This window comes from Streptosporangium sp. NPDC050855 (assembly GCF_044456585.1).
Classification (GTDB): domain Bacteria; phylum Actinomycetota; class Actinomycetes; order Streptosporangiales; family Streptosporangiaceae; genus Streptosporangium; species Streptosporangium longisporum.
Window position 1 is genome coordinate 73,941 of sequence record NZ_JBITFY010000010.1, and the last position, 183,204, is coordinate 257,144.

A 183,204-nucleotide genomic window follows, 5' to 3' on the forward strand; every position below is an offset into this window, starting at 1 on the left:
GGCCGGGGGATGGGCGCGGTGTTCGCGTCCATCCCCTCCCATCTTCTGCCGGTCCTTCTCCGGATCCGTGCGGACGGGCCGGGGCACCCTCGGGGGCAGGCGCCCGGCCGCGTCGTCCGCGGATGCGGGAATCACCGGATCGGGAGGGCCCCGGGGGCGGGGAGAATGTCGTCCGTCGCGGCTACGGTGGCGGGCGGGCGTGGCCGAGGGGCGGGCACGACCGGCACACGGGGTGGCACGGGGTGACACGGAGGGACACGAGAGCGATGGCGGGAACCGTGGCGTCGACCGTGGCGTTCGGAAGCCTCCCCACGCCGCTGGGGGACATGGTCGTCGCCGTGACCGAGGAGGGGGTGGCGGGCACCGGCTGGGGTGATCCGTCCCGTCTCAGGGCCGGCCTGCTGGACCGCCTGGGGCTGGCGGAGACGGACGACCCCGGCAGGACCGCGGCCGTCCTGGACCAGCTGGGCGCCTACTACGCCGAGCGGCTGCGGGTCTTCGACGTCCCGCTGGACTGGCGGCTGACCTCGCCGGTGCAGCGCAGGGTGCTCGGCACCCTGTACGAGACCGTTCCCTACGGCCGGGCGGTGACCTACGGCGAGCTGGCCGCCCGCAGCGGGACGGGTGTCCCGGCGCGGGCCATCGGGTCGATCATGGGTGCCAACCCGATCCCCCTCATCGTGCCCTGCCACCGGGTGGTCGCGGGCAACGGGCTCGGCGGGTTCAGCGCGGGCGAGGGCGTGGAGTCCAAACGCCGGCTGCTCACCCTGGAGGGGTACCTGCAGCCGATGCTCGACTGGGACTGATCCCGGCCCGCGGCCGGGCCGTCCCCTCCGCGCCGGCCCGGTCGCCGACGCGGCCGTACGGGCCCGGCGGCCCGGGGGCGGGGGCCCGTCGCCCTCCGCGCGTCCGGGGAGTTGGCACACTTGCCCTGTGCCTCAGCTACCCGTCATCGCCGTCGTCGGCCCGACCGCGGCCGGTAAATCCGACCTGGCCGTGGACCTCGCCCTCGAACTCGGGGGCGAGGTGATCAACACCGACTCCATGCAGCTCTACCGGGGAATGGACATCGGGACGGCCAAGCTCTCCGTGGCGGAGCGCCGTGGCGTGCCGCACCATCTGCTGGACGTCTGGGACGTGACCACGACGGCCAGCGTGGCCGAGTACCAGGCGCTGGTCCGCCCGCTGATCGACGGGCTGCGTGCCGCCGGGACGGTGCCGATCCTGGTGGGCGGTTCCGGGCTGTACGTGCGGGCCGCCCTGGACGACCTGGAGTTCCCCGGCACCGACCCGCGCGTCCGTGCCCGGCTGGAGGAGGAACTGGCCCTGCACGGCCCCGACCCCCTCTACCGGAGGCTCCGCGAACGCGACCCGAAGGCGGCCGGGACGATCCTGCCCGGCAACGGCCGCAGGATCGTCCGCGCCCTGGAGGTCATCGAGATCTCCGGCCGGCCGTTCTCGGCCACCATGCCGTCGTACGACGCCGTCTACGACAGCGTCCAGCTCGGCGTGGAGGTGCCCAGGGACGTGCTGGACGCCCGGGTCGAGGCGCGGGTCGAGCGCATGTGGCGGGACGGGCTGGTGGCCGAGGTCAGGGAGCTCGCCGCGCGCGGGCTCGCCGAGGGGCGTACGGCCAGCCGGGCCCTGGGGTACGCGCAGGTGCTGCGCTTCCTCGGCGGGGAGTGCACCGAGGAGGAGGCCATGCAGGAGACGATCAGGGCCACGCGCAGGTTCGTCCGCCGCCAGGAGTCGTGGTTCCGCCGCGATCCCCGGGTGATCTGGCTGCCCCAGCGCGAACCCGATCTCCTGCGGCGCGCGCTCGCCGCGATCCACCGGGGCGACGGGGCCGGAAAGGCCCCGTAGGGCGGAGGCCCGACGGGTCACGGGAGGCCGGTGACGGGGGGTCGGGATGGGGCCGGGGAGGCCGGCTGGGACCGGGGAGGCCGGCGGGGCCGGGGATGCCCGATCCCGGAAGGGCGGGGGAGCCCGGTGGGGTGGAGCGTCTCCGGTGCGGGGGAGGGCTCCCGATAGAGTCGGGGCATGCGATTCGCGAAGGGGCACGGCACCGAGAACGACTTCGTCATCCTCCCGGATCCGGACGGTGAGCTGGAGTTGTCCGCCGCGTTCGTGGCGGCGGTGTGCGACCGCCGCGCCGGGATCGGCGCGGACGGCGTGCTCCGCGTGACGCGGACGAAGCTCAGCCCGGAGGTCGCCGCCCAGGCCGACGAGGCCGAATGGTTCATGGACTACCGCAACGCCGACGGCGGGATGGCCGAGATGTGCGGCAACGGGACGCGGGTCTTCGCCCGCTACCTGGTGGACACCGGGCTGGCCGCGCCCGGGGAGTTCGCCGTCGCCACCCGGGGCGGGGTCCGGCGCGTGCGGCTGGCGGAGACCGGTGACGTGACCGTGGACATGGGCCCGCCCCGCGTGCTGGGCACCAGCCGGGCGACCGTGGCCGGCCGCGGGTACGAGGGCATCCACGTCGACATGGGCAACCCGCACCTGGCGTGCGTCATCGGCGACCCGGTGGCGCAGCTCGACCTGAGCGGCGCTCCCGCGTTCGACCCCGAGGTGTTCCCCGCCGGGGTCAACGTCGAGCTGCTCAACCCGGTCGGGACGCGCAGGGTCGTCATGCGGGTCTTCGAACGCGGGTCGGGGGAGACGCGCTCCTGCGGCACCGGAGCCGTCGCCTCGGCCGTGGCGGCCGCGCGGCTGGCCGGTGAGACCACCGGCACCTGGGCGGTCGAGGTGCTCGGCGGCACCGTCACCGTCACCCTCGACGAGGACACCAGCTACCTGGCCGGGCCCGCCGTCCTGGTCGCGTCCGGCGAGCTCACGCTCTGAGCCTCGCGCTCCGGACCGTCCGGGCCGCCTCGGACCCTTCGCGCCGCTCGGACCGCTCGGACCGCTCGGGCCGCTCGGGCCGCTCGGGCCGGTCCGGTCGCTCCGGCCGTGACCGCGGGGCGTGGCCGGATGTGGTCGCGAGGTCGCGACCCGGGGCCCACGGAGACGCGCCCGGGCCCACGCGCACGGGCCACGCGCACCGGCCGTACCGACCGCTGCGGGAGCCCGCGCCGCGCGCCCGGCGGGTCCTCGCGGCTCCCCGGGACGCCATGTCGTTTGGGGCATCCTCCCCGACCTGGCAGACTGACGTCCCATGGACGTGGACATCTGGGCCTGGGTGGGCGACACCCAGCGGCAACTGCACGAAGCAGGTAACACCGGTCTGGCCATGGCGATCGGAGATGTTCCCGCGCAGGCCCTGGAGGGCCGGTACGCGCAGCTCGACGTGCTCGCGCCCGCGATCGCGCAGCAGGCGGAGAACCTGCAACTGCCCTGGCTGGAGTTCTACGCCCGCTACTGGCACCTGATCGGCCGCGTGGGCGACCGGGCGCAGGGGGCGGTCGCGCTCGCCGACGCCGAGACGCTCGTCGAGTTCACCGCGCGTGACGACGTCCGGGAGTGCCCGGCCACCCCCGGCGCCGTCGTGGCGCTGGCCGTCGCCCAGGCGAACACCGACGGGCCGGGGTACGCCACCGAGCGGCTGACCGCGCTGTCGGCGCTGGACGTCGAGCCCGCCTCCCCGGCGTTCTCCGCCGTGGCCGAGCACCACGTGGCGGCACTGATCGACGCGGGCCGCGCCCAGGAGGCCGTCCTGCACGCCGAGACCGCCGTGGAGACGCTGGGCGGCGCGGGACGCGAGGCGAGCTGGGAGCTGGGAGCGGCCTCGGCCCGCGCGCTGCTCGCCGCCGGTCGCGCCGAGGACGCGCTGACCGCGCTCGACGCCGCGGCCGGGTTCAAGCCCGACGACCCGGTGGCCAAGGCCCACCGCGAAGGCGTGCTCCGCGCGCTCGTGCTCGCCACCCTCGGCCGGGTGCAGGAGGCCGTCGACGCGCTGCCCGACCTCGACGTGGTCGGCGACCACCCCCGCGTCTGGGTCGAGTGGTCGCACGCCATCCGCCTGCTGGCCGGGTCCGCCCAGATCACCAACACCTGGCAGCTGGGCCGGGTGCTCAAGCAGTGGATCGACTACTTCGCCATGATGGGCGGCTACCGGGCCAGGGTCGAGCTGGCGCTCATCGCCGGTCACCTGGCCGTCGCCCGCCAGGGGATCTGGCAGGCCCGCCTCCTGGCCGACCTGGCCGACTCGGCGGCCGGGGAGCTCAAGAGCCCCGGTGACACGGCCGAGCGGATCGCCGCGCTGCGCGCCGCCGCCGACGAGGCCACCCCGCTCCCGGCCCCGGGACCTGAGGCGGAGCTGGTCGGCTACTTCGACGCCGCGGACGGCTTCAACGCCGACCCCGAGCGCTGGGTGGGCTGGCTGACCCCGCTGTCCGGCCGGGACCTGGAGGCGACCCGGCGCCACACCACCACGCTGGGCTTCCTCGGCTACCCGGCCAGGGGTGCCGACATCTACTGGAGCATGCTGGTCGAGTCCGGCGACATCGAGAACGCCGACCCGCAGGACTCCACGTACCTCAGCAGCCTGCTCATCGAGGCCCGCCAGGACGAGCGCCTGGAGCAGATGGCCGAGCGGCTCCCGGCCGGGCAGCGCCACATGGCCCTGGGCCGCCTGCACACCGCGCGGGAGCGCTGGGAGCAGGCCGCGGCCGAGGGCGAGGCCGCCGCGGCCGAGGGGATGGGCATCGAGGCGGCCCGCCTGTGGTCCGCGGCCGTGCAGCAGCTCGGCGACAACGCCAAGGGCGCGGCCATCCTGCGCGACCGCATCGACTCCGAGGACATCGAGCAGCAGGACGTCTGGCGGATGGTCGTCATGGCCTCGGCCGGCGAGGACTGGGAGACCGTGCGCCTGGGCGCCGCCAAGATCGGCATGCCGATCCAGTCCACCGAGGGGCCGATCGAGGAGGAGATGGGCCTGGTGCGCATCATCCTTCCCGCCCCCGACGGCAGCCAGCGCCAGGTGCTGAGCGTGCGCACCGGTCCCGCGACCGCGCGCCTGGCCATCCCGCAGCCTCCCGGCATGGAGTACAACGCCGGTGACCTGGTCGTGTTCGAGCCGCAGCTGCTGGAGCCGATCCCGGAGACGCCCGAGGAGCAGGAGAACTTCGTCCCGCCCTTCGCCGCGGTCAGCATGCTCCGTCCCGGTGGCTACACCAGCTGGTTCTTCGACGGCGCCGCCCCCAGCCAGGCCGACTGGACGGAGTTCAACGAGGTCCTGGCCGAGCGCGGCTGGCCGATGTGGGTCTACAGCGACGACGACTACACCGTCACCCACCCGACCTCGGGCGAGCCGCTGCCCGGCGTGTTCGGCTGGATCGCGGTGCCGCCGGACGTCAGCCCGGTCGAGGTCGACGCGCTGCTGGACGACGCGACCGAGCGCTGGGTGCACCCGCTGGCCTGGCTCGACCTGGCCAGGACCGTCGACGTCGAGGTGGAGCGGCACGAGCGGATCACCAAGGAGTACGGGCTGTAGGACGCGACGCGTCCCGGCTCCGAGCCGCGACGCGCGCCCGTGTGTCCGGCCGGTGTCCGAACCGCCCGTGAGGGATCCCCTCGCGGGCGGTTCGCCGTAGACCTCTAGAATCTCGTTCTGCACATCGGGTGGACGAGGGAGGAACGGAATGCTGGAACGGTTCCGGCTGGACGGCAAGGTCGCGATCGTCACCGGCGCCTCCTCGGGCCTGGGGGTGGCGTTCGCGAGGGGGCTGGCCGAGGCGGGCGCGGACATCGCGATCGGAGCGCGCCGCAAGGACCGGCTGGAGGAGACCCGCGCCCTGGTGGAGGAGACCGGCAGGCGGTGCGTGGCCGTCGTCACCGACGTGACCAGCCCGCAGGACTGCGAGGCCCTGGTCTCCGCGGCGGTCTCCGAGCTGGGCGCGGTGGACATCCTGATCAACAACGCCGGTGTGGGCACCGCGGTCCCGGCGCTCAGGGAGACCCCCGAGCAGTTCCGCCAGGTCGTGGAGGTCAACCTGCACGGCACCTACTGGATGGCCCAGGCCTGCGCCTGGGTCATGAGGCCGGGCTCCTCGATCGTCAACGTCGGCAGCGTCCTGGGGGAGACGACCGCGGGTCTGCCGCAGGCCGCCTACAGCGCCTCCAAGGCGGGGGTGGTCGGCCTCACCCGCGACCTCGCTCAGCAGTGGACGGGCCGCCGGGGCATCCGGGTCAACTGCGTCGAGCCCGGGTTCTTCGCCTCGGAGATGACCGAGCAGTACGCCGAGGGGTACCTGGCCCTGCAGCTGGAGCACCGGGTGCTGATGAAGCGCGCCGGCGACCCGGCCGAGCTCGTCGCCGCCGCGATCTTCCTCGCCTCGGACGCCGCCTCGTACGTCACCGGTGCGGTGATCCCGGTCGACGGCGGGATCCTGATCACCTGACCGGACGCCCGGAAACCTCCCGCCACCACCGGGGCGGCGGGAGGGCGGACGGTGCCGGTGGCCGTTCAGGAGAGCCAGTCGACGGCGTCGGCGGTGTCGTCGGTCTCGGGCGGTTCCTCCAGCGGGTGGCCGGGTGGGAGCGCGCGGTTCGTGCTGTCGCGGTCGATCAGCGAGACGGTGTAACCGGTGTTGTTGAACCAGGACGAGACGGCGTCGACGGCGGTCCCGCCCGGCATCCACAGGTCGATCAGCTCGACCGGGTGACCGGCCGGGACGCTGTACGCGGGCCCGCCGAAACCGTGGTCGCGGTAGAGGCAGAGGCTGTTGAACGGGCAGGCCGAGCCTTCGGGGAGCCAGGCCACCCCCGGCTGCCGGGCGTCGGGCGCCCGGCCCGGGGCCACCGCCGCGAAGGCGCCCGTACCGGTGCACAGCAGGGCGCTCGCGGCGACGGCGAGCCCGGCCGTGGCACGTGCGAGACGGGGACGACGCGCCGAGATCTCACGCATGTGAATCCTCTCCGTGTCCGATCACTCACCGACGGTGAGTGTTCTTTGTCATTAGAGCACCCTCGCTTTGGGCGGTCGATAGGGGCGCTGCGTGAAACTCCATGCGTCGGCGTCTTCGGTTCCCGGCGCACCATCGGTATAACGGCAGGTCAGGACAAAGATGCTGGAAAGAGATGAATGGGGTGGAGAATGGCTTCGGCGCTTTGGAAGAGCGCTTGAGGCTTTTACGATTAAGAGCTGGAATCTGGGATAATTTGCCACTTCAGAGATGGTGAACGCGGTGAGGGGTGGCATGGTGCGGGCTGCGCTGGCACGGGGTGTGGCCGTAGCGACGGTAGGGTTCGTGATCGCGGGCTGCGGCCCGGCACCCGGTGGGTCGGACGGTGGGGCGGGCTCCTCCGGAGACGGGAAGACCGCGTCCGCCACCCTCAAGGATCTGAAGAAGCTCCAGGTCAAGGGCCGTGCCCCGATGACCGGATACGACCGCGACAAGTTCGGGCCGGCGTGGTCGGACGTCGACGGGAACGGCTGCGACACCCGCAACGACATCCTCATCCGGGACCTGAAGGAGGAGACCTTCAGGAAGGGTGAGGACGGCTGCGTCGTGCAGTCCGGCGTCCTGGAGGACCCCTACAGCGGCAAGACCATAAAGTTCGAACGCGGGACCAGGAGCAGCATGGCGGTGCAGATCGACCACGTGATCGCGCTCGCCGACGCCTGGCAGAAGGGCGCCCAGCAGCTGAGCGCGTCCAAGCGCAGGGAACTGGCCAACGACCCGCTGAACCTGATGGCCGTGGACGGTCCGCTGAACGGCCAGAAGGGCGCGGGGGACGCGGCCACCTGGCTGCCGCCGCGCCGCGCCTACCGGTGCCCCTATGTCGAGCGCCAGATCCGGGTGAAGATCAAGTACGACCTCTGGGTGACGTCCGCGGAGAGGGACGCCATGGAGGGCGTGCTCAAGTCCTGCTGAGGCGGACGGGCCGGACCGCCCGCGACCGGGCCGGCGCGTTCAGGGTGCGGCCCGCCCCGGATCCCGCCCCGGGGCCCGGCCCGATCCCTCCGGACGCCCGGCTTCTTCGGCCCGCTCGGCCTCTTGGGGCCGTTCTGCGTCCTCGGTCCGCTCGGTGTCCCCGGTCCGCTCGGTGTCCTCGGCCCGTCCGGTGTCCTCGGCCCGTCCGGTTTCTCCGGCCCGCTCGGCCTCTCCCGCGCGCCCCGCCTCTTCGGCGCGTTCGGCACGCCGGGTGCGTCCGGTCGTGCCGGTCTGCTCGGCCATGGTCGCCCGGTGCTCGTCGGCTGCGGCCTTGTACAGGTGGTCCACGGCCCGGAGCCGGTGATCCTCCGCGTCGCCGCTCCCCGACGCCGCGGCCAGCTCGTGACCCTCGGCCGCGTCCCTGTGCGCTCGCGCGGCGGACCGGTAACCGGCCACCGCGCGCTCTCCGGCCTGGTCGGCACGAGAGCGCGCCTGTCGCAGCCGGGCGTCGGCGCGGGCCAGCCGTTCATCGGAACCGGGCGCGGGAGCGGACGCGTCGTCGAAGAGCTCGTCCCGGCGCCGGGCGGCCTGCTCGCCCCGCTCGGCGGCCTGCTCGACGCGCTCGCGGGCGCGCTCGCTCCGTCCCTCCCGGTCACGCTGCCCGCCGGAACCGCCGACCGGCTCGTCACGGGGGTGGGGGTCGGGACTGTCGCGGGGCTCGGGACCACTGGCCATGCCCTCATGCTTTCCGTTCCGGCCTCCGGTAACCCGCGCCGGGGGGCCCACTGCCGGACCGGGGCCCACTGCCGGGCCGCACGGCCCGTCATGCCCGGCGACATCGACCCCTACGGCGACCCGCGCCGAGAGGACCCGGACACCGTGCCGGACCGCGAGGACGGGCCACGGCCCGGCGGGCGTCGATCCCCGTCACGTCACGTCGCGCCATTTCCTGCCCTGTCCCGGCTCGCCCCGGCCCGTCTCCCGGCCCCTCCGGGCCTCCGGCACGGCCGAGGCGGTGAACTCGCGAACGGACCGCCTCATTTCGCGGGAGTCAGGTCGTCGCACGCCAGCCGTACCGCGGCGCGCGCTGCGATATGGGCTTCCCGCTCGGCTTTCATGGTGAGCCGGCGGTCGTGCATCTCGGCCAGCTTCAGTCCGGTCGTCCGGGTGCGGTGCTGCAGCGTCTCCAGGCGCGCCGCCGCCTCCCGCCTCAGCCGCGCCGCTCTCTCCAGGGCCGGGTGCGGCACGCGGCCGGTGTACGCGTCCTTCGGGAGCTCCGCCATCCCCAGGATCTCCGCGATCCGCGAGATCTCGTCCATGGACACCGATGCGCCGGAGGGAGCGGTGCTCTCGTCGGCGACGGGAGAGGAAGGGGGGACGGGGAGGGCCGGGGTGACCGGGGCGGACGTGCCGGACGTGGCGGGGTCCCTCGGGCCGGGGCGATCCGGGCCGTGATCGTCCGGGACACGATCCTTCGGGAAGGCGGTGGTCGGCGGGACGGGAGGGTCGGTCTCGCCATCGGACGTCTCCTGCAGGACGGCCGCGGCCGGTGGGACGGAGTTCCACCGCGCGCGGCGCTCGGTGCCGACGCGGCGCTCGGTGCCGACGCGGCGCTCGGTGCCGACGCGGCGCTCGGTGCCGACGCGGCGCTCGGTGCCGACGCGGCGTCCGGTGCCGACGCGGCGCAGGCTCGGGACGTGCCGCGAGGGAAGCGACGGGATGTCGGAGAACTCGCCCGGGTCGGGGGTGGACACCAGGCCGGGATGGCCGGGCTCCTGTGCTCCCCACAGGATGGTGAACAGCCGGCCGGTGGCCGGGGAGGGGACGACGAACAACTCCCCTCCGAGCGTGCGGAGACGCCGGTGTGCCCGCTCCAGCGCCCGGGCGCCGCTGACGTCGCAGAAGATCAGCTCGCTGGCGTCCACCAGGATGTGACGGGCGCCCTCCGCCATCAGGGACTCCAGCACCGAATCGAGGAGCGAACAGTTGAAGGCGTCCATCTCACCCAGCACGGCGATCAGGGCCGTGTCGCCGTACTGGTGAACGACATAGACCGACATGTCCATATGGTGGCCATACCCTTCACCGGGGTTTTCAGGCTCCGCCGATAATTTCGTGGTTCCCAGTATGAATGGACCCAGGCTGGATAGAGGCCGAACGTGGAAGCTTCGAACGGACGTGACCTGGTGGTCGTCGCCGCCTCGGCGGGCGGCGTGGAGGCGTTGCGCACCCTGATGGCGGAGCTTCCCGCCGACCTCGCCGCCACCGTGCTGGTGGTGCTCCATCTGCCCGCGCGCGGTGAGAGCGCGCTGGCCGGCATCCTGGACCGGGCCGGGCCGCTGCCCGTCACCGCGGCCCGGGACGGGGAGGCGCTGCTGCACGGCCGTGTCCATGTCGCGCCTCCCGACCGTCACCTTCTGGTCAAGGACGGGGCGATCAGGCTGGTGCGCGGCCCCCGTTACAACGGGCACCGGCCGGCCGCCGACCCGCTCTTCCTCAGCGCGGCGCTGGAGGGAGGTCCCCGCACGCTCGCCGTCGTGCTGAGCGGCACGCTCGACGACGGGGCCAGGGGATGTTCGGTCGTGGAGCGCCACGGCGGCGCCGTCGCCGTCCAGGACCCGGGGGAGAGCACGTTCGACGGCATGCCCCGGGCGGCCCTGGCCGCGACCGGGAACGTGGAGAGCCTCCCCGTACGGGAGATCGCCGGATGGATCGTGCGGCAGAGCCGCACCCCCGTCACCGGGGGCTTCGACAGGGACGAAAGCGTCGGGCAGGAGGTCTCCCGCTACCTGCTCGCCGCCGGGCACGAGGCGCACGAGGGGGATCTCACCGCGCTGAGCTGCCCCGAGTGCGGCGGCCCGGTGTACGAGGCGGCGACGGGACCCGAGACGTACTACGGGTGCCGGGTGGGCCACGCCTGGACCTCGCAGGGGCTCGCGGCGGGGCAGGCCGAGGCCGTGGAACGGGCGCTGTGGACGGCGATCCTGCGGCTGGAGGAGCGGTTGCGCCTGCTCGGCCGCATGGTGGAGCGTGCCGAGTCGCGGGGGAGGAGCCACTCGTCGCGGCGGCTGCGGCAGGACGCCGAGGAGACCGAGCGGGCACTGGTGACGATGCGGATGCTCCAGGGCCGCATCGACAGTGCCGGTGACGACCTTGTTTCACACGGCGTGTGACGGGCCTAGGCTGACACCGTGATGCCCGATGACGAACGTGAATTCGACGATCTGCTCGCCATGCTCAAGGAAACGCGCGGCTTCGACTTCACGGGATACAAGCGCACCACCCTCATGCGCCGTATCAGCAGGCGTTTGGAGGCGTTGAAACTCCACGATTATGGCGAATACAGGGATTATCTGGAGCTGGAGCCGGAGGAGTTCAATCAGCTCTTCGACAGCCTGCTGATCAACGTCACCGCCTTCCTCCGTGACCCGGCCGCCTGGCAGACGCTCCGCGAGAGCGTGATCCCGGACCTGCTGGCGAGCAAGAGGCAGGGCGCGGGGATCCGGGTGTGGAGCGCGGGCTGCGCCACCGGCGAGGAGGCGTACAGCCTGGCGATGGTGCTGGCCGAGGAGCTCGGCGTCGACGAGTTCCGCGAGCGGGTGAAGATCTACGCCACCGACCTGGACGAGAAGGCCCTGCAGACGGCGCGCGCGGCCGTCTACTCCGAGCGCCAGCTCGCCGAGCTGCCGGACGGGATGCGCGACACCTACTTCGAGCCGGTGGAGGCCGGGTTCGCGTTCCGGCGCGACCTGCGCCGTCAGCTGATCTTCGGCCGCAACGACCTCACCCGCGACGCGCCGATCTCCCGGGTGGACCTGCTGCTGGCCCGCAACACGCTGATGTACTTCAACGGCGAGACCCAGCTCAGCATCGTCCGCCGGTTCCACTTCGCGCTCGCCGACCCCGGCTACCTCTTCCTGGGCAAGGCCGAGATGCTGCTCAACCACGGTGACAGGTTCGAGCCGGTGAACCTCAGGATGAGGTTGTTCAAGAAGGTCGGCGCTCCCGTGGCCGCCGACCGCACCGCCTGGGCGGCCGGCGCGGAGAGCCCGCCGGCCCGCCCGTACGTGCGGCACACGGTGCTGCAGGCGGCGGCGCTGGCCACCGGCCCGGTCGCGCAGATCGCGCTCGACCGCTCCCGCAACCTCGCGCTGGCCAACACCCGCGCCGAGCTGCTGTTCAACCTCAACCCGCGCGACATCGGCCGTCCCTTCCAGGACCTGGAGGTGTCCTACCGGCCGGTCGAGCTCCGCTCGGTGATCGAGCAGGTGGAGCAGGACCTGCGCGTCGCCGAGCTGCAGGACGTGGCCTGGCACCGGCCGAACGCGCCCGAGACCAGCTTCTTCGACATCGCCGTCGTCCCCCTGACGGACCCGGGCGGCGAGCTGGTGGGCGTGGGCGTCAACTTCCACGACGTGACGCGCTACCGGCAGCTCCGCGACCGGCTGGAGCAGACCAACAGGGAGCTGGAGCACGCCTACGAGGAGCTGCAGTCGACCAACGAGGAGCTGGAGACCACCAACGAGGAACTCCAGTCCACCAACGAGGAACTGGAGACCACCAACGAGGAGCTCCAGTCCACCAACGAGGAACTGGAGACGATGAACGAGGAGCTCCAGTCGACCAACGACGAGCTCCAGCAGATCAACGACACCCTGAACGCGCGCAGTGACGAGCTCAGGCGGGCCACCGTCCTGGTCTCCTCGGTGGTGCGCAGCCTCGGTGACGCCGTGGCCGTGGTCGACACCGAGCTGCGGGTGCTGGTCTGGAGCCCGGGGGCCGAGGAGCTGTGGGGGCTGCGCGCGGACGAGGCGATCGGCTGCCGGCTGGCCGCCCTGGACATCGGCCTGCCGCTGGAGGGGATCCTCTCCCAGGTGCAGCGCACCCTGGACGAGACGCCGGCCACGGGGAACGGCAACGGCCGCCGCGAGGCCGTCGTCCTGGACGGCGTGAACCGCAGGGGCAGGCCCGCCCGGATCGGCGTCGTGCTCTCCCCGCTGTGCACCGACGACCAGGCGCCGCACGGCGTGATCATGGTGATGAACCTCCTCCCGCAGGAACCGGGCTGACCGGCCGCTCCCCGGCGTTCCAGGCACGCAGGAACAGCACCACCTCCGCCCCGCCCTGCGCGGAGGCGCGCAGCGAGAGCGAGCCGCCCGCGGACTCGGCCGTACGGCGGGCGATGTCCAGGCCCAGCCCGGTCGAGTCGGCCCCGCTCTCGCCGCGCCTGGACGGGTCGGACGTGGCGAAGCCCGGACCGGCGTCGGAGACGGTCAGCGACGCCCCACCGGTGACCGCCTCCAGCCGTACGGAGAACGAGACCCCCTCCGGGGTGTGCGCGAAGACGTTGCCGAGCAGCGCGTCCACGCAGGCGGCCAGCTCGTCCTCGGCGATCCCGACCGGGAGCGGTCCGGGCGCCAGGTCGAGGGTGAAGTGCCGCGACTGGTCCTCGGCCAGCACCGACCAGAACGCGACCCTGGCGCCGGTCACCGCGGCCGCGTCGCACTCGGCCCGGCCCCGCGCCCGCCGCCTGGCCTCGGTGATCACCGAGGTCACGGCGCGTTCCAGGGCGTCCACCCGGGCCTCGATCCTGGCCGACTCCTCCGGGTCGGCCAGCGACTCGGCCTCCAGCCTCAGCCCGGTCAGCGGGGTCCGCAGCCGGTGGGACAGGTCGGCGACGCTCTCGCGCTCCTCGGCCAGCAGGCCGGTGATCCGCTCGGCCAGGTGGTTGAGGGCGACACCGACCGCGTGCACCTCGGGCGGGCCGTCGGGCACGGTCCTGGCCGACAGGTCGCCGGAGGCGAGCCGGTGCGACACCCCCGCCAGCGCGGTGATCGGCCGGATCACCGCGCGGGCCAGCCGGTCGCCGACCAGGACGCCCAACACGACCAGGGCCAGGCCGAGCGCGGCCAGCCCGGCCCAGACCTGGAACACCCCCCTGGTCAGCCGGTCGTCGTCCAGGAAGACGCGGACCACCGCCGTACCGCCGGGCGCGACCCCCTGGACGGCGACCAGGATCTCCCGCCCGCCGGGCACGGCGGCGGTGACGCTGCGGCCGAGCGAGGCCAGCTCCACGGCGGCGGAGCGCGGCGCGGGCACGCCGACCACCCGGCCGTCGGGGAGGAAGACGGTGACCGGGTGCGCGGCCTGCTCGACGGTGAGCCACAGGGTCTCGGCGTCCACCGCGCCGACCGCCACCGCGACCGACTGGGCCTCGCTCTCGGCCTCGCCGACCGCCGCGCCCGCCGCCACCGTGCGGACCAGCAGCGCCAGCGGGACCAGCAGCGCGATCAGCACCAGGGAGGTGGTCGCCGCGACCAGCAGGGTCAGCCAGCGCCTCATGCCGGAGCGGCCAGCCGCACGCCGACACCCCTGACGGTGTGCAGGTAGCGGGGCTCCTGGGAGGTCTCGCCCAGCTTGCGGCGCAGCCACGACAGGTGGACGTCCACGGTCTTGTCGGCGCCCCCGTAGGGGATCTGCCAGACGTGGGTGAGCAGCTCCCGCTTGGTGACGACCTCGCCGGGCCGGGCGGCCAGGTAGTGGAGCAGGTCGAACTCCCGCGGGCTGAGGTCCAGCGCGGTTCCGTCCAGGGTCGCCTCCCGGGAGCGCGGGTCGATCCGCAGCCCCCCGACGGTGACCGAGCTGTCGGCCCGGTCCTCGCCCGCGGTCCGCCGCAGCACCGCCCGGATCCGGGCGTCGAGCTGGGCCGCGCTGAACGGCTTGACCACGTAGTCGTCGGCGCCCGCGTCCAGCAGCCTGACCATCTCCGCGTCGCCGTCGCGCGCGGTCGCCACGATCACCGGGACCCGGCTCACCGCGCGCAGCATCCGCAGCAGGTCGGCCCCGTCCAGGTCGGGCAGGCCGAGGTCGAGCACGACCAGGTCGGGACGTTCCTCGACGGCCAGCCGCAGGCCGTCGAGGGCGGCCGGGGCGGACGACACGGCGTGGCCGCGGTCGCGCAGGCCCCGGGTGAGGGAGGTGCGGATCGCGGCGTCGTCCTCGATGAGCAGCACGTTCGACATTTGCCGCCACGTTAGTCCCCTTCCGGGCGGCACCGGAAGCCGGTTATCGGCCCCTTAACCTCCTCTTATCGCGGGAGGTGGCAGGCTGGGCGCATGCGCAGGCGTCTCCTACTGGCCGTGACCGGCTGGCTGGTCACCGGCCTCCTCGCCGTCGGGGCGGGGGTGGCCGTGATCGACCGGCTCGGTGAACCGCTGACGGACACCGGCCTGCGACCGCTGTCGGCCGCCGAGGTGGACGAGGCGCTCGCCCTGGCCTCCTCCCGGCCCGACGCCCTCCCCGCCCCGGCGGGGACCTCCGGCACGCCCTCGGGGACGGTTCCCGCGACCCCGTCCGCCCGTACCGCGGCCCCCGGCCCCCGGGGCGTTCCCACACCGGCCGTTCCCGCGCCGACCGTCACGGTGACCGTCACCCCCGGGCCCGCCGCCTCCACCGCGCCTCCCGCGCCCGCGGGGAAGAGCGGCGTGATCGACACGGTGGGCGGGCGGATCATCGCCCGGTGCCAGGACGGCCTGGTCACGCTCCGGTCGTGGAGCCCGGCCCAGGGGTTCCAGGCCGACGACGTCGAACGCGGCCCCGCGAGCCGGGCCCACGCCGAGTTCGAGTCGGAGGAGCGGGAGCTCAAGGTCGAGGTGTACTGCTCGGCCGACGGCTCTCCCGCCCACCACGTCCGCGGCTGACCCGCCTCGGGTCCTGTCCGGCCTCCGGACGCGCCCGCCCTCGGAGACGCCGGGTCCGTCCTCCGACGAGACCGGCCGTCATCGGCCGATCGCGAGACCCCCGGGAGACGGGCGCGGCCGGTGAGGGGCGTCAGCCGCCGCCACCGCAGCCGGCCTTCTTCTCCTCCGCCCCCACCTCCTCCACACCGGGCGCCTCGTCGGCCACGCCGACCGAGAGCTGGGCGGTCGAGGCGACCAGGCTCCCCACGGGAGATCCCGCGGCCTTGGCGTCCACCACGATCCCGCGCTCGCCGAGCAGCTCGTACGTCTCGGAGTCGAAGATCAGCTCGTGCCGGACGCCGTCCAGGCCGACCCGGCCCACGCCGACGCCCTCCCGTCCGGCCGCGTCCGGTGCCCGCCCGGTGGCCTCGACCCCGGGGATGGTGCCCACCGCCTTGAACAGCGCCGCCCGCTGCGCCGGGGGCATGTAGGTCTCCCGGAGCATGTCGCCCGCCGCGGTGAACGCCGCCTCGTCCTTCGACTCCCCGCCCCGGTCCCCGGTGTAGAGGTGGGCGCGCATCCCCTCGGGGTCGGTGGGCAGCCTCCTCAGCGCGGCGTGGTCGGTACGCGCGTGGTCGGGAAGGCCCCCGCAGCTCACCAGCGGCATCGTCTTCACACCGGTCTCCTCGTAGGCCGACGGGGGAACGGGCCAGCCCGGGTAGGCCCTGGGCTCCAGGTGTTCGACCCGCAGCACCCCGTCCCTCGTCCCGTCGGCGGAGAGCCAGATGGTCCTCCTGGTCCGGTAGAGGTAGCGGGTCTGCCCGGTGGTCCTTCCCGTCTCCACGTTCACCGCCCCTTCGCCGAACGCGCCGTACATCGTCTGCGACTCGACCTTGACGAACTGGTCGTCGCGGGGCGCGAGGTCGGTCCTGGACGCGGCCCGCGCGGCCCGGTCGAGCACCTCGCTCGCGGAGACGACGGTGAAGCGGGGCATCGCCGCCACCGTCTCGCCGCCCGTCCTCCCGCCCGTGCCCGTCACGGTCTCCCGTCCCGCGCTCGTGCCCGGTGCCGGGGCGTCGACCGGGGCCCCGGTCAGAACGATCACGGTCGCCCCCGCTGCCACCGCGAGCGCCCCGGCCAGCACCCTCGCGTACGGGCCGCGCCAGGCGGGCCGGCGTACCGGAGGGCGCCCAGCCCGCGGTCCCCGCGCGTCCCGCCGTCCCGCGGCGAGCAGCCGACCGCGTGCCTTCAGCCTGGCCTCGGTGTCGTACGGCGCCACCTCGGGCCGGAGGGCGGCCACCAGCTCGATCTCGTCCTCGTTCATGACTGCGACTCCAGAAGGCGGCGGACCTTGGTCCGGGTGCGGGAGAGACGGGACCTGACGGTCCCGATCGGGATGCCGAGCGCCTGCGCGGCCTCCTCGTAGCTCAGGTCGGCCCAGGCCACCAGGAGCAGCAGGTCCCGCTCGGCGGAACCGAGCCGGGCCAGGGCGGCGGCCAGCGCGGGCCGCAGGCGGTCGGCGGTGACGCGTTCGGCGCTGCGCTCCTCGAACTCGGCCGCGCGCTCGGGGATCTGCCGGGCGAGCGCCCGCAGCCTGCGGGTCTCGGCCCTGCGGTGGCCGGAGACCAGGTTGGAGGCGATCCCGTACAGCCAGGGCCTGGCGTCGAGGCGGCCGGGGTCGTACCGGCCGCGCTTGCGGAAGGCCACCAGGAACGTCTCGGCGGTCACGTCGTCGGCCGTGGTCACGTCGCCGAGCCGCCGTGCCACGTACCGGTGGATCTCGCCGGCGTGCCGGTCGAAGAGGCCGGCGAACCTGTCGGGGTCCGACAGCGACTGCCCGATCAGCGTCGCGTCGTCGGGGGGCGGGGACCCGGAGACCGCGAACGCGGAGGCCGGGGACTCGGAAGGCGCGAACTCGGAAGGCGCGAGCGTGGAGGGCGGGGACTCGGAGGGCGGTGGCTCGGGAGGCGCCCACGCCCGTTGCGGGAGGCTCAGTGTCACCACCCGTTCCGTACGGTCGTCATCGGGAATCCCTTCCGGAGCGCGTCCGCGCTCCCACCCCTACTCCGCCGACCGTCCCGGACGGGTTCCACCCTTCGGAGCGGTACGTCGTCCCCGCCCCGGCACCACTAGGATCCCCCTTCAGAAAACGGGCGCAAAGGGAGAGACGATGAGTGCTCAGAAGGCCGCGGGCAACCGGAGGCCGCTGCTGAAGGGGTCGATCCTCGTGGTCGTCCTGCTGGTGATCTCCGCGTTCCTCCTCAGCTCGTGCTCCCGGGTGAGCACCCAGCCCGACGAGGTCGTCCTGCACTACGCCGGCGGCACGTTCGAGGCCATCAAGTTCGAGAAGTGCATCAACCCCTCCAGCGGCGCCACGCTGCTCGGCCCCGGCGACCGGGGCTTCTCCTACCCGTTCGGCCAGCGGACCTTCGACTTCTCCGGGGCCGACGACGCCGAGTCCAAGCCGCTGTCCGTGGTCTCCAAGGAAACAGTCGCTTAGGCACTGCTTTCGTTCTACCGTGAGTGCATGCCCCCCGCCTCTCGCCGCCCCGCCCCGGACGACGCCCTACAGGCCGCGATCTACGGCCGCGTCAGCAAGATCAAGGCTGGTCAGAGATCAGCTGAAACAAGATCCGTTCCAGAGCAGAACACCGCGAACACCGACGCCTGCCGCGAGAACGGCTGGCACATCAAAGAGGTCTTCGCAGAACTGGACCGTTCCGCCTCACGCTTCGCCCGCAAGGGCCGCCCCGAATGGGACCGCCTCCTCGCCCAGCTCGAAGCCGGCACCTTCGACGTCCTCGTCCTGTGGGAGAGCTCCCGCGGCGACCGCAAGCCCGTCGAGTGGATGAGCCTGCTGCAGACGTGCCGTGAGCAGGGCGTCCTGATTCATGTGACATCGCATGACCGGACGTACAACATGCAGCGGGCCCGCGACTGGAAGGTCCTGGCTGATGACGGCGTTGATTCGGCGTTCGAGTCCGAGCGCCTCAGCGGACGGCTTCGCCGCACCACGAGATCCCGTGCTGCGGCAGGGGCTCCGCACGGCCGCCGCCTGTACGGCTACCGCCGGCGGTATGACCCGGACACTGGGGATCTGGTCGGGCAGGACATCGACCAGGACGAGGCTGCGGTGATTCGCGACATCGCGGACATGATCAAGCAGGGGACCCCGCTGAACACGATCGCGCGGATCCTCAACGACCGCGGGACCCCGTCACCACGCGGCGCGAAGTGGACGTCGACCCCGATCAAACGGCTGGTGATCAACCCCTCCTACGTGGGGTACCGGGTTCATCTCGGCGTGAAAATCAAAAGTACTGAGCAGTGGTTCCCGCGCATCCTCGACGACCACACCTACTACCTGATCGTGGCGAAACTCACCGATCCGGCCCGTGGTGGAGCCCGCCCGTCTGCGATCCGGCACCTTCTCAGCGGTATCGCGGTCTGTGGGGTCTGCGGGTCTCCGTGCCGGCCGCGGCTTAGGCGGGGCATCAACTACTACTCGTGCGTGCGGAAGTACCCCGTCAAGGAGAAGTCGTTCCATGTGGGCCGGCACAAGGAGCGGGTGGATACGTATGTGGAGTCGCTGGCTGTAGCGCTTTTGATGTCGAGGCCGACCTTGGCGGCTCTAGCGGTGACGGGCGACGTGGGTGATGAGGTGGGGGGTGTGCTTGCGGAGGTGGAGGAGAAGCGTGCGCGGCTGGAGGAGTTCTATGTGCAGGCCGCTCAGGGGAAGTTGTCGGCTACGGGCTTGGCTCGCGTAGAGGGTGTTTTGACGGCGGAGATCGAAGCGGCTGAGCAGAAAATGAAAAGAATTCATTTCCCTGCGCATGTTGCGAGTCTCGTTATGGTCAGCCCGGAAGCTGTTCCTGCTGCGTGGGATGCACTGGAGTTGCCTCAGAAACGGGAGTTGCTGGTGTGGCTGTTTGAGAAGATCGCGATCATGCCGGTCGGGCCGGGGCGGAAGAATATTCCGGACGAGGAGTCAGTTGACGTGGTGGTTCGCTCCCATGCTTGAGAGATTGACCTGGTGACCAGGCTGTCTCAAGGGTGATAACAGGCTTACCTTAGAGCGTTCCGCGAACTACGCGTTTGGCCCATTACGGTACGAGTCATTGATATTTCAATCACCGTGGGTGACCATCGACCAGAAGAGCCGTAAACGTTTTTACAAGTCGAAAATACGCACGCATTTTGGTGTTCCCTTAACCCCTGCCCCCGTCCTAGAGTGACGTCTTATCGCGCTCGCCGTGGGAGACAGCAAGCTCGCGTAGGCCGCATCTGCGTGTGTGGTCGAAAGGCAGGATCATGGTTCACCTGCGCATGGATTCTCAGCACCGGACCCTGACGTACCTTGCCCGTACGGCGTACGTCATCGCTGCGATTGAGATAGCCGTAAACATCGCTCCGACGAAGCTGACCATCGGACTGGTGGGCGCAGCCCTAGTCCTGGCCCTCTACGACGTGAGCTGCAATCTCAAAACATGGCTGTCCGCCGTCATCGATCGTTACGCCGCCCGCATCGAGGAGGCGATCAAGCGGCATGCGGCGGTAGTCGAAGCTAACGGCCTACAGCACCGCGAGACGATCAAGCAGGCAACAGAAGCACACGTCAGCGCACTCGGAGACAAGGTTGTGAACGCCGAACGAGTCGCTGAACGAGCTGCCGTAGGGGCGGGGCTGGCCGTGGTTCAGGGATACCTGAACGCGGCACGGGACGGGAACAGCACGCAACCCATCCGGGTCGTCAGGTAAGAGAAGGCGGGGACGTCGTGAGTATCGGGGGGTTCACGACGCCTCTGCTTCCCCGGTCATCCGTCCTCGCCGAGTTGCTTCCACGATTTCTTGCATGCCCATCTGGAAGATCTCGTTGAGTCGATCTAGCCGCGCCTGAGCCTCAGGATCTAGTTCGTCGGGGTGGGCGCCGCCATCCTCTAGAACTTCCCGGAGAGTTTTGCCTTGCGCTGCAGCTTGAGCTCGTAGTTGAGCCACTAGGTCGGAAGCTGCGTTGCCGGAAGAGGTCGTCGCATCCTGGGCCGGCGGGCCGTCTTGGTACCCAGCGGCGATCATGAACTCGCGGGCGAGGTCTGCGAGATGCGGATATCGACCAGTGATCGCAGTCGCTAAGCGAGCGACCGCATCGTAGGCCGGCTGGTTTTCTGACCGAGTCCATCGGTTGATCTGTGAGCGGCTTCGGCCTGCGAGTTCAGCGAGGCCACCTTGATCTAGGTGTGCACGGTCGCCGATCTCTTTGAGAAGTTCACCGAAGCGCTCCCGATCCCACTTTGGTGTGCGCACGCATGCACAGTAGCACTCGATGGATCAGACATCCATGCAGGTGGGCAGGCGTTGACTGAAATTCTTACTGTGCATGCGTGCGTCAGATGAGGTCTGGCGCGGTCCAATTTTCGCCCCGGGCGGCCCTAGCTGCTTAAACTTCCTCGTCATTTGGTTGCACGCATGCACACACAAGGTCTACTGTGCATGTATGCGCACAACAGAATGGGCACAACGGCCCCCCCTGCGACTGCGGTTGAGGACGACCGAATGGGTGCGTCACACCCGCGCCCGCGGTCTTTCAAGCGACGCGGCCTGCGCTGAACTCCTCGGCCTCAGCACCTCCATCATCAGTCGCGCCAGGAACAACGAGGTCGAGCCTGGCCCCAAGTTCGTCGCTGCCGCCATCTGGCACCTGCCGGGCCTCAAGTTCGAGGACCTCTTCGAGGTCGTACCCGACACCGAGCGGACCGCCCCCTGATGGCCGCCGACGACTACCCCACACGCGCCGCGATGCTCCTCGCCAAATCCCAGGAGCCGCACATACAAGCGATCGTCGCGAAGTGGCCCGACCCGAGCCCGGAGGCTCTCGCGTTCATGGCTCGCATCCTCTCGCCTGCGATGCGACGGGTCGTTGAACAGCAGGCCGCAGACCACCGAGCCGCTGAGGAGAACGCGGCGTGAGCCAGTCGAACGAACCCGTCGTCCTGGTCCCGGGCCGGCATCTGCTGGATGCCGAGTCCTACGCCTCCGCCGGCTTCATGCGACAGCTCTCGCTGTGCGCTGCGGCGGACCTTGCTGACGAGCCAACTGAGTACGTCCTCGTCGCCTGACCTTGTGCGGGCCCGGCCGTGCGACCGACCGGGACCCGCTGAATCCCCGCTCAGAGATCACACAGAGATCAACTAGAGGAGCAGGAACTCATGACCAGTATCGCCCAGGAAGCGCCGGCCGTTGTCAGTGACAGGTCGACCCGCTACTACCTGGAAGCGCTGCATCATCACGGGTTCACCGTGACGATTCAGTCTCCGAAGACGAGCCCGTCGGGTCGGTACATGGTGTCGGCGTACGGGTTCGATGGTGAGGAGCCGGAGGCGTTCCGGGAGACGGATCTGCATCTGCATGACGTGATCAAGGCGGTCGCGGACCGGCTGGGTGTGGAGCGGCTGGCCGCGTATGGCGCGACCGTGGCGGGTGCTCTGTGACCGCCCCCGCCGTCGAACGGCCCACTCTGACCCCCGCTGGCGTCGTGCTGGTCGCCGTCGCGGACCGGATCGCGGCCCTCCCTCACACCCGTGTGGGGCAGGTGGACCTGTGTGTGGCGCTGCGTGAGGTAGCGCCAGCCTCTGATGTGGCGCAGGCCGCCTGGGACCTCCTCGTCACCTACCTGCGCGCCGAGGGCGTCGACACCGGCTGGTTGCTGCGGTGGACGCCCCGCTGCGGACGAGACGAGGCCGCCGCCTACCTGCGAGCCGCTGCCGAGGTGATCGCATGAGGACCCTGGCTGTAGCCGGAACGATCATCGAGGCCCGCCCCAGCGCGGTTGAGGTGGCTGTGATCCACCTCCCGAAAGGGTCGCTGGCCCGCGTGCATCACCCGAGCGGGACGCAGGAGTACGCGCCTGAGCTGCCTGACGTCTCCTGGTACGTGGTCGTCCCGGGCGACAACTCCGCGATCGGGTGGGGTTGGAACGTCGGCTGGATCGGGTCCCTGACTGGAATCCGGAACGGGCGTCACCGCCTTGACCGGGCCGCTTGGCACGAGGCCGCGAAAGCACTGCGCTCGGCCTCCGTCGTCTACGTGCAGTACGAGGCGATCACCTACTACCGCGAGTCCCGGTGGACCGCTACAAGCGTCCGCGTCGAGGGCGCCCTCTCCCTTCCTGAGCAGATCGAGGTGGCCCATGTCTGAGGTGATGATGCCGAGCGAGGTCGTCGACGCTATCGCCGACCTGGGCACCACTGTGTGGGACACCCTTCTCGACGCTGGTCTGGAGTCCTACCACCGCACAGGCGACGGGTTCGACGTCTACCACCCTTACGGAGAGACGGCCGAAACGGTCCACGTGCTCGTGAAGGACGTCCGGAACGGAATCCTGCGCGGCGCGGGCGGCTGGCGGCACATGAACGCCCAGCGTCTCGCCCCGTGCGAGAGAGCACTAACGGCGACCGGGTTGACGGTGGCTCGTTTGGAGCGAGACGGCGGGCTGGTTGCCCTAGTGGTCGGCCGGGACGCCGAGAGCGCGGCTCAGGCCGTCCGGAACCTGGCCGACGTCTCCCCGCAGGGCGGTGAGAGCGCATGAGCGTCCTTACCGCTGCCCCAGAGCTCCGCTGGGAGGACCCGCCCGCGCTTCGCCGTACGGGACCGCGCCCGCCCGCACTGGACTGGCCCACGATCGCTGGAAAGCTGCGCGCGAACCCGGACAAGTGGGCGATCGTCCAGGTCGAGCAGGACCGAGCTGTCGCAGCCCAGACCGCGCACCGGATCAAGACGGGGCGCATCAAGGCGCTCTACCCCCTTGGCCAGTTCAAAGCGGTCGCTCGCACGGTGGACGGTGAGTGCCGGGTGTACGCCCGCTACGTCGGCGGTGAGGGCAAATGAGCATCCTCACCGTTCTTCCTAACACGGTCACCTGGCCGCAGGGAGCGGCGCACCTGCCGTCCAGCGACGTCGCTGCCCTGCTGGGCGTTCAGACGCGGCGGGTGACGGGCTGGCAGAAGCTCGGCCTGATCACCGCTTCTGCTGTGACCGGCGCGGGACGTTACCTCTTCCTCGCCGATGACGTGCAGGCGTTCCTTCGCGAGACGACCTTCGCCCGCTACCTCCATTGCCGGGACATCGTTGCCTGCAGGGCGTGGAACGACGGCCGCCCAGTGCGGGTACTGCACGCCACCCCAGTCGGGCGGGACGGCCTGTACATCCGTTGGCAGGACGTCGCGGTTCGAGCTCACGCCATGGACGTCCTGGTGGGTCACAACCGCCTCGTTCGCCGCCTCCACCAGGAGGCCGCATGAGTGACCGGTGCGTCACCGAAGCCGGCGCGTCCCGCCACATCAAGGACCCCACCCGGGAAGGCCGCTCTCTGTGCGGTCGGCGGGCCCGGTGGAGCGCTGTTCGGGCTCACGACCACTACGAGATGTGCGGCCAGTGCGAGCTGCTCAAGCGCCTCGCGTCCTCGGAGCTGGCCACCCCCAAGGGTGACGTCCTGGCCGAGCACGACGCCGGCGAGGGGGAGCCGTGACCCGCTATCAGGACGCGGTCAGCGCCTACCTCGACTGCGGTGAGCTGCGGATACTCGCGGCACCTGACCCGATCACGGACCCCGTGGAGCGCTACGAGCGGCTCCTGGAGTGGGCCGACGACCGCCACGACGATGACCGAGGAGACGACGAGCAGTGACCACGACCGACCTTGAGCGGGAATCCCTGCTCAAGCTGATGGAGCCGTTCAACGCGGACCAGATCGGCCTACTGCCGAGGGTCACGTGTTCCGACTGCTCCGACAAGAACAAGAACTGCACCAAGGCAGGGCACGTCAAGCAGAAGTGCGAGATCTGCAAGGCGTACGTCTCCACCAAGCACATCCACATCGACTACGTCGGCCACGCAGACGTGACCGCGCGGCTGCTGAAGGTAGATCCGTACTGGTCGTGGGAGCCGTTCGCGCTGGACGAGACCGGCCTGCCGGCACTGGACACCGACAAGTACGGCAACCCGGTCGGCATGTGGATCCGCCTCACCGTGTGCGGCGTCACCCGGCCCGGCTACGGCTCGGTGCCCTCGAACCAACACGACGCGGTCAAGGTCCTCATCGGTGACGCTCTGAGGAACGCCGCCCAGCGGTTCGGTGTGGCGCTGGCGCAGTGGCAGAAGGGCGACCGGGACAACCCTGCGGCGGAGAACCCGGTTGCTGATCCTGGGCAGCGTGCGGCGCCGAAGCATCAGGCGGCGCAGGCGCAGATCGTCGTGGACACCGACTGGGTCGACGTATTCGAGAAGCGCCTGGCCGAGAGCAGCCTTGACACCGTGGCCGGCTTCCGCCGGGACGTGACCGAGGCGATGCAGACCCGGCGCATCAACAGCGAGACCGCGAACCGGCTCATGACGTTGGTGCAGGAGCGACAGAAGATCCTGAACGGGCCGGCGGATGGGCTGCCGCGGAACCAGGACGGCACGATCGCCCGCCGTCAGGTGACCGACGAGCAGCTCGCCGAGGTCGGCACGATGACCGGTTCGGAGAAGAGCGCCCACAACAAGCTCGTCAAGGACGTCACTTCCAACCCGCAAATCGCCGAGCGCGGCCCTCTGCCTGAGGACCCGTGGGTCAAGGGCGGTTCGGCGTGACGGAGATGCTCACGATCATCAAGCAGCTTGGCCAGCTCTCCCGCGACCTTGATGACGCCGTCACGAAGATGGCCGACCTGGAGTTCATCGCGGTCGAGGCTGAGGGCGACTTCAAGGTGGCGTTCGCCGGAGCGTTTCGCGCCGCTGAGGGGTCGATCGAAGACCGCAAGCAGATCGCGATCACTCAGACCGATCACCTATGGCGCATCCACGGCAAGGCCGCCGCAGCGGTTCGGCTCCAGAAGGAGCACCTGCGGGCTCTCCACGCCCGCATCGACGTTGGTCGCACAATCCAGTCCACCGCCCGCGCGGAGATGCAGCTCGCCGGAGGCCAGCTGTGAAGGCCGGCAAGCCGCTGCAGCGGAAGACGCCGCTGACGGCGAAGACGCTCATGAACCGCGGTAAGGGGCTGCAGGCGGGCGGGAGCGGTCTCAAGCGAGCCGCGGCGAAGAAGCCAAAGCGGCCGGCGGGCACCGGGCCGTCGGCTGCGGTCCGCAAGGCCGTGATGCTTCGTGACCAGGAGACCTGTGTTGTGTGCGGGGTCATCGTCACCGACCGGGTCCGGTCTATCCACCACCGCCGCAACCGCGGCATGGGCGGGTCGTCGGACCCGCGGATCAACGACGTCACGAACCTCGTCGTTGCGTGCGGCGACGGGACAAGCGGGTGTCATGGCCTGCTGACCGAGCGGCCGTGGGAGCTGGACGCCGAGAAGCACGGCTGGATCATCGGCCGTAACTCGATCGCTGACCCGGCGCTGGTGCCGGTGCTGGTGGCGTGGCTGGGTTGGTGCTTGCCGACTTCGGCGGGCGAGTGGCAGCGGATCGAGGCGCCGTGAACGAGCTTCCCGGCGTCGAGGCCGTCGAGTGCCCGACTGCGGCCGGCGCCCCGTGTGGCTGCTGCGAGCACTGCCTTGCTCTACAGGCCGCGGACCTCAAGTGCGGCGGGTCTCCTTCAGACCTGGAGGTCCCCGCATGAACGACAACCCGGCCTTGGTCCTCACGTGGGTGCTGATCGCGCTCATGGTGCTGCTGCTCATCCTCTGACCCCGGTGTCGGCTCTGGGCTCCTTCGGGGGTGCTCAGAGCCGACACCCCGACCGACCCCCGACGTGAAGGAACTGATGAGAGCCCTGATCATCCTCGGAGCCGTGGCGGTGATCGCCCTGGCCGTGGTGCTGGTCGTCGCGATCCTGACCCGCTCCCGCCGGGCCCGCGAGGACCGGCGTGAACGCCGCCGTCACGAGGAGTTCCTCGACCACCTCCACAAGGCGGCGATCGACGCCCGCGACGTCGAGAAGTACGCCGACGTCCTGGCCGACGAGATCCGTAACCACCTCAACCCGCCTACCCCCCGAAAGAGGGCTGTTCGTTGAACCGCAAGCTCCTGATCCCCGCCGCTGGCCTCGCGCTGGTCGTCCTGACGGGCTGTTCAGTCACGACGCCGGAGCCGGACCAGGTCGGCATCTCCTACGACGCCGGACCGTTCTCCAACACGAAGTTCCAGGGGTGCATCAACCCCGGCGTCAGGGACGTGTCCGGGCCGTTCGATACCGGCTACGTCTACCCGGCCGGTCAGCGCAGCTACGAGTTCTCCACCGCCAAGGACGCGGAGACGACTCCGTTGACCGTGGTCAGCAAGGACAACATCGAACTCACCGTGCCGGGGGTGGCGACGTTCACGCTGACGGTGGACTGCAAGACGCTGCAGCGCTTCCACGAGCAGCTCGGCCTGAAGTTCCGGGCGTATGAGGACGCCGGCTGGTTGAAGCTCCTCGGCGTCTACGTCCGCCAGCCCCTTGACCGCGCCTTGGACGCCGCGTCGAAGGAGTTCGAGTGGAAGCGCCTGTACACGGGCGTCGACAAGCAGGCGTGGGAAGAGCGGGTCCGTCAGCTGATCCCGCAGTTCGTGAAGGAGCAGGGCGGCGAAGGCTACTTCACCGGGTTCTCCGTAACGCTGCAGCAGCCTCAGCCGCCTCAGGGCGTGCGTGACGCGCTGGCCTCAGCTCAGGAGGCGATCGAGCGCAACGTCGCCCAGAAGAACAAGAACGAGCAGATCCGCACCGAAATCCAGTCCATCAAGGAACTCGTCGACGTCCTCGGCTGGCAGGGCTACATCCAACTGCAGGCGATCCGTGACGGCCGGGTCCAGTTCGTTCTGCCGCAGGGCAACTCCGTCGCGGTCCCGCCGAAGGCAGGCAACTGATGGCCAGGCGCGGGCCCGAAGAGCTGGGCGCTGGCTGCTTCATCGCTGTCTGCGTCGCTTCTTCCCTGGTGTCGCTGGCGTTGATCGGCGTCGTGATCTGGGCCGTTATCGCGCTCGTCAACCACGTGACGGGCGGTTGATCGCGGTGGCTGATCTGCCCGTGTGCCTGAAGCCCGAAGAGCCCGCCGAGGACCCGCGAGTCGATCCCGATGAGGACGACGGCCTGTTCGCCGTCGATCGCCCCGACCCCGCTCAAGCACAGCCGCACCCCTAACCCGTCGGTCCCGCCCTCTTTGAGAGGGCGGGACGTACGGGACCTTCCGGGTCTCTCTGCTGAACGGGAGCCAGCAGACCCAACCAACCACCACACGCGAGGAGAGGAGGGGACGTGTCAGTCAGGGATACGCCGGCGCAGCTCGTCGCCGATGAGGCGGAGCTGATCCACGAGCGCATCGGTAGGGACCGTGGACAGGTCTGCCAAGTCCTCGCCCAGAGGAGGCGGAGGGGCGTCGGTCAGCCCGGAGAGCTGGAGTGCTCGGTCGTGCTCAATGCCCAGCGCGTCGGCAACTTGCAGGACGGTCCCCGGCTGTGGGGGGCGGGGTTGCTTCGCCCAGTTGCCGATGGTGTTACGGGAGACCCCGCTGCGCTGGCCAAGCCACGTCATGTTCTTGCCCTGTCGTTTCAGGGTGCTGACGACGAGGGCGTGGAAGGGCGCGGCGGGGGGCTGATCACTCACCCCTCATGTGTACAGACCTGCTCAGAGTTTGTGGAGCGTTTCCCCTTCCATAGTGCGCCAAGAGTTGCATAGACTTGCTCAAAGACGCCAAGAGTGAATGGAGTTGGTGACGTGTATCTGTCCACAGCGCAAGCCTGCGGACGGTTGGACATCGGCCGCGCCACGCTGGCCAAGCTGATCCGCGAAGGCGAACTGGAAGCCATCAAGGGCACCGCCCGCAACTCGCACGTGAAGGTCTCCGAGGAGTCCATCAACGCCTACCTGAAGCGCAACCGCATCGGTGTGGCCGAGGAGTCGGCGGCGTGAACGAGATTCAGCCCTCGGGGGGCGCTTCGCCGTTCGACGCGATCAAGCACGTGGGTGAGCGAGGCGAGTACTGGTCTGCTCGTGAGATGTCGCCGAAGCTCGACTACGAGCAGTGGCGTCAGTTCGAAGACGCGATCGGCCGGGCCATGGCTGCTGCGGAGAACAGCGGAGCGAACGTTCAAGATCACTTTGCGGACGCCCGCAAGATCACTAAGAACAGCCGAGGCCACCGCCGCGAGGTAGACGACTTCCACCTGACCCGCTACGGCGCCTACCTCGTCGCGATGAACTGCGACCCGCGCAAGGCCGCCGTCGCCGAAGCGCAGACCTACTTCGCGGTCAAGACCCGCGAGGCCGAGATCCGCGCAGCCGAACGCGCCACCCCGCCCCCCGTAGTTCAGGACGACCCGTTCAAGCCAGACGCCTACACCTGGAAGGAGACCTGCACGGTCATCCGCCAGGAGTACCGGGTCCGGGTCGGCGTGGTGGACCTGCGCCGCACCCTCATGGCTGCCGGAGTCCTGAACCAGCAGTTCGAGCCGAAGGCCGACTTCGCTGACTGCTTCTGGTGGACCGGCACCGCCTACCTGGTGTTCCGGCATTGCGTTCCGGCGCTGTGGTTCCACTACCGGGAGGCCAAGCGGAAGATCCAGGTCTTCGTTCCCGATGCTCGGCAGTCGCTCGACCGGAGCCCGCGACAGGGCGACCTGTTCGCGATCGAAGGCGGTGCCTCATGAGGGCGGTATTCGAGAAGTTTGCGGCGGACATCGTCGCCCGCAACGACGACCACCTCCTCGACTACGGCCCCGAAGAGCAGATCGCTAAGGCTGTGGAAGCGCTGGAGAAGTTCTCCAAGACCACCCCGATCGCGCTCGCCCTGCCGGGCCACATGATCGACCTCGCCGGTTTCGGGGCGGCGCCCGTCCACTTCGAAGGCACCGAGGACCGCTACCTCCTCCTGAGCGAGGTTGCCGAGGCGCTTGGCGTTCCGGTGTGGGAGGCGTGCGACTGGGCTGACAAGCAGCAGCTTCACGCTCTCCAGGACCAGCGGGGACTGGACGAGGAGCGCGGCGACGGGCGTCTGGGCTGGGAGTGCCTTCGCGGCTACTGCGACCTGAACCTGTCGTTCGTCGTCCACCACGCCGACGACTACCCCGGCGCCGAGCCCGACGCCAACGGCAAGAAGTGGGACTTCTATGGCGACTGGCTCATCAGCCATGACCGGCTGCTGGCCTTCATCGCCGACAGCCCGTGGTCAAAGGAGTTCATGACCAACATGAGCGACCTCTTCGCTCACGGGATGAAGAAGTTCTTCGGCGACGACATCAAGGACCTGCCCGCGTACCGCGCTGATGGCACGCCGGCGACGGCGGCCGACATGTTCCACACCGACCTCACTGAGGAGGAAGCGCGCCAGAAGGCCCGTCGGGGTCCTCGCGGTGACTTCCTGCCCCCGCTTCCCCCTTCCTCCTGAATGGAGACCCCCGATGGCCCACAAGACCGCGCGATGCACGTGCCCGGAAGACGGCAATCTGGTGTTCCTCGGCCACCTGAAGACGTGCCCTGAAGTCAAGCAGGCCGGCAAGCCGCTGTCCCTGGACGACATCGCCCCGTACCCGACATCCGTGAACGACGTCACTGCGGAGGCGATGGCGAAGCACTTCGCGGCGTTCACGCAGCTTCACTTCCGCGTCGCCATGGATCACCACGTCCGTGACGAGGCGATGGAGTCGATGAAAACCGTCGTCTCCTACTACGGCATCACGTTCCTGCTGCGGGAGTTGGAGGAGCGCGCCGGTTCGCATCAGGCGGACGAGGTCGCTCGAACTCTGTGGGAGGACTGGGACGCCGGGTCCGGTCTTGGCGGCGAGATCTGGGAGTGGCTGCGCGACGAGTACGGCGTCGCCCCGGAGAAGGTCAACGAGATCGCCGCTGACCTCATCGCGAAGTCCGCCTCCTCCTCCTCCTCGGCTTCTCCTCCCACCGGGGAGGAGAAGTGAGCGACTCCGGCCGGCGCATCGTGTGTGTCTGCTGCGGCGTCGAGGGTCCTGCATGGCCGCGCCGTCTACGCCGGGCCTGTTACCTGCGTCACCGCTACAACGGGCGCCTCGACGCTTTCCCTCTCGATAAGGCGAAGTCGCTTCCGGCATACCGGGCGGGAGCTGACCGTGCCAGGGAGGCGTACAGCCGCCTCGCTGCCGAGCGGGCCGAGGAGTACGCGTTCCTCCGCTCGTGTGGTGAGAGCGCCGAGAACGCCGCCAAGCGGCTCGGCATCTCTTCGACGACCGCATGGCGGTACGAGCGCGCCATGACCACCCAGCAGTCCGAGATGGCTTCCTGACCACCCCCTGACCACCTGAACGGAGACCACCCATGAACGGTCCTGATCATTACCGCGAGGCCGAGCGGCTGCTCACAGAAGCTGAGGACGCTCCCCAAGGCGCCAGCGTGGGGCTCTACTTCCTCGGCGCCGCTCAGGTGCATGCGACCCTCGCCCTGGCTGCTGCGACCGCCGTGTGCAGCCCCGCCATGTTCCGCGACGCCCCGCCGGACCAAGACCTGATCGCGTGGCAGGAGGTCGCTGGCGGAGCACCTGAGCCCGAGCCATCGTCGGAGCCGGGTCAGGTAGAGCCCGAACCCGCTGGCGTCCGCGTCGACCAGATGTCGGTCAACGCGCTGATCTGCCACCCCGAGCTGAATGGCGGGCAGGAGGTCCGCATCACTGGTATCAGCGTCAGTGAGCACTTCGATGGCCACCGCAGGGTCATGTTCGAGGACCCTCACATGCCCGGCTTGGTGGAGGTTCGCCACCTGTCTAACGGCACTCTCGTCACTCCGGTTGGCGGTGCCGAGTGAGCCCCCGCGGCCCCAAGTGGATTCTGGCCGAGCGCGGACACTGCGGCGTTGCCTGCGGCACGCTGGGCGGCCACTTCCGGTTCGAGGCGGCCGGCTTCCTCGTGAGCGCGGGCTACGACCCCGCCGATCACCCTGAGGTCCTCGCCGAGATCAAGCAGGCGGTCCCTGAGGCGATGGTCGATACCGCCTACGACGTGATGCGTGAGCACGGCCTGAGACCGGAGACCGATCCGCTTGCCCCGGCGAACGTCCTCACCTCTGCGTAGAAGCGGCCCGGATCTCCTCGATTCAGCCGAGGAGATCCGGGACCGCTCACCAATCCAACCACCCCGAACCATGGAGATCACCAACATGGGTAAGCCCCAGACCCCCGTCCAGACCCTCGTTGCCGAAGCGCCCGAGCGCATCGTCTACAGCCCCGCCATCGTCGCCATGTTCAGGGCGGCAGCCGAACCCGAGCTGAACAAGGCCGACATCGCCATCGCTGAGCGTGAGGCGGCCATCGCGAAGCTGCAGGGCGAGATCGCCGCGTGGCAGGAGCACGCCGCTGGTATCCGTCAGGCGGTCCGTGACGTCGAGACGAACTCGAAGCCCGTCCCGCCTATCGCCCCCGCCAAGTGCGGCGCCTGTGGGGCTCTCATCGTGTACGGCGACATCGGCTGGGTTCACGCCGGCCGCGAACTGAAGGACGGCGGTCACCTGTGCAACCCGGACCGGGCGGACTCCCCGATGGCGAAGCCCGCAGCACCGGGGGAGCTGTCGGCGGACCCGGAAGCGCTGATCGCGAATTTCAAGGCCGCTCACGACGAGTTCAACAGCGCGGAGGGTGGTCGTCGCTGATGAGCGCTTTAGAGCTGGTGTGCCGCATGGTCGCCCCGCACAAGGGGCGTCGCGGTCGCCGCCGTCCCCGCCCTGCCCCGGTGATGCATCCCATCTCACCGCCGCCGGTCACGGACCCCGCTTCGACCTCTCCCGCCTACCCGTACCCGCAGGAGCCCACAGCATGAGCACCGAGACACCCGAGCAGATCCGCGCCGACGAGCGCGCCCGCTGCGTAGCTGAGCTCCGCACCTACTCGGAGGAGCTCATGTCCGCATCTGTTAGCCAGGTGTCTGCTGGCAAGGACGAGGGGTTCGGGGGAGTCCGCTTCGCCGCGTCCATGGGCCGCGCTGCGCAGCTCCTGGAGTCCGGAAAGCTCACCCCGCCCGCTGCTCTGTCTGTCTCCTCTGGAGAGGCGGAGAGCCGATGACCGCAGAGCACTTGGACCTGTCCCCGGCCGCGATCCTCAACCGGGCGGCCGACGTCATCGAACGCAACGGGCTCGCCCTGAAGGAGTTCTACGAGTACGCCGAAGAGCAGGACCCGCGCGACTGCAAGGTGTGCGCGATGGGAGCGATCGCCGTTGCTGCCGGACTCAAGCCGGACGGGTGGGACGACTGGGACGACGAGGGCTCCCCGGCGGAAGCGGCTGCTGCGGAAGCCTCTGACCTTTTGGCTGCCCACTTGGGGTGGATTCCCGACTACGAGTCAGCGCTGGCGATCGTCGGCGCCTGGAATGACCGTGTCGCTGATGTCGCCGTGGTGGCTGTCGAACTCCGCGCTGCCGCTGCTGCCCAGTCCGACACCGGAGAGGCGGAGAGCCGTGGCTGAGCGCTCCGGTATCGACGCTCTCGATGCCTTGTTCCGCGCCGAGTACGGCCCGCCGGTGGGGGAGCGGATCGCGCTCAACATGGCCGCGGAGGACATGACCGCCCGGCAGCTCCTGTCGTCGGTGACGTTCCTTCAAGCCGAGCGAGAGCGTCTGTACGCCTCCCTCGTGACCCTGGTTCGCAAGGTGGGTGAGGACCAGATGCCCGACTACTACGAGGACCTGGTGCCCGCCGACGTCCTCGCAGCAGCCTTCCCCGAGGAAGCGCGCAGGGACATCTCTCCGGAGGTGCTGGACGAGGTCGTCAACTACCTCCGGACGCCCGATGGGGACGTCCAGGCCGCTGCCCACCCCTCCACCACAGGGGAGGGGGAGGCGTGAGGCTCCGCCCGTACGTGATCGGTTTGGCCGCTGGCATCACAGCGGGCCTCGGCGTGCTGACGCTGATCCTGAAGCAGCCCGCCACGTTGGACTTCTCGCCGTTCCTGTACGCCGCCGCCGTGAGCCTCGTGCTTGCGGCTGCGGCCGGCGCATGGCATCTCATCCAGGTGCGGCGGGGGCGTCGATGAACGTTCCCCTGTGGCTGCTGATTCCCGGTGCGGCGTTGGCGTTCATCGGTTTCATCGTCGTGGCGTTCATCGCGTGGATGGCGGCCGACGACTTCCGCCTCGACTGGCGACGCAAGCGCCAGACCGAAACGCTTCAGCCCGCGCTTCGAGTGATGTCCAATCCCGACCTTGACCACCCGCTGAGCGCGGTCATCAAGGGCTCCAAGCGGAGACGCCGGTGAGCGGCCTCCTCCCCTTTGCCGCGGTGGTGCTGGCGGGTGCGGCCGTCGTCGCCCACCAGCACCGCCGCTTCACCCTCGACATGCCGGACGACCCGGTTCTCGGCTTCCGGCTGACTGCCGCGCTCCACGAAGAAGCCGACCGTCTCGCCAACCACAACCCACGCAAGGAGAGCGAATGAAGCCCACTTTGGTCTACATCAGCATGGGTGCCGGTCGGCAGACTTCGGCAATAGCGCTTGCCGTCAAGGAAGGCTTACTGCCGAAGCCGGATGCGGCGATTTTCGCTGACACCGGCTGGGAGCCGAGGTCGGTCTATGCCCACTTGAATCGGCTTGAGCGTGAGATTCTCGCCCCCGCCGGGATTCCCCTGTACCAGGTCTCGGCGGGCAACATTCGCGATGACGCTTTAGACCCGGCGCATCGTTTCGTGTCGATGCCGACGTTCACGCTCGGACCGCCGGTCGAAGTTCGTGACCCGATCGAAACTGCGCCCTGCACCTGCGGCTGGGCTGACCTCGACGCCGACACCGTGGAGGCCGACGGAACACCTCTCGCGCCGGCCAACTGTTCCACGTGCTCAAACACCGGTGTCCTCGTTGTGCGCTGGGGAGAGCCCCGCATCGTCCGCTCACGCGGCATGGGCCGCCGGCAGTGCACCAACGAGTACAAGCTGCGCGTCATCAAAGTCAAAGCTCGGGAACTGCTCGGCTACCCGCACCCCACTCAAGTTCCTCGCGGCGTGTTCGCTGAGCAGTGGATTGGAATCAGCAGAGACGAGATCGACCGGGCCAGAGACTCCGGCGTGAAGTATCTGCGGTCTGTTCATCCGCTGCTCGATATGACTGATGCCGCGGACGGGCGCAAGGGTTGGACCGTCGAGGACTGTAAGCGGTATCTGCGCGCCCACGGATACCGGAACGTTCCGAAATCCGCGTGCATCGGGTGTCCTTTTCATGGCAACGCCCAGTGGCGCGACATGCGCGACAACCATCCCGCGGAATTCGCCGACGCGGTCGCCTTCGACTACGCACTCCGCGCACAGGCCAGGCCAGACGGCATCGAGGAATACCTGCACGCTTCTCGTCTCCCCCTGGACAAGGCGCCAATCGACCGGGTCACGGCCGCTGAGTGGCTGTCTCGACAGGACACGATTTTCGACGCGATCAGCGAGGAGCGGCTTGAGCTGGGTGCGCCAGGGAGCTGCTCGCCTCACGGGTGCCGTAGCGGAGAGCCGGTGCCGGCGTGATGCCTCGCCCTTACTGCTGCGCCCTTGCCGAGTGGGAGGGCCACCCCTGTACCGGACCACACACGGAGGAGGTCACGGATGCCTGAGGCCACGCTTGCTCGCCTGGCTGCGCACTTGCCGTGCCTGGAACGTGCCGCCGCGGACGAGACCGCGGCGGCGGCGGCGCGGGCCCGGGTCGCCGCGATGGCCGCTCTCACCCGGACAGCACTGGAGACCGCTGGACACGAGTGGACGGTTTTGAACACTGCCGAACAGCACCGAACGGAGGCAACCTGATGGCGACCGCGTGGAGGATCGAGCAAGCAGACCGCACCTTCGACTCGAAGCCGGCCACTCCCAGGTTCGCTGATGATGCCCTGCTGACGGTGTACGTGGCCGCTCCGATCGCGAGTGATGAAGAGCGCCGGCGGGCGGCGTTGTGGGTGGCGGACTACTTCGCTGCCTCTCACGGGTGCACCCGGACGCCGCGGCGCCGCTGTACGAAGCCTGAGCATGCCCGTGATGTTGCTGAGGCGCGGGAGTGGCTGGAGTGGTTCGGGCTGATCCCTGACGCGTCGGAGCCGCCCGCAGAGGTGGTTGCTGAGCCTGCGCCGAAGCCGGTTCAGCGGGTGCTGGACGTTGAGTGGATGAGTCGGGCTGCGTGCCGCGACGAGGACCTGATGTTGTTCTTCCCTGGGGAGGGGGAACGGCCGCCGGATCGTGATGATCGCGAGCGGTATGCGAAGCGGCTGTGCGGCTGGTGCCCGGTGCGCTCCGAATGCCTCGATTACGCCCTTGAGCAGCCGGAGCGGTACGGCACTTGGGGTGGCATGACTCCGGACGAGCGCGCCAGTGAGCGGCGTCGGCGGTCGCGTAAGCAGGGTTCCCGCACTGAAGTGACGAAGGAGCAGGATCCCGCCGCTCAGGCCCGGGACTTGGATCTGCTGCGCCGCTCCGACCGCATCGTGGCGAGGGGACAGACGGTGAAAGCCGCTGCCCGCGCCATGGGGGTGCCGTACACGTCGCTGAGGGTGGCGCGGGAACGCGCTCAAGCCCGGCTAGCGGAGGCGTCATGACGAGCCGGCGCGCTTACATGAAACACCGCGCTCTGATGCGCGAGCGGGGCCTGTGGAAGCCTCACGTCGAGGCGGAGCCAGCGCGTGCCCACGTCCGCGAGCTTCGCGAGTACGGACTGAGCTTGGCGGTCATCGCTGATCTAGCGGGCGTCACTCTCAGGTCCCTTATGTACCTGATGTACGGGGAACCGGCAGCAGGGAAGGCGCCCGCGGTCATGATGTCCGCGGCGAACGCGAGCAAGCTGCTGGAGTTCTGGCCGACGCTGGAGCAGATGCCGGACATGGTCGCGGTGGACGCGGCCGGTACGAAGCGGCGACTGCAGGCGTTGATCGCTTTGGGCTGGTCTGCTCGGGCGCTGGCATTGCGCTGCGGCAAGCCTGAGAACGAGTTCATTCGTGTTCTCGGTCGGCAGCGGATCCTCGCGGTGACAGCTCGCCTGGTTCGTGATCTGTACGACGAGTTGTGGAATCAACCGGCGCCGACCGCGTCCACGGGGGAGCGCATCTCCGCTTCCCACGCTCATGCGATGGCCACACGTAACCGCTGGCCTCGTCCGCAGGACTGGGACGACGAACTGCTTGACCTCACCGACGCTGAGCTCAAGGACGAGATCCGTCGCCGGGTGCAGCGGATGACCCCGTTGGAGTTGGGTCGCTGCCAGCGGGCCCACCGCGAGGAGGGGGACCGTTCTCCGCTGATCGTCGCGGCGTCCGCGGAGTACGAGCGGTACAAGGTCCGCCGGCAGAAGCAGCGGGTGACGGCATGAGCGTGGACTGGCGCCAGCGAGGCGCTTGCCGCACCGGTGACCCTGACCGGTTCTTCAGTACCAAAGGCCGCCCGCCGCCCGCCCTGGTGAACCTCTGTCGAGCGTGTGAGTCGCTTATTCCCTGCACGTTCGACGCGCTTCGCCAGCCGACCATCGGCATCCAGGCCGGCATGTCGAAGCCTGAACGCGACCGGATCCGCCGCTGGGACCGGCAAGCCCGCCAGCGCCTCGAACCGCGAGATGCCACCAGTCAGAGCCCTGCATGAAAAGGGCCGCCCGGTGCGCGGGCGGCCCCCTTACCCCACCAGACCTAGGAGAACCTGATGTCAGCGACAACCGTAGCGTTCATCTCCCCAGACGAGCCGACCCCGAACGGCTCTGTCCTTCCCGCCTCGGTCGTGGCGGGCAAGCACAACCCTCGCTCGTTCACCTCCCCAGACGGCGTCATGTACGAGCTGGTGTGGGTGACGCCGGCCATCGCGGAGAGGTGGCTGTACCGGAACAACAACAACCGGCCGATGCGCTTGGACGCCCGCGACAAGATCGCCCGCGACATGGCCGCCGGCCGGTTCAGTGAGAACGGCGACGCCATCCGGGTGTCGGCCTCCGGGGACCTCATGGACGGCCAGCACCGCCTGGAGGCCCGTGTGGCGTCCGGAACGTCCGGGTGGATGCTCGTGGTGTCCAACCTGCCCGACACCGCCCGGGACACGGTCGACGACGGCGCCAAGCGCACCATGCGCGACAGGTTCGGGTTCCGCGGCGAGTCCGACCCCGGCACGCTGGCAGCGGTTGTTCGGCGAGCGCTGCTGTGGGAGCGAGGACTCCGAAGCGGAACGGCGAGGTACCAGCCGAGCGCCCTGGAGTCGCTGGAATTCCTCGACCAGCACCCGGAGTTGCGGGAAGCATCCCAGGCCGCCAGCCACCACCGCCGCGCGAAGCTGCTGGCGCCGTCCACGATCGGATTGTGCTGGTGGCTGTTCTCCCGCCTCGACGAAGGACAGTGCGAGGCCCAGTGCGCGGAGTTCTTCGACCGGCTCAGTGACGGCGCGATGCTCGCTAAGGGCAACCCGATCCTGACGTTACGCAACCGGCTAGTGGACCTGAACTCCCAGCCTGGCCGCGTCCCTGAGATCCACCCCACCGCGCTGACCATCAAGTCGTGGAACGCCTACCGCGAGGGCCGCGAGATCACGCTGCTGAAGTTCGCCGAGAACGAGAAGTTCCCCACCCCTAAGTAGCTCGACCTGCCCTGACGTCCCTCTGGGGTGGGCTTCACCGCCCACCCCACCCACCCGAACGAGGAGGTGAACGCACGTGATCTACCGGATTCTCGTGACCGGCAGCCGCCGTTGGACCAACGTCGAAGCGCTCGAAGCCGCGCTCACCGCGGCGTGGCATGACGTCACGCAGCTCGACGGAATGATGCTCGTGGTCCACGGGCACGCCCGCGGAGCTGACCGGTTCGCTGACGCGTGGGCCCGCCGCAACCACATCGAGGTGGAGCGGCACCCCGCCGACTGGGACACCCACGGCCGCGCCGCTGGCCACATCCGCAACCAGCACATGGTCACCCTCGGCGCCCACCTATGTCTCGCGTTCCCCGCTGGGGCCGCTACCGGGACCAGGGATTGCATGCGGAGAGCGAAGGCCGCGGGGATCGAAGTCGTGGAAGTGACCTCATGATCGCCTGGGGTGGAGGGGTGAGCGGGTCAGTCAGAAGCAGGAGAGCCGAGCACGCGGTGCGCGATGGCCTTAGCCACCTGCTCGCGTGTCGGTCGTTCGGGGAGGCTCGCTCCTGCCCGGTGCAGGTGGTACTGGATGTACGCGTTGATGATCTTCGCTCGGTCGGTGCCGCTCATCTCCGCGACCGCGTCGAGGTCTCCCCAGTCGGCGTCATCGACGCGAACCGACCGGTGCTGGGTGCGGGGCTTGTTGGGCACGCTCCCCAGTGTGCGGGGTGTACGTACGGATTTCAAAGTGACCTCCTGGCGGTGTACGTACACCAAAGTGTAAGGTGTACGTACACCCGGATCAAGGGGAACCTTGGCCACCGGTGTTATTTGGCACCCCCCGAAACGCTAAGAGGCCAGATGAACCGCGATTTCCCCGCCCACGAGACCTGCCGGCACAAGCACTACCGGATGACGTGCGAGCAATTCGATCGCCTCCTCGATGAAGCGGATAACTCCTGCCAGGTCTGCCGCTTGCCGGGCTGGCAGAACTCCAAGCGGATGCTGTTCATCGACCACGACGCAGGCCGAGGCAATTGGGCCGTGAGGGGCCTGCTCTGCAATACCTGCAACACCATCCTCGGCAAGGACCTCGAAGTCCCGAGAGACGCGGCATTCGCCGCCTACCTGGAGAACTCGTGGTTCATCGGGATGCTCACCACTTACGGCGTTGGCGTTGACCTGCCTGACGAGCCGCCCATCGGATCGGTTGTTGACTTCGGCGGGCGCCAACCCCAGCGGATGCGCACCAAGCGGGGTGGGAGCGAGTCATACACGGCCACCCATGGCACCCCCGGACCTGGTGGCAGCTCTATCGGTCGTACGGCCCCCACCGGATGAACGTGGTCCGGGTCGGAGACGGCAAGCCCCTCAAGCAACTGACGAGGTACGCCAATGCGCGCCGGTTTTAGCAGCACGTCAACACGAAGACGGGGCCAGCTTTCGCTTGCCCGGTAAGACCCTCACCAGCACTAAGGGAGACGCCACCAGTGGCGCGGATTCGCAGTCTCAAGCCGGAAGCGTTCCAGTCGGAAACACTTGCGGAAGTGTCGCTCGAAGCTGAGCGCACGTTTTACGGCCTGACCACTCAGGCTGACGACCGAGGTCGCCACCCCGACAAGCCCGCCGTCATCAACGGCGCACTGTGGGCGGTCCGGTCAGAGCAGAAGCTCCACACAGCCGCCGACTTGGACAACGAGTTGGCCGAGCTGCAGCAGGTGGGCGCCATCTGCCGGTATGTCGGCTGCGACGGTAAGCGCTACCTCCACTTCGTGACGTGGGACGACCACCAGAAGGTCGACAAGGCCGGCAAGTCGCGACTCCCTCGGTGTCCCCTCGCCGACCATTGGCGAGAGAAGGACGAGTGCTCGATCCACGGAAGCGAGGAGTGCCCCCCTTCCGCGTCTCCCCCTCGAAACCTCAGCGAACCCTCGCGAGACTCTCGCGAGCCCTCGATTCCGGCTGAATCGCATCAAAGCGGACATGGTGAGGATCTGACCTCCGGGAGCCCTCGCGAGCCCTCCACGAACACTCCCGAGGGCTCGGCGAAGGCTCCCGAGAAATTCGAGACTCAGCCTGACCAGCAAAAAGGTAAATCCTCGCGAGACTCCCGCGAGGATTCGCGAGACCCTCGCGAGCCCTCGACTCTGGATCTAGGACCTAGGACCTTGGATCTAGGATCTTTCCCTTCGGGCAGCACGGCTCCGCCGCGCCGCGATTCGGCCAAGCCGATCAATGCCGGGACCGTCATCGCCGCCTACATGGAAGGCGCGAAGGCAGCCGGGCAGCCCGCTCCTGCCGAGACGCTCCGCAATCGGGTGGGCAAGCAAGCCCGTGCGCTCCTCGGCGACAAGAACACCGATCACGAAGCGCTCCTCATCGCAGCCCGCAACATGGGCGCTGGCGGATGGCAGGACCTCGCCACGCAGCTTCAGCGCGACGCCGCGGCCAAGAAGCCCAAGGACTCTAGAGACTCCCGCTTCGCCGCGAACTCCGGTGCCCGCTCTCACACCCCAACTGCTGAAGAACTCGCTGACATGGAGATCGAGGTATGAACCTCAACGAGTCCGACCCGGACGACTACGACTACGAGGCCGCTCGCGCTGAGGCCAGCGCGTCCTGGCTGGAAGAGCAGGTTCAGTTCCGGCTGAAGCACTTCTACGCCGAGCGCCCGGCGGTGTTCGCCGCCGATGGTGAGCTGCTGCCGGAGATCACGACGTGGGTCCGCAGGTTCCTCGCCCACGATGCGGCCGGGATGCTGCTGATCGGCAACGTCGGCGTCGGCAAGTCCTGGTCCCTGTGGAAGATCAAAGAAACCCTCATCAAGGCCGGGTTTCGCGGCGGCATGGAGATCAAGACCGGATACGACCTGAAGCAGCTCCTCACCCCGCCCGTGAACGATGTCGCGTTCAACGACCTGGCGACGGTCGACATCCTCGCGCTCGATGATCTCGGATCCATTCGCGTCTCCGACTGGGACGCCGACCACCTCATGGGGCTGCTCGACACCCGCTGGGCTTTCCAGAGGCCCACGCTGGTCGCCTCCAACAACCCGAAACTGCGCGACCTCCTCGGCGAGCGGGTCTCTTCCCGCATCCAGGACGGCGCCCACGTAGTGAAGATGATCGGCGCGGACCGGCGGAGGTCGAAGTGACCGCAGAAATCGACCTGAGCAGCTTCGACGGCTGGGCCCCCAGCGACGCGGTCATCGCCGCAGAGGTCGCGGTGGCCGGCGCGGTGATCCAGTCGAAGGAAGCGATGGGCGAAGCCGCTGACCTGCTGGCCGTCGACGACTTCTTCTCCGCCGCTGGCGCGGTGTTCGCCGCGGCACTGTCGCTGCTGCACGCGGGCAAGCCCATCGACCCCGCCTCCGTGTTCGGCGAACTGCATGCCCGCGGCGATACCGATCGCGTCGGCGGAGGCCCGTACCTGGCGACGCTGATGGAGCACGCCGCCGCGGCCGGCTCGCTGTCGTACCACGCCCGGCGGGTCGCCAACGATGGACTCCGCCGCCGGATCAACACGGCGCTTCGCCGCAGTCTCCAGATGACGGAGAACGCGGGCTGGGATCCGGAAGCCGACGTCGACATGATCCGCAAGCTAGTCGACGACGCCGCCGCCCACCGACTCGGCGATCAGCCGCAGGACGTCTCCCAAGACATGATCGACCTGCTGAACGACCTGGAGAACCCGCCGCCGAAGGCAGAGGGGATCGTCCCGCCGTACGTTGACTTGGCGTCGCTCGTCACGTCATTTCAGGCGGGTCAGCTCATCGTGGTGGGCGCTCGCCCTTCGGTGGGTAAGTCAACGTTCGCCGTTGACGTGGTCCGCTCTGCGGCTCTGCGGGACAACCAGCGCGTCGTGATGTTCACCCTGGAGATGTCTCGCCGCGAGGTGCTGCAGCGGATCTCCTCGGCCGAGGCGAAGGTGTCGCTGAAGGCGATCCGTGACTACGACGTCACCGGCGAACAGCTTGCGCGGCTCTCACAAACCGCGGCCCGCGTGTCCGGCGCCCCGCTTTCGATCGACGACCAGCCGGGATGCTCCCTGGAGCGAATCCGCTCGGTCCTGCGAACGCTCCTGCGAACCGGCCCGATCGGCATGGTCGTCGTCGACTACCTGCAGCTGTTGACAGCACCGAAGGCCGCCAGCCGAGAGCAGGAGATCGCCGCTCTCACCCGCGGGATGAAGCTCCTCGCGATGGAGTTCCGGGTGCCGATCATGCTGCTGTCTCAGCTCAGCCGCGAGTCCGAGAAGCGCGCCGACAAGAGACCCGTCGCCTCTGACCTGCGCGAAAGCGGCGCCATTGAGCAGGACAGCGACATCGTGATCCTCCTTCACCGCGACGACTACTACGAACCCACCTGTGCGCGGGCCGGCGAGGCCGACCTGATCGTCGCCAAGAACCGCAACGGGCCCCGCGCCACGATCACCGTCGCAAGCCAGCTCCACTACAGCCGCTTCGTCGACATGGCACCCAACACGCCAGGCCAGAACCCGCCCGCCCCCGGCGGACATCTCCGCGCCGTCTGACCCGAGAGGACCCCTCATGACCAACTTCGCCGGCGCTGTCCGCGCCGCCCGCGCCCTGAGGCACGGCTACCTCCAGGCCGTCGAGGAGCGCGACATCGAAGCGCTGATCGCCAACCTCGCGAACTGGATGAGCACTGACCCCACCATCAGGGCTGCCGTTCTGGCCGACGAGAGGAAGATCGCGTGACCCGCCCAGATCGGATCGCTGTCGAGGTCGGGCAGACGTGGGCCTACAACGACACCCGCTGGGGTGAGCACCGCTACCTCGCCGTGACTGAGCTGGCTTACCCGTACGTGTACGCCGTCAGCCGGCAGGGGAAGCGCACCCGGATGCTGGCGAGCAGGTTCGCCCGCGGGTCCCGGTGGATGTACTGCGGACATGAAGGCCCCGGAAGCGACCTGCCCCCGTTCTCCACGACCCCGGTGCCGGGCGGCTGCTTGAGCTGCCCGCCCAAACCTGCGGTGCTTCCACTGACGCGCGTCTGCGCCGTCGGCTGCGGAGCGGTCACGGTCACCCGAGACGGTGAGCGGGTCTGGTCGGGAGACAGCGAGAAGAAGCGGCTCGCTCACTTCGAGTTGCGTGCCCGGGAGCTGCCGGGCGACTGGCGGATCCGGTTCGAGTCCGCCATGTCCGAGGTTCTGTATCAGCGGCAGGGAGATGCCCGGTGGGTGTTGACGTTCCGCGGGCTGGGGTTCGCGTGATCCGCCGATACGGGCGCTGCCCTGTCTGCGGGGTGGGGCCTTACGCGCTCACCAAGGCGGGCCGCTTGTTCCGGCACGACGGGATCACTTCGTCGGGGTTCAGCTCCGGCGAGCGGTGCGCGGGAACCGGCGAGCCCGAGAAGAAGCCCGACGACGCTCCCGCCCCGTCTGCCTCAGTGGCTCCGAGAGGGCCCCTAGCAACGCCGTAGAGCCGCCCGCACGGCCCACGCGACTCCGACTTGGGGCTCCACAACTCAACGCCTCTAGATCGCCTACAGGGCCGTAATCGGCTCGTGATCCCGAACCCTAGATCCACTTTCAGCCGTAAATCGCACTCCAGTTTGATCAACAGCCATGAAAGGACCCCGATGAACCTGCCCGACGACTGCTACCTGACCTACGTCATCGCCCACGAAGCCTGGTACGCGAAGGTCCCCGGAACGGTCGACGTGCCGCAACTGAGCATCGTGGCCAGTTCCCGAGGCGGAGGCTGCGCCTGGGAGTTCGTAGCCAAAGAGATCGAGCTTGGCCAGCGGACGCCCTCGATCCGCCTCGACATTTTCGACGACGCGTTCGCCGCGTTCGAGCAGCTCCCAGGGTTCTTCAAGACGATCGGCGAGGTGAAGCCGACCACGCTCGCTGAACTCGTGGACATCCTCAACGGCCTGGGCGCGGTGGACGACACCGAGCGTGTCGAGCCTGAGCGCATCCGCGCCACCACCCGCTGACCCCCGCCCTGTCCGGTGTCTTGCCGGACAAGCACCACCCCCGCGACAAGATCATCGAAAGGGGCTCGACGTGACCGCCGCACTCGATCTGAACGACCTCGACAAGCTCACGATCATCGACTTCCGAACCGGCGCCGTCACCACCGTCACCATCCGGTGGCAAGACTCCCGCCGCTTCATCACCGCAGCTGAGAACGCCAACAGTCACGCCGATGACACCACCCTCGTGGCGCTGGCCAGCATCCGAGACGCCTCGGTCGTCGAGGTGTACCTGTCCGCTGACGATGCGGAGTCGATCACGGCTGCTGCTCGCGCTGCTCGACCTCACCGCGCACTCTGACCCACCTCCCGCCCCTTCGTGTCTGGGCGGGGCACCGAAAGGACAAGAACCCGCATGAGCCGTAGCCCGATCGGCGAGCTGGCCAAGTTCGCCGCGCTCCTCGCCCAACCCGAGATGGAACGCCGCTCCTACTGGTGGCCCGTCGTCGGCTTCAAGCACTGGGCGTTGATCCTCATCACCCACGGCAAACCAGGCGAGCTCCCGGAGAAGCCCATGTCCGCGCCTGCGCCCCGCATGTCCCCGGAGTGGCTACGCCGCACAGGCGAGGACCTCGGCCCGGAGGACCTGATGTACGAGCGCATCGCCTCCCGCCTCAAGGCACACACGCAGGGCGACACCGAAGTAGACGTGACCCGCGCCGCATCCATCGCCGTCGACGCCGTCCTCGACATGGTCCGCTCAGACGAGATTGACCTGTTCGCCCTCGCCTCCAAGCAGGACGGGGAGGCGCTGTGAGGCGCCTCTGGGAGCGCCTGACCCGCTGGCGGGCCCCGGACACCACGCCCCGCTTCGAACCCGTAGACCCGCCGCCTGACGTCCTGGCAGCCGCCTCCGCACCACCCGAAGAGGAGAAGCCCGATGCCCGCTGAGCCGAAGCGTGTCCAACTCCGCCGAACGAAGGACTGGCGGAAACCTGAGGGGGCGGTCGTCGTGTCCCGCCCGTCCCGGTGGGGCAACCCGTTCAAGATCGGCGAGGTGTTCCGCTTTGCCGAGAACGACGAACTCATCATGGGCGTCGTCCGCAACCACGAGCAGGCCGTGGACCTCTTCCGCCGCTACCTCGCCGCCCGCCCGGACCTGCGCGACATGATCCGCGCCGAGTTGGCGGGCCGAGACCTGTGCTGCTGGTGCAAGCCCGAAGACCCGTGCCACGCAGACGTACTCCTGGCCGTCGCCAACGAGGAGATGGCCGATGCCTGAGCTCCCCGCCGACTCGATGTGGTCGACGATCGCCGGCCTGGTGTCGTGGCTGGACCGCAGCAACGGCCGTGACGACCACGAGGTGACGCTACGCATCCTGAAGATCGCCGAAGAGGTCGGTGAAGCCACTCAGGCGCGCATCGGCATGCTCGGCCAGAACCCCCGCAAAGGCGCCACCCACGCCAGCGCTGACCTCACGGACGAGCTGGTGGACGTCATCGTGACCGCGATGGTCGCCCTCGCCTCCGTGACGGACGACCCGCGGACGGTGTTCGAGGCGAAGCTGCAGGCGATCGCCGAGCGGGTTGCTGGGCTGGAGGCGCCCGATGCCTGAGCCCACCCTCCCCGACGACCTCCGCCCGCACTCTTGCGACCACTGCCACGGCGCCGATCCCGCCTCGTGCGTTTTCGCTCCGGGAGGGGCGAACGAACTCCGGCGCGGCTACGCGGAGAAGACTGTGGACGCTTGGAGGGAGTACGCGAAGCACTGGCGGGAGCGCGCAGAGAAAGCCGAAGCGGCGCTCGCCGCGATGACCGAGCAGATCGCCCAGCAGGAGGCCGGCCGTGACGCCTGAGCAGCGCACCCGCGCGATCGTCCACAACGCCGCCTCCCGGGCCCTGTCAGCGTCCGGCCACTGGATTCCGCTCAGCGGCCGGAGCGCCATCACGGAGGCGGTGCTGACCGAGCTCACCGAGCACGGCAAGGCCATCGTGGACGTGTCGGATCTCGTCGCAGCCATCACCACTCTGGCCGCAGCGGATGACATCTGTACGGACGCTGCCTGCTGGCGGGAGGAGTGCCATCTCCCGGCTCGTCTCCGCTCTGCCCTACCGGAGCCCCGGTGAGCCTGTTCCCCGCCGAGGAGTCTCCTGTCGCACGGCGTGAGGTTCTGTGCGGCAGGTGCCACCAACCGTTGACCCGCCGCGAGTCGCGTGAGCTCGGCTTCGGCGACGACTGCGCGGAGATCCTCGGCATCATCACGCCGGCTCGCCTGTGGATTCCCGCGCGGGCCGGCGGGTCCGTCGAGGGGCAGGGAGACCTACTCGCTGGCGGGCTCGTCCTTGATTCGTCCGGTCCGTCGGGCCCACTCGCTGATCTGGTCGTTCCACCAGTAGTCGACTCCGGCGACCTTGCCGACGGGGGGAGGGAAGGGCTCGACCCTCGTGGCGGAAGCGGCTCGTTTTCGCCACTGGTTGACGGTGTGGACGCTGACGCCGAGGAGGGTGGCGACGTCGCTGACGGCGACAGGGCGGCGCTCGGTGGGGTGGTCCATGGGATGAGTGTAGGCGAAGACGGTACGTCCCGACAGTGAGTGTCCCGACACTATGGACAGCCGTACCGAGAGTCGGTACAGTTGTGTCAACAGCAACGAGCCGAGGAGAACGACATGACCGCCACCGCAGACCTTCAGCCCCAGGCCAGCGACATCGCCGAGAAGTACGGCTACGAGATCGAAATCAAGAAGCAGAGCGGCGACTGCTGGGACGTCAGGCTCCGCGGCGAGGGCGCCTACAACCGCCGGCGGGACATCGCGAAGGCGAACATCCCAACGCAGATCCTGCGGATGCTCGTCGAGGCAGAGAAGGGGCTGGCCTACGAAGAATCCCGCACCTTAACCTTCGACCAGGCTCTCGCGCTCCTCAGCGACATGACCGCCGCGATCAAGACCAGCGAGAACATGACCGCCCGCGAGATCGCCAAGGCCATCAAGGTTGGCACTCGCACCCGTAAGTTCTCCCTCACCGACGAGTACGGCATCGCCATCAGCGAAGGCCGCCGCTACGACCACGTCCTCGCAGCCCTGGCCCGCAGCGACAAGTCCAACCTCACCGCCCGGATCCACACCGTTGCCTACGCCCTGCGCAAGTGCATGGTCTCCGGCCGCATGAACGCCGCATCCGAAAACCGGATCGCCGCCTACACCCCGTACCAGTTGTGCCGCCTGGTCGCCCGCATCGCCAAGGAGTGTGAGGAGACCACGATCGGCGGCATCTGCGACGGATGGCTGATCGCTAACCACGCCTCGCTCTGACGGGGCGGAGGGGGCTTCCACGAGGAGTCCCCTCCACTCCGCCTGGCCGACCCGCCCCCGCACGAACAGGGAGAACGACGTGACAGCCACCTTTACCCCCACGGAGATCGTCGCCGAGATCGCCCGCCTCTCCGCCCTCCTGTCCGACGCCATCACCAAAGGCAACGAGGACGCCACCTGGGACGGCGACATCGCTGCTCTCCTCGGCCACTTCGCCACCGCGCAGCGCAACCAGGGCGCCGCCCTCAACGTCATCTCCGACATGGAGATGGAAGACGACGACTGGGGCACCGTCGTCTACGAAACTGACCGCTCCGCCGCCCTGCTCAGCATCACCGCCCGCAACCTGGCCAACGCGCAGACCGCAGCTCAGACGGTGCAGAACTCCATCGCCGCCGCCATCGAGACCGCGCAGACCTCCCGCTTCGCAACGATCTACGCCGAGACTCGCCCGTCCGGCTTCTTCGCCACCCTCGCCGCCCTGCCGAACTCCGCCGCCTGATCGGTTGGCCCGCCTGCTGCTCCAGGGCCCGGAGCAGCGGACAGACCACCCGACCAGACCGACCACCCCACCCCCGCGAACGAACCGGAGAAACGTGATGACGAACCCGCCGAGCAGCAAGTGGCGCGTGTACCTCGACCAGGTGACCGAGGGAGAGCACAAGAGCTTCCGCAGCGAGAACAAGGCTTACGTGTACGTGCGTGAGCAGATCGCGGCCGGAACGGCGAAGGTCATCGTCCACCAGTGGGACAGCGGCGGCTGGGGCCTGTACGAGGTCGTGACCCCGGACAACTGACAGACCAGCCCGCCCGTCTGACCGATCGGAGACCCGCCTTGAACGCCACCACCGCCCGCCCCGTCCCCGCCGAGATCGACGAGGAGCCCACCCCCCTCACCACCGCCGAGCAGCGCGCGAAGACGATCGCCCACATCCGTCAGTGCCTCACCTGCGGCAGCAACGACCCCGAGCTGATGGCCAGCCTGGACGACCCGGACCTCTCCGACGAGGAGATCACGGACTTCGTCGAGACCGCTCATGAGTACCTGCGCTACGAGCGGCGGCAGGCGTTCCTCCGCCGCAACAACTAGCCCCAGCCCTCCCCGGAAAGGAGCACCTCCTGATGCACAGGTTGGAGCGAGAAGCCGACCGCATGTCGCGCTTCCGGAAGGGCGCGGTGTACATCCAGATCAGCGCGGCGATCACATTACTGATCACGTGGTTCACGACACACGAACCGCGCCTACTTGCAGCGGCAACGGCAGCGCTGGCCGGTGCTGCCGTCGCCCGGCTCGGTGCCCGCCGATGGGCGGCACGCGCCCGCTGGTACGCCGACACCCCGGACTGGGCGGAGCGGATCGACGAGGCGCCCACCGTCCGCCTGTTTCCCGCCTTTGAGAAGTGGTTCAACGCGCAAGCCCGCACCTGGGGCGGCGTGGCCCGGATCCTGGCGGTCCCGTTCGTGGTGCTGGTGCTTGTGCTGGTATTCCGTGACCAGGTGAGCGCATGGGCTAGGCCGTTCATCAAGTGACGCTCAACCCCACCTGACCCGATCGGAGCCCGCCGTGTACCTGATCCCCTGCTCGCCTCGCCAGTTCGCCCGCGCGTTCTGCGCCGGCGTCATCGTCTTGGCGCTCGTCGCCGCCCTCCGCACCCGCCCCTGACCCCGAGGAGAGCTGAGTATGTCCCGCATCGTCTGGAACACAACCAACTACGGCAGTGAGAACGGGCAGGTTGGCTCCCACACGCTGTTCACCATCGAGGACAACTCAACGACGGGGAAGCCGTCCTACCGTCTCCGCACGAACCTGCCCGTCGCCGGGGTCCGCTCCTGGAGGGCCACCAGTTCGGAGAGGCTTCACGTTCAGGCAGATGAGGTCCTCGCCACGTTCGTCGCCGAGCTGGGGGCCGTGTTCCCCACCAACACCGAGAAGGGCTGAGCCGATGGACGACCCCTCTGCCCGCTGTGTCTGCGAGTCAGACGGCTACCACGCCCACGTGTACCGCGTTGCAACTCACCCCGACGGCGAGAGCCCCCGCCCGGCTATCGTCGAGCACCACCTGCACGAGTGGATGGCGGAGCACCGCGAAACGCACCCGAACACCAAGGACGTCTCCGCGCACCGCCGTCTCGGCCTGGACATCGAACCGCTCGGCCAGTTCGACACCCTCAACGAGGCGTGGGCCGTCTTGGATGCCACAGGGAACGTTCCCGTCGTCACGTGCAACCACGAGGCGCCCTAACTCTGCCGTTGTCGGCCCGCCTCCTACGGGCCGGCACAGGCAAACTGAACCCATCTCCCCCACCCCTGGAAGAGATCACATGACCGACAAGACGGCTCTCGGAGACCGCATCAAGGCGTATGAGCAGCCGACCCGCATGGTTCTGCCGCGCCGCACGTTCACCGTCGCCCGGGTCGATGGCAGGGCCTTTCACAGCCTCCTGAGGCACGCGGACAAGCCGTACGACTTCGCCGTGGTCGCCGCCATGGACGCCGTCGCCGAAGCCCTGTGCGCGGAGATGTCCGGCAGCGTGTTTGCGTTCACCCAGTCGGATGAGTGCTCGATCCTGCTGACGGACTTCGACGCCCACGGCACGCAGCCGTGGTTCGGCGGGGTCGTGCAGAAGATCGCCTCGATCGCCGCGTCCACCGCCACCGTTGCGTTCAATCGCGTCTACGGCATCAGCTACGACGACGCCCACGCCACGTTCGACGCCCGCGTCTTCACCATCCCCGACCCCGTCGAAGTCGCGAACTACTTCCTGTGGCGGCAACGCGACTGCGTCCGCAACAGCGTCACGATGGCGGCGCAGGCGAAGTTCTCCCACAAGCAGCTCAACGGCGTCTCCGCCGGGAAGATGCAGGACATGCTGTGGACCGAGCACGGCATCAACTGGAACGACTACCCGGCCGGTGTGAAGCGCGGCAGGGTGTGTGTCCGCCACACGGCGGAGGAGGACATCACGTACGTGGACAAGCGCACCCAGGAGGAGACAACCACCAGGGCTGTCCGCTCCCGGTGGGTCTCGGAGGCGGCGCCGCACTTCACCGCGGCCCCTGACGGATGGCTGGCCGAGATCATCCCGCCTCTGCCGAGCCTGAACCGCGTTAGCGCCGAGGAGATTCGATGCTGACCGTCGCCCAGCTCGACAAGGCGTCCGAGGAGACGCTTCGCCGCGAGGCGCTGTTCCTGCGCGTGGAGGTGGACCGTCTCCGCCGGGAGGCCGACGAGCAGGTGTCGGCGGCCCGAGCCCAGACCATGACCAACTGGCTGCGACGGTCCGCGCACCCGCCGGCGGGCACCTTGTGGATGGGGCCGACGAACCACCTCGCCCCCGACGACGGGCCAGCGTTCGGGACGCTGCACGTCCGCGACCCCGCTGTGCCGCCGCACCTGGAGCCGCCCACGACCCGCCGAGGACGGTACACGTCCGGAGCCGTTCGGGAGGCGGGGCCGGGCTCCTACATCGGCGTCACCCTCTGCGGGCAACCGATGATGGCGGATGATCTGTGGTGTGCGGCTCGGGGGATCCTCCAGCACGCCGCGAACCACGCTAAAACGGAGCTGTGCCGCTGTGTAGAGCTGTGCGGCAAGTGCTCCTACCTCAGTGCTTGCCCGACCGTAGAAGCCGCCCTGGAGGCGATGTGAGCAACCCCGACGGCGTCCTCGCCGCGATCGACGCCTGCCTCGACGACTACTACGTCAGCGACGACGCCATGAGGTGGGCGCCAGACGAACCCGAGCCCGAACTGCGGATCGAGTTCAGGCTCGACATGACGCCGCTCATCGAGTGCTTCGAGCAACTCAGTCGGGCCTTCAGTCGAACTCTCGGCAGCTTGCAGCTTGGTTGGGCGGCGAGCATGGAAGCCCTCCTCGTGGATTCCGGGTCACGCCTCCCCGCACCTTCGGAGCCGGACTTTCAGACCGAGATGCGGGCGAGGATCGAGCAGGCGTACCTCCTCGACTACCCGAAACTGCTGGCGAAGACGGTTTCTGTTGCTGGGCTACCCGAGCCGGATGGCGTCGCTCCCGGTGACCCGCCTGCTCCGCCGATCCTGTACGCGCCGGTGCTTCCGCCGCCGGATGACGTCCTCGCCGTGAGCCTTTCGGAGGGCGCACGACGCTCCATCGGCCCCGCTCGTAGGCTGCCGAACACCGACGCCCAAGAGGCGCTGTACAGCCGCAGGAGGAACCGCCGTTGAGTTCGGCCGAGGTCCCCGCGACCTTCACCTCCATCCCCGCCGCTGGCAGGTCGTACGTGGCTCTCACCTCCACACCGCCCACCGCCGTCGCTGAGACAGTCGAAGTGCTCGCCATCCTCAACGTCGACCTGAGCGAGGGTGGGCGCCTTCTTGGCTTCGAGATCATCGGAGCCCTACCCGGAACCATCGCGACCCCCGAGGAGAACCGATGAGCGACACCCCCGAAACGCGCATCTACGGGTTCAAGGAATTCACGGAGGGCGTTGACGCGGAATTCCTCGCCCGCCGACGCTTCTACGACAACAACGTCATCGCCGACACAGCATGGAATGGCTGGCGCCTCGACCCGAACCACCTTCTGCTGGAACTCTTCGACTCCGCCAACCACCGCACCTACGAAGTTGACCTGGAGCGGTGTGTTGACTCCGCCCACATCCTCGACTGGCTGGTCCAGGTGTCCACCAAAGCGTGGGATGAGCACGACATGGCGAAGGTCGTTGACGGGCTCCTCCGGGCGCTGGACGACATCCTTCACCTGCAGACCAACGTGTGCCCCTCAGAGGTACACAAGGTGTTGAGCCGTCAGCGCCTGCGGGAACTGGTCTCGATCTTCCTGGATCGCTTCCACGCAGGGGAGCAGCCGTAATCGAGATCGCCAGCGCCATGCCCGTAACCGTCAACGCCGCCACCGAGGAGACCTAATGGTCACGCGTGAGCAGTACGAGCGTCTCGCCCGCCACCTCCACGACGACGGACGCCCCCGCATCGAAATGACGTTCGCCGAAGTGTCCCGCATGATCGGCGAACCCCTGCCTGCCAGCGCTTCCGAGCATCCCGCATGGTGGGGGACCGACCCTGGGCACACGCAAGCTGTCTGGCTGGACGTCGGCTACACCGCGAGACCCAACCTCACTGCGGAACGCGTTGTGTTCGAGCGTGTTGATCCTCAGGAGGGCCGTTGAGCAAGGACCTGCCCGCCCGCTCAAGCAGTGCGGGACTGAAAGCTAAGTCAGCCTCATGCTGAGGCTTTCCAACCTGTCCGAGATCACCGAGAGGACCTCAGCGTGTTTAAGGGTCGCCCACACCTGAGCTTCGGCGACCTTGCCCTTATTCAACGCTTCAAGGGCTTTCCGCTCGTAGTCCGCGAACTGGTTGGGGTACGACATGGGAGCCTCCTTCGCTGTAGCTGGACGCCCACACCGTAAGCAGCACAGCATCGCGCTGTCGCCACCCCCAGGGGAAAGTGTCCGGTTGCGGACGACGCTCCGCGGGCGCCTGGAATAGATGACCCGGCCGGGCTGCTGACACACGAAAGCGGCTCCCCGATCCCACTCGGAGAGCCGCCCGCACCGCCTCGTCAGACCCCCGATCCCCAGTGGTCTCCTCTCAGCGTACGACCTTGAGGAGGCCCGCCTTGCCGACCTACTGGGTTCACTCAGCCCCCGATGACTTCGACCCCAACGAGGGCATGGAGGAATGCGCCCGCGCCGAACGATGCTCCGACGCCCGCCTCGAAGTCGTGGACGGCAAGACCATCCGCCTCGGAGCGCTCACTCCAAGGGCCTATTGCGACTCCTGTAGGGGAGTCATCGAGCGCGCGATCCGCGAACTCCCCGCCTACTGGCTCCGCGTCCACGCCACTTTGGGGCAGCGAGGCCAATCCGCCGGCCCGAAGGTCTCGATCTCGAAGTCCGCGCCCATCCCCGTGTCGTTGGCTGCGGATGAGCTGCTGCGGGACGTGGTCGCGGTCATGGTGTCGTGGTGGGAGCGTGTCGCCGCGGTCGCCCGGCTGAACGTCCCGGAGTTCGGATCGCAGCGGGCCGTCTCCTACGACGTCGTCCGATCCGCCTGCTCGGTTCTCGCCGCCCACGTAGACGCCCTGCTCGCGCTGGAGCCGCAGCCCATGATGCGCTCCATCTCCCTCCGCGAGGCATCCGACCTACCGGCTGGCACCACGGGCCTGGTCCACCGATCCGCCGAGTACGCCGACGTCCTCCTCGACCTCGACGGCGCCCGCGCCGGCCTCGAAGTCCTCCAACTGCACTACCGATGCCGACGCCAGGTAGGGGAGACCGACGTCCCGGCCCGGCACCTGCCGACCCCCTGTCAGACCCCGTGCGGGTACAAGCAGTTGTTCGAGGTCCTCAACGGGGACGGCGAGTTCGACGGCGCCAAATGCCGCCAGTGCGGCACCACCTACACGGCGCAGGAGTACCGGGACCTCGTCACGGCCACCGGCGACATGATCCGCCGCACTGGTGCCCGCCGGCGCAGCCTCGCTGTCCCCGGGCGCCTCGACGACACCGAAGCACGCAGGGCTTGAGCCGCCTGCAGGGGAGGGGAGAATGGTCCATCGTGGTCACTTCCCCTCCCTGCCTCGCTGATGTCGCTGACGTCATGCCGCGCGCTGACGGCGGCTTCTACGTCGTCCCGTTCGTCCTACCGATTGACGTGCCGAAAGAGGCTCTGACATTGACGGTCGCGGAGTGGCTCGCCGTCACCGCGCCCACCGCCTGAGGTTTCGGCGCGCCGCTATTTGTCTAAACGACGAATGTTTGCGACACTTCGTTTCGAAGATTGACCTTGCCAGCCCTCGAACGCCCCCCGCGTCGAGGGCTTTTTGCTGCCCGGGAGGTGATCCCGTGCACGCAGACGAAGAGCAGCCCGACCCGATCGCCCTGCAGAAAGCCGCCGAGGAGCTCGGCCGCGAGTGGTCGACGCTGCGGGACTGGCCGGCACGGTACAAGGCGCGCAAGCTCGGCCAGGTCGGCAGGGTCGTGTTCTACGACTTCTGGGATCTGTCGACGATCGACGCGATGAAGAACCTCGGGTTGAGGATTCTGCCGACCCCGGAAGAGCGCGATGAGTGGCGGTGGGCTCGTAAGGGTCTCCGCTTCGCCGCAGCCTAGATTCCCTTAGATTTCCCGATCGCCCCCTCTGGCGGGTGGGGCTGGGTTCCGCGGTGCTTCCCGTGCCGTGTTGAGCCCTCGGGGTTGGTCGGCTGCGCGCGAGGCGCCGGCCAACCCCCTCAAAACGCGCACCTTCCCTGATGGGTGGGTGCGCCGCGCGACGCCGGTTGTGAGCCCCCCAGCACACGATCGCCGCGCACGTGGCCCGGTCTTCCTCCGGGGGGTGGAGAGGCCGGGCCACACAACATCCCCCCGAAACCCCCCCGTGGAGAACACTTATGACCTGGCCCTGGCTAGCTGTCGCTCTGCTCTGCTACTCACTCATCGGCGCCGTCATCGCCCACCTCGCTTACGGATATCGGACCAAAAACGTCATCGTTTTCGGCTACCGAGACGGGGGCCTGCACACCATCTTGGGGTGGGCGTACTGCCTCGTCACGTGTCTGCTCGCTGGGCTCTTGTGGCCTGTCGCTGCTGGCATGTGGGTTGCTCGTCGGCGGGCTGCGTCTGACGGGACGGTGGCCTGAGATGAAGGTCTACCTGGCTGCCAGCGATGAGCCTGGCGAGTACAACTACGAGAACCTGCGGATCTTCACTCGCCGCGAGGACGCCGAAGCATACGAACTCGCTGCTCACATCGCCGAGTTCGAACTCACCGAGGGCCCTGTCGAGGTGCAGACGTGGCACACCATCCGGTGGCATCTGGGCGAGCACCAGGAGCCGCAAGAGCGCACCGAGCGCCGCGACTTCGACGGCAACACCAGCACGTTCCGATCCACTTGGGAAGGCCCCGCTCTGCGACCTACGGCGATCGTCGTAGGGGCGTGGGACCTGCAAGCCGCCCGTGACGCGTTCGCTGACGAGCGCGCCCAGTACATGGCGATGCGCGACGGGTTGGCCGCGAAGTACACCGCCGGGTTGGACCGCATCGAGGTGCAGGTCTGGTACGAGGTTGGCGGCCGGGCTGTGCTGAAGACGCCGGTCCACACCACTGCCGACCACTTCACGGTGCCTCGCGAGCGCATCACCGAACAGGCAGGACTCGCGCCCGACGCGACGCTGCACGGGCAGTGGTTCACGGTCGAGACGCTGACGTTCACCGACGCCCAGGGGTTCGCCGTGTGTGCTCCACCAGTCGCACCGAAGCTGGCCGGGTGATCACATGAGGTTGTTCCGCCGTCACCGGGGGAGCCAGACCCCGCAGGGGACGGGCTTCGTGACGATCCTCCCCCCGGACATGGCCCCGGACGAGTTCGCCGAGAACCTGGAGTTCATCCTGCGGCGCCGAGCGATGGAGACCGAGACGGCCCCCGAGTTCGAGGCGACGGTCTCTCACTGCGGTGAGCCGATGCCGTACGTCAATGCCCGCACTACGTGGGAGGGCAAGCCCGGCGAGGGGTACGAGATCACCGAGACCAACTACCGGTGCCGGAAGTGCCCGGCCACGGCGGTCCTCAAGACTCGGCACCCCTCCTGATGGGCATTCTTCGTCGCGCTTGGCGGGTCCTCGCCGCCCCTTCCGCACCCCGCCCCGCAGGCTGGTGAACCCCCCGGAGTGCCGACATGCATGATCCTCTCGTTGTCGCTTTCGAGATCCGCCGACCGTGGCCGAAGCGCATAGAGGGATACCTCTACTGGCCTTCCCTGGTGACCGTCTGGCATCGCGAGCCGGGCGGCCGGGACTCCGGCGAGGTGTGCAAGCACCACGTCCGTACCCAGAGCGCTCAAGGCGAGTGGACGTCCAAGGCCAACGGCTGGTGGCGGTTCCACGTCCACCACTGGAAGATCCAGATCCCACCGCTTCAAAAGCTGCGTCGCCGCCTGCTGACCCGCTGCGCATGGTGCGGCGGCAAGTCCCGCAAGGGCGACTCCGTGAACTTCTCCCACTCGTGGGACGGCCTCCGTTCCCGCTGGTGGCAGGGCGAACGCGGCCTCTACCACGCGGACTGCTCGTACATCTTCAGCGCCCACGGGACGTGTCTGTGCGAGAACCCTGTCACCGAGCACGAGGGGTACGGCCCCTGTGCCCGCTGCGGGCGCTACCGGACGTTCGGGCGCACCGAAGAGACCCTGACCCGCATGCGGGAACTCGCCCAGATCCCCGAGGGTGCGAGGGGTGCGCGATTGGCTTAGCGATTCGGCTTCGCTGAGCAATCAGACAACCGATTGGCTGGTCGGCTGTACAGATTGCCTAGCCCAAAGTGGCGGCAAGCGCTTTCCTGGCCCGCAGCGGACAGTCCGATATGGGAGAATTAGAACGACAGTTCTTCAAAATGAAGAACCCCGGCGACGGCGGTAACCGTCCCGGGGAGTGGCCAACCCTTCGTAGGAGAGTTGACAGTGCACAACGGTAGCTTGTTCGACCCGGAAGACTCACAGTCGGGCGCCCGTTCCGAGGTGGAGATCTTCACCTTCCCGGAGACGGGTCAGCAGATCCGAGTCATCGGGACCGCCGAGAACCCGCTCTTCTGCCACGCCGACGTATGCCGGGGGCTCGACCACTCGAACCCGTCCGTCGCCCTCGCGCTCGTGGAGGCCGGAGATCGCGTCCAGCTCGACGCCCGCGAAACGGACATCCCTAACCTAAACATGGACAAAATCATCAATCCGGTGATGTGGTTCCTGACTGAGGCGGGCTTCTACGACCTCGCCATCGCTAGCCGAGCACCCGGCGCGAAGGCATTCAAGCGGTGGATCACCCACGACGTTCTGCCCGCGATCCGCAAGACGGGCTCCTACGGGCTGGTGCCCAAGCAGTTCGACCCTACAGACCTTGACCACGTCGCCCAGCTTGCGCAGATCGCTGCCGACCAGAAGCGGCAGATCGCGGCGCGCGACGAGAAGATCAAGGAACTGCTGCCCGGTCACGAACTCGCCGAGACGTACGCTGCGGCGAACGGGACCATGACGGTCCAGATGTTCGCCCGAACGGTTCAGCAGTGGGCGACCGCGCGCAAGATCAAGGTCAAGCAGGAACACGTCTTCGACTTCCTCGGCCAGATCGGGATGCTCATCCGATCCAAGGGGAGAAGCGACTACGGGCAGGCCACCGCCACGGCAATCAAGTCGGGCTGGTGCGAGAACGCCACCAAGGACGTCAAGACCCGCACGCGCGGAACGGTACTCACCACGTGGGCGAGGATCACCCCGCCGGGCGTGGACCACGCATGGAAGCGGATCCATCAGGCGATCGGCGAGTTCGGCACGCTGGACCCTGAGGTGATCCGCCCGTGATGCCCGCCTCATCACTGGTCGAGCAAGCCGCAGCACTCAAGGAAGCGCACGCCAACGGGCTTCTCTCTTTCGTGAGAGCCGTGGAATTCCTGGTCGAGTTCAGGATGGGCGGTCTAACGGCCGAGATGGCCGAGCAGATACTTCGCCACTGGTGGGGTTGCCGCGAGTGCGACATGTGCGCCTGCTGCGAAACCCACGACGGCTGCCTGACTGACCTGGGGCATCTCGAATGGTTCATGCAGTTCGCCTCACCTGGCGAGACAGCGTGCAACGATCAGGGCATCCGGTATGGCGAGACGTTCACCTGCGCCAAGCCTGCCCGCCACGGCGGGCAGTGGCATATGGCGCGCACCGGAGACGGTTGGAAGTGATCACCTCATGAGCACTTCGGCCCGTCTAGCAGCGTGGATACGCAAGATGGCTGACCGCCTCGACGAGCGGGGGGCGCCGAGGTTCACGGGCTTCTCGTTCACCTTCGAGACCGGTGAAGGCGTCCGCTTCCGGCAGGACGGCAAGGGGTGTCCGATCGTCTATCTCGGCGAGGCGCACTACGAGCGCGCCCACGCTGAGGCTGACTCCAACACCTCATGATCTTCGGCCCGTCTGGCAGGTCCACGCCTTCAGTCGGTCGGGCCGAGTACTACCCGGGCGGGCGGCTTCGGCCAACCTCATTCGAGCGGCGGCCTTCGCTGGGCCGCCCGCCTGGACCACCCTGCGAGAGGGGCCGACGCTGATGACTCCTGAGCAGTGGGACGCTGACGACAAGCTCCGCGCCGCGATCGAGGGCTTCGTCCGCGCGTTCCGCCTCGCCCCGGATCACGAACTCGTCTCCGAGTACGTCGTCTCCGGTGTTGCGGTGTCAGGGCAGGACGGACGCGAGGGCGAAACCCGCATGTTCGTGGCGCTGCCTGGCGGCCGTGGACCCCACTACGTGGCGCTCGGCCTGCTCCGCCAGGCGCAAGTCTTCTTCGAGAAGGACCTCTGACCCCTTTCCCAACCCCCGGGGAGTCCGACCATGACCCATCAGAGCAGTTCGATCGTGGAGTTCATTACCGCGCGCCTCGATGAGGATGAGGCGACGGCCCGTGCTGCCTTCGAGGAAGGCACCCGGTGGGCGCAAGGAACCAGCGACTCTGATCACGGAGTCGCAGTCGTGTGGCAGACAGGCGGACTCGACAAGCCTGATCGGTGCAGCGAGCACGACGCAGGTGTCCTCAACATGTGCGACGACGCGATCGTGGCGGTCTGCGACGACTTCCACGGAATGGCGCCCGTGACGAACGGCGCGCACATCGCCCGTCAGGACCCGCACCGCACGCTCCGTAAGGTCGAGTCCCTGCGGAAGCTCCTCGCCGCCCACGTTGGCTACTACGGCGCCGGGGATGACGAGAACTGGCCCATCGAGACGCTGTCGATCCTCGCTGCGATCTGGAACGACCACGAGGACTACGCGGCTGCTGTCGGTACGGTGACGACATGACCGCCGAGACACCTACGGGTCGTCAGATCCTCGCCACTCCGATGGACCCCGACGACAACGACGTTGAGGCAGCGACCATCAGGGAGTACCTGGTGACGCTCTTGGCTACTGTGTGGCGACAGCGCGAAGGGTTCAGCGGCAAACGCCCCTTCGGTAGCTCCGACTGGACATTGAACCTGTACGGAGCCCTCATCAAGGCGGGCTATATCAGTGGCGAGTACGACGAGAACGGCTACCTGCTAGAGGTCGACGACGCGACGGGGCAGAAGCTCATCGCTTCCGCGATCCAGGCACTCGCGGGGGAGGGCTGATGGGCGATGGCAGCGTCCGCGCTTACTTCGTGCCTCGGGTCAGCGACCCCGAAGCGCCCACCGTTGAAGAACTCGCCGCGGGCACCTTCCTGGGCGTCGTCGTTGACGATGGCCTCCAGTTCACCCGAGACGAGAGCGCCGACCGCGTACAGGTCCTCGCCCATGAGGGGCGCCGCTACCGGGTCATCCGTCACCTGGACGGCTCTGTGGACGTGTTCTACGAGGGCACCATCTGACCTCGGCTTTTGTCGGTGCCCGCCCGTAGCCTCTGCTCGTGGACGAGAGCAGCTTGCCGCCGAGGCCGCCTCTCGTCGTGTTCAGGGACCGCAGAGCGTGGCTGAGAGCCCGCCGCAAGACTGACACCGGAACCTGGCTGGCGCTGATCTTCTGGGACGTCACAGTGGGCGGTGAGCCGCTGGTTCGAGAGCAGTGGGTTCCGTTCGCGGACATCGCCCGCGTTGACGGCGAGGACTACTCCGCCGTCCGCACCCTGACCTGACCCGATCCCCCTGAAAGGCCGTCCACTGGGCGGCCTTTTCTGCGTGCCCGAGGAGGTCTCCCGTGGCCTTGACGCCCACCGCCTGGACCCCGGAGACGGGCCTCACCTACGCCGAGTGGCTGCGCGACAAGAGCCCGCAGACGCGCCCTCAAGGCTGGACGAACGCCACCCACGACCAGACCCGCGAGTACCGCAGCGACAAAGACGGCCGCCGGGTGAAAGTCCGCACCGACCAGCTCGGCAACGACGTCATCGAACACGGCCAACTGCAGCAGTCCGTCAATATCCGCGCCCCGTTCGTGCGGGCCGCGATCACCACCACGGAGGAGCGCACGTGAATAGCGCCGACAGGGCGGCGGAACTCCGCGCGCTCGCCGACAAGCTCGATGCCACCGCAGGCCACGAAGACGAGTCCCGCACCGCGAAGGAGGCGTACCGCGAAGCTCTCGACTCCGGTGACGCCGACCGCATCGCCGAGGCGAAGGCCCGCCACCACGAGGCGTCCAAGACGCTCGCCGGCGCCCGCTCCGAGACCCGCGATGACGTCATCGTCGGCTCGTCCGAGCCCGGATCGGCGACCGTCCGCGTCAACACCGTCCATGTCGGCTCCCCGACCCCTCAGGAGGGCTGATCCATGGCAATTACTGCGAGCGGCCTGTACGTCGCCACGTTCGTTGACGTCCTCGACACCACTCAGTTAGCGCTCGACCTCGACCTCGAAACGCACAAGGTGGCCCTGTTCACCTCGTCATTGACCCCCAACTACACCACCGATACTGCGTACGGAGTCGCCCCGTACAACGCCAACGAGGTCTCAGGCACGGGGTACACCAACGGTGGCGCGACGCTCACCGGCACGACCTTCACTGGCGCGGCCGGAGTCGCCACCTTCGACGCCAACGACGTGTCGTGGACCACCTCCACCATCACCGGTGCCCGAGGAGCACTCATCTACGCGGATGCCCTGGCGGGCAACAACGCGATCGTCATGGTCCACCTGGGAAGCGACTACTCCACCTCCGCAGGGACCCTGGCGATCACCTGGAACGCCGCAGGCATATTCGCCCTAACGCTCGCCTGACCTGCATAAACGCGCTGTAGCCCTTGCCGCCTTCGGGCGGTTTTTTGTTGCCCGGCCCTTGAGCTGAAGGGGGCCGGGAGTGGCTGCGACGTACCGGTCTCACTCCACAGCGACTGGTACCGGCACCAGCATCTCGTGTGCGAAGCCGTCCGGCGTTGTCGAAGGCGATGTGCTGATTGCGGCCAGCGCCTCCAACGCTGGCGGGATCTCTTCTCTGACCGCGTCGGGGTGGACTCAGCTTCAGGAGCGGTCCGCGACCGTTCTTGGCCGTTTGTGGTTGAAGGTCGCGGGCCCGTCTGAGCCGGGCAGCTATAGCTTCGGTAAGTCCAGTGGCTCCAACGGCGTGGTCATCATCATCGCTGTGCAGGGCGCGGACGCTACCACCACCGCATCGGCGAACAACACCTCAGGTGTCGGGTCGAACGTCACCACACCGTCCACCACCGCGATCGGAACCGATGACTGCGAGGTCCGGTTCGCTTTCGGTGACGCCACCGCTGGAGCAACCCTCACCCCGTGGGGTGTGTCGGCTCCGCACACCAAGCGTGGCGAAGCCCAGTCGGGTACCCGCACCTCCGGCATGTCGTCTACCCGGCACCGCACCACCGGCGGCTCTACGGGCACGGTCGCGGTGGTGGCTAACGCGTCGATGGACGCCCGCCTGGGGTTCGTTGTCTGTGTTCCGACGGCGTCAACCTCTGTGGATGCGACCGCTACTCCTGATGTGGTTGCAGCTACGGCCAGTGTTCCCGCCCCGGATACTTCAGCGGGTAGTGCCGTCTCGCCCAGCGTGGTGTCTGCTACGGCATCCGTCCCAGCGCCGTCAGCAACGACCGGCCTCATCGCCAACCCCGCTGTGGTGGCGTGCGCCGCATCCATCCCCGCACCCACGGTCTCAGCGGCGGCGAGGGCTGCCCCGCCCGTGGCCGCAGCCTCCACCACCATCCCCACCCCGGGGGTTGACGACGGCTCTACCCCGCCCACCCTGCGCGGAGACATCGTCGCCGCCACACTGGTGGGCGCCAGCGGAAACGTCAACAAACCAACCGGCGTGACCGAAGGCGACGTTCTCCTCGCCCTGCAAGCCGCTGACGTTGGCTTCCTGGCCGACATGCCCACCCCAACGGGCGGCGCCACCTGGCTTCTCCTGGACGAGTACACAGCCGGCCAGTCCACAATCCAAGTCAAACTGTGGTGGAAAGTCGCGGGCGCCTCAGAGCCGGCCAGTTACGGGTTCACCCAGAACGCCAGCGCGGACGGCGTAATTTTCGTCGCTGCTGTCCAAGGCGCGGACGATGCCACCCCGGTGGTTGACCAGTCCACCGCGGGCACCGGCACCATCTCCACCTCCCCAGGCATCACCCCCGGCGGCGCCCTGAGCTTGGAGTTCCGTTTCGCCGCAGCTATAGCCGAAAACGGCGCTGACTTCATCACCTGGACTCCACCGGCCGGGTATGACGAGGTGGGCGACACTCAGTCGCAGAGCTACACCTCGGCCGCGGTTGCGATCAAAGAACTGACGTCGTCAACACCGACGGCCGCTCAGGACTTCACCGCCAGCATCGCCTTGGGTTTCGAGGTCGGCTTCACCGTCGGCGTCGCCGGCAGCGGCGGTTCAGCTCCGGTTGACGCGACCGCTACCCCGGCGGTTGTGCCGGCAACGTCGTCGGTAGCGTCCCCGACTGCTTCGGCCGACGCGACGTCCGTACCCACCACGGTCTCTGCCACGGCGACCATCCCGACCCCATCCACGAGGACGGGCTCGTCAGCATCGCCTGCGGTCGTCTCGGCTACAGCGTCGGTTCCCGCTCCTTCCACGAGGACGGGTTCCTCGGCTTCTCCGGCCAGGGTTCAGGCCACCAGCTCCGTCCCAGCACCTACGGTGTCGGCTGGAGCCTCAGCCAGCCCTGCAGTGGTGGCAGCTTCGGCTACGGTGCCCGTCCCGGCGGTCACAGCGGTCAAGACCGCCGCACCCGCCACGGTGCAGGCATCCGCCTCCATCCCCGCTCCTGTCGCGTCTGGGGGCTCTACAGCCTCACCAGCAACGGTCTCCGCAGTCTCGGCGGTCCCGGCTCCGTCGGTTGTCGCGCAGAAGGTCGCTTCCCCGGCGGTTGTCAGTGCGGCAGCTTCCGTGCCGGCGCCGTCGACTGCGGCAGGCTCCACTGCGGCCCCGGCCACGGTGGGCGCCAACGCGATCGTCCCGGCCCCGTCGACAACCACGGGCGCCTCCGTGGCTCCCGCAGTCGTGCAGGCGTCGGCGAGCATCAGCTCCCCGACGGTGACCACCAGTTCGACGGTCACGGCGAGCGTCGTCTCCGCGGCAGCGTCCGTTCCGACTCCATCGGTATCGGCCGCAGGCAACACCACCGCCAACCCAGCGGTCGTGTCCGCTTCAGCGACCGTCCCAGCGCCCACCGCATCCGCAGGCCAGACCACGGCACCAGCCACGGTCCAGGCCGCGGCGACGGTGCCTACGGCGACTGCTTCGGCAGGCTCCACCGCGAGTCCGGCAACGGTCTCCGCGAGCTCGTCTATCCCGGCGCCCACCATCGCCTCGGCCTCGACCGCCACGCCGGCGGTTGTAGTCGCGACGACGTCCATCCCGGCGCCGTCGGTGCAGTCGGGGTCGTCGATCACGGCCAGCCCCAACACGGTGGCTGCGATCGCCTCGGTTGGAGCGCCCACCACTGCCACGGGGTCCACCGCCAGCCCGGCTGTGGTCGCCTCTACAGCGTCGGTAGGCGCTCCGGGAGTCTCCACAGAGGGCACCGCCTCGCCGAGCGTTGTGGCGGCGTCTGCGCTCGTCCCGAGCCCAGTGACGACCGCAGGCGCCACCGCGGCTCCCTCAGTCGTGTCGGTCACTGCGTCGGTCCCACTGCCCGAGGTCACCGCCGACGGCAACACCACGGCTTCGCCGACGACTGTCACCGCGGCTGCAGCGATCCCATCTCCCACCACCTCGGCCAGCGCCTCGATCGCCATCACGGTGGTCACAGCCACGGCGGCGATCCCGACGCCGACCACCACCGCGACGACCATCGTCACCGTAAACCCGGCGACGGTGCAGGCCACGACCACGATCCCCGCCGCAGCCATCACGGCCACGGCGAGACCATCCAGGGTCGCGGCCACGGCGAGCGTTCCTACGCCCACCGTTTCCACTGGCGTTCCTGGCGGTGGAATCCCGTGGACGATCGGGCCTCCCGAAAGGCTCTGGTCCGCAGGGTCCCCAGCCTCAAGGGCATGGGCGGTCGGTGCTCCATCGAGGGCCTGGTCTATCGGCTCACCTCAACGTTGAAGGGCGGGTAGCTCGTGAGCGACATCCCTTGCTACCCGTCCGGAACGAAAGAGTTCATCCGCTCAGGGGTAGTTGGAGGCGACTACACCGCTTTGACGCCAGTCTTCATGGCGATCATGCCGTACGACGTCGAGCCCGGAGACGATGATTGGTACGCCGCCCAGTGGGAGACCGGAACCGGCCGGGCGATGGTCTTCTACGGCGGCGACGAAGGCGTCAGCGAGCTCGACGAGGGCCGCTACGTCGTCTGGGTGAAACCGGTCGCTCCTCCTGAGGAGCCGCTTCTCCGCAGCGGATTGATCCGCATCACATGATCTCTGTGTTGCTGCCCTCCCGTGGACGCCCATCCTCGCTGGCGGACTCGATCGGCTCCCTACGCGTCATGGCCGACAACCCGGACCGTCTGGAGATCCTGGTTGCTGCGGACCCCGACGACCCTGACACCGTTGAAGCGGCTGAGCGGTCCCGGGCCACCTGCTGGGTGGCGCCCACCAGGTACGGCTACCATCAGCTCCACGAGTACGTGAACCACCTCGCCGCCATGGCGTCGGGGGAGTGGCTGCTGCTGTGGAACGACGACGCGAGGATGCTCACTCCCGGCTGGGACTCCCGGGTCGCTGAGGCGCCTTGCGGCGTGCTGTGGCCGGCACACAACGACTCGCCAGCCCTGAACATCTTCCCGATCGTCCACCGCAGCATGGTGGACGTCCTCGGTCACTTCAGCCTGTCCCCGCACTGTGACTCTTGGGCCCAGGATGTCGCGGCCGCGGTAGGCGCCCACCACCGCATCGTGGTGAACGTCCTCCACGACCGTCACGACCTGACCGGCGGACACGACGACGAGACCTGGCGTGATGCCCAGGCCGGGTACCGGACCGCGGACTACCACTCACCCCCCATGAAGGCCGCCAGAGCTCGCGATGTTGAGGCGCTCCGGGCAGCTTGGACCCCCGGAAGGACCCCATGAACGTCGGCTGGATTGGCCTCGGCAAGTTGGGCGCCCCCTGCGCCATGGCGCTGCACCACCTCGCTGGCCACGACGTCATCGGCTACGACATCGACCGAGCCCGAGTCGAGCGCATGTTCTCCGAAGGTGGGGACCAGGGCGAGCAGGGATTCGCGGACCTGATCGACTCTGGCCCGTTGAAGCTCGCTCACACGGTGGCCGAGGTCGTTGCCCACGCCGATGTGGTGTTTGTCGCGGTGCAGACGCCGCACGCTCCTGCCTACGGCGGCGAGGCGCCTGCCCCCTACGATCGCCGAGACTTCGAGTACGGGTTCCTCACCCAGGCGGTTCGGGATGTGTGCCGGGCCGCTGCCCAGCAGGCCAAGGCGATCACGCTCGTTGTGGTGTCCACGGCGCTGCCGGGTACGTGCAACAAGCACCTGCGGGGCTTGCTGAACGCCCACGTCACCCTCGTGTACAGCCCGCTGTTCATCGCGATGGGGACGACGATCGCGGACTTCTTGGAGCCGGAGTTCGTCCTCATGGGCGCCGACCGGCCCGAACACCTGACCCCTGTGGTCGAGGTGTACGGGCAACTTCATGACCGGCCGGTGTTCAAGACGTCCATCGAGTCCGCTGAACTGATCAAGGTCGCGTACAACACAGTCATCTCCGCGAAGGTCGTCATCGGCAACACCCTCATGGAGATCTGCGAGAAGACCGGCGCTGACTGCGACCAGGTCATCGACGCCCTGTCCCTCGCGACCGAGCGGGTGATCTCCCCGAAGTACCTGCGGGGCGGCATGGGAGACGGCGGCGCCTGCCACCCCCGCGACCTGATCGCCATGTCATGGCTCGCTCAACGCCTGGAACTGTCCTACGACCTGCTCGGCCAGATGGCCTACGCCCGAGAAGCACAGTCAGGGTGGCTGGCTGACCTCGCAGAGCGGTGGGCAGATCAGACCGGCCTCGACATCTACATTCTCGGTGAGGCATACAAGCCCAGCAGCGCGCTCACCGCGGGCTCGCCAGCGCGTCTCCTCGCCCACCAGCTGCGTGACCGGCAACGCCAGGTGGGGCTCTACGACCCGTTCGTGGAGCCGAAGCGTCATCGCCCACTCGACAAGCCCCACGTGTACGTGATCGGCACCAAGCACCCGCAGTTCGTGGACTACGCGTTCCCTGCTGGTTCGGTGGTGCTGGACCCGCATGGCTACATGCCTGACCAGACGGGCGTGACGGTGATTCGGATCGGACGGAAGTCATGACAGGCCAAGAGGTCATCGACGCCTGGGACCAGGCAGGCCCCGCTCATATTCACCCGTCGCGCGGCGTCTCCGAAGAGGCGTACTGGGCATCTGGTGAACAGGCCGCCCTGCAGCTCGCCGAGGTCCTCAAGCCAGGTTCACGCGTTGTGGACTTCGGCTGTGGCGATGGCCGGGTAGCGATCCCGCTGAAGCGTCTCGGGTTCGACGTGACCGGCGCGGATGCCTCGCCGAAGATGCTCGCCCACCTCGCCGAGAACGACCCCGACATGCCGCAGGTCCTCTCCGACGGCAGTGACCTGTACGAGCAGATCGGCCACAAGGTAGACGCCGTGGTGTGCCTGGCGGTGCTGATCCACCACCCGCGATCTTCGGCCTTGGCCATCCTCGACGGGCTCGTCAAGGCCGTCCGCAAGGGCGGACTCATCGTCGTGGACTGGCCCACCTCGGACAACCCCGAAGAGGCTCAGATCTGGATCGACGTCACCACCTGGCACCCCGACGCGCAGAAGGCCGAAGCGGAGAAGCGCGGCCTGAAGCGCATCGAGCCGGAGCGCCCATGGGCTGTGTTCCGCAAGACCTGAGGGAGGTCATGTGCGCGTCGCAGTCGTAATCCCCTGGCGTGGCGGCCAGCCGGATCGGGAGCGCCACCACGAAACGGTGCGCGCCCACCTGCGAACCCTGCTGCCGGATGCGTGGCACATCGACGCAGACTCAGGCCACACACCGTTTTCCCGCGCGGGGTCACGCAACCACGGTGTTCGCCTCGCCCAGGACGTTGGCGCTGACGTGGTCGTCCTGTGCGACGCAGACACGCTGCCCGAGCGGGAACCGCTCCTCGCGGCGGTCGAGAGCGCCCACGACGGACTCCTTCACCTGCCCTACACGCACTTCCGCGGACTCTCCCCACAGGGAACGGACGCCTACCTCGCAGGGACTCCCGCCTACCTGTGCGCGACCGAGCTCGAAACCGACTGGTCCACCGGCGGCATTCTGGTAATCCAACCTTCCGCATGGTGGCAGGCTGGCGGAATGGACGAGCGGTTCCAAGGTTGGGGCGCCGAGGACACGGCCGCGAGGGTTGCCTGTGATGCGCTTCTCGGCCCGACTGCCAAGCATGAGGGCACGATCTTCCACCTCTGGCACCCCAGCGAAATCGACCCATCCAGCCTGCTCTACCAGGCGAACATGGCGCTCATGGGCCGCTACGTTGAAGCCGAAGGCGACCCCGAAGCGGTCCGCCCTCTCGTCGCGGAGCACAACCCAAGCGTGCTCGCCTCCAGCGCCCACCCGTAATCCCGTCAGCACCACCAGCGGCGACCACAGAACCGGCCCTCGCCATCGTTGCCATCACCGCTGCTGAAGCTCCCACCCCCACCGCCATCACCTGAGGTTGAGCCGAAGTTGAAGCCGATCACCAGCTTCACCTTCTGTCCCACCCTCAACGGCCGGCCCGCTCTGGGGGACTGCGCCAGGACACGGTGAGCGCCCACCGGGATTCTTGTCGTCTCCTTGCGGCGTTCTTCGACGGACCAGTAGATCGGTTCCAGCAGCTTGTTGGCCTTCTCCTCGGACCAGCCAACGACGTTTGGCATCTTCCGGTACTTCCGGTGGAACGTGCGTTCTTCCTTGTCCCACCACTTCACCGCGACCTTCGCGCCCGCCGTAACCGCGGTCCCGGCTTTCGGAACCGTCTTGTAGATGAAGCAGTCGGTTTCGTCGCTGCAGAAGCTACCGGTCAGTCCGGAAGACGACAGGTCCAGCCCGAGAGCCTTCGCTTCGTTCTCTGCCTCAACGAGCGGTTTGTTCGCCCAGTCGGGAACTGCCACGGGCTGTGCGGGTTGCGCCGCTACGGGTTCGTCGTCGCCGTTGAACAGGCTCATGCAGCCGCCTACGAGGAGAGCGACAACGAGGAGCGTTCCACATCCTGTGGCGGTGTTGTTGGCCATGACGCACACCGTAGGAAACAGGTGGGGCCAGCGAGGCGGTCGTTATGGGAACTACACCGCGATTCACCCCAGACACGATTAGTGACGGCTGGTATTTCGCTTTTCAGCCCATCAAGAACCCTCCGGCTAGCTACCGGAGGTAGAGAGCCCCGACCTCCTCATGGGTCGGGGCTCTCGCCCACCCATGAGGAGAGCACGTGACCGAACTGACAACCGCCCAGCGTCTCGCCACCTACCGGGAAGAACTCCGCGCCGCAGGGTTCACCCATCAAGAGGTGCGGCAACTCGTTGAGCAGGCTGCACCGTCGCTGACCGAAGACGTCATAGTGGCGCAACCCCAACTGGTGGTCTTCGAGCCATCCGGCGGCTCCGGCATTAGAGAAGCGGTCACCCTGGCCAACGCTCAGCGGGCCGCTCGCCTCACCAAGCGCACTATCAGCGTCGTCGGCGGTCTCCTCCGCGTCGAAGATGAGTACGCGGACAGCAGTGTGGAGATGCGAGCAGACAGTCAGCGGATAGAGGTTGAGTTCACCGAAGACGGTGGCACCAACTGGAGTATCTACCGTACCTGGCCGCCTCCTTCGGATCTGTACAACGAGCAGACAGGGTGGGTTCGGAGCGGTCTGATCAGCGAGGACGGAGCGCCCACCGATGCCTGATCCCGAGGATCCGATCACTCTCCTCGCTGAAGGCGCCGCCCAGCTCCACGAGCTGTTCCTCGCTTACCTGAACGCGGGATTCACCGAGCCGCAGGCGCTGTTCCTGCTTGGCCAGATGCTCCAGGCCAGCATCAAGGGCGCCACAGGATGACGGAGTCCGAACAGGCAATCCCCATCATTAGTGATCTTCGCCATGAGTGGTGTCCCCACTGCCTGAAGAGCACGCTCCAGACCGCGACCATCACCGCCATTACCGCTGAAGGTATCCACACCATTGGCGGCTACGCAGTTTGTGAGGAATGCGCCTGGTCGCCCTATGGGGACAAGGCGGCACCGTGACCACCCCCGCCATGATCGTTCTCCGCCCTGGCGACAAGGTCCTCGTAACCCTCTCCGACGACCCGACCCCCGAGGACACTCACGCCGTGGTGACGAGTCTCCGCAAGTCCTTCCCTGGCGTGGACTTCACCTTCCTGTCTGGCGTCTCCGCGATCGCTGTAGCCGCCCCTGAATAGCTACCTGTAGCGGCGCCCACCACTCACACTCATTAGGAGGTCGCCGTGGCAGACACCAAGCCTGGTCAGCAATGGCGTCACGGCTGGATCCCCATCACCCCCGCTGCTGCGGTGAAGAAGAACCACGGCAAGAAGCCCGGCAAGAACTCGATGCTCTCTCGCGTCGTAGCAGAAGCCGCTGAGGCAGCGAAGACACTCCGCAAGAACGCCCAGGAGGGTGCTGGCCCGGACGGGACGCCGCCTCCGAAGTGGACCGGCCTCAACGCCGGGAAGGCGCCATCGAAGTCATCAAAGGTCGACGACGCGCTCCGCACCATGGCAGGCCGGCCCAGCAAGGCAGGCGGACGTAAGGCGACCGACGACGATTCCAGCTTCCCCGCCGGAGTCCATGGCTTGTCGGGCAACTACAAGATGCTCCGCACCGGAGACGTCGTCGAGGTGACGGCAGGCGACCACGACGGCAAAACCGGCCGGGTCGTCGGCAAGGGCGGCGACGGCGAAGTCAAGGTCGACCTCGGCGGGAAGGTCGTCACCGTTAACGCGGGCGACGTCAACCAGAAAAGCGCAGCCGACGCCAAGCCTCCGGCCAAGGCGGCACCCAGGGCTTCCGCTCCTGCGAAGACCGCACCTCCCAAGCCCGCCCCGAGCGGAGGAAAAGTCTCCGACGCTCAAGCGGAAAAGCTCGTCCTGGACGCGGTGGCCGCTAACTCTAGGTCGGGTAAGTGGACCACCATAACCGCCGTCCGCCGTCAGCTCGCTGATCTACCTCGTGATCAGCAGGACCGGGCCATGTTGGACCTTATGCTCGCTGGTCGACTGGATATCGAGCCCGTCGCGATCTACGGGGATCTGAAGCCCGAGGACCGCAAGGCCGAACTCATGGTCGGCAACACGCCGACCCACCAGATCCGCCTGTCAGGCCAAGAGGCCGCCCGTAAGCCGCAGGTTCAGCCGAAACCCGCGGCGGCTCCGAAGCGCGAGGAGCAGAGACAGCGCGCCAACAGCGCCGGGGGCAACGTCCCCGACACCCAGGCAAAAAAGATCGTCTTGGACGCGGTGGCTGCCGCCAGCCCCAGGCCGGGCAAGTGGACCACGATGGCTGCCGTCCGCCGGCAGCTCGGCGATCTACCTCGCGACCAACAGGACCGAGTCATTCTGGATCTCATGCTGGCTGGCCAGGTGGACACCGAGCCCGCCGCGATTGAGCGCGACCTGAAGCCGGAAGACCGTGCTGCCGCCATCATGGTCGGCCCTAAGCCGAACCACCAGATCCGGCTCAACCGCTAAGGGCGCGAAGGGCGGAGTCGACTCCCGCAAGGCTGACGACGCGATCTGCGCAGCCGCTGGCCGAAAGTGAACCTCCTCCCTTAACCCGAATCAGCCGGACGCCTCGCATGGCGCCCACTCGTGCATGAAAGCGAGGGACGCTATGCCTCACCCTTACCCGGGTCAGCAGTGGAAGCATGGGTGGGTTCCTCTCACACCAGCGGCGACCGTTGAGAAGAACCACGGCCGCAAGCCAGCCACAACCAAGACCGCTGAGACGCCCTCCACCAAGAAGGCGAACAGCGGACGTGGCGCCGCCTCCCCGCCGGTGAAGCGCACCGCCCAAGCGGTCGCCTCACCCAAACCGAGCGCCGCCAAGGCCCCCGCCGCGAAGCCCGCCGCGAAAACCCCTCCCTCAGCAGGAACCACCAAGGCTGCCCCCCGGGACAAGAAGTTCCTCGACGACCACTACGGATCCTGGCGCAACAGCCTCAGCCCTGCCCAGGACAAGGCCATGCGGTTCTACCAGTCACCAGGGTTCGCTCTGATGAACGGCCAGCTCAGAGGACTGAATTCCAAGGACATCAAGGCCGACGTCAGCTTCAACGACGCCGACCTCGACCGGGCACGCAAAGCCAGCAAAGACCTCAACTCGGCGATCAAGAAAGCCCCACCGCTGACGGAACCCATGACCGTCTACCGGGGCTTCTCCGCTGACCAGTTCGGCGAGCTCAAGCCAGGTCAGGAACTCTCCGACAAGGGCTTCGTCTCCACCAGCCTCACCAACGACGTTGGATCCGTAGGCCGAGCCACCAGGCAAGCCACCGCCGAAATCACCCTCCCCAAGGGAACCAAAGCCGCTGCAGGATCCAACCGCGAAATGGTCCTCCCCCCAGGGAGTAAGTTCCGCGTCGTCTCCGTGACCACCAGAAAAGGCGTCCCGCACGTCCACATGGAGCTGATGCTCTGATGGCTGACCGATTCTCCTGGGGCTCCACCGACCTGATCCCCACAGACAAAGCAGGCCAGGCAGCTATGGCCAACCGAGCCATACGCAACTTCCTGACCTCGCCGAAGAAGCGCAAGAAGACCCCACAACAGGGTTCCTAACAGGCCGAGATCGGAGGCCCTCATGGCAGACGCCAAGCCCGGAGACAACGGAACCGAGAAGCTCATGCGGTACTGGACTACCGGTCCAGGAGCTCTGCGCCTGCGCTGGGGAACCGACGGCTCCTACGACCGCTGCGTAGAAGAGCTCTCCAAGCACGTAGGGCCAGGCGTCGTCAAAGGACTCTGCGCTCGCCTCCACAAGCAGGCCACTGGCGAATGGCCAGCCGAGAAGGGCATCAAGAGCTAATGGCCGGCGGATGGAAGGGATCTGATCGCCGAGACCGCCTCCCCGCAGACTGGCCCAAACGCCGCAACCAGGTACTCAAACGAGACCAGCGCATCTGCCACGTCTGCTGCGGCCCCGGAGCAGACGGCGTCGACCACATCGTGGTTGGCGACGACCACTCGCTTGAGAACCTGGCCGCCATCCATCACAACGTCGCTCCCTACTGCCACCGCACCAAGTCCTCCCGCGAAGGTGGACAAGCAGCACAAGCCAAACGCATCCCCAGGCAGCGTCCACAGGAAAAACACCCAGGTCTCATCTAGGAGACACCCATGAACGTCATCCTCCTGCTCGCCATCGTGGCCTTCCTCGCATCCGCCATCTGGGCCGCCATACAACGCGCCTGGCCCATCGCGCTCCTCGCCGCCGGCCTCTGCTTCCTCGCACTGGCCGACAGCGGAATCCTCGCCAGATAACCCTAGGTCACCTACATGCGACCTGCAGATTCTTGGCACCTGACGGGCTGATTCCCACGGAATGTCAGGCACATCTGGGATGATCGAGACACAACCCAATAAGAAGCCCGAGCGAGTGCGCTAACACTCCTCGGGCACGGCCGACCTGATTGGACCAGGACGACGTGACAGACCCTACCCCCAGCGCGCTCACCTGCAAAGAGTGCGCCACCCCGCTGACGCCGAAGAAGATCGGCCCTTTACCTACGTACTGCTCAGGCAGATGTCGGGCCAAGGCAAGTGCACGCAGGGCCAAGGCCGACGGCCGCGCACAGCAATGGGCCGAGGACGCCAAGATCAAGCGTCAGGCAGAGAAGGTCATCGAGACCAGACCTTGTCCGTACTGTGGCGATCAGATGACGCATCCCCGCCGGGTCCAGTGCGGCAAACCCTCCTGCGAGAAGCGATTCAACGTCGAACGCGGGATGGCGTACCAGCGACAGCGGAAAGAAGAAACAGGCCGCTGGCCAAGCCACGACGTCATCTACGAACGCACCTGCGAGGGATGCGGATCCGCTTGGAGAACCCGTCAACGCCTAGCTAAATACTGCTCCAGGCCATGCGCGAACAAGACCCGCGCATACAGCCTCTCCTGCGATCACTGTCAAGCCGCATTCACGTCCAGCTCTACGCGTACTCGCTGGTGCTCTACGGCCTGCACAGCACAGTGGAGAGAAGCCAAGGAGCAGGAGCGACGCAGAACCGCATGGCTGCCGGCCCCACTGGACTGGCCACACGGCAGGGCATGGACCAGACTTCCCGACAGGCACCCCGCGAGGCAGCACATCCCCAAGCCACGCGTCTTCGTCCAAGGAGACTGCATCCGCTGCGGCACATCCTTCTGCGTTCAAGCCACAGGCCCCGCCTCCTACTGCTCAGCGAAGTGCGCCAAGGCAGACCAGAGAGCAAGGCGCCGAGCAGTACAGAAGAACGCGTATGTAGCTCACGTCTACAGGTCGCGGATCTTTGAACGAGACGACTGGACCTGCCAGCTCTGCCACACCAAGACAGACAGAGACCAGGTAGTGCCTCACCCCAAAGCTCCAGTCATCGATCACATTGTGCCTCTCGCCAAGGGAGGCACACACGAACCCGCTAACACGCAGTGTGCGCACTTCATGTGCAACTCCATCAAGAGTGACCGAGAAGCCATGAAGCGCCTCCTGGCGACCCTCTGAACCCCAGGTGAAATGGACCTAGCAGGAGGGGGTGGGCGGGGTCCCCTCCTCCCTCCCGGCCCCAGATCGGCTACGTATTGCGCCGGAGATCCCTCCCAAGTTTTAGAGCCCGTGAGCCTCTGTGAGCCGTTTGGCGGCGTGACCTTCGTTGGAGGTGTCATGGGTTCTCGTGGCCCCGTAGGGAAGCGCTCAGGGCAGCGCCATGGGCATCGGACGAAGGCGGAGCAGGAAGCGGTCACGAAGGTTCAGGTTGATGGTGGTCCGCTTCCTGTTGAGGAGCCAGATGAGGCATGGCATCCGATTGCGCAGAACTGGTTCCGATCGTTGGGGCTGTCAGGGCAGCGGGTTTTCTACGAGGCGTCCGACTGGGCCACGGCCCGGTATGTGGCGGAGGCCATGTCCCGAAATTTGGAAGCGAGCCGGTTCTCTGCCCAGATGTTCGCTGCCGTGATGTCCGGCATGTCGAGCCTGCTGACGACTGAAGGGGATCGGCGCCGGGTGCGGGTGGAGTTGGAGCGCGCGGTGCAGACGGATGCCGATGAGGAGGCGGCTGTGGAGGCTCTCGATGAGTGGCGTCGTCGTCTCTCCGGCTGACCGGCTTATCACCCTGCCTGAGGAGATTCCGCAGTTCACCCTCGGCTGGGAAGTGCTCCGGTGGTCAAGCAAATACCTGCGGCATCCGAACGGGCCGCGCGCGGGGTTGCCGTGGAAGTTCGTTGAGTCGCAGGTGCGGTTCCTCCTTCACTGGTACGCGGTGGATGAGGACGGCAACTGGCTCTACCACCACGGGGTTCGTCGGCTAGCGAAGGGGTCGGGTAAGTCACCGTTCGCCGCTCTGATGGCCCTGGCTGAGCTTTGCGCTCCGGTCCGGGTGCTGGACTTCGATTCGAAGTCTCCTGGCGGGGTTCGTGGCAAGCCTGTGGACATGCCGTTGGTGCAGATCGCCGCTACTGCGGAGTCACAGACGGCGAACACCATGCGGATGGTGCGGGCGTTCGCGCCGAAAGGCTCTCGGATCGTCACAGAGTTCGCTCTCGACCCGGCGAAGACCCGCTACTACAAGGCTCCTGAGGGCACCCTTGAGGTGATCACGGCTTCGTCGACTGCGGCTGAAGGCGCGGAGTCGAGTTGCGTCATAGCTGACGAGACCGAGCACTGGAAGCCCTCCAACGGCGGCCCGGATCTAGCCGCGACCTTGGAGGACAACCTCACGAAGTCCGGTAGCCGGATGCTGGAGACCTGCAACTCCTGGATTCCCGGCATCGGATCGGTAGCTGAGGCGTCATGGGATGCGTGGGTGGCGCAGGAGGAAGGCAAGACCCGCGGCGAGTCACGGATTCTGTACGACGCACGGGTTGCTCCACCGGACACGGACATGACGGACGAGGACTCACTCCGCCGGGCCTTGGAGTTCGTGTACGAGGACTGCTTCTGGCAGAAGACACGTCCGATCATGGAACGCATCTGGGATCCGCGGAGCAAGCCCGACGACTCCAAGCGGAAGTACTTGAACTGGCCTACCGCAGCCCAGGATGCGTGGATGACGCCTCAAGCGTGGTCGTTGATCGCGGATCCGAGCGAGCTGGTTGCCGACGGCGAGGAGATCGTCGCGTTTTTCGACGGCTCCAAGTCGCGGGACGCCACTGCGCTGCTTGGGTGCCGCATGTCGGACGGGTACGTCTTCACGATCGGCGTGTGGGAGCCGGACACCTCGCACAGCACGGAATCGGTCGTGCCGGTTGCTGAGGTGGACGCCGCGGTTGAGCAGATGTTCGACCGGTGGGACGTGTTGGCGTTCTTCGCTGACGTCAAGGAGTGGGAAGGGTTCGCGAAGGTCACGTGGCCAGGCCGGTACGCCGAGAAGCTGCTCGTGCATTCCGTGCCGGACGGTAAGGATCCGCAGCCGATCGCGTGGGACATGAGGTCACGCACCTACGACTTCACGCTCGCCTGCGAGCTCACTGAGACCGAGATCAACGAGCGCGCATTCCGGCACGACGGTGACGCCCGGGTTGCTCGGCACGTTGGGAATGTTCGGCGCCGGCCCAACCGATGGGGTGTGTCGATCGGTAAGGAGTCTCCGGACTCACCGAAGAAGATCGACGCCGCTGTGTGTGTGATCGGCGCTCGCATGGTCCGCCGCCTGGTGCTCGCTTCCCCGAAGTACAAGAACCGCAAGAAGAGGACCCGCACGGGCCGCGTTTACGGATTCTGACGATCAATCGAGGGGGTGCTTGTGGCCCTCTCCGAGTCGGATGTCATCGACACCTCGCGGCGGCTGCTGCAGATGCGCGAGCAGGAGCAGCCGAGGCTGAAGAAGATCTCGGCGTACATGCGGGGCGAAGCGTCCAGCGTGTACGTGCCGAAGGGGGCCCGGCAGGAGTACAAGTGGCTGATCAAGCGTGCCCGGGTGAATGTCTTGCCCCTTGTGGTCACGGTGGTTGCGCAGGCGCTGTACGTCGATGGGTATCGGGCCGCCGGCGGGGATGAGAACGCGGCGGCGTGGGAGTTTTGGCAGGCCAACCGTATGGATGCCCGCCAGCACGGGGTACATCGGGCCGCCCTGAAGTACGGGGTGGGCTACACGGTGGTCATGCCAGGCAAGCCTGTGCCGGTGATTCTCCCGAAGTCGCCGCGGCGCATGACGGCGTTCTACGAGGACCCGATCGACGATGAGTGGCCGCTGTACGCCATCGAAGAGGCGATTCACAACGGCGTGAAGGAGCAGATCAGGTCGATTCGTCTGTATGACGACGTCAACCGGTACGTGCTGGAGGCGGAGGTCAAGCCGGGCGGGAAGTTGCGGCTCGTCAAGACCGAAGCGCACAACCTTGGCGTGTGCCCTGTCGTGAGGTACGTCAACGGCGATGACTTGGACGGCGACGACTGCATCCGCGGCGAGATTGAGCCTCTGTTCGAGATGCAAGATCAGCTGAATTCGACGACGTTTGGCCTGATGATGGCCCAGCAGTACGCCGCTTTCAGGCAGCGTTGGGTCACGGGCATGGCGCCACCTTTCGATGAGAACGGCAACCCGATGCAGCCGTTCAACGCGTCGGTGAGCCGCTTGTGGATGGCCGAGGACTCAGACACCAAGTTCGGTGAGTTCGGCCAGACGGACTTGGGCGGCTACTTAAAGAGCGCCGAGGAGACGATCCGGCATATCGCGACCGTCTCCCAGACGCCGCCCCACCATCTGCTCGGTCAGATGAGCAACCTGTCGGCGGAAGCGCTCGCTGCAGCGGAGAGCGGCCTGCAGCGGAAGATCACCGAGCGGAAGTCTGGCTTCGGTGAGTCGCATGAGCAGACCTTGCGTCTGGCATCTCGCGCGGCCGGCGACAAGCGGGGCTGGTCCGACATGGCCGCGCAGGTCGTATGGCGCGACACTGAAGCCCGCGCTCTGGCGTCGACAGTAGATGCGCTTGGGAAGCTGAAGCAGATGCTCGACGTGCCCGCGCAAGAGCTCTGGGAGCGCATTCCCGGTGTGACGCAGACGGATGTCACCAGGTGGAAGGCCACTGCGGCGAAGGCTGATGCGGAAGCTCAGTTGAACGCGATCGTCGACAAGCAGAAGGCCGAAGCTGACGCTCTCGAAGCGCCGCCGCAGCCTCCGGACTCGGCTGGTGGGAATGTCAGACCTTGAGCAGCAGCGCGCCGCTGCCCGTTACCAGGCACAGCAGCGGGTGGTGTCGTCCAGCCTCGTCCGCGACGTTGTGAAGCTCCTCCGGTTGCTGTTCAACCTGGAGCAGCCCGAGGAGTCGTGGCCGGGTGTACAGATGGCGCTCGCTGCCATGGTCATGACCAGCCGGGAGCGCTCTGCGAGCCTCGCAGGCCCGTACTACCGACAACTCCGTACCGCAGCGGGTGTCTCCGGTGAGGTCGTGATGGCCGAGCCGCGGACCCTCACCCAGGAGCAGTTGACCGAGGCTCTGGACAGCGCCGGCATGGCGGTGATGCGGAAGTCCTTGAGACTTGGTGCGACGCCAGCGCAGGCGCGGGACCGGATGGCGGTCACGATCTCTGGTACCGCGACCAGGCTTGCGCTTGAGGGCGGCCGGGATGTCATGGAAGCCACCTCTCACGATGACGAGGACGCGCTCGGCTGGGCTCGCATCGGGGACGGCGACCCGTGCTCATGGTGCGCGATGCTGATTTCCCGCGGCGCCGTGTATGAGTCCGCCGAAACCGCTGGTGATAGCCGGTACGGCGGAGCGAAGTACCACGATCACGATGGTTGCCAAGCCGTCCCGATCTTCGATGCCGATTCCCCGCTGCTTCACAAAGCGGACGAGTTGTTCGACACCTGGAAGCGCGTTACCGCCGGTACCGGCGGCGACGAGGCGCGCAAGGTGTGGCGGCAGTGGTGGGAAGGCCGTGCCGCGTCTCTCCCGCCAGGTGTAGAGCCCCGCGATCAACCCTCCTCCTGATCTTTTTCCCTGACCGGACCAGCCGACATGGCAGGCCCGGCGCTTTCGCATGTCCCCTTTCGCCCGCCGACACGGCGAGCGCTTACCCGACACGGGAGACCCATCCATGTCCGAAACCGCGACTGAGCCAGAGGTCACCGAAGAGCCCACCGGCATCGAGCCGGACCCTTCGGAGTCCATGGAGCCACCTGCGGACTCTGAGTCTCGGGACGAGCCTGACAAGGCGAAGGACTGGGAAGCGGAAGTCTCGAAGTGGCGCGCTATGGCGAGGAAGCACGAGCAGACAGCCAAGGCGAACGCCGAGGCAGCTCGGAAGTACGCCGAGTTCGAAGAGTCACAGAAGTCGGAGCAGCAGAGGATCGCAGATCGTCTGGCCGCTGCCGAGCAGCGGGCCGTTGCTGCCGAGATCGGGCGGGCCAAGTTGATGGCCGCCGCGGCGTACAACATCCCGACGTCTCTGCTGGATCGACTCGGCGGCAGCAACGAGGACGAGATCAACGAGGCAGCTCAGGAGCTCAGTCGCGAACTGGAAGCTGAGTTGGAGCGGCGCCTCGCGGCGATGCCCCCTCCGGCTGCCTCTGAGAAGGACGAGGAGGAGCACTCCTACCCCGTCCGGACCCGGCCTGTTGAGTCGCTGACACCTGGCGCTCTTCCTGCTGACTACGCGCCCGAGGACGTCAACGAGGCGTTCCGCCGCTTCCTCGGCCGCTAACCACTTATCCCGCAGCTACCGGATTCCTCGCACGGGGCCCGGCGCCGCTGCATGTCTGAAAGCGAGATCCCCGTGCCTACCTATAACTCCATGACCACCCGCGACGGCTCCGACGACCCGCTGATCCCGACTCCGGTTTCCTCGCAGATCCTCCAGGAGATGCCGACCAAGTCGTTCATGCTCCAGCGGGCTGGCCAGGTGAGGATGAGCACCAAAACTCAGAGGCAGCCCGTCCTCGATGTGCTGCCGATGGCCTACTGGGTTTCGGGCGATACCGGGATGAAGCAGACGTCGAGCGTCGACTGGAAGAACGTTTCGCTGGTCGCCGAGGAGCTCGCGGTCATCATCCCGATCCCCGAGGCGTATCTCGACGACGCCCAGGTGCCGATCTGGGACGAAATCAGGCCGAGAATCGTGGAAGCATTCGGAGCCAAGATCGACGCTGCCGCTCTGTTCGGGACCGACAAGCCCGCGTCGTGGCCCGCGGCCATCTACCCGTCCACCGTCGCGGCCGGCAACACCGTGGTCGCCGGCACGGGCCGTGACCTCGCCGAGGACGTCACGCTGCTCGGCGAGAAGGTCGCCATGGACGGCTTCGCGATCAACGGCTTCGCGTCGAGGCCCGGCCTGAAGTGGCGGCTGGCTGGGATGAGGGACGACAACGGCGTCCCGATCTACCAGTCGAACATGCATGACGCTGTCAGCGCGGGCAACCTGTACGGCTACCCGCTGTCGGAGGTCATCAACGGCGCCTGGGACGCCAGCGAAGCGGAGATGATCGCCGGCGACTGGTCGAAGGCTGTGATCGGGCTGCGACAGGACATCACCTGGAAGATGTTCGACCAGGGCGTCATCAGCGACGCGAACGGCGCGGTCGTCCTGAACCTGATGCAGCAGGACTCGGTGGCGCTTCGAGTCACCATGCGGCTGGCTTACGCGACCAGCAACCCGATCACCACGCTCAACGCCACCAGTGCGAGCCGGTACCCGTTCGGCACGCTGCAGGCCGCGACCGCCGGTTCCTAACCTCTCTGCTGTGCGGGAGTCCGACTACTCCCGGGCTCCCGCATGGCATCAACCCCCAGGGAGACGTTGTGCGCCTGATGGCGATGCTTCATGCCTACCCGCCAGCGCACAATGCTGGGGCGGAGTGGATGGTCCACACGATGCTGCGCGCTCTGGTAGAGCGCGACCACGAGGTGGACGTGGTCCTGTCCAACCCGGTGGCCGGCGGCTCGTATGAGCTGGACGGGGTGCGGGTTCACCCGTTCCGTAGCAAGCACGATCCGTTCGATTACACCGACCGGGCGGACGCGATCATCACACACCTGGAGAACACCCAGCGTGCGTCGATGATCGGCCAGATGCGCGGCATCCCGGTGGTGCATGTGCTGCACAACACGTTCCCGCAGACGAAGAACTGGCTCCGAAAGGGGCCGTGCTCGCTCGCGGTCTACAACTCGCAGTGGATGCGCACCGATTTCGAGACGTGGCTGAACTCGGTAAACACTCCACGCCCGAACTCGGTCGTGATTCATCCGCCGGTGCTGGCCGACGAGTACCGGACCAAGCATGGCGACCGCGTCACATTGATCAACTTGTTCAAGCCGAAGGGCTCGGAGACGTTCTGGCGGCTCGCGGAACGCATGCCCGACGTGGAATTCCTCGCGGTGACCGGCGGTTACGGCGACCAGGACATTCGCGACCTACCGAACGTCGAAGTGCTGTCGAACTTGCCCGGCGATCGGATGCGGGACGAGGTGTATGCCCGCACGAAACTCCTGCTCATGCCATCCGATTACGAGTCGTGGGGTCGGGTGGGGGTGGAGGGCATGGTGTCCGGTATCCCGGTCATCGCGCACCCCACGCCGGGCCTTCAGGAGTCCCTCGGCGACGCAGGCGTGTTCGTTGATCGCAATGACCTCGACGGGTGGGAGAAGGAAATCCGGCGTCTCCTCGCTCCTCGCGCCTACGGCGCCGCCTCCAAGCGGGCTATCGCGCGAGCAGCAGAACTCGACCCTGCCGAAGACCTCACCCGCTGGTGTGACGCCATCGAGGCTCTCGCTGCCCAGCGGGGCCGTCTCCGCGCTCTCGCAAGGCTCTGAGGAGGCGATATGGCTCCCCTAGCGACCAAAGCTGACCTCGCAGCACGCCTCGGCCGAGACCTAACGTGCGACGAAGGCGCTCGACTGGAGGCGCTGCTCTCCGACGCGTCCACGATGGTCCGTTCCTACACCGGCCAGGACTTCGGTACCTCGACGTCCACCGTGACGTTGCGAGCGCAGGCCGGAATGATCGTCCTACCGCAAAGACCCGTCATCGGCATCACGTCCGTGACCGCGATCGGCATCAACGGCACCCCGGACATCGGAGTCGTCGACTACTGGTGGGACGGCCTCGACAAGATCCGGATCGGCGAGGGCAACTTCGTCATCAACCTGCCGGAGATCTGGTGGGACGAAGACGAGGGCTACCCCGGCACTTTCCGGGTCACCTACTCCCACGGCTACGCCGAAGTCCCAGCGGACGTCGTCATGGTGGTGTGCGGCATGGCGCTGCGGACCCTCACCTCGCCGGCCATCGCTGGCGGTATCACGTCGGAAACGATCGGCCCGTACAGCTACCGCATCGACACGCCGGGCCTGGGGTTGTCGATCGTCATGACCGAGGCGGAGCGCAAGGCGCTCAGCCGTTATCGGCGGACCGTAGGCATGATCTCTGTGCGGGTGGGGTGATGATGAGGATCTTGGCGAAACTGCACGCTTATCCGCCGCATCACAACGCCGGCGCCGAGTGGGCCGCACACAACCTCCTACGAGCCCTCGCTGCTCGCGGGCATCAGGTCGAGGTCCACCTTTCCGAGGCTCCCGGGCCGCGGGAAGCTTTCGACCTGGACGGGGTGCAGGTCATCCCGCCGGCCCTCCGCCGGGACTTCGGCAAGGAGACGCGCACAGCTGGCGTGGTCATCTCCCACTTGGAGAACGTGCCGTCGGCTGCGGCTGCGGCTCGCGGCTGGGGTCGGCCGCTTGTCGTGCTGTGCCACAACACGTTCCCGGCGACGTTCAAGCAGATCGGATCCGGGACGACGGCGCTCGCGGTCTACAACTCGCAATGGATGGCGGCAGCCGCGGGGGAGTACTTCGCGGAGCATCCGAAGCTGGCCCGTCCTGAGCGGGAGGTCATCGTCCGGCCGCCGGTTGTTGCTGCTGACTACGCCGCGAGCCCCGGCAACTGCATCACGTTGATCAACTTGTTCGTCAACAAGGGCAGCGACGTGTTCTGGCAGCTCGCCGAGCGCATGCCTGGCCGGAAGTTCCTCGCGGTCCGCGGATCTTACGGCGAGCAGGACGTCAGAGACCTCCCCAACGTCGAGGTCGTCGATAACGTCCCCGGTCCTGAGATGGCCAAGCTCGTCTACGGCCGGACGCGGATCCTGCTTATGCCGTCCGAGTACGAGTCGTGGGGCCGGGTCGGAGCGGAGGCTATGGCCTCCGGCATCCCGGTGATCGCTACCCCAACACCAGGGCTCCGGGAGTCGCTTGGCAAGGCCGGCACGTTCGTCCGCAAGGACGACTTGGACGGCTGGCAGGCGGCAGTTGAGCGCCTCGACGATCCAGCCGCGTACGAGACGGCGTCCGCAGCGGCGCTACAGCGGTCCGCACAGCTCGACCCGGCGGCGGATCTGGCGCGGTGGTGCAAGGCGATCGAGGCCCTCGGGTGAGGGGCGAGGTCGTCACTGTCCTGCGCCGCACCGCTGGGCCGCGGGACTCTCACGGCAACAAGACATGGACCTGGGGCGAGGCCAGCATCTCGGGGTGTGTGGTCTGGCCGACCGGCAGCACCGAGAACATCCAGGGCCAAGACCAGACGAGCGAGCAACTCACGATCCTCTTCCCGCCTGACACCAACCTCACCGCGTACGAGCGCGTCAAGGTGCGTGGCCTGGTCTACGAGATCAACGGCATCCCCTCCGTGTGGAACTCGCCCTTCACCCCTACCCGCGCTGGCGTCGAGGCCCGACTGACTCGTGTGACTGGCTGAGGAGGTGTCTGGTGCCTCCTCGTGCACGCTTCCGCAGCAACTACAAGGGGATCGGCGAGATGCTTCGCTCCGCTCAGATGCAGCGGGAAATGGAGACGCGGGCTGAGCAGGTCAAGGACAAAGCTAAGTCCCTCGCTCCGCAAGACAGTGGCCGCTATGCGGATTCCTTCCGCGTCGAAACTGGTGCCCGCGAAGGGGCGAAATCGCGAGCCGTATCCAAGGTCATCAACTACGCGCCAAACGCCCCGTACGTGGAGTGGGGGACCTCCCGTACTCCGCGTTACCGGGTGATGGGTAAGGCTGCGGGTGACGAGTGATCGACATTGAAGCGGTCCTCATCGCCTGGTTAGAGGCCAGCGTGGACGTCTCTGCATCCACCGAAACGCCATCTGACCTGGATAGCCAGTTGCCTTGGGTGCAGGTTGTCCGCACTGGCGGGGGCTACGACGGATTCCGCCGGGATCAGCCAACCGTGGACGTCGCGGTGTTCGCCGCGTCCGGCCCGGCAGCATTCGCCCTTGCCTCACAGATCCAGTACCGGCTGCATGAGGAGTTCGCGAGCCACGCACCGGTCGGCGCCGTGATCTCCCGCGTAGAGACCTCCACCGGCCCTCATCGGGTGCCGTACGACAACCCCGGCATGCGCCGCTACGAGGCCAGCTACAGGTTCGTCGTCCATCCCGCCTGACCTTTCCTCTATCCAGCCCCCGAGCCGCCATGGCCGGGGGTTTTGCATGCCCACGACCAGCGGCTTGAAGGAGCTCACCATGGTCAACATCATCAGGGCCGCCGATCTTTCGGTCGTCGGCAGCAACGGCGGCGCGTGGTGCGCGCCGCTCGGTACTGCTCAGCCTGTCAACAAGGAGGCCGCGCCGACTGGTGCGTGGCTCGCGATCGGCGCCATCTCTGACGACGGTCTCACCAACGGTGTCGAGGAGGACAGCGAGTCGTTCACTCCGTGGGGTCAGGTGTCGCCGTTCCGGACGGTGACGACGTCCAGCGTGCGGACCTTCAGCCTGACGGCGTGGGAGACCAACCGTCCCATCGTCCGTAGCTTGCACAACCGGATCCCTGTGGCTGACCTGGTCCCGGACGTGGACGGCATCGTCACGTTCTCCGAGACGGCCACCCCCACCCCCGACCGGCGCGCGTGGCTGTTCGACGTCTACGACGGCACCGTCTGGGAGAGGTTTTACGTCCCCGAGGCCGAGATCACCGAACGCAGCGACGTGACCTACGCCCAGGGTGAGATCGCCGGCTACGAGTGGACCATCTCGACCTACCCGGACTCCAACGGAGTCCTCGTCTACCACTCGTACATGGCGCCTGAGGTTGAGGAGCACCTGTCCTGATGCCTCCCGCGAAGCGAACCCCTTCGGCGTCGAAGGTCATCACGCAGGACGGCGCCCCGGTCTCTCTGTTTTCCCTACGAGACCGGAAACGCGAAGCAGCTGCTCAGCCGTTCGTGTTCGATATCGACGGCGAGTTCTTCACCATGAAGCCCCCCGGAGACGCTGACTGGCAGGTCGCGACGGACCTGGGTAGCGACAGCGGTGATTTCCGCAAGTTCGTCGCCGAACTCCTTGGCGACGACTACGAGCGCTTCTGCAAGATTCCGAACGTCTCCACGGAGGACCTGAGCGCCCTCATCGAGGCATCCACGAAGCATTACCAGGGTCTCACCCGGGGGGAATAGCCGGCCTCGTCGTGCTCGTCGCAGAGCATTACGACGCGATCGAGGCCGACCTGTGGATGCACTGCCACCGCACCGACTTGCGCGACCTGTGGAGGCCGGGCGGCGGCGAGGCAAAGCTGACGTGGCGGCTGGTGGCGAACCTGATTCGCCACCTGCCGCCCGAGTCCGCGACCAAGACAGCCATGCGGAACAAGATGAGCGACGCGGAGATCAAGCAGGCGACTAAAGGCGGCGACCCGTCGCAAGGGCAGTGGTCACAACTGGAGATGCTGACCGCCTCACTCATCGACTCTGTCCGCTGGCTGGTTCATATCACCGCCGCCGCTAATGGCAGCAAGAAGTCGAAGGCGCCTGACCCCGTTCCTCGCCCAGGCGTGAAACCCAAGGGCAAAACAGCCCGGCGCCAGCTCACCCCGGAGCAACAGGAAGCCGTATGGCGGCGCATCAACGGTGGATCTCTCTCCGGCTCCTGGCGTGCCAGTGAACCCGTGAAGGCCGCGCGCCTACCTCCTGCCTAACCCACAACGTGCGATTGGTGGTGGGGTGTGGCGGAGTTCCAGGCTGGCGAAGTCGTCGTCCCGGTCGTTCCGAGCGCGAAGACCTTCAGTGCGGACCTGAAGCGGCAGATCATGCCGGGGATTCCCAAGCTCGGCCATGAGATCGGCCAGCAGCTTCAGCAGGGCATCCAGTCGCAGCTGAAGGACATTCGCCTTCAGGCCGGGTTGGACACGTCGGCGGCAACCGGTGAGGTCGCCCGTCTACGTAGCCAATTGGCAGCGCTCGGCGGGCAGTCCGCGCGGGTGCGGGTGGACGCCGACACGTCTGCGGCGTCCGCCGGCTTGGCGGCTGTTGCGGCTGAGGCTCAGCGAGTCGATGGACGTACGGCCAACGTGCAGGTCGACGCCGACACCGGCGGTGCGCTCGGGCAGCTCGTAACAGTTGATGCGGAGATCGCTCGTTTGGACGGGCGTACCGCGAACGCACGCGTGGACGTGGACGTCGCTGGTGCCCTGGCGGCGATTGGTCTGGTGACTGCGGCGCTGGCCGCTGTCCCCCTGGCAGCTACAGCTGCTCTGGGGGCTGGTGCGCTCGGCGGAGTGTTCGCTGCAGCTGGTGCTGGGCTGGTTGGGGTTGCGGCGGTGGCCGGGCCGAGCTTGAGCAGGATCAACGATGCACTGAAGGAGCAGGAAAAAGCAGCGACAGGGGCCGCGTCCGGCCTCACCGCCGCTGCGGGCGCGACCCGGAACCTCGCCGTCGAGGCTGCTCAGGCGCAGATCAAGCAGCTACAGGCAGCGAATGCCGCTGATCAGATGCGGTCCGCGCAGGACAGGGTCAAGGACGCCGTCGAAGGTGTAGCGGACGCGAAGAAGCGGCTGAGCTCGGCGGTCGCTGCGGCGGCTCAGGCGCAGGTGTCCGCTGCTCAGCGTTCGGCTCAGGCGGAGAGGTCTCTCGCTGATGCTCAGCGCGGAGCCCTCAAGGCGCAAGAGAACCTGAACAAGGCGCGGAAGCAGGCGATCAAGGACCTGCAGTCCATGGCGCAGCGCGCCAAGGGCAATGCTCTTGACCAGCGGGAAGCCGCACTTGATGTCAAGGACGCCGAGGCTGAGCTCGTCGCTGCCCGAAAGAAGGGCGACCCGGAAGACATCGAGCGCGCTGAGATCGCCTACGAGCGCGTCAAGCTCCGCATCGAAGAGCTCGCGGCCGAGCAGGCGAACCTCGCCGAGGAGCAGGCCAAGGGCATCGAAGGCAATGACCAGGTCGTCGCCGCCAAAGAAGCCATTGCCGCGGCGAACGAGCGGGTCATTGAACAGGAGCGGCAGCTTGCCCAGGCGTATGCCGAAGCAGGCAAGGCTGGCGAAGAAGCAGCCAAGCGGGTTGCTGAGGCGCGGAAAGGGGTCAAGGACGCCGAAGAGCGCGTCGACGACGCCAAGCGGGCCCTGGAGCAGCAGAAGCGCCAGCAGAAGATCGCCGAGCTACAAGACAAGATTCGTCGCGAGCAGGCTAAAGACCAGGCGAAACGGCAGGCGGAGGCTGCTAAGCGAGCCGCGGCAGCTGCCTCTGCGGCGGCAGCGAAGGCCGGCGCGAAGACTGCGAAGCTGTCGCCAGCCGAAGCGATCGCAGCCAAGCAGATCAAGGCGTTCAAAGCCGCCTACGAGGCTTTCCAAAAGGAACTGGGCCCCGCAGTTCTACCGGTGATCACCGGTGGTCTTGACGTGATCCAAAAGCTGTTCACGCCACTGACTCCGCTGATCAAGGGCAGTGCAGGTGCTCTGGTCGAGCTGGAGAAGGCCGCGTCGAAGGCTCTTGGCGGGAAGTTCTGGACGACCTTCTTCAAGGATCTGACGAAGCAAGCGCCTACTGCGATCGGCGGGTTGGGTAAGTCGTTCGGCAACATCATCAAGGGCATCGCTGGCATCGTTCAGGCGTTCCTCCCCTTCACGGGGACGATCGTTGGCGGGCTTGAGAAGGTCACAGCGGCGTTCGCACGCTGGGGGGCCAACCTCGGCAAGTCGGAGGGGTTCAAGGCGTTCATCGGCTATGTCCGAGCGAACTGGCCCACCATTCAGACGATCTTCGCGAATCTGGTTGCCGCAGTGAAGAACGTTGTTTCTTCGCTGGCTCCGCTGGGCTCTGCTGTCCTGGCTACGATCTCCGGGATTTTCCAGATTATCTCCACCCTGGACCCGGCAACGATCCGAGGTATCGCCGTCGCTATCGGCGCGGTCGTCGTCGCCCTGAAGTTGTGGGCCATTGCTCAGCGAGTCCTGAATATCGTGCTGGCGGCCAACCCGATCGGGTTGATCGTCGCCGCGATCGGACTCGTCGTCGGCGCCGTTATCGCGGCCTATCACGCGTTCCCTGAGTTCAAAGCTGTCGTTGATGCTGCCTTCCAAGGCATCAGCGCTGCAGTGACGTGGGCTTGGGAAACCGTCATCAAGCCGGCGCTGGAGGCACTACGAGCTTTCGCCGTCAACGTGCTGGCTCCAGCGATCACCTGGCTGTGGCGCAACGTGATCGTCCCCGCGTGGACGGGCATCGCAACGGTCGTCACGACAGCCTGGAACACGGTCATCAAGCCAGCTCTGCAAGCACTGTGGAACTTCATCACCACCGTGCTCGCACCGAAGGTGCTGTGGTTGTTCGAGAACGTCATCAAGCCAGTCTTTGAGAAGGTCGGCACTGCGATCAAGACGGCATGGACAGTCGTCATTCAGCCTGCTCTTAAAGCGCTGTGGTCTTTCATCACCGAGACTCTCGCACCTAAAATTAGCTGGCTGTATGAAAACATCGTCAAGCCGGTCTTTGCGAAGTTCGGCGAGGTCATCAAGGCCGCGTGGGAAAACGTCATCAAGCCCGCGCTTACCGCGCTGTGGAAATTCGTCACTGAAGACATTCCGAATGGCTTCAAAAAGGGTGTCGGCCTCATTGAAGGCTTCTGGAACGGATTGAAGGAGATCGCTCGCAAGCCGGTCCAGTTCATCGTCGATACGGTCTACAACGGCGGCATCGTCAAGGTTTGGAACGCCGTCGCGAAGGCCCTCAAACTGCCTGAGCTGGCGCCGATCGCGTTTGCGAAGGGTGGCATCTACCCCGGGTATACGCCAGGTCGTGACGTCGGCATGGCGGCCGTGTCCGGTGGCGAGGCCATCATGCGGCCCGAGTGGACGAAAGCCGTCGGCGAGGACTACGTGCACAGCGCCAACAAGGCCGCTCGTAAGGGTGGTGTTGGTGGAGTTGCGAGGTTCCTCGGCGTCGCTGGAGACCCCGGAGCAGGATTCGCCGGCGCGTTCGCCGGTGGAGGCATCGTCGGTGACATCGCTGACATTTTGGCCGGCGGTATCAGGGTCGGGGCGGAGACTCTCCTTAACCCGCTGCTTGCCAAGGCTTCGTCGGCGATGGGGGACAGCCCATGGGCTCAGATGCTCGTCGGGATTCCCAAGGCGCTCATCGGTGGCGTCGTCAACTTCCTTGGTGCGAAGGAAGATGCGGCCGGCGGGCCGGGGGCAGGCAAGGCAATCGCGTTCGCTCGGGCGCAGCTCGGCAAGCCCTACCAGTGGGGTGCGACGGGGCCGGATTCCTTCGACTGCTCTGGCCTGGTCATGCGCGCCTTGCAAGCTGCTGGGGCGAAGGGCGTGCCGCGGGTCAGTCAGGACCAGATGCAGTGGGTCAAGCCTGTTGCGAAGCCATCACCTGGCGATTTGGGGTTCCCGCATCCGGGTCATGTATGGATGTACAGCAGCGCAAACAAGATCATTGAGGCGCCGTTCACCGGAGCGAACGTCCGCGAAGTCGCGGCGCGAGGAGCTCAGCTGATCGGCCGACCGGTCTACGACTCCGGCGGCTACCTGCCGCCAGGGGAGAGCCTCGTCTACAACGGCACCGGCCGGCCCGAACCTGTTCTCACTGATCAGCAGTGGAAGGCGGTCCAGCAGGGCGGAGCGCGCGGTGGCGACGGGGCACTGCTGAACGTGGAGAACTTCCACGCCACCCCGGAGCAGTCGCCGTATGGGATCGCGAAGGACCTGCGGTTCATCCTCGGCACAGGAGTTCGTGCTCGCGGCGGCCGGTAGAGCAACCGCGGACGGTCATGTGGTCGTCCGCGGTTGAGCCACTCGCTTTTCCCACCCGATAGGAGGCGGCTTCGGCGTGCCCGAATACGACCCGTCCCGATGGCCGTCCTATGGGGCGTATCTGCGGGACAAGAACATCCAGGCCCGCCCTGAGGGGTGGTCTCACGCCACCCGCGACCAGCGCATGCAAGGCGCACGGGGCGACGGCGTGAAGTGGCAGCGCACCCGCGACCAGTTAGGCCACGACACCACCGAGCACAGCGACGGGCGCCGCGACGTGCGCATCAACCTGGGATTGCGAGGCGCTGATGGCCATTGACCGCGACGCTCTGTTCGTCGACACGTTCGTCAAGGCGTTGACGAACACGATTGCGCTGGATCTATCAGCTGCCAGCGCCTTCAAGATCGCCATGTACACCAACAGTGTCGTGCCGGACTTCAGCCAGACGAACCCCGCCTACGGGGTGGCTCCTTGGGACACCGCAGAGGTCGACGGCACCGGCTACACGGCCGGAGGCACAACCCTCGCGGTCGTGTCGTTCGCTGAGCTTGCGTCGACTGGCAAGACGGGGTGGAAGTTCGACCCGGCGAGCTGGGCCGACTCGACCATCACCGACGCTGAGGGGGGCTTGATCTACGCGCCGGGACTATCGGACAGATGCGTGCTTTTCCGGCGATTCGGGCAAAGCTACTCAACTCAGGATGGACTATTCGAAATTACGTTCCATGCTGATGGTGCTTGGCGACAGAACCTCCTCGGCGCGACCTCCTAACCCGACCACCCCTGATGCCTCACCACCGGTGGGGCTTTTTTCATGCCCCGAGGAGAGCATCCATGGCCAAGTCTGGCTACTCGATCACTACTGAGGGCGCCGTCACCCTGACCGCAGGCACGCCCCGCACGATTCTCGGTGTCAAAAGCGGCGCCACCACAGCCAACCACGGCGTGGACCTGCGCAAGATCCGCGTCGGATTCAACGGGACCTCAGCGAGCGCGGTACCGGTGCTGATTGAGCTCTGCGCGGCGACGTTCGCCACCAATGCACCCGGCACCCAATCCACCTCTGTGACCGTGCGCCAGGCGTACGGGCGCCTGGCGGGTACGGGCTTCACCGGGGCGAAGGCGTGGAACGCCAGCAACGAGCCGACGGTCCTCACTGTCCTGGAGGAGTTCTTCCTCACCCCCAACGGCGGCCTCGTTCTATATGACTGGGCTCTGGCTGAAGGGCCGGACTCCGCCCTGGGGGAGGGGTTCGCGCTTCGTTGTACCGCTCCGGCGGGTGTGGATGTGCGGGGCGGCCTGTGGTTTGAGAGGACCTAGCGGTGACAGCCACCGTGCGGGCAATCACCACGGCAAAGCCCAACAGCGTCGGGTCGTTCAACGTCACCAAACCCACCGGAACGGCACAAGGTGATCTACTCCTGGCCTTCCACTCCATGGACCAGGGGACGCTCGCTCAGATGGGGACCCCGACGGGGGGTGCCACCTGGCTGTCGTTGGGCACCCGTAACTCCGGTACCGGCTACGACATGAAGACCAAACTCTGGTGGAAAATCGCTGGGGCGAGCGAGCCGGCGAACTACGGGTTCACGGAAAATTCCACAGGTACAGGATGTGTGGCGATCGTCGCGATCATGGGGGCTGACACCACCGTCACCCCCGTAGTCGCCCAAGCCGGTAGCGATGCAGGTTTCGAAGTCACGGTGGCCACTCCATCGTCCACTCCTACAGGATCCGATGACCTGGAGCTACGGTGGGCCGCCGGCAACCCAGACTTCGAAGCGGTCACCTGGACGGCGCCGGCCACCTACACCAAGCAGGCGGATCTGCAGGGCAACAACACCACCGCCTGCTTGGCGACCAAACAGCTCACCTCCTCAGCCGCCACAGGTGTCCAGAACTTCACTGCCAGCGTCGGTGTAGGCAACCGTCACGGCTTCACAGTTGATGTCGCGTCCCTGCCTGACCAGCCGCCGCGACCCCCTGTGATCGTCTCTCAAGCGGTCAACCGTTCCTCACGCTGGTAAGGGGGACTTGTGGCTCGCATCGGACGAGGTCAACCGAACCGGCCGATCATCGTCCGGCAGCCCCGCAACTACGACGCACACCCTCCGCTGCCAGTGTTCGAGACGGCAGCGGAGTTCCCGCCGCTGGACATCTTCACTCCGGGTATCACCGTCCCGCTCAGCGCATTCGAGACGGCAGCGGAGTTCCCGCCCCTGGTCGTCCACAAGGACGCAGGATTCATCCTGCCGGTCTTTGAGACCGCCGCCGAGTTTCCTGAGCTCACCATCACCACGCCGATCCTCGCCGGCGAACTCATCACTGGAAACTTCCAGATCGAGTGGGGGCGGCTCCTACTCGGAGGGCCCGGCAACGTCTACCAGATCCTGGAGCCCGGCGTTGAGGGCTGGGACGACCTGCCGGAACTTGACTCGGGCAACGCGCCCCGGTCGGCTCGGCACGGCTCGTGGACGGGCCGGGATTACGCGCAGCAGCGTGAAGTGTCCGCGACGATCGGGATCGACGGGCCGCAGGATTCCACCGCGTGGGTGCTGGCCATGCGGAACTTTCGCCGCGCCTTCGGAGTCAGCGAGGACGGCAGTGAGCAGACGCTGACGATCCGCACCCTCGGAGAGACTCTCCTCGCCCGCGCAAAGGCCCAAGCCCGCGTCATGCCTGCCGGCCTGTACGGGCAGCGCTGGACCGCGGTATCAGTGCGGTGGACGTGTTCAGACCCTCGAAGGTATGACCTGCAGCAGGAGTCCGTCACCGTTGATGCCGGCAGCACCGACACCTGCATCAACGACGGTGACGTGGCCACCTCGCCTCGCATCAAGGTGTTCGGGCCCGTCGCAAACCCCGTCATCACCAACGTCAGCATGGGGCGCATCCTGCGGTTCCTCGTCAGCCTCAACGACGGCCAGCTCCTGGACATCGACACCAACGCCGGCACGGTCCTGATCGACGGCGAAGACGCCATGGACACGCTCTCCTCCCTGTCAGTGCCCATTGAGGAATGGGTGCTCGCCGCAGGCACGAACACCATCAGCTACAGCGTCTCCTCCGGCGGCCTTGGCGGCATTGAGCTGCAGTTCCGAAGTTCCTACCTCTGATCGCCGCATCGACCTCTGAAAGGAGGCCGACGTGGCTCCCGAGATCCGATCTGTATCCGAGCGCGTGTTCAACGGGTCATCGTCGGTCATCAGTCGGCCTCTGCTCACGACCAACGGGGACCTGCTGCTGCTGATCCACTCAGCGGACAACGGATCCCTCGACGACATGCAGATCTCCGGCGGCTGGCAGGTCGCCGAAACCGCGGGCGGATCGGCAGGCAACTGGGCCGGCACGAAGATCTGGAAGCGGATCGCCTCCAACGAGCCGTCCACGTACACGATCAGCCAGGGTGGGACGGCTGACGGTGTCGCCGTCATGCTGGCCATCAGCGGCGCTGGAACCGGCTTGGTCGTTGAGACGATCAGTCGCTCTTCGCAGACGATTTTCATTCAGACGCCGGCCGCGACCCCCTCGACGATCGGCTGTTTGGAACTTCGGTGGGCCGCTGGAGTGCGGTTCGCGTCAACGTCCATCGAGTGGTTCACTCCCGCTGGGTATGACTCGCTCGTTGAGCTGCAGTCACGAACGCATGCCACGGGCGTGCTCACTGAACGTGCCCTGACGGGCAACGCGCCCGTTGGTGTGGCCGAGTTTCTGTCGTCGCTCGGGTTGAACGTCTGGAACGGCATCACGATTCTGGTGCCGCCCCCCTCTGGGAGCGGTGGCCCTGGTGGTGAGCCGCCGCCTCCGACGTCTCCGCCTCCGACGATTCCTGCGATCCCTTCGGGTGAGCAGGTCGTTCACTACACGTACGTGTTCGCTGACCTGCTGACTGATCATCAGATCTGCAAGGACCTTGACCTGTACGACGTCAGCTACGAGCGGCGGATCATCGAGGCCGGCACGTTCTCCGCGTCGCTGGTCGTCACCGACGAGGCGACTGCGGCGAAGGTTGCCCGGATCGTCCCCCGCCACCCTGATGACCTCTCTACGGGGCCAGGACGCACGGTTGTGCACGTCTACCGCAATGGCGTCATCTGGGGCTCCTACGTCATCTGGCGGGCCTCTGTGTCGCGGTCGGGACGAAACTCGCCGATCGAAGTTCGTATCGAAGGCGCGTCCTTGGAGTCATACCTCTCGCAGGTGAAGATCCGCTCTGATCTCGGACCCTATGAGGGCATCGATCAGATCGACATCGCCCGCACCCTCCTCAACAGCATGCAGGCGACACCGCGGTACGACATCGGCCTCGTTCTACAGGGCGGCACCTCCGGCGTCACCCACAGCGCCGAATACCTGGCATCAGAGGCGAGCACCTACGGCGAGCGCCTCGCGGAGCTGTCCACCAACGACCCCGGCTTCGAATGGGTCATCCAGGTCGTCGACAACGGCGACGGCACCCGAACGAAATACTGGGTGTGGGGCTACCCAAAGATCGGCTCCCCAGCTGCGGGCCACAAGTTCATGGAACCTGGCAACGTCCTGTCGTGGAGCGAGGACATCGATGCGCTCCGGGGCGGCACAACGTTCCAGGTCCGCGGCGAATCCATCAACGATGACGCGAGCACGATCAGTGAGCCGCTGGTCTCCAACGTCGTCTTAGCTCAGGCATACATCGATGCTGGCTGGCCCGGTATCGATGTCACCGCGGATCGCTCCGGTGTCTCCGACCTCGACGTTCTCAACGGCTACGCAACCTGGTGGGCCGCGAACCGGGCTGGCACGGTGCGGGTCCATCAGGCAACGGTGCGTCTGCCCGCGAACACGACGTTCGGGCCGGGCAATCTCGGCGACTGGGTGACGGTCATGCTGGTCAACCCCTGGTGGCCCATCGTCAATGGCGTCGCGAGCTTCGCAAAGTCGTGGCGGGTCGTCGGTATGGCGTTCAAGCCACCCTCGAAGGGGGCGGGCCAGGAGGAATGCACTCTCGTGTTCGAAGAGACGGTGGAGGAGGCGTAGATGCCCGACTACCCCGACGACATTCTTGCTGACATCGCTGCCATGCGGCGCCAGCAGGGGCAGTTGTTCTCCTCCGGGCAGCAGCGTGCACCGATCAGGAGAGCCTCAGATGGGCTGATCATGTCTGACCGCACTTCGCCCACCCCGCCGGCCAGCGGTGTCCACTACTTCAGTAAGAACAACCGCCCCACCGCACTCACTGCGGATGGCGACGAGTACGACTTGGTGCCCATCCCGCCGCTACAAGCGCAACCCGTAGATATTGCGGCGAACATGACGTCGGGCAACATCGCGGGAGCGCCGACGATGGCGCAGTACAACGCCCTGCGCGCTGACGTGCTCGAAGTGCGGGCTCAGCTGAACGCGCTGATCAACAGCCTGCGCGCAGCGGGCATTCTCCTCACCTAACCCAGGAGGTGCCTGTGCGTACCGCTCTGACGTTCCCCGACGACCCTTACGAGGAGCTTCGCCGGGACGTTGCGGAGGTTCATGCGCAACTAAACGCGCTCCTCAGCGCGCTTCGCACTGAGGGCGTCACTCCCATCTAATTCCTCGGCCCCCTCCGCCGACCTGCACATATGAAAGGCGGACCACCTTGGAGTGGGCGCAGCTTCCGATTGTCCAGGGCGGCGCCGCTGTCCTGCTCGCCGCTTTCGTGTGGCTGATCGGCACAGGACGCCTTGTCCCTCGCTCAGTCCTAGAAGATGCCCGTAAAGACCGCGACGAGCGCATCGCTCAGGCCGAGAAGGATCGGGATGAGCGGATCGCCGAGGCCGAGAAAGACGCTGAGCGCGGCTGGAAACTGTACGAGAAAGAGCAAGCCAGCCATTCGATGACCCGCCGGGCTCTGGTGGATCAAGCACTCGGTGTCGCATTGCCCAGCATTGCCGTCGCTGAGACCGCGGAGAAGATCCTCACAGAGTTGCAGGCACCTGGGAGCGGCGATGACTGATAGGCCACGCACACAGGAGGAGATGGCAGCAGCGGAAGCTGCTGCGGAGGAGTCGGCGGCTCGTGCTGCTCGGGACGCTGAGTCCGCGCAGACGTTTCGTGAGCGTGGCGCCGGGTTGGCCGACCGGATTCGTGCGCTGAATGAGGCCAATCATTTCGCGCGCTGGTTATTTCGTGATGGGTCTGGGGGTGCAACTTGAATGTGATCACCACAGTGTTGCTGTGGACTTCCCTCGTTGCGGGGCTTATCCCCATGACGTGGTTTTTGGCGCAGTTCCGCCCGTCGTGGCCTATCCGTTCCCCGGCTTATCTGATCTCTGGGCTGATGCTGGCCATCTGGATCGCTTACGTCCGCGTCGGTGTTGTGCTGGCCATACGCGGATGGATACCGCGAATGGATTCCTGGGTCGACGCGACCGCGAGCATCGTGCCGCTGATGGTGGTCGACGCCATGGTCATCGGTCTGCTCGTGAGCTTCCTGCGTTACCGGACGGCATGGCGATCTGCGACGGCGGCCTTCTCCAAGGAGGATCCCCATGGCTGAAAATCCCTACCCGTTCCCCCCGGGAGAGCGGTCCGAAGCTGAGCTCGTCGTCGAGCGCGTGGACACCCGCGAGTGGGGGGCAACCGAGCCTGACGAGGAGGCCGTCCTACGTGGCCTGGGCTACGTGCTCAACCCGGCGACGGGCATCTACGAGGGCGACGGGAACGAGGCCCTGTGAGCGCCGCTGAGATGCTCGTTGCTGCCCGCCGCGCTCTCGGTATGAGCGGGCGTCCGAACGCGATCACGCGGGCCTACGCGTCCCGCCACGGCGTGATGTTCCTCATGGCGCCCTGGTGCAACCAGGCGATCACCGAGTGGGCGAACAGCTCCGGCAACGCCAGCGCCGTGCTGCCCGCTGGCGACAGGGCCTACACCGTGTGGCACGCCGAAGACGGGAAGCGGCTGGGGCTCTGGTACGCCGGCACCGAGGCCAACATCCGCCGGTATGCGAAGCCGGGCGCGATCGTGTTCTTCGACTGGGCGGGCTCCGACGGGATCCCCTACGTCGACCATGTCGGCATCGTCGAGGTCAACCTCGGAGACGGCCGCGTGCAGACGATCGAGGGCAACACCGGCGACACGTGCAAGCGCCGGGTCCGAGCGTCGAACGTCATCGCAGGGTTCTGGAACCCGCCCTACACCGAGAAGCGCGACACGGAGGTCATGGTGGAGAAGCTTCCGCTGCTCAAGCCCGGCGCGAAGGGCAAGCACGCCAAGACGGCGTTCTTCCTGCTGAAGGCTCGCGGGTACGCGAAGACGCTAGACGAGAAGACCATCGACCCGACCGTGTACTCGCCGAAGGTCGTCGCTGAGGTCAAGCGCCTACAGAAGGCCGAGGACCTGAAGCCGGACGGCGAGGTCGGGCCGAAGACCTGGCCGGCGCTGCTCGGCCTGTGAGCCGTGGACGTCCTGCATTCCCTGCTGCTGCCGTACCTGACCCGTGCCGCCGCCTCGTGGCCCGCGCCGGAGCCCGCCCCACCCCCTGAGGCCCCTGAGCCTCCACAGACCAAGCCCTGAGTCGATCCGGCCAGGGCTTTTTTGCTGCCCGCACCTTGGGCACCCGACTTCCCGCCGCGCCGGCGGGCGACCCCCAGGAGGGGCACATGAAGATATTTGGCAGAGAACCGGTCGTCTGGCTGGGAGCGATCGCCGCCGTCCTGGCTGTCATCGTCACGATCCCCGACGTCGGTCTCACCGCTGAGGCGGCCGGCTGGATCATGACGATCGTCTCCGGCGTGTTCGCCGCGGCTGAGGCGATCATGACCCGCCCGTTCGTCGTCACCGCGCTCACTGGCGCTGTGCGAACCGTCATCACCGGCTTCGTGTTCTTCGGCCTCCCCCTGACCGAGGAGACGTCTGGCGCGATCGTGGCCGCGCTGAACATGGTCCTGATGCTGGTCCTCGCGAACTCCGTCACCCCGGCTGCGGACCCGGCGCCGGGCTTCGTGCGGGCGCAGAACGACGTCGCCGCTTGAGTCTCTCCGTCTTCGCCTCGAAGGGGTGATGACCAGTGCGTTTCTGGGACCTCTTTCGCAACCTCAAAACCATTCTCGACCGGCTGTCCCGTATCGAGCGGGCGCAGTCTCAACTCAACCGAAAGGCAGAAATCATCATGGGTAAGCAGGCTGATCTCGACGCCATCGTTGTCCGTATCGACAACGCTGTGGCTGGCATCCGACAGGACATCGCTGACATCAAGGCGGCCAACCCCGAGGTGGACTTCTCCGCCCTGGAGGCGAAGGTGGGCACTCTGGAGGGTCTGGACTCCGAGTACCCGGGCGCACCGCAGGAGCCGACGAACCCGGAGAACCCCGAGAACCCGGTCGAGCCCCAGCGGTAAGCATCACGCGAAACTGAGGTGAGGTTGTCGGGGAGCCCGGTAGCCTCACCTCAGCGCTTTCGTCGTCCAGCGGCCAAGGATCGCGGCATCCCTTCGGGGAGCCGCAGACGCCGGTTCGAATCCGGTCGAGAGCGCTTACGGGGTCGAGTCGCCAGGCATGGCCGCTCGGCCCCTCTTAACTTGGCATGCTGGGAGGCGTGATGGTCCGTTTCTGGCGTGCGGTCGATGCCGTCGCGCACTTTTTGTACTGCCCGGCCATGCTCGGTCGAAGGGTCGCCCGCTACACCCGGGCCCATGACGTGCATCTCATCCCGGGGGCATGGCTGGAGTGGGTGTGTGTCCGCCTCGACCTGGCGTACAAGACAACCCGCTGACGACGCGAGTTTGATAACCCCTCGCGCCAGCGAATTGAACGAATCAAACTTCATGTCGAGGCATACTGGGGTCTTGGAGTACCGGGCGTGCGGCCGTACGGTCGGGATTCCGCCAAGGGCCGTTGCGCTGGCCTGACTCCCGTAAGGGACAAACGTCTCCGACGTGCGCGAGCGCCCGCTGTCCCTCGGAGACGGCGGGCGCTCTTTAGCTGTGTACGGGTAGCTGCTTGTCGCAGTTGGGGCAGAGCTTCGCGAGGAGTTCCCCATCCACAACCGACGTGACGGGAACAGCGTTGAGGTGGATACATCCTCCCTCGTCGAGGATGCCGCTGGCTCGGAGGGAGCCGACCAGGAGGCTGAGTCGAAGTCCGAGTGTTTCGGTGTCGTATCCCTTGATGTTCTCGCTCATTCGACCCACACCCCTGGGCATTCCTCTTCGTACCGGTCCGGCGTGCAGTGTTCACAGAACACGGTGCCGCAGACCTCGCAGCGTGGCCCGTTGTGCCCGCCAAAGTCGGCCTCTGCCTCATGGGCGGAGTGGTCGATCCGCCCATCCGGTAGCCGCTTGAACTGGTGCTTCACCGGGGCCGTGACGTCGGCCGGCCAATCCTGCGAAGCGATCCACGGGAGCAGCCCACGGATCTCCGCCTGTGCGGGTGCGGGGAGCTCTTCCCAGTCGAGGAGGTCGTTCCACGCGTCCTGGACCGCATCCGGGTAGTCACTGCCGTACGGGTGCGCTCCGCGCGCTTGGGCGAGCTGCTGAGCCCTGATATCCGGGCGATCCTCGTTGGCCATGGCGGCTCCTCCGGTGGGGTCTCCTGAGACTGTACGACCTGCCCATGATTCATCGCATCCGCTGTACAACATGCCCTTAGCGAGGGATGAAACGCTACGATCTGTTCAGCTTCCACGACTCCACGATCAGGGCACGGCACGTGTAAGCCGCATATACGACTAGCGGCGACAAATGCTCATTGGCCCGGTCCAAAGCCGCCCGTTCTGCCACCCTGATGCAGCCGCGCCACGGCAACATCACCTCCCCTGGAGACCTCATGCGTCGCACAACCCCTGCCTTACTCTCCGCCGTTGTCCTGGTCGTCGGCCTCGGCGGCATCACGTCCGCCTCCGCCGCAGACTCGGCCTCGGCCAGCGGCGAGGTCAACGCCTGCGTCCACAAGCAGACGAGGTACACCCGGATCGTGAACGCCACGGCCAAGTGCCGGCCGACCGAGATCCGGGTCAGGTGGGGTCAGACGACCCAGACGCAGGAGAACGTCAGTTCGCCCGGTGCGCAGGGTCCGAGAGGTCCTCAGGGCCCGCAGGGGCCCAAGGGCGACACCGGCCCGCAGGGGCCGCGCGGCGTCCCTGGGGCGACCGGCCCGACCGGAGCCCCCGGTAAGGACGCCACCGGCATCAAGTGGCAGACGTTCGACAAGAAGATCTTCGGCATCCCCGGCATCAAGGGTCAGGTCACCTGCAAGAACGTCTCCAAGGACCCGTCCGTGCTGGAGTGGGGGAGCTGCTTCAACGGCGCCCCGCCCGTGACGAACCCCACCCCGACTCCGACGGCGACCGCTTCCCCGACGGCAAACCCCACTCCCTCGCCGACCATCACCGTAACCGCCACCCCCAACCCCACCCTGACGAAGTAGTCCGCACATACGAGAGCGCCGCCCTCCCCGACGGGAGGGCGGCGCTCTTTCGCGTTGGATGGCCTCGGCGGGGTGCTTCGCCCCCTTCGTGGTGCCTCTCGTAGGATCGCCCGGTACCGCGTCGCCTGGGGGAGACCACTGTGCCTGACTACGAATTCCCGCATGACCTGCTCGAACTGCAGTTGGCCTACTGGGCGTCGGAGGCTGCGGCGGAGAAGGCTGCCGCTGCTCTGCCGTCGTCGGTGGCTATGGTCGCTGGCACGCTGACGGACGAAGAGCAGAGGAAGCTGCCCAAGCAGCGGAAGGCGCTCACCGATGCGCGAGCGGAGCGCGACAAGGCGTTCGTGGCTCTGAAGGCTCACGGTTGGTGGGAGCAGGAAGACCAGCGGCGTGACCAGTACGCGGCCTGGAGGGCGCTGCAGGCGGCAGCTAGGGAGCTCCAGAAGGCACGTCAGGAAGACGCCAAGGTCTGACGCGAGCGGCCCCGCTCGTCCTCCTCGCGGAGGGCGGCGGGGCGCTCTTCGTGCTGCGGGGTCAGCTGGTGCGGTACTCCACCCATGCCCGCCCGGCTGCCGCGGCCTGGGCCCGGGACTCCCGGATCCCGGCAGGGCCATTGCGGGCGACGAACTCGCGGAACAGAGACCACACGGCAGCCAAAGCGGTCACCGCGTCGGCGGGTGCGCCCTTCCAGGCAGGTACCCGCTCGGCCAACTGCTCCGCTTGCTCGGGTGTGTGGCCGGCCAGGATGAATCGGGGCACTGCCAGGGCGGTCTCTACCCAGGCGGCGCCTTGGCAGGCGAGCCCCCAGTCGATGACCCGCACCCTGGCCGGGCAGGCGAGGATGTTGCCCTCGTGGAGGTCGGCGTGCAGCAGCGTGGATCCGGTGAGCGCGTCCAGGTCGAGGAGTCCGTGGGCGTGGCGGTAGGCGTCTGCCGCTAGCAGGTCGGAAGGCGGGTCGGCGAGTAGTGCGTCAGCGCGACGGGTCAGGAACTGCACGTTGTCGATGACGGACGGCACTTGGGCGCCCGGGTTCGGGGTGAGCGTTTCGCCGAGCACCTGGACGAGCTCCAGGACGCTGTGGAGGTCCGGGGAGCCGGGGCTGAGGTCGACTTCTCGCGCGTCGTTGACGTGCTCGGTCAGGAGGATGATCCAGTCGGCGGTGTGCCCGCTCCACAGGAGTCGCGGAGCGGGCACAGCCTCGGGTAGTGCGGCGCCGACGAGGCGCTCACGCTGGTAGAGCGGCGCAGACGGCGATGAGTCGGGCAGGGCTTTGACGAACACCCGCCCGGTCGTCGTGTCCAGCCGTGCGGCGAGTCCCGCGGTGAGGCCGCCCGGCAGTGAGGTCACGTCCAGGATGGGCCCGCACTCGGCCGTGATCGCTGCACGCACCTCGGCGGGGAGGTCGTCCCATCGGTACTCGGTCATGTTCTGCACGTTACGCCGCCTCTACCAGGTAGGTGGCCTATTTGTTGCTGTCGGTGCAGCCCTGGTGGCACTGGCTGCACTTGCCGGTGCCGCTGCCCTCACACGCCGCGGCGTGCCCCCACAGGCTGGAGACGACCGGCAGGCCGAGCTCGCGCATGACGGCGACGGTGTCAGCCGCCGTACACCCGCCGCTGTCGGCGCCTTCCTCGTCGGTGGGGGCGTGGTGGATGATCCGGCCGGCGTTCTGCTGGCAGAACTCGGCGTACTCCCGGGTGTAGAGGATGAAGGTGTGCCAGCCGATGTCGACGGTCTCGGACGGCGCGAGCCGGGCTCCCGGGCGGGCGGCGCAGGCGGCGAGGAACGCGAGCGCCTGCTCCATGATGACGTCGGCCTGGTGAGCGTGGGCGGGGTGGTCGGCGCGGATCCGCTTGGTCAGCCGGTCGAACAGGGCGGGGCTGATGAGGGTGCGGGGGGTGGTGGCGGGCCGGTCGAGGATGACGGTCATTGGGGGTCCTCCTAGTCGGTGGTGCCGGGTGGTTTGCTCCTTTCACAGTGGCTGCCGGGGGGTGCGTGGTCATTGCGGGTGGGGGTCAATGACCCGCACATCACTTCACGGTGAGTGGCGATTCAGTTACGGTTCACTTGTCGGCGTTCGTGAACCGCGGAGGCGGCCTCATGGGGCAGATCACCAGATCAAGGCGTGCACAGATCCGACGCGAGGCGACCGCCCTGCGCATGCGCGGGCAGCGGAACGGATGGCCGGCGGAGCGGATCGTCACCGCCATTCGCACCACCTGCCCAGAGGTGCTGCCGCTGGAGGCGTGGCGGCTGGCGCTGGGGTGGTCCCGCGCTCGGACCGTCGCCAAGGTTGGCGAGCTCTACCTCGCTGACGGGCTGCAACCGACCGCCTTGTCGGAGGCGATGTTGTGCCGGTATGAGCACGGGCAGGACCGGCCGGGCCCGGAGTACACGGTGATGTTCGCCCGCGCCTACGGGGCCCACCCGGATCAGCTCGGGCTGCACGCTCATGTGCAACGGTGCTGCGCGGCTTCTCCGACACCATTGACTGTCGTCGTTACCGTGGGTGAAGACGAGAGTAGCGACGAAAGGGAAGACCCCATGCAGCGACGCACACTGATCAAGGCCGTGGGACTGTCCGTCCCGCTGCACCTGCTGTTGAACCTCGAAGACGCCCTCGCGGCCCCCGCCGAAGTAGGACGCACTGCGAGCCTCGCCGAGATCCAACAACGACTACGGACCGCGCGCAGCCAATTCGACGTCTCCGCACTCACACCCCTGCTGGGCGGCTTCCCGGCCATGCTCGCCGCCGCCCTCGACACCGCCGAACGAGCCGACACCCCAGCCGGGTGGGCGATGCTGGCTGGCTGCTACAACCTGGCGACCGACACCCTGAACAAGGTCGGCAGGAAAGAGACCGCGCGAATCACCGCCGACCGGGGAGTGCTGTACGCGCAACGGTCCATGGACCCTGTGGCGATGGCGGCGTCGGCCCGAGCGATGGGGATGATGCTGCGCACCAGCGGGCGCCACGCCGCGGCGACGAAGGTGGTCGAGCGGGCCGCCGACACCCTGGACGTCATGGGGCTGCGCACCGCCTCCCAGATGGGCATGTACCTGCGGCTGATGTGCACCTCCGCCTACACCAAGAGCCAGGCCGGCGACGAGGAGGAAGCGTTTGCGCGACTCGCCGAGGCCGAACGTGTCGCCGCTCGCCTGGCTGCTCTGACGGGTAAGCCCGAGGCTGGGCCGTTCACAAGGATGTACAGGATGAACATCCATTACTCCCTCGGGGACCCCAAGGCGGCGCTGGGCGTGGGCCAGGAGCTACGGCCGGATATGTACCCGACGCCGGAGCGGCAAGGGCGCTTGCACACTGACCTGGCGCGGGCTTGGTGGCTGGATGGCCGGGCGGAGGAGACGGTGTCCGCGCTTCGGGCGGCGCTCGCGGTGGCGCCGAGCGAGGTGCGTGACCGGCCCAAGATCCGGGAGATCGCTGATGCTCTCACGGCGAAGCACCCGCGTGTGACGGGCGTCCGGGAGCTCGCGACCGCGCTTGCTTGAACCTAACGGCGGGGTCCCGGCTCCCCTCGCCGGAGCCGGGACCAACGATCACCCATCGCCCCAGCCGCATCAGGAGTTACCGGCTATACCCGTCCGGTATGACGAAGCCCCCACCCGGGATGGGCGAGGGCTTCTTCCGTATCCCCGCGAGCGCGGGGCCGATTTACGTTCAAGACAAGGCCATGGAGCATCCCCGCGTAGGCGGGGCCAACTCAGCAGTACCCGACCTCACCGGGGCCATCCCCGCAGGTGCGGGGAGCAAATACCCAAAGCTGACCTTGGAGGGTCAACCCCACCGGAGTGGGGAGGCGTTCAGCATGCCCGCCCCAGCGGGGCGCCGCAAGCGGTTCAGGCAGAGTCGAGCGCCTTTTCCAGCAGACGCCGGACCGCCGCCGCACGAGACTCGCCAGCCTGCCGCTCCGCGTCGACCCGCTTGGTCAGCTCATCACCGAGACGAAGGTTGGTGGCTGACCCAACCTCGGGGCGCCCAGGGCCGCGCTCCTCTTCCAGCTCACCCCAGTACTTCTCAACGATCTCGTCGTTGCCGTTCTTGATCAGCCAGTCGCGGGCCGCCTCGTCGGTGAGGAATTCGTAGTATTCGGGTCCGTTGAACTCGTTGGTGAAGTTGTAGTAGCGGACCCATCGGCCGCCCTTGGTGCGGTAGAGGCGCTCGTAGCCGACCTGTCCGCCGCTCATGATGCCGATGTGATTGTTGCCATTCCAGCGGGTGTCTTCGTCGATGTTCTCGACGCAGGTCGCGGGGTCGAACCAGCCCAGAAGCGTCTTGTCCTCGTAGGGGTCGCGGCTGTAGACGTTGACTCTCGCCATGGTGATCTGTCCTTTCAGATGGTGATGGTGATGATCCAGCGGCCCTGGTCGTTCTTGCGGGCCTCGACCTTGCCGGTGGCGGCCCATCGCTGCACGGTTCGCACGGACACTCCCAGCGCCTTGGCCGCTTCCTGGGTGGTGGTTTCGGTGCCTTCCGGCTCCGGCAGCAGCGCGTCGATCTCCGCGAGGCGGGCCAGCAGCTGCTCCCGCTCGGTCAGCAGCGCGTCCACGTCGACCTCGCCGCGCGTCTCGCCGACGATCTCGTAGCTGCCCTCCCGCTCCAGGCTGAGCGTGGCGCGGGGGATGTCGCGGACTTCCACGATGACGTCGTCACCGGCGTTGATCTGCGGGTAGCGCATCGACCCGCCGGTGCTGGGGAGCTTGCCCGCGATGAGGACGACGTTCGCGGCGAGGCGGACGTCGCTGTCACGGCCGGGCCGGGTTGCGATGCGGCGGCCCGCGAACTTGGCGTCGGCCCCGTCGCGGTAGCTGACCTCGTGGTCGGCGAGGCGGACTCGGACGGTGACGAGGTCGCTGTCGTCGGTCGGGGAGCCGTCGGTGCCGTAGACCTCGCGGAGCAGGTCACGGACGCGGTTCTCGTCGCGTGCGTCGAACTGCCACGCCTTGGCCGGGCCGTTCCACCGGCCGCCGATGGTCTTGGCCTTGGAGACGAAGGTGGTGTCGTAGGGGGAGCAGACGCTGGTCTTGCCGTCCTCCGTGGTGACGGTGATGTCGCTCATGCCCACTCCCTCATGCCGCAATTTCCGATACCGTTAATCTAGGGGGCATCGAGGGGATAAGCAATACCGTTTATTTGATTGGTTGGGGTCCCAGCCTGATCTCGCCGTCAGAGCTACTCCGGGCCGCCCCGCGCGATCGCCGCCGCATCCTCCTCGCTCCCACCCGCCGCAACTTCCAGCCGGGCGAGGGCCGCGTCCCGGTCGAGGCGAGTCAAGGCGGCGGTGAGGGCGCTCAGCTCAGGATCCATGGCTCATGCTCACCCGGCTGGCTGATCGTCCGCAGCCGGTTCGGGGTGGCCGCCCCCGCTGAGGCGGCCACCCTGGGGAGGAGACGCCGGTCCGGCCAGCCGCACGCCGGCAGGACCTCGCCCAGTAAGACGCTCGCGGGGGTTGGCTGGTTGCCTGAACGCGAATCGGTCTCGGACATGACAACGCCCCCACCCCGAAGGGGCAGGGGCGTCCACCAACTCCGCTACTTCATGACCTCGCCGAGAGCCGCTTCGAACGCCCCGGCCTGCGATGGCGTCAACTCCTTCGACACCCGCAACAGCACCGACCCTGCTACGTAGTCGTACTCGCCAAGCATGGGCATCTTCTCGCCGATGCCCTGAATGTAGGCGGCCCGCTGCTCCGCCTGGTCGGCTTCTTCGAAGACCTCGACGCTGCCGCCGAGCCCCACGTCGCCTTTCTTGCCTCCCGGCACCTTGGCGGCGTCGATGCGCTGGTCGACGAACGACGCCTTGGAGGTGTAGCCGTTCGGCCGGCCGAGCTGCTTGTTGGGGTCGGTGCTGTCGGTGTACGTCACGCTGAGGGTGACGGGGAGCCCTTGCTGTGTGAGTGCCTTGATGACGCCGGCGGCGTCGAGGTCAGTGGTGGGGCTGCTGCACGCGGCGAGGGTGAGGAGTAGCGCGGCAGTGGCGGCAAGGGGGAGGCGCACTGAGTGATCCTTCGGTGTGAGAGCGGGGTGTCCTATGGGACGGCTAAAGGTGAATCTTGGATTGCGGCTTCGAACGTTGTTCTGTTGGGGCTCTAGGTGTAGCGGTGCCTCTGTGAGTTGAATTAACGGGGATTGCCGTGCAATTTGCAGGACAAGGCGAGCTGAATGGGGTTCGGTAGGCGTTCAGCTTCAAGATCGTTACGACCCCTACATAATCCTCGTTATGACCCGGTCCACGTCAGGACCTTCGCAACTCGTACTGAAGGGTCATTTTCGATTCGCTTCGGCGCGTGAAGATAAATCTCGGTCGTTGCGGCAGAAGCGTGACCAAGAGCATCTTGGATCTCACGAACGGACGCACCGCTCTCTTCGGCCACCGTGGCGAAAGTATGGCGAAGAGTGTGTGGAGTGACTCTTTCCGGCATGAACAGCCCAGCTTGCCGCGCGATCCGGGAAACAAGATCCACAATGCCACCGGTACGCATCGGCCTACCGCCAGCCGTCAAAAACAGCGGACCCGGAGCATCACCCCGCTCGGCGAGATACGCGTCCAGAAGCTGACCCGCTTCCGCCGGCAGACGCCGCGTCCGGATCTTCTCGCCCTTACCGACGATCCGAACCGTCCGCATGCCCCGCTCATAACCAAGCGAGCCCAACTCCAGCGCGACGACCTCAGCCACCCGAGGACCAACCGAGATCATCAGCCCGATGATCGCCGCCGTCCTCAAACGCTGCCGATGCGGATCCCGGATCGCGGCCCGCACCATCGCCGCCGCCTCCGACCCCGTCAACCCAACCGTCTTCGACTCCTTACGGTTCGTCTCCGGCCGATTCGCCCCGCCGAACTCGTTCGCCTTGATGGCCCGCCGGCGAACGAGGTAGGTGTACCAGGACGACACCGCGGCGAGTTTTCGAGCCGCCGACCGAGCAGACAGCCCGCGCACCTGGAGCGAACGGGCGTACACGTCCCCATGGCCGACGTCGACCGTCAGCGGGTCCAGGTCGAACTGGTTACAGAAGGCGAGCCACTCTCTCAGGTCTCGGCCATACGCGGCGCCCGTGTGCGGTGACCGCTGCCTACTCAGCCACGCCCACACCAGTTCTTGGATCGACGGCTGAAGGAGCGCCATCTCGGCGCGGAGATGCTCCTTCCACAGCGGCTCCTTGGCTTGACCCGACGAGGCGAGAGCGGAGTCGACGATGTGACCAACAAGGACCGTCACGCCGCGACCTCGTAGTTCTCGTCCTGCCCCGCGAGCCGCCGGCGTTCCCGCTCCGACAGCCCGCCCCAGATGCCGAACCGCTCCCCATGCTCCAACGCGTACTCCAAGCACTGCGTCCGGACCTCGCACGCGCGGCACACTCGCTTGGGCTCCTCGGTCGAGCCTCCCGTCTCGGGGAAGAACGCCTCAGGGTCGGTCTCCGCGCATAGGGCGAAGTCCTGCCAGTTCAGGTTGGGCTCGTCGTCGTACTGGCGGGGCGGCCAGATTCGCGGGGTCATGAGGTGATCTCCTCTCCGGTGATCCACCGGCCGTTGTGCGGCATCGTGCGTCCCTGGGCGATGAGGGCGTACACCGCGGCGTAGGTGTCGCCGAGCTGATGGGGTGCTGCGCTCAGGCGGAGCGCGGCGGCGCTGAGGCGCGGGCGGAGTTCTCCGAGGATGTCGAGGGCTGTGGTGCAGTCCACGGCGATTCGCCGCCAGCGCGCTTTGACGTCGTCGGCGTCAGCGTTGACAGCCCGGGTTCGGGCTACGGCTCGCCTATTCGCCGCGACGGTGCGGAGCTTGATGTAGGCATCCCAACGGGCAGCTACGTCATCGAGGAGATCGAGGATCGCGCAGACGAGTTCACGATCGTTGCCCCAAGGATCCCCGCCGGCCGCCATGGGGTGCGCTCCGAGGATCAAGGTCGCGGAGATCACCCGGCGGAAGGATTGCGAGTCAAGGCCCGTCGCTCGGCAGCGGCCGACGATCGCAGCTGCTTCAACGCCGAGCCCTGAGGTGTCGGCAAGGACCTCGGCTCGGGCAGTCCAGTCACCCACGGCTGGCCCCGTCGCTGTCACGATCGGTGACTGAACCGACGTCGGGCATCGAATTGTTTATTGTCCCAGGAGAGTCCCCTATACGAGGGGCGGGGGAGGGGCTGGGGACAATTCCCGGAAGGGGTTGCCTGGGACAATTAATGTCACTCTTTGTGGTCATCGGGGTCTTCCTCCAGGGCGTCGACGGCTTCCTCTTCGATGAGCTCGATCGCCCGCTCATGGTCGTCTTCGACATCGACGAGCACCGCGGGGACGCCCTCGCTGGTCTCCTCATGCGGGGGCTCCTGGGGGGCAGGGGCGAGGTGCCAGCGGGCGCCGCGGCCCTTCCCGCGTAGCTCCGCGATGCCTTCGAAGCGGAGCGCGTCCAAGCACCGCCAGGCACCGCTCTTCGACACCCCGCGTTCTTGGCCGAGTTCGGTCTCCAACGCGGCTTCGGCCTGGCGGACCGTTGTCCCGTCTGGCTGTGCGAGAAGCCGCAGCAGCGTCCTGCGGACCTCTGGGCTCATCTGCGTTTGCTCGGCGGCTTGGCGGCGGCGCTCGATCGCCGCGGCCCGCATCTCGCCGGCGGACAGGGAGGGGTTGGCCGTGATGGTCGGTAGGGCGTTGAGGGTGGCTCTGGCTGCGGCGCGTTGCTCAGCAGCGCGATCGGATGGGGCGTGCTCAACAGGCACAGGCATGGAGGTCTCCGCGGAGGGGGGAGGAGAGACGGGGCGCTGCAGGGTGTACGAGAAGGAGGCGCCGGTGAGCGCGGTGAGCTTGTCGCCGAGGAACTCCACCAGGCCAGGCTCCAACGGAGAGGGCTCCCGGTCCTTCACGAGGCGGTCAATGTCAGGCAGCTCCTTCAGGAACCAAGACCGTCCCGCGGACCAGTGACCGGCGAGGTCGGTGGCCAGAGCCACGCCAGGATTGCCTTCGCCGTACGTCATCATGTTCGGCATCGTCAAGCCGATGTCGCCAAGCACATGACGGATCTCTCCCTCGCCGGAAGCTTTGAGAAGCACCGCCTGGTCGAACATGCGCTTGATGTTGCCGTTGCCGAGGTGCCCGACCGTTCCCCGTTGACCAGCGACGACGGCCGCGATGCCTTCGCTTCCACCCTTGGACATGAGGTAGCCAAACTCGCGGCGGATGGCCATGCCGAGATTGTCAGACTGGGCCAGGAGTTCATCAACCTCGTCGACGAATACCGGGATGAGCGGTTGGCCTTGGCGAGGAGTCAATGTGGCATCATCGCCGTCTTGTGCCGCCCGCCAGTCGATGATCAGGTGAACGAGCTCCAGGATCCGCAACGCCTTGACCCGCTCGTTGGGGCCACAGGCAGACAGCCCCAAAGCCGGGGCCCAGCGGCGCATCTCCTTAGCCTTGGACACGTTGATGCCGATGCTGAACACGTTGTCGGCGGCGGTGGCGCGCTCCATCAGGTTGGAGACCACGACGGTTTTGCCGCCGCGGGTGATGGCCACCACCAGGACTCGCTTGGCGCCGTCCTCGTCCCACAAGGGGACCCGCAAAGGGCGAGCGGTCTCAGGGTCCATGCCGATGATGCTGGGCTCGCGGGCGTCCGCGATGTTGGGGAGCGGGATTTCCGGAGCGGGGTCGAGCAATGGGTGAGGCAGAGGGTCGGCCCAGGGGTTCTTGTAGCGGATGCTGACGCTCAACCGGCCAGCGATCTCACCTACACGAACCTTCACTCTGCTCGGGCGAAGGTTCTCCTGCTCAGCGATGCGCTCTTCGAGGTCTCGGGTGGCCAGGGCGGAGGCGCGTTTGCCAGTGCCGCGGGTGTCGAGGAAGTACTGCTCGCCGAGGCGGGTCTCTTCCCAGCTCAGCAGGTGGGATCCGGACAGGCCGTAGCCGGGTGCTTTGCGGTACCACTCATCGCGGGCGTTCTCCCACGCGAGAGCGTCAAGGACCTCGGGGTCTTTGCGGTAGGCCCAGTAGGCGAGACCGTAGGCGGCTGCGCCGAGCCACCCCATGAGTCCGTGCGGGCCTGCGGTGATGCCCCACTCGACGGCGGCGGTCACCCAGCTGCCGGCGGCGGCCGTCGCGGCGGCGCTGCGGATGGGTTCGCCCGGGTCGCCAGGCCGGTTCATTGCCCTGGTGTACATGCCGATGCTGGCCAGCACGGTGATGGGGATGCCGTAGGCGGCGGGTAGATCTAGGGCGTGAGCGGCTGCGGCGAGACCTGCGGTGGTGGGGGCGAGTAGGTGAGGGCCGCGGCGGAGATGGTCAGCCTGCACCCAGCCGATCGCGCGGCCCAGCAGCCGCCCGCGCGGTGCGGCCGGGGCGTCAGCGGTCTCGTAGTCGGTGTCGGTGACCATGGGGCAGCAGTCCTTTCGCGGGGAGGTTGAGCGGGGGTTAGGAGTCGGCTCCGCCGCCGGTCATGAAGCGGCCGTTGTAAGGGAGCACCACTCCGGAGGCGACAAGCTCCTGAACCTCGGCGTACACCGTCAGGAAGGTCCTCAGCGCCTCGCTCATGCGGGCGGCACCCTCCGCAGCGTGCTCGCTGTAGGCGGTAATCCCTGTGACGGACGTCGGGTCAAGGCCGACGACGGTGACGCAGGTCTCCCGGACGGTGTCAGCTGCGTCGGCATAGCCGAGGACACCGGCCGTTTCGCCTTTCATCCAGTCGATGAGCTCGACATCGTCAGCAGGTTGAAACTCCGCGACGCGGCCGATCAGCGCAGCCCAGTCCCCGGGAATGGCGATCGACGAGGTAACCGCCGGTGCAGCGGTCTCATGGTCGGTGGCGGTCATCGGAACTCCTGGTGAGGCTTGGGGTGGAACGTTGACGGGGGCGGGTTCGAGGCGAGGGCTCGTATCCTCTGCCGGGGGTGCCGGGGGAGGTTCTGGTTTGGGCTTGAGCCGGTCAGTGAACGACGACAGATTCGGCCGACGGAACCGCATTGCCCAGCCCTTCCGCGGTTCTGCGGAGGCTCGGCGCTGCTTCCACCGATCGACGATCGTCTCGGGCGGGCGGGCCGCCACCCGCTGCTCCCAGCGAGGAGCAGCACGGTCAGCGAGCCGGTCCAGGCTGCGGCTTACCGCGATGCCGAGTTCCGCGCTGGCCCTTCCGCGCTCGGGCTTGCCTCGAATCACCGAAGCGGCAGCCCGGCCGGCAAGTTCAGCGGTGGCGCCCTTCACGTCGCCGCTCTTCACTGGGGGAGCGCCAGTGTTGTTGTACATGGTGACCAGCCACGACCGCGGTGCGCCGGACTTCTTACGCCCCGCTCTATCGGGGCGGGATCGCTTCACCGCGGCCGTGGCCACGCCACCCACTGCGACGATCGCAAGCACCTCGACAGGCGTCACGACTGCTCCCCGCGGAGGTTAACGTGCCGAGCCGGATCAGGGGCGGCATCGACGGCGAACGCTCCTCCCGCGGGCGCGTCCTGGGGCTCCTCGGAGTCGTCGCCCTCAGGGGCAGTCCTGGAGTTGTGGAGTTCCAGGTAGGCGAACGCCGCTGACACGGCTGCAGCGGTGACGACTACGGCCAGGCTGACGAGCCAAGCGGGCCGGCCACTCACTGCCGTGATGACGAGCGTTGCAGCAGTGAGAAGAAGCGTGGTCTTCCAAGTGGGGCGCCAGTCCCACCAGCGGGCGAGGTGATCGCGGAGCATCAGCCGAACACCGCCGACCACACCGAGGCGAGGCTCATGTTGTCGAACGTGCGGGCGCCGGCGCATACCCCGCCGAGAAGGAAACCGAACCCACCGAGAATGACGAGCTCGTACCAGCGGGTGACCTTGGTCCACAGGAGGACGACCACGGCTCCAGCGAGGGCGGTGAACAGCAGCAGCATTACGGATCTCCGATCAGTAGAGAGGGGCGGGTCAGGTCAGGTCGGGTTCGTTGCGGCGGTTGCCGCCGTTGAGGGATCGGCCGCACGGGCAGATGTAATCCATCAGCGGGTTGGCGATCGTGGAGGTCCTGCTGCAGGCAGCGCAGGTCACTTGTCCGTTGTCGTGGTAGGTGTCGCCCTTGTCGGTGAACATGACGGTCTCCAGTCAGCAGTCGGTGTTGGGGCGGCCGTCGTTGATGTCGTCTCCGTTGCGGTCGCGACTCAGGTCTGGCTCGGGCGGGGTGGTCGAGGTGGTGTCGGCCGGCGCGCACGTCGGCTCCGGCGGGGCCTGAGAGGTCTGCGGCTTCGGCGGCGCCTGCTCCTCGACGACAGCCGAGTTCGGTGTCGCCGGCCGGTCTGCGGGCGTCCCGCATCCGGGCAGGGCCAGAGCAGCGAGCAGGAGCATGGCGGCATAGCGGGATCGAGACATGACGGTCTCCAGAGATGAGGTAGGGGAGAGCTAGGAGGCGGGGCTGGGCGCGGAGTCGTCGCCCTGGGAGGCAGCGATCTCGGCGAGTTTGGCCTGCCCCTTGGTGACCTTGTCCTCGCACCACGTACGGCTACGTCCGCGGCAGTGCTGCTGCAGGTCCTGCCAACGCGTGATGTTGTGCTCGACGACGAGATCAATCGCACGCTTCTCTGCGGCGCGATATGTGGCGCGACTAGGCCTTTTGCGGGTCTTGGGCTGCTCTTCGTTTTGCTCTTCGCGTTGCCTTTCGCCTTCGTTCTGAGAGGCAGGGGGCGAAGCAGGGGAGGCGAAGGCGAAGCTGTGGCCGTTGATGCCTTCGGTCACAGCGAGTCGGCTGCTCTTGCGCCCGGTGGAGCTGTAAGCCAGGGGGGCAAGTCGAGAGGCAGAGGTAGGGGCTGGCCCTGAGATCTCGCCCAGGGTGGGCCGTGTGATCTCTACGCTGCCTTTGACGATGCTCTTCACGGGCAGGCTGGGAGCAGAGACCGCGGCAAGCGCAGGATCAACCTCAGAGCCGATCAGTGAGGCAAGTGCGGCCCGCGCCTGGATCGCTGTTGTGTAGTCCAGGTCCGCGAGCTGGTCAGCCTGAGCGAAGATCTGCACTCGGCGCAGGATCTCCTCGGCGCGCGTGCGATCGGTGAAGTTCGCGCGGGAAAGAGCAACCCGGGTGCGCCAGCGGGACAAGCCTCGGGTTACGCGGGTGCCGGTGCGGAGCCGGTACAGCCATGCCGCGGCGACCGCATCTCGTACCCGGATCGTTGCCTCGTCCGCAGTGATGAACGTGTCGGCGGCGAGCTCCAGCAGGACACGGATGCGCTCGATCGGGTGAAGCCACTGGATCGCCGTCAGTCGACGCTCAGGGTTGGATGCCTGGTTGCGGGACTCAGCCTGGGCGAGTTCGAACAGGACGCCGGCGATGATCGGGATGCATGCCCATGCGGCTTTCGCCCCGGGGTTGTCGGGGGCGTGGGTGATGTTGAACCACGACGACAGCGCGACCAGGGCCCATACGGCGAGCCGCGGCGTGAGGGTTGACGCGGCCCGTCCTGCCCGCTTGGTGACGAGGACCATACAGAACGCGGCGGCGCCGTCGAGAGCGAAGAAGATGAGGTACGGCCACGGGCCCTTAAGCCCCATGTTGTCCTCAGCGAAGCCAATGAGCCCCTGCATGGAGATGCCAGCGGCAACGGCCCAGAAGAAGTACAGGAGGCCGTACAGGGTCACGCTGGTGAAGGTCTTCTTCGCTGCGGCTTTGCGTTCGTCGGTGGCGCTCGCGGTGGCCAGCCGGCCAAGAGCACGCAGCCCGCGGACACCGTAGATGGCGGCAGTGATGCCCGCGCCGAGCGCGAAAGCACCACCGAGGATCTGCCAGACAAACGGCGGAACCTCAGACAAAAGATCAACGGGGCTACCGCTGACCAGCACAGCAGCACTATTGTGCGGCATTGGGTCCTCTCAGACTTGCCCTTAGCAGTGGGGTCTGGTGGATCAAGTCGTCCCGGGTCGGTGTTGGTAGCACCGGCCTGGGGCGCGTTGGGGTTATTCAGTTGGGTCTTGCTCGCGGCTCTGTGTCTTCTTGAGTCGCTTCGATACCGCTTGCTGTTTCACTCGGGCGAGCTTCGCGATGTCCTCTTGTTTCCACTCTCGTCGGCCTGCCTCGTCGATCAGCTTGCCTCGCAGTACGCGGGCGGCTTCGCCGGCTTCGACGCGTTCAGCGGCTTCCCGGAGTTGATCGGCGAGCATCTGGTCGCTGACTCCCTCCAGATCGTCCGTCACTGCCTTTGTCTATCAGCTCTTGAAGATCAATACAACCTGGTTGTGAAATCTGGTAGCGGCATGTGGCCCACCGGACACAGAGAAGCGCCCCGCTCCGTGATGGAGTGGGGCGCCTTGTCGCTTTCGGCTCCTAGCTAGAGCCCATGTAGGTGAAGAGATTTTCCTCTAGGAGCGTCACCATCTGTGCAGGGAGCATTCCCATGAAGTCTTGGATGTCGGTCTTAGCGAGCGGCTGAACAGCTACCACGCGCGCCCACCCCTTCCTGGGCAGGTTGGCTACCGAGGCGCCGAGCAGCAGACAGAACTCCGTCTTCGACGTTGTTGAGGTTGAGATAGGGATGACCAGCGCAGTTGGCCAGTTGTCGTCACCGTTGGTGCCATCGCCGCTGACAACGATGATGGGGCGCTTGGGCTTGATCTCACGCTTGTCTTCAGGGGGCAGTCTCAAGGAACCATCGGAGACCCAGTAGACGCCACCCTTGCGGATGGGGGGCGTCACCGGTCGCCTAGCACCTTCTCGTTGGCTCGACGGATCGACTCGGCGCTGAGAGCGAGCTCGGCCAGCAAGTGCTCACCCACGTCGGGGTCGCGCTGCTGGATCGGGCGGGAAGCTCTCCTGGCCTTGGCTCGCACCAGCATCGCCTGGAACTGCTTGCGGCGCCGTGCCCGGCTAAGGTCCAACAGCACGCCACGCTCGCCGCCGGCCTGCGCCTCAATCATGGGAGGCGTGTCGTAGGACAGCTGCTTGAGGGCTGTTGCGGACTTGCAGCCATGCTCGCGAACGACTTCACGAACGATGTCCATCAGCGGAGAAGGCAACGGGTCGTCGATCTCGATCGTGAGGGTCAGCGCGCATTGGCCGTCGTTGGCCCGGTTGTCGACGCGATCGATGATGTCGCTGGTAGCGAGGTCCATCTCAGCATTGATGATTGCCCGGTCGTAGGGACCGTAGTTGTCCCATCGCCAGGTCGCGCCGCTGAACTGTACGCCGCCGTCTTCCACGGCCTGCAGGTCGATCAGGTAGAGCAGTTTCGCCAGCTTGGTTTTGTTGATCTCGCATCTCTGTTCGCGGGCAGCCTTGAGGACTGCCAGCACGGATGCAACCAAGGGGTCGGAGGGCTCGGACGGCATGTCCATGATCCCTCCTTGCTTTTCAGCTCGTCTCATCACGCTACCTTCAGGGGGTCGGTATGGCCACTATCGCCCCCGATAGGCCAGCTTAACTATTGAGTTTTGCCTGGTCAGAGGCACTGCTGTTTGCCTACTTTTTCATACTTCATTGTTGCCGGTTGGGTGAATGTGCATCCTCGGACCAGCTGTTGGACGCGTGCAGGCCAGCTGTGGTTGTCGCGTCCTGCGATGAGGCTGAAGTTTTGGACGCGAGAAGGCCCCGTCGCCCGGTGAGGTGGACGACGGGGCCCCGGTGTACCCGGCAGGGCCGCAGTGGGGTAGCCCCTCCCGGCCGGGAGTCGGAGACGCCTAGTAAGGCGACGCAAGAGGACTGACGGGCCTGTGGTCGGCCGGATGGCATACGACCCTCAGATCCCCGTACAGGGCCAGCACCTCCGGCACAGGGAGGCAGCGCCCCCTGACGTTGGTGGCCGATAGGCCCATGTCCGGGTCGCCGTGTACCCACCACATGTGTCCGGTCCTCTCTGAGAGGACGACGTCGCCAGGCTGGGGTGTGGTCACGGGGTCTCCTCGGGGACGGGCGGGAGCTGAACGGTCAGGAGGGATGGGCGCTCAAGGAGGAAGTCGACGAGGTCGTCCGCGGCCCGGCGCCGTGAGGCGAGGAACGCCTCCAGGTCCTGCTGGGCGGCGAGTGCTTCAGCGAGCGAGGTCGCCGACTCCGCGGTGTTCTCACTCACCGTGCCTCCTGGATCGTCTGAATCGTTGTGGTGGGTGTCTGGCCCCTGCGCATCCGGTCGCAGGGGCCAGACGAGCCCAGGGGGGAAGCGCCGCGCCGTCCCTCCGGGCTGAATGTGGGTGGCCTCCGCCAGGACGAGAAACGGCGGAGGCCACCGCCCGACCAGCCGCCGGGCTTACCGACCTTCGCCCAAGTTCGGTGGGCGGAGGTCGGGCCGAACCAGCAGAGAGGAGGACTCTCCCGCTGGTCCGACGTCTTGGGTGGTGGCCCCGCCCTCGCACCCCTCCGACGCGAGAACGGGAACCACCTCTCACGTGCCCCTATGCGACACGTGAGGTTCTCGGCCCTAGGCTGGCCGAGCTGTGCCCCGACCGCCGCACACCTACGGGCAGCGGCAGCCGGGAGATCATGGGGAAGGGGTGTGCATCCCGCCTTCTACGCACTGGCTGAAGTTGCGGCGATCCAGCCACAGAATTCCGTAGGCGGTGGCGCACTTACCGATCACAGAACTGCACTTCGAGCAACGAGGCAGGTCGCCCGCTCGGGAGGGAACCGGCGCCAGAGGGGGCGAGGTGTCGGTCATGCGTCAGCTTCAGTGAGCGCCTCGTCCAATGCTTCGGGGGTATCCCTGCTCAGGGTCTGCAGGGTGGGCTTGCTTCCGGGGGCAAGAACGAGCCGGTACTTGTGCATCGCCCACCAACCCTGGCCAAGTTGCCAGATCCACCAGTCGGGGTGGCGCGTACGCACGCTGTTCGGTGTCAGTTCTGCTGTTACGGTCATCGCACCTACACTCCGTGTAGTTGGGTGCCTCTATGTTTACGCGCCAGACGCAAAGTTGCAAGACCCAAAGTAAGAAGACTCAAATGTCTGTTTTTCCGATACGCTCGGCCTTCTCTCCTCCAGGAGGCGCTCATGACCTACAGCCCAACCGTGAGACGCCGGCGACTATCCGCCGCACTGCTCCGCGCCCGTGAAGCAACCGGCCTGACCGCAGATGCTGCAGCCAAGCAACTCGGCTGGCCTGCATCCAAGGTCACGAGGATCGAGCGCAACGAATGGCGCCGCCCAACCGTCAGTGACGTCACCGACATGCTCGACGTGTACGGCGTCACCGACGAGGACATCCGCAAGGTCTTGACCACCCTCGCCCGCCAAGCCCGCGAACGCGGATGGTGGGAGGGGGAGCACAAAGTCGAGCTCGGCGGAAGCCTCGTCGAGTTCGAAACCGAAGCCTGGAAGATCCTCGTCTTCCAAGCACTGCTCATCCCTGGCCTGCTACAAACAGCCGAGTACGCGCGAGCGGTGTTCAAGGGCGGCAGGGTTCTTGACGAGGCGGCGATCGACCGGCACGTGCAGGCGCGACTTGCCCGTCAGCGGGTACTGGAGCGCGACCAGCCGCCGAGCCTGTGGGCTGTGATCGACGAAGCCGCGCTCGTCAAGCATGTCGGCGGACCTGCTGTCATGCGGGATCAGCTGAAGCGCCTGGTTGAGATGGCGACTCGGCCGAACATCGACATCCAGGTCCTGCCGAACGCGGTGGGAGCTCACGCGTCGATGACGGGGTCATTCACAATCCTCTCCTATGCGACACCTGATGACCCCGACCTGGTGTACATAGAGGTTGGCTCCCGAGGGGACCTATACATCGAGTCCCCCGAGGAGGTGAACCGCTATACGCACAAGTACGATCACGTGCGCGCGAGCGCGATCTCAGCAGACGCCTCAGTCGTCTACCTGCAAGACATGATCAGAGAACTCGACAAACAACTCACATAAGGCGAGGATCCGTGGACCATACCCAGTCCCAAGAACTCACCGCCCAGCCTGTAGACGCCGTATGGCGCAAGTCCAGCCTGTCCGGCGGTGACAGCGGTGGCGACTGCGTTGAAGTCGCCACCAACCTGCCCAAAAGGGTCGCTGTCCGTGACAGCAAGGACCCTGACGGGCCCGCGCTCTTCTTCGCGCCGGCTGCATGGGCTGCCTTCGTCGGAGGCGTGAAGGGCGACATGTTCGACTAGCTCGCGTAGAAGTAGGACGGGCCCCGGCCGTGCTCGCCGGGGCCCGTTCGTGTTCCATACCCGAACATGAGTTTAGATCGATAGGGCGCGTTAAGCGCATTATCAGGACGGATCGGCATAGAAATCTGTGGACCTAGGTCTACAGATTTAGGCGTCTTGTGGTCGCCCTAAATTCGCGGTCGTGAAGATCGATCTAGGGAGCTTCGAGCCGCGCCACCGGCAGCTAGCGCGCATGCTCCGCGCCCAGATCGAGGGCGGCGAGTACCGGGCCGGCCAGCGTCTCCCCAGCGAGGAGCGGCTGCAGCAGATGTCCGGCCTCGGCCGCACCACCGTGAGAAGAGCTCTTGGCGTGCTGCGCAGCGAAGGGCTCGTGCGGACCGTGACGGGGTCGGGGACGTATGTCCGCGGCAACCAGGAGGTCACGATGCTCGAAGTAGGACACGGCACCGTCATCAGCACTCGGGTGCCGACGGAGGAAGAGCGCCGCACGCTGGGGCTCGACGAGGGAGTGCCCGTTTTCGTTATTCAGCGGCCGGGGGAGGGGCCGGAATTGTTGCGCGGGGATACAAATCGCTTGGTTGTTGGCTAAGGCACACCTAAGTGGTGCATCATCCAGGTGTGAGGGAGTGGAGGTTCGGCCACTCCCCTGCAGAGGTGGGGCCCCGGCAGTGAGCCGGCCGGGGTCCCACCCCCCACCGCACCACCGTTTCATCGCGCTCCGTGGGAGTGGAGCAGTGATGGTGCGGTTGCTTTCCCTCGCCGGGCCCGCAGGTGGCACTGGTATCGGATCGTAGTTTCCATCATGCGCATTGTCACCACCCTGTGGGGCAATTGGGACTCCAGGTTCCTTGGCAGTGCTCCCACCTGCGAACATGTCGCAGTGATCGGGTCAATCCGAGACCATGCCTAACGAGCAATGTCGAAGGACAACGTCGAGATGACGGTCTCCGGGGTGGCGACGTTCACGCTGAACACCGACTGCAGGACGCTCCAGACCTTCCACGAGAAGATCGGCCTGAAGTTCGGCGCCCACCACGAGGACGGGGAGTCCGCCGGCTGGCGGCGGATGCTCAACATCTACCTGCGGGTGCCGCTGGACCGCGCCATGGACGCCGCCTCGCAGGAGTTCGAGTGGCGGGGACTGTTCAACGACCCCAAGGTGAAGCAGTCGTGGGAGGCGCGGGTGGGCGAACTCGCCCGGGAGTTCATCAAGGAGACCTCCGGTGGCGACTACTTCTGCAACCAGAACTACGCGGGCAGCGGGCAGTGCGGGGACATCTCCCTGACCATCCAGAAGCCCGAGCCGCCGGACGTGCTGGTCGACGCCCTGGCCTCCGAGCAGGCGGCCAAGGCCGAGAACGTCGCGCAGACCCAGCGCAACGCCAAGGTCCGCACCGAGATCGAGTCGATCAAGGACCTGGTCAAGGTCCTGGGCCCGCAGGGGGCCGTGCTCTGGCAGGCCATCCAGAAGGGCCAGGTCAGCGTGGTCCCGGTGCCGCAGGGCAGCAACCTCAACATCACCCCGCCGCAGGGACGCTAGGGACCGCACCGGGAGCCGTCAGGGGCCGTCGGGGACCGTCGGGGACACGAGGGCACCGGCTCCGCGCGGGGAGATCGAGGACCCGGTCTCCCGCGCCTCAGCCGGTCCCGCCGTCATCGGAGGAGCCGGGGGAGCCGGGGGAGGCGGCGGGACCGGCGGGGCCCAGCTCCGCGCCGAACTCGGCGGCCATCGCGCGCATGTCCCCGGCGAGGCCCTCCAGGTCGAGGACGGAGATCCGTTCGGCGGGCCCGGACACCGACAGCGCGGCGACCGTCCGCGATCCGTCCCGCACGCCCACCGCCAGGCAGTGCACGCCGAGCTCCTCCTCGCCCAGGTCCATCGCGTACCCGCACGCCCGCACGCGCTTCAGCTCCGCGAGCATCCCGGGCAGGTCGGTGATCGTGTTCTCGGTCCGGCGGGGCATGCCGGTCCGCTCGACGAGCGACGCCACCTCGGCGTCGGGCCGGTCGGCCATCAGCGCCTTGCCCACCGCGGTGCTGTGCGGCAGCACCCTCCTGCCGACCTCGGCGAACATCCGCAGCCTCCTCGGCGAGGGCACCTGGGCGACGTAGACCACGAAGTCGCCCTCCATCACCGCCAGGTTGGCCGTCTCGCCCGACAGCTCGACCAGCTTCGCCAGGTACGGCTGCGCCCACACCGCGACCATGCGCTCGGCCACCCCGCCGAGCCGGACCAGCGCCCCGCCCAGGGCGTAGCGGCGGTCCGACTCCTGGCGCACGTACCCCCGGGCCAGCAGCGTGCGCAACAACCGGTGGATCGTCCCGTACGGCAGGCCGGTCCTGGCCGCGATCTCCGAGAGCCCGGCCTCCCCGCCCCGCTCGGCCAGCGCCTCCAGCACGTCCAGGGCCCGATCGACCGACTGCACCGCGCTCACGGCACCCCCGCGAGCCCGCGCAGGGAGGCGTCGAGCACCTGGGCGGTGTGCGCCGTCGGGACGGGGGCGGCCCCCCGGCGGCGGATCGCCGAGGCGATCTGCATGGTACAGCCGGGATTGGCCGAGACCAGCAGGTCGGCGCCGGTCTCCAGCACCCGCCCGGCCTTGCGGTCGCCCAGCTCCTCTGCGGTCTCCGGCCGGAAGATGTTGTACGTCCCGGCCGACCCGCAGCAGATCGCCGACTCGGCGATCTCCCTCAGCTCCAGGCCGGGGATGCCCGCCAGCAGGGCGCGCGGCTGGGACCGTACCCCCTGGGCGTGGGCCAGGTGGCAGGCGTCGTGGTAGGCCACGGTGAGCCGGAGCGGATGCCGCTCGGCCACCGGCCCGAGCTCGGCCAGGTACTCGGCCAGGTCCACGGTCCTGATCGCCCGCGCCCGATCGGCCCACGCGTCGCCGCCCGGCCCGGCCGCCTCCTGGAGGATCTCGGCGTAGCCCTTCATCATCGATCCGCAACCGGCGGCGTTGACCACGATCGTGTCGACGCCGGCCCGCTCGAAGGCGGCGATCGTGCGCCTGGCCAGCCGCAGCGCCTGCCCGTCCCGCCCCGAGTGCAGCGACAGCGCCCCGCAGCACCCCTGGGAGCGGGGGATCACCACCTCGCAGCCCTCCATCGCGAGCACCCGCGCGGTGGCCGCGTTGACCTGCGGGAAGAACTCTCCCTGTACGCACCCGGTGAGCATGCCGACCGTGGCCCTGCGCCGTCCCCGCGCCGCGACCCTGGACGGCAGCCGTACCCGGGAGGCGGGCGGGGGAGCCAGCTCGGCCATGGCCGCCAGCGACGGGTTGATCCTCCGGAGCCTGGGGGCCGCGGCGCGGCGCAGCCCGGCACTGAGCCGCAGCGGCAGCCGCATCGCCCGCAGCCGCCGCGGATAGGGGAAGAGCCCGAACACCAGCGCCCGCAGTGCCCGGTCGTCCGGCTCGCGCACGTGCGTCCGCTCCACCTCGGCCCTGGTCTGCTCGATCAGCCGGTCGTAGCGGACCCCGGACGGGCAGGCCGGCACGCACGCCATGCAGCCCAGGCACGCGTCGAAGTGCCCGGCCATCTCCGGCGTCAGCGGTGTGCCCTCCACGTGCTGTCTCATCAGGTGGATCCGGCCGCGCGGGGAGTCCATCTCCTCGCCCCACAGGACGTACGTCGGGCACGAGGGCAGGCAGAACCCGCAGTGCACGCAGTCGTTGATGAGCTCCGGGTCCATCAGATCCCTCCCACGAACCGGCCGGGGGACATCCTCCGGCCGGGGTCGAACCGTTCCTTGACCCTGCGCATCAGCGGCAGCGCGCCCGAGGGACCCCACCGGTCGACCCCCCGGGCGATCTCCGGCGGCGCGGCCAGCACGGTGAGCCCGCCGCCGAGCCGCCCCAGGTCCTCGCGCACGCCCGTGACGAACCCGGCGAACTCCGCCTCGCCCGTCTCCGGGGGGAGGGCGGCCTGCAGGACCGCCGAGGCCACCGAGCCGCGCACGCTCACCGGCAGCCCGCGCGAGGCGACCGCGTGCAGCGCCGGATAGGCGGCCGCGGGCGGCACCCGCAGCTCGACGAGCACCTCCTCGCCCGGCGGCTCCGCCCACCAGGCCGGGACGTCGGAGGTGACCCAGGCGCTCCCGTACGCCTCCATCGACGCGCGCAGCGCCTCGGCGCGGGCACCGGCGGCGACCCCCTCGACCAGCGCGCAGACGACCGGCCCGCCACCGGCGTCACCACCGGCGTCCGGCCAGTCCAGCTCGATCGCGCTCGGCTCGGCCTGCGAGGCCGCGAGCTCGGCCACCAGCGCGGGCAGCGCGGCGGCGGGCGGGGCGACACCGGCCCAGCGCCGGTCCGCCGGGAGCGGATGGAGGCGGAAGACCGCCTCGGTGATGACGCCGAGCGTGCCGTAGGAGCCGGTGAAGAGCTTGCCGAGGTCGTAGCCGGCGACGTTCTTGACGACGGTGCCGCCCGAGACGGCGACCGTGCCGTCGGCGAGCACGACGGTGACGCCGATCAGCAGGTCGCGGGCGGTGCCGTGGCGGAACCTGCGAGGACCGGCGTCCGCGGTGGCGAGCGTGCCGCCCACCGTCCCGCCGACGACGCCGTCGCGCCGGACGCCGTCCAGGGCCAGTTCCTGCCCGGCGCGCGAGAGCGCGGTGGCCAGCGCGTCCAGCGACAGCCCCGCGCCGGTCCGGGCCACCAGGTCGCCGAAGGAGTGCGCGACGCCGGACCCGTCGCCGAGCAGCAGGCAGCAGGTGTCGAGCAGCAGGTCGCAGCGTTCCGGGGGAGCGCCCCGGTCGAGCCGGGTGCCCTCACCCGCCGGTACCACGGCCAGGTCGTGCGCGGCCGAGACGCGCATCAGCGCGGCGACCTCGGCGGTGCTCTCCGGCAGGGCCACCCAGCGCGGCCGTACGCCGCCCACCGCGTCGTCCGGGCCCGCCCTCCTGATCGTCACGCCCGTCGCCTCCAGCGCGTCCAGCGCGTCCGGCGCCTCCGAGGTCTCCGGGGTCTCCGGGGCGTGCGGGGCCTCCGGGGACGTCCCCGCGGGTGTCCTTCGCGGTGATCCCATCAGAACTGCTCCGCCCGTCCGGACTCCACCAGCGGGTGCACGCCCTTGCGGACCCCGGGGACCTCGCCGCAGAGCCGGGGGGTCGGGAAGATCTTGCCCGGGTTCGACAGGCCGCGCGGGTCGAAGGCGCAGCGCACCCGCTGCATGGTGTCGAGGTCGTCCTCCGAGAACATCTTCGTCATGTACCGGGCCTTGTCCACGCCGACGCCGTGCTCGCCGGTGATGGAACCGCCGTGCTCGATGCACAGGTCGAGGATCCGCCCCGAGACGGCCTCGGCCCGCTCGGCCGCGCCGGGCTCGGCGTCGTCGAAGAGCACCAGCGGGTGCAGGTTGCCGTCACCGGCGTGGAAGACGTTCGCCACCCGGATGCCGTACTCGGCCGAGAGGGCGTCGATACCGGCCAGCACGCCGGGCAGCGCGGTGCGGGGGACGACGCCGTCCTGCACGATGTAGGCGGGGCTGATCCGGCCCACCGCGGCGAACGCCGACTTGCGGCCCCGCCAGATCGCGGCCCGTTCCACCGCGTCCCCGGCCACCCGCAGCTCGAACGCGCCGCTGTCCCGGCAGATCCGCACGACCTCGGCGAACTGGTGGGCGACCTCCTCGGCGGGACCGTCCAGCTCCACGATGAGCACCGCACCGGCGCCCTCGGGGTAGGCGCACGCCACGGCCGCCTCGGCGGCCTCGACGGCGAGCGCGTCCATCATCTCGATCGCGGCCGGTACGATGCCGCCGCCGATGATCGCCGACACCGCCCGCCCGCCCCCCTCGATGTCGCTGAACGCCGCGAGCAGCGTCGTGACGGCCTCCGGGAGGCGGCTCAGCCGCACCACGACCTTGGTCGCGATGCCGAGGGTGCCCTCGGAGCCGACGAACGCGCCCAGCAGGTCGTAGCCGGGGTCGGCGTCGGAGAGCTCGACGAGGTCGCCGTCGGGGGTGACGATCTCCAGGCCGATCACGTGGTTGACGGTGAAGCCGTACTTCAGGCAGTGCGCGCCCCCGGAGTTCTCCGCCACGTTCCCGCCGATCGTGCAGACCTGCTGGCTGGAGGGGTCGGGCGCGTAGTAGCGGCCCAGGTCGCGGACCGCCTCGGTGATCGCCAGGTTGGTGACCCCCGGCTCCACCGTGGCCCGTCGGTTCGGCAGGTCGACGGAGAGGATCCGCCGCATCTTCGAGGTCACGACCAGCACCCCGTCGGCCCGGGGCAGCGCCCCGCCCGACAGGCCGGTCCCGGCGCCCCTGGCCACGAACGGCAGGCCGTACTCGTTGCAGATCCGCACCACGGCGGCCACCTGCTCGGCGCTGCCGGGCAGCACCACGACGCCCGGGGTGACCCGGTGATGGGTCAGCCCGTCGCACTCGTAGGTGCGCAGCCGCACCGGGTCGGTGATCACCGAAGTGGTGCCGAGGAGCTCGGTGAACCTGCGGACCGGCTCGTCCAGGGCCGCCGGGGTCATGGGCCGCGCCGTCGGTGTCGCTGGCGTCGCTGGCGTCGCTGGCGTCGCTGGCGTCGCGGGTGTCGCGGGTGTCGTCGGCATCGTCTCTCCTCCGGCATGGGGCGGGACCCGGGAGCGGGACCGTCGCGGTCGCCGCCCGGTCCCCACCGGACGACCGGGGCGCTCATCCCCGTCTCGAATTCTCGCGCGGCGCGTGCGCGCCCGCACTCCGGCCGGGCTCCCCGAGCTCCGCGGGCTCCGCGAGCTCCGCGAGCTCCGCGGGCTCCCCGGGCTCGGAGGGGGCCCGCTGCAGGGACCGGCAGTCGGCCGACGGCGCGCTCCGCCCGGCGCCGCGGGGGGAGCGGCCCAGGCGCAGGTGCAGCCGGCCCTTGATCATCGTGATGAGGACGCCCCTGGCCCAGCCCTCCTCCGCGGTCCTGCGGGCGTAGAACTCCCGCGTCGACCGGGTGTCCAGCATGTCGAGCAGGACGATGTGGTGACCCCACGGGATCGGCCGCCCGGTCCTGGGCACCGAGTCCGGCCAGGCCGCCGCGAAGGCCCTCATGTAGAGCAGGTTGGTCCGCGAGTACCCCATGGCCTCCGGGAACGCGGCGCGCAGGTCGGCCGAGAGGCGGGGCGCGATCCGCCTGCCCCACTCCTCGTCCGGCTGCCGGTCGAGGAGGTGGCGCCCGATCCGCCAGTACTGCCGGATCAGCTCCGCGTCGGTGGTGAGCAGCGCCACCCGCCCCCGGCTGCCGGCGATCTCGCGCTTGACGGCGTCGAGCAACGCTCCGTAGTCGCCGCGGTCCGTTTCCTCGCCGTTCCTGTCATCGGTCATGCACGCAAAGTATCCACTGGTCCGGGGTGCCGCACCCGTGGTCACCGGTCGCCCGGAGTGAGGAATCCCGCCCCGGGGATGAGGATTCCTCACCGTCGGATCGGTCATGTCACGGCATACGCGCATAAGCAGGGAGGGTGAGGAACTCGGCGAACTCGTCGTCGAGCGCGACCTCCTTGAACAGGGCGGTGGCCTGGCCGTAGCGGACCTCGTCGTAGCCGGGCTCGGCCGCGATCCCGGCGAGCTCCTCGTCGATGATCCGCTCCACCAGCTCCCTGGTCACCACGGCCCCGGTGTCGGACAGCTCGATGCCGTTGTGGATCCACTGCCAGATCTGGGAGCGGGAGATCTCGGCGGTGGCGGCGTCCTCCATAAGGTTGTGGATCGCCACCGCGCCCAGCCCGCCCATCCAGGCGGCCAGGTAGCGCAGCGCCACGTCCACGTTGTTGCGCAGCCCGGCCTCGGTGATGTCGCCGGGGGTCTTGGAGACCGCGAGCAGGTCGGCGGCGGAGACGCTGACGTCCTCGCGCAGCCGGTCGAGCTGGTTGGGCCGGTCCCCCAGGACCGCGTCGAACACGTCGCGGCAGACGGGCACCAGGTCGGGGTGGGCCACCCAGGAGCCGTCGAAGCCGTCGCCGGACTCGCGGGTCTTGTCCGCGGTGACCTTCTCCAGCGCGACCCGGTTGACCTCGGGGTCGCGGCGCGAGGGGATGAAGGCGGCCATCCCGCCGATGGCGTGGGCGCCGCGCCGGTGACAGGTGCTGACCAGCAGCTCGGTGTAGGCGCGCATGAACGGGGCGGTCATCGTCACCGCGTTCCGCTCGGGCAGCAGGAACTCCCGGCCGCGGGTGCGGAACTTCTTGATCACGCTGAACAGGTAGTCCCAGCGGCCCGCGTTCAGGCCCGCGGAGTGGTCGCGCAGCTCGTAGAGGATCTCCTCCATCTCGAACGCGGCCGGGTAGGTCTCGATGAGCACCGTCGCCCGGATGGTGCCCTGGGGGATGCCCAGCAGGTCCTGCGCGCGGACGAAGACGTCGTTCCAGAGACGGGCCTCCAGGTGCGACTCGATCTTGGGCAGGTAGAAGTAGGGACCCTTGCCCTTGGCCATCTGCCGCTGCGCCGAGTGGAAGAAGTAGAGGCCGAAGTCGACCAGGGAGGCCGACAGCGGGGCGCCGTCCAGGGTGAGGTGCTTCTCGTCCAGGTGCCACCCGCGGGGACGGACCACGATGGTGGCCAGCTCGGCGTCCGGCCTGAGGGCGTAGCTCTTCTCCCCGGCGGTGAAGTCGATGGTCCGGTCGAGCGCGTCGCGCAGGTTGAGCTGGCCGCCGATGGTGTTCTCCCAGGTGGGGGAGTTGGCGTCCTCGAAGTCGGCCAGCCAGACCTTGGCGCCGGAGTTCAGCGCGTTGATCGTCATCTTCCGGTCGACCGGACCGGTGATCTCCACGCGGCGGTCCACCAGGCCGGGCGCGGGCGGGGCGACGCGCCACTCGGACTCGCGCACGTGCCGGGTCGAGGGCAGGAAGTCGAGGGTGGCGCCCGCCGAGAGCTCGGCCTGCCTGACCCGGCGGGCCTCGAGCAGCTCCAGCCGCCGGCCGTCGAACTCGCGCTGGAGCGTGGCCAGGAAGGCCAGCGCCTCCGGTGTGAGGATCTCGTCGAAGCGGTCCCGCAGGGGAGCGCCGATCTCAACGCCGTTCATGAACCCTCTTTCCGTGTCTTCCTTATTTTCCACATCGCGGAAAAGCAATTCTGAAACGTGGAAACCAGGGTACGTGACCGCTCGCGAGCCGGTCAAAGGCGGGGGCGGCCTCAGGGCAGAGCCCGGGGATACCCCGATGTTCACGGGCGTCCGGTCCCGGCAGAGTTGGGCCGGTCGGATCGGCGCCCTCGGCGGAACGAGGGGGCGGACGGCGCGAGGGGGAGGCGAAGACCTCCCGGAAAGTCGAGGATTGAGCCCATGAAGAGGAACACGCTCGTCGCCGGAGCGCTCCTGGGGTCGGTGTTCATGCTCTCCGGATGCGAGTTCGCCCTGGACTTCCGCGAGCGCGGGCAGGACGTCGTCTCCTACGACGTGGCGGACGGGGTGAAGGCCCTCAACGTCGACTCCGGCTCCGGCGACATCGTGGTGACCGCCTCGGACCGCTCCGGGGTCCGGGTGACCGAGACCCTCCACTGGCGCGGTGACAGACCGGTCACCGAGCACCCCGTGAACGACGGCACGCTCAGCCTGCGCTACCGGTGCGACGGGCACAACTGCTCGGTCGACTACAAGGTCGAGGTCCCGCGCGCCGTGTCCGCCGACCTCGACACCGGTTCGGGCACCATCACGCTGCGCGGGCTGGCCGGGCAGGTGAAGGCGGTGACCGGCTCCGGCGACATCGAGGCGGTGGGCCTGGGCTCCAAGCGCCTCACCGCCGAGGCCGGATCCGGGGAGATCGAGACGGGGTTCACCGTCGCGCCCGACCTGGTGGAGATCGAGAGCGGCTCGGGCGACGTCGTGACCCGCGTCCCCGCCGGTGGCTACGACGTGACCACCGAGACCGGCTCGGGCGACAGGACCGTCGAGGTGACCAGGGACCCCTCCTCACCCCGGAAGATCACGATCAAGACCGGCTCGGGTGACGCCCAGGTCCTGCTCCCCTGAGAGCGGGCGCACCCGCCCCCGCCGCACCCGGGCCTCCCACCGGCCGGGACGAGCCGGCGTATAACCAGGTGATGACGGAGAGGTTCTCGTGGCACCATCCTGGGGAAGAGACCCGGGGTGTTCGGGCGTTCACTCATATGGGCGTTCCTCACAGGGAAGAACGCCCACGGAACGACCATATGAACGGAGCGACGACATAGACACTCGTGAGCCGCTGGACATCGACCGATTCGACGATCTTCTCGACACCGGAGAGCTGGACCTGGCCGACCGCCAGGCTCTGCGCCGGGTGGCGGGCCTTTCCACGGAACTGGAAGACGTCACCGAGGTCGAGTACCGCCAGCTGAGGCTTGAGCGGGTCGTCCTGGTCGGCGTCTGGACCTCCGGTACGGCGATCGACGCCGAGAACTCCCTCCTGGAGCTCAAGCTTCTGGCCGAGACCGCGGGTTCAGAGGTTCTGGAGGGCGTCATCCAGCGCCGCCAGAAGCCCGACACTGCGACCTACATCGGTTCCGGCAAGGCCCAGGAACTTGCCGACATCGTCTCCGCCACCGGCGCCGACACGGTGGTGTGCGACGGGGAGCTGAGCCCCGGCCAGCTCCGTCAGCTCGAGGAGATCGTCAAGGTCAAGGTCATCGACCGGACCATGCTGATCCTCGACATCTTCGCCCAGCACGCCAAGAGCCGCGAGGGCAAGGCGCAGGTCGAGCTCGCGCAGCTCAACTACCTGCTGCCGCGCCTGCGGGGCTGGGGTGGCAACCTGTCCCGTCAGGTCGGCGGCCGTGCGGCCGGCGGCGTCGGCATGGGCGGTCGTGGTCCCGGTGAGACCAAGATCGAGCTGGACCGCCGGCGGATCCGCGAGCGGATGGCCAAGCTGCGCCGCCAGATCGGCGGCATGACCACCGCCCGCGAGACCAAGCGGTCGAGGCGCACACAGCGCGAGGTCCCGGCCGTGGCCATCGCCGGGTACACCAACGCCGGGAAGTCCTCGCTGCTGAACCGGCTGACCGGCGCCGGGGTGCTGGTGGAGGACGCCCTGTTCGCCACCCTGGACCCGACGGTCCGCCGGGCGCACACGCCCGACGGCCGCCTGTTCACGCTGGCCGACACCGTCGGATTCGTCCGGCACCTGCCGCACCAGCTCGTGGAGGCGTTCCGCTCGACCCTGGAGGAGGTCGGCGACGCCGACCTGATCCTGCACGTGGTCGACGGCTCGCACCCCGACCCCGAGTCGCAGCTCGCCGCGGTACGCGAGGTGGTCGGTGACATCGAGGGCGCGGGCGACATCCCGGAGATCGTGGTCATCAACAAGGCCGACGCCGCCGACCCGGTGGTGCTGGCCCGGCTGACCGCGCGGGAGAAGCACACCGTGGTGGTCTCGGCGCGCACCGGCGCCGGGATCGAGGAGCTGCGGGCCGTGATCGAGCGCGAGCTGCCCAGGTTCGACCAGGAGGTCACGCTGCTGGTGCCCTACGACCGCGGCGACCTGATCTCCCGGGCGCACCAGGAGGGCGAGGTGCTCGACGTCCAGCACACCGGGGACGGCACCGTCCTGCACGCCAGGGTGCTGCCCGGCCTCTTCGCCGAGCTGGAGAAGATCGCCAAGCCGGTGGAGACCGTCGCCTGACCGCGCCGGGGGCCGCGTGTCCCCGGCGTGCCGGCGCAGCGGGCCGCGCCCGGTGATCGGCGGCGGGTCCGATGCCGTCGGCAGGCCGGGTGCGGCCTTACGGCCGGCCTTCGCCGTGCCTCACCGCACCACCGCGCGGACCGATGCCGGAACCTGTTCCGACATCAAACGACGCGCTGGAACATCACCAGCGCCACGTCGTCCTCCCGGGCGCCGAAGCGCTCGATCAGGCGGTCGCAGAAGACCTCCAGGTCCTCCTGGAGGTCTTCTGCCAGCCTTCGTACGATCTCCAGGCTCTCGTCGAGCAGCTTGTCGCGGTCCTCGATGAGCCCGTCGGTGAACATCAGCACCGAGCCGCCCGCGGGCACCCGGACCCGGTCGACCCGGTAGGTCTCCTGGGCCACGCCCAGCAGCAGGTTGCCCAGGCGGTGGTAGTGGGCACGGCCGCCGTCGATGAACAGGGGCGGGATGTGACCGGCGTTGGAGATCTCCATCTCCCCGGTCGCCGGGTCGAGCAGGAGCAGGCACACCGTGGCGGTCATGCCGGGGTGGTAGCGCCGCAGCACCTCGTTGAGCAGCGCCATCGACGCGCCCAGGTCCGAGGTGCCGATGACCGAGGCGCGCAGCGCGTGGCGCAGCTCCGCCATGACGGTGGCGGCCAGCAGGGAGTGCCCCTGGACGTCGCCGATGGCGATGAGCACCCGGTGGCCCATCCGCAGGACCTCGTAGAAGTCACCGCCCACCTCGACGTTGTCGACCGCGGGCTGGTAGCGCCAGCCGATGGCGAGCCCGCCGATCTCGGGGATGCGGGCCGGCAGCAGGCTCCGCTGCAGGGTGAGGGCGATGGCGTGCTCCTCGGCGTAGGCCCGCAGCGCGTCCACGGCCAGGGCGAGGGCCTGGCCGAGCTGGCGCAGCACGTTGGCCTCGTCGGAGTCCAGCGGCGGCACCCCCTCCGCGCCCAGGTAGACCGGCGGCCTGCCCAGCTTGGTCCGGCACACCACGGCCGAGACGTCGCCGCCGATCCTCGCGTCCGGCATCAGCTCCAGCCACTCGTCGGCGGGGACGGTGAAGACCTCGGTCCCCGCGGCGTTGCCCAGGGACATCGCGCTCAGCCGGGACAGCGTGTCCGGTGCCGCGACCTTCGTCACGACGCGGCCGTCCGGGGGCAGGGCGGCGAACCTGCGGGTCCGGCCGTCCGGCGGCAGGGCGAGCGTGCCCGCCTGCCGCCCCAGGATGCGGGCGGTCCCCTCGACGGCCGTGGTCAGCAGCTCGTCGAACGTCTCGGCGGAGTTCATCGAGAGCGTCACCTCGGTGAGGGCGGCCAGCCGCTCGGCCATCGTCTCGGCGCGCTTGCGGGCGCGGTAGTAGCGCAGCGTCGCCGCGACCGTGGCGGCGAACTCGTCCGGCTCGACCGGTTCGGCCAGGTAGGCGTCGGCGCCGCGTTCGAGCCCCTGGGCCCGGTCGGCGGCGGTGATCGCCGCCCCGGAGATCTGGATGACCGGTATCGACGAGGTGGACGCGTCCGCCTTGATCTGCTCGCAGACCTCGTACCCGCTGATGTCGGGGAGCCGCACGTCCAGCACGACCAGGTCCGGCTGGAGCTCCCTGACCTTGACGAGCGCCTCCATGCCGCCGGTCGCCTGCACGACCCGGTGCCCCGAACGGCGCAGCCAGCTGGACAGGATGTACAGCTTGGTCGGCGTGTCGTCCACGACCAGCACCGTCGCCCCGTCCTCAGCCACCGGCCCGCCCCAGAACGCTCTCGATCGCCTCCAGCAGGATGTCACGGCGGAGCCCCTGCTTGGAGACCACCATGCGCGTCCCCTCGGGCACCTGGTACGACGTGGCGACGGTCACGATGATGACCGGCACCTCGCTCAGCCGCTCGTCGTCGCACATCCGCGCCATCAGCGCGCTGCCGTCCAGCCGGGGCATCAGCAGGTCGACCAGCGCGAGGTCGGGCGGGTGCTCGGCCATCACCTCCAGGGCCGCCAGCCCGTCGGCGGCCTCGTCGATGTGCTCGGCGACGCCGGTGAGCATCCGCCGCACCGTGGCGCGGAACTCCTCGTCGTCGTCCACGACGAGCACCCGGCCGACCACGGGCGTGCCGCCGTGCCGGTAGGGCAGCCTGAGCGTGGCCGTGGTCCCGGAACCGGGGACGCTGGTCAGGTGCAGCGTGCCGCCGAGCGCCTCGGCCAGCCGCCGGGCGTACGGCAGGCCCAGCCCGGTGCCCTTGCTGCGCACCTGGATCGGCCCGGGGACCTGGAAGAACTCCTCGAAGATGCGCTCCAGGTGCTCCTCGGGCACGCCGATCCCGGTGTCGGTCACGGTGAAGACCACGTTGTGGGTGGTGGCGTCGAGCACGGCCTCCAGCCTGACCTCGCCCCGTTCGGTGAACTTCAGCGCGTTGGAGAGCAGGTTGCGCAGGATGCGGGTGAGCATCACCTCGTCCACCAGCATCTCCCGGGGCGCCCGCGAGACCTCCACGGTGAGCTCCACCGCGTCGTTGCCGGTGGTGGGGTGCAGGGTCATCCGCAGCCGCTCGGCCAGCGCCATCAGGTCGACCAGGGACGGCTGGGGGACGAGCCTGCCGGCCTCGGCCTTGGCCATGTCGAGCAGCTCGCTGACCAGCGCCAGCAGGGTCTGCGCCGAGGAGCCGATCAGGCCGATCTGGTGGAGCTGCTCCTCGGCCAGGGGCTCCCCGCCGGGGCCCACCAGCAGGCGGACCAGGCCGATGATCGAGTTGAGCGGGGTGCGCAGCTCGTGGCTGACCGTGGCCCAGAACCTGTTCTTCGCCTCGCCCGCGGCCCGCAGCTGGGCGGACTTCTCGTCCAGCTCGGCGTACAGCGCCACGACGCCGCGGTTGGTCTCCTCCAGCTCCTCCGATAGCTGGTTGTACAGCGCCAGCACGCCCTGGTTGGTCTCCTGCAGCTCGGTGTTGAGCTGCAGCACCTCCTGCAGGGTCTCGGCGAGCTCGCGGTTCTGCCGGCGCAGCTCCTCCAGGGCCGTGGTGGGCGTCCCGGTGGCGAGGCCGGCGCGTATCTCCTCCACAGACCGCTTCGGCTTGCGGCCCTGGGGAAGCCGCTTGACCATGCTTATCCTTCCCTGGGCCGGGTCGAGCTCGATGAGGTCGACCAGGCGCCCCGCGAGGGTGACGCCGTCGGCGGGACGGAACTCGGCGGTGGCGGAGAACTCGATCGTGACGGTCAGGGCGTCCTGTCCCAGCCGGAAGGCGAAGGAGGCTCCGGTACCGGCCTCCAGCAGCTCCCTGCCGATCTCGCTCAGCGCGGTGGCCACCCGGATCTGGTCCTGGGCCTCCAGGCCGACGCTCTCGGCCACCTCGCGGCCGAGCTTGCGCATGGCGAAGACGTCCTGATCGTCCTTGACAAGGATGCGTATCAACTCGTCCCCGTTCATACGCCGGGCCTGACGGCGACCACGCAGGCGTCGTCCCTGCGGGTCCCGGCCTCGCGCAGCAGCGTTCCCGCCACGACGGAGGGCAACCGTGTGACCAGTCCGGGAAGGGAGGTGATGTCCCAGCGCTCGGACAGGCCGTCGGAGTGCAGCACGACCACCGCGCGGCCGGGCACGGGGTACTCGTACTGGCGCAGCGTCCTGGCCTTGTGACCGGCGATGCCCGGCACCGAGATCATGCCCTGCCGGCCGTCGCCGTGGACGATCCACGCGGAGACGTTGCCCAGGCCGGCGAAGCTCACCGTGCCCGCGGCCCCGTCGACGCGGGCCACGGCGACCGCGCCGCCCCTGGTGTGGCCGAGGCCGAGGTGGATGCGTTCCAGGACGGTGACCGGGGGCAGGGCGGAGTGCAGCAGGAAGAGCCGTACCGCCTCGGCGGAGGCCTGGGCGGCCGCGGGGCCGTGACCGAGGCCGTCGCAGAGCATCACGGTCGTCACCGGTCCCTCCTCGGTGATCACGAAGGCGTCGCCGCAGACGGTCTCCTCGCCGATCGGGCGGGTCAGGCCGCTCACCCGGGACGGGGGCTGCGCGGCGCCCTGGGCGGTGAAGTACATGCCGAGCACGGTGCCGCGGCCGAGCATGGAGTGCACCTCGTACCCGCTGGCCATCCGGGCGATGCCGCCCAGCCCGATGCCCAGGGTGCCCGTCGTGGAGTAGCCGTCGCGCAGGGCCCGCGAGACGTCGCGCATACCGGGCCCGCGGTCGATCGCCAGGACCTCGACCGCCGAGTCCAGCTCCAGGTGCGGGCGCACCAGCATGACCCCCTCGACGGCGTGCTTGACCAGGTTGGAGGCGGCCTCGCTGACCGCGACCGCCACCCGCCCGGTGTCCTCCTCGCCGAACCCCCTGCTCTCGGCGAGCGCCACCGCGCTGCGGCGGAGCGCGCCGATCGCGCTGGCGTCCTCGGCCCGGACCCAGACGTCGTGCCGCGAACGGATCAGCGTGCCCATTTCGTCACCGTGATCAACGTGCCCTCGCCGGGAGCCGATTCCAGCTCGAACTCGTCCATCAGGCGGCGCGATCCGCTCAGGCCCAGGCCCAGTCCGCCACCGGTGGTCCAGCCGTCGGTCAGCGCCTGCTCGACGTCCGGGATGCCGGGCCCGTTGTCACTGAAGATCATCCGCAGCCCCTGGCGCATCCCCTTGTGGACGACCTCGACCCGTACCTGGCCGCCCCCGGCGTAGACGAGGGCGTTGCGGGCCAGCTCGCTGGCCGCGGTCACCACCTTGGTCTGGTCGACCAGCGAGAGCCCCACCTTCACGGCGACGGTCCTGACGTGCTGGCGGACCAGCACGACGTCGCCGTTGACGTTGATGGGGAGGTTCTCCGCGCTCGTCACAGGGAGGCCGCCGCGGTCTTGGAGCCCTCGATCTGGTTCAGCAGGGCGACACCCTTCTCCAGGTTCAGCGCGGTACGCACCCCGCCGAGGGAGAGGCCGAGCTCGACGAGGGTGATCGCCACCGCCGGCCGCATGCCCACGACGATCGTCTCGGCGTCGAGCATCCGGGAGATCGCCGCGATCGTGGCCAGCATCCTGCCGATGAAGGAGTCGACGATCTCCACGGCGGTGATGTCGATGATCACTCCGCGCGCGCCGGTCTCGACGACCTTCTGCGACAGGTCCTCCTGGAGCGCGAGCACGCTCATGTCCTGCAGGTCGATCTGGATGGAGACGATCAGGATGTCGCCGAGCTTGAGAACGGGAACGCGGTCCATCAGTCCTCCACCGTCCGTACGGCGATGCGGGCCGTGCCGCCCTTCTTGGCGAACGTGACGCCGCTCGCGCGCAGCGTGTGGGCCAGCGCGTCGGCGAGGGTGGCCTTGGTCACGATGTCGCCGAACTCGATCCCCAGCGTGACGATGGTGTGGGCGATCTGGGGGCGGATGCCGGAGATGACGCACTCGGCGCCCATCAGCCGGGCCGCGACCACGGTCTTGAGCAGGTGCTGGGCGACCTCGGTGTCCACGGCGGGCACGCCGGTGATGTCGATCACCGCGTGCTCGGAACCGGTGTCGACGAGCGTCTGCAGCAGCTTCTCCATGACGACCTGGGTCCTGGCCGAGTCGAGCGTGCCGACCAGCGGCACCGCGACGATGCCCTCCCACAGTTTGACCACCGGGGTGGAGAGCTCCAGCAGCTGCTCCGCCTGGTCGATGATGATCTTCTCCCTGGCCGACGCGTAGCTCTCCATGGTGAAGAGCCCGAGGTCGTCGATTACCCGGGAGAACCAGATGAAACCTCGCATGCTCTCGGGGGAGCCGTCCTCCTCGACGCTCTCGTAGAGCGCCTCCTTGAGGCCGAACACCATGACCGCGGTCTCGGTCGGGGTGAACCCCTGACGGGCGCGCGTACGGGAGAGTTCGGCCAGCAGGCCGCGCAGGTCGCTGAGGTCGCCCGAGTCCGCGAACGAACGACGCACCGCCTCGTAGAGCTCGCGGAGCTGGTCGGTCAGTTCACCGCGATCCGCCTGGCTCCCCATCGACGAACCGGCGATCTCGAGCCAGCGCGTGAAGACGCGCTCCTGGTGCTCCTGGAAAAGTTCTTCGATGCGACGCCGTCCGGCGTCCGCGGGGACGGACACGACAACTCCCTGCCTGGGTACCTGTAGACAACTCGTTCGAAGGCTACAGGGAGCGTTCCGTGCATGGTCGCCTCCGGAGGGGCCGGGAGGGGGGCTCGGACCTTCGCCGGGCCCGTATCACATCCGCGGCGCATCGGTGCCGCCCGGCGTCCTCGTCCCGTACTGGTCCGGCCGCCTCCGGGGCGGTGCGGAGGGGCCGGCCGGACCCTCGCGGCGACACCCAGCCTAGGGGGATCGGCGCGGGCGTTTCAACGGCCGAACTTGCGCCGGAGGGGGGATCTGGGCTGCACTGTGGAGCCGTAAAACGTACAAACTTCGCAAAGGCGACAGTGGTCGGCTCAGGTCTGGATTGCTACCATAAGGCAAATCCCGCGAGATGTTATGACGCAAGTTGCTCCGGTGACTACTGTTACGCAGGATCAGGAAGTAGTCTGAGCTGTGGAAAGGTGCTCGACGCCGGGTCCGGTCGCCATGCTCGCGGGTGAGGCGCGGTCGCGGCGAGGTGGCGTTCTTCCCAATTAGCCTGTACAGCGGGCTGACTTGTGAAATAACGTAACTGAACTGAAATCGCCCGATCATGATCCTGGCGATACTGTCGCCGCACCACAAGGTATGCGGATGAGAGCAGGAGACCCCCGATGCCGTCCGGATTCACAGCGGGCTCGAAGGGTACGGTGCCCGGCAGCGTCCGGGGTGGTCGGCCCCGCCCGGGTGCGGCCCAGCACCGGGTGTCCTCCCCCGAAGACAAGGCGGTGATGCGATGACCGTCCGCCTTCTGACCAACATCGGCCGGCTCTGGACCGGGAACGATGTGTTCAGCAACGCGGCGATCCTGGTGCACAACGACCGGATCGCCTGGATCGGCCGCGCCGCGGAGCTTCCGCAGAGCGTGCCCGGTGTCGTCGACGACATCGTCGACGTCGACCACGTCGAGAACCTGGGCGGCGCCCTGGTCACCCCGGGCCTGATCGACGCGCACACCCACCCGGTCTACGCGGGCAACCGCTACGCCGAGATGGCGATGCGCTCCGGTGGTTCCACCCCCTCCGCGATCACCGCGGCGGGCGGCGGCATCGGTTCCACCGTCACGGTCACCCGGGGGACCGACCCCTGGACGCTCTGCAACGGCGTCCGCGAGCGGCTCCGCGAATGGCTGCTCAACGGCACCACCACCGTCGAGGCCAAGACCGGCTACCACCTCACCCGCGACGGAGAGCTGGCCGACGTCCGGCTCCTGCGCGAGCTGGAGAAGGAGCCGATGATGCCGCGGGTGCACGTGACCTTCATGGCCGCGCACGTCGTCCCGCCCGAGTACTTCGGACGCCAGCGCGACTACGTCGAGGCCGTGGGCGCCTGGTGCGCCGACGCCGCCGCGGCCGGTGCCAACGGCGTCGACGTCTACTGCGACGAGGGCCACTTCACCGCCGAGGAGGCCCGCTGGGTCCTGGCCTCCGGGCGCAACGTCGGACTGCTGCCCCGCGTGCACGCCGGTGCCTACTCCCGCCGGGGTGCCGTGCAGCTCGCGGCGGAGCTCGGCTGCGCCTCCGCCGACCTGCTCCACCACACCACCGACGAGGACATCGCCATGCTGGCCCGCTACGGCGTCCCCGCCGTGGTGTGCCCGGGAACGGCCCTGCAGCGTGGCAGCCTGCCCCCGGTCCGCCGGATGCTCGCCCAGGGGGTCACCGTGGCCCTGGGCAGCGACCACAACCCGGGCCACTGCGGCATCACCTCGATGTCGCTGGTCATCAGCCTCGCCGTGGCGGCCTTCGGCATGAGCGTCGGCGACGCCCTGCGCGCCGCGACGCTCGGAGGCGCCACCGTCCTCGGCGCCCCGGACCGCGGTGTCCTCGCCCCCGGCCGCCTGGCCGACATCGTCCAGTGGGACGCCGACCACGAGGGCGCCTTCGCCTGGGCCTTCGGTCTCAAGCCCCGCAAGGTCTGGCGCGGCGGCATCCCCGTCCAGTAGTCCTCCCTTCCCCGCCCCGGGGGCCGCACCCGGCCCCCGTTCTCCCCGGCGTGACCGCTTCCCGGTAACGTCGGGACATGTCACCATCTGTCGCCATCGTCACGGATTCCACCGCCTACCTCCCGAGCCAGGAGACCTCCCGCCTGGGGATCACGGTGGTGCCCCTGCAGGTGGTGGTGGGCGGCAGGCCGTTCGACGACATGGCGCAGATCGACGGCGTGAGCGTGGCCGAGGCGCTCGGCCAGTGGGTGCCGGTGACGACCTCCAGGCCCGCGCCGCACCGCTTCGCGGAGGCCTACGGCGAGGCGGCGGCCCGGGGGGCGACCGCCGTCGTCTCCGTCCACCTCTCGGCGGAGATGTCGGGTACGGCCGAGGCCGCCCGCGCCGCGGCCGAGGACTCCCCGATCCCGGTCGACGTCGTCGACAGCCGCTCCATCGCCATGGGCCTGGGGTTCCCCGTACTGGCCGCGGCCGGTGCCGCCGCCGCGGGCGCGACACGCCAGGAGGTCGTGGACGTCGCCCGCCGCACCGCGGAGTCGGCCCGCAGCTTCTTCTACGTCGACACCCTGGAACACCTGCGCAGGGGAGGCCGGATCGGGGCGGCGGCCACGCTCCTGGGGTCGGCGCTGATGATCAAGCCGATCCTGCACATCTCCGACGGCACGATCGTCCCCCTGGAGAAGGTCCGTACCTCGGCCCGCGCCATCGGCCGCCTCGAGGACCTGGCGGCCGCGGCGGCCGGTGACGCCCCGGTGGCGATCGCCGTCCAGCACCTCGGCGCCGCGTCCCGGGCCGAGACGCTGGCCGCGCGCCTGTCCCGCCGCCTGCCCGCCCTGACCGGCCTCACCGTCGTCGAGGTCGGGCCGGTCATCGGCGCCCACGTGGGCCCCGGCATGCTCGGCATCACCGTCTCGCCGTCTTAGTCCCGGTCCTGGCTCCCGTCCTGGTCCCTGCCCTGCTCCGCGCCTTGGTCTCTGCCCCGGCCCCTGCCCTGGCCCACGACCCGGTCCGGTCCCGGGCCTCGTCCCGGTCCCTGCCGCAGACCTCGCCGTCCTGCTCCCCGTACCGGTCCCCGTCGGCGGCATCGGGCCGTCGACTCTGCCGGCCTGCCCCGTCGTCCCGAGGCCGTTCGCCGGTTATCCACAGAATTCAGTTCGGTACGGCGGCCTCCCGCACCGTCGCCGTAGCGTCCTGCGGGTGCGGACCACAGGCCAGAACATCGAGCGGTCCCGGGCCGAGTCGCGGCTGCGGACACTGACGGGACGGGGATCACCCGGCCCCGCTCTCCCACGCCACATCCCCGACCCCTCGTCCACTCCGCCCCGGCCGGTCGATCGGCTTCAACCGGCTCCGCGCGCCGAGCCGTCCCCGCCCTTCCGGCCGGTCGAGCCGTTCTCCCGGCCGGCCGTTCCGCCCGGCCCCGGTCCCTCACGCCGGATGCCGTACGAGGACGTCCCTGACAGGCAGCCCCTCGCGAGCGGGACGGCACTCAGGGCGGACGCGTCCCGGCCCGCTCCCGAGATCCCGCCCGCGGCCCGGACGAGCTGGGCACCCGTCCCGCCCTCCTTCGAAGCGCTCAGGAAGGCCGTCGCCACCCAGGCGCCGGCACTCGGTCCCGGCCGGGCGGGGTTGCGATTGCTGCTCCTCGTCGCGGCGGTGGCCGCCCTCGCGGGCGGTGTCCATGCCTGGTGGTCCCGGCCGGCGCCCGAACCCCTGGCGCCACCGGTGCCGGTCTCGGGCGCCCCGCTGCGGCCCCCCACCGCGCCGCGGGCACCGTCCGCCCCGGTCGCGGAGCTGACCGTCCACGTGACCGGCAAGGTCCGCCGTCCCGGTGTGATCACACTGCCCGCCGGCTCCCGGGTCGCCGACGCGGTCCGGGAGGCCGGAGGCGTCCGCGGGTCGGCGACCACGGGCTCGCTCAACCTGGCGCGCAGGCTCGTGGACGGCGAGCAGATCGTCGTCGGCGCCCCCGGCCCCGCGGCCCCGGTGACCGGGCCGCCTCCCGCGACCCCGATGGACCCCTCCTCCGCCGTGATCGACCTGAACGCGGCCACGCCCGAGCAGCTCGAGCTGCTGCCGGGTGTGGGCGAGGTGCTCGCCCGGCGCATCACCGAGTACCGGGACGCCCACGGGGGCTTCCGGACCGTCGAGGAGCTCCGCGACGTGAGCGGCATCGGCGACCGCAAGTACGCGGAGATGCGGGACAGGGTCCGGGTATGAGCCGCCGATCCCGTACGGCGGCCCTGCTCCGGTCGGTACCCGCGTTGGTACCCCGGTCGACGCTCCGGCTCGTTCTCCGGCTCGTCCCTCGGTCGGCGCCTCGGCCGGAGTCCTGGTCCGCGACCGCCATGGCCGCCGCGACGGGCGCGACCACCCCGACCACCGCCACCGCCGGGGGATCGGGCGAGGGGCGAACGTGCTTTCCGTACGGCGTGCACCTGGTCCTGCCCGCCGCGGCCTCCTGGGGGATCGCCCTCGTCCTGCTGGGCCTTTCGGCCTCGGCCGGAGCCGCGGTGGCGGTTCTGCTGGCCGGGGGAGCCCTGGCCGTGGCCGTCCTGACCCGAACCGGCAGGACGGCGGGCTCGCGGAACGCGCTGATCGCGGTCCTGGGATGCGCGGCCGCGGTGGCGGGATCGGTGGCCTTCCGGGTGCACGCGGCCGGTACGGGGCCGGTGGCCGAGCTCGCCGGGCGGCACGCGTCGGCCGTCGCGGAGGTGGTGACGACCGACGACCCCCGGGAGCTGCCCAGGGCCGCGGGCCCGTTCCGGCGGGAGAGCTTCGTGGTGCCGGCCCGGGTCGAGGCGGTCGGGACGGGTGAACGCAGGGTGAGGCTGAGGGCCTCGGTGCTGCTGTTCGTCTCCGGCGCCGAATGGCGGTCGCTGCTGCCCGGTCAGCGGGTCGAACTCAGGGGGCGCTTCGCCCCGGCCGATCCCGGAGAGCTGCTCGCCGCGGTGGTGCTGGTCAGGGGGGCGCCACGCACTTTGGCCGGGCCGTCGTGGGAGCAGCGCGCCGCCGGGGCGCTCAGGGCGGGGCTGCGGGAGGCGGCCGACGTGCTGCCACCGGCGCAGCGAGGGCTGCTGCCCGGTCTGGTGGTCGGTGACGTGTCCCGGATGGAGGAGCAGGTCAAGGCCGACTTCAGGACGGCCGGCCTCAGCCACCTGCTGGCCGTCTCCGGGGCGAACCTCGCCGTCGTGGCCGGTGCGGCGGTCGCGCTGGCCAGGGTCGCCGGGCTGCCCCTCGCGGCGCGGGCGGTGCTGGCGCTGACGGCCATGGTCGCCTTCGCGGTCGTCGCCCGGCCCTCGCCCAGCGTGCTCAGGGCGCTCCTGATGGGCGGGGTCGCCGCCGTCGCCCTGGGGACGGGACGTTCCCGCGACGGTGTCGCCGCCCTGTCGGCGACGGTCCTCGCCCTGGTCTTCTTCGTGCCCGATCTGGCCCGGTCCTACGGCTTCGCCCTGTCGGTCCTCGCAACGGCGGGCATCCTGGTCCTGGCACCGCGCTGGCGTGACCGGCTCTCGGCCCGAATGCCCCGATGGCTCGCCGAGGCGACCGCGGTGGCCGCGGCGGCGCAGGTGGCCGTCACCCCCGTGCTGGTCCTGATGTCGGGGCAGCTCTCGCCGGTTGCCGTGCCGGCCAACCTGCTCGCCGGTCCCGCCGTCGCCCCGGCCACCCTGATCGGCTTCGTGGTCGCGCTGGTCGCCCCCCTGCACCTGGAGACGGCCAGGTTGCTGGTGCGGCCCGCCGGGCTCGCCACCGGATGGATCATCGAGGTGGCGGAGCGCGCCGCCGCCCTCCCGCTGGGCGCGATCCCGTGGCCGGGCGGGATCACCGGGCTGCTCCTGCTGGCGGTCGCCGTCCCGCTCGCCGTACCGGTCCTCCGGGGCAGGAGGTCCCGCCGGATCGCCCTCGCGGCCGTCACCGGGCTGGTCCTCACCGTGACCGTGGTCACGCCGATCGTGGCACCCTGGCCGCCTCGTGACTGGTTGCTGGTGGCCTGCGACGTCGGTCAGGGGGACGCCCTGCTGGTGGCCGCCGGGCCCGGGCGGGCCGTGGTGGTGGACGCGGGGCCCGACGCGGTGGGAATGGACCGCTGCCTTCGTTCCATGGGGGTCGAGCAGGTGCCCCTGGTGATCCTCACCCATCCGCACCTCGATCACGTGGGAGGGCTCGACGGCGTCTTCCGCGGACGTCGGGTGGGGGCGGTGGTGGTGACCCCGCACGGTACCGCGGAGGGGGAGGAGACGAGATTGAGCGACGGGCTCGCCCGTCGCCGCGTGCCGGAGTGGGCGGCCCGGCCGGGCGCGAGCTGGCGGTTCGGGCCCTCCGAGCTCACCGTCATCGGCCCGGCCGTCGAGGGGGCCTCGCCCGGCGGGGGAGAGGGATCGGCCGTCAACAACGCGAGCGTCGTGGTGTACGTCCGCTGGGCCGCGGGGGCGGCCCTGCTCAGCGGTGACATCGAGACCGAGGCCCAGGCGGAGCTGCTCCGGCGCGGCCTGCCGCCCGCCGAGATCTTCAAGGTCCCGCACCACGGGTCGGGCAGGTACGACCCCGCCTTCTTCGCCGCAGCCGGGGCCCGTGCCGCGCTGATCAGCGTGGGGGAGGGCAACGACTACGGACATCCGGCCCCCTCGACGCTGGCCGCGCTGCTCCGGCTCGGCATGCGCGTCTACCGGACGGACCTGTCGGGAGATCTGGCGGTGGTGGTCCGCGACGGGGCGCTGGCCGTCGTCGCCCGAGGCCGGGAGGCTCACCCGGCAGGGGCCCGAGCCCTGGGGGCGGCTCCGGGTCCTCCGGCTCCCTCGGCTCCCTTGGCTCCTGCGGTTCTTCCTGCTCCCGTGAGGGCTTCTGAGCCCGCCGTCCCCGCCGGTGCCGTGAGGACGCGCGTCATCGGCCGCCGATCACGCGGCGAACCGTTTGACAGCCTATCCGTACGATGTACGGTATGTCGTACGATTCATGGCGTGTCACCGGACGCCGCCTTGCGGAGCGGTAGCGGACGCAAAGGTCCGGCGGGGCGTTCTCGACGAAGGAGCAGACGATGGCGGAAACCCAGCAATCCCCGTTCGGCGGCGGTGCCTACACCCCGACCACCGAAGACCGGGAGAGCGTCGAGGCGTGGTTCGCCGTGTACGACGCGCACAGTGCCAAGGTCGACGTCGAGCGGATGGCGGACATGGCGATGTTCCCGCTCAACGTGGTGACCGACGGCCCCGACGGTGACGGCCTGGCCGCTCGGTGGACGAGAGAGCGGTTCACGAGCACGATGGCCGAGGTGATGGGAGGGGGAGAGCAGGGCGACCTCGAGATGCGGTCGGTCCGCACGCCCCACTTCCTGACCGCGAACCTGGTCGTCGTGATCACCGATGCGACGGTGACGATGAACGGTGAGACGCACGGAATGCGCTACGCGGACCTGCTGGTGAAGTCGGGCGGTCAGTGGGTCTTCCAGACCATGGTGCAGGGCGGATGGGCCGACGCCTGGAAGGAGACACCGGCGAGCGCCTGATCGGCGCCGGCCGGCGCGGTCTTCGAGGCTGAGCGGAAGGGGCCCCGGCCGTCATGGTCTTCGAATCCGAGCGAAGGAGCCCTGGCCAGGGCGAGGGTTTCTGGCCGGGGCGCCTGGCCGGGGCGGCGGGGCGCCTGGCCGGGGTGGTGCGGGTCGGGCCCCGGTGCGGCCCGGCGGTGGAGTGCGGATCAGATCCGGGCCCGGCCGGGCGGGGGAGTGCGGATCAGGCCCGGGGCCCGGCCGGGCGGCGGAACTCGGTGTCCACGTCGGCGGCGTAGACCGACCTGCTGCAGCGCGCGCAGCGGTACATGATCGGGCCCTCGTCGAGGGTCGTTCCGCAGCGGGGGCAGGCGTGGCGGCGAACAGTGGAGTTTGTCATCGTTCTCACCTCCTTCGGTGTTCTCAGGTTGCCCCGGGACACCTGCATTCCGATTGCGAACGGCTTGACGCGATGACCGGTCGCCACGAATACATGGCATGCTGCTCGACATGGCGGCAACCGATCCGGCACCCGTGATCCTGATACTCGGCGACGAGGAACTGCTGGCCGACCGCGCGGTCGCCGAGGTGACCTCGGCGGCCCGCGCGGCCGATCCGACCGCCGAGGTGCACGACCTGCCCGGCGCCAAGGTGGAGCCCGGAGAGCTGACCCGGATGACGTCGCCCTCGCTGTTCGGCGACAGGTCCGTGGTGGTCATCCGCTCGGCCCAGGACCTCGTCAAGGACGTCGTCACCGAGGTCGTCTCCTATGCGGCCCGCCCGGCCGAGGAGACCGTGCTGGTCCTCGTCCACCCCGGCGGGGTCAAGGGGAAGGCGCTGGTCGACGGGGTCAAGAAGGCCGGGGCCCGGGTGGTTCCGGTCACCAAGATGACCAAGCCGGCCGAGCGGCTGGCGTTCGTCAAGGCGGAGCTGAAGCGGGCCGGGCGCACGATCGGGGCCGACGCCGCCGCCGCGCTCCTCGACGCGGTCGGCAACGACCTGCGCGAGCTCGCCGCCGCCTGTAGCCAGCTCGCCTTCGACACCCCCGGCAAGACGATCGACGAGGCCGCCGTCGCCCGCTACCACCGGGGCAGGGCCGAGGTCAGCGGGTTCACCGTGGCCGACTCGGCGGTCGAGGGACGCCTGGGCGACGCCCTGGAGCAGCTGCGCTGGGCGCTGTCGACCGGGACGGCCCCGGTGCTGCTGGTGAGCGCGCTCGCCGGGGGGCTGCGTTCGCTGGCGAAGGTGGGAGGCGCCCCCCGCAACCTCCGGGGCGCCCAGCTCGCCGGTCGCCTCGGCATGCCGCCCTGGAAGATCGAGCGGGTCCAGCGGCAGCTGAACGGCTGGGGGCCGGAAGGGCTCGCCCGCGCGATCCAGGCCGCCACCACCGCCGACGCGCAGGTGAAGGGCGGCGGTGCCGACCCCGCGTACGCGCTGGAGCACATGATCCAGACCGTGGTCGCCAACCGCACCGGACGCTAGGCGTCGTCCCTGCGCGGGAACCGAGTTCTCGCGGGAACGCAAAAACGCCACACCCCGGGCGGGGTGCGGCGTCCGCGGATCCTGGAACTACTTGGCGGCCGTCGACAGGGCGGCGGCGCGCTGGGCGATCGCCGACTTGCGGTTGGCGGCCTGGTTCTTGTGGATGACGCCCTTGCTGGCGGCCTTGTCCAGCTGGCGGGCGGCGGCGCGCTGAAGCGTGACCGCCTCGTCGATGTTGCCCTGGTCGGCGGCCTCGCGGAACTTGCGGATGGCCGTCTTCAGGGAAGACTTGACAGCCTTGTTACGCAGCCGGGCCTTCTCGTTCTGCCGGTTGCGCTTGATCTGGGACTTGATGTTCGCCACGAAGAAGCCTCGGTGAATGTCGTCGGATGGGGCGCGCGGGCAGAGAGGGCGCGCCACACGCAGTTGACTAGGCTACCAACTGCCGAGGTCGCCGCTCAAATCGACAGGCCAGGCAGAAGGATGCCTGATCAGTTTAGCGTGTGGTCATGGCGGCTCGGACCACGATCTCCATGATCCTTACGGTCTGAACCAGAACCTGTCGTACTCCGACCAGTCCTCCTTGGTGGCCGCGAAGTCCACGTAGAGCGCCAGCCCGAACCGCTCGCGCGGCTTCCCGTGCGCGGTCAGCCCCAGCCGGGCGCCCCTGGCCGCCTTCTCGACGCTCTCGGCGGCGTCGGCCCAGGCGACGCCGTGGTCGTGGTAGGCCGGGGCGCCGATCAGCAGCGTCCTGTCCGCGGGGACGAGCCCCAGTGCCAGCGAGGTCTGCCGGACGACGTAGCCGCCGTAGACGGCCGGGTAGGGGAGGTAGGAGTCGTAGGTCATGATCGCCACCTGGTCGACGAGCCTGGCCACCTGCCCGAAGTAGTCGGGGGACCAGTACTTGTCGCGGCCCGTGACGGCCCGCGCGGCCGGGCGGACGAGCGGGAACGGCTCGATCTGCGGGGTCGAGGTGGACAGCAGGCCGTCGCCCACGATCGGGCGGGTCCTGGTCAGCAGGTCGAGGAACTCGGTGTCTCCGTCGCCGATCGGCTCGAAGTTGTAGTGGACGCCGTCGAAACCGAGGGCCATGATCGCCCGCGTGCCGTCCAGCACGCGCTGCCTGGTGGCGGCGTCGTCGAGGTCCAGGACGCCGTCGACCTTCTGTCCCAGCCAGGCCGACACCCTGACCTTGGGCGACTCCTGGCGCCACCATTTGAGGAAGTCGGCCGCCTTCGGGTGCTTGGAGGCCGGGAGCGTCCCGTCACCGTCGAACGGGCCGGAGTGGACGTACACGTCCTTGATGCCGGTCCTGCGGAGCCTGCCGGCGAGCGCCCGCACGTCCTCGGCCGTCTTGCGGCCGTCGACCCAGGCGTGGCCGAGCCAGAGGGCGTCGTGACCGGTGGTCTTGGCCCAGCGGGCCGGGGTCCCGGTAAACTGCAGGGTGAGGGTGGCCACGGCCACCCCGGGAAGCGCAAGGAGCAGGGCCGCCACCGTAGCGAGGAACCGCAGGCCGCGCCGTGCTCTGGTCCGGGCAATCACCCGGACATGTCACCATGGAAGACGGCTGGCATGCCAGCCGTATGATCGTCATCAATCTGTTGAAACGGACCCCGGTGCGCATTCAGCCTGGCCAGACCGACCCCGCTGTGCTCCGCAACTTCTGCATCATCGCCCATATCGACCATGGCAAGTCGACCCTGGCCGATCGCATGCTGCAGATCACCGGGGTGGTCGACGCCCGTTCCATGCGGGCCCAGTACCTCGACCGGATGGACATCGAGCGCGAGCGCGGCATCACGATCAAGTCGCAGGCGGTCAGGCTGCCGTGGCAGGTCGGTGAGACCGACTACGTGCTCAACATGATCGACACTCCCGGGCACGTCGACTTCACCTACGAGGTCTCCCGGTCGCTGCAGGCGTGCGAGGGCGCGATCCTGCTGGTCGACGCCGCGCAGGGGATCGAGGCGCAGACCCTGGCCAACCTGTACCTGGCCATGAACAACGACATGACGATCATCCCGGTGCTCAACAAGATCGACCTTCCCGCGGCCCAGCCGGAGAAGTACGCCGCGGAGATCTGCCACCTCATCGGCTGCGAGCCCGAGGACGTGCTGCGGGTCTCCGGCAAGACCGGCGTGGGCGTCCGCGAGCTGCTGGACCACGTGGTCGACAAGGTCCCGGCGCCGGTCGGCGACGCCGACGCGCCCGCCCGCGCGCTGATCTTCGACTCGGTGTACGACACCTACCGCGGTGTGATCACCTACGTCCGGGTCATGGACGGCCACCTGGGCAAGCGCGAGCGCATCCTGATGATGTCCACCACCGCGGCCCACGAGACGCTGGAGATCGGCGTCATCTCGCCCGAGCCGAAGATCGCCGATCAGGGGCTGGGCGTCGGCGAGGTGGGTTACCTGATCACCGGGGTGAAGGACGTCCGCCAGTCCCGGGTCGGCGACACGGTGACCTCGGTGACGCGGCCGGCCCTGAAGGCGCTCAGCGGCTACGAGCACCCCAAGCCCATGGTCTTCTCCGGCCTGTACCCGATCGACGGGGACGACTACCCCGAGCTCCGCGAGGCCCTGGACAAGCTCCAGCTCAACGACGCCGCCCTGGACTACGAGCCGGAGACCTCCGCGGCGCTGGGCTTCGGCTTCCGCTGCGGCTTCCTCGGGCTGCTCCACATGGAGATCGTCCGCGAGCGGCTGGAGCGCGAGTTCAACCTCTCGCTCATCTCCACCGCGCCCAACGTGGTCTACCGGGTGATCATGGAGGACGGCAAGGAGGTCGTCGTCACCAACCCCTCGGAGTTCCCCACCGGCAAGGTGGAGAAGGTCTACGAGCCGATGGTGAAGACGACCGTGCTGGTCCCCTCGGAGTTCATCGGCGCGATCATGGAGCTCTGCCAGAACCGGCGCGGCAACCTGCAGGGGATGGACTACCTCTCCGAGGACAGGGTCGAGATCCGCTACACCATGCCGCTCGGCGAGATCATCTTCGACTTCTTCGACCAGCTCAAGTCCCGCACCCGCGGGTACGCCTCGCTGGACTACGAGCCCTCGGGCGAGCAGGAGTCCGACCTGGTCAAGGTCGACATCCTGCTCCAGGGCGAGGCCGTCGACGCCTTCAGCGCCATCGTGCACCGGGACAAGTCCTACGCGTACGGGGTCGAGATGGCCAAGAAGCTGCGCGAGCTCATCCCCAGGCAGCAGTTCGAGGTGCCCATCCAGGCGGCCATCGGTGCCCGGGTCATCGCCCGGGAGAACATCCGCGCCATCCGCAAGGACGTCCTCGCCAAGTGCTACGGCGGCGACATCTCCCGTAAGCGCAAGCTGCTGGAGAAGCAGAAGGAGGGCAAGAAGCGGATGAAGATGGTCGGCCGCGTCGAGGTCCCCCAGGAGGCGTTCGTGGCCGCGCTCTCCACCGAGTCCTCCACGCCCAAGAAGTGAGCGGCAGGGCCGTCGTTGTCCGGTAAGTCCGGGAAGCCGGCGGTGGCCCCCGCGTCCGGAAGGCGGCGGGCGGACAGGCCCGTGCCCGGAACGCGGAGGGCGGGACCGCCGGGATCCGGTGACCCGGATCCGATGCGGCCCCGCCCGTGGGTGAGGGTCGCTCAGCGCAGGACGCGGTAGAGCGCGGTGGTGAGCGACGCCTTGGCGTCGTCCTGGTCGATGGACCACATCATCGATCCGCCCAGGCCCTTCAGGCGGATGTAGGCCGCCTTCTGCGTCAGCGAGGCCGGGTCGTCGTAGGACCAGAACTCGTTGCCGTCGTAGAGCCACACGGCCCCGGTCAGCAGGTCGCGGTAGCGCTTGCCCGGCTTGTTCACGAGGATCTTGTAGTCCTCGTTGCCGGCCGCGAAGGTGCCGGGGGCCGGTCCGGTGGCGGTGCCGTACAGGCCGTTCCTGCCGCCGGTGACCCCGGTCCAGCCCTGGCCGTACGCGGGCACGCCCACCACGATCTTCCTGGCCGGAGCGCCGCGGGTCAGGTAGTCGCGGACGGTCTGGTCCACGCTGTACTTCACCGGGTTCGGGTCGCGCCGGTCGTTGAACAGGTTGCCGTTGTGGCCGGTGACGGTCTCCCAGGAACCGTGCAGGTCATAGCCCTGGACGGTGGCGAAGTCGAGCTGCTTGAAGACCTCGCGCACCTCGAAGCCGGCGTCGATCTTCGCGGCCGCGGCGGGCAGGAAGGCGGTCAGCTCGCTACGCCGGTCGAACTCGTTCATCTGGCGGCGCAGCTCGGTGACGAACAGGGTGAAGTTCCGCTTGTCCTCGGGACGGATGATGTTGCCGTCGTTGCCGGAGGAGCCGGGCCACTCCCAGTCCAGGTCGATGCCGTCGAACACGCCCGCGCCGCTGCCGGGGGCGGTGCCGGGCAGGTTGCCCTTCAGCCACAGGTCGATGCAGGAGGAGGCCAGCCGGGCACGGCCCTCGGGGGTCAGCACGGCGTCGGAGAAGTACTTCGAGCCGGTCCAGCCGCCGAGGGAGATCAGCGTCTTGAGGCCGGGGTGCTTGGCCTTGAGCTTCTTGAGCTGGTTCAGGTTGCCGCTCAGCGCCTGCCCCTCGGCGTCGGCGACGCCGTCCACGCTCTGCTCGGCGGGCACCGGGCGCTGCCAGTCGGCCCACGGGTCGGCGGAGTAGCAGTCACCCTCGGGGTTGACGAAGCCGAAGGCGTAGTTGATATGGGTCAGCTTGGCGGCGGCGCCGCTGGTGTCCATGTCCTTGACGTGGTAGTTGCGGCCGTAGATGCCCCACTGGATGAAGTACGCGACCCGCTTGAAGCGGTCACCGCGATCCTGAAGGGCCTGGTCGTGCGCCTGGGCCGGGGCGGGTACGGCGACCGCCGCGAGACCCGCGGCGAGAACCGCCGCGATCATGTGCCGGAGGAGTCTCTGCACGGGCTTCTCCACTGCTCGGGAAGTAACTTATAGGAAACTTTCCTTTAAGTTTTCCCGGATCGTAGACCTGGGTGATCGGGGCGTCAACGGTGGACGGCGTTTTGACAGGTGGAAGGCGAAGCTCTCGACTACCGTTGTAAGGCATGGAGCAGCAGGCGTTCTGCAACCGATGTGGCGCCCCCATGGAAGGGCGGCGGCAGTGTCCCCGATGCGGGGCGCCGACGGCCCCGCACCCGCCGGCGCAGCCCCTTGTCGACCGGCCCCTTCCCGGGCACTCCCTCCCCGGCCGGTCCGCCGCCGACCATCCCTTCCCCGACCGGTCCTTCACCGATCGGCCTTTCATCGATCGGCCCCTTGCCGAACGGCCCTCCGCCGAACGGCCTTCTCCCGGCCGGCCCGCATCCGGCGGCTCGTCGGGGGACTCGACAGGGGACCTGACAGGGGGCGGGCGGGTCCCTCCGGAGGAGTGGCGGCAGGACCCGGCCGACTGGCAGCAGCACCTCCCCCGGGAGGAGCGGCACCTGCACACGGACGGGCGGGACCGGGCGCTCGACCCCGGAGGCCGGTCGCCCGAATCCGGAGGCCGGGCACCCCGCCAGGGACGGGACGGCGACGACGGGCGGTACGGGCGCAGGCGGCCCCCGGCCGACCGCCGGGTCTGGCCCGTGGTCACGATCGCCGCGCTGGTCACGACGGCGCTGGTCGCGGCGGGCACCGCCTGGTTCGCCCCGCGCGGCGCCGGCCCGACCGCGACGGGTGGCGTGCCGATCGTGGCGACCGGCGCCCGCGCCGAGGCCGAGATGGGCACGCCCGTGGCGGGACGGCCTCCCGGTGGCCCCGAGGACGCCGAGTCGCAGGCCAGGGTCCTGGACGCGCTGCTCGCCGACAGCGGCGGCTCCCGATCCGGCCTCGGCGACGCCCTGGAGCGGCTCCGCTCCTGCGAGGACACCGCGGGCGCGCTCGCCGTGCTCCAGCGGATCACGGACGCCCGGCGCGAGCAGGTGATCCAGGCGAACGCGCTGGGCACCGGCGCGCTCGACGACGGGGACGCGGTCAAGGAACGTCTCACCCGGGCCCTGACCGCCTCCTTCGAGGCCGACGAGGCCTTCCTCGCCTGGGCCGCCCGCCGGAACACCGGCTGCGACCGCGACCTGAGCGAGGACGACGACTACCGGCGCGGCCTGGCCTTCTCCGAGGAGGCGACCACGGCCAAGCGCGGTTTCCTGCGGCTGTGGAACCCCCTCGCCCGCCGGTACGGACTGCCGGAACGCGACGACCACGAGATCTGACTCCCGGGGCGGGGTGCCGGACGGTCACGAAGGCTCCCGGCAGTGGGCCGCACCGGGGAACGGCCCCACCCGGGCGGCGCGTCACCAGGGGGCCCACCGAGGCGGCACGGCGTCGGGGACCTCACCCGGGCGACGCGCTGTCGGGGCTCCCGGACGGCGCGGCCTCGGGGCACCGGCCGGGCGGCGACCGAGGTGGGTACGGCGGCCGGACCGGGAGGATGTGGGGCTTCCGGACGGCGCGGCCTCAGGGCACCGGCCGGGCGGGACCGGGGTGGGTGAGGCGGTCGGACCGGGAGGATGTACCGGGCATCGCGACGGGGGCGGCAGACTTGGGGCGTGCCATCCACACTTCCCGACGGGGACCCGGTGCCCGCCTCGGGCGAGCTGCCGCGGAGCGCGCTCGCCGGGCTCGGCGAGCGGCCCTTCGGCTTCTACGTCCACGTGCCCTTCTGCGTGACCCGGTGCGGTTACTGCGACTTCAACACCTACACGGCGTCCGAGCTCGGCCCCGGCGCCTCGCAGAGGGACTACGCGGACACCGCCGTCGAGGAGGTACGGCGGGCACGGGCCGTCCTCGGGACCACGCCCCTGCCGGTCGAGACCGTGTTCTTCGGCGGGGGCACCCCCACCCTCCTGCCGGCCGGGGACCTGGTGCGGATCCTGGAGGCGATCGAGGAGGAGTTCGGGCTCGCCCCCGGGGCCGAGGTGAGCACCGAGGCCAACCCCGAGTCGGTGGACCCCGCCTACCTGGCCGTGCTGCGCGCCGGTGGGTTCAACCGGATGAGCTTCGGGATGCAGAGCGCCCGCGAGCACGTGCTCCAGGTGCTGGACCGCCGCCACACCCCCGGCCGTGCCGCGCACGCCGTACGGGAGGCCAGGCAGGCGGGGTTCGAGCACGTCAACCTCGACCTGATCTACGGCACCCCCGGGGAGAGCGACGACGACTGGCGCGCGTCGCTGGCCGCGGCGATCGAGGCCGGGCCCGACCACGTCTCGGCGTACTCGCTGATCGTCGAGGACGGGACCAGGCTGGCGGCCAGGATCAGGCGCGGCGAGCTCCCGATGCCCGACGACGACGTGGCCGCCGACCGCTATCTGATCGCCGACGCCATGCTGGCCGAGGCGGGGTTCGAGTGGTACGAGGTGTCCAACTGGGCGACCTCCGAGGCGGGGCGCTGCCGGCACAACCTGCTCTACTGGACCGGCGGCGACTGGTGGGGGGTCGGGCCCGGGGCGCACAGCCACGTCGGCGGCACCCGCTGGTGGAACGTCAAGCACCCCGCCGCCTACGCGCGGCGCCTGGCCTCGGGGGACTCCCCGGCGCACGCGCGCGAGGTACTGGGCCCGCAGGACCGGGCGGTGGAGCGGCTGATGCTGGAGCTGCGGCTCTCCCGCGGGTTCCCGCTCGTCGAGCTGGAACGTCCCCCCGTGGTCGCCCGGGCCCTGGCCGACGGCCTGCTGGAGACCGAGCCGTTCAAGGCGGGACGGGCGGTGCTCACGCTGCGCGGCCGCCTGCTGGCCGACGCGCTGGTCCGCGACCTCACCTGAGGCCGTTGAGGCCGTGTCCTTGACGGCTCGTGACGTACGGTGGCGGCCCGTCGCGGAACGGCCGCGTCCCGGCCCGTCCTGGCTCCTGGCGATCCGCCCGGGTCAGCTCACGAACCGGATGGTCATCGGATAGCGGTACCTCTCGCCCCGGCTCGCCGCCACCGTGGCGACGATCGCCATGATCAGCGACCCGATCCAGAGCAGGAGCATCAGCACGAACCCGACGAGCACGAACGCCAGGACGCAGCAGACCACGTAGGCGATCAGCACCGTGAGCTGGAAGTTGAGCGCCTCGGCGGCCTGGTCGCGCACGTAGGGCGAGCCGTCCCGCTTGGCCAGGTAGAGCACCAGCGGGCCGATGAAGGAGGTCAGCAGCCCCAGCAGGTGGGCCAGCAGGGCCATGGTGGTGTCGTCGCTGCCCGGCCGCGGCCCGTACGTCCCGGGCGGTGCCTGGTGGCCGTAGCCGGGCGGGGTGTACCCGTCGTACGGGTGGCCCGGCCGGTACGCGTCACCGGGACCGCCCGGCATGCCCGGAGCACCGGTGCCGTACGGGGGAGGGGCGGGCCGGTACGGGGAGCCGGACGGGTGACCGTACCCCTGGCCGTATCCCTGCTCGTATCCCTGTCCTCCGCCGTATCCCAGGCCGTACTCCTGGCCGTATCCCGGTCCCCGGTCGTGCCCCTGGGGCCATCCGTACCCCGGTTCCGTCGGCTCGTGGCCGCGCCCCGGCCCGGTGCGGTCCCGGTCGTCCGGCCCGTACCCCTGGTGCGGCGCGTCCCGGCCGGGCCCACCGGATCCACCGGGCCCACCGGTTCCGCCGGGCCCACCGACCCCACCGGATCCACCGGTCCATGCCGCGGGGTCGTCCATGCGCCGCGTCCGGTCGTCGCCGGGCCGATCCTCGGCGTTCTCGTTCATGTCCCCTCCCGGGGGTCGACGGCCTGCCCATCCTCGCCGGGAACCGTCACGAAGTCGATGAGTTCCTCGACCGGCCCCAGCAGGTCGGGTTCCAGGTCGGCGTAGGTCGTGACCGATCCGAGGATACGGCGCCACGCCTCGCCGGTCTCGACGTTCCAGCCCAGCGCGGCCACGACGCCCTCCTTCCAGGGCACGCCGCGCGGCACCGAGGGCCAGGCGGGGATCCGCAGCACCTGCGGCCTGACCGCCTGCCAGACGTCCACGAAGGGATGCCCGACGACCAGCACGTGCGGTGAGGAGACCTGGGCGGCGATCCGGCTCTCCTTGGAGCCGGGGACCAGGTGGTCGACGAGCACCCCCAGCCGGCGGCCGGGCCCCGGAGCGAACTCCTCGACGATGGAGGGCAGGTGGTCGACCCCCTCCAGGTACTCCACGACCACGCCCTCGACCCGCAGGTCGTGCCCCCAGACCTTCTCCACGAGGGCGGCGTCGTGCACGCCCTCGACGTAGATCCGACTCTCCCGGGCGACCTGGGCCCGCAGCCCCTCCACCGCGATGGACCCCGAGGCGCTCCGCCGCGGGCCGCGCGGCGCGGTGGCCGGCCGCACCAGGGTCACCACCTTGCCCTCCAGCAGGAACGCGGCCGGTTCCAGCGGGAAGACCCGCCGGCGCCCGAACCGGTCCTCCAGGGTGACGGCCTCCTTGTCGCAGGCCACCACGGCGCCGCAGAAGCCGCCGTCGGCGTCCTCGACGACCAGGTCGAGCTCGGCGGGGACCTGGGGGATCGTCCCCCGGCGGGGGCGCCGCCAGTCTTCCGCCAGAACGTCACGCTCGTACATCAACGACCGTCCACCCTCTCTCGCCGGGATCACGTGGGACGCTAGCAAAAGCCACCGTCACCTGCCGTACGGTCCCGATGCCGCCCACTGTCCCGCCGCCGCCGACGCCGCGGCGGACGCCTGGCGCTTGCGGGCGTTGCCCCGCTTCACCAGGACGACGATCGTCACGAGGATGGCCAGCAGGATGCCGACGCCGGGCACCGCGAACAGGGCGACCACCCCGCCCACCAGCGCTCCGGTGGCGAACTCCTGGCCCACGCCGAACCTGGTGCCCTCGTCCGGGTCGGCGGTGCAGGTCATCCGGTAGTCGCCCGCCCGGTCCACGCCGATCCGCAGGCCCAGCTCCCAGGAGATGCCGTTCGCCCCGGAGACGGTCGTCCGCCCGGCCGGCTTCTGCAGCCTCGGGGTGCCGGTGCCGCCCCTGAGGGAGCACTCGAACCGGGTGGGGCCCGCGGTGGAGACGTAGAGGGCGGGCCTGTCGGCGGGGTCGAGCCTGACCGTCGTCTCCTGGCCGGGGACGAACGACGTCTTGGGGGCGGACTCGGCCGCGTCGGAGAGACCACCGGCGAACCCGGCGATGCCGACGATGACGCTGAGCGCGGCGACCAGCCAGGCCCCGACGATCCACCCGATGCCGGGCTTGATCTTCCCGGTGGACGACGGTCCCTGCGGGACGCCGTACCCGGGAGGCGCGTGGCCGTAGGAGGGGTCCCCCTGGTAGGGCTGCTGCCCGCCCGGGTACGGCGGGTGGCCCTGCCCGCCCTGGTAGTAGGGCTGCTGCCCGGGCTGGCCGTAGGGTTGCTGCCCCGGCTGACCCGGCTGACCGGATTGACCGGGCTGGCCGTAGGGCTGCTGTCCCGGCTGGCCCGGCTGCCCCGGCTGGCCGTACGGCTGCGGGCCCGGCCGGCCGGGCCCGCCCCCGTACCCGGGCTGTCCGTACGGTTGCCCGCCGGGTGGGACATATGGCTGCTGGGAGGCACCGTGACCGGGGTCACCGGCCGCGCCCCCCGGGAAAGAACCAAAATCTTTGGACATATACGGATTGTGGTGGCTTCGCCTTGGATCGCGATAGCAGTTGACTTAACAACGGCTTGGCGGGACCATCCGCAGCTCTTGCTTATCGCGCCTTTCGCGCCGGGGCCGTACACTTGGCACTCGGGAACACAGAGTGCCAGACCTCGTGTTTCCCTCGGACGCAGGCAGGGAGGTGACCACGTTGGTCGACGACCGGAAGCTCGCGGTGCTACGCGCCATCGTCGAGGACTACGTGTCCACCAACGAGCCGGTGGGTTCCAAGGCGCTGGCGGACCGGCACAACCTGGGGGTCTCACCGGCGACGATCCGTAACGACATGGCCGTGCTGGAGGAACAGGGGTACATCGCCCAGCCCCACACCAGCGCCGGCCGAGTGCCCACCGACAAGGGGTACCGGCTCTTCGTCGACCGGCTGTCCCAGGTGAAACCGCTCTCCAGTGCCGAGCGCAAGGCCATCGAGAGCTTCCTGGCCGGGGCCGTGGACATCGACGACGTGGTCATGCGGACGGTGCGGCTGCTGGCCCAGCTGACCCGCCAGGTCGCCGTGGTGCAGTACCCGACGCTGACCAACTCGGCGGTCCGCCACGTCGAGCTGGTGCCGCTGAGCGAGCACCGGCTGATGTTCGTGCTGATCACCAACACCGGCCGGGTCGAGCAGCGGGTGGTCGAGCTGCCCGAGGTCGCCGACGAGCAGCGGGTGGCCCACCTGCGCGCGGTGCTCAACACCTCCCTGGACGGGTGCGGGCTCAGCGGCGTCCCCGACAGGGTCGCCGACCTGCCCGAGCGGCTGTCGCCCGAGGATCGGCCGCTCGCGGCCACGATCCTGTCGGTGCTGCTGGAGTCGCTGGTGGAGAAGCACGATGAGAAGATCGTTTTTGCCGGGGCCGCCAACCTGGCGGGAGCCGACTTCACGGTCGGCCTCCGCGACGTGCTGGAGGCCCTGGAGGAGCAGGTCGTGCTCATGCGGCTGCTCGGTGAGACCTCCGACCTGTCGGCGCTGACCGTGCGGATCGGCTCGGAGAACCCCTATACCGGACTCCAGGGCACGTCCATCGTCGCCGCCGGATACGGTTCTGGGGACAAGCAACTGGCCCGGCTCGGTGTGCTGGGCCCGACGCGTATGGACTACCCGGTCACGATGGGCGCGGTGCGCGCGGTGGCACGCTACGTCAGCCAGATTCTGGCTGCATCCTAAGAGGTCAACGAAAAGTGGCTAAGAGCGACTACTACGGCACCCTCGGGGTGCGCCGTGACGCCAGTGCGGAAGAGATCAAGAAGGCGTATCGCCGCCTGGCGCGAGAGCTGCATCCCGACGTCAACCCCGACCCTGAGACCCAGGAGCGGTTCAAGGAGATCACGCAGGCTTACGAGGTCCTCTCCGACTCCGGTAAGCGCCAGATGTACGACATGGGCGGCGACCCGTTCTCCTCGGGCGGCCCGGGGGCCGGAGGCTTCGGCGCGGGGTTCCCGTTCAGCGACATCATGGACGCCTTCTTCGGCGCCGCCGGTGCCGGAGGCGGCCGGGGGCCCCGTTCACGCGCCCGCCGCGGACGTAACGCCACCATCCGGGTCGAGCTGGACCTGCAGGAGTCGGGCTTCGGCACGACCCGCGAGCTGGTCGTCGACACCGCGGTGGTCTGCAAGGTCTGCACCGGCTCCGGTGCCGCCGCCGGGACCCACCCCGACACCTGTGACATGTGTCACGGACGCGGTGAGGTCTCCCAGGTCACCCGGTCCTTCCTCGGCCAGGTCATGACGTCGCGTCCCTGCCCCCAGTGCGGCGGCTTCGGCTCGATCATCCGCAACCCCTGCCAGGAGTGCTCGGGCGACGGCCGGGTCCGCACCCGGCGGACCATCAAGGTCCGCATCCCGGCCGGTGTCGAGGACGGCACCCACATCCAGCTCGCCGGTGAGGGCGAGGTCGGTCCCGGTGGCGGCCCCCCCGGCGACCTGTTCCTGGAGATCGTCGAGCGCCCCCACGAGACCTTCGAGCGGCGTGGCGACGACCTGCACTGCACCGTGCAGATCCCGATGGCCGCGGCGGCGCTCGGCACCATCCTGACCATGGAGACGCTGGACGGCGCCGAGGAGCTGGACATCCGACCCGGCACGCAGTCGGGGCAGACGATCCCGCTCTACGGCCGCGGGGTGCAGCGCCTGAACGAGACCGGCCGCGGCGACCTGCTGATCCACGTCAACGTGGAGACCCCCACCCGCCTGGACGCGGCCCAGGAGGAGCTCCTGAAGGAGCTCGCCAGGCTCCGCGGCGAGGAGCGCCCACCGGGCAAGTTCGCGCCCGGCCAGCAGAGCTTCTTCTCCCGCCTGCGGGACGCCTTCAACGGCCGCTGACGAGATGACCCGGACAGCGCTCCCACCGCTCCCACCGCTCCCACCGACCCGGCCGACCCGGACCCTGCTCCCTCGGTGGCCGGTCCGGCCGGCCGGACCGGCCGGGCGGGCCGGGCGGGCCCGGCCCGGCGCGTCATGAGCGTTCCGGTCTTCCTGGCCGAGCGCGCTGACCTCGCCGGGGCGGCCGGGACGGAGTTCGTGCTCGGCGGCCCCGAGGGGCGCCACGCGGCGGCCGTACGGCGGCTGCGGGCCGGGGAGCGGCTCGACCTGACCGACGGGGCGGGCCTCGTCGCCGAATGCGTGGTGGTCGAGTCCGGCAAGGACTCGCTCCGGGTCGAGGTGCTGCGCCGCCACGACCTGCCGGCGCCCTCCCCGCGGCTGGTCGTGGTCCAGGGGCTGCCCAAGGGCGACAGGGGCGAGCTGGCCGTGGAGATGATGACGGAGGCCGGGGTCGACGTGATCGTCCCCTGGGCCGCCGCCAGGTGCGTCACCCAGTGGAAGGGCGAGCGCGCGGCCAAGGCGCTGGCCCGCTGGCGCTCCACCGCCCGCGAGGCGGGCAAGCAGTCCCGCCGCTTCCACCTGCCGGAGGTGACGGAGCTCGCGACCACCCCGAAGGTCGCCGGTCTGCTCTCGGCCGCAGCGCTGGGCGTCGTCCTGCACGAGGAGGCGGCCCTTGCGCTGTCCGGCCTCGCGCTCCCCGCAGGGGGCGACATCGTCGTGGTGGTCGGCCCGGAGGGCGGGATCTCCCCGGAGGAGATCGCCGCGTTCCGGGAGGCCGAGGCGTCCCCGGTGCTGCTCGGCCCGACGGTGCTGCGCACCTCGACGGCCGGGGTCGTCGCGGCGGCGGTGCTCCAGGCCCGCACCGGCCGCTGGTGACCCGGGCCGCCGCCCCGCGACGCACGCCGGACGGCACCCGCCGCTTCACCGGCCCGCCGACGACACCAGCCCGCCGACGACACCGGCTCGCCGCTTCACCGGCCGGCCGGTGAAGCGGTCGGAAGGGACGGCCGGGACCGGCCCGGTGACGACGGCTAGGTGCCGGACGGGGTCGGGACGGGGGTGGCCGGCTCGGTCGGCGTCGGGGGCGACACCTCGTTGCCCGGCGAGCAGTCCTCCGTCGAGCAAGGGCTCTGCGTGGGCGTCGGCGTGGCCGTCGCCGAGGCCTCCTCGCACCACTCGGGGGGCTCTCCGCCCTCTCCGCCCTCGACGGGCTCGCCGTCCAGCGGGGTGGGGCAGGGGGGCGTCGGCGTGGGCCGGGGCTTCGCCGTCGTCGAGGTCGGCCTGGCGGACGGTTTCGGGCTCGCGGTGGCGCTCCTGGAGGACGTGGGCTCCGGCGCGGGCGGGGTCGCCGACCGGGAGACGATCGGGAGCGGGGCCGGGTTCGAGGCGGCCGGTGTCGAGGGGGCCGGGGGACGCGAGGTGGCCGACCCGTCGGGAGGGGTCGACTCGGTGAAGTTGACCTGCCCGGCGTCCACCGAGGGGATCACCCGCTCGCGGAGCTCGGGCACCACCATGACGACGGTGGACGCGACGAGGACGGCGCCCGCGACGGACACCCCGGCGCGCCACCACATCAGCCCGCGGATCCCGCGCCGTTCGATACGGGCGCGGATGATCTCCAGCCCGTCCGGGGAGGGAACGACCGAGTTCGCCTCCGCGTTGAGCGCACGGCGAAGGAGCTCGCCGTACTCATCCGGGGAGTCGGTCATGACAGTTGCTCCAGTGAGGTTCGTAGGGCGGCCATGCCGCGAGCCGTGTGGCTCTTGACCGCGCCCTTGCTGATGCCCATCGCGTGGGCGATCTGAGCCTCGGACAGATCTCCGTAGTAACGCAGGACCAGGGCCTCCCGCTGGCGTGCGGGCAGCCCGCGCAGCGCCTCGATGACGGCGGATCGTTCGAACTCGCCGATCGCGCCGTTCTCCGCGCTCGGCGCGTCGGGCATGCCCTTGGGCGCGTACTTCTCGACGACCGCCCGGTGCCGAAGCACCGAACGTGATCGGTTCACGACCGACTGTCGCAGGTAGGCCAGTGCCTTGTCGGTGTCGCGCAGTCGGCGCCAGGCGCCATGGATGGCGACGAACGCGTCCTGCACGACCTCCTCCGCGGTTGCCATGTCGCGGACGAGCAGGACGGCGAGCCGGACAAGAGACCGGTAGTGCGCGCTGTAGAGCGCGGTAACGGCCATGTCGGCATCCCATCCGACGGGCACCGCCCCGAGCGACCTGTCGGCCACGAGGGTCTCGGTGGTCACATCAGTGGGACGCTTGGCCTTCCCAGAGGGTTTACGCTCTTCCGGTTCATTAGGGGGCATGACCCAGTCGTGTCCTCGCCAGGCGGCCATATGGTGCTGCGCGCAAAGGGCTGTCGTGGTTGAAGTTTTGCACATCCACCATATCCGGGTGGATCTTTGTTTGCCGACCGGAACCATCACCGATTCGCAACGTCCTCGGCGGTAAGGTGCCTGCATGGTGAGCGAAGCCGACTGCCTGTTCTGCCGGATCGTGGCCGGAGAGATCCCCGCGAAGATCGTCCACGAGACCGACCGCACCGTGGCCTTCCGTGACGTCGATCCCCAGGCGCCGACCCACGTGCTGGTGATCCCCAGGGACCACCACCCGACCGTCGCGGCCCTGGCCGCCGCCGGTGGCGGCCTGGCCGAGGAGGTCCTCGCCGCCGCGCACGAGGCCGCCCGGCTGGAGGGCGTCGCCGAGACGGGCTACCGGCTGGTGTTCAACACCGGCCCCGAGGCCGGTCAGACCGTCTTCCACGTGCACGGACACGTGATCGGCGGGCGCGGGCTGAACTGGCCGCCCGGCTGAAAACCGATAGGCGCGATCGCCGCGATGGCGGATACCATGGCGGTGAAGTTCCGCGCCTATATCTGGAGGCGAACAGGCCGTAAGGCCCGCTCATGTCCGAGACAAACGATTCCAGCAGAACGCCGTCCAAGTCCAGGGGCTCCGGCCGCACCCAGGCGAAGGTGGTGATTCCGGACGATCAGTCGATGGTCAGCCTGCTGGGCTCGCGCGACGAGCTGTTGCGCGTCATCGAGGGCGCCTTCCGCGCCGACGTCCACGTCCGGGGCAACGAGATCACGATCACCGGAAGCCCCGAGGAGAGCAGCACCGTGGTGCGGCTCTTCGAGGAGATGTCCGAGCTCGTCCGGGGAGGCGCGCAGCTGACGGCGGACGCGGTCGAGCGCAGCATCGCCATGCTGCGGATGACCTCCGACCGTCCCGCCGAGGTGCTCTCGCTGGACATCATCTCCTCGCGGGGCCGGACCATCCGCCCGAAGACCGTGAACCAGAAGCGCTACGTCGACGCGATCGACAAGTACACCATCGTCTTCGGGATCGGCCCGGCGGGCACCGGCAAGACCTACCTCGCCATGGCGAAGGCCGTGAGGGCCCTCCAGGAGAAGAAGGTCAACCGGATCATCCTCACCCGTCCCGCGGTGGAGGCGGGCGAGCGGCTGGGCTTCCTGCCCGGCACGCTCTACGAGAAGATCGACCCCTACCTCCGGCCGCTGTACGACGCGCTGCACGACATGCTCGACCCCGACTCGATCCCCCGGCTGATGGCCGCGGGCACGATCGAGGTCGCGCCCCTGGCCTACATGCGCGGCCGTACGCTCAACGACGCCTACATCATCCTGGACGAGGCGCAGAACACCTCGCCGGAGCAGATGAAGATGTTCCTGACCCGGCTCGGCTTCAACTCGAAGATCGTCGTCACCGGTGACGTCACCCAGGTCGACCTTCCCGGGGGCACGCAGAGCGGCCTGCGGGTCGTCCAGGACATCCTCGACGGCGTCCACGACATCCACTTCTCCCGCCTGACCAGCGCCGACGTGGTGCGGCACAAGCTGGTGGGCGACATCGTGGACGCCTACGGGCGCTACGACGAGGCGCAGCGCCAGAGCGCGCCGCAGATCAAGGGAATGGCCGGCAAGCAGCGTCCCCGGGAGAGGACATGAGGGCGCTCGCGCCCGTCCCCGGGGGGCGCGGCGGCCGGGCAGCGGGAGACGGCCGATGAGCGTCGAGGTCAACAACGAGTCCGGCGTCGAGATCGACGAGGGCGGCATCGTCTCGCTGGCCGGGTACGTGCTGGAGCGGATGGGCATCAACCCGCTGGCCGAGCTGTCGATCCTGGTGGTCGACGAGGAGGCCATGTCCGTGCTGCACGAGCAGTGGATGGGCGAGCCGGGGCCCACGGACGTGCTCGCCTTCCCGATGGACGAGCTGCGCCCCGGCCCGGGCGCGGGCGCCCGGCAGGAGGGCGACGCGCCCACCGACCCGGCGCTCCTGGGCGACGTGGTGCTCTGCCCGCAGGTGGCCGCCAAGCAGGCGGCCGAGGCCGGTCACGGTACCGAGGCCGAGCTGGAGCTGCTGTGCACGCACGGCATCCTGCACCTGCTCGGCTACGACCACGCCGAGCCCGAGGAGCACAAGGAGATGTTCTCCCTGCAGGGAGAGCTTCTGGAGTCATGGCGGGAGGTGCGCACCCAGCGGTGAACCTCGCCAACGGGTGGTTGTTCTCGGCGATCCTGCTCGTCGTGGTCGGCGGGCTGATCGCCAGCGCGGAGACGGCCCTGACCCGCATCTCACGGGTCCGCGCGGAGGAGTTCGTCCGCGAAGGCCGGCGGGGCGCGGTGCGCCTGCAGGCCATCGTCGCCGACCCGCCGCGCTACCTGAACCTGCTGCTGCTGCTCCGGCTGAGCTGCGAGCTGATCGCCACGGTGATCGCCACGCTGCTCTTCATCGACTGGCTCGGCGACCAGGGCTGGGCCTACACCGCGGCCGCGGCCGTCATGATCGTCGTCAGCTACGTGATCGTCGGGGTCTCGCCCCGCACGCTGGGCCGCCAGCACGCCGAGCCGATCGCGCTCGCCAGCGCGCCCCTGGTGTACGGGCTGACCCGGATCTTCGGTCCCCTGCCCAAGCTGCTGATCCTGCTCGGCAACGCGGTGACGCCCGGCAAGGGCTTCCGCGAGGGGCCCTTCACCTCCGAGGCCGAGCTGCGCGACCTGGTCGACCTGGCCGAGGAGCGCAGGGTCATCGAGCCCGACGAGCGGGAGATGATCCACTCGGTCTTCGAGCTCGGGGACACCCTGGTCCGCGAGGTCATGGTGCCCCGTACCGACATGGTGTTCATCGAGCGCGGCAAGACGCTGAACCAGGCGCTCTCGCTCGCCCTGCGCAGCGGCTTCTCCCGGATCCCGGTGGTCGGCGAGAACGAGGACGACGTCATCGGCATCGCCTACCTCAAGGACATCGCGCGCCGGGTGCAGGACACCGGCGACGAGGGCCGCGCCGAACCGGTGGAGTCGCTGATGCGCCCGGCCACCTACGTGCCGGAGAGCAAGCCGATCGACCAGCTGCTGCGCGAGATGCAGGCGCGGCAGATCCACCAGGCCATCGTCATCGACGAGTACGGCGGCACGGCCGGTCTGGTCACCATCGAGGACATCCTGGAGGAGATCGTCGGGGAGATCGCCGACGAGTACGACCAGGAGGCCCCCCGGGTCGAGCCGCTGGAGGACGGGGCGGTGCGGGTGACCGCCAGGCTCCCGGTCGGCGACCTGGAGGACCTGTTCGGCATCGAGCTGGAGGTCGACGACGTCGAGACCGTCGGCGGCCTGCTGGCCCACGCCCTGGGCAGAGTGCCGATCGCCGGTTCCCAGGCCGTGGTCGGGGGGCTCAGCCTGACGGCCGAGAGCCTGGCCGGACGGCGCAACCGGATCGGCACGGTCCTGGTGACCAGGTTCGTGCCCGCGGAGGACGAGGCGGTCCCGGCACCCGCCGACCAGTGACGGTCCGCGCGCCGGCCGCACTCTCAAGTCACCGACAACCGTTCTGCAAGTCGCGCGCGGGATGCTTCTCACACGGCACCCGGTCGCGCGGGAGTCGGCGGGGGGACGTCCCGGTGCCCGGAGGGGTTCGCGGCGTCGAGGACGGCCCCGGGGGAGAAGAGTCGCGCAGTGCTCCGAGGCTGCTCTGCGCGGCTCGCTTGAGGGTGTTCTCGACCGTGAAATACGGTTGAGGACACCCTTAGGTGTTTCCTAAGGATTGCCGCTTTTGCCGACGGGGAAGGAAGCCAGTCGGCGGGGACGGAGACACTCCGCACATGACATTCGGGGGAACGGTCATGACGCGGGGGATGCGCATCGCGGTTTTCGCGGTCCTGTACGGGCTCGTCGGCGGGGTGACGGCCGGCTGCGCCGGATCACAGGAGGGCGCCGCGGACGGCGCCGTGGAGCTGAGGCGGCTGCGGGCGCTGCTCGACGAGGCCAGGGACCTGCCGGAGGGGTTCTCGACCCGCCCGCGTGACGGCTGGCAGGCCCCGTTCCGGCCGCTCGACGAGGACTGCCGCCTCGTCCTCGACGTCGCCGCGGGAAGGCCGCCGGAGCGGGCGCTCGGGGCGCGTGCGGCCGTGGCCTACCAGGGGGACGGGCTCGGGGAACTGGCCGGGTTCGCGCTGGCCTCCTACGGGGGCGACGACGCCGCGAGCCACTTCGACGCGCTCACCGACGCGCTGGCCGGCTGCCCGGTGGCGCGCGCCCGGATGGCGGGCAGGAGCACCGCCCTGCGCGTCTCCGGCCTGGACCTGGAGGGGGTCGACGGCGAGATCCAGGCCAGGAGGCTGAGCGGCAGGCTGAACGGTTACCCGTACGAGATCCACCTGGTCTTCGCGGTCAGCGGTCGCACGCTGGTCTCCCTGGTGCACGCCGGGGTCCGGGACGTCGACGCCGCGCGCACCCGCGAGCTGGCCGGCCTGCTGGTCGACGAGGTCGCCGCCTGATCCCGGTGGTCGCGACGGGGCCGGGGCGGTCCCGTGTCGCCCGGACGCCGGGGGCTGAATACCCTTGTGCCGTGAGCGACGCGACCCTCGACCCCGAGGACAACAAGATCATCGTGCTGGCCCGTTCCGCCCGCGCCCGTAACGGCGCCGCCGAGGGCGCGGCCGTACGGGACGAGACCGGCAGGACCTACGCGGCGACCAACGTGGCGCTGCCGTCGCTGACGCTGTCGGCGCTCCAGGTCGCCGTGGCGATGGCGGTGTCCAGCGGGGCGGAGTCGCTGGAGGCCGCAGCCCTGGTCACCGCGGGCGAGGGGCCCTCCGAGGCCGACGGCCGGGTGGTCCGCGAGCTCGGCGGCCGGACCGTGCTGGTGGCCGGCCTGGACGGAACGCCGCGTCAGAGCTGAGTCCGGCATCGGGGACAATGGTTGACGTGAGTTCCTCAGCTGTTGATTTCCATGCCGGTTTCGCCTGCTTCGTCGGCCGGCCCAACGTCGGCAAGTCCACGCTGATGAACGCGTTGGTCGGCACGAAGGTGGCGATCACCTCCTCCAAGCCCCAGACGACCCGCCGGGCCATCCGCGGCATCGTGCACCGCCCCGACTCCCAGCTCATCATCGTCGACACGCCGGGCCTGCACCGGCCCCGCACGCTCCTGGGCGAGCGGCTGGACAGCCTGGTGCTGTCCACCCTCACCGAGGTCGACGTGATCGGCTTCTGCGTGCCCGCCAACGAGCCCGTCGGCAAGGGGGACCGGTTCATCGCGGAGAAGCTCGCGGGCATCAAGAAGACCCCGGTGGTCGCCGTGGTCACCAAGTGCGACCTGGCGACCCGGGAACAGATCGCCGAGCAGCTGCTCGCGGTCTCCGGGCTCGCCGACTTCGACGACATCGTCCCGGTCTCCGGGCGCTCCGGCGAGCAGCTCGACGTGCTGGCCGACGTGCTGGTCCGGCGTCTGCCGCAGAGCCCGCCCCTGTACGAGGGCGGGCAGCTCACCGACGAACCCGAGCAGGTCCTGGTGGGCGAGCTGATCCGGGAGGCGGCGCTGGAGGGCGTCCGCGACGAGCTGCCGCACTCGATCGCGGTCGTCGTCGACGAGATGCTGCCCAGGGAGGGGCGTGACGACCTGCTGGACATCTACGCCCACATGTTCGTCGAGCGGCCGTCCCAGAAGGCCATCGTGATCGGGCACAAGGGGTCACGGCTCAAGGACGTCGGCAGCCGTGCCCGGACGCAGATCGAGGCGCTTCTGGGCACCCGCGTCTACCTCGACCTGCGGATCAGCGTCGCCAAGGACTGGCAGCGCGACCCCAAGCAGCTCCGCCGCCTGGGCTTCTACGACTGACGGACCGGGCATCGTCCCCGGGCGCCGTCCCGGCGGGCACCGGCCGCCGTCTCACGGCGCGGGCCGCGGTCTCCGGGCGCCGGGCCGTCGTGCCGTACGCCGGGTGCCGTCCCCGAACGTCGTTTCGAGGCGCGGGCCGCCACGCTCAACCGTGGCCGTTGACCTTCCCCTCTCCCTCCTCCAGCCGCCGTCGCAGCTCGACCGCGTCCCGGCCCAGGGCGGAGACCAGGGTGCCGGGACCGGCCAGCGGGAGGACGGCCCAGCCGTCCCCGGTCACGGCCTCCGGTGCCCTGCCGGTGATCAGGGTGCTCCCCACGCACCGGGCGTCGCCGTAGACGGCGGAACTGCCGTCGATCTCCGGGTCGCCCACCACGAACTCCTGCCGGAGCAGCGGAACCCCGCCGAGGACGGCGTCGAAGCGCGAGTGACAGCGGCCGGGCCGCTCGCCGTACCGGCCGAAGACGATCTCCTCGCGCCAGTGCACCCGGGCGTCCTCGGCCAGCTCCAGCCGGACGACCAGGCGGTGCCGGCAGCCCGCGGCGAGAACCGTCGGCTCGGGCGCGAACAGCAGGCGGGCACCGGCGCCGACCCGGGCGGTGACCGTCGTCACGGACTCGGCGTCCGTGGAGCCGGGCAGCACCAGCGTGCTCGCCACCGACCGCACCTCCAGCGCGGTGCCCGGCGCGACCTCGATGTCGAGGGCCAGGTCGTCCCCGCCCAGCGGGCCCGCAGCGGTGGAGACCAGGTGGACCCGGCCCGGCGCGGTGCTCCGTACCGTGATCGGCGGGCTGGACCGCATGGTCGCCAGGACGGTCCGGCCGCCGGTGTCCCGGGCGGTGACGATCGCCGCGCGCGCCCTCATCGACCGCCGTCCCGGCCGCCCGGCCACCGGAGGGTGAGGGCCCTGCGCGGCAGGACCCGGCGAAGGGGGACCCTGCGAAAGAGGACCTTGCGCGGGAGGGGTTTGCGCGGCGGAACTCTGCGGGGCGGGGGCGCGGCCGGGGCCGGGGTCGGGGACCCGGCCGGGGGTGCGGCCGGGCGTGGGGAGCGTCGCGGAGGACGGGACGCGGAAGGTGAGGGAGCCGGGGTCGAGGGCGGACACGGGATCAGGCGTGCGAGTGCTCGTGGGCCCAGGACTCGACGAGGCCGCTGACCCACTCGGAGACCGCGTACGCGTTCGGATCCTCCCGGATGGAGGTGAACAGTACGGGCCTGCCCTCCCGTACGGCCGCCGCGTCGCGTGACATGACCGTGAGGTCGGCGCCGACCATGGGGGCCAGATCGGTCTTGTTGACCACCAGCAGGTCGGCCGTGGTCACGCCGGGACCGCCCTTGCGGGGGACCTTGTCGCCACCGGACACGTCCAGCACGAAGATCTGCCGGTCGGCCAGGCCCCGGCTGAAGGTGGCCGTGAGGTTGTCGCCGCCGCTCTCCACGATCACCAGGTCCAGCGGGCCGAAGCGCTCCTCCAGGGTCTCCACCGCGTCGAGGTTGGCCGCGATGTCGTCGCGGATCGCGGTGTGCGGGCAGCAGCCCGTCTGCACGGCGGCGATCCGTTCCGGGTCGAGCACCCCGGCCCTGCGCAGGAAGTCGGCGTCCTCGGTGGTGTAGATGTCGTTGGTCACCACGCCCAGGCGCATGGCCGGGCCGAGGGTGCGGCACAGCGCCGCGGTCAGCGCGGTCTTGCCGCTGCCGACCGGGCCCCCGATCCCCAGGCGCAGGGCGCGGCCGTGCGGGTCGGCCGCGTGGTGATGGTCGTCATGGTTGGCGCCCACGGGGGTCACCGTCCTTCCAGATGGTCGTCAGGAGACGAAAAGCCGTAGATCCGCGCGGACATGGCGTTCGGCGAGCAGGTCGAGGGCCGGGGCGGCGTGCGCGGGCAACGCCTCCCAGCCCTCCGGGCCGTGGCGGGCACGGGGGTCACAGGGGTCACAGGGGTCGCGGGGACCCGGGGTGACGGTGGCCGCGACCCGTTCCAGGGCGGGGGCGAGGTCGGCGAGCAGCCGGTGGACGGCCACCGGGTCGAGGCCCAGCAGCCGGACCGCCGCGGTGGCGGGCGCGGTGACCGAGGTGTACGCCGCCGCCAGGGCGGCCTCGGCCGGGGAGCATCCTGCCACCGCCGCCACCGCGCCGAGCGCGAGGGGGTGGTGGACGCCCCGGGGTACGGCCCCGGCCTGCGCGTCGAGCACCGGTGACGGCCAGATCCTCCGGGAGGTCCGCAGCAGCAGCCTGCCCTGGGTGCGGCTCGCCTCCCGCTGGGCGGGCGAGGAGATCCTGGCGTCGGCCTCGGCGTCCAGCCGCGTCCACCCGGCACCGTCCGCCACGGGCGCGCCGGAAGCGGCGCCCGGGGGATCGGCGGCGAGATGCGCGGCGTCGGGAGGGAGGTGCGCGGCATCGGGAGGAACGCCGTCCGGACGCGCGGCGTCCGCGGGGCCCGAGGCCAGTTGGGCGGCGAACTCGCAGGCCGCGGCGGCCAGGGCGGCCGTCACCAGGCCCGCGGTGGCCAGGCGGCCCCGCAGGAAGGCGGCCAGGCCGGGCAGGTCCCCGACCGCGCCGATCCTGACCGCCTCCTCCACCCCTCCCGAGTGCCCGTGACCTCCCGCGGGCAGCCGGGAGTCGGCCAGGAGCAGCAGGGCGGCGTTCATGCTCCGGGTCCTCCTTCGACGTGACGGGCGGGCGGTGCGGTCAGAACAGGAAGTAGCGCTGGGTCATCGGCAGGGTCTCCGCCGGGGCGGGTTCGACCAGGTCCCCGTCGACGCTGACCGCGAAGGTGTCGGGGTCCACCTCGATCCTGGGCATGGCGTCGTTGAGCGGCATGCTCTCCTTGCCCCGGCGGCGCACGTCGGCCACCGGCAGCAGGCGCCTGCGCACGGCCAGGCGGTCGGCGAGGCCGTCCTCGATGGCCAGCGGGGCGACGAAGTGGACCGACGTGGCCGCTGCGGTGACCGGGGCCGCGCCGAACATCGGGCGCGGCATCACCGGCTGCGGGGTCGGGATGGAGGCGTTGGCGTCGCCCATCTGCGCGTAGGCGATGACCCCGCCCTTGACCACCAGGTCCGGCTTGACGCCGAAGAACGCCGGGTCCCACAGCACCAGGTCGGCCAGCTTGCCCGGCTCCACCGAGCCGACCTCGTCGTCCAGACCGTGGGCCACGGCCGGGCAGATCGTGTACTTGGCCACGTAGCGGCGGGCGCGGAGGTTGTCGGCGGGGCCGTCGCCGGGCAGCGCGCCCCGGCGGCGCTTCATCACGTGCGCGGTCTGCCAGGTCCGGATGATCGTCTCGCCCACCCGGCCCATCGCCTGCGAGTCCGAGCCGATCATCGAGATCGCGCCCATGTCGTGCAGGACGTCCTCGGCGGCCATCGTGGAGGGCCGGATCCGGGACTCGGCGAAGGCCAGGTCCTCGGGGATGGACGGGTTGAGGTGGTGGCAGACCATCAGCATGTCGAGGTGCTCGTCGAGCGTGTTGACGGTGTGCGGGCGGGTCGGGTTCGTCGAGGACGGCAGGATGTTGCCGTAGGAGGCTACCCGGATGATGTCCGGCGCGTGACCGCCCCCGGCGCCCTCGGTGTGGTACGCGTGGATCGTCCGGTCCCCGATGGCGGCCAGCGTCGACTCCACGAACCCGGCCTCGTTGAGGGTGTCGGTGTGGATCGTGACCTGGGTGCCGGTGGCGTCGGCGACCGACAGGCAGGCGTCGATGGCGGCCGGGGTGGTGCCCCAGTCCTCGTGCAGCTTGAAGCCCGACGCCCCGGCGCGGAGCTGTTCGAGCAGTCCCTCGCCGCTGACCGTGTTGCCCTTGCCCAGGAGCGCGACGTTGATCGGGTAGGAGTCGAGCGACTCCAGCATCCGGGCCAGGTACCAGGTGCCGGTGACGGTGGTGGCCTTGGTGCCCTCGGCGGGTCCGGTGCCACCGCCCACGATGGTCGTGACCCCCGCGGCGAGGGCCTCGTCGAGGATCTGCGGGCAGATCAGGTGGACGTGGGAGTCGATCGCCCCGGCGGTCACGATCTTCCCGTTGCCCGCGAGGATCTCCGTCGAGGGGCCGATGACCAGGTCGGGGTGGACGCCGTCCATGGTGTCGGGGTTCCCGGCCTTGCCGAGGGCGACGATCCGCCCGTCCCTGATCCCGATGTCGGCCTTGACCACGCCCCAGTGGTCCAGGATCACCGCGCCGGTGATCACCAGGTCGGGGGAGCCCTCCGCCCTGGTGGTCCTGGCCTGTCCCATCGACTCCCGGATCACCTTGCCGCCGCCGAAGACGGCCTCGTCGCCCGCCCCGGCCGGGCCCGTCGACAGGTCCTCGGTGACCTCGACGAGCAGGTCGGTGTCGGCCAGCCTGATCCGGTCCCCGACGGTGGGGCCGTAGAGCGCGGCGTAGCGGGATCGGTCAATGAACACGGGGGCTCCCGTCGAGAGGTCCGGCCCACTCCGGGCGGAGGCCGGGGACGATCCGCGACCCGCCGATCGGCACCAGGGTCACGTCGCGCTCCACGCCGGGCTCGAAACGCACCGCGGTCCCGGCCGGTACGTCCAGCCGGGTGCCCCAGGCCGCCCGGCGGTCGAACTCCAGGCCGGGGTTGCACGCGGCGAAGTGGTAGTGCGAGCCGACCTGGACGGGCCGGTCGGCGGTGTTGACGACGCGGACGACGATCCGCTCGCGTCCCGGGTTGAGCGGGACGGGCGCGTCGCCGTACAGGATCTCGCCGGGTGTCATCGGGGCTCACCGCTCCTCGGGTCGCGGGGTCGGCCGGCGCTCGGGTGATCGCCGGCGTTCACGGCCGCGTCCACCGGGTGGCCCGCGTCCGCGGGACGGCCGGTGTTCACGGGATCGGCCGGTGGACGGTGACGAGCTTGGTGCCGTCGGGGAAGGTGGCCTCGATCTGCACCGACGGCAGCATCTCGGGCACCCCCTCCATGACGTCGTCACGGGAGAGCACCGTGCGTCCCGCCTCCATCAGCTCGGCGACGCTGCGCCCGTCCCTCGCCCCCTCCATCAGGAAGGACGCGATGATCGCCGTGGCCTCGGGATGGTTGAGCCGGAGACCACGTGACCTGCGGTCGCGGGCGACCCCGGCGGCGACGTGGATGAGCAGGCGTTCCTGCTCGTGTGGTGTGAGCCGCATTCCCGGACCATAGGAACCGGCGGTTTCCATGGTGTTGCACGTCGATGTCGTGCCGGTTTCCAGGTGCCGCGACCCTCCCGAACCGGGGGGAACCGCCTTCCGGGACCCCTCCGCGGAAGGGCTCGCCGCATCTGTCGACGTAGATATCACGAAACGGCGGAACCGGCGGAACGGGCGGGGTGAATTCCGCGCCGCCATCTCCTGTCACGCCGGTGAAATCCCGGCCATCCGCAATTAACAACCGCGAACTCACCGGGAAACCTCACTCCGTCACCTTGGCGGCAGATAGATCGGTGCGGGGGCCGTACCGGCCAAGGAGGAAAGTCAATGAGGAACACAGCATGGCGTTCCGCGGCGCTCGTCGCCGCGCTGGCCACAGCCCTGACCGCCTGCGGCGGTGAGGCCCCCGCGGACAGGAACGCCGCCTCCGTCGGAGGCGGCGACGCGGACGGCATCAAGGTCGGCATCCTGCACTCGCTGAGCGGCACCATGGCCATCAGCGAGGTGACGGTCAGGGACGCCGAGCTGCTCGCCGTCGAGGAGATCAACGCCGCCGGGGGAGTGCTCGGCAAGAAGCTGATCCCGGTGGTGGAGGACGGCGCCTCCGACTGGCCCACCTTCGCGGAGAAGGCCACCAAGCTCATCCGCCAGGACAAGGTCGCCACCACCTTCGGCGGGTGGACCTCGGCCAGCCGCAAGGCGATGCTCCCGGTCTTCGAGCGGAGCAAGGCCCTGCTGTGGTACCCGGTGCAGTACGAGGGCCTGGAGAGCTCGCCCTACATCTTCTACACCGGGGCCACCACCAACCAGCAGATCATCCCGGGCCTGGACTACCTCAAGGAGCAGGGCAAGAAGAAGATCTTCCTGGTCGGCAGCGACTACGTCTTCCCGCGCACCGCCAACAAGATCATCAAGGCGTACGCGGCCGCGAACGGCATGGAGGTCCTCGGCGAGGAGTACACCCCGCTGGGCCACACCGAGTACAGCACGCTGACCAACAAGGTCGTCCAGGCCAAGCCCGACGCCGTCTTCAACACCCTCAACGGCGACAGCAACGTCGCCTTCTTCAAGCAGCTCGCCAGCGCCGGGGTCACCGCGAAGGACATGCCCGTGCTCTCGGTGAGCGTCGCCGAGGAGGAGGTCAAGGGCATCGGCGTCGACAACATCGCCGGCCACCCGGTCGCCTGGAACTACTACCAGACCACCGAGACCCCGGCGAACGAGAAGTTCGTCGCCGCCTTCAAGGCCAAGTACGGCGCCGACAAGGTCACCTCCGACCCGATGGAGGCCGGCTACAACGCCGTCTACCTCTGGGCCGAGGCCGCGAAGAAGGCCGGGACCGTCGAGGTCGAGGCCGTCAGGAAGGCCGCCGGGGGCATCGCCCTGGAGCGCCCCGAGGGCCTGGTCACCATCGACGGCGAGAACCAGCACCTGTACAAGACCGCCCGGATCGGGGTGATCCAGCCCGACGGCCTCATCAAGGAGGTCTGGAACTCCGGTGAGCCGATCAAGCCCGACCCCTACCTCAAGGGTTACCCCTGGGCGAGCGGCCTGGCCGACGGCTGATCCCCACAGACCGGCTCCGGACCGGGCCGTGACCAGATCACGGACGGCACCGTGACGCGCCCACACCGCGGCGCGGCCCGGCCCGGAGCCAGAGACCCGCAGGAAGGGGACCTCCGGTGGAGGCGTTTCTCAACCAGCTCCCGATCGGCCTGTCCATCGGCGCCGTGCTGCTCCTCATCGCCATCGGCCTGACGTTCACGTTCGGCCAGATGGGCGTGATCAACATGGCCCACGGCGAGTTCATCATGGCCGGGGCGTACACCGCCTACCTGCTCCAGGACCTCACCGGCCGGATGGCCGTGATCGTCGCACTGCCCGTCGCCTTCCTGGTGGCCGGGCTGATGGGACTCCTCCTGGAGCGGCTCGCGATCCGGCACTTCTACGGCCGCCCGCTCGACACCCTGCTGCTCACCTGGGGCGTCAGCCTGGTGCTCCAGCAACTCGCCCGCGACCTGTTCGGGGCGCCCAACGTGCAGGTCCAGGCGCCCGCCTGGCTGCAGGGCGGCATCGCCTCCCTGCCCTACAACCGGCTGTTCATCTTCGGCCTGGCGATCGCCACCGTGGTCGGCGTCTGGGCGTACATGAGCCGCACCGGCCAGGGCCGCCGGATGCAGGCCGTGATGCAGAACCGGCAGCTCGCCGCGGTCAGCGGCATCGACACCGCTCACGTGGACCAGCGCACGTTCTTCATCGGCTCCGGCCTGGCCGGGGTCGCCGGGGTGGCCCTCACGCTCATCGGCCCGGTCGGACCCGCCCTGGGCACCTACTACATCGTCGACGCCTTCCTGGTGGTCGTCGCCGGGGGGCTCGGCCAGCTCCGCGGCGCCGTGATCGCCGCCGCCGGGCTCGGGCTGCTCAACTCCTACGCCGAGTTCTGGACCGACGCCAGCCTGGCGAAGGTCATCGTGTTCGCCGCCGTCATCGCCTTCCTCCAGTTCAGGCCGCAGGGCCTGTTCGTACTCCGATCGAGGGCACTCACGTGAATCTCGCACGCCTCAGGGGGCCGGGGGTCTTCGCGGCGGTGGCCGTGGCCGCCCTGGTCGTCGCGCCGCTCCTGCTGGAACCCTTCCGCCTCGGCCTGCTGGCCAAGTACCTCTGCTTCGCGATCGTCGCCTTGGGCATCGGCCTGGCCTGGGGACAGGGCGGCATGCTCGTCCTGGGCCAGGGCGTGTTCTTCGGCCTCGGCGGCTACGCCATGGGCATGCACCTGAAGCTCGTGGACGCCCAGGGCGACCTGCCCGACTTCATGGTCTGGAGCGGCGTCGAGCAGCTCCCCGCCCTGTGGAGGCCGTTCACGAACCCGGTGTTCGCGCTGGCCATGGTCGTGCTCGGGCCCATGCTGATCGCCACCGTGCTGGGCCTGCTGGTCTTCCGCCAGCGGGTGCGCGGCGCCTACTTCGCGATCCTCACCCAGGCGCTCGCCGCCGCGTTCGTCATCCTGCTCATCGGCCGGCAGGGCCTGACCGGCGGCACCAACGGCCTGACCAACTTCTACGACCTGTTCGGCCAGGACCTGGCCGCCGACTCCACCCAGCGCGGGCTGTACATCGTGGTCGCGGTCGTCACCGGCCTGCTCTACCTGGGCGCCCGCCACCTGACCAACAGCCGCTTCGGGCGGCTGCTCGTCGCGATCAGGGACGGCGAGGACCGCGTCAGGTTCCTCGGCTACGACCCGGCCCGGGTCAAGACCGTCGTCTTCGCGCTGTCGGCGGGCATGGCCGGCCTCGCCGGGGCCCTGTTCGTGCCGGTCGTCGGGATCATCTCGCCCGCGCTGCTGGGCGTGGTGCCCTCCCTGGAGCTCGTCGTCGCCGTCGCGGTGGGCGGCAGGTACGCGCTGGCCGGGGCGGTCCTCGGCGCGGTCGTCATGGGGTACGCCAAGACGACCTTCAGCGAGCAGTTCGCCGACGGCTGGCTCTACCTGCAGGGCGCGCTGTTCATCCTGGTCATGACGCTGGCGCCGAGGGGGATCTGGGGCCTGGCGTCCTCGGCCCGCGACGCCCTGGCCCGCCGGTCGAAGCGCCCGCCGTCCCCGGAGGTCCCGCCCGTGGACGCCTCCGGTGACAGGGTCATGGAGGAGGTCCGATGAGCCCGATGTTAGAAGTACGCGGGCTGAGCGTGGTCTTCGACGGCTTCCGGGCCGTCGACGGCGTCGACCTGACCGTGCGGGAGGGCGAGCTGCGCTTCCTGATCGGTCCCAACGGGGCCGGCAAGACCACGCTCATCGACGTGATCACCGGCCTGACCCGTCCCACCACCGGCGAGGTCCTCTTCGACGGCCGCGACCTGGCCGGCCTGCGCGAGCACAGGATCGTCCGGCTCGGCGTCGGGCGGACCTTCCAGACCTCGGTGGTCTTCGAGGAGCTCACCGTGGAGGAGAACCTCGACCTGGCCGCCTCCTTCCGCCGCCCGCTGTGGTCGCTGGCCCGGCGCAGGCGCGGCACCTCCGACGCCGTCGCCGAGGCGCTGGAGACCACCGGGCTGAAGGACCTGGCCGGACGCCCGGCCGGGGTGCTCTCCCACGGGCAGCGGCAGTGGCTGGAGATCGGCATGCTGCTCACCCAGCGGCCCAAGCTGCTGCTGCTGGACGAGCCGGTGGCCGGGATGTCCAAGGACGAGCGGGAGCGCACCGGCGAGCTCCTGACGTCCGTGGCGCGCGACCACACGGTGATCGTGATCGAGCACGACATGGAGTTCCTGCGCAGGTACGCCTCGCAGGTCACGGTCCTGCACGAGGGCAGGGTGCTGATCGAGGGGTCGGTGGACCAGGTCCGCGACGACCCGCGCGTGCAGGAGGTCTACCTCGGAAGGAGGCGGAGCGATGCTGTCGGTACGGGAACTTGACGCCGGGTACGGCAGGGCCCGGGTGCTGTTCGGGGTGTCCCTGGAGGTCGAACCCGGGCAGCTGATGTGCGTGATGGGCCGCAACGGGGTGGGCAAGACCACCCTGCTCAACACCGTGACGGGCGTGCTGCCCGCCACCGCGGGCACGGTCGTCCTCGACGGCCGCGACGTGACGCGCCTGCCGCCGCACGAGCGGGTGCGCCTGGGCATGGCGTACGTCCCCCAGGGCCACGAGACCTTCCCGCAGCTCAGCGTGCTCGGGAACCTCCAGGTGACGCTGGAGGCCGCCAGGGGGCCCAGGGAGGCGCTGGAGGAGGCACTGGAGACCTTCCCCCGGCTCAAGCCGCTGCTCAAGCGGCGCGCCGGGTTCCTGTCCGGCGGCCAGCAGCAGCAGCTCGCCATCGCCAGGGCCCTGGTCACCCGGCCGAAGCTGCTCATCCTGGACGAGCCCACCGAGGGCATCCAGCCGTCGATCGTCATCGAGATCGAGGAGGCGATCGAACGGCTGCACGCGACGGGGCTGTCGGTGCTGCTGGTCGAGCAGTACCTGGACCTGGCGCTGCGGCTGGCCGACCGGTTCGTCATTCTCGACGCCGGGCACGTCGTCCATTCCGGAGCGGCCGCGGATCTGCGCGAGGAGGGAATTCACCGCCTTCTCGCCGTCTGAACCCCGTCCTTTTCCCCATGACCCCCGGCCGGGGATTTCCCCGGCCCCACCGGGGATTTCCCGCCGGGCTCCCTTCCGGAAGAAAGGCGTTTGATCTCTTCTTGGTGAAGGTACGCCCGCCGCGCATGACGGCGGCATAACCTACTCGGAAAAAGGGAGTCCGGGGGTGTGATGGCGGAGAGACCTGCGGACGGGGGAGCGCGGCCGCGGGGGGTGCGGCCCCCCGCGGAGCGGCACGACCGGGACGGCGCCGTTCACGCCGGTGACGACGACCGTCTCGCCGGGGGCGTCCCCGGCGGGCCCGGTGACCCCGATGATCACGCGGCCTCCGGCGGGCCCGGTGGCCCCGGCGATCCGGACGACCCCGGCGCCTCCGCGGAGGGGTACGCCGGGCCTCCGCCGGGACCTCCCCGGGTCCGGCGGTTCCGGCGTTTCCGCATGATCGCCTGGATCGCGGTGGTGCTCGCCGCCGCCGTGGTCGCCGCGTCCGTCGCCTGGGTGAACGGCCCTCCCACCGAGGCCGAGCTGCGCGAGAAGGCGGGCCTGTTCGACCGGGACAGGCTCCGGGTCGGCGTGAAGGTCGACACCCCCGGCATCGCCCTGCAGGAGCAGACCGGAAGGCGCACCTTCAAGGGCTTCGACATCGACATCGCCTACATGATCGCGGCCGACCTGGGCTACCTGCCGGCCCAGGTCGAGTTCCTGGCGATCGAGACCGAGGACAGGGCGCGCATGCAGGCCCTGGACGACGACGGCCGGTTCGTCAAGGTCGACCTGGTGGTCGCGACCTTCAGCGTGACCCCCTCCCGCAAGGCCGACCCCTCGGTCGGCTTCTCCACCCCGTACCTGTTCACCGAGCAGTCGGTGGTGACCAGGACCGAGTACCCCGGCTCGATCACCTCCCTGGGCCAGCTGGGGGGCAAGAAGGTCTGCACGCTCGGCACCTCGACCTCCGAGAGCGAGCTGGCCAGGGCGACGAGGGCCGACGTCACCGGCAAGAACCTGATCAGCGACTGCGTGAGCGGCCTGCTGGACGGCGACTTCGACGCGGTGACCACCGACGCGGCCCTGCTGGCCGGGTTCGTCGCCCGCTCCGGCGGGAAGCTGCGCCACCACGACATCGCGCTGGAGAAGACCGAGATGTGGGCGGTCAACGCCGGGTCCAACGCGGCCCTGCGCACCCTGGTCGATCTCGCGCTCTACCGCTCCTACGCCGACCCGCAGGACCACCGCTGGGAGAACGCGTACCGCGACCACATCGACCCGCTGCTGTCGGCCAGCCCCCGGGTGAACGTGGCCCAGGCCGAGCAGCCGTGCGCGCTGCCCCCGCCGGTGCGCCGCTGGCCCTGGGAGCGGTCCCTGCCCGTCCAGGACTGCCCGTCCCGTTGAAGAACGAGGCACGGGTCGGGGACGCGCCGAGGAACCAGGAGTGGTTCCTCACGCTGCTGCCGGTCTTCCCGATCGTCCTGCTGGTGATGCGGCTCTGGTACGCCAGCAGGCAGGACACCCAGACGCTGCTGCTGCTCGTGCAGACCATCAGCCCGCTGGGACTGCTGAGCGCGGTCCTGCTGACCACGCTGTGGGTGCTGCCCGTCGCCTGCGTCGGCGGCCGGTTGCTCGGCACCCTCTACTGGATCAGCACGGGCCGCTCCTCGTGGCTGGTGCACGCGGCGCGGCGGCTGCCCGGCTGGGTGGTGGTCCTGACCGTCGTGGTGGGCGTGTGCACCTGGCAGCTGCGTTTCCTGCCGACCCTGATGATGCTCTCGCTCGCCCTCGCGGGCGTGACCGTGCGCGACCGCCTCCCCGGCCACGACGGGCTGCGCACCGCGGTCTGCTACGGCCTCCCGGTGATCGCGGGCGTGCTGTCGTACGTGCTGCTCTGGCCGGCCATCGTCGCCGCGTTCGCCCAGCGGGACGTGGCGACCGCGCTGCTGCTGACGCTCCCGCCGGGGCTGGCGGCGCTGCTGACCGGCCCGGTGCCCGCGGCGCCCGCCAGGGTGCTGACCCACGGCATCGCGATCGCGACGGCGGTGTTCACACCGCTCCTGGTCGGGGTGGTCGTGATGCGGGCGCCGATCCTCCCGCTGGTCGCCGTGCAGTTCGACGAGGGCGGCACCACCGAGGTGGTGGTGGGACATCTGGTCGCCACCGACGACCAGATGTCCACCGTGCTGGGCCGCGACGGCGCGGTCAGTTTCATCCGCAACGACCGGCTGCGCTCGAAGGTGCTCTGCCCCGACCCGGGGGAGGTGCCCAGGACGTGGGTGAACCTGCACGGCTGGTACGTAGAGCAGAGCATGATCTCCTGGCTGGCCCCGGCCTCCGTCCGGACCCCGGACGACCCGCGCTGCCAGGGCCGCCCGGCCCCGGACGGCGAGAGGATCAGGCCGGGCGGCGCTCGATGATCTCCCGGACGATCGAGGCCAGCAGGTCCACGTCGGCCTCGGTGGTCCGCCAGTTGAAGATGGCCGGTCGCAGCGCCTTGACCCCCCGGTAGGTGGTGGTCCCGGCGTAGACGCGGCCGTCGGCGAGCAGTTCCGCGCCGATCCACGCGTTCAGCGCGTCCAGCTCCTCCTCGCCGGCGCCCGGCGGCCGGTAGCGGAAGCAGACCACGCTCAGCCGTACCGGAGCCAGCAGTTCGAGGTCGTCGGCCTTCTCCACGACGTCACCGAGGCGCAGGGCCAGGTCGTGATGGCGCTCGACCATCTGCCGGTACCCCTGCCTGCCGTACGCCCGCAGGGTCGCCCAGATGGGCAGCGCCCGCGCCCGCCGGGAGGACTCCGGGCCCAGCACGTTGTAGTTGACGTGCGGATCGTCACCGGGGGGCAGGTAGGCGGCGCCCCACGCGCCGAACGACCTGGCCATCAGCTCCGGCTCGCGGACGAAGGCGAAGCCGCTCTCGTAGGGCACGTTCAGCCACTTGTGCCCGTCCGAGGTGACCGAGTGGGCCCGCTCCACCCCCCTGACCAGGTGCGACAGGCGCGGGGAGGCCGCGGCGAACAGCCCGAAGGCCCCGTCCACGTGCAGCCAGGCGCCGTGCCGCTCGGCCAGGTCGGCCATGTCGTCGATGGGGTCGAAGTCCCCGGCGTTCACCTCGCCCGCGTTCGCGATGATCACCGCGGGGCCGTCGATCTCGCCGAGCGCCCGGTCCATGGCCGCCAGGTCGACCCGTCCCGTCTCGTCCGCGGCCAGGATCCGCGCGGCGTCGCGCCCGCAGCCGAGGATCTGCAGCGCCTTGCGGCTGCTGGGGTGCAGGTACCCCCCGGCCAGCACGGGCATCCTCGGCAGCCCCGCCAGCCCGTCGGCCCCCACGTCGGCGCCGTGCCGCTCCCCCCACCACTGCCGGGCGCAGGCCAGGCCGGTGAGGTTGGCGAACGTGGCGCTGGGGGTCAGCACCCCGCCGTACGAGGCGGGCAGCCCGAACAGGTCCTTCAGCCATCCCAGGACGACGGTCTCCGCGCGGGTGGCGAACGGCGAGGTCAGCCAGAGCCCCCCGGCCTGGTCCAGCAGCGAGGTCGTCCAGTCGCCCGCCTGGGCCGCCGGGGTCGAGCCTCCGACGATGAAGTGGAAGAACCGCGGGCCCGAGGAATGAGTGGCCGCGCCGGTGCCGACGTGCAGCAGCCGCCGGACGGTGTCCATGGTGCCCTCGCCGTGCTCGGGGAGGGGATGGTCGAGCAGCTCTATGAGATCGTCGGCCCCGTGGTCGTGGACGGGACGGTCGTCCAGGGAGTCGAGATAGGGTCCGGCGGCCAGGGCCACCGCCTCCAGCGCGGCCGCCGCCTGGTCACGCTCGTGCAAAGGGTCGCTCATCCCCAAGGATGAGCACGTCCGTCCCCGGCCCGCCAGTTCTCGTTCCACACCGCGGAACCGTACAGGGCCGCTCCGGCCCGGCCGGGGCCGGGTCGGCCACCGCGTGCCGGGCGTCCGTCGGTCGTGATCGGCTCGCGGGCCGGTGGTCCGCAGGCCGTGATCAGGCCGTCCGCGGGCCGCGGTCGGGTCACTGACGGTAGTCCTCGACCTCGTCGATCGGGCGGGGGGCCGCGGAGTCGGGGTCCTCGCCGAACTCGCGGCGCGCCCGGCGCTGCCTGAGCAGGTCCCACGCCTGGTCGAGGGCCTCCTCCAGGTGCCTGATCCGGGTGTTCTCCTCGCCCGAGGAGATCGAGTGCGCGGAGAGCCTCTCGCGGAGCTCCTTCTCCTCGGCGATGAGCTCGTTGATGTGGGCGAGAATGTCGCCGTCCTTCATGGCCGTACCCCCGTACTGTCCCTGTCGACGTCCCTTCGGACTGTATCCGATCAGGAAAAGGCCGTATCGTCGCAGGTCCCGGCGGGTACGGCGGTGCGAGCGGAATCCGGCGTCCCGCCTGCTGAGACCAAGGCCCCCGCATTCCGGACAGTCTGCTAACGTGCTGTGCATGCTGCGCGGCCTGCTTCTTAGCTGCCGCGACGAGGGCCTGTAGGGGCCGGCTCCCTCGTCGCGGAGCGAGCCATGCGCGTCGGCCACGATTGTTTTCCCAGTCGAGGAGCCTTGCATGTACCCGCAGCAGCAGCCCAGTCCCATGCCGTTCGGTCGCTACCGGCCTTTCGAACCGATCCGGTTGACCGACCGCACCTGGCCCGACAAGGTCATCGACCGGGCCCCGCGCTGGTGCGCCGTCGACCTGCGTGACGGCAACCAGGCGCTGATCGACCCCATGGACCCCCAGCGCAAGCTCAAGATGTTCCAGCTGCTGGTGAAGATGGGCTACAAGGAGATCGAGGTCGGCTTCCCCGCCGCCTCCCAGACCGACTTCGACTTCGTACGGCAGATCATCGAAGAGGACCTGATCCCCGACGACGTGGTGATCCAGGTCCTGACCCAGGCCAGGCCCGAGCTGATCGAGCGGACCTTCGAGTCGGTACGCGGGGCCCGGCAGGCCATCGTCCACCTGTACAACTCCACCTCCACCCTGCAGCGCCGGGTCGTCTTCGGCCAGGACCGCGAGGGCATCACCGCGATCGCGGTCGAGGGCGCCAGGCTCTGCAAGAAGCTGGCCGACGACATGGAGGACACGGAGATCTACTTCCAGTACTCCCCGGAGTCCTTCACCGGCACCGAGCTGGAGTACGCCGTGGAGGTCTGCGACGCGGTCAACGACGTCTGGCAGCCCACGCCCGACCGCAAGGTGATCGTCAACCTGCCCGCGACCGTCGAGATGGCCACGCCCAACGTCTACGCCGACCAGATCGAGTGGATGCACCGCAACCTGGCCTACCGCGACTCGATCGTGCTCTCCCTGCACCCCCACAACGACCGCGGCACCGCCGTCGCCGCCGCCGAGCTGGGCTACATGGCCGGGGCCGACCGGATCGAGGGCTGCCTGTTCGGCAACGGCGAGCGCACCGGCAACGTCTGCCTGGTCACGCTGGGCATGAACCTGTTCTCCCAGGGCGTGGACCCGGAGATCGACCTCTCCGACATCGACGAGGTCCGCCGGGTCACCGAGTACTGCAACCAGCTGCCGGTCCACCCGCGCCACCCCTGGGGCGGCGAGCTGGTCTACACCGCCTTCTCCGGCTCCCACCAGGACGCCATCAAGAAGGGCTTCGAGCACCTGGAGCGCGACGCGGCCGCGGCGGGGGTGCCGGTCGAGGAGTTCGCCTGGGCCGTCCCGTACCTGCCGATCGACCCCAAGGACATCGGCCGCACCTACGAGGCGGTCATCCGGGTCAACAGCCAGTCGGGCAAGGGCGGGGTCGCCTACATCATGAAGGCCGACCACCACCTGGACCTGCCGCGCCGCCTGCAGATCGAGTTCTCCCGCGCCGTGCAGGCCCGCACCGACGCGCTCGGCGGCGAGGTGAACGCGGCGCAGATGTGGGAGGTCTTCACCGACGAGTACCTGCCCAACCCGGCCGCCTCCTGGGGCCGTCTGGGCCTGCTGGCCCACCGCACCGCCTCCCGGGGCGACGGGAAGGACGCCATCGGCGCCGACCTGCGCGTGGACGGTGAGATCCGCGAGATCGAGGGGGTCGGCAACGGCCCGATCTCCGCGTTCTGCGACGCGTTGTCCACGATCGGCATCGGCGTACGCGTCCTGGACTACGCCGAGCACGCCATGAGCTCCGGCACCGACGCCAAGGCCGCCTCCTACGTCGAGTGCGAGATCGGCGGCCAGACCCTCTGGGGCGCCGGCATCGACGTGAACACCACGGCCGCCGCGCTCAAGGCCGTCATCTCCGCGGTCAACCGCGCCGGTCGCGGGCGGGGCGAGGTCACCGGCCGATCCGTGTGATCCGGGCACGGGGCGGGGTCACCGGGCGCCGATCCGTGTGATCCGGGCGCGGGGCGGTCACACGCCCCGCGTTCACGGTCCCACCCGTGCGGCGGGTCCCTCCCGCGGTGCGAGGGCGGGGGCCTGCGAGGGTTCTCCCCGCCGAAAGGACGGCCGGCCGGAGACCGTCGGCGAGGCCTTTCCCCGGTGAATCGTCCGCGCCCCCGAGGGCCGACCGGCCGTGGCATCCCGTGGTGAGTCGCTGCGGGACATTCCCCGGTCCCGGTCATAGCATCATTGCAGTTCAGGACATAAGTCACTCCCCTCGAATAATCCGAAATCCTTATTTTCGGTTATTTACGATATTTCTATCTATCGGGGAAACTTATGCACCGTATCCTTGGCCTGGCCGCCGCGGCCGGGCTCCTTCTCTCCGGCGGTACGGCCGTCGCGGACATGCGGCCACCGGGCGACGGGAGCGACGCGCCGCTCGCCCGGGCCACCGCCCTGCCGGCCGTCCGGATCCCACCGCCGCCCCTGCCGTGGCCGCCACGCCCCGCCCCCGAACCGCCGCCGTCCGAACCGTCCCGGGGCCGGCCGACCCCGCCCCCCGACCGGTCCTGGCAGCCCCCTTCCGACCCCGAGCGGCCGACGGAGCCGTCGTGGGTGCGGCCGACCCCGCCGACCTCGGGCCCGCCTCCGTGGCCGCCATGGCCGCCCCGCCCGCCCCGTCCGGACCCCGGCCCCCCGACGTCGGAGCCGCCGTGGGTGCGGCCGGTCCCGCCGACCTGGCCACCGCGTCCTGACCCCGAGCGTCCGACGGAGCCGCCGTGGGTGCGGCCGGTCCCGCCGACCTCGGGACCGCCTCCGTGGCCGCCCCGTCCCGACCCCGGGCCACCGTGGGGCCAGCCGCCCCCGCCCCGCCCGAGGCCGCCGTGGTCGCCGTGGCCTCCGCGCGAGCCGTGGCCCCCGCGCCCGGTTCCGCCCATCGTCGTCCCGCCCATCGTCGTCCCGCCGGGTGACCTGCCGATCGTGGGACCGTACCGGAGGGAGCTCGCGCTCACCGTCTCGGAGATGGGCAGGACGCGACGCGCCAGGCTCGGGTGCGCGCCGATCTACGGCACGCATCCCCGCGCGGCCGACGCGTGCGGGGTGCTGAGCCGTGCCCAGGGTGACCCGGCCCTCATCCGGCTTCCCTGGCGGGGATGCCCGCAGTACTACGACGCCGTGACGGCGACGGCGACCGGTGTCTGGAACGGCCGCCACGTCCGTTACTCCAGGACGTTCAGCAACCGGTGCGAGCTGTACGCCGCGACCGGACCGGTCTTCGCCTTCTGACACCGGCTCGCCGGTGATCGGGCCGGGGGGGGGGGGGGGGGGGGGGGGGGGGGGGGGGGGGCCGCCGGGCGGGCGGGGGGGGGGGCGGCCGCCGCGCCCCCCCCCCCCGCGGGCCCGGGCCCCCCAGCGCGGAGA

The 183,204-nt window shown here is 69.0% G+C and carries 235 protein-coding genes, 1 tRNA gene and 1 pseudogene; 170 read left to right on the forward strand and 67 right to left on the reverse strand.

Annotated features, from left to right (window positions below):
- Positions 1–266 precede the first annotated feature (266 nt).
- The 5 genes from ACIBCT_RS20580 (at position 267) to ACIBCT_RS20600 (ending at position 6,344) form a co-directional block, all read left to right on the forward strand.
- Positions 267–806, forward strand: a complete 540-nt coding sequence (locus tag ACIBCT_RS20580; protein WP_399190725.1) for a methylated-DNA--[protein]-cysteine S-methyltransferase — start codon at positions 267–269, stop codon at positions 804–806.
- A gap of 127 nt (positions 807–933) precedes the next feature.
- A complete protein-coding gene (gene miaA / locus ACIBCT_RS20585; RefSeq protein ID WP_399190727.1) occupies positions 934–1,863 on the forward strand; it encodes a tRNA (adenosine(37)-N6)-dimethylallyltransferase MiaA in 930 nt (309 codons plus the stop codon).
- A 177-nt stretch (positions 1,864–2,040) separates the two neighbouring features.
- On the forward strand, positions 2,041–2,847 hold the full coding sequence (gene dapF, locus ACIBCT_RS20590; protein ID WP_399190729.1) for a diaminopimelate epimerase: 807 nt from the start codon (positions 2,041–2,043) through the stop codon (positions 2,845–2,847).
- A gap of 313 nt (positions 2,848–3,160) precedes the next feature.
- Entirely contained in the window at positions 3,161–5,437 is a 2,277-nt protein-coding gene (locus tag ACIBCT_RS20595) for a tetratricopeptide repeat protein (protein ID WP_399190731.1), read from the forward strand.
- Positions 5,438–5,585: 148 nt separating this feature from the next.
- Positions 5,586–6,344, forward strand: coding sequence for an SDR family NAD(P)-dependent oxidoreductase (locus ACIBCT_RS20600; protein ID WP_399190733.1), 759 nt, complete (start codon positions 5,586–5,588; stop codon positions 6,342–6,344).
- A gap of 65 nt (positions 6,345–6,409) precedes the next feature.
- Here ACIBCT_RS20600 and ACIBCT_RS20605 read toward each other — a convergent pair whose 3' ends face one another.
- On the reverse strand, positions 6,410–6,850 hold the full coding sequence (locus ACIBCT_RS20605; protein WP_399190735.1) for a peptidase inhibitor family I36 protein: 441 nt from the start codon (positions 6,848–6,850) through the stop codon (positions 6,410–6,412).
- A 343-nt stretch (positions 6,851–7,193) separates the two neighbouring features.
- Here ACIBCT_RS20605 and ACIBCT_RS20610 point away from each other — a divergent pair, with 343 nt between their 5' ends.
- Positions 7,194–7,820: an HNH endonuclease family protein gene (locus tag ACIBCT_RS20610; protein WP_399190737.1), complete on the forward strand. Its 627-nt coding sequence runs from the start codon at positions 7,194–7,196 to the stop codon at positions 7,818–7,820.
- A gap of 39 nt (positions 7,821–7,859) precedes the next feature.
- Here the strand turns inward: ACIBCT_RS20610 and ACIBCT_RS20615 are convergent, their stop codons facing one another.
- Both ACIBCT_RS20615 and ACIBCT_RS20620 read right to left on the reverse strand, forming a co-directional pair.
- A complete protein-coding gene (locus ACIBCT_RS20615; protein WP_399190739.1) occupies positions 7,860–8,555 on the reverse strand; it encodes a hypothetical protein in 696 nt (231 codons plus the stop codon).
- A gap of 302 nt (positions 8,556–8,857) precedes the next feature.
- Positions 8,858–9,880: an STAS domain-containing protein gene (locus ACIBCT_RS20620; protein WP_399190741.1), complete on the reverse strand. Its 1,023-nt coding sequence runs from the start codon at positions 9,878–9,880 to the stop codon at positions 8,858–8,860.
- Between the two features lie 99 nt (positions 9,881–9,979).
- Here ACIBCT_RS20620 and ACIBCT_RS20625 point away from each other — a divergent pair, with 99 nt between their 5' ends.
- Both ACIBCT_RS20625 and ACIBCT_RS20630 read left to right on the forward strand, forming a co-directional pair.
- A complete protein-coding gene (locus ACIBCT_RS20625; protein ID WP_399190743.1) occupies positions 9,980–10,993 on the forward strand; it encodes a chemotaxis protein CheB in 1,014 nt (337 codons plus the stop codon).
- 21 nt (positions 10,994–11,014) lie between these two features.
- Positions 11,015–12,889, forward strand: a complete 1,875-nt coding sequence (locus tag ACIBCT_RS20630) for a CheR family methyltransferase (RefSeq protein WP_399191268.1) — start codon at positions 11,015–11,017, stop codon at positions 12,887–12,889.
- On the opposite strand, the gene ACIBCT_RS20635 is transcribed toward ACIBCT_RS20630, so the two are convergent.
- Together ACIBCT_RS20635 and ACIBCT_RS20640 are read right to left on the reverse strand one after the other, a co-directional pair.
- Positions 12,852–14,162 carry a sensor histidine kinase gene (locus ACIBCT_RS20635; protein ID WP_399190745.1) on the reverse strand — a complete coding sequence of 437 codons (1,311 nt, stop codon included), beginning with the start codon at positions 14,160–14,162 and terminating at the stop codon, positions 12,852–12,854. The two genes, ACIBCT_RS20630 and ACIBCT_RS20635, sit on opposite strands and share 38 nt — an antisense overlap.
- A complete protein-coding gene (locus tag ACIBCT_RS20640) occupies positions 14,159–14,842 on the reverse strand; it encodes a response regulator transcription factor (RefSeq protein ID WP_399190747.1) in 684 nt (227 codons plus the stop codon). Before ACIBCT_RS20640 ends, ACIBCT_RS20635 begins: the two co-directional genes overlap by 4 nt.
- 93 nt (positions 14,843–14,935) lie before the next feature.
- Between ACIBCT_RS20640 and ACIBCT_RS20645 the strand changes: the two genes are divergently transcribed.
- Positions 14,936–15,520: a hypothetical protein gene (locus ACIBCT_RS20645; RefSeq protein WP_399190749.1), complete on the forward strand. Its 585-nt coding sequence runs from the start codon at positions 14,936–14,938 to the stop codon at positions 15,518–15,520.
- Between the two features lie 130 nt (positions 15,521–15,650).
- Here ACIBCT_RS20645 and ACIBCT_RS20650 read toward each other — a convergent pair whose 3' ends face one another.
- Positions 15,651–16,823 (reverse strand): CU044_5270 family protein, encoded by a 1,173-nt coding sequence (locus ACIBCT_RS20650; RefSeq protein WP_399190751.1) that lies wholly within the window; start codon positions 16,821–16,823, stop codon positions 15,651–15,653.
- Complete coding sequence (locus ACIBCT_RS20655) at positions 16,820–17,500, reverse strand: RNA polymerase sigma factor (protein ID WP_399190753.1); 681 nt, start codon at positions 17,498–17,500, stop codon at positions 16,820–16,822. Before ACIBCT_RS20655 ends, ACIBCT_RS20650 begins: the two co-directional genes overlap by 4 nt.
- Before the next feature lie 169 nt (positions 17,501–17,669).
- Here ACIBCT_RS20655 and ACIBCT_RS20660 point away from each other — a divergent pair, with 169 nt between their 5' ends.
- The 3 genes from ACIBCT_RS20660 (at position 17,670) to ACIBCT_RS20670 (ending at position 20,257) form a co-directional block, all read left to right on the forward strand.
- On the forward strand, positions 17,670–17,999 hold the full coding sequence (locus ACIBCT_RS20660) for a hypothetical protein (protein WP_399190755.1): 330 nt from the start codon (positions 17,670–17,672) through the stop codon (positions 17,997–17,999).
- 27 nt (positions 18,000–18,026) lie between these two features.
- The gene (locus tag ACIBCT_RS20665; RefSeq protein ID WP_399190757.1) at positions 18,027–19,520 is read left to right on the forward strand and encodes a recombinase family protein; all 1,494 of its coding nucleotides are present in this window, start codon (positions 18,027–18,029) and stop codon (positions 19,518–19,520) included.
- A gap of 290 nt (positions 19,521–19,810) precedes the next feature.
- Positions 19,811–20,257, forward strand: coding sequence for a hypothetical protein (locus ACIBCT_RS20670; RefSeq protein ID WP_399190759.1), 447 nt, complete (start codon positions 19,811–19,813; stop codon positions 20,255–20,257).
- A 33-nt stretch (positions 20,258–20,290) separates the two neighbouring features.
- On the opposite strand, the gene ACIBCT_RS20675 is transcribed toward ACIBCT_RS20670, so the two are convergent.
- Positions 20,291–20,800 carry a helix-turn-helix domain-containing protein gene (locus ACIBCT_RS20675; RefSeq protein ID WP_399190761.1) on the reverse strand — a complete coding sequence of 170 codons (510 nt, stop codon included), beginning with the start codon at positions 20,798–20,800 and terminating at the stop codon, positions 20,291–20,293.
- Positions 20,801–20,990: 190 nt separating this feature from the next.
- On the opposite strand from ACIBCT_RS20675, the gene ACIBCT_RS20680 reads away from it, so the two are divergent.
- From ACIBCT_RS20680 to ACIBCT_RS20760, 17 genes are all read left to right on the forward strand, one after another.
- On the forward strand, positions 20,991–21,260 hold the full coding sequence (locus ACIBCT_RS20680) for a hypothetical protein (RefSeq protein ID WP_399190763.1): 270 nt from the start codon (positions 20,991–20,993) through the stop codon (positions 21,258–21,260).
- Positions 21,260–21,463 (forward strand): hypothetical protein, encoded by a 204-nt coding sequence (locus ACIBCT_RS20685; protein ID WP_399190764.1) that lies wholly within the window; start codon positions 21,260–21,262, stop codon positions 21,461–21,463. Before ACIBCT_RS20680 ends, ACIBCT_RS20685 begins: the two co-directional genes overlap by 1 nt.
- The gene (locus ACIBCT_RS20690) at positions 21,460–21,612 is read left to right on the forward strand and encodes a hypothetical protein (RefSeq protein ID WP_399190765.1); all 153 of its coding nucleotides are present in this window, start codon (positions 21,460–21,462) and stop codon (positions 21,610–21,612) included. The genes ACIBCT_RS20685 and ACIBCT_RS20690 overlap by 4 nt, the downstream gene beginning before the upstream one ends.
- A 90-nt stretch (positions 21,613–21,702) precedes the next feature.
- Positions 21,703–21,984, forward strand: coding sequence for a hypothetical protein (locus ACIBCT_RS20695; protein ID WP_399190766.1), 282 nt, complete (start codon positions 21,703–21,705; stop codon positions 21,982–21,984).
- A 44-nt stretch (positions 21,985–22,028) separates the two neighbouring features.
- On the forward strand, positions 22,029–22,274 hold the full coding sequence (locus ACIBCT_RS20700) for a hypothetical protein (protein ID WP_399190767.1): 246 nt from the start codon (positions 22,029–22,031) through the stop codon (positions 22,272–22,274).
- Entirely contained in the window at positions 22,271–22,690 is a 420-nt protein-coding gene (locus tag ACIBCT_RS20705; protein ID WP_399190768.1) for a hypothetical protein, read from the forward strand. Before ACIBCT_RS20700 ends, ACIBCT_RS20705 begins: the two co-directional genes overlap by 4 nt.
- Positions 22,683–23,081, forward strand: coding sequence for a hypothetical protein (locus tag ACIBCT_RS20710; RefSeq protein ID WP_399190770.1), 399 nt, complete (start codon positions 22,683–22,685; stop codon positions 23,079–23,081). Before ACIBCT_RS20705 ends, ACIBCT_RS20710 begins: the two co-directional genes overlap by 8 nt.
- Positions 23,078–23,380 carry a hypothetical protein gene (locus ACIBCT_RS20715; protein WP_399190772.1) on the forward strand — a complete coding sequence of 101 codons (303 nt, stop codon included), beginning with the start codon at positions 23,078–23,080 and terminating at the stop codon, positions 23,378–23,380. Before ACIBCT_RS20710 ends, ACIBCT_RS20715 begins: the two co-directional genes overlap by 4 nt.
- Complete coding sequence (locus ACIBCT_RS20720; protein ID WP_399190773.1) at positions 23,377–23,793, forward strand: hypothetical protein; 417 nt, start codon at positions 23,377–23,379, stop codon at positions 23,791–23,793. The genes ACIBCT_RS20715 and ACIBCT_RS20720 overlap by 4 nt, the downstream gene beginning before the upstream one ends.
- Positions 23,790–24,020 carry a hypothetical protein gene (locus ACIBCT_RS20725; RefSeq protein ID WP_399190775.1) on the forward strand — a complete coding sequence of 77 codons (231 nt, stop codon included), beginning with the start codon at positions 23,790–23,792 and terminating at the stop codon, positions 24,018–24,020. Before ACIBCT_RS20720 ends, ACIBCT_RS20725 begins: the two co-directional genes overlap by 4 nt.
- The gene (locus tag ACIBCT_RS20730; protein WP_399190777.1) at positions 24,017–24,178 is read left to right on the forward strand and encodes a hypothetical protein; all 162 of its coding nucleotides are present in this window, start codon (positions 24,017–24,019) and stop codon (positions 24,176–24,178) included. Before ACIBCT_RS20725 ends, ACIBCT_RS20730 begins: the two co-directional genes overlap by 4 nt.
- Positions 24,175–25,122, forward strand: coding sequence for a hypothetical protein (locus ACIBCT_RS20735; protein WP_399190779.1), 948 nt, complete (start codon positions 24,175–24,177; stop codon positions 25,120–25,122). Before ACIBCT_RS20730 ends, ACIBCT_RS20735 begins: the two co-directional genes overlap by 4 nt.
- Positions 25,119–25,463 carry a hypothetical protein gene (locus ACIBCT_RS20740; RefSeq protein WP_399190781.1) on the forward strand — a complete coding sequence of 115 codons (345 nt, stop codon included), beginning with the start codon at positions 25,119–25,121 and terminating at the stop codon, positions 25,461–25,463. Before ACIBCT_RS20735 ends, ACIBCT_RS20740 begins: the two co-directional genes overlap by 4 nt.
- A complete protein-coding gene (locus ACIBCT_RS20745) occupies positions 25,460–25,960 on the forward strand; it encodes an HNH endonuclease (RefSeq protein ID WP_399190783.1) in 501 nt (166 codons plus the stop codon). The genes ACIBCT_RS20740 and ACIBCT_RS20745 overlap by 4 nt, the downstream gene beginning before the upstream one ends.
- Before the next feature lie 284 nt (positions 25,961–26,244).
- Positions 26,245–26,496: a hypothetical protein gene (locus ACIBCT_RS20750; RefSeq protein WP_399190785.1), complete on the forward strand. Its 252-nt coding sequence runs from the start codon at positions 26,245–26,247 to the stop codon at positions 26,494–26,496.
- Positions 26,493–27,326, forward strand: coding sequence for an SPFH domain-containing protein (locus tag ACIBCT_RS20755; RefSeq protein ID WP_399190787.1), 834 nt, complete (start codon positions 26,493–26,495; stop codon positions 27,324–27,326). Before ACIBCT_RS20750 ends, ACIBCT_RS20755 begins: the two co-directional genes overlap by 4 nt.
- A complete protein-coding gene (locus tag ACIBCT_RS20760) occupies positions 27,326–27,466 on the forward strand; it encodes a hypothetical protein (protein ID WP_399190789.1) in 141 nt (46 codons plus the stop codon). Before ACIBCT_RS20755 ends, ACIBCT_RS20760 begins: the two co-directional genes overlap by 1 nt.
- 251 nt (positions 27,467–27,717) lie before the next feature.
- On the opposite strand, the gene ACIBCT_RS20765 is transcribed toward ACIBCT_RS20760, so the two are convergent.
- A complete protein-coding gene (locus ACIBCT_RS20765) occupies positions 27,718–28,062 on the reverse strand; it encodes a helix-turn-helix domain-containing protein (protein ID WP_399190791.1) in 345 nt (114 codons plus the stop codon).
- Between the two features lie 111 nt (positions 28,063–28,173).
- Between ACIBCT_RS20765 and ACIBCT_RS20770 the strand changes: the two genes are divergently transcribed.
- From ACIBCT_RS20770 to ACIBCT_RS20865, 20 genes are all read left to right on the forward strand, one after another.
- The gene (locus tag ACIBCT_RS20770) at positions 28,174–28,368 is read left to right on the forward strand and encodes a helix-turn-helix domain-containing protein (protein WP_399190793.1); all 195 of its coding nucleotides are present in this window, start codon (positions 28,174–28,176) and stop codon (positions 28,366–28,368) included.
- The gene (locus ACIBCT_RS20775; protein ID WP_399190795.1) at positions 28,365–29,105 is read left to right on the forward strand and encodes a BRO family protein; all 741 of its coding nucleotides are present in this window, start codon (positions 28,365–28,367) and stop codon (positions 29,103–29,105) included. Before ACIBCT_RS20770 ends, ACIBCT_RS20775 begins: the two co-directional genes overlap by 4 nt.
- The gene (locus ACIBCT_RS20780) at positions 29,102–29,842 is read left to right on the forward strand and encodes a hypothetical protein (RefSeq protein ID WP_399190797.1); all 741 of its coding nucleotides are present in this window, start codon (positions 29,102–29,104) and stop codon (positions 29,840–29,842) included. Before ACIBCT_RS20775 ends, ACIBCT_RS20780 begins: the two co-directional genes overlap by 4 nt.
- A gap of 13 nt (positions 29,843–29,855) precedes the next feature.
- Entirely contained in the window at positions 29,856–30,368 is a 513-nt protein-coding gene (locus ACIBCT_RS20785) for a hypothetical protein (RefSeq protein ID WP_399190799.1), read from the forward strand.
- On the forward strand, positions 30,365–30,709 hold the full coding sequence (locus ACIBCT_RS20790; RefSeq protein ID WP_399190801.1) for a hypothetical protein: 345 nt from the start codon (positions 30,365–30,367) through the stop codon (positions 30,707–30,709). The genes ACIBCT_RS20785 and ACIBCT_RS20790 overlap by 4 nt, the downstream gene beginning before the upstream one ends.
- A 32-nt stretch (positions 30,710–30,741) precedes the next feature.
- The gene (locus ACIBCT_RS20795; RefSeq protein WP_399190803.1) at positions 30,742–31,224 is read left to right on the forward strand and encodes a hypothetical protein; all 483 of its coding nucleotides are present in this window, start codon (positions 30,742–30,744) and stop codon (positions 31,222–31,224) included.
- Entirely contained in the window at positions 31,221–31,490 is a 270-nt protein-coding gene (locus ACIBCT_RS20800) for a hypothetical protein (protein WP_399190805.1), read from the forward strand. The genes ACIBCT_RS20795 and ACIBCT_RS20800 overlap by 4 nt, the downstream gene beginning before the upstream one ends.
- A 70-nt stretch (positions 31,491–31,560) precedes the next feature.
- A complete protein-coding gene (locus ACIBCT_RS20805; RefSeq protein WP_399190807.1) occupies positions 31,561–32,064 on the forward strand; it encodes a hypothetical protein in 504 nt (167 codons plus the stop codon).
- Between the two features lie 163 nt (positions 32,065–32,227).
- Complete coding sequence (locus ACIBCT_RS20810) at positions 32,228–32,473, forward strand: hypothetical protein (protein ID WP_399190809.1); 246 nt, start codon at positions 32,228–32,230, stop codon at positions 32,471–32,473.
- Positions 32,470–32,874 carry a hypothetical protein gene (locus tag ACIBCT_RS20815; RefSeq protein ID WP_399190811.1) on the forward strand — a complete coding sequence of 135 codons (405 nt, stop codon included), beginning with the start codon at positions 32,470–32,472 and terminating at the stop codon, positions 32,872–32,874. The genes ACIBCT_RS20810 and ACIBCT_RS20815 overlap by 4 nt, the downstream gene beginning before the upstream one ends.
- Positions 32,867–33,253, forward strand: coding sequence for a hypothetical protein (locus tag ACIBCT_RS20820; RefSeq protein ID WP_399190813.1), 387 nt, complete (start codon positions 32,867–32,869; stop codon positions 33,251–33,253). The genes ACIBCT_RS20815 and ACIBCT_RS20820 overlap by 8 nt, the downstream gene beginning before the upstream one ends.
- Positions 33,254–33,267: 14 nt before the next feature.
- A complete protein-coding gene (locus ACIBCT_RS20825) occupies positions 33,268–33,441 on the forward strand; it encodes a hypothetical protein (protein ID WP_399190815.1) in 174 nt (57 codons plus the stop codon).
- Positions 33,438–33,662 carry a hypothetical protein gene (locus ACIBCT_RS20830; protein ID WP_399190817.1) on the forward strand — a complete coding sequence of 75 codons (225 nt, stop codon included), beginning with the start codon at positions 33,438–33,440 and terminating at the stop codon, positions 33,660–33,662. The genes ACIBCT_RS20825 and ACIBCT_RS20830 overlap by 4 nt, the downstream gene beginning before the upstream one ends.
- On the forward strand, positions 33,659–33,841 hold the full coding sequence (locus ACIBCT_RS20835) for a hypothetical protein (protein ID WP_399190819.1): 183 nt from the start codon (positions 33,659–33,661) through the stop codon (positions 33,839–33,841). The genes ACIBCT_RS20830 and ACIBCT_RS20835 overlap by 4 nt, the downstream gene beginning before the upstream one ends.
- The gene (locus ACIBCT_RS20840; protein WP_399190821.1) at positions 33,838–34,908 is read left to right on the forward strand and encodes a hypothetical protein; all 1,071 of its coding nucleotides are present in this window, start codon (positions 33,838–33,840) and stop codon (positions 34,906–34,908) included. The genes ACIBCT_RS20835 and ACIBCT_RS20840 overlap by 4 nt, the downstream gene beginning before the upstream one ends.
- Before the next feature lie 275 nt (positions 34,909–35,183).
- Positions 35,184–35,963, forward strand: a complete 780-nt coding sequence (locus ACIBCT_RS20845; protein ID WP_399190823.1) for a WhiB family transcriptional regulator — start codon at positions 35,184–35,186, stop codon at positions 35,961–35,963.
- A complete protein-coding gene (locus ACIBCT_RS20850; protein WP_399190825.1) occupies positions 35,960–36,730 on the forward strand; it encodes a hypothetical protein in 771 nt (256 codons plus the stop codon). The genes ACIBCT_RS20845 and ACIBCT_RS20850 overlap by 4 nt, the downstream gene beginning before the upstream one ends.
- The gene (locus ACIBCT_RS20855; RefSeq protein WP_399190827.1) at positions 36,727–36,996 is read left to right on the forward strand and encodes a WhiB family transcriptional regulator; all 270 of its coding nucleotides are present in this window, start codon (positions 36,727–36,729) and stop codon (positions 36,994–36,996) included. The genes ACIBCT_RS20850 and ACIBCT_RS20855 overlap by 4 nt, the downstream gene beginning before the upstream one ends.
- Before the next feature lie 57 nt (positions 36,997–37,053).
- Complete coding sequence (locus ACIBCT_RS20860) at positions 37,054–37,971, forward strand: hypothetical protein (protein ID WP_399190829.1); 918 nt, start codon at positions 37,054–37,056, stop codon at positions 37,969–37,971.
- Between the two features lie 76 nt (positions 37,972–38,047).
- Complete coding sequence (locus ACIBCT_RS20865; RefSeq protein ID WP_399190831.1) at positions 38,048–38,416, forward strand: SLOG family protein; 369 nt, start codon at positions 38,048–38,050, stop codon at positions 38,414–38,416.
- 26 nt (positions 38,417–38,442) lie between these two features.
- Here the strand turns inward: ACIBCT_RS20865 and ACIBCT_RS20870 are convergent, their stop codons facing one another.
- Complete coding sequence (locus tag ACIBCT_RS20870; protein ID WP_399190833.1) at positions 38,443–38,673, reverse strand: hypothetical protein; 231 nt, start codon at positions 38,671–38,673, stop codon at positions 38,443–38,445.
- A gap of 150 nt (positions 38,674–38,823) precedes the next feature.
- On the opposite strand from ACIBCT_RS20870, the gene ACIBCT_RS20875 reads away from it, so the two are divergent.
- The 13 genes and pseudogenes from ACIBCT_RS20875 to ACIBCT_RS20935 form a co-directional block, all read left to right on the forward strand.
- Complete coding sequence (locus ACIBCT_RS20875; protein ID WP_399190835.1) at positions 38,824–39,303, forward strand: endonuclease domain-containing protein; 480 nt, start codon at positions 38,824–38,826, stop codon at positions 39,301–39,303.
- Between the two features lie 149 nt (positions 39,304–39,452).
- Positions 39,453–40,517, forward strand: a complete 1,065-nt coding sequence (locus ACIBCT_RS20880) for a hypothetical protein (protein WP_399190837.1) — start codon at positions 39,453–39,455, stop codon at positions 40,515–40,517.
- On the forward strand, positions 40,514–41,116 hold the full coding sequence (locus ACIBCT_RS20885; RefSeq protein WP_399190839.1) for a hypothetical protein: 603 nt from the start codon (positions 40,514–40,516) through the stop codon (positions 41,114–41,116). Before ACIBCT_RS20880 ends, ACIBCT_RS20885 begins: the two co-directional genes overlap by 4 nt.
- The gene (locus tag ACIBCT_RS20890; RefSeq protein WP_399190841.1) at positions 41,113–42,495 is read left to right on the forward strand and encodes a replicative DNA helicase; all 1,383 of its coding nucleotides are present in this window, start codon (positions 41,113–41,115) and stop codon (positions 42,493–42,495) included. The genes ACIBCT_RS20885 and ACIBCT_RS20890 overlap by 4 nt, the downstream gene beginning before the upstream one ends.
- A 16-nt stretch (positions 42,496–42,511) precedes the next feature.
- Positions 42,512–42,682 (forward strand): hypothetical protein, encoded by a 171-nt coding sequence (locus ACIBCT_RS20895; protein WP_399190843.1) that lies wholly within the window; start codon positions 42,512–42,514, stop codon positions 42,680–42,682.
- Positions 42,679–43,197, forward strand: coding sequence for a hypothetical protein (locus ACIBCT_RS20900; RefSeq protein WP_399190845.1), 519 nt, complete (start codon positions 42,679–42,681; stop codon positions 43,195–43,197). The genes ACIBCT_RS20895 and ACIBCT_RS20900 overlap by 4 nt, the downstream gene beginning before the upstream one ends.
- 368 nt (positions 43,198–43,565) lie before the next feature.
- A complete protein-coding gene (locus ACIBCT_RS20905) occupies positions 43,566–43,925 on the forward strand; it encodes a hypothetical protein (protein WP_399190847.1) in 360 nt (119 codons plus the stop codon).
- A gap of 70 nt (positions 43,926–43,995) precedes the next feature.
- Positions 43,996–44,265, forward strand: coding sequence for a hypothetical protein (locus ACIBCT_RS20910; protein ID WP_399190849.1), 270 nt, complete (start codon positions 43,996–43,998; stop codon positions 44,263–44,265).
- 54 nt (positions 44,266–44,319) lie between these two features.
- A complete protein-coding gene (locus ACIBCT_RS20915) occupies positions 44,320–44,721 on the forward strand; it encodes a hypothetical protein (protein ID WP_399190851.1) in 402 nt (133 codons plus the stop codon).
- 123 nt (positions 44,722–44,844) lie between these two features.
- On the forward strand, positions 44,845–45,186 hold the full coding sequence (locus tag ACIBCT_RS20920; protein WP_399190853.1) for a DUF4326 domain-containing protein: 342 nt from the start codon (positions 44,845–44,847) through the stop codon (positions 45,184–45,186).
- On the forward strand, positions 45,179–45,520 hold the full coding sequence (locus tag ACIBCT_RS20925) for a MazG-like family protein (protein WP_399190855.1): 342 nt from the start codon (positions 45,179–45,181) through the stop codon (positions 45,518–45,520). Before ACIBCT_RS20920 ends, ACIBCT_RS20925 begins: the two co-directional genes overlap by 8 nt.
- Before the next feature lie 230 nt (positions 45,521–45,750).
- Positions 45,751–46,032: a hypothetical protein gene (locus ACIBCT_RS20930; RefSeq protein ID WP_399190856.1), complete on the forward strand. Its 282-nt coding sequence runs from the start codon at positions 45,751–45,753 to the stop codon at positions 46,030–46,032.
- Positions 46,029–46,145, forward strand: a pseudogene (locus tag ACIBCT_RS20935) (DUF6011 domain-containing protein); the annotation flags it as partial. The gene ACIBCT_RS20930 and the pseudogene ACIBCT_RS20935, both read left to right, overlap by 4 nt.
- An 81-nt stretch (positions 46,146–46,226) precedes the next feature.
- Here the strand turns inward: ACIBCT_RS20935 and ACIBCT_RS20940 are convergent.
- A complete protein-coding gene (locus ACIBCT_RS20940) occupies positions 46,227–46,460 on the reverse strand; it encodes a hypothetical protein (protein ID WP_399191285.1) in 234 nt (77 codons plus the stop codon).
- Positions 46,461–46,574: 114 nt separating this feature from the next.
- Here ACIBCT_RS20940 and ACIBCT_RS20945 point away from each other — a divergent pair, with 114 nt between their 5' ends.
- The 13 genes from ACIBCT_RS20945 to ACIBCT_RS21005 all read left to right on the forward strand — a co-directional run bounded on the left by ACIBCT_RS20945 (position 46,575) and on the right by ACIBCT_RS21005 (position 52,385).
- Complete coding sequence (locus ACIBCT_RS20945; protein ID WP_399190858.1) at positions 46,575–47,219, forward strand: hypothetical protein; 645 nt, start codon at positions 46,575–46,577, stop codon at positions 47,217–47,219.
- A 79-nt stretch (positions 47,220–47,298) separates the two neighbouring features.
- Positions 47,299–47,721 carry a hypothetical protein gene (locus tag ACIBCT_RS20950; protein WP_399190860.1) on the forward strand — a complete coding sequence of 141 codons (423 nt, stop codon included), beginning with the start codon at positions 47,299–47,301 and terminating at the stop codon, positions 47,719–47,721.
- A gap of 97 nt (positions 47,722–47,818) precedes the next feature.
- Positions 47,819–48,016 carry a hypothetical protein gene (locus ACIBCT_RS20955; protein ID WP_399190862.1) on the forward strand — a complete coding sequence of 66 codons (198 nt, stop codon included), beginning with the start codon at positions 47,819–47,821 and terminating at the stop codon, positions 48,014–48,016.
- Between the two features lie 38 nt (positions 48,017–48,054).
- Entirely contained in the window at positions 48,055–48,309 is a 255-nt protein-coding gene (locus ACIBCT_RS20960) for a hypothetical protein (protein WP_399190864.1), read from the forward strand.
- A gap of 32 nt (positions 48,310–48,341) precedes the next feature.
- Complete coding sequence (locus ACIBCT_RS20965; RefSeq protein WP_399190866.1) at positions 48,342–48,749, forward strand: hypothetical protein; 408 nt, start codon at positions 48,342–48,344, stop codon at positions 48,747–48,749.
- Between the two features lie 151 nt (positions 48,750–48,900).
- Positions 48,901–49,158 (forward strand): hypothetical protein, encoded by a 258-nt coding sequence (locus ACIBCT_RS20970; protein ID WP_399190868.1) that lies wholly within the window; start codon positions 48,901–48,903, stop codon positions 49,156–49,158.
- A gap of 4 nt (positions 49,159–49,162) precedes the next feature.
- Positions 49,163–49,462 carry a hypothetical protein gene (locus tag ACIBCT_RS20975; protein WP_399190870.1) on the forward strand — a complete coding sequence of 100 codons (300 nt, stop codon included), beginning with the start codon at positions 49,163–49,165 and terminating at the stop codon, positions 49,460–49,462.
- A gap of 79 nt (positions 49,463–49,541) precedes the next feature.
- A complete protein-coding gene (locus ACIBCT_RS20980) occupies positions 49,542–50,354 on the forward strand; it encodes a tRNA(His) guanylyltransferase Thg1 family protein (RefSeq protein WP_399190872.1) in 813 nt (270 codons plus the stop codon).
- Positions 50,348–50,869, forward strand: coding sequence for a hypothetical protein (locus tag ACIBCT_RS20985; RefSeq protein ID WP_399190874.1), 522 nt, complete (start codon positions 50,348–50,350; stop codon positions 50,867–50,869). The genes ACIBCT_RS20980 and ACIBCT_RS20985 overlap by 7 nt, the downstream gene beginning before the upstream one ends.
- Positions 50,866–51,423 carry a hypothetical protein gene (locus tag ACIBCT_RS20990; protein WP_399190876.1) on the forward strand — a complete coding sequence of 186 codons (558 nt, stop codon included), beginning with the start codon at positions 50,866–50,868 and terminating at the stop codon, positions 51,421–51,423. Before ACIBCT_RS20985 ends, ACIBCT_RS20990 begins: the two co-directional genes overlap by 4 nt.
- Positions 51,420–51,635 carry a DUF2283 domain-containing protein gene (locus ACIBCT_RS20995; protein ID WP_399190878.1) on the forward strand — a complete coding sequence of 72 codons (216 nt, stop codon included), beginning with the start codon at positions 51,420–51,422 and terminating at the stop codon, positions 51,633–51,635. The genes ACIBCT_RS20990 and ACIBCT_RS20995 overlap by 4 nt, the downstream gene beginning before the upstream one ends.
- Positions 51,632–52,069 carry a hypothetical protein gene (locus tag ACIBCT_RS21000; protein WP_399190880.1) on the forward strand — a complete coding sequence of 146 codons (438 nt, stop codon included), beginning with the start codon at positions 51,632–51,634 and terminating at the stop codon, positions 52,067–52,069. Before ACIBCT_RS20995 ends, ACIBCT_RS21000 begins: the two co-directional genes overlap by 4 nt.
- A 55-nt stretch (positions 52,070–52,124) precedes the next feature.
- On the forward strand, positions 52,125–52,385 hold the full coding sequence (locus tag ACIBCT_RS21005; protein ID WP_399190882.1) for a hypothetical protein: 261 nt from the start codon (positions 52,125–52,127) through the stop codon (positions 52,383–52,385).
- A 42-nt stretch (positions 52,386–52,427) separates the two neighbouring features.
- Here the strand turns inward: ACIBCT_RS21005 and ACIBCT_RS21010 are convergent, their stop codons facing one another.
- Positions 52,428–52,589 carry a hypothetical protein gene (locus ACIBCT_RS21010; protein ID WP_399190884.1) on the reverse strand — a complete coding sequence of 54 codons (162 nt, stop codon included), beginning with the start codon at positions 52,587–52,589 and terminating at the stop codon, positions 52,428–52,430.
- A 545-nt stretch (positions 52,590–53,134) separates the two neighbouring features.
- Here ACIBCT_RS21010 and ACIBCT_RS21015 point away from each other — a divergent pair.
- The 16 genes from ACIBCT_RS21015 (at position 53,135) to ACIBCT_RS21090 (ending at position 60,937) form a co-directional block, all read left to right on the forward strand.
- On the forward strand, positions 53,135–53,746 hold the full coding sequence (locus tag ACIBCT_RS21015; RefSeq protein WP_399190886.1) for a hypothetical protein: 612 nt from the start codon (positions 53,135–53,137) through the stop codon (positions 53,744–53,746).
- A gap of 319 nt (positions 53,747–54,065) precedes the next feature.
- Positions 54,066–54,332 (forward strand): hypothetical protein, encoded by a 267-nt coding sequence (locus ACIBCT_RS21020; RefSeq protein WP_399190888.1) that lies wholly within the window; start codon positions 54,066–54,068, stop codon positions 54,330–54,332.
- A gap of 528 nt (positions 54,333–54,860) precedes the next feature.
- Positions 54,861–55,490 (forward strand): hypothetical protein, encoded by a 630-nt coding sequence (locus ACIBCT_RS21025; protein ID WP_399190890.1) that lies wholly within the window; start codon positions 54,861–54,863, stop codon positions 55,488–55,490.
- 58 nt (positions 55,491–55,548) lie between these two features.
- On the forward strand, positions 55,549–55,809 hold the full coding sequence (locus ACIBCT_RS21030) for a hypothetical protein (protein WP_399190892.1): 261 nt from the start codon (positions 55,549–55,551) through the stop codon (positions 55,807–55,809).
- A gap of 170 nt (positions 55,810–55,979) precedes the next feature.
- Positions 55,980–56,465, forward strand: a complete 486-nt coding sequence (locus ACIBCT_RS21035; protein ID WP_399190894.1) for a hypothetical protein — start codon at positions 55,980–55,982, stop codon at positions 56,463–56,465.
- Positions 56,466–56,687: 222 nt separating this feature from the next.
- Complete coding sequence (locus ACIBCT_RS21040) at positions 56,688–57,566, forward strand: BRO family protein (protein ID WP_399190896.1); 879 nt, start codon at positions 56,688–56,690, stop codon at positions 57,564–57,566.
- Positions 57,563–57,937 (forward strand): hypothetical protein, encoded by a 375-nt coding sequence (locus ACIBCT_RS21045; RefSeq protein WP_399190898.1) that lies wholly within the window; start codon positions 57,563–57,565, stop codon positions 57,935–57,937. Before ACIBCT_RS21040 ends, ACIBCT_RS21045 begins: the two co-directional genes overlap by 4 nt.
- A 46-nt stretch (positions 57,938–57,983) precedes the next feature.
- On the forward strand, positions 57,984–58,157 hold the full coding sequence (locus ACIBCT_RS21050; RefSeq protein ID WP_399190900.1) for a hypothetical protein: 174 nt from the start codon (positions 57,984–57,986) through the stop codon (positions 58,155–58,157).
- 142 nt (positions 58,158–58,299) lie between these two features.
- Positions 58,300–58,551, forward strand: coding sequence for a hypothetical protein (locus tag ACIBCT_RS21055; protein WP_399190902.1), 252 nt, complete (start codon positions 58,300–58,302; stop codon positions 58,549–58,551).
- A gap of 30 nt (positions 58,552–58,581) precedes the next feature.
- Positions 58,582–59,046 carry a DUF6221 family protein gene (locus ACIBCT_RS21060; protein ID WP_399190904.1) on the forward strand — a complete coding sequence of 155 codons (465 nt, stop codon included), beginning with the start codon at positions 58,582–58,584 and terminating at the stop codon, positions 59,044–59,046.
- Complete coding sequence (locus ACIBCT_RS21065) at positions 59,043–59,357, forward strand: hypothetical protein (RefSeq protein ID WP_399190906.1); 315 nt, start codon at positions 59,043–59,045, stop codon at positions 59,355–59,357. Before ACIBCT_RS21060 ends, ACIBCT_RS21065 begins: the two co-directional genes overlap by 4 nt.
- Entirely contained in the window at positions 59,357–59,593 is a 237-nt protein-coding gene (locus tag ACIBCT_RS21070) for a hypothetical protein (protein ID WP_399190908.1), read from the forward strand. Before ACIBCT_RS21065 ends, ACIBCT_RS21070 begins: the two co-directional genes overlap by 1 nt.
- Positions 59,594–59,631: 38 nt before the next feature.
- Positions 59,632–59,856, forward strand: coding sequence for a hypothetical protein (locus ACIBCT_RS21075; protein ID WP_399190910.1), 225 nt, complete (start codon positions 59,632–59,634; stop codon positions 59,854–59,856).
- A 62-nt stretch (positions 59,857–59,918) separates the two neighbouring features.
- Entirely contained in the window at positions 59,919–60,194 is a 276-nt protein-coding gene (locus ACIBCT_RS21080) for a hypothetical protein (protein ID WP_399190912.1), read from the forward strand.
- A complete protein-coding gene (locus ACIBCT_RS21085) occupies positions 60,191–60,487 on the forward strand; it encodes a hypothetical protein (RefSeq protein ID WP_399190914.1) in 297 nt (98 codons plus the stop codon). Before ACIBCT_RS21080 ends, ACIBCT_RS21085 begins: the two co-directional genes overlap by 4 nt.
- A 3-nt stretch (positions 60,488–60,490) precedes the next feature.
- Positions 60,491–60,937: a hypothetical protein gene (locus ACIBCT_RS21090; RefSeq protein ID WP_399190916.1), complete on the forward strand. Its 447-nt coding sequence runs from the start codon at positions 60,491–60,493 to the stop codon at positions 60,935–60,937.
- Between the two features lie 309 nt (positions 60,938–61,246).
- On the opposite strand, the gene ACIBCT_RS21095 is transcribed toward ACIBCT_RS21090, so the two are convergent.
- The 3 genes from ACIBCT_RS21095 to ACIBCT_RS21105 form a co-directional block, all read right to left on the reverse strand.
- Positions 61,247–61,888 carry a hypothetical protein gene (locus ACIBCT_RS21095; RefSeq protein WP_399190918.1) on the reverse strand — a complete coding sequence of 214 codons (642 nt, stop codon included), beginning with the start codon at positions 61,886–61,888 and terminating at the stop codon, positions 61,247–61,249.
- A 591-nt stretch (positions 61,889–62,479) separates the two neighbouring features.
- Positions 62,480–62,665 (reverse strand): hypothetical protein, encoded by a 186-nt coding sequence (locus tag ACIBCT_RS21100; protein ID WP_399190920.1) that lies wholly within the window; start codon positions 62,663–62,665, stop codon positions 62,480–62,482.
- A 123-nt stretch (positions 62,666–62,788) separates the two neighbouring features.
- Positions 62,789–64,069, reverse strand: coding sequence for a hypothetical protein (locus ACIBCT_RS21105; RefSeq protein ID WP_399190922.1), 1,281 nt, complete (start codon positions 64,067–64,069; stop codon positions 62,789–62,791).
- Positions 64,070–64,249: 180 nt separating this feature from the next.
- Here ACIBCT_RS21105 and ACIBCT_RS21110 point away from each other — a divergent pair, with 180 nt between their 5' ends.
- The 5 genes from ACIBCT_RS21110 to ACIBCT_RS21130 are packed head-to-tail and all read left to right on the forward strand — an operon-like array spanning position 64,250 to position 67,742.
- Entirely contained in the window at positions 64,250–64,549 is a 300-nt protein-coding gene (locus ACIBCT_RS21110; protein ID WP_399190924.1) for a hypothetical protein, read from the forward strand.
- Positions 64,546–65,202, forward strand: coding sequence for a glycosyltransferase family 2 protein (locus ACIBCT_RS21115; protein WP_399190926.1), 657 nt, complete (start codon positions 64,546–64,548; stop codon positions 65,200–65,202). Before ACIBCT_RS21110 ends, ACIBCT_RS21115 begins: the two co-directional genes overlap by 4 nt.
- Entirely contained in the window at positions 65,199–66,449 is a 1,251-nt protein-coding gene (locus tag ACIBCT_RS21120) for an NAD(P)-binding domain-containing protein (protein WP_399190928.1), read from the forward strand. Before ACIBCT_RS21115 ends, ACIBCT_RS21120 begins: the two co-directional genes overlap by 4 nt.
- Positions 66,446–67,030, forward strand: coding sequence for a class I SAM-dependent methyltransferase (locus tag ACIBCT_RS21125; protein ID WP_399190930.1), 585 nt, complete (start codon positions 66,446–66,448; stop codon positions 67,028–67,030). The genes ACIBCT_RS21120 and ACIBCT_RS21125 overlap by 4 nt, the downstream gene beginning before the upstream one ends.
- A gap of 10 nt (positions 67,031–67,040) precedes the next feature.
- Complete coding sequence (locus ACIBCT_RS21130; protein ID WP_399190932.1) at positions 67,041–67,742, forward strand: galactosyltransferase-related protein; 702 nt, start codon at positions 67,041–67,043, stop codon at positions 67,740–67,742.
- 5 nt (positions 67,743–67,747) lie between these two features.
- On the opposite strand, the gene ACIBCT_RS21135 is transcribed toward ACIBCT_RS21130, so the two are convergent.
- Positions 67,748–68,395, reverse strand: coding sequence for a PASTA domain-containing protein (locus tag ACIBCT_RS21135; RefSeq protein ID WP_399190934.1), 648 nt, complete (start codon positions 68,393–68,395; stop codon positions 67,748–67,750).
- A 197-nt stretch (positions 68,396–68,592) separates the two neighbouring features.
- Here ACIBCT_RS21135 and ACIBCT_RS21140 point away from each other — a divergent pair, with 197 nt between their 5' ends.
- The 36 genes from ACIBCT_RS21140 to ACIBCT_RS21315 all read left to right on the forward strand — a co-directional run bounded on the left by ACIBCT_RS21140 (position 68,593) and on the right by ACIBCT_RS21315 (position 97,797).
- Positions 68,593–69,054 (forward strand): hypothetical protein, encoded by a 462-nt coding sequence (locus tag ACIBCT_RS21140; protein ID WP_399190936.1) that lies wholly within the window; start codon positions 68,593–68,595, stop codon positions 69,052–69,054.
- A complete protein-coding gene (locus ACIBCT_RS21145) occupies positions 69,047–69,205 on the forward strand; it encodes a hypothetical protein (protein WP_399190938.1) in 159 nt (52 codons plus the stop codon). The genes ACIBCT_RS21140 and ACIBCT_RS21145 overlap by 8 nt, the downstream gene beginning before the upstream one ends.
- A 409-nt stretch (positions 69,206–69,614) precedes the next feature.
- Complete coding sequence (locus ACIBCT_RS21150) at positions 69,615–70,856, forward strand: hypothetical protein (RefSeq protein ID WP_399190940.1); 1,242 nt, start codon at positions 69,615–69,617, stop codon at positions 70,854–70,856.
- 307 nt (positions 70,857–71,163) lie between these two features.
- Positions 71,164–71,805, forward strand: coding sequence for an ADP-ribosyltransferase (locus ACIBCT_RS21155; RefSeq protein WP_399190942.1), 642 nt, complete (start codon positions 71,164–71,166; stop codon positions 71,803–71,805).
- Between the two features lie 698 nt (positions 71,806–72,503).
- Positions 72,504–72,647, forward strand: a complete 144-nt coding sequence (locus tag ACIBCT_RS21160; protein WP_399190944.1) for a hypothetical protein — start codon at positions 72,504–72,506, stop codon at positions 72,645–72,647.
- 464 nt (positions 72,648–73,111) lie between these two features.
- A complete protein-coding gene (locus ACIBCT_RS21165; protein ID WP_399191270.1) occupies positions 73,112–73,864 on the forward strand; it encodes an HNH endonuclease in 753 nt (250 codons plus the stop codon).
- 159 nt (positions 73,865–74,023) lie between these two features.
- Positions 74,024–74,458 carry a hypothetical protein gene (locus ACIBCT_RS21170; RefSeq protein ID WP_399190946.1) on the forward strand — a complete coding sequence of 145 codons (435 nt, stop codon included), beginning with the start codon at positions 74,024–74,026 and terminating at the stop codon, positions 74,456–74,458.
- Positions 74,403–76,079, forward strand: a complete 1,677-nt coding sequence (locus ACIBCT_RS21175; protein WP_399190948.1) for a hypothetical protein — start codon at positions 74,403–74,405, stop codon at positions 76,077–76,079. Before ACIBCT_RS21170 ends, ACIBCT_RS21175 begins: the two co-directional genes overlap by 56 nt.
- A gap of 21 nt (positions 76,080–76,100) precedes the next feature.
- Entirely contained in the window at positions 76,101–77,507 is a 1,407-nt protein-coding gene (locus tag ACIBCT_RS21180) for a phage portal protein (protein ID WP_399190950.1), read from the forward strand.
- On the forward strand, positions 77,494–78,291 hold the full coding sequence (locus tag ACIBCT_RS21185; protein ID WP_399190952.1) for a hypothetical protein: 798 nt from the start codon (positions 77,494–77,496) through the stop codon (positions 78,289–78,291). Before ACIBCT_RS21180 ends, ACIBCT_RS21185 begins: the two co-directional genes overlap by 14 nt.
- A 106-nt stretch (positions 78,292–78,397) precedes the next feature.
- Positions 78,398–79,003, forward strand: coding sequence for a hypothetical protein (locus ACIBCT_RS21190; RefSeq protein ID WP_399190954.1), 606 nt, complete (start codon positions 78,398–78,400; stop codon positions 79,001–79,003).
- A gap of 90 nt (positions 79,004–79,093) precedes the next feature.
- Positions 79,094–80,029 carry a phage major capsid protein gene (locus ACIBCT_RS21195; RefSeq protein ID WP_399190956.1) on the forward strand — a complete coding sequence of 312 codons (936 nt, stop codon included), beginning with the start codon at positions 79,094–79,096 and terminating at the stop codon, positions 80,027–80,029.
- Between the two features lie 77 nt (positions 80,030–80,106).
- Positions 80,107–81,108, forward strand: coding sequence for a glycosyltransferase family 4 protein (locus ACIBCT_RS21200; RefSeq protein WP_399191272.1), 1,002 nt, complete (start codon positions 80,107–80,109; stop codon positions 81,106–81,108).
- Between the two features lie 9 nt (positions 81,109–81,117).
- The gene (locus tag ACIBCT_RS21205; RefSeq protein ID WP_399190958.1) at positions 81,118–81,738 is read left to right on the forward strand and encodes a hypothetical protein; all 621 of its coding nucleotides are present in this window, start codon (positions 81,118–81,120) and stop codon (positions 81,736–81,738) included.
- Positions 81,739–81,749: 11 nt separating this feature from the next.
- A complete protein-coding gene (locus ACIBCT_RS21210) occupies positions 81,750–82,724 on the forward strand; it encodes a glycosyltransferase family 4 protein (RefSeq protein WP_399190960.1) in 975 nt (324 codons plus the stop codon).
- Positions 82,721–83,044, forward strand: a complete 324-nt coding sequence (locus tag ACIBCT_RS21215) for a hypothetical protein (protein WP_399190962.1) — start codon at positions 82,721–82,723, stop codon at positions 83,042–83,044. The genes ACIBCT_RS21210 and ACIBCT_RS21215 overlap by 4 nt, the downstream gene beginning before the upstream one ends.
- Before the next feature lie 11 nt (positions 83,045–83,055).
- Positions 83,056–83,361, forward strand: a complete 306-nt coding sequence (locus tag ACIBCT_RS21220) for an HK97 gp10 family phage protein (protein WP_399190964.1) — start codon at positions 83,056–83,058, stop codon at positions 83,359–83,361.
- Positions 83,358–83,732, forward strand: a complete 375-nt coding sequence (locus ACIBCT_RS21225; RefSeq protein ID WP_399190966.1) for a hypothetical protein — start codon at positions 83,358–83,360, stop codon at positions 83,730–83,732. Before ACIBCT_RS21220 ends, ACIBCT_RS21225 begins: the two co-directional genes overlap by 4 nt.
- Positions 83,733–83,778: 46 nt before the next feature.
- The gene (locus tag ACIBCT_RS21230) at positions 83,779–84,396 is read left to right on the forward strand and encodes a hypothetical protein (RefSeq protein ID WP_399190968.1); all 618 of its coding nucleotides are present in this window, start codon (positions 83,779–83,781) and stop codon (positions 84,394–84,396) included.
- A complete protein-coding gene (locus ACIBCT_RS21235) occupies positions 84,396–84,740 on the forward strand; it encodes a hypothetical protein (protein ID WP_399190969.1) in 345 nt (114 codons plus the stop codon). Before ACIBCT_RS21230 ends, ACIBCT_RS21235 begins: the two co-directional genes overlap by 1 nt.
- A gap of 11 nt (positions 84,741–84,751) precedes the next feature.
- On the forward strand, positions 84,752–85,258 hold the full coding sequence (locus tag ACIBCT_RS21240) for a hypothetical protein (RefSeq protein WP_399190971.1): 507 nt from the start codon (positions 84,752–84,754) through the stop codon (positions 85,256–85,258).
- Positions 85,259–85,285: 27 nt separating this feature from the next.
- A complete protein-coding gene (locus ACIBCT_RS21245) occupies positions 85,286–89,311 on the forward strand; it encodes an NlpC/P60 family protein (protein WP_399190973.1) in 4,026 nt (1,341 codons plus the stop codon).
- A gap of 76 nt (positions 89,312–89,387) precedes the next feature.
- Positions 89,388–89,630 (forward strand): hypothetical protein, encoded by a 243-nt coding sequence (locus ACIBCT_RS21250; protein ID WP_399190975.1) that lies wholly within the window; start codon positions 89,388–89,390, stop codon positions 89,628–89,630.
- Positions 89,620–90,084 (forward strand): hypothetical protein, encoded by a 465-nt coding sequence (locus tag ACIBCT_RS21255; protein WP_399190977.1) that lies wholly within the window; start codon positions 89,620–89,622, stop codon positions 90,082–90,084. Before ACIBCT_RS21250 ends, ACIBCT_RS21255 begins: the two co-directional genes overlap by 11 nt.
- 62 nt (positions 90,085–90,146) lie before the next feature.
- The gene (locus ACIBCT_RS21260; protein WP_399190979.1) at positions 90,147–90,632 is read left to right on the forward strand and encodes a hypothetical protein; all 486 of its coding nucleotides are present in this window, start codon (positions 90,147–90,149) and stop codon (positions 90,630–90,632) included.
- Positions 90,633–90,634: 2 nt separating this feature from the next.
- Complete coding sequence (locus ACIBCT_RS21265; RefSeq protein WP_399190981.1) at positions 90,635–91,339, forward strand: hypothetical protein; 705 nt, start codon at positions 90,635–90,637, stop codon at positions 91,337–91,339.
- Positions 91,340–91,348: 9 nt separating this feature from the next.
- The gene (locus ACIBCT_RS21270; RefSeq protein ID WP_399190983.1) at positions 91,349–92,428 is read left to right on the forward strand and encodes a phage distal tail protein; all 1,080 of its coding nucleotides are present in this window, start codon (positions 91,349–91,351) and stop codon (positions 92,426–92,428) included.
- A 31-nt stretch (positions 92,429–92,459) separates the two neighbouring features.
- Entirely contained in the window at positions 92,460–94,328 is a 1,869-nt protein-coding gene (locus ACIBCT_RS21275; RefSeq protein WP_399190985.1) for a hypothetical protein, read from the forward strand.
- Positions 94,329–94,736, forward strand: coding sequence for a hypothetical protein (locus tag ACIBCT_RS21280; RefSeq protein WP_399190987.1), 408 nt, complete (start codon positions 94,329–94,331; stop codon positions 94,734–94,736).
- 187 nt (positions 94,737–94,923) lie between these two features.
- Entirely contained in the window at positions 94,924–95,280 is a 357-nt protein-coding gene (locus tag ACIBCT_RS21285; protein ID WP_399190989.1) for a hypothetical protein, read from the forward strand.
- Positions 95,281–95,481: 201 nt separating this feature from the next.
- A complete protein-coding gene (locus ACIBCT_RS21290) occupies positions 95,482–95,823 on the forward strand; it encodes a hypothetical protein (RefSeq protein ID WP_399190991.1) in 342 nt (113 codons plus the stop codon).
- On the forward strand, positions 95,816–96,001 hold the full coding sequence (locus tag ACIBCT_RS21295; protein WP_399190993.1) for a hypothetical protein: 186 nt from the start codon (positions 95,816–95,818) through the stop codon (positions 95,999–96,001). The genes ACIBCT_RS21290 and ACIBCT_RS21295 overlap by 8 nt, the downstream gene beginning before the upstream one ends.
- Before the next feature lie 41 nt (positions 96,002–96,042).
- Positions 96,043–96,720 carry a CHAP domain-containing protein gene (locus ACIBCT_RS21300; protein ID WP_399190995.1) on the forward strand — a complete coding sequence of 226 codons (678 nt, stop codon included), beginning with the start codon at positions 96,043–96,045 and terminating at the stop codon, positions 96,718–96,720.
- 155 nt (positions 96,721–96,875) lie between these two features.
- Positions 96,876–97,298, forward strand: coding sequence for a hypothetical protein (locus ACIBCT_RS21305; RefSeq protein ID WP_399190997.1), 423 nt, complete (start codon positions 96,876–96,878; stop codon positions 97,296–97,298).
- A gap of 35 nt (positions 97,299–97,333) precedes the next feature.
- Positions 97,334–97,663 (forward strand): hypothetical protein, encoded by a 330-nt coding sequence (locus tag ACIBCT_RS21310; RefSeq protein WP_399190999.1) that lies wholly within the window; start codon positions 97,334–97,336, stop codon positions 97,661–97,663.
- A 55-nt stretch (positions 97,664–97,718) separates the two neighbouring features.
- Positions 97,719–97,797, forward strand: a tRNA-OTHER gene (locus ACIBCT_RS21315).
- A 445-nt stretch (positions 97,798–98,242) separates the two neighbouring features.
- Here the strand turns inward: ACIBCT_RS21315 and ACIBCT_RS21320 are convergent.
- Both ACIBCT_RS21320 and ACIBCT_RS21325 read right to left on the reverse strand, forming a co-directional pair.
- Complete coding sequence (locus ACIBCT_RS21320; RefSeq protein ID WP_399191001.1) at positions 98,243–98,446, reverse strand: hypothetical protein; 204 nt, start codon at positions 98,444–98,446, stop codon at positions 98,243–98,245.
- Positions 98,443–98,832, reverse strand: a complete 390-nt coding sequence (locus ACIBCT_RS21325) for a hypothetical protein (protein WP_399191003.1) — start codon at positions 98,830–98,832, stop codon at positions 98,443–98,445. Before ACIBCT_RS21325 ends, ACIBCT_RS21320 begins: the two co-directional genes overlap by 4 nt.
- Before the next feature lie 257 nt (positions 98,833–99,089).
- Between ACIBCT_RS21325 and ACIBCT_RS21330 the strand changes: the two genes are divergently transcribed.
- Complete coding sequence (locus ACIBCT_RS21330; protein WP_399191005.1) at positions 99,090–99,689, forward strand: collagen-like protein; 600 nt, start codon at positions 99,090–99,092, stop codon at positions 99,687–99,689.
- A 140-nt stretch (positions 99,690–99,829) separates the two neighbouring features.
- Positions 99,830–100,162, forward strand: coding sequence for a hypothetical protein (locus ACIBCT_RS21335; protein WP_399191006.1), 333 nt, complete (start codon positions 99,830–99,832; stop codon positions 100,160–100,162).
- A gap of 61 nt (positions 100,163–100,223) precedes the next feature.
- On the opposite strand, the gene ACIBCT_RS21340 is transcribed toward ACIBCT_RS21335, so the two are convergent.
- Together ACIBCT_RS21340 and ACIBCT_RS21345 are read right to left on the reverse strand one after the other, a co-directional pair.
- Entirely contained in the window at positions 100,224–101,114 is an 891-nt protein-coding gene (locus ACIBCT_RS21340; protein WP_399191008.1) for a phosphotransferase family protein, read from the reverse strand.
- 37 nt (positions 101,115–101,151) lie between these two features.
- Entirely contained in the window at positions 101,152–101,619 is a 468-nt protein-coding gene (locus ACIBCT_RS21345) for a glycine-rich domain-containing protein (RefSeq protein WP_399191010.1), read from the reverse strand.
- 170 nt (positions 101,620–101,789) lie between these two features.
- On the opposite strand from ACIBCT_RS21345, the gene ACIBCT_RS21350 reads away from it, so the two are divergent.
- Entirely contained in the window at positions 101,790–103,196 is a 1,407-nt protein-coding gene (locus tag ACIBCT_RS21350; protein WP_399191012.1) for a helix-turn-helix domain-containing protein, read from the forward strand.
- Positions 103,197–103,544: 348 nt separating this feature from the next.
- On the opposite strand, the gene ACIBCT_RS21355 is transcribed toward ACIBCT_RS21350, so the two are convergent.
- The 18 genes from ACIBCT_RS21355 to ACIBCT_RS21440 form a co-directional block, all read right to left on the reverse strand.
- Positions 103,545–104,024 carry a hypothetical protein gene (locus ACIBCT_RS21355; RefSeq protein WP_399191014.1) on the reverse strand — a complete coding sequence of 160 codons (480 nt, stop codon included), beginning with the start codon at positions 104,022–104,024 and terminating at the stop codon, positions 103,545–103,547.
- A 14-nt stretch (positions 104,025–104,038) separates the two neighbouring features.
- Complete coding sequence (locus ACIBCT_RS21360; protein WP_399191016.1) at positions 104,039–104,764, reverse strand: helix-turn-helix domain-containing protein; 726 nt, start codon at positions 104,762–104,764, stop codon at positions 104,039–104,041.
- A 472-nt stretch (positions 104,765–105,236) separates the two neighbouring features.
- Complete coding sequence (locus ACIBCT_RS21365) at positions 105,237–105,701, reverse strand: hypothetical protein (protein ID WP_399191018.1); 465 nt, start codon at positions 105,699–105,701, stop codon at positions 105,237–105,239.
- Positions 105,702–105,922: 221 nt separating this feature from the next.
- Positions 105,923–106,924 carry a tyrosine-type recombinase/integrase gene (locus ACIBCT_RS21370; RefSeq protein ID WP_399191020.1) on the reverse strand — a complete coding sequence of 334 codons (1,002 nt, stop codon included), beginning with the start codon at positions 106,922–106,924 and terminating at the stop codon, positions 105,923–105,925.
- Positions 106,921–107,202: a WhiB family transcriptional regulator gene (locus tag ACIBCT_RS21375; RefSeq protein ID WP_399191022.1), complete on the reverse strand. Its 282-nt coding sequence runs from the start codon at positions 107,200–107,202 to the stop codon at positions 106,921–106,923. The genes ACIBCT_RS21370 and ACIBCT_RS21375 overlap by 4 nt, the downstream gene beginning before the upstream one ends.
- Positions 107,199–107,741 carry a hypothetical protein gene (locus ACIBCT_RS21380; RefSeq protein WP_399191024.1) on the reverse strand — a complete coding sequence of 181 codons (543 nt, stop codon included), beginning with the start codon at positions 107,739–107,741 and terminating at the stop codon, positions 107,199–107,201. The genes ACIBCT_RS21375 and ACIBCT_RS21380 overlap by 4 nt, the downstream gene beginning before the upstream one ends.
- Before the next feature lie 143 nt (positions 107,742–107,884).
- Entirely contained in the window at positions 107,885–110,059 is a 2,175-nt protein-coding gene (locus ACIBCT_RS21385) for a hypothetical protein (RefSeq protein ID WP_399191026.1), read from the reverse strand.
- A 37-nt stretch (positions 110,060–110,096) separates the two neighbouring features.
- Entirely contained in the window at positions 110,097–110,495 is a 399-nt protein-coding gene (locus ACIBCT_RS21390) for a hypothetical protein (RefSeq protein WP_399191028.1), read from the reverse strand.
- 551 nt (positions 110,496–111,046) lie between these two features.
- A complete protein-coding gene (locus ACIBCT_RS21395) occupies positions 111,047–111,358 on the reverse strand; it encodes a hypothetical protein (RefSeq protein WP_399191030.1) in 312 nt (103 codons plus the stop codon).
- Positions 111,358–111,540 (reverse strand): hypothetical protein, encoded by a 183-nt coding sequence (locus ACIBCT_RS21400; RefSeq protein WP_399191032.1) that lies wholly within the window; start codon positions 111,538–111,540, stop codon positions 111,358–111,360. The genes ACIBCT_RS21395 and ACIBCT_RS21400 overlap by 1 nt, the downstream gene beginning before the upstream one ends.
- Positions 111,541–111,571: 31 nt before the next feature.
- Positions 111,572–111,733, reverse strand: a complete 162-nt coding sequence (locus ACIBCT_RS21405) for a hypothetical protein (RefSeq protein ID WP_399191034.1) — start codon at positions 111,731–111,733, stop codon at positions 111,572–111,574.
- 12 nt (positions 111,734–111,745) lie between these two features.
- Positions 111,746–111,985 (reverse strand): hypothetical protein, encoded by a 240-nt coding sequence (locus ACIBCT_RS21410; protein WP_399191036.1) that lies wholly within the window; start codon positions 111,983–111,985, stop codon positions 111,746–111,748.
- Positions 111,986–112,039: 54 nt separating this feature from the next.
- Positions 112,040–113,470, reverse strand: a complete 1,431-nt coding sequence (locus ACIBCT_RS21415) for a DUF2637 domain-containing protein (RefSeq protein ID WP_399191038.1) — start codon at positions 113,468–113,470, stop codon at positions 112,040–112,042.
- A gap of 114 nt (positions 113,471–113,584) precedes the next feature.
- Positions 113,585–113,821, reverse strand: a complete 237-nt coding sequence (locus ACIBCT_RS21420) for a hypothetical protein (RefSeq protein ID WP_399191040.1) — start codon at positions 113,819–113,821, stop codon at positions 113,585–113,587.
- Positions 113,822–113,951: 130 nt separating this feature from the next.
- Positions 113,952–114,320 (reverse strand): type II toxin-antitoxin system PemK/MazF family toxin, encoded by a 369-nt coding sequence (locus tag ACIBCT_RS21425; protein WP_399191042.1) that lies wholly within the window; start codon positions 114,318–114,320, stop codon positions 113,952–113,954.
- Positions 114,317–114,958, reverse strand: a complete 642-nt coding sequence (locus ACIBCT_RS21430; RefSeq protein WP_399191044.1) for a hypothetical protein — start codon at positions 114,956–114,958, stop codon at positions 114,317–114,319. Before ACIBCT_RS21430 ends, ACIBCT_RS21425 begins: the two co-directional genes overlap by 4 nt.
- A gap of 551 nt (positions 114,959–115,509) precedes the next feature.
- Positions 115,510–115,689 (reverse strand): hypothetical protein, encoded by a 180-nt coding sequence (locus tag ACIBCT_RS21435; RefSeq protein ID WP_399191046.1) that lies wholly within the window; start codon positions 115,687–115,689, stop codon positions 115,510–115,512.
- Between the two features lie 578 nt (positions 115,690–116,267).
- The gene (locus tag ACIBCT_RS21440; protein ID WP_399191048.1) at positions 116,268–116,468 is read right to left on the reverse strand and encodes a hypothetical protein; all 201 of its coding nucleotides are present in this window, start codon (positions 116,466–116,468) and stop codon (positions 116,268–116,270) included.
- A gap of 132 nt (positions 116,469–116,600) precedes the next feature.
- Here ACIBCT_RS21440 and ACIBCT_RS21445 point away from each other — a divergent pair, with 132 nt between their 5' ends.
- The 4 genes from ACIBCT_RS21445 (at position 116,601) to ACIBCT_RS21460 (ending at position 119,246) form a co-directional block, all read left to right on the forward strand.
- Complete coding sequence (locus ACIBCT_RS21445; protein WP_399191050.1) at positions 116,601–117,464, forward strand: helix-turn-helix domain-containing protein; 864 nt, start codon at positions 116,601–116,603, stop codon at positions 117,462–117,464.
- Between the two features lie 11 nt (positions 117,465–117,475).
- Positions 117,476–117,706, forward strand: coding sequence for a DUF397 domain-containing protein (locus tag ACIBCT_RS21450; protein ID WP_399191052.1), 231 nt, complete (start codon positions 117,476–117,478; stop codon positions 117,704–117,706).
- A 181-nt stretch (positions 117,707–117,887) separates the two neighbouring features.
- Positions 117,888–118,295 carry a GntR family transcriptional regulator gene (locus ACIBCT_RS21455; protein ID WP_399191054.1) on the forward strand — a complete coding sequence of 136 codons (408 nt, stop codon included), beginning with the start codon at positions 117,888–117,890 and terminating at the stop codon, positions 118,293–118,295.
- A 327-nt stretch (positions 118,296–118,622) separates the two neighbouring features.
- Positions 118,623–119,246, forward strand: coding sequence for a hypothetical protein (locus ACIBCT_RS21460; RefSeq protein ID WP_399191056.1), 624 nt, complete (start codon positions 118,623–118,625; stop codon positions 119,244–119,246).
- A gap of 97 nt (positions 119,247–119,343) precedes the next feature.
- On the opposite strand, the gene ACIBCT_RS21465 is transcribed toward ACIBCT_RS21460, so the two are convergent.
- From ACIBCT_RS21465 to aceB, 6 genes are all read right to left on the reverse strand, one after another.
- Positions 119,344–120,141 (reverse strand): IclR family transcriptional regulator, encoded by a 798-nt coding sequence (locus ACIBCT_RS21465; RefSeq protein ID WP_399191058.1) that lies wholly within the window; start codon positions 120,139–120,141, stop codon positions 119,344–119,346.
- The gene (locus tag ACIBCT_RS21470) at positions 120,138–121,397 is read right to left on the reverse strand and encodes a (Fe-S)-binding protein (RefSeq protein ID WP_399191060.1); all 1,260 of its coding nucleotides are present in this window, start codon (positions 121,395–121,397) and stop codon (positions 120,138–120,140) included. The genes ACIBCT_RS21465 and ACIBCT_RS21470 overlap by 4 nt, the downstream gene beginning before the upstream one ends.
- Positions 121,397–122,734 (reverse strand): FAD-binding oxidoreductase, encoded by a 1,338-nt coding sequence (locus ACIBCT_RS21475; protein WP_399191062.1) that lies wholly within the window; start codon positions 122,732–122,734, stop codon positions 121,397–121,399. The genes ACIBCT_RS21470 and ACIBCT_RS21475 overlap by 1 nt, the downstream gene beginning before the upstream one ends.
- Positions 122,734–124,191 carry an FAD-linked oxidase C-terminal domain-containing protein gene (locus ACIBCT_RS21480; protein WP_399191064.1) on the reverse strand — a complete coding sequence of 486 codons (1,458 nt, stop codon included), beginning with the start codon at positions 124,189–124,191 and terminating at the stop codon, positions 122,734–122,736. The genes ACIBCT_RS21475 and ACIBCT_RS21480 overlap by 1 nt, the downstream gene beginning before the upstream one ends.
- 163 nt (positions 124,192–124,354) lie before the next feature.
- Complete coding sequence (locus ACIBCT_RS21485) at positions 124,355–125,008, reverse strand: DUF1016 N-terminal domain-containing protein (RefSeq protein WP_399191066.1); 654 nt, start codon at positions 125,006–125,008, stop codon at positions 124,355–124,357.
- Between the two features lie 109 nt (positions 125,009–125,117).
- On the reverse strand, positions 125,118–126,704 hold the full coding sequence (aceB, locus tag ACIBCT_RS21490) for a malate synthase A (protein WP_399191068.1): 1,587 nt from the start codon (positions 126,702–126,704) through the stop codon (positions 125,118–125,120).
- A gap of 258 nt (positions 126,705–126,962) precedes the next feature.
- Here aceB and ACIBCT_RS21495 point away from each other — a divergent pair, with 258 nt between their 5' ends.
- A complete protein-coding gene (locus ACIBCT_RS21495) occupies positions 126,963–127,649 on the forward strand; it encodes a DUF4097 family beta strand repeat-containing protein (protein ID WP_399191070.1) in 687 nt (228 codons plus the stop codon).
- 214 nt (positions 127,650–127,863) lie between these two features.
- Positions 127,864–129,276, forward strand: coding sequence for a GTPase HflX (gene hflX, locus ACIBCT_RS21500; RefSeq protein ID WP_399191274.1), 1,413 nt, complete (start codon positions 127,864–127,866; stop codon positions 129,274–129,276).
- A gap of 164 nt (positions 129,277–129,440) precedes the next feature.
- On the opposite strand, the gene ACIBCT_RS21505 is transcribed toward hflX, so the two are convergent.
- Genes ACIBCT_RS21505 through ACIBCT_RS21530 form a run of 6 tightly spaced genes read right to left on the reverse strand, consistent with a single transcriptional unit; the run spans position 129,441 to position 135,332 of the window.
- On the reverse strand, positions 129,441–131,018 hold the full coding sequence (locus ACIBCT_RS21505; protein WP_399191072.1) for a SpoIIE family protein phosphatase: 1,578 nt from the start codon (positions 131,016–131,018) through the stop codon (positions 129,441–129,443).
- Entirely contained in the window at positions 131,011–132,678 is a 1,668-nt protein-coding gene (locus ACIBCT_RS21510; protein WP_399191074.1) for an ATP-binding protein, read from the reverse strand. Before ACIBCT_RS21510 ends, ACIBCT_RS21505 begins: the two co-directional genes overlap by 8 nt.
- Before the next feature lie 11 nt (positions 132,679–132,689).
- Positions 132,690–133,700, reverse strand: coding sequence for an ATP-binding protein (locus tag ACIBCT_RS21515; RefSeq protein ID WP_399191076.1), 1,011 nt, complete (start codon positions 133,698–133,700; stop codon positions 132,690–132,692).
- Complete coding sequence (locus ACIBCT_RS21520; protein WP_399191078.1) at positions 133,688–134,089, reverse strand: anti-sigma regulatory factor; 402 nt, start codon at positions 134,087–134,089, stop codon at positions 133,688–133,690. Before ACIBCT_RS21520 ends, ACIBCT_RS21515 begins: the two co-directional genes overlap by 13 nt.
- Complete coding sequence (locus tag ACIBCT_RS21525; RefSeq protein WP_399191080.1) at positions 134,086–134,466, reverse strand: STAS domain-containing protein; 381 nt, start codon at positions 134,464–134,466, stop codon at positions 134,086–134,088. The genes ACIBCT_RS21520 and ACIBCT_RS21525 overlap by 4 nt, the downstream gene beginning before the upstream one ends.
- Positions 134,466–135,332: an STAS domain-containing protein gene (locus ACIBCT_RS21530; protein ID WP_399191082.1), complete on the reverse strand. Its 867-nt coding sequence runs from the start codon at positions 135,330–135,332 to the stop codon at positions 134,466–134,468. Before ACIBCT_RS21530 ends, ACIBCT_RS21525 begins: the two co-directional genes overlap by 1 nt.
- A 760-nt stretch (positions 135,333–136,092) precedes the next feature.
- Here ACIBCT_RS21530 and hutI point away from each other — a divergent pair.
- The 5 genes from hutI (at position 136,093) to ACIBCT_RS21555 (ending at position 142,804) form a co-directional block, all read left to right on the forward strand.
- Positions 136,093–137,301, forward strand: coding sequence for an imidazolonepropionase (gene hutI / locus ACIBCT_RS21535; RefSeq protein WP_399191084.1), 1,209 nt, complete (start codon positions 136,093–136,095; stop codon positions 137,299–137,301).
- 77 nt (positions 137,302–137,378) lie between these two features.
- Positions 137,379–138,224, forward strand: a complete 846-nt coding sequence (locus ACIBCT_RS21540; RefSeq protein WP_399191086.1) for a DegV family protein — start codon at positions 137,379–137,381, stop codon at positions 138,222–138,224.
- Positions 138,225–138,738: 514 nt separating this feature from the next.
- Entirely contained in the window at positions 138,739–139,521 is a 783-nt protein-coding gene (locus ACIBCT_RS21545; RefSeq protein ID WP_399191088.1) for a helix-hairpin-helix domain-containing protein, read from the forward strand.
- Positions 139,522–139,649: 128 nt separating this feature from the next.
- Positions 139,650–142,499 carry a ComEC/Rec2 family competence protein gene (locus ACIBCT_RS21550; RefSeq protein ID WP_399191090.1) on the forward strand — a complete coding sequence of 950 codons (2,850 nt, stop codon included), beginning with the start codon at positions 139,650–139,652 and terminating at the stop codon, positions 142,497–142,499.
- Entirely contained in the window at positions 142,472–142,804 is a 333-nt protein-coding gene (locus ACIBCT_RS21555) for a nuclear transport factor 2 family protein (protein WP_399191092.1), read from the forward strand. Before ACIBCT_RS21550 ends, ACIBCT_RS21555 begins: the two co-directional genes overlap by 28 nt.
- 223 nt (positions 142,805–143,027) lie before the next feature.
- Here ACIBCT_RS21555 and ACIBCT_RS21560 read toward each other — a convergent pair whose 3' ends face one another.
- Complete coding sequence (locus ACIBCT_RS21560; protein WP_399191094.1) at positions 143,028–143,183, reverse strand: hypothetical protein; 156 nt, start codon at positions 143,181–143,183, stop codon at positions 143,028–143,030.
- A gap of 110 nt (positions 143,184–143,293) precedes the next feature.
- Here ACIBCT_RS21560 and holA point away from each other — a divergent pair, with 110 nt between their 5' ends.
- A complete protein-coding gene (gene holA / locus ACIBCT_RS21565; RefSeq protein WP_399191096.1) occupies positions 143,294–144,265 on the forward strand; it encodes a DNA polymerase III subunit delta in 972 nt (323 codons plus the stop codon).
- An 87-nt stretch (positions 144,266–144,352) separates the two neighbouring features.
- Here the strand turns inward: holA and rpsT are convergent, their stop codons facing one another.
- The gene (rpsT, locus tag ACIBCT_RS21570; RefSeq protein ID WP_399191098.1) at positions 144,353–144,628 is read right to left on the reverse strand and encodes a 30S ribosomal protein S20; all 276 of its coding nucleotides are present in this window, start codon (positions 144,626–144,628) and stop codon (positions 144,353–144,355) included.
- Positions 144,629–144,805: 177 nt separating this feature from the next.
- Positions 144,806–145,807 carry a hypothetical protein gene (locus tag ACIBCT_RS21575; RefSeq protein WP_399191100.1) on the reverse strand — a complete coding sequence of 334 codons (1,002 nt, stop codon included), beginning with the start codon at positions 145,805–145,807 and terminating at the stop codon, positions 144,806–144,808.
- Positions 145,808–145,881: 74 nt separating this feature from the next.
- On the opposite strand from ACIBCT_RS21575, the gene lepA reads away from it, so the two are divergent.
- Positions 145,882–147,714, forward strand: coding sequence for a translation elongation factor 4 (gene lepA / locus ACIBCT_RS21580; RefSeq protein WP_399191102.1), 1,833 nt, complete (start codon positions 145,882–145,884; stop codon positions 147,712–147,714).
- Between the two features lie 161 nt (positions 147,715–147,875).
- On the opposite strand, the gene ACIBCT_RS21585 is transcribed toward lepA, so the two are convergent.
- Positions 147,876–149,159 (reverse strand): glycoside hydrolase family 18 protein, encoded by a 1,284-nt coding sequence (locus ACIBCT_RS21585; protein WP_399191104.1) that lies wholly within the window; start codon positions 149,157–149,159, stop codon positions 147,876–147,878.
- Positions 149,160–149,824: 665 nt separating this feature from the next.
- On the opposite strand from ACIBCT_RS21585, the gene ACIBCT_RS21590 reads away from it, so the two are divergent.
- Together ACIBCT_RS21590 and hemW are read left to right on the forward strand one after the other, a co-directional pair.
- Positions 149,825–150,448 (forward strand): hypothetical protein, encoded by a 624-nt coding sequence (locus tag ACIBCT_RS21590; protein ID WP_399191106.1) that lies wholly within the window; start codon positions 149,825–149,827, stop codon positions 150,446–150,448.
- Positions 150,449–150,784: 336 nt separating this feature from the next.
- Positions 150,785–151,996, forward strand: coding sequence for a radical SAM family heme chaperone HemW (gene hemW, locus ACIBCT_RS21595; RefSeq protein ID WP_399191108.1), 1,212 nt, complete (start codon positions 150,785–150,787; stop codon positions 151,994–151,996).
- A gap of 102 nt (positions 151,997–152,098) precedes the next feature.
- Here the strand turns inward: hemW and ACIBCT_RS21600 are convergent, their stop codons facing one another.
- Genes ACIBCT_RS21600 through ACIBCT_RS21610 form a run of 3 tightly spaced genes read right to left on the reverse strand, consistent with a single transcriptional unit; the run spans position 152,099 to position 154,788 of the window.
- On the reverse strand, positions 152,099–152,914 hold the full coding sequence (locus ACIBCT_RS21600) for a DUF4870 domain-containing protein (protein WP_399191110.1): 816 nt from the start codon (positions 152,912–152,914) through the stop codon (positions 152,099–152,101).
- Positions 152,911–153,753 carry a DUF3097 domain-containing protein gene (locus ACIBCT_RS21605; RefSeq protein ID WP_399191112.1) on the reverse strand — a complete coding sequence of 281 codons (843 nt, stop codon included), beginning with the start codon at positions 153,751–153,753 and terminating at the stop codon, positions 152,911–152,913. The genes ACIBCT_RS21600 and ACIBCT_RS21605 overlap by 4 nt, the downstream gene beginning before the upstream one ends.
- Before the next feature lie 57 nt (positions 153,754–153,810).
- Positions 153,811–154,788, reverse strand: a complete 978-nt coding sequence (locus tag ACIBCT_RS21610) for a hypothetical protein (RefSeq protein ID WP_399191114.1) — start codon at positions 154,786–154,788, stop codon at positions 153,811–153,813.
- 181 nt (positions 154,789–154,969) lie between these two features.
- On the opposite strand from ACIBCT_RS21610, the gene hrcA reads away from it, so the two are divergent.
- The 3 genes from hrcA (at position 154,970) to ACIBCT_RS21625 (ending at position 158,013) form a co-directional block, all read left to right on the forward strand.
- Positions 154,970–155,983, forward strand: a complete 1,014-nt coding sequence (gene hrcA / locus ACIBCT_RS21615) for a heat-inducible transcriptional repressor HrcA (protein WP_344905420.1) — start codon at positions 154,970–154,972, stop codon at positions 155,981–155,983.
- Positions 155,984–155,997: 14 nt separating this feature from the next.
- On the forward strand, positions 155,998–157,137 hold the full coding sequence (gene dnaJ / locus ACIBCT_RS21620; protein ID WP_399191116.1) for a molecular chaperone DnaJ: 1,140 nt from the start codon (positions 155,998–156,000) through the stop codon (positions 157,135–157,137).
- Positions 157,138–157,272: 135 nt separating this feature from the next.
- Positions 157,273–158,013, forward strand: a complete 741-nt coding sequence (locus ACIBCT_RS21625; RefSeq protein WP_399191118.1) for a 16S rRNA (uracil(1498)-N(3))-methyltransferase — start codon at positions 157,273–157,275, stop codon at positions 158,011–158,013.
- Positions 158,014–158,168: 155 nt separating this feature from the next.
- Here the strand turns inward: ACIBCT_RS21625 and ACIBCT_RS21630 are convergent, their stop codons facing one another.
- Both ACIBCT_RS21630 and ACIBCT_RS21635 read right to left on the reverse strand, forming a co-directional pair.
- Positions 158,169–158,846 carry a hypothetical protein gene (locus ACIBCT_RS21630; protein ID WP_399191120.1) on the reverse strand — a complete coding sequence of 226 codons (678 nt, stop codon included), beginning with the start codon at positions 158,844–158,846 and terminating at the stop codon, positions 158,169–158,171.
- Positions 158,843–159,322: a SigE family RNA polymerase sigma factor gene (locus tag ACIBCT_RS21635; RefSeq protein ID WP_043655278.1), complete on the reverse strand. Its 480-nt coding sequence runs from the start codon at positions 159,320–159,322 to the stop codon at positions 158,843–158,845. Before ACIBCT_RS21635 ends, ACIBCT_RS21630 begins: the two co-directional genes overlap by 4 nt.
- A 283-nt stretch (positions 159,323–159,605) precedes the next feature.
- On the opposite strand from ACIBCT_RS21635, the gene ACIBCT_RS21640 reads away from it, so the two are divergent.
- From ACIBCT_RS21640 to era, 7 genes are all read left to right on the forward strand, one after another.
- Entirely contained in the window at positions 159,606–159,956 is a 351-nt protein-coding gene (locus tag ACIBCT_RS21640; RefSeq protein WP_399191277.1) for a histidine triad nucleotide-binding protein, read from the forward strand.
- 92 nt (positions 159,957–160,048) lie between these two features.
- Entirely contained in the window at positions 160,049–161,113 is a 1,065-nt protein-coding gene (locus ACIBCT_RS21645; RefSeq protein ID WP_399191122.1) for a PhoH family protein, read from the forward strand.
- Between the two features lie 55 nt (positions 161,114–161,168).
- The gene (gene ybeY / locus ACIBCT_RS21650) at positions 161,169–161,651 is read left to right on the forward strand and encodes an rRNA maturation RNase YbeY (protein ID WP_399191124.1); all 483 of its coding nucleotides are present in this window, start codon (positions 161,169–161,171) and stop codon (positions 161,649–161,651) included.
- Positions 161,624–162,949, forward strand: a complete 1,326-nt coding sequence (locus ACIBCT_RS21655; RefSeq protein ID WP_399191126.1) for a hemolysin family protein — start codon at positions 161,624–161,626, stop codon at positions 162,947–162,949. The genes ybeY and ACIBCT_RS21655 overlap by 28 nt, the downstream gene beginning before the upstream one ends.
- Before the next feature lie 347 nt (positions 162,950–163,296).
- Positions 163,297–163,938 (forward strand): hypothetical protein, encoded by a 642-nt coding sequence (locus tag ACIBCT_RS21660; RefSeq protein WP_399191128.1) that lies wholly within the window; start codon positions 163,297–163,299, stop codon positions 163,936–163,938.
- 71 nt (positions 163,939–164,009) lie between these two features.
- A complete protein-coding gene (locus ACIBCT_RS21665; protein ID WP_399191130.1) occupies positions 164,010–164,342 on the forward strand; it encodes a cytidine deaminase in 333 nt (110 codons plus the stop codon).
- Between the two features lie 17 nt (positions 164,343–164,359).
- Positions 164,360–165,280, forward strand: coding sequence for a GTPase Era (gene era / locus ACIBCT_RS21670; protein WP_399191132.1), 921 nt, complete (start codon positions 164,360–164,362; stop codon positions 165,278–165,280).
- 145 nt (positions 165,281–165,425) lie between these two features.
- Here the strand turns inward: era and ACIBCT_RS21675 are convergent, their stop codons facing one another.
- From ACIBCT_RS21675 to ACIBCT_RS21700, 6 genes are all read right to left on the reverse strand, one after another.
- Positions 165,426–166,142 carry an urease accessory protein UreD gene (locus ACIBCT_RS21675; protein ID WP_399191134.1) on the reverse strand — a complete coding sequence of 239 codons (717 nt, stop codon included), beginning with the start codon at positions 166,140–166,142 and terminating at the stop codon, positions 165,426–165,428.
- A gap of 244 nt (positions 166,143–166,386) precedes the next feature.
- The gene (ureG, locus tag ACIBCT_RS21680; protein WP_344904875.1) at positions 166,387–167,055 is read right to left on the reverse strand and encodes an urease accessory protein UreG; all 669 of its coding nucleotides are present in this window, start codon (positions 167,053–167,055) and stop codon (positions 166,387–166,389) included.
- A 27-nt stretch (positions 167,056–167,082) separates the two neighbouring features.
- Complete coding sequence (locus ACIBCT_RS21685) at positions 167,083–167,925, reverse strand: urease accessory protein UreF (protein WP_399191136.1); 843 nt, start codon at positions 167,923–167,925, stop codon at positions 167,083–167,085.
- Between the two features lie 40 nt (positions 167,926–167,965).
- Entirely contained in the window at positions 167,966–169,681 is a 1,716-nt protein-coding gene (locus ACIBCT_RS21690; RefSeq protein ID WP_399191138.1) for an urease subunit alpha, read from the reverse strand.
- Positions 169,671–169,997, reverse strand: coding sequence for an urease subunit beta (locus tag ACIBCT_RS21695; RefSeq protein ID WP_399191140.1), 327 nt, complete (start codon positions 169,995–169,997; stop codon positions 169,671–169,673). Before ACIBCT_RS21695 ends, ACIBCT_RS21690 begins: the two co-directional genes overlap by 11 nt.
- 106 nt (positions 169,998–170,103) lie before the next feature.
- Positions 170,104–170,406 (reverse strand): urease subunit gamma, encoded by a 303-nt coding sequence (locus ACIBCT_RS21700; protein WP_399191142.1) that lies wholly within the window; start codon positions 170,404–170,406, stop codon positions 170,104–170,106.
- Positions 170,407–170,733: 327 nt separating this feature from the next.
- Here ACIBCT_RS21700 and urtA point away from each other — a divergent pair, with 327 nt between their 5' ends.
- From urtA to ACIBCT_RS21735, 7 genes are all read left to right on the forward strand, one after another.
- Entirely contained in the window at positions 170,734–171,972 is a 1,239-nt protein-coding gene (gene urtA, locus ACIBCT_RS21705) for an urea ABC transporter substrate-binding protein (RefSeq protein WP_399191144.1), read from the forward strand.
- A 116-nt stretch (positions 171,973–172,088) separates the two neighbouring features.
- Complete coding sequence (gene urtB, locus ACIBCT_RS21710) at positions 172,089–172,955, forward strand: urea ABC transporter permease subunit UrtB (RefSeq protein WP_399191146.1); 867 nt, start codon at positions 172,089–172,091, stop codon at positions 172,953–172,955.
- Entirely contained in the window at positions 172,952–174,058 is a 1,107-nt protein-coding gene (gene urtC, locus ACIBCT_RS21715) for an urea ABC transporter permease subunit UrtC (protein WP_399191150.1), read from the forward strand. Before urtB ends, urtC begins: the two co-directional genes overlap by 4 nt.
- A 5-nt stretch (positions 174,059–174,063) precedes the next feature.
- Positions 174,064–174,813 carry an urea ABC transporter ATP-binding protein UrtD gene (urtD, locus tag ACIBCT_RS21720; protein WP_399191279.1) on the forward strand — a complete coding sequence of 250 codons (750 nt, stop codon included), beginning with the start codon at positions 174,064–174,066 and terminating at the stop codon, positions 174,811–174,813.
- Positions 174,791–175,480 (forward strand): urea ABC transporter ATP-binding subunit UrtE, encoded by a 690-nt coding sequence (gene urtE / locus ACIBCT_RS21725; RefSeq protein WP_399191152.1) that lies wholly within the window; start codon positions 174,791–174,793, stop codon positions 175,478–175,480. Before urtD ends, urtE begins: the two co-directional genes overlap by 23 nt.
- A 213-nt stretch (positions 175,481–175,693) precedes the next feature.
- Complete coding sequence (locus ACIBCT_RS21730; protein WP_399191154.1) at positions 175,694–176,869, forward strand: transporter substrate-binding domain-containing protein; 1,176 nt, start codon at positions 175,694–175,696, stop codon at positions 176,867–176,869.
- A complete protein-coding gene (locus ACIBCT_RS21735) occupies positions 176,866–177,885 on the forward strand; it encodes a hypothetical protein (RefSeq protein WP_399191156.1) in 1,020 nt (339 codons plus the stop codon). Before ACIBCT_RS21730 ends, ACIBCT_RS21735 begins: the two co-directional genes overlap by 4 nt.
- Here ACIBCT_RS21735 and ACIBCT_RS21740 read toward each other — a convergent pair.
- Together ACIBCT_RS21740 and ACIBCT_RS21745 are read right to left on the reverse strand one after the other, a co-directional pair.
- A complete protein-coding gene (locus ACIBCT_RS21740) occupies positions 177,863–179,290 on the reverse strand; it encodes a pyridoxal phosphate-dependent decarboxylase family protein (protein ID WP_399191158.1) in 1,428 nt (475 codons plus the stop codon). The two genes, ACIBCT_RS21735 and ACIBCT_RS21740, sit on opposite strands and share 23 nt — an antisense overlap.
- Before the next feature lie 187 nt (positions 179,291–179,477).
- Positions 179,478–179,723 (reverse strand): DUF2630 family protein, encoded by a 246-nt coding sequence (locus ACIBCT_RS21745; protein ID WP_399191160.1) that lies wholly within the window; start codon positions 179,721–179,723, stop codon positions 179,478–179,480.
- Between the two features lie 286 nt (positions 179,724–180,009).
- Between ACIBCT_RS21745 and leuA the strand changes: the two genes are divergently transcribed.
- From leuA to ACIBCT_RS21760, 3 genes are all read left to right on the forward strand, one after another.
- Positions 180,010–181,752 (forward strand): 2-isopropylmalate synthase, encoded by a 1,743-nt coding sequence (leuA, locus tag ACIBCT_RS21750; RefSeq protein WP_399191162.1) that lies wholly within the window; start codon positions 180,010–180,012, stop codon positions 181,750–181,752.
- Between the two features lie 641 nt (positions 181,753–182,393).
- Positions 182,394–182,537, forward strand: coding sequence for a hypothetical protein (locus ACIBCT_RS21755; protein ID WP_399191164.1), 144 nt, complete (start codon positions 182,394–182,396; stop codon positions 182,535–182,537).
- A gap of 226 nt (positions 182,538–182,763) precedes the next feature.
- A complete protein-coding gene (locus ACIBCT_RS21760) occupies positions 182,764–183,069 on the forward strand; it encodes an SSI family serine proteinase inhibitor (protein ID WP_399191165.1) in 306 nt (101 codons plus the stop codon).
- The last annotated feature ends 135 nt before the right edge of the window (positions 183,070–183,204 follow it).

What these genes read in the sequence shown, in the direction of transcription:
- ACIBCT_RS21655 (WP_399191126.1), top strand. Translation starts at nt 161,624, where the DNA reads ATGGCGGGAGGTGCGCACCCAGCGGTGAACCTCGCCAACGGGTGGTTG.
- ACIBCT_RS21360 (WP_399191016.1), bottom strand. Translation starts at nt 104,764, where the DNA reads ATGAGCGACATCACCGTCACCACGGAGGACGGCAAGACCAGCGTCTGC.
- ACIBCT_RS20850 (WP_399190825.1), top strand. Translation starts at nt 35,960, where the DNA reads ATGACGAGCCGGCGCGCTTACATGAAACACCGCGCTCTGATGCGCGAG.
- ACIBCT_RS20795 (WP_399190803.1), top strand. Translation starts at nt 30,742, where the DNA reads ATGAACGGTCCTGATCATTACCGCGAGGCCGAGCGGCTGCTCACAGAA.
- ACIBCT_RS20955 (WP_399190862.1), top strand. Translation starts at nt 47,819, where the DNA reads ATGACGAACCCGCCGAGCAGCAAGTGGCGCGTGTACCTCGACCAGGTG.
- ACIBCT_RS21120 (WP_399190928.1), top strand. Translation starts at nt 65,199, where the DNA reads ATGAACGTCGGCTGGATTGGCCTCGGCAAGTTGGGCGCCCCCTGCGCC.
- ACIBCT_RS21390 (WP_399191028.1), bottom strand. Translation starts at nt 110,495, where the DNA reads ATGACCGCCACCGACCATGAGACCGCTGCACCGGCGGTTACCTCGTCG.
- ACIBCT_RS20970 (WP_399190868.1), top strand. Translation starts at nt 48,901, where the DNA reads ATGTCCCGCATCGTCTGGAACACAACCAACTACGGCAGTGAGAACGGG.
- ACIBCT_RS21470 (WP_399191060.1), bottom strand. Translation starts at nt 121,397, where the DNA reads ATGGACCCGGAGCTCATCAACGACTGCGTGCACTGCGGGTTCTGCCTG.
- ACIBCT_RS21060 (WP_399190904.1), top strand. Translation starts at nt 58,582, where the DNA reads ATGACCCATCAGAGCAGTTCGATCGTGGAGTTCATTACCGCGCGCCTC.
- ACIBCT_RS21525 (WP_399191080.1), bottom strand. Translation starts at nt 134,466, where the DNA reads ATGGACCGCGTTCCCGTTCTCAAGCTCGGCGACATCCTGATCGTCTCC.
- ACIBCT_RS20855 (WP_399190827.1), top strand. Translation starts at nt 36,727, where the DNA reads ATGAGCGTGGACTGGCGCCAGCGAGGCGCTTGCCGCACCGGTGACCCT.
- ACIBCT_RS21300 (WP_399190995.1), top strand. Translation starts at nt 96,043, where the DNA reads ATGAGCGGGCGTCCGAACGCGATCACGCGGGCCTACGCGTCCCGCCAC.
- ACIBCT_RS20940 (WP_399191285.1), bottom strand. Translation starts at nt 46,460, where the DNA reads ATGGACCACCCCACCGAGCGCCGCCCTGTCGCCGTCAGCGACGTCGCC.
- urtE (WP_399191152.1), top strand. Translation starts at nt 174,791, where the DNA reads ATGCTGTCGGTACGGGAACTTGACGCCGGGTACGGCAGGGCCCGGGTG.
- ACIBCT_RS21610 (WP_399191114.1), bottom strand. Translation starts at nt 154,788, where the DNA reads ATGTCCAAAGATTTTGGTTCTTTCCCGGGGGGCGCGGCCGGTGACCCC.
- ACIBCT_RS21375 (WP_399191022.1), bottom strand. Translation starts at nt 107,202, where the DNA reads ATGACCCCGCGAATCTGGCCGCCCCGCCAGTACGACGACGAGCCCAAC.
- ACIBCT_RS21170 (WP_399190946.1), top strand. Translation starts at nt 74,024, where the DNA reads ATGGGTTCTCGTGGCCCCGTAGGGAAGCGCTCAGGGCAGCGCCATGGG.
- ACIBCT_RS21430 (WP_399191044.1), bottom strand. Translation starts at nt 114,958, where the DNA reads ATGGACATGCCGTCCGAGCCCTCCGACCCCTTGGTTGCATCCGTGCTG.
- ACIBCT_RS21260 (WP_399190979.1), top strand. Translation starts at nt 90,147, where the DNA reads ATGGCCAAGTCTGGCTACTCGATCACTACTGAGGGCGCCGTCACCCTG.
- ACIBCT_RS21600 (WP_399191110.1), bottom strand. Translation starts at nt 152,914, where the DNA reads ATGAACGAGAACGCCGAGGATCGGCCCGGCGACGACCGGACGCGGCGC.
- ACIBCT_RS21630 (WP_399191120.1), bottom strand. Translation starts at nt 158,846, where the DNA reads ATGACCGACTCCCCGGATGAGTACGGCGAGCTCCTTCGCCGTGCGCTC.
- ACIBCT_RS21025 (WP_399190890.1), top strand. Translation starts at nt 54,861, where the DNA reads ATGAAGGTCTACCTGGCTGCCAGCGATGAGCCTGGCGAGTACAACTAC.
- ACIBCT_RS21070 (WP_399190908.1), top strand. Translation starts at nt 59,357, where the DNA reads ATGGGCGATGGCAGCGTCCGCGCTTACTTCGTGCCTCGGGTCAGCGAC.
- ACIBCT_RS21410 (WP_399191036.1), bottom strand. Translation starts at nt 111,985, where the DNA reads ATGCTCCTGCTCGCTGCTCTGGCCCTGCCCGGATGCGGGACGCCCGCA.
- ACIBCT_RS20985 (WP_399190874.1), top strand. Translation starts at nt 50,348, where the DNA reads ATGCTGACCGTCGCCCAGCTCGACAAGGCGTCCGAGGAGACGCTTCGC.
- aceB (WP_399191068.1), bottom strand. Translation starts at nt 126,704, where the DNA reads ATGAACGGCGTTGAGATCGGCGCTCCCCTGCGGGACCGCTTCGACGAG.
- ACIBCT_RS20650 (WP_399190751.1), bottom strand. Translation starts at nt 16,823, where the DNA reads ATGAACGAGGACGAGATCGAGCTGGTGGCCGCCCTCCGGCCCGAGGTG.
- ACIBCT_RS21195 (WP_399190956.1), top strand. Translation starts at nt 79,094, where the DNA reads ATGACCACCCGCGACGGCTCCGACGACCCGCTGATCCCGACTCCGGTT.
- ACIBCT_RS21440 (WP_399191048.1), bottom strand. Translation starts at nt 116,468, where the DNA reads ATGACCGTAACAGCAGAACTGACACCGAACAGCGTGCGTACGCGCCAC.
- ACIBCT_RS21345 (WP_399191010.1), bottom strand. Translation starts at nt 101,619, where the DNA reads ATGACCGTCATCCTCGACCGGCCCGCCACCACCCCCCGCACCCTCATC.
- ACIBCT_RS21330 (WP_399191005.1), top strand. Translation starts at nt 99,090, where the DNA reads ATGCGTCGCACAACCCCTGCCTTACTCTCCGCCGTTGTCCTGGTCGTC.
- holA (WP_399191096.1), top strand. Translation starts at nt 143,294, where the DNA reads ATGGCGGCAACCGATCCGGCACCCGTGATCCTGATACTCGGCGACGAG.
- ACIBCT_RS20645 (WP_399190749.1), top strand. Translation starts at nt 14,936, where the DNA reads ATGCGCAGGCGTCTCCTACTGGCCGTGACCGGCTGGCTGGTCACCGGC.
- ACIBCT_RS20600 (WP_399190733.1), top strand. Translation starts at nt 5,586, where the DNA reads ATGCTGGAACGGTTCCGGCTGGACGGCAAGGTCGCGATCGTCACCGGC.
- era (WP_399191132.1), top strand. Translation starts at nt 164,360, where the DNA reads ATGGTTGACGTGAGTTCCTCAGCTGTTGATTTCCATGCCGGTTTCGCC.
- ACIBCT_RS21090 (WP_399190916.1), top strand. Translation starts at nt 60,491, where the DNA reads ATGGCAATTACTGCGAGCGGCCTGTACGTCGCCACGTTCGTTGACGTC.
- ACIBCT_RS21135 (WP_399190934.1), bottom strand. Translation starts at nt 68,395, where the DNA reads ATGGCCAACAACACCGCCACAGGATGTGGAACGCTCCTCGTTGTCGCT.
- ACIBCT_RS21065 (WP_399190906.1), top strand. Translation starts at nt 59,043, where the DNA reads ATGACCGCCGAGACACCTACGGGTCGTCAGATCCTCGCCACTCCGATG.
- ACIBCT_RS21625 (WP_399191118.1), top strand. Translation starts at nt 157,273, where the DNA reads ATGAGCGTTCCGGTCTTCCTGGCCGAGCGCGCTGACCTCGCCGGGGCG.
- ACIBCT_RS21340 (WP_399191008.1), bottom strand. Translation starts at nt 101,114, where the DNA reads ATGACCGAGTACCGATGGGACGACCTCCCCGCCGAGGTGCGTGCAGCG.
- ACIBCT_RS21175 (WP_399190948.1), top strand. Translation starts at nt 74,403, where the DNA reads ATGAGGAGGCGGCTGTGGAGGCTCTCGATGAGTGGCGTCGTCGTCTCT.
- ACIBCT_RS21480 (WP_399191064.1), bottom strand. Translation starts at nt 124,191, where the DNA reads ATGACCCCGGCGGCCCTGGACGAGCCGGTCCGCAGGTTCACCGAGCTC.
- ACIBCT_RS21400 (WP_399191032.1), bottom strand. Translation starts at nt 111,540, where the DNA reads ATGCTGCTGCTGTTCACCGCCCTCGCTGGAGCCGTGGTCGTCCTCCTG.
- ACIBCT_RS20875 (WP_399190835.1), top strand. Translation starts at nt 38,824, where the DNA reads ATGAACCGCGATTTCCCCGCCCACGAGACCTGCCGGCACAAGCACTAC.
- ACIBCT_RS21560 (WP_399191094.1), bottom strand. Translation starts at nt 143,183, where the DNA reads ATGACAAACTCCACTGTTCGCCGCCACGCCTGCCCCCGCTGCGGAACG.
- ACIBCT_RS21545 (WP_399191088.1), top strand. Translation starts at nt 138,739, where the DNA reads ATGCCGTACGAGGACGTCCCTGACAGGCAGCCCCTCGCGAGCGGGACG.
- ACIBCT_RS21740 (WP_399191158.1), bottom strand. Translation starts at nt 179,290, where the DNA reads ATGAGCGACCCTTTGCACGAGCGTGACCAGGCGGCGGCCGCGCTGGAG.
- ACIBCT_RS21005 (WP_399190882.1), top strand. Translation starts at nt 52,125, where the DNA reads ATGGTCACGCGTGAGCAGTACGAGCGTCTCGCCCGCCACCTCCACGAC.
- ACIBCT_RS20665 (WP_399190757.1), top strand. Translation starts at nt 18,027, where the DNA reads ATGCCCCCCGCCTCTCGCCGCCCCGCCCCGGACGACGCCCTACAGGCC.
- ACIBCT_RS21280 (WP_399190987.1), top strand. Translation starts at nt 94,329, where the DNA reads ATGCCCGACTACCCCGACGACATTCTTGCTGACATCGCTGCCATGCGG.
- ACIBCT_RS20685 (WP_399190764.1), top strand. Translation starts at nt 21,260, where the DNA reads ATGGCCGCCGACGACTACCCCACACGCGCCGCGATGCTCCTCGCCAAA.
- ACIBCT_RS20635 (WP_399190745.1), bottom strand. Translation starts at nt 14,162, where the DNA reads ATGAGGCGCTGGCTGACCCTGCTGGTCGCGGCGACCACCTCCCTGGTG.
- ACIBCT_RS21255 (WP_399190977.1), top strand. Translation starts at nt 89,620, where the DNA reads ATGGCCATTGACCGCGACGCTCTGTTCGTCGACACGTTCGTCAAGGCG.
- ACIBCT_RS20750 (WP_399190785.1), top strand. Translation starts at nt 26,245, where the DNA reads ATGAGAGCCCTGATCATCCTCGGAGCCGTGGCGGTGATCGCCCTGGCC.
- ACIBCT_RS21700 (WP_399191142.1), bottom strand. Translation starts at nt 170,406, where the DNA reads ATGCGGCTCACACCACACGAGCAGGAACGCCTGCTCATCCACGTCGCC.
- ACIBCT_RS20915 (WP_399190851.1), top strand. Translation starts at nt 44,320, where the DNA reads ATGAGCCGTAGCCCGATCGGCGAGCTGGCCAAGTTCGCCGCGCTCCTC.
- ACIBCT_RS21325 (WP_399191003.1), bottom strand. Translation starts at nt 98,832, where the DNA reads ATGGCCAACGAGGATCGCCCGGATATCAGGGCTCAGCAGCTCGCCCAA.
- ACIBCT_RS21645 (WP_399191122.1), top strand. Translation starts at nt 160,049, where the DNA reads ATGTCCGAGACAAACGATTCCAGCAGAACGCCGTCCAAGTCCAGGGGC.
- ACIBCT_RS20615 (WP_399190739.1), bottom strand. Translation starts at nt 8,555, where the DNA reads ATGGCCAGTGGTCCCGAGCCCCGCGACAGTCCCGACCCCCACCCCCGT.
- ACIBCT_RS20925 (WP_399190855.1), top strand. Translation starts at nt 45,179, where the DNA reads ATGCCTGAGCTCCCCGCCGACTCGATGTGGTCGACGATCGCCGGCCTG.
- ACIBCT_RS20580 (WP_399190725.1), top strand. Translation starts at nt 267, where the DNA reads ATGGCGGGAACCGTGGCGTCGACCGTGGCGTTCGGAAGCCTCCCCACG.
- ACIBCT_RS21475 (WP_399191062.1), bottom strand. Translation starts at nt 122,734, where the DNA reads ATGGGATCACCGCGAAGGACACCCGCGGGGACGTCCCCGGAGGCCCCG.
- ACIBCT_RS20670 (WP_399190759.1), top strand. Translation starts at nt 19,811, where the DNA reads ATGGTTCACCTGCGCATGGATTCTCAGCACCGGACCCTGACGTACCTT.
- ACIBCT_RS20905 (WP_399190847.1), top strand. Translation starts at nt 43,566, where the DNA reads ATGAACCTGCCCGACGACTGCTACCTGACCTACGTCATCGCCCACGAA.
- ACIBCT_RS21295 (WP_399190993.1), top strand. Translation starts at nt 95,816, where the DNA reads ATGGCTGAAAATCCCTACCCGTTCCCCCCGGGAGAGCGGTCCGAAGCT.
- ACIBCT_RS20980 (WP_399190872.1), top strand. Translation starts at nt 49,542, where the DNA reads ATGACCGACAAGACGGCTCTCGGAGACCGCATCAAGGCGTATGAGCAG.
- ACIBCT_RS20810 (WP_399190809.1), top strand. Translation starts at nt 32,228, where the DNA reads ATGAGCACCGAGACACCCGAGCAGATCCGCGCCGACGAGCGCGCCCGC.
- urtD (WP_399191279.1), top strand. Translation starts at nt 174,064, where the DNA reads ATGTTAGAAGTACGCGGGCTGAGCGTGGTCTTCGACGGCTTCCGGGCC.
- ACIBCT_RS21685 (WP_399191136.1), bottom strand. Translation starts at nt 167,925, where the DNA reads ATGAACGCCGCCCTGCTGCTCCTGGCCGACTCCCGGCTGCCCGCGGGA.
- ACIBCT_RS20830 (WP_399190817.1), top strand. Translation starts at nt 33,438, where the DNA reads ATGAACGTTCCCCTGTGGCTGCTGATTCCCGGTGCGGCGTTGGCGTTC.
- ACIBCT_RS20760 (WP_399190789.1), top strand. Translation starts at nt 27,326, where the DNA reads ATGGCCAGGCGCGGGCCCGAAGAGCTGGGCGCTGGCTGCTTCATCGCT.
- ACIBCT_RS21445 (WP_399191050.1), top strand. Translation starts at nt 116,601, where the DNA reads ATGACCTACAGCCCAACCGTGAGACGCCGGCGACTATCCGCCGCACTG.
- ACIBCT_RS21745 (WP_399191160.1), bottom strand. Translation starts at nt 179,723, where the DNA reads ATGAAGGACGGCGACATTCTCGCCCACATCAACGAGCTCATCGCCGAG.
- ACIBCT_RS20640 (WP_399190747.1), bottom strand. Translation starts at nt 14,842, where the DNA reads ATGTCGAACGTGCTGCTCATCGAGGACGACGCCGCGATCCGCACCTCC.
- ACIBCT_RS21540 (WP_399191086.1), top strand. Translation starts at nt 137,379, where the DNA reads ATGTCACCATCTGTCGCCATCGTCACGGATTCCACCGCCTACCTCCCG.
- ACIBCT_RS21205 (WP_399190958.1), top strand. Translation starts at nt 81,118, where the DNA reads ATGGCTCCCCTAGCGACCAAAGCTGACCTCGCAGCACGCCTCGGCCGA.
- ACIBCT_RS20780 (WP_399190797.1), top strand. Translation starts at nt 29,102, where the DNA reads ATGAGGGCGGTATTCGAGAAGTTTGCGGCGGACATCGTCGCCCGCAAC.
- ACIBCT_RS20630 (WP_399191268.1), top strand. Translation starts at nt 11,015, where the DNA reads ATGCCCGATGACGAACGTGAATTCGACGATCTGCTCGCCATGCTCAAG.
- ACIBCT_RS21555 (WP_399191092.1), top strand. Translation starts at nt 142,472, where the DNA reads ATGGCGATGTTCCCGCTCAACGTGGTGACCGACGGCCCCGACGGTGAC.
- ACIBCT_RS21350 (WP_399191012.1), top strand. Translation starts at nt 101,790, where the DNA reads ATGGGGCAGATCACCAGATCAAGGCGTGCACAGATCCGACGCGAGGCG.
- ACIBCT_RS21320 (WP_399191001.1), bottom strand. Translation starts at nt 98,446, where the DNA reads ATGAGCGAGAACATCAAGGGATACGACACCGAAACACTCGGACTTCGA.
- ACIBCT_RS21695 (WP_399191140.1), bottom strand. Translation starts at nt 169,997, where the DNA reads ATGACACCCGGCGAGATCCTGTACGGCGACGCGCCCGTCCCGCTCAAC.
- ACIBCT_RS21055 (WP_399190902.1), top strand. Translation starts at nt 58,300, where the DNA reads ATGACTCCTGAGCAGTGGGACGCTGACGACAAGCTCCGCGCCGCGATC.
- dapF (WP_399190729.1), top strand. Translation starts at nt 2,041, where the DNA reads ATGCGATTCGCGAAGGGGCACGGCACCGAGAACGACTTCGTCATCCTC.
- ACIBCT_RS20710 (WP_399190770.1), top strand. Translation starts at nt 22,683, where the DNA reads ATGTCTGAGGTGATGATGCCGAGCGAGGTCGTCGACGCTATCGCCGAC.
- ACIBCT_RS20895 (WP_399190843.1), top strand. Translation starts at nt 42,512, where the DNA reads ATGACCAACTTCGCCGGCGCTGTCCGCGCCGCCCGCGCCCTGAGGCAC.
- ACIBCT_RS20720 (WP_399190773.1), top strand. Translation starts at nt 23,377, where the DNA reads ATGAGCATCCTCACCGTTCTTCCTAACACGGTCACCTGGCCGCAGGGA.
- ACIBCT_RS21050 (WP_399190900.1), top strand. Translation starts at nt 57,984, where the DNA reads ATGGCTGACCGCCTCGACGAGCGGGGGGCGCCGAGGTTCACGGGCTTC.
- ACIBCT_RS20680 (WP_399190763.1), top strand. Translation starts at nt 20,991, where the DNA reads ATGCGCACAACAGAATGGGCACAACGGCCCCCCCTGCGACTGCGGTTG.
- urtA (WP_399191144.1), top strand. Translation starts at nt 170,734, where the DNA reads ATGAGGAACACAGCATGGCGTTCCGCGGCGCTCGTCGCCGCGCTGGCC.
- ACIBCT_RS21660 (WP_399191128.1), top strand. Translation starts at nt 163,297, where the DNA reads ATGCGCATCGCGGTTTTCGCGGTCCTGTACGGGCTCGTCGGCGGGGTG.
- ACIBCT_RS21605 (WP_399191112.1), bottom strand. Translation starts at nt 153,753, where the DNA reads ATGTACGAGCGTGACGTTCTGGCGGAAGACTGGCGGCGCCCCCGCCGG.
- ACIBCT_RS20845 (WP_399190823.1), top strand. Translation starts at nt 35,184, where the DNA reads ATGGCGACCGCGTGGAGGATCGAGCAAGCAGACCGCACCTTCGACTCG.
- ACIBCT_RS21675 (WP_399191134.1), bottom strand. Translation starts at nt 166,142, where the DNA reads ATGAGGGCGCGCGCGGCGATCGTCACCGCCCGGGACACCGGCGGCCGG.
- ACIBCT_RS20725 (WP_399190775.1), top strand. Translation starts at nt 23,790, where the DNA reads ATGAGTGACCGGTGCGTCACCGAAGCCGGCGCGTCCCGCCACATCAAG.
- ACIBCT_RS21405 (WP_399191034.1), bottom strand. Translation starts at nt 111,733, where the DNA reads ATGTTCACCGACAAGGGCGACACCTACCACGACAACGGACAAGTGACC.
- ACIBCT_RS21165 (WP_399191270.1), top strand. Translation starts at nt 73,112, where the DNA reads ATGGCGTACCAGCGACAGCGGAAAGAAGAAACAGGCCGCTGGCCAAGC.
- ACIBCT_RS21495 (WP_399191070.1), top strand. Translation starts at nt 126,963, where the DNA reads ATGAAGAGGAACACGCTCGTCGCCGGAGCGCTCCTGGGGTCGGTGTTC.
- ACIBCT_RS21635 (WP_043655278.1), bottom strand. Translation starts at nt 159,322, where the DNA reads ATGGCCGTTACCGCGCTCTACAGCGCGCACTACCGGTCTCTTGTCCGG.
- ACIBCT_RS21160 (WP_399190944.1), top strand. Translation starts at nt 72,504, where the DNA reads ATGAACGTCATCCTCCTGCTCGCCATCGTGGCCTTCCTCGCATCCGCC.
- ACIBCT_RS20885 (WP_399190839.1), top strand. Translation starts at nt 40,514, where the DNA reads ATGAACCTCAACGAGTCCGACCCGGACGACTACGACTACGAGGCCGCT.
- ACIBCT_RS21145 (WP_399190938.1), top strand. Translation starts at nt 69,047, where the DNA reads ATGCCTGATCCCGAGGATCCGATCACTCTCCTCGCTGAAGGCGCCGCC.
- leuA (WP_399191162.1), top strand. Translation starts at nt 180,010, where the DNA reads ATGTACCCGCAGCAGCAGCCCAGTCCCATGCCGTTCGGTCGCTACCGG.
- ACIBCT_RS21485 (WP_399191066.1), bottom strand. Translation starts at nt 125,008, where the DNA reads ATGACCGATGACAGGAACGGCGAGGAAACGGACCGCGGCGACTACGGA.
- ACIBCT_RS20815 (WP_399190811.1), top strand. Translation starts at nt 32,470, where the DNA reads ATGACCGCAGAGCACTTGGACCTGTCCCCGGCCGCGATCCTCAACCGG.
- ACIBCT_RS21000 (WP_399190880.1), top strand. Translation starts at nt 51,632, where the DNA reads ATGAGCGACACCCCCGAAACGCGCATCTACGGGTTCAAGGAATTCACG.
- ACIBCT_RS20840 (WP_399190821.1), top strand. Translation starts at nt 33,838, where the DNA reads ATGAAGCCCACTTTGGTCTACATCAGCATGGGTGCCGGTCGGCAGACT.
- ACIBCT_RS20805 (WP_399190807.1), top strand. Translation starts at nt 31,561, where the DNA reads ATGGAGATCACCAACATGGGTAAGCCCCAGACCCCCGTCCAGACCCTC.
- ACIBCT_RS20975 (WP_399190870.1), top strand. Translation starts at nt 49,163, where the DNA reads ATGGACGACCCCTCTGCCCGCTGTGTCTGCGAGTCAGACGGCTACCAC.
- ACIBCT_RS21200 (WP_399191272.1), top strand. Translation starts at nt 80,107, where the DNA reads ATGGCGATGCTTCATGCCTACCCGCCAGCGCACAATGCTGGGGCGGAG.
- ACIBCT_RS21185 (WP_399190952.1), top strand. Translation starts at nt 77,494, where the DNA reads ATGTCAGACCTTGAGCAGCAGCGCGCCGCTGCCCGTTACCAGGCACAG.
- ACIBCT_RS20605 (WP_399190735.1), bottom strand. Translation starts at nt 6,850, where the DNA reads ATGCGTGAGATCTCGGCGCGTCGTCCCCGTCTCGCACGTGCCACGGCC.
- ACIBCT_RS21190 (WP_399190954.1), top strand. Translation starts at nt 78,398, where the DNA reads ATGTCCGAAACCGCGACTGAGCCAGAGGTCACCGAAGAGCCCACCGGC.
- ACIBCT_RS20860 (WP_399190829.1), top strand. Translation starts at nt 37,054, where the DNA reads ATGTCAGCGACAACCGTAGCGTTCATCTCCCCAGACGAGCCGACCCCG.
- ACIBCT_RS20965 (WP_399190866.1), top strand. Translation starts at nt 48,342, where the DNA reads ATGCACAGGTTGGAGCGAGAAGCCGACCGCATGTCGCGCTTCCGGAAG.
- ACIBCT_RS20705 (WP_399190768.1), top strand. Translation starts at nt 22,271, where the DNA reads ATGAGGACCCTGGCTGTAGCCGGAACGATCATCGAGGCCCGCCCCAGC.
- ACIBCT_RS21460 (WP_399191056.1), top strand. Translation starts at nt 118,623, where the DNA reads ATGTCGAAGGACAACGTCGAGATGACGGTCTCCGGGGTGGCGACGTTC.
- ACIBCT_RS20785 (WP_399190799.1), top strand. Translation starts at nt 29,856, where the DNA reads ATGGCCCACAAGACCGCGCGATGCACGTGCCCGGAAGACGGCAATCTG.
- ACIBCT_RS21230 (WP_399190968.1), top strand. Translation starts at nt 83,779, where the DNA reads ATGCCCACGACCAGCGGCTTGAAGGAGCTCACCATGGTCAACATCATC.
- ACIBCT_RS21115 (WP_399190926.1), top strand. Translation starts at nt 64,546, where the DNA reads ATGATCTCTGTGTTGCTGCCCTCCCGTGGACGCCCATCCTCGCTGGCG.
- ACIBCT_RS21550 (WP_399191090.1), top strand. Translation starts at nt 139,650, where the DNA reads ATGGCCGCCGCGACGGGCGCGACCACCCCGACCACCGCCACCGCCGGG.
- ybeY (WP_399191124.1), top strand. Translation starts at nt 161,169, where the DNA reads ATGAGCGTCGAGGTCAACAACGAGTCCGGCGTCGAGATCGACGAGGGC.
- ACIBCT_RS20595 (WP_399190731.1), top strand. Translation starts at nt 3,161, where the DNA reads ATGGACGTGGACATCTGGGCCTGGGTGGGCGACACCCAGCGGCAACTG.
- ACIBCT_RS20660 (WP_399190755.1), top strand. Translation starts at nt 17,670, where the DNA reads ATGAGTGCTCAGAAGGCCGCGGGCAACCGGAGGCCGCTGCTGAAGGGG.
- ACIBCT_RS21235 (WP_399190969.1), top strand. Translation starts at nt 84,396, where the DNA reads ATGCCTCCCGCGAAGCGAACCCCTTCGGCGTCGAAGGTCATCACGCAG.
- ACIBCT_RS21355 (WP_399191014.1), bottom strand. Translation starts at nt 104,024, where the DNA reads ATGGCGAGAGTCAACGTCTACAGCCGCGACCCCTACGAGGACAAGACG.
- ACIBCT_RS21515 (WP_399191076.1), bottom strand. Translation starts at nt 133,700, where the DNA reads ATGGGCACGCTGATCCGTTCGCGGCACGACGTCTGGGTCCGGGCCGAG.
- ACIBCT_RS21125 (WP_399190930.1), top strand. Translation starts at nt 66,446, where the DNA reads ATGACAGGCCAAGAGGTCATCGACGCCTGGGACCAGGCAGGCCCCGCT.
- hutI (WP_399191084.1), top strand. Translation starts at nt 136,093, where the DNA reads ATGACCGTCCGCCTTCTGACCAACATCGGCCGGCTCTGGACCGGGAAC.
- ACIBCT_RS21385 (WP_399191026.1), bottom strand. Translation starts at nt 110,059, where the DNA reads ATGGTCACCGACACCGACTACGAGACCGCTGACGCCCCGGCCGCACCG.
- ACIBCT_RS20695 (WP_399190766.1), top strand. Translation starts at nt 21,703, where the DNA reads ATGACCAGTATCGCCCAGGAAGCGCCGGCCGTTGTCAGTGACAGGTCG.
- ACIBCT_RS21010 (WP_399190884.1), bottom strand. Translation starts at nt 52,589, where the DNA reads ATGTCGTACCCCAACCAGTTCGCGGACTACGAGCGGAAAGCCCTTGAA.
- ACIBCT_RS21395 (WP_399191030.1), bottom strand. Translation starts at nt 111,358, where the DNA reads ATGCTCCGCGATCACCTCGCCCGCTGGTGGGACTGGCGCCCCACTTGG.
- ACIBCT_RS20945 (WP_399190858.1), top strand. Translation starts at nt 46,575, where the DNA reads ATGACCGCCACCGCAGACCTTCAGCCCCAGGCCAGCGACATCGCCGAG.
- ACIBCT_RS20620 (WP_399190741.1), bottom strand. Translation starts at nt 9,880, where the DNA reads ATGTCGGTCTATGTCGTTCACCAGTACGGCGACACGGCCCTGATCGCC.
- ACIBCT_RS20715 (WP_399190772.1), top strand. Translation starts at nt 23,078, where the DNA reads ATGAGCGTCCTTACCGCTGCCCCAGAGCTCCGCTGGGAGGACCCGCCC.
- ACIBCT_RS20920 (WP_399190853.1), top strand. Translation starts at nt 44,845, where the DNA reads ATGCCCGCTGAGCCGAAGCGTGTCCAACTCCGCCGAACGAAGGACTGG.